Source organism: Streptomyces daghestanicus (assembly GCF_020521275.1).
Taxonomy (GTDB): Bacteria; Actinomycetota; Actinomycetes; order Streptomycetales; family Streptomycetaceae; genus Streptomyces; species Streptomyces griseoviridis.
This window is the reverse complement of record NZ_BNDX01000008.1, coordinates 1,477,394-1,702,004: the sequence shown is the minus strand read 5'-3', so window position 1 is coordinate 1,702,004 and position 224,611 is coordinate 1,477,394. Positions and strand designations below refer to the sequence as shown.

Here is a 224,611-nt window from a genome sequence, read left to right as displayed (position 1 = left end):
CGCCGCGAAGGCGTGTCCTGTGGCCCCCCACCGCACCGGTGGGGGGCCACAGTCGTCCGCGGGGCGGGTGGGCGGGGCCGTACGGCCGGTTTCCGTCAGGCCGCGCGTCCGGTGGTCGTCACAGCGCCATGCCGACCCGCTAAGTTGGCCCGCGGGCGGGGAACACGGCAGGGGACCGAGAGGAAGGCGCTGATCTTGGGCAAGGTCGTGCTCGTGACCGGAGTCGCCCGTCAGCTGGGCGGCCGTTTCGTGCGGCGCATCCAGCGGGACCCGGCGGTGGACCGGGTGGTCGGGGTGGACGCCGTACCGCCCGAGCATCATCTGGGCGGCGCCGAGTTCGTACGGGCCGACATCCGGCAGCCGACCATCGCGCGGGTGCTGGCCGAGACGGGCGCGGACACGGTCGTCCACCTGGACGTCACCGGCACGCCGCTGGGCAGCGGCAGCCGCACCTCGGTCAAGGAGACCAACGTCATCGGGACGATGCAGCTCCTCGGCGCCTGCCAGAAGTCCCCGACCGTACGGCGGCTGGTGGTGAAGTCCAGCACCAACGTGTACGGGTCCGCGCCGCGCGATCCCGCCGTCTGTGTCGAGACCACCCCGGCGAAGGCCCTGCCCAGCGGCGGCTTCGCCAAGGACATCGTCGAGGTCGAGGGGTATGTGCGGGGCTTCGCGCGGCGCCGGCCGGACGTCGCGGTGTGCGTGCTGCGGTTCGCCAACATCCTCGGCCCGGTCACCGAGACGCCGCTCGCCTCGTACTTCTCGCTGCCCGTGCTGCCGACGGTGTTCGGCTACGACCCGCGGTTGCAGTTCGTGCACGAGGACGACGTGATCGACGTGCTGCGCATCGCCTCGCACGAGCCGGAGCGGGGCACCCTCAACAGCGGCACCTTCAACATCGCCGGGGACGGTGTCCTGCTGCTCTCCCAGTGCGCGCGGCGGCTGGGCCGGCCCACGGTGTCGCTGCCGCTGCCGGCGGTCACCTGGGCGGGGTCCCTGGTGCGTACGCTGGGGATGACGGACTTCTCCCCCGAGCAGATCCGGCTGCTCACCCACGGCCGGGTCGTGGACACCGGTCAGATGCGCGAGACGCTGGGATTCCGGCCGGGACACACCACCGCGGAGACGTTCGCGGACTTCGCGCGCAGCCGGGAGGCGGGGCTGCTCCCGCCCCAGGCCGTCGCGAAGGCCGTCGACCGGATCGCCGCGCTGGCCGCCCCCACGGGCGACGGCCCGGCCCCGACGCAGAGCGCCAACTGAGGAGCGCAGCAACGATGGCGGACGCCAAGGTCATTCCGTTCGACGACGACCGGTCCCGCGGGGGCGCCGCGCGGCGCCGGGGCGGCCCGGGGAGCCGGCCCAAGGGCGCGGGGGAGCAGGCGCCGGCCGGCGAGGTCCAGGCGCTGCCTGTCCGGGACGGCGGCCCGGAGGCGCGGGGGCCGGTGCCGGACGAGGACGAAAACGTGCCGTCGCCGCAGCCGGCGACCGGGGACGGGGCCGGGGAGGGGCTGGAGGAGCGGATCGCGCGCGGCCTGGCCTTCCTGCGCCGGCGGCTCACCGGGGAGTACGAGGTCGACGACTTCGGCTACGACGCCGAGCTGACCGACCAGGTGCTGATGTCGGTGCTGCGCCCGATGTACGAGAAGTACTTCCGGGTCGAGGTGAAGGGCGTGGAGAACATCCCGTCCGAGGGCGGCGCGCTGATCGTCGCCAACCACTCCGGGACGCTGCCGCTGGACGGCCTGATGATGCAGGTCGCCGTCCACGACCACCATCCGGCGGGCCGGCACCTGCGGCTGCTCGCGGCGGACCTGGTCTTCATGCTGCCGGTCGTCAACGAACTGGCCCGCAAGCTCGGGCACACCCTGGCCTGCGCGGAGGACGCGGCGCGGCTGCTCGGGCAGGGAGAACTGGTCGGGGTGATGCCGGAGGGGTTCAAGGGACTCGGCAAGCCGTTCGGTGACCGGTACAAGCTCCAGCGGTTCGGCCGGGGCGGGTTCGTCTCCACGGCGCTGCGGGCCGGCACGCCGATCGTGCCGTGCTCGATCGTGGGGGCCGAGGAGATCTACCCGATGATCGGCAACGCCCGGACGCTGGCCCGGCTGCTGGGCTTCCCGTACTTCCCGCTGACGCCGACGTTCCCCTGGCTCGGCCCGCTGGGCGCGGTGCCGCTGCCGACGAAGTGGACGATCCAGTTCGGCGAGCCGATCCCCACGGACGGCTATCCGCCGGAGGCGGCCGAGGACCCGATGCTGATGTTCAACCTGACCGACCAGGTCAGGGAACAGATCCAGCACACGCTGTACAAGCTGCTGGTGCAGCGGCGGTCGGTGTTCTTCTAGGCACGTCGTGGTCTTCCGGGCACGGCTGTACGGCGGTGGGGGAGCCCCACCGCCGTACGGGCCGGGTGTCTTCAGTTGTCGTTCTCGCCCTGGATGCCGAGGCCCGGCAGGAGGCCGGGGAGGAGGGGCGGCAGCGTGACGTCCGGCTCGGGGGCGGGCGTCCTGCTGTCGGTGGACGGGGACGTGGGGGTGGTCTCCTTCGGCGGGTCGAGCAGACCGCCCGTGCCGCCGCCGAGCAGGCCCCCGCTCTCGCGGCGGTCCGGGCCGGCGGACTCGCTGGGGCTTCCGCTGTCGGTACGGCCCTGCTCGCCGGAGTCGCTCCGGCCGGTGCTGGGCGGTGCCGAGCTGTCCGGCTCGGCGGGCGTGGTGCCGGCCGGTCCGGAGCCGCCGTCCTGTTCGCCCGCGTCGTCGTCCTGGGACGGCGGCTGGGGGATCAGGGAGCGCAGCGGGGCTACGTCCTCGTCTATGGCGTCGAACACCGAGGAGACCCGGTCGCTGACGTCGCCGAGCTGGACCGGCAGCCGCTCCCGCAGGGTCCCCCAGGCGTCCCGGTGGGAGCGGGAGAAGGAGGAGAGGGCCCGCAGGGGGCTGAGCGAGTCGGGGTCGCGGGCGTAGGCGGCGCTGAGCAGGCGGTGGCCCTCGGAGGCGTCGTGCTGCATCCCGGACAGGGTGCGGCGGATCTCGCCGAGGGTCTCGTGGTCGAGGGGGCCGCCGCGGTCGCGCTCCATGAGCCGTCGGGCCTCGTTCAGCCGGGTGGAGGCCCGGTCGAGGTAGCTCCGGCCGCGCTCGGTGTCGCCTTCGGCGAGGCCGAGCCTGAAGTCCTCTATGCCGCGCTTGAGGCCGTAGAGGGAGTCGCCCGGCAGGGCGTCGGAACTGGCCGCGGCGACTCCGCCGAAGGCTCCCGCGGCCACGCCGACGCTGAGTCCGCCGGCGGTGAGGCCCTTGGCCAGTCGGGAGCGGGGCCGGAGTCTGCTGAGCGGTGTCGCCCGGTGGGCGCCGCGGGCGCGGCGCTGCTCGGGGACCACCGGGTCCGCCTCGCCCCCCGCGGTGCCTTCCTGGAGCATGGCCTCGAACGCGGCCACCAGCTGGGCCCGCTGGACGACCTTGACCTCCGGGTCCAGCTCGGGCTTGGGCAGCGCGTCGAGACCGGTGGCCAGGGCGACCAAGCGGCCCTGCTCGGTCCGGTCCGCGGGGGCCGCGGCCGGTGGCTGGGCCGGTCCTTCGGACTGCTCGGCCGCCGGGTCCTGATCGGACTGCTCCTCCAGAGCCTGGGCGAAGGCGTTCGCCCGCCGGTGCGCCGATACGTTCGCGATCACTGGCGGCACCTCCTCTCGTCATGACGGTCGACTCCCCAGGGGGTCCTGAGGGTTGCACACCCTGACCAGGACCACACGATCGTGCGATCGGAGTCGGCCAGGAGGTGACCACAGGGAGCCTGCATCCCGCACAACGAGTGGTGCGGCACTTGGGTTACGGACGGCGGGCGAACGGACCTGTGGGTCAACTGGCGGTCACGGACGGTGACTTGGGGCGGGGGTCAGCGGGCGTCGTCCGGGAGCAGCCGGGCGAGGGTGCGGACGGCCCGGTACTGGAGGGTCTTGATGGCGCCTTCGTTCTTGCCCATGACGCGGGCGGTCTCGGCGACGGAGAGGCCCTGGAGGAAGCGGAGCGTGACGCACTCCTGCTGCTGGGGGTTGAGCCGGCGTACGGCGTCGAGCAGGGCGGCGTTGGAGAGGGACTCCAGGACGGAGTCCTCGGGTGAGCGCTCGACCTCGTTGGCGTCGAGCATCTCGCCGGTGGTGACCTCCAGCCGGAAGCGGCTGGACTTGAAGTGGTCGGCGACCAGGTTGCGGGCGATCGTCACCAGCCAGGCGCCGAAGTCGCGCCCCTGCCAGGTGAAGGTGCCGATGCGGCGCAGGGCGCGCAGAAAGGTCTCGCTGGTCAGGTCCTCGGCGGTGGCTTTGCCTCCCACGCGGTAGTAGATGTACCGGTACACGGTGTCGCTGTACTGGTCGTAAAGGCGACCGAAGGCGTCGGCCTCGCCGGACTGGGCACGCTCGACCAGGTCCATCATCCGGGCGCTGTCGCTGTCCGCGGCGGGCCGGCGGACGGTCGCCCCCGACGACGGCCGGCCCCGTCTGCCGACGGCGGCGCTGCCGTCGGCGAGCGCGTAGGCCGGGCCGACGGGGGCGGCGGCCGCGGCGAGGGCGGGGACGGCGTACGCGGTGGGGACGAAGTCGCTCAACAGGTCTTGGACCGTTTTGACCGTTGCGCGCAGCGTAGCCAGGCCCGAGGCGTCAACCCCGACGTGTGGGTACACGGGACTCCCAGAGGCAGAGCTTCCATCACGTGCAGTGCGGGACCTTTCACCCGTCGTAGCGACAGGAGGGTTCCGGATTGCGTCTGAGGAGAATAACGCTTCGTACAGGCGCTGCTACACCCAGTTGCTCAAATCATCGATTACGTCGCTTACGTAACCGAATGACGGCTGATCAAGTGCCGAAAGATGATCGGTTTCTGATCGGAAGGGTTTGGGTTCGGCGTCGCAACGGGTCCGTGTTGTGCCCGGGTGGGCGAAGGGGGACTGAGGCGGGTCTCCCCGGGGTACGTCAGATGGATTGGCCGTCAGCGCCGGCGGCGGTGCAGGGCGATGGCCGCGGCCGTGCCGCCCGCCACGGCGCCGACGCCGGCCGCCGCGGGGATGCCGACCTTGGCCGCCTTGCGGCCGGTGCGGTAGTCCCGCAGCCGCCAGTCCAGCTCGCGGGCGTGCCGGCGCAGCTTGGAGTCGGGGTTGATCGCGTAGGGGTGGCCGACCAGCGACAGCATCGGGATGTCGTTGTGCGAGTCGCTGTAGGCGGCGCAGCGGGTCAGGTCCAGGCCCTCGGCCGCCGCCAGGGCGCGGACCGCCTCGGCCTTGGCCGGGCCGTGCAGGGGCTCGCCGACCAGCTTGCCGGTGTAGACGCCGCCGATCGACTCGGCGACCGTGCCGAGCGCGCCGGTCAGGCCGAGGCGGCGGGCGATCACCTGGGCGATCTCCACAGGGGCGGCCGTGACCAGCCAGACCTTCTGGCCCGCGTCCAGGTGGGCCTGGGCGAGGGCGCGGGTGCCCGGCCAGATGCGCTCGGCCATGTACTCGTCGTAGATCTCCTCGCCGATCGACTTCAGCTCGGAGACGCGGTGGCCCTTGACGATGGAGAGGGCGGAGTCGCGGGCGTCCTGCATGTGCTCGGGGTCCTCGGTGCCGGCCAGCCGGAACCACGCCTGCTGCCAGGCGAAGCGGGCCAGGTCGCGGGTCTCGAAGAACTTCCGCTTGTACAGGCCGCGTCCGAAGTGGAAGAGCGCGGCGCCCTGCATCACCGTGTTGTCCAGGTCGAAGAAGGCGGCGGCGCGGTCGTCGCCGTGGACCGGGAAGTCCGGTTTCCCGGCGGCCTCGGGCGCGGGGAGGTCCTGGGTGGACTTGCGGGCGGCCTCCGCCGACGCCTCGCCTGCCAGCACGCTGCGCGCGGTGGCGGAGCGCCTCCGGGGAGTGAGCCATCCAAGAGCGGCCATGTCCGTGAGCATAGCCAGTCTGTTCGGGTGTTCCGGAGCCGAGAGGTTGGGAGGCTGTGAACTTCGCGTGACCGCGCCGTCGGAGAAGCGGTGCGCCCGGCGCGTCGCGATGGCGTCGCCGGGGGGCTTCCGTACGGCGCGGGGCGCGCGAGAATGGCCCGTATGAGCCCCGTCTTCCGCAAGAGGACGCCGCCGCGTCCCGAGCGCCCGTCCCGTCCCGAGGACCATCTCGTCACCCTCATCCGCAAACCCGGCTGCCACCTGTGTGATGACGCACAGCTCGTCGTCGAGAAGGTCTGCGCCGACCTCGGCGTCCCGTGGGAGGCGAAGGACATCACCGAGGACCGCCGGCTCCACGACGAGTACTGGGAGCAGATCCCCGTCGTCCTCGTCGACGGACGCCAGCACACCTTCTGGCGTGTGAACGAGGAACGCCTGCGCAGGGCACTGACCGGGCGGTCCGAGTCGTCCGGGTAGTCCGAGTAGTTCCCGGTCGGTCCGGATGGTCGCTTAGGATCGATGGCGACGTGGTCTCGGGGGCGTGGATCGTGAGGAGCGTGGGCGGCTTTGCCCCCAATAGGAGAGGAACGAGTGCGCGGGCGCGCCGGTTCCCCGTTCGAGCGCCGGGGGCGCGTGACCCCGGTCACGTTGGCCGGGCAAATCGGACACCATCTTTGTGCACGCGTTCACAAAGACATAGCCTGCTGTCGACGGGGCGGTCGTGTAGGGACGTATGACCGCCTACAGCCCCGCTCTACCCGCAGGAGCATCGTGGCAACTGGCCGAACACACCGACCGGCGACCCGCAGCCGAGGGATTCCCGAGGCCACCGTCGCCAGGCTTCCGCTGTACCTCCGCGCGCTGACCGCACTGTCGGAGCGCTCGGTGCCCACGGTCTCCTCCGAGGAGCTGGCCGCCGCGGCGGGGGTCAACTCCGCGAAGCTGCGCAAGGACTTCTCCTACCTCGGCTCCTACGGGACCCGGGGGGTCGGCTACGACGTCGAGTACCTCGTCTACCAGATCTCCCGCGAGCTGGGCCTGACCCAGGACTGGCCGGTCGTGATCGTCGGTATAGGCAACCTCGGCGCCGCGCTCGCCAACTACGGCGGCTTCGCCTCCCGCGGCTTCCGGGTGGCCGCGCTCATCGACGCCGACCCCGCGATGGCGGGGAAGCCGGTGGCCGGCATCCCGGTGCAGCACACCGACGAGCTGGAGTCGATCATCACCGGCAACGGGGTGTCCATCGGCGTGATCGCCACCCCCGCCGGCGCCGCCCAGCAGGTCTGCGACCGGCTGGTGGCCGCCGGGGTGACCTCCATCCTGAACTTCGCGCCGACCGTGCTGAACGTGCCCGACGGCGTCGACGTGCGCAAGGTCGACCTCTCGATCGAACTCCAGATCCTCGCCTTCCACGAGCAGCGCAAGGCCGGCGAGGAGGCCGCGGCCGCGGCCGCCGTGCCCGCCGCCGCCCGCAAGCGCGCCGCCGCACCGGCCGCCGGCGCGTCCGGCTCCGGCTCGGCCCCTGCTTCCGCCTCCGCCGATCAGGGTCCTGACGGGGATGTCCCCGCCGTGATGCCGGCATGAGCCTCCTCGTCGTCGGACTCAGCCACCGCAGCGCCCCGGTCAGCGTCCTGGAGCGGGCCTCGCTGACCGCGGACGCGCAGGTCAAACTCGTCCAGGACACGGTCGCCGCCGAACCGGCCGCCGAGGCCGCGCTGCTGGCCACCTGCAACCGCATCGAGCTGTACGCCGACGTGGACAAGTTCCACGCCGGGGTCGCCGAGCTGTCCACGCTGCTCGCCCAGCACAGCGGGGTCGGCCTGGAGGAGCTCACTCCCTATCTCTACGTGCACTACGAGGACCGGGCCGTCCACCATCTGTTCTCGGTGGCCTGCGGACTGGACTCGATGGTCGTCGGCGAGGGCCAGATCCTCGGGCAGATAAAGGACTCGCTGGCCCGCGCGCAGGACCTGCACACCGCCGGCCGGCTGCTGAACGACCTGTTCCAGCAGGCGCTGCGGGTCGGCAAGCGCGCCCACTCCGAGACCGGCATCGACCGCGCCGGGCAGTCCCTGGTCACCTTCGGCCTGGAGCAGCTGGCCGCGGGCGGCGACGTACAGCGGTGGGCCGGGGGCAAGAAGGCGCTGGTCATCGGCGCCGGGTCGATGTCCTCACTGGCCGCGGCGACGCTGGCGCGGGCCGGGGTGGCCGAGATCGTGGTCGCCAACCGCACCTTCGAGCGCGCCGAGCGGCTCGCCCAGATCCTGACCGGGGGCGACGACACCGACGTGGTGGCCCGCGCGGTACCGATGGACGCGGTGCCGGCCGAGCTGACACGTGCGGACGTCGCCGTCTCCTGCACCGGCGCCACCGGGCTTGTGCTCACCGCCGACGCGGTCGTCGCGGCGGTGCGGGGCCGCACCGGCAGGCCCGTCGAGATCGCGGCCGCCGCGGACGTACGGGTGGCCGAGTCGGCGCCGGCCGGTGCCGGTGCCGACGACGGCTGTCCGCTCGACCTGTCCGCCGCGCAGTCCGGCTTCTCCGTGCTGGGCGAGGCGGCGGTGGCCGGGATGGACGCCGCCACGCTGGAGCAGCACGGGGCGTGGGCCGCGGGCGGCACGGCGGTGGACCGGCCGCGGGAGGGCGGGGCCGACGCCGAGCTGATCTCCGCGCTCGCCGCGACCGCGGCAAGCGCCGGGCGGGTGCCGGAGATGCGGCGGCCCGAGCCGGTCGCCGAGGCACCGCGCCCCGAGCCCGTCCTCTTCCTCCTGGACCTGGCCATGCCGCGCGACATCGACGCCGCCGCGCACCGGCTGGCCGGGGTCCGGCTGGTCGACATCGAGTCGCTCGCGGACGCGTCCGCCGACGCCCCGATGGCCGCCGACGTCGACCAGGTCCGGCGGATCGTCGCCGACGAGGTCGCCGCGTTCGGCGCCGCCCAGCGGGCCGCGACCATCACGCCCACCGTGGTGGCGCTGCGCGCCATGGCCGCCGGGGTCGTGGCGAGTGAGATCGCCCGGCTGGAGGGGCGGCTGCCCGGCCTGGACGACAAGCACCGCGCCGAGATCACCCAGACCGTCAAGCGCGTGGTCGACAAACTGCTGCACGCGCCGACCGTACGGGTCAAGCAGCTCGCGGCCGAGCCCGGCGGCGCCGGGTACGCGGACGCGCTGCGCACCTTGTTCGACCTCGAACCCGAGACGGTGGCCTCCGTCTCCCGGGCCGCAAACAGCACTGAGAAGAACCGAGGACCGGCATGACCGAGAAGGCACTGAGACTGGGGACGCGGCGCAGCAAGCTCGCCATGGCCCAGTCCGGGCAGGTGGCGGACGCCGTGAGCCAGGTGACCGGTCGGCCCGTTGAACTGGTCGAGATCACCACGTACGGCGATGTGTCGCGGGAGCATCTCGCGCAGATCGGCGGCACGGGGGTGTTCGTGGCGGCGCTGCGCGAGGCACTGCTGCGGGGGGAGGTCGACTTCGCGGTCCACTCGCTGAAGGACCTGCCGACCGCGCAGCCGGAGGGGCTGGTGCTGGCCGCCGTACCCGAGCGCGAGGACCCGCGGGACGTGATCGTCGCCCGGGACGCGCTCAAGTTCACCGACCTGCCGCGCGGGGCGCGCATCGGCACCGGCGCCCCCCGGCGCATGGCGCAGCTCAACGCGTACGCCCGCGCGCACGGCCTGGACATCGAGACGGTTCCGATCCGGGGCAACGTCGACACCCGCATCGGGTACGTCCGCAAGGGTGAGCTGGACGCCGTCGTACTGGCCGCCGCCGGACTGAACCGGATAGGCCGCAGCGACGAGGTGACCGACTTCCTGTCGGTCGACACGGTTCTGCCCGCCCCCGGCCAGGGGGCACTGGCGATCGAGTGCAGGGCGGGGCACACCGCCCAGGACTCCGCGCTGATCGCCGTGCTCGGCGAACTCGACGACCCCTTCACCCGGGCCGCCGTAACGGCCGAGCGATCACTGCTCGCCGCCCTGGAGGCCGGCTGCAGCGCACCCGTGGGGGCGCTGGCCGACATCCTGGCCGGCGGACAGACTGTCAAGGAAATGCGCCTGCGCGGCGTCGTCGGCACGACCGACGGCTCGACGCTGGTGCAGTTGTCCACCACCGGTCCCGTGCCCGCAACGCACGAGGCGGCACTGGCACTCGGTCGCGAACTCGCCACCGAGATGCTCGCCCAGGGCGCGGCCGGTCTGATGGGGGAGCGAGCACATTGAGCCCCACCACCCTTCCCGCCGGCCCGGAACCCGGGCACGTCACCTTCCTCGGTGCCGGCCCCGGAGATCCGGGACTACTGACCCTGCGCGCCGTGGAGGCGCTGGCGCACGCGGACGTCCTCGTCGCCGAGCACGAGGTGCTCGACGTCGTACGGACGCACGCCAGGCGCGGTGTCGCCGAGGTGCACACCGATCCGGACCCGTCCGGTGGTCCGGTCCCGGGCACAGGCGCGCCTCAGCTGGCGGTCGTCGACGGCGCGTCAACAGCCGCTGGTGTCCCCGCCGTGCGGGATGCCGCACATCTTGTCATGGAGGCCGCGCGGGGCGGCAGGCGGGTGGTCCGTGCGGTGTCCGGGGACCCCGGGCTCGACACGTACGCCGCCGAGGAGATGCTGGCGTGCGCCGCCGCGGGGGTGCCCTTCGAGGTCGTCCCCGGCGTCGCGTCCGCGACCGGCGTGCCCGCGTACGCCGGTGTCCCGCTGCGGGACGCGGAGGGCGCGGACGTGCGGTTCGTGGACGCCCGTACGGCGTCGGACCGGTGCTGGACGGAGGTCGGCGCGTCGGACGGCACGGTGGTCGTCTCCACGACGCTGGACTCGGTGGCCGCCGCCGCCGGCGAGCTGGTGTCGGCGGGGCGGAAGCCGGACACGCCGATCACGGTGACGGTGGGCGGCACGACGACCCGGCAGCGCACCTGGACGGCGACCCTCGGGACGATCGCGCAGACGCTGAAGCAGGCGAAGGTGCTGCCGTCGCCGGACGGCGGCCGGCCGGTGATAGCCGTGGTCGGTGAGCGCTCCGCCGCCGCCCGGCGCGACGAGCTGTCGTGGTTCGAGTCCAAGCCGCTGTTCGGCTGGAAGGTGCTCGTGCCGCGCACGAAGGAGCAGGCGGCGTCGCTCTCCGACCGACTGCGGTCCTACGGGGCCGTGCCGCACGAGGTGCCGACCATCGCCGTCGAGCCGCCGCGCACGCCCCAGCAGATGGAGCGGGCGGTCAAGGGCCTGGTGACGGGCCGCTACGAGTGGATCGCGTTCACCTCGGTCAACGCGGTCAAGGCGGTCCGGGAGAAGTTCGAGGAGTACGGGCTCGACGCCCGCGCCTTCGCCGGGATCAAGGTCGCCGCGGTGGGCGAGCAGACCGCCAAGGCGCTGATCGCCTTCGGCGTGAAGCCGGACCTGGTGCCGAGCGGCGAGCAGTCGGCCGCCGGTCTGCTGGAGGACTGGCCGCCGTACGACCCGGTCTTCGACCCGATCGACCGGGTGTTCCTGCCGCGGGCCGACATCGCCACGGAGACGCTGGTCGCCGGGCTGATCGAGCTGGGCTGGGAGGTCGACGACGTCACCGCCTACCGGACGGTGCGCGCCTCGCCGCCGCCGGCCTCGACGCGGGAGGCGATCAAGGGCGGCGGGTTCGACGCGGTGCTGTTCACCTCGTCGTCCACGGTCCGGAACCTGGTCGGGATCGCGGGCAAGCCGCACAACGTGACGGTGATCGCCTGTATCGGCCCGGCCACCGCGAAGACGGCGGAGGAGCACGGGCTGCGGGTCGACGTCATGGCCCCCGAACCGTCGGTGCTGAAGCTGGCGGAGGCACTGGCCGACTTCGGGACGCGGCGCCGGACGGCGGCGATCGAGGCGGGCGATCCGGTGACGCGGCCGAGCGAGCGGCGGCCGGGGTCGCGGCGCCGGCGGTCGACCACGAGCTGAGCCGGCGGGGCCCGCTGCACGCGGGCACGGGCGGGGCGTCCCTTCCGGGGCGCCCCGTTTTCCGTCGGCGGCCGGTGCGTCAGTGGTCGGAGGCGTACGGGAGGGAGGCCGCCCAGGTGGCGGGGGCGACGGTGAGGTGGCCCCGGCGGGGGCCTTCGGGAGTCCCGGACGAAGACCTGGGCGGGGCCTTTCGCCCTCTCGGCGCGGGATGGACCGTCGTCCGAGCGGTAGCTGCTTGTCGTCCCACTCCAGCTTCGGGCCGGTCGCGTCAGGGGGGGGCGCGAGGGTCAGGTCAGGGGGTGGCGATGTGCTGGGTGAGGAAGAGGGCGGCGCGGTCGAGTGCCCGGTCGGCCTCGTCGAGGGTGCCGCCGGCGAAGGCCTGGAAGACGTGGGGGGCGTCGGCGGTGACGTCGAGGATGACGTCGACTCCGGCGTCGCGCGCGCGGGCGGCGAGGCGGGTGGAGTCGTCGAGGAGTATCTCGTCGGTGCCCACCTGGACGAGCAGCGGGGGGAAGCCGGTCAGATCGGCGAACAGGGCCGGACTGAGCAGGGGTTGCTCGGGGTTCTGACCGGCGAGGTACATGGCCCCGGTGTGCAGCACGGCCTCGCGGGTGAAGACCGGGTCGATGCCGTCCTTGGTCGTCATGCTCTCCCCGGTCCGGGTGGCGTCCAGGCCCGGGGAGAAGGCCACGATCGCGGCGGGCAGCGGCAGCCCGGCGTCGCGTGCGGCCAGGGCGGTGGTGACCGAGTAGCCGCCCCCGGCGGAGTCCCCGGCGAACGCGAGGGCGGACGGGTCGAGGCCGCTGTCGAGGAGGGCGCGGTAAGCGCTCAGGTTGTCTTCCAGGCCGGCCGGGAACGGGTGCTCGGGGGCGAGCCGGTAGTCCACCGAGTACGAGTCGAACCCGGTCTTCGAGACGAGCTGCGCGGTCAGTGACAGCGTGGTCTCGGGGGAGCCGGAGACGAAGCCGCCACCGTGGAAGTACAGGATCGTGCCCGGACGCGCGTCCTTGTCCGGAGTGACGTGGAGGGCGGGCCGGCCGCCGAGCGCGGTCCGGGTGGTGCGGACGTCGTCCGGCACGATCATCGTGTCCATGAGTGCCCTGAATCCGGCGCGCAGTTCCTCGATGGAGGGCCGGCCCTCGGGCCGGGGCCGGCGGAGCATCGCTTCCACCCTGGCGAGCTGTTCCTTGCTCATCTGCTTCCTCCTACGGAATGGATGCCTCTACACTATATGCCGTGGAATATAAATCGGGCGACGTCGCCGACCTCCAGGGATTCTTCGCGGACCTCGTCCGCTGCGAGACGCGTCTGTACAACGCGCTGAACGACCGCCTGCGCGAGCGGCACGGGATCGTGACGTCGCAGTTCGAGTTCCTGCGGTTCCTGCGCGAGCACCCGGGGGCCCGGGTGGCCGACCTCGCCGCGGAGTTCGCCATCGGCGCCGGCGCGACCAGCAAGAGCGCCGACCGCCTGGAGAAGCAGGGATGGATCGTCCGCCGGACCAACCCGGCGGACCGCAGGTCCTCGCTCCTGGCGCTGACCGACGACGGCTCGCGGCTCCTCGATGCCGCCGAGGCCACTTTCACCGCGGGCCTGAGCGAGTTGGTCGAAGGCGCCCTCGACCGGTCCGCGACGGCAGCCGCCGCCCGGGCCCTCCGCCGGCTGCGCTCCGCACTCGAACGCGACCAGGTCGGCACTCCCACCGGCTGAACGCACCGGCGCCCCACGGCCGGTGCGGTGGCCCCGGCGGCCGACTCGGCGTCGGCAAAGGCATCGGCGGGGCGGGCGTAGCGTAGGTGGTATGTCGACGTATGGAAGCTTTCCCGGAAGCCGGCCCCGGCGGCTGCGGACCACCCCCGTGATGCGTCGGATGGTCGCCGAGACGCGGCTGCATCCCGCCGATCTCATCCTTCCGGCGTTCGTGCGGGAGGGCGTCTCCGAGCCGGTGCCGATCGCGGCGATGCCGGGGGTCGTGCAGCACACCCGGGACTCCCTGAAGAAGGCCGCCGCCGAGGCGGTGGAGGCGGGGATCTCCGGGATCATGCTGTTCGGCGTGCCCGAGGAGGAGAAGAAGGACGGCCTCGGGACCGCCGGGACCGATCCGGAGGGCATCCTCCAGGTGGCGCTGCGGGACGTGCGGGCCGAGGTCGGGGACGAGCTGCTGGTCATGTCCGACCTGTGCCTCGACGAGTTCACCGACCACGGGCACTGCGGCGTCCTCGACGAGCAGGGGCGGGTCGACAACGACGCCACCCTGGAGCGGTACGCCGAGATGGCCCAGGTGCAGGCCGACGCGGGCGCGCACGTCGTCGGGCCGAGCGGGATGATGGACGGGCAGATCGGGGTCGTCCGGGACGCCCTCGACCAGATCGGCCGGGAGGACGTCGCGATCCTCGCGTACACCGCCAAGTACGCGTCCGCGTTCTACGGGCCGTTCCGGGAGGCCGTCGGGTCCTCGCTCCAGGGGGACCGCAAGACGTACCAGCAGGACGCGGCCAACGCGCGGGAGTCCCTGCGGGAGCTGGCGCTGGACCTGGAGGAGGGCGCCGACATGGTGATGGTCAAGCCGGCCGGGCCCTACCTCGACATCGTGGCGAAGGTGGCGGAGGCCGTGGACGTGCCGGTCGCCGCCTACCAGATCTCCGGGGAGTACTCGATGATCGAGGCCGCCGCGGAGAAGGGCTGGATCGACCGGGACCGGGCGATCCTGGAGACGCTGACCGGCATCAAGCGGGCCGGGGCGCGCACCATCCTGACGTACTGGGCCGTGGAGGTCGCGCGCACGCTGCGCTGAGCACCCTCAGTAGGTCAGGGCCGTGCTCCGGTCGGTCAGCCAGTAGGTGACCTTCAGGGAGTCGTCGACGTACACGCCGTCGGCGGGCAGGCCGACCGTGGCGACGGAGCCGTCGTCGAAGGGGACCGTGAGGGACGTGACCGTGCTGCCGTTGCCGGCGCTGCCGTCGCCGGCCGAGAGCAGGACGCCCGCGTAACCGGACCCGCCCGGCTCCAGCATGGTCAGCGACTGCGGCTTGCTGGTCTCGACGACCGGCGGCACGGACTGCGCCTCGCCGAACCTGGCCGCCGGGTAGGCGGGCAGCGCGCAGGTCTTCGCCCCGGTGTTGGTGGCGGTCAGCAGCAGGTGGTTGATCGGGCGGGGCACCTCGGTCGCGGTGATCTCCACGTCCTCGGCGGAGCAGTCGCCGGGCAGCTCGTCGCCGCCGTCGCCGTCCGGGGCCGCCTGGGAGCCGGTGGTGGAGGAGCCGTCCCGCGCGGTGGTCGCGGTCGTGTCCGTACCGCCGGCCTGCTGGTCCCGCTGGTCCTTCTGCTCCGGCCGCGCGCTCTGCTCGGCGGCCACCGGAGCGGTGGAGGAGTCGCGGACGCCGGTGGCCGAGCCGTCCTCGCAGGCCGTCAGGGAGAGCGCGGCCAGCGCGACGGTGGCGGCGGCGAACAGACGGACACGGGTGGTGCGTGCGGACATGGGTGAGCCCCTTCACAGGTGGGTGGGAGTGGCGCCGCTCGACCGGTGCCGGGAGCGGCTGCTTGACTGATCCCAGCCTGCGGCAGCGGGCGTCCCGGCCGCCAGCATCGGCGGCACACCCGGGACGCTGGGATGGTTGGAACCACCCTGACCAGGGGGAACGTCTTCGGTCTGGGACGCGGTGCGGGGACAAGGGGAGTGGGAGAAACAGTGGCGGCGGACGATTTCGCGGGACTGCTGCGGGAGCTGAAGGAGCGCTCGGGGCTCAGCTACGGGGCGCTCGGCAAGCGGCTGCACATGAGCGCGTCGACGCTTCACCGGTACGTGAAGGGGGAGGTCGTACCGGCGGAGTTCGGGCCCGTCGAACGGCTCGCGCGGCTGTGCCGGGCGACCCCGGAGGAGCTGCTGGAGCTTCATCGGCGGTGGATCCGGGCGGATGCGTTGCGGGGGGTCAAGGGGGAGGGGGCCGACGAGGGACCGGTCGGGGCCGTTGGTGCTGCGGGAGCTGGTGAGGCCGCCGCTCGGACCGATGAGGCCGGTCAGCTCGATGAGGCCGGTGAGGCCGGTCAGCCCGATGAGGCCGGTGAGGGCCGTGAGGCCGGAGCGACCGGGGAGGCCGACGACGCCGAGGTCACCGTGGTGGGTGGTGACGGGGGTGATGCGGAGCCCCGGCGGCGTTCCAGGAAGCGGGCGGTGTACACCGGTACGGGCGTCGGGCTGGCCGCCGCCGTCGCGCTCGTCGTCGCGCTGCTCCCGGACGGGGGGAGCGGGGACGGCTCGGCCGACACCGTGGGGGCGAGCGTCTCCACCGCTCCCTCCGCATCGGAGGCCGCCCCCACCCGGTCGGCGTCCGCCGGCGCCCGGACGAGCGTGAGCGCGACCCCCAGTGGCAGCGCCAGGACCGAGGCCGGGAAGGGCGCCGGGCCCCGGGCCGGCGCGAGCAGGAGCGCCAAGGCCGCCGGGGCGGCGTCCGCCCCGGCGGTGGACGCCGTCCCGGTCACCGTGCAGACCACCCCGTACTACTGGGACGTGCCCTGCGAGCAGAACTTCCTGATCGACCGCAGCCCGGGCAACGTGAACGAGCCGCCCCCGCAGCAGGACGCGGTCGGCTGGGTCACCGCGCTCGGGGGCGTCGCCGCCGACCGGCAGCAGGTCGCCCTCACCGTGCAGGGCACGGGCGAGGAGACGGTCGTGCTGGAGGCCCTGCACGTCCGGGTCGTCGGCAGCGGTGCCCCGCTGGGCTGGAACGAGTACGCGATGGGCGTCGGCTGCGGGGGCGGGGTCGGCACCAAGTCCTTCGACGTCTCCCTGGACCTGGGCAATCCGCTGGCCACGCCGGTCAACGGGCAGCGGGGCTTCCCGTACAAGGTGAGCGAGTCCGACCCCGAGGTGTTCTACGTCAACGCGCACACCAACGGGCACGACGTGCGCTGGCAGCTGGAGCTGGACTGGTCGAGCGGGTCGCGGCACGGCACGATCCGGATCGACGACCACGGCAAGCCGTTCCGGACCAGCGCCTCGGGCACCGACTACTACGGCTGGCCGCTGGGCGGCAGCGGGTGGGAGGAATATCAGGAGGGGTGACGGGCCGGCGTGCCGCGCGCGGTGACCGGGCCGGCGCGGGCCGGCCCGGGTCCGTATGCCGGAAAGCTGCTTGCAGACAGCATGTATCTCTCTAGGGTGCGGTCATGACCGTCACCGAGCCCGCCTCCGTGCCCGCCGCGTCCCCCGCTCCCCCGCCGCCGCTCGCCGCGCGGACCCGGTCGGCCGGCGGTTCGCCGGTACGGGACATCCTCGCCGTCACCGCCCGTCCCGAGGTCGTCAACTTCGCGGGCGGGCTGCCGGACCCCGAGCTGTTCGACGCGGAAGGGATCGCCGCCGCCTACCGGGCGGTCCTCGCGGAGCTGCCCGGCAGGGCGCTGCAGTACGCCACGACCGAGGGCGAACCCGAACTGCGGGCCGCGCTCGCGGAGCGCACCTCGGCACGCGGGGTGGCCACGGAGGCGGACGACCTGCTCGTCACCACCGGTTCGCAGCAGGCCCTGTCGCTGCTGGCCACCGCCCTGCTCGAACCGGGCGACACGGTGCTGGTCGAGGACCCCTGCTACCTCGCCGCGCTCCAGTCCTTCCGGTTCGCGGGCGCCCGGGTGGTCGCCGTCCCCGGGGACGAGCGGGGACCGGACCCGCAGGCGCTGGCCGACCTGGTGGTGCGGGAGCGGCCCAAGCTGTTCTACACCGTGCCCACCTTCCAGAACCCCACCGGCCGCACCATGTCCGCCGGGCGGCGGGCCGCCGTGGCCGAGGCCGCCGCCCGGCACGGGCTGTGGATCGTCGAGGACGACCCCTACGGGGAGCTGCGGTTCGAGGGCGAGCGGGTGCCGTGGATCGCCTCCTACGAGGCGGCCCGGGACCGGACCGTGCTGCTCGGCTCCTTCTCCAAGGTGATGGCGCCGGGGCTGCGGCTGGGCTGGCTGCGCGCCCCGGCCCCGCTGCGCCGGGCCTGCGCGGTGGCCAAGCAGGCCGCCGACCTGCACACCCCGACCGTCAACCAGCTCGCCGCCGCCCGGTACCTCGCCGACCGGGACCTGGACGCCCACGTCCGCCGGGTCGCGCGGGCCTACGGGGAGCGCCGGGACGCCATGCTGGCCGGGCTGGCCGAGGCGCTGCCCGCCGGGTCGCGGTGGACGCGGCCGGAGGGCGGCATGTTCCTGTGGGTGCGGCTGCCGGCGTCGTACGACACGAGCGCGCTGCTCCCGGAGGTGGTCCGGCACGACGTGGCGTACGTGCCCGGGGCGCCCTTCCACGCCGGTGAGCCCGACCGGTCGACGATGCGGCTGTGCTTCGTGACGCAGCGGCCGGACGCGATCGCGGAAGGGCTGCGGAGGCTGGGGGAGGGGCTGCGGGCGGCGGGCGGTCAGGCCCCGCGTCCGCGGCCGGTCCGGGCGGCCGGCCCCTACTCCCACCAGAAGTGCCACGACGTCCGGTCGAGGACATGCTGTTCCGCGTAGGCGTCCAGCGACACGGCGCCGCCCTGGTGGACGGTGTCCGGGCTGAGGGCCAGGTGCTCGGCGGCCACGGCGCGGGCGTGGGCCGGCGTCGTGGGCGGGGCCGCGACGGAGAGCAGCAGGTGGGCGTAACCGAGGGCGACGACGCGTATGCCGAAGCGGTCCTCCCAGGAGCGCAGCACCGCGCCGAGCCGGCCGGTGTCCTCGTCGGCCGGGCCGCCCCAGCCGATCGCGGCCGGGATGTCGGCGCTGCGGCGGGCCGGGACCAGGGCCAGGTGGGGCCGGGCCAAGGGGGCGCGGCTCTCGGCCAGCGCGTCGGCGGTCTCGGCCGCGCGGCGGGCCGGGTCGGCGGTGAGCGTGGCGGCCGGGGCCGGACCGGGCCGCTCCCCGTCCCCGGTCGTTCCCAGGGCACCGACCCGCTCCGCGTACTCCGCGAGCAGTTCCCGCGCGTCGTGGTCCCCCGGGTACGACATCTCGGCCGGTGCCAGCTCCCAGGCGGCGGGGCCGCCGTCGCCCAGGTCGACGAGGACCGGGAGGAGGCCCGCACGGCGGGCGGGGCCGCCCAGCGCCGCCCAGGTGCCGGGGGAGGCCGACTGCCCGGCGTGCCACAGCAGCGGCTCGGGCCAGGGGCCGTCGACCGTGGTGTCGATCAGCCTGCCGGGCGGGAGCCGGAGGCCCAGCGAACGGCCGCTCGGGTCGGTTGCCAGTCCGGGCAGCGGGTTGGGAAGGGTCGCCATGTCCGTGACTGTAGGGGGAGCCACTGACAACCGGTGCGGGACGGCTGTGGGGAGGCCATGCGGAACCTGTGGCTCCAGAGGTTTGCGCGGGGCGCCTGGGGATAGCCAACTGGGCGTTGTGCGACACCGGTTCGGGCGTCTTCCGGGACGCCCGTCTCAGGAGGGGGAGACAGTCGTGCGGACGCGGACGCGTACGGGACGGGGGCGGGCGGTGCTCGGCACGCTGGCGGGCCTGACGGCGACGATCGGCCTGACCACGGCCCTGGCGGCACCGGCCCACGCGGCACCGGCGCAGGCGGACGCCGGCGCCCCGGTCGCCGTCACCGAGTACAGCCACACCAGCGAGGCCGGCGACTACATCGGGCAGGGCGGCACGGCCGCCTACACACCCGACACGGCGGAGATCGCGGTCACCGGCGACGCCGGGCAGCTGCGCCTGCGTGTCTGGGCGGAGAGCGCGGAGGACCTCACCTGGTGGGAGGTCTCCCTCGCCGCGCCCAAGGGAGAGAGACTGCGCCCCGGTGTCTACCGGGACGTCGAGCGGACGCCGCTGCGTACCGGCCGTGCTCCGGGACTGGACGTCTACGGGGAGGGCCGCAGCTGCGACGACGTCTACGGCCGGTTCGCCGTCAACCAGATCGAGACCGACGAGTCCGGCGCCGTCACCGTGCTGGACGCCACGTACACCCAGCGCTGCGACAGCGCCACGGCACCGGCGCTCAAGGGCGTCGTCAAGTACCGCGCCTTCCCGCTGTCCTACACCTACACCAGCGACCCCGACGATTTCGTCGCCCGGGGCGCGAGCGGTGACCACACCGGGGCGACGAGCATCTTCGGCCTGCGCCCCTGGGCCGGCGGCCGGGGCCTGCAGTACAACGTCGAGGGCAACCGGGAGAGCTACTCCGCCCTCATGACCCCGCCCACCGGCGAGCAGTTCGAGGCCGGGCGGACCTACCCCGTCGGCGGCACCGACACCGAGGGCGTGGCCGGCTTCGGGGTGTCCGGCAACGGGCGCGCGTGCGCCACGACCACCGGCACCCTGACCATCCTCAAGCTGGTGCGGGACGACGCGGGGACCGTCACGGCGTTCGCCGCGAGGTTCGAGCAGCACTGCGGGACCAGCGACGCCGGACTGCGCGGCACCATCCGGTACTACGCCTGAGGAGCGGTCAGAGCCGCTCCGGCGTCCTGATCCCCAGCAGGGCCATGCCCTGGTGCAGGGTGCGGGCCGTGATGTCGCACAGGAACAGGCGGTTGGCCATCTGCTCCGGCGTCGCGGCCTTCAGGACCGGGCACTTGTCGTAGAACGTCGTGTACAGGGACGCGAGCTGGTACAGGTACGCGGTCAGCTTGTGCGGGGCGTACTCGCGGGCCGCCTCCGTCACCTGCTCGGCGAAGGCGTCCAGGTGCAGGCCCAGCGCCCGCTCGGCCTCGTGCAGGGGCAGCTCGGGGCGGGCGGCGGGGCGGACGTCGCCCGCCTTGCGCAGGATGGAGCGGATGCGGGCGTAGGCGTACTGGAGGTAGACGGACGTGTCGCCGTTGAGCGAGACCATCTGGTCCAGGTCGAACTTGTAGTCCCGGTTCGCCGACGTCGACAGGTCCGCGTACTTCACCGCGCCGATGCCCACCTGGGTGCCGCGCTCGGTGATCTCCTCCTCGGACAGGTCGCGCGCCTTCTCCCGTACGACGGCGCTGGCGCGGTCGACCGCCTCGTCGAGGAGGTCGACCAGGCGGACCGTCTCCCCGGCCCGGGTCTTGAACGGCTTGCCGTCCTTGCCGAGCACGGTGCCGAAGGCGAGCTGCACGGCCTGCACGTCGTCGTTGAGCCAGCCGGCCCGGCGGGCGGTCTCGAAGACCATCTTGAAGTGCAGGGACTGGCGGGCGTCGACCACGTACAGGAGCGTGTCCGCCTTCAGGTCGAAGACGCGGTTGCGGATCGCGGAGAGGTCGGTGGCCGCGTAGCCGTAACCGCCGTCCGACTTCTGCACGATCAGCGGGACCGGCTTGCCGTCCGGGCCCTTGACGTCGTCGAAGAAGACGCAGAGCGCGCCCTCGGAGCGGACCGCCACGCCCCGCTCCTCCAGGAGGCGGCAGGTCTCCGCGAGCATGTCGTTGTACCCGGACTCGCCGACGATGTCGGGGTCGCGGATCTCCATGTCGAGCTTCTCGAAGACGGAGAAGAAGTAGATCTTCGACTCGTCCACGAACTTCTGCCACATGGCGAGCGTGTGCGGGTCCCCGGCCTGGAGGTCGACCACCCGCCGCCGGGCCCGCGTCTTGAATTCCTCGTCGGAGTCGAACAGCTTCCGCGCGGCCTTGTAGAGGCGGTCCAGGTTGGACATCGCCTCCTCGCCGCTCACCTCGCCGCCGGAGTGGTCCAGCTCGTGCGGGTGCTCGTCCAGGTACTGGATGAGCATGCCGAACTGGGTGCCCCAGTCGCCGATGTGGTGGCGCCGGACCACCGTCTCGCCGGTGAACTCCAGGAGCTGGCGGACCGCGTCGCCGATCACCGCGGAGCGCAGGTGGCCGACGTGCATCTCCTTGGCCACGTTGGGCTGGGCGTAGTCGATGACCGTGGTGCCCGGCTCCGCGGCGAGCGGCACGCCGAGGCGGCCGGTGTCGTCCGCGTACCGCGCGGCGAGGTTCCCGGTGATCGCCCGGTCGGCGACCGTGATGTTGAGGAAGCCGGGGCCGGAGACCTCGACATCCGCGATCAGCTCGCCGGTGGTGACGTGGGCGACGACCTCGGCGGCCAGCTCCCGGGGGTTGGCCTTCGCCTTCTTCGCCAGCGCCAGGATGCCGTTGGCCTGGTAGTCCGCCCGGTCACTGCGTCGCAGCAGCGGGTCCGCGCCGGCGGCGTCGGGCCGGGTGGCCGACAGGGCGGACGCGAGCTGCTGGTGGACGGAGTCGCTGAGGGACGTGACCGAGGCCATAGGAAGGGGTGCCGTTCTCCTCGTGGGGATCGATAGACCGTCCCAGTCTCTCATGGGGGGGCAAAGCCGTTTTCCCGAGCGTGAGCCGGTCTGTGAGAATGGACTGTCACCCCTCTCGCCCACCCCGTGCAGGAAAGAAGGACGTGCCGATCGTGGCTCAGAGCACAGAGACCGCCGACTGGGTCTCCCGTTTCGCGGACGAGGTCATCGCCGAGTCGGAGCGCCGTGCCCCGGGCAAACCGGTCGTCGTCGCGTCCGGCCTCTCCCCGTCCGGCCCCATCCACCTGGGCAACCTCCGCGAGGTCATGACCCCGCACCTGGTCGCCGACGAGATCCGCCGCCGCGGGTACGAGGTGCGGCACCTCATCTCCTGGGACGACTACGACCGCTACCGCAAGGTCCCGAACGGGGTGCCCGGCACCGACACCTCCTGGGCCGAGCACATCGGCAAGCCGCTGACCTCCGTCCCGGCCCCCGCCGGCTCGGCGTACCCGAACTGGGCCGAGCACTTCAAGGCGGCCATGATCGAGGCGCTCGGCGAGCTGGGCGTCGAGTTCGACGGCATCAGCCAGACCGCGCAGTACACCTCCGGGGTCTACCGGGAGCAGATCCTGCACGCCATGCGGCACCGCGCGGACATCGACGCGATCCTCGCCCAGTACCGCACCAAGCCGAAGGCCAGGAAGGCCCAGCAGAAGGCGGCCGACGCCGCCGAGCTGGAGGCCGAGGAGGGCTCCGGCGCCGCGGCCGAGGACGACGGCAGCTCCGGCTCCGCCGGGTACTTCCCGTACAAGCCGTACTGCGGCAACTGCGAGAAGGACCTGACCACCGTCACCGCCTACGACGACGACACCACCGAGCTGACGTACACCTGCACCGCCTGCGGCTTCGGCGAGACGGTCCGGCTCAGCGAGTTCAACCGGGGCAAGCTGGTCTGGAAGGTCGACTGGCCCATGCGCTGGGCCTACGAGGGCGTCGTCTTCGAGCCCAGCGGCGTGGACCACTCCTCGCCGGGGTCGTCGTTCCAGGTCGGCGGGCAGATCGTCGGCATCTTCGGCGGCAAGCAGCCCATCGGCCCGATGTACGCCTTCGTCGGCATCAGCGGCATGGCCAAGATGTCCTCGTCCAAGGGCGGGGTGCCCACCCCCGGCGACGCCCTGAAGATCATGGAGCCGCAGCTGCTGCGCTGGCTCTACGCCCGCCGCAGGCCCAACCAGTCCTTCAAGATCGCCTTCGACCAGGAGATCCAGCGGCTCTACGACGAGTGGGACCGGCTGGACGCCAAGGTCGCCGACGGCAGCGCCCTCCCGGCCGACGCCGCCGCGCACTCCCGGGCCGTGCGCACCGCCGCCGGTGACCTGCCGCGGACGCCCCGCCCGCTGCCGTACCGCACGCTCGCCTCCGTCGCCGACATCACCGCCGGCCACGCCGACCAGGCGCTGCGCATCCTCAGCGAGCTGGACCCGTCCCACCCGCTGACCTCCCTGGACGAGGCCCGCCCCCGGTACGACAAGGCCGAGGCGTGGATCAACACCCACGTCCCCGCCGACCAGCGCACCATCGTCCGGGAGCAGCCCGACACCGAGCTGCTGGCCTCCCTCGACGAGGCGTCCGCCGGTTCGGTACGGCTGCTGCTCGACGGCCTCGCCGAGCACTGGTCCCTGGACGGGCTCACCCACCTCGTCTACGGCGTGCCCAAGGTCCAGGCCGGCTTCTCCGCCGACGCCACGCCCAAGGAGCTGCCGCCGGAGATCAAGACCGCCCAGCGGACCTTCTTCGCCCTGCTCTACCGGCTGCTCGTCGGCCGCGACACCGGCCCCCGGCTGCCGACGCTGCTGCTGGCGGTCGGCCAGGAGCGGGTCCGGCACCTGCTCGGCGCCGCGTAACCGGACACACCGAGGGCCCCCGGCCACGGCCGGGGGCCCTCGCGCGCGTCTCGTACCGCTCAGGCGATGTGGTCCTCCTCCAGCTCCGCGTTGTAGCGGTTGGTGAAGCGGTTGACCATGCGCTTGGCCTCGTCCGCGGGAAGCGTCCGGCCGAACTCCGCCTCCACGTTCTCGCCGAACTCACGCGCCGTCGGGTAGCCGCCGCCGGGGATCGACTTCTTGAAGACCTGGTAGTAGTCCTCCTCCGTCGGCTCCTCGGCCGGGGTGCCGCCGCCCTCGCCCAGCTCACGGGTGCGGCCCGGCGACACCGGGATGGGGAAACCGCCGGTCTCCTCCGGGGAGAACTCCGGCGGCGGCTCCTCCTCGTACTGCTCCCGGTACTCGTCCGCCTGCTGCTGCTCCTCGTACCAGTGGGCGTACTGCTCGGCCGGGTCGTACGTCGGGTCGTAGCCGCCCTGGTACTCGACCTGGCGCGGCGTCTTGAACCACGGGCTGCTCTCGTCCGGCTCCACGGGCGGCTGCGGGGGCTGCTGAGACTCCTGCGGTCCGGGTTGCGACGGTCCGGGCTGCGACGGTCCGGGCTGCGACGGTCCGGGTCGCGACGGTCCGGGCGGGCCGGACAGCTCGCGGCGCTGCTCGACGGCGGGCCCGGCCGGCACCGCGGCGGACTCGGCCGGCCGGGGCGCCGGCGGGAGCAGGGCCGGTTCGATGCCGGCCGCCGCCAGGCCCGAGGGGGCGGTCTCCGCCAGCGGGACGCCGTACCGGGCCAGGCGCAGCGGCATCAGGGACTCCACCGGGGCCTTGCGGCGCCAGGCGCGGCCGAAGCGGGAACGGAGCCGGGCCTGGTAGACGAGACGTTCCTGCTCCAGCTTGATGACCTGGTCGTAGGAGCGCAGCTCCCACAGCTTCATCCGGCGCCACAGCAGGAAGGTCGGGACCGGGGAGAGCAGCCAGCGGGTGAGGCGGACGCCCTCCATGTGCTTGTCGGCGGTGATGTCCGCGATCCGGCCGATGGCGTGCCGGGCGGCCTCGACGGACACCACGAACAGCACGGGGATCACCGCGTGCATGCCCACGCCCAGCGGGTCCGGCCAGGCCGCCGCGCCGTTGAACGCGATCGTCGCCGCCGTCAGCACCCACGCCGTCTGGCGCAGCAGCGGGAACGGTATGCGGATCCAGGTCAGCAGGAGGTCGAGGGCGAGCAGGACGCAGATGCCCATGTCGATGCCGATCGGGAAGACGTAGCTGAACCTCCCGAAGCCCTTCTCCATGGCCAGGTCGAGCACGGCCGCGTACGAGCCGGCGAAACCGATCCCCGCGATGACGACGGCACCGAAGACGACGACTCCGATGAGAACGCGGTGCATCCGTGTCAGCTGAAGTGGCGCGGCCACCCGTACTCCCCTCCCAGTGCCTGTTGTTGCGCGCTACAGGGTGGCACATGTGTACGGACGGACGGGTGGCCGGTGGGGAATGCCCCCTTCGGGCCCTTCGCCGGGCTCCGGCGCGTCAGCTCTTGCGCGCGGACGCCGAGGACTTCGACTGCGGGGAGTCGGAGTCCTCGGCGTCGTCCGAACCGGCGTCCGAGGAACCGTCGTCCTTCGTGGCGTCGTCCGTGGCGCTCGCGGAGGCGTCCTTCGAGGCGCTCCCGGAGGGCGAGGCGCCCGCGCCGTTGGCGGCCGACACCGCGGCCACCACTTCCTCGGCCGCCCGCTTCGCGTCCGTCACCAGGCCCTTGGCGTCGGGGGCCTCGTCGCCGGCCAGACCGGCGCCGTTGTAGTCCACGGTGACGACGACGTTCTCGACGCGGGCGACGGCCGTCTGCTGCTTGAAGGTGCCTTCCTTCTTCTTCAGCTCGTACCGCACGATCTGCGCCTCGTCGCCCGCCCCGGCGAACGGGTCCACCTGGAGGTCCTTCGCGCCGTCCGTGGCCTGGGCGTCCTCGAGCTGCTTGACCAGGTAGTCGTGGGCCAGGTCGTCGCCCGCGCCGCGCGCGGTGTCCGACTCGAAGCGCAGCAGGGAGACATTGAGCCATCGGTACTGCGAGCCCTTGACGCCGTTGTTGTCCAGGCTGTCCCAGGAGCAACTGGCGCGGGTGGCGGTGTCGGAGGAGGAGCCCTCCTTGCCGGACTTCGCCTCCGGTACGAGATCCTTCAGGGTCTTCTTGGCCAACACCCCGCACGGCTCCGGCAGTTCGCCGTACGCCGCCGCCTGCACCGTCGGGGACGGGCTGGCGGACGCCGACGCGGAGGCCGAGGCCGCCGTGTCGGCGGACTTGCCCTCGTCGGAGCCGGAGCCGGAGTCGGAGGAGCAGCCCGCGGCGACCAGCATCACGGGGAGGGCGGCCGCGCCGACCAGGACGCGGCTCAGACGCCTCTCTCGCCGCACACGCGGTCCGGGCTGGTCTCGCTGCACTCGTCGCTGCATGGTTCCTTCACTCATGACACGTATGGTTCTGGCGTTCGGAACGGGTCCGGTGGGCCACGGTACGCGGTACCGAAACCGCGCGGTTCCTTTCCGGAAGCTTCACGGACGCGCGCGGCCGGCGCCGAACGGGCGTCAGCCGCCCAGTGAATCGGCCAGCCGGGACGCCAGTTTCCGGGCCTTGTCCTGCATTTCCTCGCTGTCGGGGACGACGCCGAGCACGGCGGGCTGCTCGGTGTACTCGACGGTCACGATGACGTTCGACGTGCGGAACGCCACAGTCACCGTGCGCCGCTGGGCCGTCGAACCGGAACTGCTCAGCTCGTCGTCGAGGAACGCATCGTCACCCAGGCCGTCCAGCAGCCGAGGCTGGAGGGCGGTGGGGGTGGCGCCGGCCGTGGCGGAGGAGGCGCCGCCCGAGGAGGGCGCGGTGGCGGAGGCGCCGGAGGTACCGGAGGAGGGGGACGCGGAGGCGGTCGGGGAGCCGGTGGGGGAGGGCGTCCCGGACGCCGGCCGGTCCCCGGCGCCGGTCCCGGTCTCCGACTGTGTCCGCGTCTCCGTCTCGGTCGTGATCGGTTCGGGGAGGTCCGCGTCCTCCGTCTTCGTCGCGAACAGCTCCCGCGCCTGGCTGTCGTCGCTGACCGAGTTGTCGTACGACACCACGCGCTCCAGGTCGACGAAGAGGTGGTCGGTGGCGTCCGCCGAGTCGACCTTCCAACGGCAGCCGACCTTGCGGTCGTTGTCGTAGGTGAGGGTCGCCTCGCCCTCGTAGGCCCTGGCGCGCTGCTCCTCGTCCGTGATCTCGGCGATGCCGGGCAGGAGCGAGTCCAGGGAGTCCTCGCCGACCGCCGAGCACGGCTCGGGGAGCGTGCGGTACCGGCCGGGCTGGGCGGCGGGCGAGGCGGTGCCGGAGCCGCCCGGGTTGGAGTCGTCCGTCGTGCCGCCGTCCGAACCGCCGGTGCAGCCGGCCAGCAGCGCCGCGAGGAGGGCGACGGTGCCGGAAACGTACGCCTTCCGCTGCACGGTCGGCTCCTCTCGACGGTGGGTCCGGTGGCGGTGGGGCCTTCAGTGTCCCCGCTGGTTATTCGGTTGCCGCGCGGGGGTGGGTCCTGGGCACCATGTGTATCGCACGCGCTGCCGCGGACGCCGGTCCGAGATCCCTTTCGTGGGTACTGGTGCCGTTTTTTGCGCTCTTTCTTTTTGTTCGCTTCATGCCGCCTTGCGCGGTCTTCTGCTGTCTTCCTGCTGGCTTCGGGGGAACGAGGACGTCATGACGTACGTGGAGGTACCGGGCGCGCGGGTGCCGATCCGCATGTGGGCCGACCCGGCGACGGTCGAGGACGGCGCGATGCGGCAGCTGCGGAACGTCGCGACGCTGCCCTGGATCGAGGGCCTGGCGGTGATGCCGGACGTGCACTACGGCAAGGGTGCGACGGTCGGCTCCGTGATCGCCCTGCGGGACGCGGTGTGCCCGGCGGCGGTGGGCGTGGACATCGGCTGCGGGATGTCGGCGGTGAGGACGTCCCTGACCGCGAACGACCTGCCGGGCGACCTGTCCCGGCTGCGGTCGCGGATCGAGCAGGCGATCCCGGTGGGCCGGGGCATGCACGGCGACCCGGTGGACCCCGGCCGGCTGCACGGGTTCGCGACCGGCGGCTGGGACGACTTCTGGGGGCGTTTCGGCGGGGTCGCCGAGGCGGTCCGGTTCCGTCATGACCGGGCGGAGAAGCAGATGGGGACGCTGGGCAGCGGCAACCACATGATCGAACTTTGTCTTGATCAGTCGGATTCGGTCTGGCTCATGCTGCACTCCGGGTCGCGGAACATCGGCAAGGAGCTGGCCGAGCACCACATCGGTGTGGCCCGGGGGCTGCCGCACAATCAGGGTCTGGTCGACCGTGACCTCGCCGTCTTCATATCGGACACGCCACAGATGGCGGCGTACAGAAATGATCTGTACTGGGCGCAGGAGTACGCCAAGTACAACCGCTCCATCATGATGGCGCTCCTGAAGGACGTGGTCCGCAAGGAGTTCCGCAAGGCGAAGCCGGTCTTCGAGCAGGAGATCTCCTGCCATCACAACTACGTGGCGGAGGAGCGGTACGAGGGGATGGACCTGCTCGTGACCCGCAAGGGCGCGATCCGGGCCGGCTCCGGTGAGTACGGGATCATCCCGGGTTCCATGGGCACCAGCTCGTACATCGTGAAGGGCCTCGGTAACGAGAAGGCGTTCAATTCGGCCTCGCACGGGGCCGGTCGGCGCATGAGCCGTAACGCGGCCAAGCGGCGCTTCACCGTGCGGGACCTGGAAGAGCAGACCCGTGGTGTGGAGTGCCGTAAGGACTCCGGTGTGCTGGACGAGATCCCGGGCGCTTACAAGAACATCGACCAGGTGATGGAACAGCAGCGTGATCTCGTCGAGGTCGTGGCGAGACTGAAGCAGTTCGTGTGCGTGAAGGGCTGACAAGAGGTTCCTTGTCCTTGAGGCGGACAAGGGACCTCGATCAGTGAGTCACTGCCCACTCGGCATGGGTACCTGGCCCGAGCGCAGACGCCGCATGCGCAGGTTGCGGCTCTGTGGAGTTCTGCCGAGCGCCTCGGCGGAGGCTGTCGGGCTGTTGAGCCTCAACAGGATGCGGCCCTCGGTTTCGTTCCAGCCACGTGCCGTGCGGGCGGGCCGCATGTCCGCCGGGCGTCGCCATACGGCGAGTGAGCCGGCGGCCGTTGGGGCCTGGCCGTGCGCTCCAGCCCGGTGACCTCCCTGGCATGGTCGCACCAGAAGGGCGCGAGAGCCGTGCCGGCGGTCGTCAGTGAGACGAACGGCGGTCCTTTTCCCGTGAAGCCGACTGAACCGTCGGCGTCGATGATGCCTCGCAGCCGGTCCCGGCGGTCGTTCCGTTTGATCGACGTCGTTCACTCCTGCGAGTGATGGGTGCCGTCACCCCTCCCGGTGCACCTTCGTGTTCGACGCCTGGGCGCGGGGGCGGACGACCAGGAGGTCGATGTTGACGTGGGAGGGGCGGGTGACCGCCCAGGTGATGGTGTCGGCGACGTCGTCGGCGGTCAGCGGCTCGGCCACGCCCTGGTAGACCTTGGCGGCCTTCTCCGCGTCGCCCGAGAAGCGGGTCAGGGCGAACTCCTCGGTCTTCACCATGCCGGGGGCGATCTCGATCACCCGGACCGGGCGGCCGACGATCTCCAGGCGGAGGGTCTCGGCGAGGACGTGCTCGCCGTGCTTGGCGGCGACATAGCCCGCGCCGCCCTCGTAGGTGCCGTGTCCCGCGGTGGAGGAGACGACCACGACCGTGCCGTCGCCGCTCGCCTCCAGCTTGGGGAGGAGGGCCTGGGTGAGGTTGAGCGTGCCGATGACGTTCGTCTCGTACATGCGGCGCCAGTCGTCCGGGTCCCCGGAGGCGACCGGGTCGGCGCCGAGCGCGCCGCCCGCGTTGTTCACCAGGACGCCGATGGTCCTGAAGGCCGACGCGAACTCGTCCACCGCCGCGCGGTCGGTGACGTCGAGGGGGTACGCGGTCGCCTGGCCTCCGGCCGCCCGGATCTCCTCGGCGAGGGCCTCGACGCGGTCCTTGCGGCGGGCGGTCAGGACCACGCGGTAGCCGGCCCCGGCGAGCTGCCGGGCGGTGGCGGCGCCGATGCCGCTGCTGGCGCCGGTGACGATCGCGATGCGGGACGCTGCCGCGGGCTGGGTGGAGGGGGCGGTGGACATCGGGGCTCCTGGGGCGGGGAGGTGGGCTGCCGCCAGGATAGGCGGGGCGGGGGGCCGCCCTCGGGCGCGGGTCGTGGGTCGTGCGGGGGCGGGCACGCCCGCGCGGCGGAGCCGCGTCCCGACACGGCCCCGCGTCGCCTTCCGGCCCGCCCAGGTGTCCTCAGTCGCCCCTGGGCGCGTACATGATCAGGGCCATCCCCGCCAGGCAGACCGCCGCGCCCGCGATGTCCCAGCGGTCCGGGCGGTAGCCGTCGGCCACCGCGCCCCACAGGATCGAACCGGCGACGAAGATCCCGCCGTACGCGGCGAGGATGCGGCCGAAGTGGGCGTCGGGCTGGAAGGTGGCGACGAAGCCGTACGCGCCGAGGGCGAGGACGCCACCGGCCGCCCAGAGCCAGCCGCGGTGTTCGCGCACGCCCTGCCAGACGAGCCAGGCGCCGCCGATCTCGAACAGCGCGGCGACGGCGAACAGGGCGGCGGAGCGGAGGATCAGCATGCGGGCAGCTTCGCACCGGGCGCCGGGGTGTGAGGCGTGCGGGCGGTCGCGCAGCGGGCGCTGGGGCACCAAGCGCGCGGGCGGTTTCGCGTCCGGCGCTGGGGTGTGAGGCGTGCGGGCGGTCGCGCAGCGGGCGCTGGGGCGCCGAGCGCGCGGGTGGTCGCGTATCCGGCATAGGGGCGCCAAGCGCGCGGGCGGTCTCGCGTCCGGCGCCGGGGCGGGAAGCGCGCGGGCGGCCTCGTGCGCGGTGCCGGGGCGTGTGTGCCGTGCCCTGAGCGGCACGAGGCCGTGCGCTGTGCGAACGGGTCGCGGGGGTCACCGGAATAACGTCGGCGGGGTCGTCGTTCAGCGGTATAGTTGAACGGTCAACAACTTGGAGGTTGAGCGACCATGCAGTTCGGCATCTTCACCGTCGGCGATGTCACCCCCGACCCGACCACCGGCCGGACGCCCACCGAGGCTGAGCGCATCAAGGCCATGGTCGCCATCGCGCTGAAGGCCGAGGAGGTCGGCCTGGACGTCTTCGCGACCGGTGAGCACCACAACCCGCCGTTCGTGCCGTCCTCGCCGACGACCATGCTCGGCTACATCGCGGCCCGCACCGAGAAGCTGATCCTCTCGACGTCCACCACGCTGATCACCACCAACGACCCGGTGAAGATCGCCGAGGACTTCGCGATGCTCCAGCACCTGGCCGACGGGCGCATGGACCTGATGATGGGCCGCGGCAACACCGGCCCGGTCTACCCCTGGTTCGGCAAGGACATCCGCGAGGGCATCAACCTCGCCATCGAGAACTACGCCCTGCTGCACCGCCTGTGGCGCGAGGACGTGGTGACCTGGAAGGGCAAGTTCCGCACGCCGCTCCAGCAGTTCACCTCGACGCCGCGCCCGCTGGACGGCGTACCGCCGTTCGTCTGGCACGGCTCCATCCGGTCCCCGGAGATCGCCGAGCAGGCCGCGTACTACGGCGACGGCTTCTTCCACAACAACATCTTCTGGCCGGCCGACCACACCAAGCGGATGATCGAGCTGTACCGCAACCGCTACGCCCACTACGGGCACGGCACCCCGGAGCAGGCGATCGTCGGGCTCGGCGGCCAGGTGTTCATGCGGCGGAACAGCCAGGACGCGGTGCGCGAGTTCCGGCCGTACTTCGACGTCGCCCCGGTCTACGGGCACGGGCCGTCGCTGGAGGAGTTCACCGAGCAGACCCCGCTGACCGTCGGCTCCCCGCAGCAGGTCATCGAGAAGACGCTGTCCTTCCGCGAGTACGCCGGTGACTACCAGCGCCAGCTGTTCCTGATGGACCACGCCGGGCTGCCGCTGAAGACCGTCCTGGAGCAGCTCGACCTGCTCGGCGAGGAGGTCGTGCCGGTGCTGCGCAAGGAATTCGCCAAGGACCGGCCGGCCGGGGTGCCGGACGCGCCCACCCACGCCTCGCTGCTCGCCCGCACCGCCGGCACCGCCGGGATCTCGGAGAAGGTGGCCTCGGAATGAAGCTCGTCGTCGTCTCCGCGGGGCTGAGCGTCCCGTCCTCCACCCGGCTGCTCGGCGACCGCCTGGCCGCGGTCGCCGCCCCGGCCGCCACCGCGCCGGAGCCCCAGCCGGCCGACACGCAGGTGATCGAGCTGCGCGACCTCGCCGTGCCGATCGCGCACACCTTCACCAGCGGGTTCCCCGAGGGGGAGCTGGCCCAGGCGTTCGAGTCGGTGGCGGCGGCGGACGGGCTGATCGTGGTCACGCCGGTGTTCTCGGCGTCGTACAGCGGGCTGTTCAAGTCGTTCTTCGACGCGCTGAGCGTCAACGAGCCCGACGCGCTCACCGGGAAGCCCGTGCTGATCGCCGCGACCGGCGGCACCGGGCGGCACTCCCTCGTCCTCGACCACGCGCTGCGCCCGCTGTTCTCCTATCTGAAGGCGATCGTCGTCCCGACCGGGGTGTACGCCGCCTCCGAGGACTGGGGCGCCGAGGGGCTGGACGGGCGGATCGAGCGGGCCGGGAACGAGCTGGCCGCCCTGATGGCCGGGCTGTCGAGCACGGTGCCGGCGCCCCGGCGGGACTCCTTCGAGGAGGTCACCCCCTTCGAGCAGCGGCTCGCCGCGCTGCGGCCGGCCGGTGAGTGACGGCCGGGGTGAGCGGCGGGGGAGACGGGTGAGAGGCCAGTAAGAAGGGCGGACGCCGGGGTCCCGGACCCGGTGCGCCGCCCGCCGCCTTGGCAGACTGGACGCGTGCCCCAGTCAGCCGTGCCCCCCTCGACCGTGCCGCAGGCCGCGGAGCCGCGGACGGTCCTGCTCGCCGAGGACGACCGCGCCATCCGCAACGCCCTGGAACGCGCCCTCACCCTGGAGGGCTACCGGGTCATCGCGGTCGCCGACGGCGCCACCGCGCTGGCCAGGGCCCGTTACCACCGGCCCGACGTGCTGGTCCTGGACGTGATGATGCCGGGCGTCGACGGCCTCCAGGTCTGCCGGGCGCTGCGCGCCGAGGGCGACGCGACCCCGATCCTGATGCTGACGGCGCTGGTGGAGACCGCCGACCGGATCGCCGGGCTGGACGCGGGCGCCGACGACTACGTGGTCAAGCCCTTCGACGTCGAGGAGGTCTTCGCCCGGCTGCGCGCCCTGCTGCGCCGCACCCGCGCCGCCGCCGTCCTGGCCGGGGCGGTGGGGGACCTGCCGAAGCCCGCCCCCGACGCCGCGGCCCCCGGGCGGTACCTGGAGGCGGCCGGGCTCCGCATGGACCCGCAGGCCCGCCGGGCCTGGCGAGGCGAACGGGAGCTGGAGCTGACCCGGACCGAGTTCGAGCTGCTGGAACTGCTGGTCCGCAACGCGGGCATCGTCCTGGACCACGCCACCATCTACGACCGTATCTGGGGCTACGACTTCGGCCCCGGCTCGAAGAACCTCGCCGTCTACGTCGGCTATCTGCGCCGCAAGCTCGACGAGCCGGACGCGCCGCAGCTGATCCAGACCGTGCGCGGGGTGGGCTACGTACTGCGGGAGGACTGAGTGGGGGCGCAGCGGCCGGGCGGGGGCGGAGGCGCGGGCGGAGGCGGTGACGCCGGCCGGGGCGGGGGCACCAAGGGAGGGCGTGGCGCCGGCCGGGGCGGGGGCACCGGGGGAGGGCGTGGCGCCCCGGACGGTTCCGTGGCCGACGACGCCGCCGGTGCCGGCGGCGGTTCCGAGCGGCCGGCCGCCGGGCGGCGGCCCCGGCTGACCTCGCTGCGGACCACCTTCGCCGTCTCCTTCGCGACGGTCACCGCCGTGGTCACCGTCCTCATCGGGGTGCTGTCGTACAACGCCGCCGCCCGGCTGGTCCGGGTCGACCAGGAGACCGTCTTCGGGCAGATCGTGCAGGACCTGCGGGACGAGGTGCGCGAGCAGCGGATGACCCCCGACGACTTCTCCTCCTCCGCGCCCGGCCACGACATCGTCCGCCCGGCCCGCACGGACGTGCAGGTGCTCGGGGCGGACGGCGCGGTCACCGACGCCTCCCGCCCCCGGCTGCCGGTGACCCGCACCGACCGGGAGACGGCCGGGGCCGCGCGGTCCGGGACGATGGTGCAGCACGAGGACATCGACGTCGGCGACGACGTGTACCGCATCGCCACCGTCGCGCTGGGCGGCGGCCGGGGCGCGGTGCAGGTGGCGCAGGAGTTCAGCGACACCGAGGACCTGCTGCGGGCGCTGCAACGCCAGTCGCTGGTCCTGATGGCCGGGACGGTGACCGCGGCGGGCCTGTTCGGCTGGTGGCTGGCCCGGCGCATCACCGGACGGCTCGTCGCGCTGACCTCTGCCGCCGAGGACGTCGCCCGCACCCGCCGGCTCGGCCTCCAGGTGCCGGTGCCGGTGACCGGGTACGACGAGGTGGGCCGGCTCGGCCGCGCCTTCGACCGGATGCTGGGCCGGCTCGCCCAGTCGGAGGAGGACCAGCGGCGCCTGATCCAGGACGCGGGCCATGAACTCCGTACGCCGCTGACCTCCCTGCGGACCAACATCTCACTGCTCAAGCGGATCGACGAACTGCCGCCCGCCGCACGTGAGGAACTGGTCGCGGACCTGGGGCAGGAGGCCCGCGAGCTGACGGACCTGGTCAACGAGCTGGTCGACCTCGCGGCCGGCCAGTCCGACACCGAGCCGTCGCAGCGGGTCGACCTCGCGGAGATCGCGTACGACGTGGCCGCACTGGCCCAGCGCCGGTTCGCGCGCGAGATCACCGTGCTGACCGGCGGCGACACCACGGCGGACGGGCGGACGGCGCTGCTGACCCGGGCGCTGTCGAACCTGGTCGAGAACGCCGCCAAGTTCGACCGGGACGGGGTCGCCCCGATCGAGGTCGCGGTCATCGGCCCGGCGGCGGGGACCGCCCGGTCCGGCCACCCCGCGACCGCCGGGCCGGTCCGGGTGGAGGTGCGGGACCGGGGCCCCGGGATCGCCGCGGACGACCTGGCCCGCGTCTTCGACCGCTTCTACCGCGCGCCCGAGGCCCGCTCCCGCCCCGGCTCCGGCCTGGGCCTGTCCATCGTGCGAGAGGTGGCGCTGGCGCACGGCGGGGCGCCGTTCGCCCACCGGCGGGCGGGGGGCGGCTCGGTCATCGGGTTCACGGTGGAGGGCGGGGCGTAGGAGCACGCACGCCCGGCTCCCCCCTGTACGTCGGCCCGTACGCCGGACTTCCCGGGTCCCCGGCCGCGCGGCCGGGGACCCAGGGGCGTCACCGGGGCCAGGGGCGGCCGGTGCGCTCCTCGATGTCGGTGTTGAACCGTTCGAGGTCCATGACGAACCGCCGCAGCCGGTCGGCCGGCCAGTCGCCGAGGACGTCGGTGAGCCCGGCGACGATGGCGTCCCGGTCCGCGCGCAGCCGCCTGCGTCCCTCGTCGGTGATCCGGAACTTCCGGGCGACGCCGCCCCGGGGGTCCAGCGTCCGTTCCACCAGGCCGTCGCGGAGCAGTGCCGTGGTCTGCCGGGTGAAGGTGGAGGGCGCCAGCCCGAACGCGTCGACGAGGTCGGGGACGGACATCGGCCCCTGCGCCTCCAGCCGGCTGAGCAGGACGTAGGCACTGCGGTCGAGGGCGCTGCCGTCGTCACGGACGCGGCGCGGGGAGGCCAGCTCCAGGTGCCGGGTGAGGATCAGCAGCTCACGCTCGATACGGCCGCCTGCCTGCCGTGCGTCCACGGGGTCCTCCTCGGGTCAACCGACCGCACAGTACAGGACAGTTGCGCGTCCACCCGGGCGTGCATCATGCACTTTTCTTGTACGGTGCATACGGCGCACCACATGAGCGAACGGTGCCCCAGTTCCGCCTCGCGCACCTCCCCCCACCCCCTCGTCCGAGGAGACGCCCGATGGCCGACCAGGACCTGCGCCTGCCCCTGCCCACCGACACCCCGCTCGATCCCCCCGCCGCCTGGGCGGAGCTGCGCGCCCGCTGCCCCGTCGCCCACGCCACCCTGCCCAGCGGCGACACGGCGGTCTACCTGACCCGCTACGACGATGTCCGGACCCTGCTCTCCGACCCGCGGTTCGTCCGCCCCACCGAGCGGGACGGCGCCGCCCGGGTGGCGCCCGAGGGCTCCGGCGGGGCCGCCGCCACCGGCAGCGCGGCCGTCGCGATCCCCGGCCGGGGCGAGCCGCACCAGCGCTGGCGGCGCCGGGTCGGCAAGTACTTCACCGCCAAGCGGATGACCGCGCTGCGCCCCGGCATGACCCGCCTCGCCGAGGACCTCGTGGACGCCATGCTCGCCCAGGGCGCCCCCGCCGACCTGCGCGCGAGCCTCGGCTTCCCGCTCCCCGTCCACGTCATCTGCGACCTCCTCGGCGTCCCCGCCGAGGACCGGGACCGCTTCTCCCACTGGTCCGACAGCTTCCTGAGCGTCACCCGCTACACCGCCGAGGAGATCGCCACCGCCCAGCGGGAGTTCACCGCCTACATGGCCCGGCACGTCGCCGCCAAGCGGGCCCGCCCGACCGACGACCTCCTCGGCACCCTCATCACCGACGGCGAGGAAGAGGGGGGCGGACCGACCGACGACGAACTCGTCGCCACCGGCATGGGCCTGCTCGTCGCCGGCCACGAGACCACCGCCAACATGATCGGCAAGATGGCCGGCCTGCTGCTCGGCGACCGGAGCCGCTGGGAGCGGCTGCTGGCCGACCCGTCGCTGGTGCGCACCGCCGTCGAGGAGTCCCTGCGCTTCGACGCCAACCTCGGCTTCGGCCTGCGGCGTTACCTCGGGGAGGACGCCGAGATCGCCGGGCAGGTCGTCCCCGCGGGCAGCACGGTCGTGTGCAGCATGCCGGCCGCCAACCGTGACGAGCGGGCGTTCACCGGCGCCGACGCGATGGACCTCGCCCGCACCCCCAACCCCCACCTGGCCTTCGGCGTGGGCCCGCACTCCTGTCTCGGCCAGGCCCTGGCCCGTACCGAACTCCAGGTGGTCCTGGAGACGCTGCTCCGCCGGGTGCCCACCCTGCGCCTGGCCGTCCCCGTCGCCGGCCTGCGCAAGACGGAGGGCCTCCTCGTCGGCGGCCTGCGCGAAGTCCCCGTCCGCTGGTGACGTCCCTGTCTGCTGGTGACGTTCCCGTCCGCTGGTGACCCGGAAAGGAACCGGAACGATCGTGAAACTCACCGTCGACCAGGACAAGTGCTGCGGCGCCGGTGCCTGCGTCCTGTCCGCGCCGGAGGTCTTCGACCAGCGGGAGGAGGACGGCATCGTGACGCTCCTGACCTCCGAACCCGCCGCCGAGCACCACGTCGCCGTCCACGAGGCGGCGGCCGTCTGCCCCACGGCGGCGATCCGGGTGACCGAGACGGACCGGATCGCGCCACCCGGCCGGTCCCGGCAGGCACGGCACTAATCCGTGCCCATCTGGCATTTCCGCCCCTGTCGACCGGGCGGTCCCCGTTCCTAGGCTCCTGGCATCCACCCCCGCCCAGCCAGAAGCAGGTCACACCATGTCCGCCAGGAGCCAGAGCCAGAGCCGCAGCCAGAGCCAGAGCCAGAGCCAGAGCCAGCCCCGGACCCGGACCCGGGGTCACGAGGCGAAGGACATCACCCGTCGTACGGCGCTGGAGCGGGCCGCCGCCGCGCTCGCGATCGGCGCGCTCGCCACCACGGCGTCCGGCCACCCCGCCGCGGCCGCCACCACCGATGCCGACAGTTCCGCCCTGCCGGCATCGGTGGCCGGCATCCGCGTCCCCGACACCCGGCTGGCCCGCGACACCGCCGCGTTCGTCCGCGAGGCGTCCAGCCCGGCGCTCTTCCGCCACGTCCTGCGGACCTACCTCTTCGGTGCCCTGCTCCTGGACCGCCGCGGCGTCCGCTACGACCGTGAGCTGGCCTTCGTCGCGGCGGCCCTGCACGACCTGGGCCTGGTCGAGGCGTACCGCACCCCGACCGAGCGCTTCGAGGTCGACGGCGCGGACGCGGCCCGGCGCTTCCTGCGGGGGCGGCGGGTGCCGGCCGATCGGGTGGCGGTCGTCTGGGACGCCATCGCGCTGCACACCAACGCCGGCATCGCGGCCAGGAAGAGCCCGGAGATCGCCCTGGTCTCCCTCGGCTCCGGGCTCGACTTCACCGGGAACGGCCTGGACGAGATCGAGCCCGACGCCCTCGCGGAGGTACTCACCGCCTTCCCCAGGGACGGCTTCACCCAAGAGGCCCTCGACACCATCCTGTCGCTGTGCCGCACCAAGCCCCTGTCCGTCCTCATGCACCCCTTCGCCGAGGTCGGCCGCCGCCACCTCCCCGGCTTCCCGGTCCCCACCCTGGAGGACCTGCTGCTGGCGGCGCCGTTCGCGGACTGACGGCGGCGGCCGGCCGCGCGGGCCGCGCTTGGCAGCGGCTCCGCCGGTGACCCGGTGGGCCTGACGGACACACGGCCTCTCGCACTGGTCACCGGCGCGTCCGGCGGCATCGGTCAGGCACCGGTCCGGCAGTTCGCCGAGCACGGCCACGACCTCGTGGTGAACGCCGAGGACCAACGGCTTCGGACCGCCGCCCGCGACCTGCGGGGGACGGGCGCGCGGGCCGGCGCGGTGCGCGCCGATCTCCGCACCGCAGAGGGCGCCGAACGGCTGCTGGCCGCGCTGGAGGAGCGGACGGTCGAGGCCGCCGTCCGCAACGCGGGTGGCGGCCGGGGCGGCGCCTTCTGGGCGGCCGGGCCGTCACCGACCTGACCTGGCAGGGCCGTACGCTCCCGGCGGACGGCCTCGTCCTGCCGGGCGTCTGCGGCCAGAACCACGACGACCGCCCGCGGAAGGACCCGTACACCTTCCGAAGGGCCATGGGCCGGCCTGCTCCGGCCCACTGTCCTGATGAGGCAGGATCGATGCCATGCGGACCCGACCTGTGCTGGTTTACGACGGTGATTGCCGATTTTGCACGACGTCGGTCGCCTTCCTCGAACGCCTGCTGCGACCCGACTGCTCCATCACCCCGTGGCAGTTCGCTGACCTGGCCTCTCTGGGCGTCGCTCAGCGTCGGGCCGAGTACGAGGCGCTGTGGATCACGCCCACCGGGGCCGTGCACGGCGGTGCGCAGGCGGTCGCCGAGCTGTTGCTGCGGGCGGGCAAGGGGTGGGCCGTTCTCGGCGCGCTGCTCACACTGCCGCCGTTTCGCCGGGTCGCGCATGGCGTCTACCGGATCGTCGCGGACAACCGCCACCGCCTGCCGGGCGGGACCGCGGCCTGTGCCCTCCCCGCGGACCGTCGCTGACGATGGAGCCGGCGGACGGCCGACGTCACCTTGTCCGCCCTCACCGCAGGGCCGACCCGGGGGTCTCGGGTTCGACCTGCGGAGGCACGGCACCATGCCTCGCCTCTCCGCGGGGCCGCGGCAGCCGCACGCCGAGCCGCCGTGCCGTACGGCGCCCCAGGCGGGGCAGCGAGGTGTAGAACCGGTCGGGCAGGAACACGGCGTCCGCGATGATCATGGCGCCCGAGAAGACCGGCAGTCCCAGTACGACCGCGATGCCGACGTGCAGGGCCAGCAGCAGGGCGAGAACGGGGTACTTGAGCCTGCCGAAGAGCACGAACGGGAAGGCGACCTGGGTGAGAACGGTCAGGTAGCTGATGGCCGCGATCGCGAGGGGGTAGTGGTCCAGGAGCTGGGAGAGCGCGGGCCAGGGCTGGAAGAGTTCGAGGTGCAGTACGTAGTGGAGTGCCGTGCCGTCGGCCCAGTACGAGCCCTGGACCTTGTACAGGCCGGCTGACCCGTACAGGAAGCAGACCTGGGCCGCGATGACGAACACGCCGCAGTTGTGCACCACGGTGGTCAAGGTGACGCGGGCGTCACGGAGTTGCCGGGCGGTCCGGCCGGGACGCTTCGCACGGGCCGCCGCGCCGGCCGCGCGAACCGCCTTGCGCCGCTCGCGCCGGGCGTCCAGGGACCAGCGCCGGCCGCACGCGGTGAGGACGAGGTAGAGGGACATCAGCAGGACCAGGTTGTCGCCCCCGTCCGTCATGAAGATGGACCGCGAGTGGAACGATGTCACCACGACGGCGAACACGAGGGACGTGACCCGGGTCCGCCAGCCGAGCATGAAGAGCGCGGACGCCACGAGAGCCGTCCCGTAGCACAGCTCGAAGTAGGCACGGTCGTCCGACAGGAGCAGGAAGCTGTACCAGCCCGTCTGGTCGGAGAGCTGCGCGGCGAGGGCAGGCGTCCACGGAGAGCCCGGCCCCCAGATCTCGTGGCGGTGCGGGAACTCGCGGAGCAGGAAGACGAGGTAGAGCAGTCCGTAGCCGATGCGCAGCACCGACGTGGCGTACAGGGACAGCGGCCGGCCGGTGACGAGCACGGTCGCCGCGGAGAGGAGCGTGCGCGTCCGCTCACTTCCCATGAGAGGTCACCTTCCACCAGGGCAGGAGCCGGTTCTCGACAGGCTTCGACGGGTTGTCCACGGCGTCGGAGCCGGGCGCCGCGACGGGACGTGTGATGACGCGGAGCTGGATGAAGTCGGCGTCGCGGCCACTGCCGCCGCGGTGCTCGGCGACGCGGTCCGAGGCGATGTTGTTCAGATACGTCTGGATCATCGCCGCCCGTTCCGAGCGGGCCTTGTCGTCCTGCCCGTGTGTCTCGGTGTAGGAGGACCAGGCGCGACGCAGCAGATTCTGTGCCGTGTGGCTGGGGAACGCCTGGTGTTCGACGGCCGCCCGGTCCACGGCCGACAGGTCGAACCACGCGCTGACCCGCATCGACCCGTCGGACCCGGTGTGCGCGGTTCTCGCCAGGACCTGCCGGTTGACGGAGTCCGGATTGGGCGCGAAGAGCCGCCAGTTCTGTTCGAAGAGCGGATAGACCCATGCGTCGATCTGCTGGCTGTACCGCCGGGACACGGGGTTGGGGGGTGCCACGTGCAAGAAGACGAGAACGACGTGGGCCAGGGTCGCGGCGAGACAGAGGACCACGGCCGTGCGCAGGCCCGCTCTCAGCAGGCGCACGCCAACCGGTCCACCGCGTGACGCCCGTGGGTCGCCGCGACGTTCCCGCGGCGGACCGGAGGCATCCTGTCCCTGCCTTCTCGCGCCGCGGCTGGCGAAGCTCGGTCGCGGTTCATCGAGAAGCTCGACAAGGCCGATAGCCGAGCTGTTCTGCTGCTCCCGGACCGGCGCCAAGCACGCGTGGTCGCAGCTGGCACCCTGACGTCCGGCAAGTGGACGGCGCGACGTACACATATCGTCACCACGGACGGTCAGAACCTTTTCTTTATCCGCGGGATCCAGCGGGCGGAAGCGCAATCGGAAGGTGTCGAGGAAGTCCCTCGTACCGATGCGGAGCCGGCTGACGAGCATCGATCGGTCTGGCCACCGAACCAGGTCCGGCTCCAAGGTGCCTATCTGCCCGTCGCCGACATCGGACGCGTGACGGCGGCCATGTCCGCCCTCGGTTTGAGCGCGCACCGCCGCGGAAGCGACTGGGTCTCTTATGAGAATCTCGTGATCAGGCAGGCACACACCAGCAAAGTCGCTACGGGCGTTCCAGGCGTCCAACTTCGGGTTGCCATCGACGATGTCCAAGCGGCTTGGGAGCGTCTACGCAGGCTGGGGTTCGACGGAGCAGTGCAACGTGAGGGCGGCGCCCTCTGGGCACGGATCGACCCGTACCTGATCGTCGCCGTCAACAACGCCGAGCCGCCCGCTCGCCCAACCCTGCAGTAGACCCGGCCGGGACGCGATGGGTTGCTTTGCCACGTCAGTTCAAGGCGAGCCCACGGAAGGTGTTGCGAACCTCGGTCAACGGGCCACGTTCCCTTGTGTAGTAGAGCTTGTTGGTCAGGAGTACCGCCCAGCGGCACTTGGTGGGGGAAATCCACATGCCTGTGCCGGTGAAGCCGTAGTGGACCCAGACGCCTTCGTCGGCGGTCGTGCCGGGAGCGGGGTGCCAGAACAGGCCGCGAGCAGGTTGGAGCCGGCCCGTCTGGATTGTCAGGGAGCGGGTGATCCATTCGCTCCCGAAACCAGCCCGGAACTGGTAAGCGGCAGGGGCGAGCATGTACCGGAGGAAGGCGGCGAGGTCGTCGAGGACGGTGAAGGCGCCGGCGATGCCGCAGACGCCGCCCAGAAGGCGGGCAGAGAAGTCGTGGGCGACTCCCTTGAGGTGGGTGTCGGTGTCCTGGTCGAGTTCGGTGGGTGCGCAGCGGGCGGCGAGGTCGGCGGGCAGGGGGCCGAAGCGGGTGCCGGTCATGCCCAGCGGATGCCAGGTGCGGGCGGTGGCCAGCTGGTCCAAGGGGCTGCCGGAGAGGTGTTCGGCGAGGTAGCCGAGGATGAGGGCGGCTCGGTCGGTGTACTCGACGGCTTCGCCGGGTGCCCGGTGGAGTGCCTCGTGCAGTACTCCGCGGCGGATGTCGTCCGGGTTGGTGCCGTAGAGGTTCTTCAGCTGGGCTCGCAGTGGGACGCCGGCGGTGTGCGTCAGCAGATGCCGGGCGGTGACGGCTCCGAGTGGGTGCCCGGTGACCTCCTGCCAGAAGCTGCCGAGCGGCTGGTCGAGGTCGAGGGTTCCGTCCTCGTACAGGGCGCCGACGGAGGACCAGACAGCCAGGATCTTGGTGAGGCTGGCGGCGTCGAAGACGGTGTCGGTGCGCATCGGCACGTCCGGCTCGTCGGGGTCGAGGACGCCGGTGGTGCCCTGGGCGAGGGTGCCGGTGGCGTCGCCGAGGGCCCATACGGCGCCCGGGTACACCTTGTCGCGGACCCCCTCGTCGAGTAGGGCTTCGATGCGGTCATGCACGTACGTCATGGTCTCCCTCTTCGCCGGGGTATCCCGTCGGACAGCGTAGTGACGTTCACAGAGCGGTTCGGGTAGTGACGTGTCGGGACGTCTGACGGTCGGTTCAGGTGAGCTGTCGGCCGAGGTCGGTCAGGGATCGTGCGGTTGCCGAGAGGGGGTAGCGTGCCGCATTGGCGTAGCCCGCCTGGCGCAGGGCGGACAGCAACCCAGGGGTCTTCATCAGCCGGTCGAGATCCCGTGCGAGTGCGGCGGAGTGGGTGAAGTCGGTGGTCATACCGGAAGCGGCGAGCGCCTCGCTGAGGCCGGGGACAGGCTGGTAAAGGACGGGCAGTCCGCACGCTTGGGCTTCCAGTGCGACCAGTCCCATGGCTTCCAGGATGGTGGACGGCATGACCAGTACGTCGTGTTCGGTGAAAGCTTTCCACAGCTGTGGGCGGCGCAGCCAGCCGAGGTAGCGGACTCGTACGCCGGCGCGTTGCAGCAGCGGGGCCAGTGCGTGGAACTGGGCTCTGGGCGCGGCGACGCTCAGCTCGACACCGGGGACGTGAGCCAGGCTCTTGATCAGGGTCTCGCCACCCTTTTCGGTGGTCAGGCGTCCTGCGTACAGGAGCCGCAGGTGGCTGGTGGAGGTGCGTGCCGGCCGGGCGGGCGGTGCGGTGAGCAGGTGGTCGGGGATGCCCCAGGGAATGTGGGTGATCTTGCGGCGTTCGATCTGTGGGGCGAGCTTGAGGAGGCGGTCGGCCATTGCGTTGGTCGGGACCACGATGGCGTCGGCGGCCCTGGCTGTCTCGCGCAGCACCTGGAGCTGGTCTCGGTGGGTCTCGGCGGAGATCAGGTCCGTGCCGTGGACGAGGGCGATCCGGGGATGCGCGGGCAGAGCGCGGATGAGGGCAGGAGTGGCGCCGAATGCGAGGTGCTGCAAGTGGAGGACGCTGATCTGTGTGGGATCGAGCGTGGCTGTAAGTGCTCTGCGCAGGGTGGCGACGTAGCGGCTGAAGGCCGTTCCTTCCAGGCATTTGCCTGCTACGGGGAGCACGTTGAGTCCGGCGGGTGGACGAGGAGCGTGACCAGGTGGTGCGAGCATGAAGGCGCGGGCCGGGATGAGGGGTTGTCGTCCGGTGTAGAGGTCGAGGAAGAGCTCGATGCTGCCGCCGGGGCTCCCGACGGGGAGGTCCAGGAAGGTGGCGGCCATCGGGCCGGTGGCCGAGCGAGCGTTCACCGCGCTCCTCCGTCGATCTCCTCGTAGAGGCGCGAGATGTCGATGCCTTCCGTGGACGCGTACTTGGCAGGCTGCTGCTGGTAGCTGGCCGGGGTGCCGAAGGTGGTGAGGAAGACGAGCTTGCCGAAGGTCATGCCCGGATACACGCGCACCGGTCGCGTGGCGCGGATCTCCAGCGTCCAGCGGATCGCATGGCCCTGGTGTCCGAGCGGAGCCGAGACGTGAACCCAGATGCCCAGGGACCCGGTGGTGCGGTCGCCGTTCAGTAGCTGCGCGTACGTCTCCGAACCGGTCCGCTCCAGCGTGATGCCGAGGTAGAGCAGGCCAGGGCGCAGCACGAGGCCGGTGTCGGGGATGGGCTGCTCGGTGAAGGCGGTGGGGGTTGCGGCGTCGAGGTTGCCGTCGCAGACGCGGATCGTTTCGCCGAGCCGCCAGTCGTAGGCGTTGGGGGAGAGGCGGCTGGGCTCGTACGGGTCGATGGTGATCTCGTCGGCCTGGACGGCGGCGGCGATGGCGGGGCCGGTGAGGATCACGATGCCACCGCCCGGAGTCGGGCGAGGTCTCGCCAGTAGGCGGAAGGCTGCGGTCCTGCGGCGGCCTGGTACTTGCCGCGGTAGAGGTCGATGGCGCCGGTGGAGACGAAGAACATGATCTGCCCGATCGCCATGCCGGCATACACGCGCAGCGGTCGGATCGGGGTGAGCATGAGCGTCCACTGGCCGTGGAAGCCGATGTCGCCGATGGGGGCGGTGATCTCGACGAACAGGCCGAGACGTCCGACGGAGGAGCGACCGAAAAGCAGTGGCACGAAGGTGTCGGAGCCGACCTCTTCGAGGGTGTGGCCGAGGTAGAGCTCGCCTGGCTGGAGGATGTGCCCGTCCGAGCAGATGCTGGTTGCGTTTGTGGGGTTGGGCCGGTGTGGGTCCAGGACCGTGCTCGTGTAGGTGATCAGGGTGGGGCCCAGACGCACGTTGTAGCTGTTGGGGTTGACCTGGTCGGCGGCGAACGGGGTGATGCGGAGGCGGCCGTCGTGAGCGGCAGCGGTGATCTCCGGGCCGGTGAGGATCATTAGCTGCTTCCTTCCGCGGTGACAGGAGCGGTGATGATGAGGATGTGCTGGACGGCCTGGTCCAGGCGCAGGCCGGCCTCATATGTGCGTCCGCCGAGGTAGGTGTCGGCGAGGTAGTCGGTGGTCAGCACGGTGGTGATGGCGTCCGGCAGGGGATCGGGGGCCGTGACGAGCGGGCCGGTCTGGGCGGTCAGACCTGACAGCAGGCCACGGAGGCCGCTGCGTGCCGGCTCAGGTACGTGGGCGTGCACCAGCTGGTTGGCGAACGGCTCGATGGAGAGCAGGTCGCCCTGGGTGAGTGTGTCGCAGAGCGGGACGGCACGTAGTGCCGTCTCGTTGAGGATGACCGCGTCTGCCCCGAGTGCCGTACGCAGGCGGGCGGTGAGCTCCACGAGCAGGCTGCGCCGGTCGAGGGGCTGGTGGCGGTACGCCGGACTGATCGGGCCGAGGACGGCGGCCAGCTGCTGCTTGACGTTTTCGATGAGGGAGCACAGATCCGCAAGCTCCATGGGAAAGCGGCTCGGGGCCCGATTCGGGAAGGATGTAGTGCCGGCACCCCATCCCGTGCCTACGGGTGTCGCGATCGCATAGCCGTCGGCGAGTTCCCGACCCTTGGCGACCAGGGTGCCGTCGACTCGGACCGGTCCGTACTGATCGCTGTGGCAGTGCCCGGCGAAGACCACGTCGAGGAACGGACAGGTCGCCGCGAGTTTCCGGTCCTCGTCGAAGCCGGAATGGCTGAGCAGGACCCAGCTGTCCACCTCGTGGTGGGCGAGAATCACCTCGCGCAGGGACTGCAGGGGATCGGTGACGCATTGGCCGACTCGCTGGGCAGCCGGGATCGAGTGGAAGGCTTGCCAGCCGATCACAGCGGTTACGCCGACGCGCCGTCCATCGATGTCAGCGATGTACAGGCGGCGGAACAGAGCGTCGCCGGTGTTGGCATCCACGGCATTGGCGCAGACAGTGCGCCGGTGAAGGTCGGGTTCGAAGTAGTGGGGCCAGCCGTGGTTGCCGGGGGCCAGCACGTCGTACAGCCTGAGCAGGATCCCCCGCTCGATCGTGCCGCGGGCGAGGCGGTAGTACCCGCTGCCTTCGAAGAAGTCGCCGCAGTCCACGATGAGGGAAGTCGGCCGCAGCGAGTGGAGGTGGGTCAGGAACGGCGCGGCGTTGTCGAAGGCGGAGTGGACGTCCGTTGTGGCAACGATCTGGCGCAGGTTGCGCCCGTCGGTGGTCATGGGGTGACCTCGCAGATGTCGGCGCCCAGGGTGTGGAGCTTGCCGGGCAGGTCGGCGTGGCCGCGGCGGAGCTGGTCGAGACCGCCAAGGGTGGTGACGCCCTGGGCGGTGAGGCCGGCGACCATGAGGGCGGATCCGGTTCGGATGTCGGTGGCCTCCACGCCCGTCCCGGTCAGCCGTTGAGGACCGGTAAGGCGGCACTCGGTGGGGGAGATCTCCTCGATGTCCGCCCCGAGGCGGGCCAACTGCGGCAGAAGATTGCCGTGGCGACCTGGGTTGATGGCGTCGGCGAACAGGTGGGTACCGGGTAGGCCGAGGGCCAGTGCCATGAGTGGTGGTTCGAAGTCGGCGTCCAAGCCGCCCGGGCTGAGCGAGGCGGTGGCCCGTAAGGGGCGGCTGGCCAAGCGGCCGTCCTGGGCGTTCACGGTGAGGGTGTCCGCCTCGCTGACGGTGGAGATGCCCAGTCGGTGCAGGGCAGCCACGAGGGGGCCCAGGTCGTCGGCTCGTGCGCCTCGGATGCGCGCGCTTCCGCCGGTGGTGGCGACTGCACAGGCGAGTGTCCCTGCCTCCACCTTGTCTCCCGGCACTACCCATGCGGCGTCGCTCGGTGCCGAGGGGGGCGGCGAGAGGGCGAGCAAGCGCTCGCCGGCCCGGGTTTCCCATCCCGCCGCCTGCAGGGCCTCCAGCACGTACAGCACTTCCGGCGAGAGATTGGGCTCGCCCAGCCGCAGAGGCCGGCCGGTGGTGACGGCTCGAAGCAGGGCGGCCACGGTCGCCCCGCGCGAGCGGAACGGCAGCACCAGGGACACGGTGCCATAGCGACGTCTGGCGGCCTCGACGCGATATCCGGAGTCACCCAAGACACTCCGGTCGCCGAATGCCTCGTACACCTTGAAGTGCAGATCCATCCCGCGTGCGCCGATCCGGCAGCCTCCCGGCCACGGCAGCCGTGCCTCTCCGTGCCGGGCGAGCAGGGCCGGCACCAGGTAGTACGAGGCACGGATACGCGCGGCCTGGGGCAGGTGGGGGCGCACGGGCTGGTTTTCAGTCGGCAGAATCACCGCCGCAGTCGGCTTCCCGACCGGCTGCGCTACATGCCAGCCCGACTCTTGGAGCAGCGCGAGCATGGTCTGCACGTCCGTGTTGGCAGGGATGTTGTTCAGCCGCACCGGACAGCCGAGGGCAGCCGCGGCGGCCACCAGCGGGAGCGCCGCGTTCTTGGAGCCGTCGACAGTCACAGTGCCGGTGAGCGGTGGGCCCGGACGAACGGCGATCACCTCGGCGGCCACGCCGGGGACGCGAGTGGTCGTCATCAGCAACTCCTCTGTGCAACAAGGGGGGACACGATCGGATGGTCCGGATTGGTGGGCAGTGCGATCTCGGCCCAGCAGCACTTCCCGACCGCCGTCGGCTCGACGCCGTATCGATCCGCGAGCGCGGCCACGAGGAACAGACCTCGGCCGCTCTCGCTACGCGGATCCGGGAGACCCGGCCGGGGCAGTTCCGGGCAGTCGTCGCAGACTTCGATCCGCAGTGACTGCTCGTCGAGACGGACGGACAGGGAAACCGGGCCGGCTTCGGCATGCCGGACCGCGTTGGTGACGAACTCACTGATCACGAGCTCGGCGGTGTGCACCACCTCGTTGCCCAGCACCGTGTCCCAGCCCTCTATCGCGTCCACGGCCCGGTGCCGGGCGGCGGTGACCGCGGTCGGTGTGGCGGATACGAAGAGTGCGAACTGGTGCGCTTTCACGAGCTGCCTCCAGGGTCGGTGCGGCTGCTCCAGGCAACCGCTCCGGAGACAAGCGGGACCATGCCGTGTGCCGGGGCCGCATCACTTATGCAGGAGCTGCATCGCGGCCAATCGATGCTCGGTTACGCTCGGTTGAGCAGGCAGGATCGGCGACGGCAGAAGGGGCCGTGGCGCAGATGGCCGACGCACAGAGTGAAGCCGGACGGATCGGCGAAGTCATCCGTCAGGCACGCGTATTACAGCGGCGCTCGCAGAAGGACGTTGCCACCGCACTGGGCTACCACCAGTCGAAGGTGAGCCGCCTGGAGAACGGCAGGGGCACGGAGGACGTGCGCGTGCTGCGCGAGATCGCGAAGGTACTGGATATCCCACCGCAACGCCTCGGCCTCGCCGCTGCCCCCGACGCCAGCCCCAGCGATCCCGGAACCGAGGACATGCACCGCCGCACCTTCCTTGCCGCGAGCGTCGCCGCGCTCGCGGCAACGCCGACGCCAACCATGGCGCACCACGACCTGATCCAGGTCCTGCTGCCGGGACCGAACCCCGCCGCCACCGGTGACTCCTCCGGTATCGACGAGCTGCGGGAGCGAGCGCGGACCGTGCGCCGGCTGTTCTGCACGTGCGACTACGCGAAACTGGAGCAGGCCCTGCCGGGCCTGATCGCCGACCTGCGCCAGGTCGCCGGCGGCTCCTCCGGTTCGGCGGAGGCATCCGGGTTGCTCGCGACCACCTACCAGACGTCGGTGAGCCTGTTGCTGAAGCGAGCCGACCAGGGCAACGCCTGGCTCGCGGCCGGCCGGGCCATGGCCGAGGCGGAAAGGTCCGGGGACCCTGTCGTCCTCGCCGCCAGCGTCCGCGTTCACGCTCACGTGCTCGTACGGGAGAAGCACACAGCCCAAGCCGTGAACATGGTGCGCCACACCGTCGACCAGCTCAGCGGCTCCTACGACCGACGCTCGCCCCGATACCTGGCAGCGGTCGGCCTGCTGCTGCTCCGCGGGGCAACCGCCGCCAGCAGAAACGGCGACCGCGAAACCACCCGCGACTTCCTCACCGAGGCCAAAGAGGTGGCCCGCTACGTCGCATTCGACAGGCCGGACGCCTGGGCGAACTTCAGCCCGACCAACGTAGCCCTGCACGAGATCAGCGCGGCTGTCTCATTCGGCGACGCCGGAATCGCCCTCCAAACCGCTCGCCCCCTCATGCGGCGGCACATCCCCGTCCCCGAGCGACGGGCCGCGCTCTGGGTGGAGGCCGCCCGCGCCTACAGTCAGCAGGGCAGACTCGCCGACGGCTACCAGGCCCTGCGCATCGCCGAGAGCTGCGCGGCACAGGACGTCCGCCGCCCGGCCGTACGCGAACTGGTTGCCGACATGGCAGCCCGTGACCGTCGCCTGGCGCTGCCCGAGCTCCACCACTTCAGCCGCCAACTGGGAGTGCCCGCGTGAGTGACCAGCACGACAAGCCGTTGCTCCAGATCGTGGTCTGCGCGGCCGGGGTCGCCGCCGACGTCGGCCGGCTGATCACGGCAGCACAGGAACGGCACTGGGACGTCGGCGTCGTTGCCACCCCGCAAGGAGTCGGCTTCCTTGATGCGGAGGCGGTCGAGGCCCAGACCGGCCGCCCCGTTCGCTCGGCCTGGCGGTCACCGGGTGAGCCACGCCCGAGCCGGCCTGCGGATGCGATCGCGGTCGCCCCGGCCACCTTCAACACGGTCAACAAGTGGGCCGCCGGGATCTCCGACAACCTCGCGCTGGGCATCCTGTGCGAGGCGCCCGCCATGGGGGTACCGGTCGCCGTGCTGCCTTACCTGAACTCCGCCCAGGCCGCTCACCCTGCATACCGACGGAGTCTGGACCTGCTGCGCGAGATGGGTGTCTTGGTCGGCTCCTACGAGCCTCACCGGCCGAAGGCGGGCGGCGGGGCCGACCGCTACCGCTGGGAGGAAGTGCTGGAGCTGCTTGCCCCGAGGCTGTCCGCGCGGTCGTGATCAGCGCCGATGTGCTCGCGGCTGCGGGAGCGAGACGGTGGTTACCTCGTGGGCCGGAGTGCTGGGTGTCCCATCGGGCCGTGCTGCGCTGCGGGCCTGTGCTGCACGGGCGCGTGCGTTGGGCGTCGGCCGTGCGCTGAAGCGTTGAACTCGCCATGCCAACGTCCCTGCGGGGGAGCGGGCGTCATCCAGGGCACGTTGGTCGGCGGCCTGCCTGAGGAGGCGCTCAGGGTCGTACCCAAGCGCTTCCGCTTCGGCGAGTGCGGCAGTGAGGGCAGCAATCGAGGGATCTGCCAGGACGTGCTCCGAGTGCTCGGGGACGGCCCGACGGATGTGGTGGACGTGCCGGTCCACAGTCGGTTGTGGCGGTCGGCGTCGGATGAGGGCGGTCAGGGGAGCGGTTGCTGCCTGGTCGTAGGCGGCTTGTAGGTGGAGCAGGGTCTGCTGGGCGGCGGTGACCTGCTGGTCGTGGTGGCGGAGCTGATGCCAGCGGGTCGCCGCGATGGTGACGAGGATCGCGGCATCGAGGAGCATCGCCAGCGCCGTACCGTCGCTTGGTGCGGGCTCGCGGAGCATCGCACGTGTGGCGCTTCGCAGGGCACGGGCGTGGTGGTGTTCGGCCTGGATGCGGGAGCGTGTGGCGCGCTCGAAGGCGGAAGCGGCTTCACGGAGCTGGGCGCGGATGGGTGCGGGAGCGAGGAGGCGCAGGACGTCCAGGGCTTCACCGAAGGCGGCGAGGTGGGCCTGGGAGGCTCCATCGTCGTGACCGGTGAGGTGGCCTTCGGTCATTCAGGGCTGGATTCGCGCGCTGCAGGACGGCGGCTTCGAGGTGTCGACGATCGAGGGCATCTTCGACATCCTCTCCAGCATCCTCGGCGCGGCCGTGGAGGACGGGCTGCTGCCGAAGAACCCGTGCAAGTCGAAGTCGGTCAAGCTGCCGACCGCGACCAAGAAGAAGATCGTCCCTTGGTCCCTGGAGCGTGTGCGTGCCGTCATCGCCGGGCTGCCCGAGCGCTTCCAGGCAGGCGGCAAGCTCGCCTTCGGGTGCGGCCTGCGCCAGGGGGAGGTCTTCGGATGCGCCGTCGAGGACATCGACTTCAAGGGCGGCTGGATCCACGTCAACCGCCAGGTGCGGCTCGTCGGCACGAAGCCGGTCTCCGCTCTGCCCAAGGGCAACAGGGAGATCCGGTCAGTGCCGCTGTCGGCGCAGCTGGCCACTGCCCTCAAGGCCCACATGAGGCGGTTCCCGCCGACGGCGGTCACGCTGCCCTGGGCGAAGCCCGACGGCGAGCCCAAGACCTTCCGGCTGCTTTTCGTCGACGAGAAGGGCCGGGCGTACAACCGCAGCGTCTTCAACATGGGCGCTTGGAAGCGAGCCCTGGTCGCCGCCGGCGTGATCCCTCCCCGCGAGCGCGGGGCGAGGGTATCTCCAAGCGGCCCCGGAGGACGGCATGCACGCCCTCCGGCACGCGTACGCCTCAGTGCCCCTGGACGCGGGGGAGAGCATCAAGGCGCTCTCCGAGTACCTCGGCCACTCGGATCCCGGCTTCACGCTCCGGACGTACACGCACCTGCTGCCGTCCAGCGGGCCGCCGGACCCGCAAGGCGATCGACGATGCCTTCACCGGCGCGGAGCCGTCAGAAACCGGAGAGCCTCAGGGCACATCACCACCCCCAGCGAAACCAATGTGCCCTCAATGTGCCCTGGCCGCCTGACGGCCCCTCCCCGGCACGCACAAGGGCGAGGCCCGAAGACCCCGCCCGAACCTCACGGAACCCCGGCTCAGGGCCACACCAGGCAGTACGCCTGATGCCCCGCCTCGTGCAACCGCTTCGAGAAGTCCTGCCACTCGTGCAGCAGTTGGTACACGTTGAACGCGTCCCGCGGCCCGCCCCGGTCCGGGACCGTGGACCAGATGAAGGCCGCCGCGCCGACCGCCTCCTCGCCGATGCCGCGCAGCGGGTCGACGACGGTCATCGGGAGCTTCACGACCGCGTAGTCGGGGTGGAGGACGACGAGTTCGAGCGGGGGGACCCGGTGCAGGGGGACGCCCTCGATGCCGGTGAGGACCATGGCCGCCATGGTCTCCGGCTTGATCTTGGTGAACATGCCGTTCATGCCCAGCTCGTCGCCGCCGAGTTCCTCGGGGCGCATGGAGATGGGGACGCGGGCCGCGGTCGCGCCGTCGGGCGCGCCGAAGTACTTGTAGGTCACCCCCACCCGACCACCATTCCTGCTCCCGGCCCGGAGCCGGTCGACCCCGCGGTCGAGCCGTTCGGGCTCATTCGGTCCAGCGTGTGCCTGGCGTGCCTCGGCCGTCTCCTCCGCCTCGCGTCGGTGCCTGCCCCGCCGGGCGCGTCGAGGACCCAGGTCGTCGGTCCCCTCGCCCAGTCCGCCACCGCGATGCATATCTCCACCCGACTGCTTTTCTAGGCCGCGTGGCCCCGGCCGCGCAACCCGATCATCGTGTCAGTGACCTCCCCCGCGGCCGCCCGCCGAAACGTACGGTGAGACATCTGTCCGCAGGGCCGGCCGCCCCCGTCCGCGCGCCCCGGGTGCTCCGGGTGTACCCGGCTTCCGGCCTGTTCCGGTCCGGTCCCAGTCTTGCAGACGTGGCGGCCGTGGCAACGGTTGTCCGATCATCGGGCGGCACTCCGGCTTCCGGCCCGCTCCCGTCCGCCCCCTTCTCCCGCCCCCGGCCCCCCGCACCCGCTGGCCTACCCTGAGGAGGTCACCCCCGCAACCGGAGTCCGAGAAGTCGGAGAAGGTCGAGAAGGTCGGAGAAGTCGCAGGTCATGAGCGAACTGGCATATCCATACGAAGCACCGGCCTCGCAGGCGCTGTTCGACCGTGCGGCGGCCGTCACGCCCGGCGGTGTGAACTCCCCGGTGCGGGCCTTCGGCGCGGTCGGCGGCACCCCCCGGTTCATGGTGTCCGGCACCGGGCCGTACCTCACCGACGCCGACGGCCGGGAGTACGTCGACCTGGTCTGCTCCTGGGGGCCGATGATCCTCGGGCACGCGCACCCCGAGGTGATCGCCGCCGTGCAGGAGGCGGTCGCGCGCGGCACGTCGTTCGGGACGCCCGCCGAGGGCGAGGTCGCGCTCGCCGAGGCCATGGTGGAGCGGGTGGCCCCGCTGGAGCAGGTGCGGCTGGTGTCCAGCGGCACCGAGGCGACCATGTCGGCGATCCGGCTGGCCCGCGGGTTCACCCGGCGGACCAAGGTGATCAAGTTCGCCGGGTGCTACCACGGCCACGTCGACTCGCTGCTGGCCGCCGCCGGCTCCGGGGTCGCCACCTTCGCGCTGCCCGACACGCCCGGCGTCACCGGCGCCCAGGCGAGCGACACCATCGTGCTGCCGTACAACGACCTCGACGCCGTGCACGCCGCCTTCGCCGCGCACCCCGGTGAGATCGCCTGCGTGATCACCGAGGCGTCGCCCGGCAACATGGGCGTCGTACCGCCGCTGCCCGGCTTCAACCAGGGCCTGAAGGACGCCTGCGCCGCCGACGGCGCGCTGTTCGTCTCCGACGAGGTCATGACCGGGTTCCGGACCAGCCGCGCCGGGTGGTACGGGATCGAGGGCGTCGTCCCCGACCTGATGACCTTCGGGAAGGTGATGGGCGGGGGCTTCCCCGCCGCCGCCTTCGGGGGACGCGCGGACGTCATGGCCCACCTCGCCCCGGCCGGCCCGGTCTACCAGGCCGGCACGCTCTCCGGGAACCCGGTCGCCACCGCCGCCGGCCTCGCCCAGCTCCGTCTCCTCGACGACGCGGCGTACGAGAAGGTGAACGCCGTCTCGCGGCGGATCCAGGGGCTCGTCGGCGAGGCGCTGGCCAAGGAGGGGGTCGCGCACACCATCCAGACCGCCTCCAACATGTTCTCCGTCTTCTTCACCGACCGCCCGGTGCGGAACTACGAGGACGCCAAGGCGCAGGAGTCCTTCCGCTTCACCGCCTTCTTCCACTCCCTCCTCGCCCAGGGCGTCTACCTCCCGCCGTCCTCCTTCGAGTCCTGGTTCGTGTCCACCGCGCACGACGAGCGGGCCGTGCAGCGGATCGCCGACGCCCTCCCGGCGGCGGCCCGCGCGGCGGCGGAGGCGACGGCATGAGCAGCACGGACCGCGACCACGAGATCACCGTCGTCCACCTGATGCGGCACGGCGAGGTCCACAACCCCACCGGCGTCCTCTACGGCCGGCTGCCCGGCTACCACCTCTCCGAGCTGGGCCGGCGGATGGCCGAGCGGGTCGCCGAGCACCTCGCCCCGCGGGACGTGACGTACGTCGCCGCCTCCCCGCTGGAGCGGGCGCAGGAGACGGCCGCGCCGATCGCCAAGGAGCACGGGCTCGACCTGGACACCGACGAGCGGCTCATCGAGGCGGACAACGTCTTCCAGGGCAAGACCTTCGGCATCGGCGACGGCGCGCTGCGCCGGCCCGCCAACTGGAAGCACGTCGTCAACCCCTTCAAGCCGTCCTGGGGCGAGCCGTACGTCGACCAGGTGGTCCGGATGATGGGCGCGCTGGACGCGGCCAAGGACCGGGCCCGGGGCCACGAGGCGGTCGTCGTCAGCCACCAGCTGCCGATCTGGATCGTCCGGTCCTACGTCGAGCGGCGCCGCCTGTGGCACGACCCGCGCAAGCGGCAGTGCACGCTCGCGTCCCTGACGACGTTCACGTACCAGGGCGACCGGATCGTGTCGGTCGGCTACTCGGAGCCGGCCCGCGACCTCGTCCCGGCCCATCTGCTCGCCGGCGCCAAGCCGGAGAAGGGGAAGGGCAAGGCCTACGGGGCCTGAGTGACGGGAGTTCGCGGCGGGGACCGTGGACTTCGTCACGATATCCGCACGTATTTTCGGAACCTCCCCCTCCATCGCGCCCTCTGACCGGGTGACCACAGAGAACGCGATGAACGGGGAGCGCGATGCGTACCTCCACCCCAGGCCCCACCCGACCCACCGGCCGCACGCTCTCCCGGCGGGGCGCGCTCGGGCTCGGCGCGGGCGCCGCCGCGGCGGCCGTCGGACTGACGGGCTGCGGCGGCGGTGCCCACTCCGACGGGCTGAAGCCGCACACGGGTGCCGGCGCCGGTCCCGGTGCCGAGCCCACCGTGACCGCCCGCCCGCTCGGCGACGGCTCCACCGAGTTCACCGGCAAGCAGCCCCACCAGCCGGCCGCGCCCGAGCCGCTGGAGCCGGGGCAGGCGCCGCCGCAGTTCGTGGTGTTCTCCTGGGACGGCGCCGGCGACGTCGGCAACGGCCTCTTCCCGCGTTTCCTGGACCTCGCCGGGGAGCACGAGGCGCACATGACCTTCTTCCTCTCCGGGCTCTACCTCCTGCCCGAGTCGAAGAAGCGCCTCTACGAGCCGCCGAACAACCCGCGCGGCGCCTCCGACATCGGCTACCTCACCGACGCGCACATCAAGGAGACGCTGAAGAACGTCCGGCGGGCCTGGCTGGAGGGGCACGAGATCGGCACCCACTTCAACGGCCACTTCTGCGCCGGGTCCGGCTCCGTCGCCCACTGGACCCCCGCGCAGTGGCGCAGCGAGATCGACCAGGCCAAGAAGTTCGTCACCGAGTGGCGGACCAACACGGGCTGGACCGACCTGCCCGCCCTCCCCTTCGACTACGACAAGGAACTGGTCGGCGGCCGCACCCCCTGCCTGCTCGGCCAGGACAACCTGCTGCCCACCGCCCGCGAGCTGGGCTGGCGCTACGACGCCTCCTCGCCCGGCGGCCGCCAGGTCTGGCCGGTGAAGCGGAACGGCGTCTGGGACCTGCCGTTGCAGCAGATACCTTTCCCCGGGCACTCGTTCGAGGTCCTGTCGATGGACTACAACATGCTGGCCAACCAGTCCGTCAACTCCACCAAGGCGCCCGCCTACAACTACCCGGGCTGGCGCCGGCAGGCCGCCCAGTCGTACATATCCGGCTTCCGGCGGGCCTACGAGACGAACCGGGCGCCCTTCTTCATCGGCAACCACTTCGAGGAGTGGAACGGCGGCCTCTACATGGACGCCGTGGAGGAGGCCCTGGAGCACATCGCGCGGGAGAAGGAGAAGGGCGGGGACATCCGGCTGGTCTCCTTCCGCCAGTTCACCGACTGGCTGGACGCCCAGCGGCCCGAGGTCCTCGACACCCTGCGCACGCTGGAGGTCGGCACCGCGCCCGCCGGGGGCTGGAACACCTTCCTGAAGGCGGCCCCCACCACCACCTGAGGTGCGGATTCCGCCTCGGCAGGGGGGTGCGCAAGATCCCCGGACCGGACATGCGAAACTTTTCACATGAGTGCCGCCAGCCGCGCCCCCCTGCGCTCGAACCGCACCACCGCCCGCGCCCGCCGCCGCGCCGCCCTGGCCACCGGCGCCGTCGCGGGCGCCCTGCTGCTGTCCGCCTGCGGCTCCGGCGGGACCTCCGGGGGAGGCGGCGACACCCACTACATCACCGGCGCGAACGGCATCGCGGCCGTCGACAAGGGCGACCGCGCCGCCGTCCCCGACCTCTCCGGCAAGACCGTCGACGGCGAGCAGCTCGACGTCGCCGCGTACAAGGGCAAGGTCGTCGTCCTCAACGTGTGGGGCTCCTGGTGCCCGCCCTGCCGCGCCGAGGCCAAGAACTTCGAGAAGGTCTACCAGGACGTCAAGGACCAGGGCGTCCAGTTCGTCGGCATCAACACCCGCGACACCTCCACCGGCCCCGCCAGGGCCTTCGAGAAGGAGTACGGGATCAGCTACCCGAGCCTGTACGACCCCACGGGCAAGCTGATGCTCCGCTTCGCGAAGGGCACCCTCAACCCGCAGGCCATCCCCTCCACCCTCGTCATAGACCGCGACGGGAGGATCGCCGCGCGCACCCTCCAGGCGCTCAGCGAGGAGAAGCTGCGGGCGATGCTCAAGCCGGTCCTGGCGGAGAAGTGACGTGAGTGCCGCCCTGTCCACGCTCGCCGCGGACCCCGGCGAGACCGTACGCAGCGGCGCGCTGCTGCTCGCCCTGCCGATCGCCCTCCTCGGCGGCCTCGTCTCCTTCTTCTCGCCCTGCGTCCTGCCCCTGGTCCCCGGTTACCTGTCCTATGTGACCGGCGTCACCGGCACCGACCTGGCCGAGGCCCGGCGCGGCCGGATGGCGACCGGCGCCGCCCTCTTCGTCCTCGGCTTCACCGCCGTGTTCGTCTCCGGCGGCGCGCTGTTCGGCTTCTTCGGGCAGACCCTCCAGGAGGAGCGCGGCGTCCTCACCAAGGTGCTCGGCGTCCTCATGATCGTCCTGGGCGTCTTCTTCATGGGCCTGATGCCCTGGCTCACCCAGCGCGAGTACCGCTTCCACAAGCGGCCCGCCACCGGCCTGGTCGGCGCCCCGCTGCTCGGCGCCCTGTTCGGCATCGGCTGGACGCCCTGCATCGGCCCGACCCTCGCCTCGGTCCTCGCGCTCTCCTCCGACCAGGCCAGTGCCGGGCGCGGCGCGATACTGACCGTCGCGTACTGCCTCGGCCTCGGCGTGCCCTTCGTGCTCGCCGCGGTCGCCTTCCGCAAGGCGCTCGGCGCCTTCGGCTGGGTCAAGCGCCACTACGTCTGGGTGATGCGGATCGGCGGCACCATGATGATCGCCACCGGACTGCTGCTGCTGACCGGCGCGTGGGACAGCATCGTCCAGCAGATGCAGACCTGGTCCAACGGCTTCACTGTAGGGATCTGACGCGATGAGCAAGACGACCACCGACGGCACCCGGAAGGCCGGTGACGACCAGGAGCTGGGCGCCGCCGGCTCCCAGCTGTCCACCGCGCCCGCGGAGGAAGGGCCGAACCCGCCCGCCATGGGCGTCGTCGGCTGGGTCCGCTGGTTCTGGCGGCAGCTCACCTCCATGCGGGTCGCGCTGCTGCTGCTCCTGCTGCTGTCGCTGGGCGCGATCCCCGGCTCGCTGATCCCGCAGACCGGCGTCGACGCCACCAAGGTCGAGCAGTTCTACCAGGACCACGAGACCCTCGCGCCGGTCTACGAGAAACTCGGCCTCTTCCACGTCTACAGCTCGGTGTGGTTCTCCGCGGTCTACATCCTGCTGTTCGTCTCGCTCATCGGCTGCATCGTCCCGCGCACCTGGCAGTTCGTCGGCCAGCTCCGCGGCCGGCCGCCCCGCGCCCCGCGCCGCCTGACCCGGCTGCCCGCCTACACCACCTGGCGCACCGGGGCCGCCCCCGAGGAGGTCCGCGAGGCCGCGCTGAAGCTGCTGCGGAAGCGCCGCTTCCGCGCCCACCGGGACGGCGACGCCGTCGCCGCCGAGAAGGGCTATCTCCGCGAGGTCGGCAACCTCGCCTTCCACATCGCGCTGATCGTGATGCTGATCGCCTTCGGCTGGGGCCAGCTCTTCAAGTACGAGGGCAACAAGCTGGTCCTGGAGGGCGACGGCTTCTCCAACACCCTCACGCAGTACGACGACTTCAAGTCCGGCAACCTCTGGTCGCAGGACGACCTGGCACCGTTCAGCTTCACCCTGAAGGACTTCAGGGGCACCTACGAGCCGTCCGGCCCCAACCGCGGCACCCCGCGCACCTTCGAGGCGCGGATCACCTACAGCGTGGGCGCCTACGGCAAGGAGAAGTCGACCACCGTCAAGGTCAACGAGCCGCTGGAGATCGACGGCTCCAAGGTCTACCTCGTCAGCCACGGCTACGCCCCGATCGTCACCGTCAGGGACGCCGAGGGCGACGTCGTCGTCGACCACGAGCCGTTCGCCCTGCTGCCGCTCGACGCCAACGTCACCTCCTCCGGCGCCATCAAGGTGATGGACGGCTACCGCAACGCCAAGGGCGAGAAGGAGCAGCTCGGCTTCAACGCGTTCTTCCTGCCGACCTACGGCGGCAAGGGCTCCACGATGCTTTCCACCTTCCCGGCGCTGCTCAACCCGATGCTCGCGCTCTCCGCCTACCACGGCGACCTCGGCGTGGACTCCGGCATCCCGCAGAGCGTGTACCAGCTGGACGACAAGAACCTGAAGGAGTTCAAGGACTCCAAGGGCGAGCTGTACAAGAAGCAGCTCGAGGTCGGCCAGACCATGACCCTCCCCGGCGGCAACGGCTCGGTCACCTTCGACGGCATCCAGGAATGGGCCGGCTTCCAGGTCACCGCCCAGCCCGGCAGCGGCTGGGCGCTGGGCGGCGCGGTCGTCGCCATCCTCGGCCTGGCCGGTTCGCTGTTCATCCAGCGCCGCCGGGTGTGGGTGCGGGCCGTGGCCGGCGCCGACGGCGTCACCGTGGTGGAGCTGGCCGGCCTCGGCCGCAGCGAGTCCGCGAAACTCCCCGAGGAACTCGGCGACCTGGCCGGGGTCCTGTACGACACCTTCCCCGAACCCACCGCCGAACCCACCGCCGAACCCACTGCCGAGAGGGCTGAGAAGAAGTGACTCTCGCCGACGCGACCCAGCTGGCCGCAGCGACCAACGAGCACCTCGCGAACATCAGCAACACGCTGATCTACTCGTCGATGGCGGTCTACACCCTGGCCTTCTTCGCCTACATCGCCGAGTGGATCTTCGGCAGCCGCAGCAAGGTCGGCCGCACCGCCGCCGCGCTGACCGCCGAGGGCGCGGGCGCGGGCGGGGCGAGGACCGGCCCGGCCGTCACCGTCACCAAGGCGGGCGGCACCGCCGTACTGGAGCGGCCCAAGGTCGTCGTCCGCTCCGCGGCCGGCGCCCGCGACGTCCCGGACGGGCCCGGCGCGGCCGGCGGCACCGAGAAGGGCGACCTGTACGGCCGGGTCGCCATCTCCCTCACCGTGCTCGCCTTCCTCATCGAGTTCGGCGGCGTCCTCACCCGCGCCCTGTCCGTGCAGCGGGCGCCGTGGGGCAACATGTACGAGTTCAGCATCACCTTCTCCACGGTCGCCGTCGGCGTCTACGTGGTGCTGCTCCTGCTGAAGAAGAACATCCGCTGGCTCGGCCTGCCGCTGGTCACCACGGTCCTGCTCGACCTCGGCCTCGCCGTCACCGTCCTCTACACGGCCAGCGACCAGCTCGTCCCCGCGCTGCACTCGTACTGGCTGTACATCCACGTCTCCACCGCCATCCTGTGCGGCGCGGTCTTCTACGTCGGCGCGGTCTCCACGCTGCTGTACCTGTTCAAGGACTCCTACGAGAACAAGCTGGCGACCGGCGGCACCCCCGGCCGCTTCGCCAACTCGGTCCTGGACCGGCTGCCCGCCGCCGCCTCCCTCGACAAGTTCGCCTACCGGGTCAACGCCGCGGTCTTCCCGCTGTGGACGTTCACGATCATCGCGGGCGCCATCTGGGCCGGCGACGCCTGGGGCCGCTACTGGGGCTGGGACCCCAAGGAGACCTGGTCCTTCATCACCTGGGTCGCCTACGCCGGCTACCTGCACGCCCGCGCCACGGCCGGCTGGAAGGGCCGCAAGGCCGCCTACCTGGCCCTGATCGCCTTCGGCTGCTGGCTGTTCAACTACTACGGCGTCAACATCTTCGTCTCCGGCAAGCACTCCTACGCGGGCGTGTGACCTCCGGGCCGGTCCCCGCGGCCCCGGTCGCGGGGACCGGCCGCGGGGTGCTATAACTCCCGTGTCCGCCTCCGACGCGCCCCCGCGGGCACGCTCGGAGGCTTTTTTCATGCCTTCCGACACCACCCCGCCCCCCGTCACGCCGCCCTCCGCCACCCCACCCGCCGGCTACCGCGCGCTGCTCCGCGACCGCGAGTTCACCGGCCTCTACGCCGGCTTCACGCTGACCGTCGCCGCGAGCACCCTGTCCGGCTTCGCGCTCGGCACGCTGGTCGGCCGGGAGACCCGGTCCCCGTTCCTGACGGCCGTGAGCATGTACGGCGCCACCTTCGCGACCGTGCTCGGCGCGCTGACCCTGATGTCGGTCGCCGACGGCGCCCGCCCCCGCCGGACCCTCGTCGCCCTCCAGTGCGTGTCGCTGGCCGGTGTCGCCGCGCAGGCCGTCCTCGGGCTGCCGACGGCCGTCCGGTTCGCCCTGCTGCTGGTGCTGGGCTTCTTCCAGTCCCTCGCCACCGGAACCCGGATGGGGCTGCTCGCCGAGTCGGTACCGGACGGCGCGTACGCCCTCGCCCGGTCGCTGATGAACATCACCTCGGGCGCCACCGCCGTCCTCGGCTACGCCCTCGGCGCCCTGCTGCTGCGGCACCTGACGCCCCAGGAGGTCTTCGGCACCGCCGCCGTCCTGACCGGGTGCGGCACCGCCGTCGTCGCGGCGACCGTGCGGGAACGCCCGGTCCGCCTCACCCGGCGCCCCGGACCGCGGCAGACCTGGACCGCCAACGCCGCCCTCTTCGCCCGCCCCGGCGGCCGGGCCCTGCTGCTGAACCTCTGGGTCCCCAACGGCCTGATCGTCGGCTGCGAGGCCCTGTTCCTCTCCTACGACCCCGGCGCCGCGGGCGTCCTGCTGGCCGCCGGCTCGGCCGGCCTGCTGCTCGGGGACCTCACGGTCGGGCGGCTGCTCGGTGCCGAGCGGCGCCGCCGCGCCGCGTTCGCCCTGCGGCTGCTGCTCGCCGCGCCGTTCCTGCTGTTCGCGGCCGGCCCGCCGACGGCGGTGCTGGCCGTCGCGGTGTTCGTGTCCGGGGCCGGGTTCGCCGCGACCCTGCCGCTCCAGGAACAACTGCTGGCGCTGACCCCGGGCCCGGAGCGCGGCCAGGTCCAGGGCGTCGAGTCGGCCGGCCGGATGACCGGGCAGGGCCTCGGCGCGGCGCTCGCCGGCGGGCTGGCCCAGTACCTCGGGACGGGGACGACGATGGCCGTGCTGGCGGCGGCCTCGCTCGCCGTCACCGTCCTGTCCCGGCCCTCGGTGGTCCGGGCGGAACGGCTCCTCAGTCGCCCTTCGGGTCCTCGTCCCGGTCCCGGTCGAGCGACTTGAGGAAGTCCGGGTTGTCGTCGGGCGCGACCCACCGGCCCCGGCCGGCCGGGCGGCCCGCCGGCTGCCGCCGCTTCCCCGCGATGATCCAGGAGACCGAGCCGACCAGCGGGAAGAGCAGGACGAGGATCGCCCACAGCGGCTTGGGCATGTGCCGGACGTCCTCGTCCCGCGTGCTGATGCAGTCGATGAACGCGTAGACGCTCAACGCCAGTGGCACGAGGAACATCAGCACCCGCAGCATGGGGTCTCTCCAGCGAAAGCGGTGGGCGGTACGGGGCCAGCGTAACCGCTCGGGGATACTGGACGGCATGGCTTACGACGATCTCCGCTCCCTGCTCCGGGCACTGGAACGCGAGGGCGACCTCAAGCGTGTCAAGGCCGAGGTCGATCCCCACCTGGAGGTCGGTGAGATCGTCGACCGCGTCAACAAGGCGGGGGGCCCGGCCCTGCTCTTCGAGAACGTCAAGGGCTCCGACATGCCGCTGGCGATGAACGTCTTCGGCACCGACCGCCGCCTGCTGAAGGCGCTCGGCCTGACGTCGTACGGCGACATCTCCGACAAGATCGGCGGGCTGCTGAAGCCCGAGCTGCCGCACGGGTTCGTCGGGGTGCGCGAGGCGTTCGGCAAGCTCGGCTCGATGACGCACGTACCGCCGAAGAAGGTCAGGGAGGCGCCGGTGCAGGAGGTCGTGCTGCGCGGTGACGACGTCGACCTCGACCGGCTGCCGGCCCTGTTCACCTGGCCCAAGGACGGCGGTTCCTTCTTCAACCTCGGGCTCACCCACACCAAGGACCCCGAGACCGGCGTCCGCAACCTCGGCCTGTACCGCCTCCAGCGCCACGACCGGCGCACCATCGGCATGCACTGGCAGATCCACAAGGACAGCCGGAACCACTACCAGGTGGCCGCCCGGCGCGGCGAGCGCCTGCCGGTCGCCATCGCCTTCGGCTGTCCGCCCGCCGTGACGTACGCCTCGACCGCCCCGCTCCCCGGAGACATCGACGAGTACCTGTTCGCCGGGTTCCTCCAGGGCAAGCGGATCGAGATGGTCGACTGCAAGACCGTGCCGCTCCAGGTGCCGGCCCACGCCGAGGTCGTTCTGGAGGGCTGGCTGGAGCCCGGCGAGACGCTCCCCGAGGGGCCGTTCGGCGATCACACCGGCTTCTACACGCCGCAGGAGCCGTTCCCCGCGCTGACCATCGACTGCGTCACCATGCGCCGGCGCCCGCTGCTCCAGTCGATCGTCGTCGGCCGCCCGCCGACCGAGGACGGGCCGCTGGGCCGGGCCACGGAGCGCTTCTTCCTGCCCCTGCTGAAGATCATCGTGCCGGACATCGTGGACTACCACCTCCCGGAGGCGGGCGGTTTCCACAACTGTGCGATCGTGTCCATCGACAAGAAGTACCCCAAACACGCCCAGAAGGTGATGCACGCCATCTGGGGCGCGCACATGATGTCCCTGACCAAGCTGATCGTGGTCGTCGACGCCGACTGCGACGTCCACGACCTGCACGAGGTCGCCTGGCGAGCGCTCGGCAACACGGACTACGCCCGTGACCTCACCGTCGTGGAGGGCCCGGTCGACCATCTCGACCACGCCTCCTACCAGCAGTTCTGGGGCGGCAAGGCGGGCATCGACGCGACGCGGAAGCTGCCCGAGGAGGGGTACACCCGCGACGGGGGCTGGCCGGACATGGTGCTGTCCGACCCGGAGACGGCGGCGAAGGTCGACCGCCGCTGGAAGGAGTACGGACTGTGACGTCGGCTTCCGCCGCGCTTCCGCAGCAGCCGGGGCGCACCAAGGCGTTCCTGCGCCTGGTGATGATCGAGCACTCGGTGTTCGCGCTGCCCTTCGCCTACATCGCCGCGCTGACCGCGATGTACGAGCTGGACGGCAACATCCACTGGGGCCGGCTGCTGCTGGTGACCGTCTGCATGGTGGGCCTGCGCACCTTCGCGATGGCGGTCAACCGGATCATCGACCGCGAGATCGACGCCCGCAACCCGCGCACCGCCCACCGCGAACTGGTCACCGGCGCGATGTCGGTGAAGCACGCCTGGACCGGCGCGATCGTCGCCGTCGTGGTCTTCCTGGGCTCGGCGGCGCTGCTCAACCCGCTCTGCCTCGCCCTCGCGCCCGTCGCGGTGATCCCGATGGTGGTGTACCCGTACGGCAAGCGGTTCACGAACTTCCCGCAGGCCATCCTCGGTCTCGCGCAGGCCATGGGGCCCATCGGCGGCTGGCTCGCCATCACCGGCGAGTGGTCCTGGGAGGCGGTGATCCTCGGTCTCGCGGTCGGCGTCTGGATCGGCGGCTTCGACCTGATCTACGCCTGCCAGGACGTCGAGACCGACCGGCGGGTCGGCGTCCGCTCGGTGCCGGCCCGGTTCGGCGTCCCGGCCGCGATCTGGGGTGCGCGGGGCTGCCACGCCGTGACGACGGCCCTGTTCGTCTGGTACGCCCTCGCCACCGACGCCGGCGTCTTCTTCTGGCTGGGCCTGCTGATCGTCGCGGGCGCTTTCGTCTACGAGCACACCATCGTCCGCCCGAACGACCTCTCCCGCCTCAACCGCGCGTTCTTCAGCGTCAACGGCTTCATCGGCATCGCCCTGTTCGTGTGCGCGCTGCTGGACCTGCTCGTGCGGGGTCTGACCGTCTGAGTACGGTGCGGCCTGCCATCGGGAGCAGGATCCCGGGGAGGCCGCCGTGACCGTCTCGGACCTTGACCGCCTGCGCTCGCGGCTCGGCAGGCTGGAGGACCTGTTCCCCGGCTGTCACACGGAGATGATCGGGGGCAGCCTCATGAGGAACCCGGTCAGGCCGTTCCCCGGGAGGACGATCACGCGGCTTCGGGCCGACCTGGAGGCCCGACCGCCCTCCGGCTGGAGCCTTGTCACCGGCGTCGCCTTCGTGTTCGACCGGGAGAACGAGTTCTGCCCCGGCCTGGCGGTGATTCCGGCCGAGGCCGAGGCCGAGGACAGCGGCTCGTACCAGCCCGGCCTCATCGAGTTCGTGGCCGGGGTGGTGTCGCCGGGCGGCATCCGCCGCGACCACGACGTGAAACCCCTCCGGTACGCCTCGCGCGGCATCGCCGACCACCTGGTCCTCGACCCGCCGCGCGGACGGGTCGTGACCATGTAGAACCCCGGACCCGGCGGATACCGCGGCCGCGACACCCTGCGCTACGGCCCGGACCTGATCGTCGACTCCCCCCTCGGAAAGCTGACCGTCCGCACCAGCCACCTCCCCGTGGACCCCGAGGCGCCGGACCGGTCCTGAGGTCTGCCCCGTCCACCGGTAGGCTCAAGATGTGAACCCAGGACATTCGCAGCGCGTGCCTTGGATCGTGGGGGTGTCCGGGGCGTCCGGCACTCCGTATGCCGCCTCGGTGCTGCGTGCGCTGCTCGACGCCGGCGAGAGTGTCGACCTGGTGGTCAGCCGGGCCTCGCGGCTCACCCTGCTCGACGAGACCGGCATCTCCTTCCGGGATGCCCACTGGCGCGACGACCTGCGGGAATGGCTGGGGCGCGGAGCCGACGGCAAGCCCGGCGCGTTCACCGCCGACCTGGACCGGGTGCGGTACTGGAACGCCGGGGACCTGGCCGCGGGGCCGTCCTCCGGGTCGTACCCCGCCCGGGGCATGCTGATCGTGCCCGCGTCGACGGCGTGCGTCGCCGGGGTGGCGCTCGGGCTGTCGAAGGACCTGTTGCAGCGTGCCGCGAGCGTCACCCTGAAGGAGGGGCGCACGCTGGTCGTGGCCGTCCGGGAGACCCCGTTGGACGGCCGTACGCTGCGGCACCTGGTGGCCCTGGACGACGCGGGCGCCGCCGTGGTGCCCGCCTCCCCGGCCTTCTACGCGGGCGCCACCCACATCCAGGACCTGGTGGACTTCGTCGCCGGCCGGGTGCTCGACGCGGCGGGGGTGCCGCACCGCCTGTACCGCCGCTGGGCGGGCGAACTCGGCGGAGGCTCCCGCACGACCCCTTGATCACCCTTGATCGCCCCTGATCTCTCCTGAGGCCCCACCCTCATCCCCCCCGGAACTGAACTCATCTCTATCGGAAGGCTTCGATCCATGGACGCGGTGGACAGGCAGCTCATCCAGGCCCTGCGGGAGAACGGCCGGGCCTCCTACGCCGAGCTGGGACGCCTCGTCGGACTGTCGGGACCCAGCGTCACCGACCGCATCAACCGCCTGGAGGCGGCCGGCGTCATCACCGGCTACCGGGCCACGGTGGACGCCGCCTCGCTCGGCCTCGGCGCCGTCGCCCTGATCGGCATCTCCCTCTCCGACGCCGCCGACCACGAGGACGTGGCCCAGCGGCTGAAGGAACTGCGGGAGATCGAGGACTGCTGGTTCATCGCCGGCGACGACTCCTACATGCTCAAGGTGCGCGCGACCGACGTGGACGGGCTGGAGCGGATCATCCGCCGGCTCTCCGGCACCAAGGGCGTCTCCCGGACCCGTACCACCGTCGTGCTCTCCACCAAGTGGGAGAACCGGGTGGGGGAACTGCCGGACGAGGTCTAGCCGGACGGCAGGCGTACCGTTGGTCGAGTTGTCGAGGAAAGGTGTGGGTATGGACGCCGGGCTCAAGCGCGAGCTGGAGGAGAAGGTCCGTGCCGGTGAGCGGCTGACCCGTGAGGACGGCATCGCGCTGTACGAGTCGGACGATCTGGCCTGGCTCGGCGGACTCGCGCACGAGGTGCGGACGCGGAAGAACGGCGATGTCGTCCACTTCAACGTCAACCGCCACCTCAACATGACCAATGTGTGTACGGCGTCCTGCGCGTACTGCTCCTTCCAGCGCAAGCCGGGGGAGAAGGACGCGTACACGATGCGCATCGAGGAGGCGGTCAAGCTCGCCAAGGAGATGGAGAGCGAGAACCTCACCGAGCTGCACATCGTCAACGGGCTGCACCCGAACCTGCCGTGGCGGTACTACCCGCGCTCGCTGCGCGAGCTGAAGGCCGCGCTGCCGCACGTGTCGCTGAAGGCGTTCACGGCGACCGAGATCCACCACTTCGAGACCATCTCCGGCATGTCGGCCTCCGACATCCTGGACGAACTGATCGACGCGGGCCTCGAGTCGCTGACCGGCGGCGGCGCCGAGATCTTCGACTGGGAGGTCCGGCAGCACATCGTGGACCACCGCACCCACTGGGAGGACTGGTCCCGCATCCACCGGCTGGCGCACGAGAAGGGGCTCAAGACCCCGTGCACCATGCTGTACGGCCACATCGAGGAGCCCCGCCACCGCGTCGACCACGTGCTGCGGCTGCGGGAACTCCAGGACGAGACCGGCGGTTTCCAGGTCTTCATCCCGCTGCGCTACCAGCACGACTTCGTCGACCTGAAGGACGGCAAGGTCAGGAACCGGCTCCAGGCGCGGACGCAGATGGCGACCGGCGCGGAGGCGCTGAAGACGTTCGCGGTGTCGCGGCTGCTGTTCGACAACGTGCCGCACGTGAAGGTCTTCTGGGTGATGCACGGCGTGCAGACCGCGCAGCTCGCCCTCCAGCACGGCGCCGACGACATGGACGGGTCGGTGGTCGAGTACAAGATCACCCATGACGCGGACAACTACGGCACGCCGAACAAGCTGACCCGCGAGGACCTGCTCGACCTGATCCGGGACGCCGGGTTCCGGCCGGTGGAGCGGAACACCCGGTACGAGATCATCCGGGAGTTCGACGGCCCCGACCCCGCGCGGCGGGACGCGCCGCAGCCGATGCGGATCTGAACCCCGGGGTGCGCCGCCGGGTGCGGGTGGTTCGTGGCCCGTCGCGCGGCTCCCCGCGCCCCCACGACAGGGATGAGAAGGGCGGGGTAATGGTTACCATCGTCCCGTGCCTCTTACCTTCACCCTCGACCCGGCCGTCACCCCCGCCCTGCGCGACGGCATCCTCGACCTCTGGGCGGACGTGACCAACGCGGGCGGCTCCGTGGGCTTCGTGCCCCCGGTGTCGCGGGAGACGGTCCGCCCCGAACTGGTCAAGCACCTCGTCGCCATGGCCGAGGGCCGCACCCGGCTGCTGGTCGGCCTCGACGAGGAGGGCCGGGTGGCCGCCACCGCGTTCCTCGCCCTCAACACCCACCGGCTGATGACCCACTGGCTGTGGCTCTACACCGTCATGGTCCACCCGCGTCACCAGGGCCGCGGGTACGGCCGCGACCTGCTGGCCGCCGCCGCGGACGCGGCCCGCTCCCTCGACGGCATCGAGGCGATACGCCTCACCTGCCGGGGCGGCCTCGGCCTGGAGCGGTTCTACGCTTCCTGTGGTTACAAGGAGGTCGGCCGCGTCCCCGGCGCGATCCGGGTGGCCCCCGGTGACGACCGCGACGACGTCGTCATGCTGCTGCCGCTGACCTGACGCCCGGACCCCCGGCCGGTGCCCGCGACCGGCTGCCGTACCCCCGCTGCCGTACCGGTGTCCCGGCGTGCTTCACTGGGCGGTGCCTCTTTGTGCCGGAAACGGAAGTGTGGATTGAGATGCTCCGCTACACGCTGATGCGCCTCGGGATCTTCGTGGGCTGCCTCGTGGTCGTCTGGGGCCTCGTCTACGCCGGGGTCTTCCCCAGCGGACTCGGTGACTCCAACGGCATGTGGATCATCCTGCTCGCCCTGGTGATCTCGGCCCCGATCAGCTTCGTCGTGCTGCGTGGCGAGCGCGACCGGGCCTCCGTGCAGGTGGTGAACAAGGTCGACCGCATGAAGGCCAACCTGGAGGCCAACCGCAGCCAGGAGGACCGCGCCGACGACGCCACCCGCGCCCAGGGCCAGACCTCGTAGGACGCACGGACCCCGCGCAGCGCCCCGGTGATCGCCGGGGCGCTTTGCGTTGTGCGGGGAAGGAAGACCGGAAACCTCTCAAAGTCAGGCTATGGGCCTCTCAAAGCGTTGGTGTTAAAGTCGTGTGCATGAAGTCAGCAGCCGCGCCCTCTCTCCCCGCGAGCGTCCCGCTCGTGGCGCGTCTGCACGTGGACCTCTGCCGGTGCGCGTCCGCAAGCTGTCGCCCCTGACGTCCCCTCCTGCCTTCCCTGTCTCTCCCTGTCTTTCTTCCGTGACGTCGGTCCAGCGCGTCCCGTCCCCCTTCAACGGAGCATGTCCGTGTCCTCACTGACCAAGAAGTCCTTCAAGGTGCCCTTCTGGGCCCAGATAATCGCCGGTCTCGTCCTGGGCGTGCTGCTCGGCTGGCTCGCCCGCAGCCAGGACGTCTCCTGGCTGGTCACGACCCTGGAGAAGATCGGCAGCATCTTCATCGGGCTGCTGAAGCTGGCCGTCGCCCCGCTGGTCTTCTTCGCGATCCTGGTCTCGATCACCAACCTCAGGAAGGTCAACAACGCGGCCCGCCTCGCGTCCCGCACCCTCCTCTGGTTCATGATCACGTCGCTGATCGCGGTCGCCATCGGCCTCGTCATCGGCCTGGTCACCAACCCGGGCGCCGGCACCGGCCTCACGCCGAAGGACGGGGCCAAGCCCGACCACACCGGCTCCTGGCTGGACTTCCTCACCGGCATCGTGCCGACCGACGTGATCACGCCGTTCACCGAGCTGAACGTGCTCCAGATCGTCTTCATGGCCGCCGTCGCCGGCATCGCCGCCCTCCAGCTCGGCGACAAGGCCAAGCCGATCCTCACCCTGAGCGAGTCCGTCCTCGAACTCCTCCAGAAGGCCCTGTGGTGGGTCATCCGCCTCGCCCCGCTGGGCACCGTCGGCCTGATCGGCAACGCCATCGCGACCTACGGCTGGGACCTGATCGGCAAGTACGCGACCTTCACCGCCGACATCTACGTCGGCTGCGCGATCGTCCTCTTCGTGGTCTACCCGGCGCTGCTCGCGGGCGTCGCCAAGGCCAACCCGCTGCAGTTCTTCAAGGGCGCCTGGCCCGCGATCCAGCTCGCCTTCGTCTCCCGCTCCTCGGTCGGCACCATGCCGCTGACGCAGAAGGTCACCGAGCGGCTCGGCGTGCCGAAGGAGTACGCGTCCTTCGCGGTGCCGTTCGGCGCGACGACGAAGATGGACGGCTGCGCCGCGATCTACCCCGCGATCGCCGCGATCTTCGTCGCCCAGATCTTCGACATCCAGCTCAACATCGGCGACTACCTGCTCATCGCCTTCGTCTCGGTGGTCGGCTCCGCCGCCACGGCCGGTCTCACCGGCGCGACGGTGATGCTGACGCTCACCCTGTCCACGCTGGGCCTGCCCATGGAGGGCGTCGGCCTGCTCCTCGCGATCGACCCGATCCTGGACATGATGCGCACCGCCACCAACGTGGCCGGCCAGGCCCTGGTCCCGGTCATCGTCTCCGCCCGCGAGGGCCTGCTCGACCGCACGGCCTACGACACGGCGCACAGCTCCCCGATCGACGAGCCGGAGCCGCGCGACCGCGACCGCGAGCAGGAGCGGGTGCCGGCCGCCGCGTAGCGGGACGGCGACGGCGCGCAGGGAGTGCGGGGAGTACGGAGCGTACGGCCCGGCCGGGGACGACCGGCCGGGCCGTACGCTGATGTGCATGGGTGTGGGTGCGGGCGTGAGCGCGGGTGCGGGTGCGGTGCGGGCCAAGCGGATGCCGAGGGCCGTGCGGGAGCGGCAGATGCTGGACGCCGCCGTGCGCACCTTCGGACAGCGGGGCTACCGGGCCGCGTCGATGGACGACATCGCCGAACTCGCGGGCGTGTCCAAGCCGCTGGTGTACCTGTACCTCAACTCGAAGGAAGACCTCTTCACCGCCGTCATCCGCCGTGAGGCACGGGCCCTGACCGAGGCGATCCGGGCCGGCGTGGGGCCGGCCGGGCTGCCCGCCGACCGCCAGCTCTGGAACGGCCTGCGGGCCTTCTTCACGCACACCGCCCGGCACCCCGACGGCTGGTCGGTGCTGCACCTCCAGGCCCGCACCCACGGTGAGCCGTTCGCCGCGGAGATCGCGGCGCTGCGCGAGGAGATCGTCGCGTTCGTCACGCAGCTGATCGCCGCCGCGGCGCGGGAGGCGCACCGCGACCCCGACCTGCCCGAGCGGGAGGTCGCCGGGCTCGCCGAGGCCCTGGTCGGCGCCGCCGAGTCGCTGGCCGACTGGGCGGGCGCCACGGAGGGCGTCACCGCGCGGCAGGCGGCGGCGACCCTGATGAACTTCGCCTGGGCCGGCCTCGGCGACCTGATGGCGGACCGGCCGTGGACCCCGCCGGAGGAGGAGGCCGGCCCCGCCCCGGCGGAGCCCGCCGCTCAGACCGGCTGAACCTCGCCCGACAGGTGCAGCCGCCCGTCCGGCCCCCGCAGTTCGAACCGCCCGCCCTCCGCGCCGTACGTCACCGTCCCCGGCAGCAGCACGGGCGCCCGGAACTCCGCCCGGACCGTGACCGCCTCGGGTGTGCCGTGCTCGGCCAGGCACCGGGCGACGGTCCACATGCCGTGGGCGATGGCCCGGGGGAAGCCGAACAGCCGGGCGGTGAGCGGATGCAGGTGGATCGGGTTGCGGTCGCCGGACGCGGCCCCGTACCGGCGCCCGAGGTCCCCGCCCGGCCGCCACTCGGCCCGCACGGGCAGCGCGACGCGCCGCTCCCGGCTGCCGCCGTCGCCGTGGCCGTTGCCGGAGGTGTTCCCCGGCACCCGCCCTTCCCGGCCACCGTCGCCGGCCGGTCGCCCGTCCCGTTCCGCCGCGCCGGCGCCGCCGGAAGGGCTCCCCGGTACCCGCCCCTCCCGGCCGCCCCCACGGGAGGGCTTCCCCGACCCGCCGTGCCGCGCCAGGTACGTGCTGCGCGACTCCCACACCACCTCCCCGCCCGACCGCAGCTCCGTGACGACGGCCGCCTCGGTGCCGCGCCGGTGCGGGACCAGCTCCGCGACGTGGACGGCGAGTCCGTACTCCCCGCCGGCCGGCACCGGCGCCCTCCGGGTGACGGCGATCGAGGTGTGGACCAGCCCCAGCAGCGGCAGCGGGAAGTCCCGGCCGCTCATCAGCCGCATCGCCAGCGGAAAGCCCATGACGTGCGGATACGTCACCGGCAGGGTGTCCGCCCCGGTGGCGAAGCCGCACACCCGCTCGTACGCCGCCAGCCGGGCGGGGTCGGCGCGCAGCCGGGGCACGACCAGCCGGGCGCGCGGGAAGTCCGCGTCCGGGCGGGGCCGCTTGAACGGCGAGAGCAGCGCGCCCCGGGCCAGCAGCGGCGGCAGGGCGGGCACGGAGGCCAGGGTGCTGACGGGCGCGGCGGTGGTCATCTCAGGCCCCCAGCAGACTCTGGCCGCAGACCCGGACGACCTGGCCGTTGACCGCGCCCGAGCCCGGGTGGGCGAACCAGGCGGTGGTCTCGGCGACGTCGGCGGGCAGCCCGCCCTGCGCGAGGGAGTTCATCCGGCGCCCGGCCTCGCGGATGAACAGCGGGACCGCCGCCGTCATCCGCGTCTCGATGAAGCCCGGCGCGACCGCGTTGACCGTCACCCCGTGCTCGGCCAGCGCCCGGGGCGCGAGCGCGCGGACCAGGCCGACGATCCCGGCCTTGCTGGCGCCGTAGTTGGTCTGCCCGGCGTTCCCGGCGATCCCGGCGATGGACGCCGTGGCCACGATCCGCCCGCCGGAGTTCAGCGCCCCGGCGGCGAGCAGCGCGTCCGTCGTGCGCAGCACACTGGCGAGGTTGACGTCGAGGACCGAGGCCCAGCGGTCGGCGGGCATGTTGACCAGCCGCCGGTCCCGGGTGATGCCCGCGTTGTGGACGAGGACGTCCAGCCCGTCCGGGACGGCCGCCGCGATCCGCGCACCGGCGTCGGCGGCCGTGATGTCGAGCGCGAGGGCGCTGCCGCCGAGCCGTTCGGCGACCCGCCGGGCGTCCGCCTCGGCCTGCGGCACGTCGAGGACGACCACCCGGGCGCCGTCCCGGGCGAGGGTCTCGGCGACCGCCTCCCCGATGCCGCGCGCCCCGCCGGTCACCAGGGCGGTCCGCCCGGCCAGCGGACGGTCCGGGTCGTCCGGCACGGTGCTCGCACCGGTCCCGTCGCCGGGGCCGACGCCGATGACCTGCCCGCTGACGTAGGCGGACCTGGGGGAGAGCAGGAAACGGAGCGTGGACTCGGCGGCGCGCGCGTCGGTGAGCCGGACCAGGTTGACGGTCCGGCCCCGGCCGATCTCCTTGCCGAGCGAGCGGGTGAAGCCCTCCAGCGCCTGCTGGGCGGCGGCCCGGTGGTGGTCACCGGCGTCGAGCGGGGAGCCGAGCACCACCACCCGTCCGCTCGCGGCGACCGACCGCACCACCGGATGGAGCGCGGCGTGCACCTCGGCCAGCCCGGCCACGTCCCGCACCCCCGTGGCGTCCAGGACGACGGCGGCCGGCCGGTCGGAGGACCCCGCCCGCAGGAACGACAGGTCCAGGCCGGACTTCCCGGCCGTCAGCAGCACGACCTCGCCGTCCAGGCCGGGACGCTCGGGCGACCAGCGCCGCAGCGGGGCCGGCTGCGGCAGGCCGAGCCGCCGGGTCAGGAAACGGCCCGGCGCGGTGCCGGTGAAGCTCAGATAGCGGTCGGCCATGCGTGACTCCCAGCTCCCGGACGGTACCCGTCTGCTTACTCTGGAGTAAGGTTACCGGAGGTAATCCTAGAGTGCGGCGAAGGAGCAGGTCGAGATGAGTCCTCTTGAGCCCCCGCGGGCCCGCCGGGTCGCGGTCGTCGGCGGTACGCGCATCCCGTTCGCCCGCTCCGACGGCCCCTACGCCACCGCCTCCAACCAGCAGATGCTCACCGCCGCCCTGGACGGACTGGCCGAGCGGTACGGCCTCCAGGAGCCCGGCGCGGTGGGGGAGTTCGTGGCCGGTGCGGTCCTCAAGCACAGTCGCGACTTCAACCTCGCCCGCGAGACGGTCCTCGGCTCGGCCCTGGACGCCCGCACCCCCGCCTACGACATCCAGCAGGCGTGCGGCACCGGCCTCCAGGCCGTCGTCGCCGCCGCCAACAAGATCGCCCTCGGGCAGACCGAGTCGGCCGTCGCGGGCGGCGCGGACACCGCGAGCGACGCGCCCCTGGGCGTCAACGACCGGCTGCGGCGCATCCTCCTGGAGGCGCGGCGCGCGAAGTCCGCGGGCGCCCGCGTCAAGGCCCTCGCCCGGGTCCGCCCGGGTCACCTCGTCCCCGACATCCCGCGCAACGCCGAGCCGCGCACCGGTCTGTCGATGGGGGAGCACGCGGCCGTCACCGCCCGCGCCTGGGGCATCACCCGCGAGGCCCAGGACGAACTGGCGGCCGTCAGCCACCAGCGGCTGGCCGCGGCGTACGACCGGGGCTTCTTCGCGGACCTGGTGGTGCCCTTCCGCGGTCTGGAGCGGGACCAGAACCTGCGGCCGGGCTCCACTCCGGAGAAACTGGCCGCGCTCAAGCCGGTGTTCGGCACCGCCGCACCCGGGCCGACCATGACGGCGGGCAACTCCACGCCCCTGACGGACGGTGCCGCGACCGTGCTGCTGGCGAGCGAGGAGTGGGCCGAGGCGCGCGGTCTGGAACCCCTCGCCTATCTGACGGCGTACGAGACGGCGGCCGTGGACTTCCCGCACGGGGACGTCGTGGGCGGTGAGGACGGGCTGCTGATGGCCCCGGCGCACGCGGTCCCCCGGATGCTGGAGCGGGCGGGGCTCGGCATCGAGGACTTCGACCTGGTCGAGATCCACGAGGCGTTCGCCTCCCAGGTGCTGGCCACGCTGGCCGCCTGGGAGAAGCGGGGCCTGGCCCCCGTGGACCGGACCCGGCTGAACGTGGCCGGCTCCTCGCTCGCCACCGGGCACCCCTTCGCGGCGACCGGCGCGCGGATCGTGGCGACCCTGGCCAAGCTGCTGGCCGAACGCGGCGGGCCGGGCCGCGGCCTGATCTCCGTCTGCGCGGCGGGCGGCCAAGGTGTCACGGCCGTACTGGAGCGCCCCTGACCGGCGCCCGAAAGAACTTACTTACCGGTAACACCGCAGGTTGCACAAGCCCGTCCCCGGACCGTCCCGGAACCCGCACGAACTCCCCACGAGTGCCCCGTACGATCTCCAGGCCGACCGCGGGCCGCCACCCGCGGTCCCATCGGTGCCGCGCCGGCGCGACCGGCCGGTGAAACGCCGGCACGTACGTCAGGCGGCCGGGCAGAGCCGCCCCGCCGCACGTTCCAGGAGCCGCCCGTGTCCACTCCGCTTCCCTCCTTCGCCGCGTCCGCCGCCTATGGCGACGCGCCCGGCCCCGTCCTCGTGGAGCCCGAGACACGGCGGCTGGACGGGGTCGTACGGGAGGCGTACGTGCCGCCCCTCGCCCCGCCGGTGCGGCACGGGTCGCTGGCCGACCTGCCGTTCGACAACGCCGCCGCGGTGCCCGGCGCGGTGGTGCTCAGCCGCCGGTCGGCGGACGGGCGGTGGGCCGATGTGACGGCCGCCGAGTTCGCCGCGCAGGTCCAGGCCGTCGCCAAGGGCCTGATGGCCGAGGGCCTGGTGCCCGGCGACCGCCTCGCCGTCATGGCCCGGACGACCTACGAGTGGACCCTGCTCGACTTCGCGGCCTGGGCCGCCGGACTCGTCACCGTCCCGGTGTACCCGACCTCCTCCCTCTTCCAGATCCGCTGGATACTCCAGGACTCCGGCGCGGTCGCCCTGGTCACCGAGACCGTCGCCCAGGCCGCCGCGCTCGGCCCGGAACTCGACCGGCTGCCCGACCTCACCCGCCTGTGGGTGATCGAGAAGGACCATGTGGAGCGGCTCGCGGAGGCGGGCGCCGCAGTACCGGACGCGGAGGTCGGCGTACGGCGCGGCATGCTCGGCCCGGACACCCTCGCCACCCTGGTCTACACCTCCGGCACGACCGGCCGCCCCAAGGGCTGCGCGCTCACCCACGGCAACTTCTTCGCCGAGGTGGACAACGCCATCGAGCTGCTCTACCCGGTCTTCAAGGCCAAGGGCGAGGAACCCTCGATCCTCCTCTTCCTCCCCATGTCCCACGTCTTCGGCCGGATGGTCGCCGTCGCCTGTGTCCGCGCCCGGGTCCGCCTCGGCCACGCCCCCAGCCTGAAACCCGCGGACCTGCTCCCGGACCTCGCCGCGTTCCGGCCGACCTGCCTGCTGACCATCCCTTACATGCTGGAGAAGGTCTACAACAGCGCCCGCGCCAAGGCGGAGACCGGCGGCCGGAGCAGCACCTTCGACCGGGCCGCCGCCACCGCCGTCCGCTACGGCGAGGCCCTGGAGGCCCGCCAGACCGGCACCGGCGGCGGCCCGGGACGCGGCCTGCGGACGGCCCGCGCCTGCTACGACCCGCTGGTCTACCGCAAGATCCGGGCCGCGATGGGCGGCCGGGTCAGGCACGTCATCTGCGGCGGCTCCCCGCTCGGCCGCCGCCTGGCCGCCTTCTACGCCGGCGCCGGCATCGAGATCTACGAGGGGTACGGCCTCACCGAGACGACCGCGGCGGCCACGGTCACGCCCCCGCTGAAGCCGCGCCTGGGCACCGTGGGCTGGCCGCTGCCCGGCACCCGCGTCCGGATCGCCGGCGACGGCGAGATCCTCGTCGCCGGCGGGCAGGTCCTGCACGGCTACTGGGACCCCGGGGCCGGCGGCGTGGTCCCGGCGGCCCCCGACGGCTGGTTCGCCACCGGCGACCTCGGCGCCCTGGACGACGAGGGGTACCTGACCATCACCGGCCGCAAGAAGGAGCTGCTGATCACGGCGGGCGGCAAGAGCGTGGCCCCGGCCCCCCTGGAGAACTGGCTCCGCGCCCACCCGCTGATCTCCCAGTGCCTGGTCCTCGGCGACCGCCGCCCGTACGTCTCCGCCCTGATCACCCTGGACACCGAGGGCGTCACCCACTGGCGCCGGATGAACGGCAAGCACCCGGTGCCGCCGGAGCTGCTGGTCGACGACCCGGAGCTGCGCGCGGTCCTCCAGCGGGCGGTCGACGAGGCCAACAAGCTCGTCTCCCGCCCGGAGTCCATCCGCCGCTTCACCGTCCTGCCCCGCGACTTCACCGAGTGGGAGGGCCACCTCACCCCGTCGATGAAACTCCGCCGGGAGACGATCCTGCGGGACTTCGCGCAGGCGGTGGAGGGGCTGTACGCGGGGTAGGTCAGCGGCGGGCGATCAGGCAGGCCTGCGGGACCTTCGCGGAGGTGTCCTCCTCCTGTACGCGCACCGTCCGCGACAGCACGGTGAACCCGGCCCGCTCCAGCAGCTCCGCCACCGCCTCCGGCCGTCGCCGTTGGAAGTCCAGGGACACCGGATGCCCGAAGGGGCGGTCGAGGAGCTGGGGCCCGTCGCCGACCTGGAAGGCGAGCAGCAGATGCCCGCCGGGGGCCAGCACGCGCCCCACCTCGGCGAAGAGGTCCGGCAGCCGTTCCCGGGGCGTGTGGATCGACGAGTACCAGGAGACGGCCCCCGCGAGGGAGCCGTCGGGCAGGTCCAGCTCCAGCATGGAGCCCTGCTCGAACCGGAGGCCCGGGTGCTCGCGGCGGGCGATCTCCAGCATCGAGGCGGAGAGGTCCAGCCCGAAGACGCGCAGGCCGAGCGAGGCGAGGTGCGCGGTGACCCGTCCGGGCCCGCAGCCCAGGTCGGCCACCTCCCCGTCCGGCCCCACCAGCTCGGCGAAGGCCCCCATCAGGGCCCGGTCCAGCGGGGTGCCGGCGCCCGCGGAGCGGAACCGCTCGGCGTAGTCCTCGGCGATGGTGTCGTAGAAGGCGCGGATGCTCTGCGTCGCGGTCATGGCGGGGGATCGTAGCGGCGCCCACCGACACCGGGGCCGGGCGTCAGACCGCGTTTGAGATCTGGCGTGGGACGATCGGTCGGTGACTCGACTCGTGAACCGTGACCGCTCCCTGCAGGAGCTTGAGCGCGAACGCTGGTCGGCGCCATCAGGCGACGAAACCCGGCTGATGGCGACCGTGCGCGAGCTTCGGCGCAAGCCGATCGGCGGCCTGACGGTCGAGGACATGCGGCTGCTGATCAGGCAAAACGTGGGCCTTGCCCATCTCCTGCCGTTGGCGGTGGAGGTCCTCCGGAGCGACCCGCTGGCGGAAGGCGACATGTACGAGGGCGATCTGCTGGCCGCCGTGCTTACCAGAGACGCGGGAGTCTGGATCGACTATCCCGAACTCAGACGGGAAGTCCGTTCGATCGTCTCGGAGTTGGCCGACGTGTCACCTGCCCTGAAGCGCGATGTCGAGGGCTTCCTGGCTCGATGGGACTCCAACAGCACCTGCCGTCAGGGAAGGGTCGAGCCGACCGGCTGCGAAGGCTGCCGGAGGAGCGGCCGTCGGCCGGGGCGCGTCGCAGCACCGCCCCGGGTGAGCCGGCGGACCATGACGCCGATCATCGCCCAGCGGATCATCGTCTCCGAATGGGCCGAGCTGGTCTCGTAATCCCTGGCGAGGCGCCGGTGGGCGGTGAGCCACGAGAAGGTGCGCTCTACCGCCCACCGTTTGGGCTGGACCTGGAATCCGCGCTGATCTGGGTCCTTGCGGACGATCTCCAGTTCGCGGCCGAGGATCTGGGCGGCCCAGTCGATCAGGCGGCCGGCGAAGCCCTGGTCGGCCCAGACCTTCCGTACCCCGGGGTGGTCGAGCCTGGTCCACAGCAAGGGCCGCTTGGCGCCGTCGCGGTCCTGGATGCTCGCCGCGACGACATGGACAGCCAGGAGCAGGCCGAGCGTGTCGGTAACAATGAACCTCTTGCGGCCCTTCACCTTCTTGCCCGCGTCGAATCCCCTGGTGGCGGCGGGTACGGTGTCGGCGGTGCGGACGGACTGCGAGTCGATCAGGCCCGCGCTCGGCTTCGCGTCGCGGCCGTCGGCTTCGCGGACCTTGCCGCGCAGGGCGTCGTGGATGCGCTCGACGGTGCCGTCGTCGTGCCACCACGTGAAGTACCAGTACACCGTCGGCCACGGGGCGAAGTCCTTCGGCAACTGCCTCCAGGCGCAGCCGGTCCGCACCACGTAGAAGATCGCGTCGACGATCCGTCGCCGCGGATGTTTCTCCCGCCGACCGCCCTTGGGACCCACCCGCGCCGGCGGGAGCAACGGCTCAACCAACGCCCACTGCTCGTCCGTCAGGTCCGACGGATACCCACCCCCAACACCGCTCACGGTGAGCTCAACGAACTCCCCAGCCCCGGGACACGGCAGATCTCAAACACGTTCTCAGGGAGGAAGGGGGACGAAAAGGCAGGAGCCCCGGGCCGGCAGGCGCGGGGCTCCTTGGGTACTGCACTCGATCCGGATCGGAGGATCAGATCAACTGATCAGATCAGACCGGGGTGACGTTCTCAGCCTGCGGACCCTTGGGGCCCTGCGTGACGTCGAAGGACACCTGCTGGTTCTCCTCGAGGGACCGGAAGCCGGTCGCGTTGATCGCGGAGTAGTGGACGAAGACGTCGGGGCCGCCGCCTTCCTGGGCGATGAAACCAAAGCCCTTTTCGGCGTTGAACCACTTCACGGTTCCGGTAGCCATAAGCCCTCCTTGGGCTCAAAGGGTTGCCCTGCTCCAGAACCAGCAAGTGTGAAGATTGAACTCTGCACAACTGCGTCCGTCTGAGAACGACGAGAGCCCGCGGTCACATGCTCCGCAGGCTCTGTACTGCAAGGGAAACCAAACTGCAACTTGCTGGCGAGCCTAGCATGCAGCCCCCGGATCGCAACAGAGCTCAAGATCACTTCACCCGGATGTTTGAACGCGTGCGGCGTCCGGCTGACGCCGGGGGTCGCCCCCCGGCGCCAGCCGGGTGAGAGCTAGCCTCACGAGGTGGACACTTCTCGCACCCGGCCGCGTGTCGGCCACATCCAGTTCCTGAACTGCCTGCCCCTCTACTGGGGGCTCGCGAGAACGGGCACGCTCCTGGACTTCGAGCTGACGAAGGACACCCCGGAGAAGCTCAGCGAGCAGCTGGTGCGGGGAGACCTCGACATCGGTCCCGTCACCCTGGTCGAGTTCCTCAAGCACGCCGATCAGCTGGTCGCCTTCCCCGACATCGCCGTCGGCTGCGACGGCCCGGTGATGAGCTGCGTGATCGTCTCCCAGGTCCCGCTGGACCGGCTCGACGGCGCCCGGGTCGCCCTCGGGTCGACCTCGCGCACCTCCGTCCGCCTCGCCCAGCTCCTGCTGGCCGAGCGGTTCGGCGTACGGCCCGACTACTACACCTGCCCGCCCGACCTCAGCCTGATGATGAGGGAGGCGGAGGCGGCCGTCCTGATCGGCGACGCCGCGCTGCGCGCCAACATGCTGGACGGGCCGCGTTTCGGCCTGGCGGTGCACGACCTGGGCGCGCTGTGGAAGGAGTGGACGGGCCTGCCGTTCGTCTTCGCGGTCTGGGCGGCCCGCAGGGAGTACGCCGAGCGCGAGCCGGTCATCACCCGCCAGGTCCACGAGGCGTTCCTCGCCTCCCGCAACCTCTCCCTGGAGGAGGTCGACAAGGTCGCCGAGCAGGCCGCCCGCTGGGAGGACTTCGACGAGGCGACCCTCGCGCAGTACTTCACCACCCTCGACTTCCGCTTCGGCGGGCCGCAGCTCGCGGCGGTCGCCGAGTTCGCCCGCCGGGTCGGCCCGACGACCGGGTTCCCGGCGGACGTGTCCGTGGAGCTGCTCCGCCCCTGACCGGCGGGCGGGCCGCGCCCACTACCCTGCTGCCAGGTTCCGGTGTACGGGGGAGGGGCGGCACCCGCGTCATGAGCATCGAGGCACTGCTCGTCGTCGTGGCGGCGCTGTGGGGAGCGGCGGCCGGGTCGCTGCTGCCCCGCGCGGCCTACCGCTTCTCCGTGCCCCCGGGGCAGCCCTGGCGGGACACCTGCCCGGCCGGGCACCCGCTCCCGGCGCGGCCGGGCCGGGCCCGGTGCCCGCGCTGCCGGCCCGGCGAGGCGGCGTACGCCCCCGGCGCCCCCGTCCCCGCCACCGTCACCGCGCTGGTCTGCGCCGCCCTCGCCGCCGCCACCGGCACCCGGCCCGAACTGGCCGTCTGGCTGCTGCTGGCCCCGGTCGCGGTCCTGCTGGCCCTCGTCGACGTACGGGTGCGGCGACTGCCCGACCCGCTGACCCTGCCGCTCGCGGGCGCCGCCCTCGCCCTGCTCGGCCCGGTCGCCCTGCTGCCGGAGCACGCCGGGTCGTGGACCACCGCCGTGCTCGGCACCCTCGCGCTCGGCGCCGGCTACTGCGCGCTGTTCCTCCTCAACCCCTCCGGCATGGCCTTCGGCGACGTCAAACTGGCCCTCGGGGCGGGCGCGGTGCTCGGCTGGTACGGCTGGCCGACGCTCCTGCTCGGCGCCTTCGCCGGCTTCCTCCTCGGCTCCCTCCACGGCCTCGCCCTGGTCCTCACCCGCCGCGCCACCCGCCGCACCACGATCCCCTTCGGCCCGTTCCTGCTCGCCGGCGCGCTCCTCGGCGTGCTGGCGGGGGCGTACACGGCCTGACGGCAGATCTTTCCAACTTTGAGACTTGCAGACTGACAGTCGGGAAGACTACGGTGGAGGCAGGAGGTGCTTCGTGTCGGAATCCATGCGAACGATCCAGGTCGACCTGGAGGTCTTCGCCTACTTGCAGCGTCACAGCGAACCCTTGGTGGACACCCCGAACGATGTCCTGCGGCGTGAGCTGCTCGGCCCGAAGGCGGCGCCGGCCCAGGGCGGGGGCGTGCGCCGCCCCGGCAGGCTCATGCCACTGATCGAGGCCGGGCTCGTGGCTCCCGGCGACACGCTGCGGCATCACCAGCCGAGACTCCGGCGCACGTACGAGGCCACGATCACCGCTGACGGCTGGGTCCGCATCCCGGACGGCCGGGAGTTCGCTCAGCCGTCCCCGGCGCTGAAGGCTCAGACGCACAACGAGGTGAACGCATGGCGCCTGTACCTCCATGCGCCCAGTGGTCGCCCGCTGAAGGAGCTGCGCGACGAGGCCGCAGGGACCAGCCGGAACTGACGTCTCCCTCCGGCCGGAAGCGCTGCCGATCTCCGTGGGGTTTCACACCGCACGGCCGATCCGAGGAAGGAAGTACGGGGTGGAAGTCATCATCGCCGCGTTGATCACGGCGGCCTCGACCATCGCGGCGGCCTGCATCACCCGCCACCGGCCGGAACCGGAAAGGGGGCGGCGGACGTCCGATTCGGAGCGCGCGTGAGGCGGGACGGCGCCGGTCGGCCTGACGTCTGCGGTGCCGGGGGGCTGGCGTACGCTGGACCGGTCCGTCCACAACCCTTGACGAAAGGGACGCCCGGTGACCGAGAAGGCCGACCTCCAGCCCATCCTCGACCGCGCCGCCGCCGGTGGTCGGATCACCCCCGAAGAGGCCCTCGCCCTGTACCGGGACGCCCCCCTGCACGCGCTGGGCGCCGCCGCCGACGCGATCCGCCGGCGGAGGTACGCCGGGACCGAGCACATCGCGACGTACATCATCGAGCGGAACATCAACTACACCAACGTGTGTGTGACGGCGTGCAAGTTCTGCGCCTTCTACGCGGCCCCGAAGGACACCAGGAAGGGCTGGTCCCGCGAGCTGGACGACATCCTGCGCCGCTGCGCGGAGACGGTCGAGCTGGGCGGCACGCAGATCATGTTCCAGGGCGGACACCACCCGGACTACGGCGTCGAGTACTACGAGAAGCACTTCTCCGCCATCAAGAAGGAGTTCCCGCAGCTCGTCATCCACAGCCTGGGGGCGAGCGAGGTCGAGCACATGGCGCGGATCTCCGGGGTGAGCGCCGAGGAGGCGATCCGGCGCATCCACGCGGCCGGACTCGACTCCTTCGCCGGCGCCGGCGCGGAACTGCTGCCGGAGCGGCCGCGCAAGGCCATCGCGCCGCTGAAGGAGTCCGGCGAGCGCTGGCTGGAGATCATGGAGATCGCCCACAACCTCGGCGTGGAGTCCACCACCACCATGCTGATGGGCACCGGCGAGACCAACGCCGAGCGCATCGAGCACCTGCGGATGATCCGCGACGTGCAGGACCGCACGGGCGGCTTCCGCGCCTTCATCCCGTACACCTACCAGCCCGAGAACAACCACCTGAAGGGCCGCACGCAGGCCACCCTCTTCGAGTACCTGCGGATGATCGCGATCGCCCGGATCTTCCTCGACAACGTCGCCCACATCCAGGGCTCCTGGCTGACCACCGGCAAGGAGGTCGGCCAGCTCTCCCTGCACTACGGCGCCGACGACCTCGGCTCGGTCATGCTGGAGGAGAACGTGGTGTCGTCGGCCGGCGCCAAGCACCGCTCCAACCGGCTGGAGCTGATCGACCTGATCCGCAAGGCCGGGCGGGTCCCCGCGCAGCGCGCCACGACCTACGAGCACCTCGTCGTCCACGACGACCCGGCGAACGACCCGGTCGACGAGCGGGTCGTCTCCCACATCTCGTCCACCGCGATCGAGGGCGGGACGGCCCACCCCGAGCTGAAGCTGATCGCGACCAGCTGACCCGGCCGGCCGACGTGCTGACCCTCCACGCCGCCGACGAGGTCCGCGCCGCCTGGGACGCCGAGCCGCTGCCGGACGGCGCGGTCGCCGTCGAGGGCGGCCGGATCGCCGCCGTGGGCCCGCTCGCCGAGATCGAAGGGCGCTTCCCGGGTGCCCGGGTGCGCCGCTGGCCCGGCGTGCTCGGCCCCGGACGGGTGCACGACGGGCCGCTGCCCGACGCGCCGAGCCCGCGCGAACGCGTCCACGAGGTCCTCAAGTCCGGCGCGGTGGCGGTCGTCGAGCGGTACGTCGACGAGGGACTGCGCTTTGCCGCCGAGCGCAACGGCCTGCTGGTCCTGCCCGCGCCGCGCCCGGCCGTCCTGGCCGCCGGCGCGCGGGCCGACCTCGCGGTCCTCGGCGCCGACGGCGCGTGTCTCGCCACGGTGTGCGCGGGGCGGCTGGTGCACCGGCGCCGCTGAGCACCGTGGACGCGGGCGGGATTCAGCCCGCGAGGGCCTCGCCGAACGCGCCCGCCTCCTGGTCGACGCCGCTGCAGTCGGTCGCCGCGTCGTCCGAGTCCGCGTCGTCGTCGCAGGGCTGGTCGCGGAAGGTGGACCACATGGACACCCAGGCGATCTCCTTCTCCTCGGCGAACGCCCGCACCTCGGCGGCGTCGTCCAGGGTGAAGGTCTCCCCGTCCACGTCGTTGACGCCGATCATCGAGGTGAGCGCCATGCCCCGCCAGGCGTTCGCGTCGGAGAGGCCGAAGACCTCCTTCAGCTGGGTGTGCGCGGCCTCGGCGGAGGTGAGGGCGTAGTCGCCCATGTCGCCGCTGTAGGACTCGCCGTAGTTCATGGTCATGAGGTTCACCGTGGAGACCCGCACGGCGTGGTCGTTGGCGGACTGGAGCAGGGCCACGCCGTCGTCGTCCAGGCCCGAGGGCATCACCGGCAGGGTGAACGAGACCTTCAGGCCCGAGCGTTCCTCCTGGAGCAGCGCGATCGCCTCCGACCGCAGCGCCACGGAGGCGGAGTCGGTCAGCTCGTCGCCCTCGATGTCGAAGTCGGCGAGGGTCGCGCCGCCGGCCGCGTCCAGCGCCTCGCCGTACGCCTGAGCCAGGTCCTCGGCGCTGTCGCAGGTCGCCGCCAGCTCCTTGCCGGAGGCGCCGCCGAAGGAGACGCGGACGGTGGCACCGGCCGCGGTGAGGTCCGAGATCCGGGAGGCGACCGCCGCGTCGTCGACGGCGCTGCTGCCGTTCCACTCGGGGGTGCAGCCGCTGCCCGAGGAGATCACGAACGCCAGGTTGTACGTCGCCGGGGAGCCCGCGAAGTCCAGATCGGACGCCGTGGTGGCGCTGACGTAGGGCGCGTACCCGGTGGCGGACGCCGAGGGCGTGCCGGTGGACGGGTCCGCCGAGGGCGCCGAGTCCGCCGTACCGCTGTCGCCGGACCCGTCCGACGACCCGACCGAACAGCCCGCCGTTGCCAGGGCGAACAGGCAGATCAGCCCGGCGGCGGACTTTCGTAGACCCCTCATGGCGTGGCTCCCGCTCTCACAATTCATGTCCCAGGATGGAAACAAAACCCGTCTCCGAACCGGAAAGGTGCCACATCCGACTGTGTCCCCCCTGGGTACGGACCCGCGTTTTCCTGCGCATTCTCAGCAGAATGACAGCTTCGCCAGTTTCTCATGGGTCGCTCACAAGAAAGGCAGAGTTTCGGTCACATGAAGTGCTCCTAACATCCGAGGAATGCATTCCGAGCCTGCCATCGAAAGCCGCGCCGCCGTGCGCGGTCGCCGCCGCAAACGCGGTAACGGGTCCGCCGCAGCGACGGACGGCCCCGTGTTCGTTGACAACTCCGGACGCCGGGCCAAGCTGCTGCGCCGGCTCGGCCTTCTCGTGGGGGTCGTCTGTTCCGGGTACGCGATCGTGCTGGGCCTCGCCTTCATGGGCATCGGCACCTCGATCAACCCGGCCTCGCTGCTGCCCTTCGGCGGTGGCGGAGGCGGTGCCGCCCCGGCCGGGGGCATGCGGCCGCAGGGCGGCACCGTCCCGAGCGGCGTCCCGAGCGGCGTCCCGAGTGGTGCGCCCTCCGGCGCCCCCGCCGGCGTTCCGCCCACCGGAGCCGCTACCGGCTCCGCCTCCGCTCCGGCCGCTTCCGCGACCGCCGACTGACCGGAAGCGCAGCCACCGCCATGACCACCACACCTCCCTCCCGCGGCCGCCGCCGCGCCCCCGGCCGGATGGAACGCGCCGCCGGCCGGGCCGCCGCGCTGCAGAAGCCGCGGGTCATCCTCGCGCTGCTGCTCCTGCTGGCGCTGACCTGCGTGATGCTGCTGGACGGCTATCTGCGCGCCGAGGTCGGCGGCGACCAGCGCGTACGCACCGGCGCCAGCTCCAGCGACGTACCGGACGACGTCCTGAACGGTGGCCCGATCCTGTCCTTCCGCGGCGGCCAGGCCACCACGGTCTCCGTGCCGGACAAGACGATCGCGCTGACCTTCGACGACGGACCGAACCCCACGTGGACGCCGCAGGTCCTGAAGATCCTTCAGAAGTACGACGTACCGGGCACGTTCTTCCTGGTCGGGTCGATGGTCTCGCGCTACCCGGGCATCGTCGACGACCTGGTCGACCAGGGCAACGAGGTGGGCATCCACACCTTCACGCACGTCGACCTGTCCTACCAGAGCGACGCCCGGGTCACCCGCGAGATCGAGCAGACGCAGCTCGCGCTGGCGGGCGCGGCCGGGATCACGACGACGCTGTTCCGCGCGCCGTACTCCTCCGAGACGGACGCCATCGACAACTACAGCTGGCCGGTCTACGAGAAGCTCGGCGAGGACGGCTACACCAGCGTCTTCATCGACACCGACAGCGACGACTGGAAGAAGCCGGGCGTCTCGAAGATCATCAAGTGGGCCACGCCGGAGGACGGCGAGGGCGCCTCCGTCCTCTTCCACGACGCCGGCGGCGAGCGCTCCCAGACGATCAAGGCGCTGCCGCAGTACATCGAGAAGATGAAGGCGAAGGGCTACACCTTCACCACCATCAGCGGCGTCATGGCGGAGCAGGGCGCCACCGCCCCGGCCGCGGCGCCCAGGGGCGGGGCCGGGCAGGGTGCCACCGCCGACGAGGGGGACCGGCTCCAGGCCGCCCACCACCAGGCCACCGGCACGACCCTCTACGAGGGCAAGGCCCTCATCGCGGCCGTCCGCGTCGCCGAGTGGACCGTCCCCGCCCTCTCGGCCGGGCTGATGGTGGTCGGCGTCGCCGTCCTGGGCCGGTTCGGGATGATGCTGCTCCTCGCCCGCCGGCACTACCGGCAGCGCAACCGGCGCCGGTTCGGCTGGGGACCGGCCGTCACCCGCCCGGTGACCGTGATCGTCCCCGCGTACAACGAGAAGGAGTGCATCGCCAACACCCTCGCGTCGCTGGCGCGGAGCACCCATCCCATCGAGGTCGTCGTCGTCGACGACGGTTCGACCGACGGCACCTCGGAGATCGCCCGCGAGGCGGCCCGCTCCCTCGGCATGACCAACGTCCGCGTCATCCGCCAGGAGAACGCGGGCAAACCCGCCGCCCTCAACAACGGCGTGCGCAGCGCCAGTCACGACATCGTCGTGATGATGGACGGCGACACCGTCTTCGAGGCGGACACCGTGCGGCAGCTCGTCCAGCCGTTCGCCGACCCGAAGGTCGGCGCGGTCGCGGGCAACGCCAAGGTCGGCAACCGCGACACCGTCATCGGCGCCTGGCAGCACATCGAGTACGTGATGGGCTTCAACCTCGACCGGCGCATGTACGACCTGCTGCGCTGCATGCCGACCATCCCCGGCGCGATCGGCGCGTTCCGCCGCGAGGCGGTCCTGGAGGTCGGCGGCATGAGCGAGGACACCCTCGCCGAGGACACCGACATCACCATCGCCATGCACCGCGCGGGCTGGCGGGTCGTCTACCAGGAGCACGCCCGTGCCTGGACCGAGGCGCCCGGCTCCCTCAAGCAGCTCTGGTCGCAGCGCTACCGCTGGTCCTACGGCACGATGCAGGCCCTCTGGAAGCACCGCAAGTCCCTCACCGACAGGGGTCCCTCGGGCCGCTTCGGCCGGGTCGGGATGCCGCTGGTGGTGATCTTCCAGATCGTCACGCCGGTCTTCGCGCCGCTCATCGACGTGTTCACCGCCTACTCGATGATCTTCGTCGACTTCGAGGCCGCGCTGCTGGCGTGGCTGGCGGTCCTCGGCGTCCAGCTGTTCTGCGCCGCGTACGCCTTCCGGCTGGACCGGGAGAAGTACCGGTACCTGCTGATGATGCCGCTCCAGCAGCTCGCCTACCGGCAGATGATGTACCTGGTCCTGATCCACTCCTGCATCACCGCCCTCACCGGCGGCCGCCTGCGCTGGCAGAAGCTCAAGCGCACGGGCGAGGTCGGCACCCCGGCGGGAGCGGGCGGATGAGCTGGGAGCAGTACGGGTCCCCTGGGCAGGGGCAGGGGCAGGGGCAGGGGCAGGGGCAGGGGCAGGGCGGGTACGGGTACGGCGGGCACGGGTACGGGTACGGGTACGGCGAGCAGGGGCAGCCGTATGCGCCGCCCCAGCGGTACGGGCCTGTCCAGCCCTACGTCCAGCCGCAGCCGTACCCGCGGCAGCACGGGGAGTACGGGCAGCACGGGGAGTACGGGCAGTACGGGCAGTACGGGGAGTACGGGCAGCACGGGGAGTACGGCGGCCACCGCGACCACGGGCAGGTGGAGCCGCCGGCCGAGTCGACGGCACCGCTGCCGCCGGTGCGGCCGGAACCGGACAGGGGGACGGGACCGGGCGCGGCGGAACCGGGCTCGCCGCCGGAGCCGTCGCCGGCGGGCCGGCCCGGTGGCCGGGACCGCTACTTCGACACCCTGCGCGCGGTCGCCCTCGTCCGCGTCGTGACGTACCACACCTTCGGCTGGGCCTGGGCCGGCCTGGTCCTCCCCTCCATGGGGATCATGTTCGGCCTGGCCGGCACCCTGATGGCCAAGTCCCTGGAACGCCCCGCGCCCAAGGTGGTCAGGAGCCGCGTGCGCCGGCTCCTGCCGCCGTTCTGGTTCTGGGGCGTCTTCGTCGTCGTCGCGATGCTGGTCCACGGCTGGATGCCGGGCTGGCAGATCGTCTACTGGATCGTGCCGCTCGGCGACCCGCCGGGCAACGCCTGGGGCGAACAGGCCTGGGAGATCCTCTGGTACCTGCGCACCTATCTGTGGTTCGTCCTCGTCTCCCCGCTCCTGCTGCGTGTCTTCCGGCTGGCGCCGGTCCCCGTGCTGCTGGCGTCCCTCATCCCGATCGTGGTGTTCCAGTTCGCCTGGCAGCCGCCCGACGACCGCTTCGGCACCGGCCTGCTTGACCTCGCGACCTACCTCTTCTGCTGGGTCCTCGGCTTCGCGCACCGCGACGGGGTACTGGCCCGGCTGAAACCGGCCGCGGTCGTGCTCCTGTCCCTCGCCGCGCTCGCCTACGGCGGCTGGTACGCCCTCGCCCACCAGGCCGAGTACGGCACCTACGACCTGGACGACATCCCGCTCGCCCAGGCGTTCTGGTCGGCCGGGTTCGTGACGCTGCTGATGTACTCCAAGGCCCGGCTGGGCGTGGACTTCGCCGGGCTGGCCCGCTTCCCGAGGCTGGACCGGCTGGTCACCGTCTTCAACGCGCGCGCCGTCACCCTCTACCTCTGGCACGAACTGGCGCTGATCCTGGCCGTGCCGCTGATCGACCAGTTCTGGAACGTGCCCGCGTTCGAGACGTACCTGCCGCTGAACAGCCAGTGGTTCATGTTCGGCGTGGGATGGGTGCTGATCGCGGTGTTCGTGCTGCTGTGCGGCTGGGTCGAAGACGTCGCGGCGCGCAAGAGGCCGAGGCTCCTGCCCTGAGGCCGCCCTGCAAGAATGAGCCCGTGACCCGCGCCTCCCTGAACAAGCAGCCGCACGAAGTCGCCTCGATGTTCGACCACGTGGCGGCCCGGTACGACCTCACCAACGACGTGCTCTCGCTCGGCCAGGACCGGGTGTGGCGCAAGGAGGTCGCCCGCGCCGTCGACGCCCGCCCCGCGCAGAAGGTCCTCGACCTCGCCGCGGGGACGGCCACCTCCTCGCTGCCCTTCGCCCGCACCGGCGCCTACGTCGTCCCCTGCGACTTCTCGCTCGGCATGCTCCAGGTCGGCAAGGCACGGCACTCCTGGCTGCCGTTCACCGCGGGCGACGCGACCCGGCTGCCCTTCGCCGACGACGTCTTCGACGCGGTCACCATCTCCTTCGGGCTGCGCAACGTCCAGGACACGGACGCGGCGCTGCGCGAGCTGTACCGGGTGACGAAGCCCGGCGGCCGGGTCGTCATCTGCGAGTTCTCGCACCCGACCTGGGCGCCGTTCCGGACCGTCTACACCGAGTACCTGATGCGCGCCCTGCCGCCGGTCGCCCGCGCGGTCTCCTCCAACCCCGACGCGTACGTCTACCTCGCCGAGTCCATCCGCGACTGGCCCGACCAGCCCGCCCTCGCCGGGCGCCTGCGCGAGGCCGGCTGGTCGAAGGTGGCCTGGCGCAACCTGACCGGCGGCATCGTCGCCCTCCACCGCGGCTTCAAGGACAGCTGAGGCCCCCCGGACCGGGGCCCCGCCACGTCCCGCTGCTCAGCGCGTGCCGAGGAGCGGGGCGTACGGGACGCCCGGCTCGTCCAGCTCCCGGCGCCGGCCGCCGCCCGGCGGGACCGGTCCGCGGGGTTCCCGCACTCCGGTGCCCCCGCCCCCCTCCCCGTCCGCGAAGTCGAACCACACGGTGACCGCCGCCCCGCGCGGCACCTCGGCACCGGGCGGCGGAAACTGCCGTACGACGTACTCCACGACCACGCGGCGCAGGTCGGGACGGTCGGGGGCGGCCAGCAGCACGCCGTGCGTCTCGGCGGCGCGGCGCGCGTCGACGGCCATCAGGCCGACCAGGCGCGGCACGCGCACCTCGGGTGTCTCCGGTGTGTCACGCACGGAACCTCACCCCCAGCGGTACGGGCAGCGTAACCTCCGCCGCCCGCCCGCCGGAAGCGTTCCGTAGCGAAAAGCAGCCGACGACCCCCTTTTGGCTACCGTGTGTCACCAGTCGAGTCGGTAGCAGTGCCCCTGCCGCTCCGAACGGGGCGTCGTGAACACCTCCGCCAGCCGCATCCCCAGCCGCCGCGTCACCGCGATGGACCGTTCGTTCCCAGCGTCGACCATCGCGACCACGCCCGGCACGCCCGCCGCCCGCACCCGCCGCACCGTCTCCCGGGCCGCCGCCGTGACGTACCCCTTGCCCCAGTAGGGCCGGGCGAGCCGCCAGCCCACCTCGATCTCCCCCGCGGGCCCCCAGTCACGCGGCCAGGGCTGGGCACCGGTGAACCCGATCACCTCGCCGGCCTCGTCCAGCATGGTCCACAGGCAGAAACCGCGCTCGGCGTCGTGCCGCCGCTGGCGGGCGGTCAGCTCCTCGTAGACGGACAGCTCCGCGGCCCGCCCGCCGTGGAACTCCATGACGTCGGGGTCGGCGAAGACCCGGTGCCAGGCGACGGCGTCCTCGTCGGTGGGAACGCGCAACCGTACAGCGGGGAGAGCTCGTTTCACGGGGCAGCCCTTCAGCCGGGTGATCGGTGACGCTGAATAGACTGCCCATGTCCGGTGCCCGTCGGCACGCAGAATTCCGAACCCGTGGGAGATCCCGCCGTGACCGAGCCCCTCTCCGACAACACCGCCGATGTGATCGTCGTGGGCGCGGGGCCAGCCGGCTCCACCACCGCGTACTACCTGGCCAAGGCCGGACTCGACGTCCTCCTGCTGGAGAAGACCGCGTTCCCCCGTGAGAAGGTCTGCGGCGACGGACTCACCCCCCGCGCGACCAAGCAGCTCGTGGCGATGGGCATCGACATCTCCGAGGAGGCCGGCTGGCTGCGCAACAAGGGGCTGCGCATCATCGCCGGCGGCACCCGCCTCCAGCTCGACTGGCCGGACCTCGCCTCCTTCCCCGACTACGGCCTGGTCCGCAAGCGCGACGACTTCGACGAGCAGCTCGCCCGGCAGGCGCAGAAGGCCGGCGCCCGCCTCTACGAGCGCTGCAACGTCGGCGCCCCCGTCGTCGACGACCGCACCGGCCGCATCACCGGCGTCCACGCCAAGCTCGGCGAGGAGAAGCGGGACGTCACCTTCCACGCCCCGCTGGTCGTCGCCGCCGACGGCAACTCCACCCGGCTCTCCCTGGCCATGGGTCTGCACCGCCGCGAGGACCGCCCGATGGGCGTCGCGGTCCGCACCTACTTCACCTCCCCCCGGCACGACGACGACTATCTGGAGTCCTGGCTGGAACTGTGGGACCGCCGCGGCCCCCAGGACCGCCTCCTTCCCGGCTACGGCTGGATCTTCGGCATGGGCGACGGCACCTCCAACGTCGGTCTCGGCGTCCTCAACACCTCCTCCTCCTTCAAGGACCTGGACTGGCGCGAGGTCCTCAAGGCCTGGTGCGCCTCCATGCCCGAGGACTGGGGCTACACCCCGGACAACATGACCGGCCCCATCCGCGGCGCCGCCCTCCCGATGGCCTTCAACCGCCAGCCCCACTACACGCGCGGCCTGCTCCTGGTCGGCGACGCCGGCGGCCTGGTGAACCCCTTCAACGGCGAAGGCATCGCCTACGCCATGGAGTCCGGCCAGATCGCCGCCGACGTCATCGTCCAGGCCCACGCGCGGGCGACGCCGGCCCAGCGCGAGATCGCGCTCCAGCGCTACCCGCGCGTCCTGAAGGACACCTACGGCGGCTACTACAACCTCGGCCGCGCCTTCGTGAAGCTCATCGGCAACCCGAAGGTCATGCAGATCGCGGCACAGCGCGGCCTGACCCACCCCGTGCTGATGAGGTTCACGCTGAAGATGCTCGCCAACCTGACGGACCCGACCGGCGGAGACGCGATGGACCGCATCATCAACGGCCTCACCAAGGTGGCGCCCAAGGCGTGACCGGGCGGGCGCCCAGGCGTCGAACCCGGTGGCTCTGGCGGACCGGCGCGCGCACACCTCCGCACGCCGGTCCGCCGACTGCCGCAGCGCCGCCTTCCGCTCCCGCGCGCGGAGCCGGTCCGGGTACACCCGCCCGCCGAGGTGGTCGCTCTCGTGGGCGAGGCACCGGGCGAAGTGCCCCGTGCCCTCGACGCGCAGCGGGACGCCGTCCCGGTCGAACCCCCGCACCACCGCCCGGTCCGGCCGCGGCACCTCCCTCACGGCACCCGGCACCGACAGGCATCCCTCGCTGCCCTCCGGCAGCCGCCGCTCGCCCGGACCGAGCGGCTCCAGCACCGGATTGACGATATGCCTGACATGTCGGCCTCCGTCGTCGTCCGGGCAGTCATGACGAACAGGCGCGGGCCGACGCCGACCTGATGCGCCGCCGGTCCGGCGCCCTCGGTGACGTACATGGTGCGGACCATGCCGTCGATGAGCGCGGCGAGGTCGGGTCCGAACCCGGTGACGTCCCGGCACGGCTTGCGCAGCACCTCTTCGCCCGCCTCGGTCACCCGCCGCACGGAGCCGCGCCGGGCCTCGGGCGCGAACGGCGGGCAGGCGGCGACGGGCCGCCCCGGTACGAGGACGCTCGGCATGCTGGTCTCCCCTTCGGTCCATGAGCACGGCCGGCCGGTCCGGTGAGGGGCCGGCTCGTCGACGAGCATGGCAGGGGAGCCCGCAGGACCGCTCGGCCCTGTGGACAACTCGTCACCCGTCGGCAGAGGGCCGCTGTCCCTGTGGACAACGGCCCTCTGCGCGGGGGTTCGGGGTGGGTGGCGCGAACGCCCGGGACTACAGCACGCGGACGGCGCCGCTCGGCGGGTCGTAGGAGAGCGGCTTCTCGACGACGCCGGTGGAGGAGTTCTGCGCGCCGACGAACATGCCGCCGCCGACGTAGACGCCCACGTGGTAGGCGCTGCCCGCGCCGCCCCAGTACAGGATGTCGCCCGGCTGGAGGCTGTCCAGCGAGACCTGGGTGCCGGCCACGGACTGGTCCTGGGAGACGCGCGGCAGGCTCACGCCGACCTGCTTGAACGCGGCCTGGACGAGACCGGAGCAGTCGTAGGCGGACGGACCGGTGGCGCCGGAGACGTACGCCTTGCCGACCTGGGCCTGGACGAAGGAGACGACCGCGGCGGCGGAACCGGTCGCCGTGGACGCGCTGGTGCTGGTGCTGGTGCTGGCGCCCGTGGACGTGGAGGCGCCGGTGGAGCCCGAGCCGGAGCCCGAGTCCGTGGACGCGGTCAGGGTGGCGCGCTCGGCGTCGCGCGAGGCGCGCTCCGCGGCGGCCTTGCGGGCCTCCTCCTCGGCCTTCTTCTTGGCCTCGGCGGCCTTCTTCTTGGCTTCCTTCAGGTCCGCCTTGGCTTCCTTGGCGGCCTTGGCGGCGGCAGCGTCACGCTCGGCCTGCAGCTCGTAGTTCGCGGCGGCCTGCTGCGTGGCGTCCGCGGACTGCGCGACCTGAGCGGCCAGGTCGGCCGTCAGGGTGGGCAGCTCCAGGGTCTGCGTCACCGGCTCGGCCGCGTTCGCCGAGCCCGACGCTCCGGCCACTGCCAGGGTGCTGAGCACACCTCCGGCAACTCCGGCCCGCATCGCGACGGTCGACGCGCTGCGGCGGGGCTTCCGGTGGCTGCGTATGTGAGCGGTGTGGGACATGAGTACAACCGGTATCAGGAGCTCCTCCACACCTTCAAGAAACGTGTCCTGCGCCACAGTTGTTCGATCGGTGTCGTGAATCCCGGGCGCGTCGCCGTTCCTTGACGTCTTAACGGACATTGCGGACGGCTGTAACAAGCCTGTGATCACGCGCTTTGATCGTTACGCCCGAATTGCTCCCCGCTTACCACCGGTTGAGGCAGTTGGCCAAGCCCGCTTCTCAGACGGCTCTCATGGATGTGGCAGAGGTCACGGAACGGTTACCCGGGCGACGGCGTCCGCTCGTGAACGCGCTCACGCGTTCACATCGCCCCTCCCGCCGGCCCGCCAGGTGTGAACGGATCGCACTATCAAGAGATCATGTCCAGCGCCAATTTGCATGCAAGCGCACCTTCTTGATACTGAGACGACGCCGCTGAGTAGCGGCGACGAGGGAAAATGTCACCTCTCGTGATCAGTCGGAAGCTTCCTGTGTGAAGATCACCGCTCATCCGACTTCATGATCCTTCGTCAGGTGGTGGAGATCACAAAGCTTGTGCAATACCCCGTGTCGCAGATCACAGAGCGGCGGGCATAAGATGCGGAGCAGTTGGGCTTGTGACCTGCTTCACATGTTCTCGATCTTCGCCGGGACAAGCGGGGCTCGTGGGACTCCTGGGGCGGTCGTGACCCAAGCAAACCGCCAGCAGTCAGCGCCGACTGAGAGGAGCGAGGAGCGGTGAACGCGTATGCGCCCATCCTCGTACTGGGAGCCCTCGGGGCAGGCTTTGCGATCTTCTCCGTGGTCATGGCCACGCTGATCGGTCCGAAGCGGTACAACCGGGCCAAGCTCGAGGCCTACGAGTGCGGGATCGAGCCGACCCCCACGCCGGCCGGCGGCGGGCGCTTCCCCATCAAGTACTACCTGACGGCGATGCTCTTCATCGTCTTCGACATCGAGATCGTCTTCCTCTACCCCTGGGCCGTCACCTTCGACGCCCTGGGGATCTTCGGGCTCGTGGAGATGCTGCTCTTCGTGCTCACCGTCTTCGTCGCGTACGCGTACGTATGGCGGCGCGGCGGCCTGGAATGGGACTGAGGGGCCTTTAGTCATGGGACTCGAAGAAAAGCTGCCGAGCGGCTTCCTGCTGACCACCGTCGAGCAGGCCGCGGGCTGGGTACGGAAGTCGTCGGTCTTCCCGGCCACCTTCGGCCTCGCCTGCTGCGCCATCGAGATGATGACCACCGGCGCCGGCCGCTACGACCTGGCGCGCTTCGGCATGGAGGTCTTCCGCGGCTCGCCGCGCCAGGCGGACCTGATGATCGTCGCCGGCCGGGTCAGCCAGAAGATGGCGCCGGTGCTGCGGCAGGTCTACGACCAGATGCCGAACCCCAAGTGGGTGATCTCCATGGGGGTCTGCGCCTCCTCGGGCGGCATGTTCAACAACTACGCGATCGTCCAGGGCGTCGACCACATCGTGCCGGTCGACATCTACCTGCCCGGCTGCCCGCCACGGCCCGAGATGCTGATCGACGCCATCCTCAAGCTCCACCAGAAGATCCAGAACACCAAGCTCGGCGTCAACGCCGAGGAAGCGGCCCGCGAGGCGGAGGAGGCGGCGCTCAAGGCCCTGCCCACCATCGAGATGAAGGGGCTGCTGCGATGAGCGACGCAGGCGGCACCAACCCCGAACGGGACCTCTCCGCGGAGAACCTCCCCGGCCAGCGCGGCCAGGGCGGCGAGGAGATCCGCGTCCAGCGCGGCATGTTCGGCGCGAACAACGGCGGCGACACCTCCGGCTACGGCGGGCTGGTCCGCTCGGTCCGACTCCCGGGACCGGCGAGCAGGCCGTACGGGGGGTGGTTCGACGAGGTCGCCGACGAACTGGAGGGCGCGCTGGAGGAACAGGGCCTGCTCCCGGAGAACGCCATCGGGAAGACGGTCGTCGACCGCGGCGAGCTGACCTTCCACATCGAGCGCGAGCACCTGGTCCGCGTCGCCCGCACCCTGCGCGACGACCCGGCGCTCCGCTTCGAGCTGTGCACCGGCGTCAGCGGCGTCCACTACCCGCACGACAAGGGCCGCGAGCTGCACGCCGTCTACCACCTGCGCTCGATCACCCACAACCGGCTGATCCGCCTGGAGGTCAGCGCCCCCGACGGCGACCCGCACATCCCGTCGCTGGTCGAGGTCTACCCGACCAACGACTGGCACGAGCGCGAGACGTACGACTTCTTCGGCATCGTCTTCGACGGCCACCCCGCGCTGACCCGGATCATGATGCCGGACGACTGGCAGGGCTTCCCGCAGCGCAAGGACTACCCCCTCGGCGGCATCCCCGTCGAGTACAAGGGCGCCCAGATCCCGGCTCCGGACCAGCGGAGGTCGTACTCATGAGCACTCCCCACCCGTCGCCCGGCCGGCACTCCTCGTCGGACCCCTTCGGGGCCACCTCCACGACCGCTCCCCCCAGGGAGACCACCGAGGGCACCGTGTACACGGTCACCGGCGGTGACTGGGACGAGGTCGTCCAGTCCGCGGCCCGCGCCGACGACGAGCGCATCGTCGTCAACATGGGACCGCAGCACCCCTCCACGCACGGCGTGCTCCGCCTGATCCTGGAGATCGAGGGCGAGACCGTCACCGAGGCCCGCTGCGGCATCGGCTACCTGCACACCGGCATCGAGAAGAACCTCGAGTACCGGACGTGGACCCAGGGCACCACCTTCGTGACGCGCATGGACTACCTGACGCCGTTCTTCAACGAGGCGGCGTACTGCCTCGCCGTCGAGAAGCTCCTCGGCATCGAGGACCAGGTACCCGACCGCGCCTCGGTCATCCGCGTCCTCCTCATGGAGCTGAACCGGATGTCGTCCCACCTGGTGGCCATCGCCACCGGCGGCATGGAACTCGGCGCCACCACGATCATGATCTACGGCTTCCGTGATCGTGAACTGATTCTCGACCTCTACGAGCTGATCACCGGCCTGCGGATGAACCACGCGTACATCCGGCCCGGCGGACTCGCCCAGGACCTGCCGCCCGGCGCGGTCGACCAGCTCCGCGAGTTCGTGAAGAAGATGCGGAAGAACCTCCCGGAGTACGACAAGCTCGCCACCGGCAATCCCATCTTCAAGGCCCGCATGCAGGACGTCGGCTACCTCGACCTGGCCGGCTGCATGGCCCTCGGCGCCACCGGCCCGATCCTGCGCTCCACCGGCCTGCCGCACGACCTGCGCAAATCCCAGCCGTACTGCGGTTACGAGACGTACGACTTCGACATCCCGACCGCCGACACCTGTGACGCCTACGGCCGCTTCCTGATCCGCCTGGAGGAGATGCGGCAGTCGCTCCGGATCGTCGAGCAGTGCCTGGACCGGCTGAAGCCCGGCCCGGTCATGGTCCCGGACAAGAAGATCGCCTGGCCCGCCCAGCTCGCCCTGGGACCGGACGGACTGGGCAACTCCCTCGACCACATCAAGAAGATCATGGGCACCTCCATGGAGGCCCTGATCCACCACTTCAAGCTGGTCACCGAGGGCTTCCGGGTACCGCCCGGACAGGCGTACACGGCGGTCGAGTCGCCCAAGGGCGAACTCGGGGCGCACGTCGTCTCCGACGGCGGCACCCGCCCCTTCCGGGTCCACTTCCGCGACCCGTCCTTCACCAACCTGCAGGCCATGGCGGCGATGTGCGAGGGCGGCCAGGTCGCCGACGTCATCGTCGCGGTGGCGTCCATCGACCCCGTGATGGGAGGCGTCGACCGGTGACCACCAGTTCCTCTCAGCGGGGCGTCGGACTCGGCATGCCCGAGCTGCCCGCGCCCGACTACCCGGACGACGTACGGGCCCGTCTGGAGGCCGACGCGCGCGAGGTCGTCGCCCGCTACCCGGACTCCCGCTCCGCCCTGCTGCCGCTGCTGCACCTCGTGCAGTCGGAGGAGGGCCACGTCACGCGCACCGGCATGCGGTTCTGCGCGGAGGTGCTCGGCCTGACCACCGCCGAGGTCACCGCCGTGGCGACCTTCTACACCATGTACCGGCGCCGGCCGAGCGGCGACTACCAGGTGGGCGTCTGCACCAACACCCTGTGCGCGGTCATGGGCGGCGACGCCATCTTCGAAGAGCTCCAGGAGCACCTGGGCGTCGGCAACGGCGAGACCACCGACGACGGCAGGATCACCCTGGAGCACATCGAGTGCAACGCGGCCTGCGACTACGCCCCGGTCGTGATGGTCAACTGGGAGTTCTTCGACAACCAGACGCCCGCGAGCGCCCGCCGCATGGTCGACGACCTGCGGGCCGGCCGGCCGGTGACGCCCACGCGCGGGGCGCCCCTGTGCACCTTCAAGGAGACCGCCCGCATCCTGGCGGGCTTCCCCGACGAGCGGGAGGGCGCCGTCGAGGCCGGCGGGAGCGCGGGACCCGCCTCCCTGGTCGGCCTGAAGCTGGCGAAGGGCGAGCACCCCGCCGCGCGCGTGGTGCACCCGCGCGGCGCGGCGGCGCCCCACGGCGAACCGCCGCACGAGCCGTCCCCGACCGAACACCTCAGTTCGCACGACGCGCCGCAGGACACATCGGCCAGCGACCCGGCGAACCCGGCCGGGCCCACCGCCGAGGAGGGGGAGTGATGACCTTGGCAGCCGAGATCAAGGACCACAGCCCGGAGAAGCTGCTGGCACCCGTGCTGTCGGCCTTCTGGGACGAGGACCGGTCCTGGACGCTGGACGTGTACCGCCGGCACGACGGGTACGAGGGACTCCGCAAGGCGCTGGCCATGACCCCGGACGACCTGATCGCGTACGTCAAGGAGGCCGGACTGCGCGGTCGCGGCGGCGCCGGCTTCCCCACCGGGATGAAGTGGCAGTTCATCCCCCAGGGCGACGGCAAGCCGCACTACCTCGTGGTCAACGCCGACGAGTCGGAGCCGGGGACCTGCAAGGACATCCCGCTCCTCTTCGCGAACCCGCACAGCCTCATCGAGGGCATCGTCATCGCGTGCTACGCCATCAGGTCGTCGCACGCCTTCGTCTATCTGCGGGGAGAAGTCGTCCCCGTACTGCGGCGCTTGCACGCGGCCGTCGCCGAGGCGTACGCGGCGGGCTTCCTCGGCGAGGACATCCTGGGCAGCGGACTCGACCTGGACCTCACCGTGCACGCGGGCGCGGGCGCGTACATCTGCGGTGAGGAGACCGCCCTGCTCGACTCGCTCGAAGGCCGCCGCGGGCAACCGCGGCTCCGTCCCCCCTTCCCCGCCGTGGCCGGCCTCTACGCCTGCCCCACCGTGGTGAACAACGTCGAGTCGATCGCCTCGGTTCCCGCCATCCTGCACAAGGGCAAGGACTGGTTCCGGTCGATGGGCAGCGAGAAGTCCCCGGGCTTCACGCTGTACTCCCTCTCCGGTCACGTCGCCAGTCCCGGCCAGTACGAGGCGCCGCTCGGCATCACGCTCCGCCAGCTCCTCGACATGAGCGGCGGCATGCGCCCCGGGCACCGGCTGAAGTTCTGGACACCGGGCGGCTCCTCCACGCCGATGTTCACCGAGGAGCACCTCGACGTCCCCCTCGACTACGAAGGAGTGGGCGCCGCGGGTTCCATGCTCGGCACGAAGGCCCTCCAGTGCTTCGACGAGACGACCTGCGTGGTCCGCGCCGTCACCCGCTGGACCGAGTTCTACGCCCACGAGTCCTGCGGCAAGTGCACGCCCTGCCGCGAGGGGACGTACTGGCTGGTGCAGTTGCTGCGCGACATCGAGGCCGGCAAGGGCCGGATGGAAGACCTCGACAAGCTGAACGACATCGCCGACAACATCAACGGCAAGTCCTTCTGCGCCCTCGGCGACGGCGCCGCCTCGCCGATCTTCTCCTCGCTGAAGTACTTCCGCGAGGAGTACGAGCAGCACATCACGGGCCGCGGCTGCCCCTTCGACCCCGCGAAGTCGACGGCCTGGGCCGATCACCGTACGGAGGTGAACGCATGACTGTGACCACCAGCGCTCCCTCCGGCGGGGGCGAGGCGGCGGTGCCGCCGGAGGACCTCGTGTCGCTGACCATCGACGGCGTGGAGATCAGCGTGCCCAAGGGCACCCTGGTCATCCGGGCCGCCGAGCAGCTCGGCATCGAGATCCCCCGGTTCTGCGACCACCCGCTCCTCGACCCGGCCGGCGCCTGCCGGCAGTGCATCGTCGAGGTCGAGGGCCAGCGCAAGCCCATGGCGTCCTGCACCATCACCTGCACCGACGGGATGGTGGTCAGGACCCACCTCACCTCGCCGGTCGCGGAGAAGGCGCAGAAGGGGGTGATGGAGCTGCTGCTCATCAACCACCCGCTGGACTGCCCGGTCTGCGACAAGGGCGGTGAGTGCCCGCTCCAGAACCAGGCGATGTCGCACGGCGGCGCCGACTCCCGCTTCGAGGGCAGGAAGCGCACCTACGAGAAGCCCGTGCCGATCTCCACCCAGGTGCTGCTCGACCGGGAGCGGTGCGTGCTCTGCGCCCGCTGCACCCGGTTCTCCAACCAGGTCGCCGGCGACCCGATGATCGAGCTGATCGAGCGGGGCGCGCTCCAGCAGGTCGGCACCGGCGAGGGCGACCCCTTCGAGTCGTACTTCTCCGGGAACACCATCCAGATCTGCCCGGTCGGCGCGCTGACCTCGGCGGCGTACCGGTTCCGCTCCCGCCCCTTCGACCTGGTCTCCTCGCCGTCGGTGTGCGAGCACTGCTCCGGCGGCTGCGCGACCCGCACCGACCACCGGCGCGGCAAGGTCATGCGCCGCCTGGCGGCGAACGACCCCGAGGTCAACGAGGAGTGGATCTGCGACAAGGGGCGCTTCGCGTTCCGGTACGCGCAGCAGCGGGACCGGCTGGCCACGCCCCTGGTGCGCAACGCCGAGGGCGAGCTGGAGCCCGCCTCCTGGCCGGAGGCGCTCCAGATCGCCGCCCAGGGGCTGCTGGCCTCGCGGGGCCGCACCGGAGTGCTGACCGGCGGGCGGCTCACCGTGGAGGACGCCTACGCGTACAGCAAGTTCGCGCGGGTGGCGCTCGACACCAACGACATCGACTTCCGCGCGCGCGTGCACAGCGCCGAGGAGGCCGACTTCCTGGCGGCCGAGGTGGCCGGCCGGGGCCGTGATCTCGACGGCACGGGCGTGACGTACGCGGCGCTGGAGAAAGCGCCCGCGGTGCTGCTCGTCGGGTTCGAGGCGGAGGAGGAGGCGCCCGGCGTCTTCCTGCGGCTGCGCAAGGCGTGGCGCCGGCACGGGCAGCGGGTGTTCGCCCTGGCGACGCACGCCACCCGCGGCCTGGACAAGGCCGGCGGCACGCTGCTGCCGGCCGCGCCCGGCACCGAGACGGAGTGGCTGGACGCGCTCGCGGGCGGCGTCGGCCTGGAGGACGACGGCACCCGGGCCGCCGAGGCGCTGCGGACCGAGGGCGCGCTCATCGTCGTCGGCGAGCGGCTCGCGGCCGTCGCCGGTGGCCTGACCGCCGCCGTACGGACCGCGCGGGCGACCGGCGCCCGGCTGGCGTGGATTCCGCGCCGGGCCGGGGAGCGGGCCGCGATCGAGGCGGGCGCGCTGCCGACGCTGCTGCCCGGCGGGCGTCCGGCGACCGACCCGCGCGCGCGGCAGGAGGTCGCCGCCGTCTGGGGGGTGGCCGCGCTGCCGCACCGCTTCGGCCGGGACACCGGCGCCATCGTCGAAGCCGCCGCCGCCGGAGAGCTGCAGGCGCTGCTCGTCGCGGGCGTGGAGGTCGCCGACCTGCCCGACCCGGCACGCGCGCGTGCCGCGCTGGCCGAGGCCGGCTTCGTGGTCTCCCTGGAGCTGCGCCCCGGTGAGGTCACCGAGCTGGCCGACGTGGTGCTGCCGGTCGCGGCGGTCGCCGAGAAGGCGGGCACCTTCCTCAACTGGGAGGGCCGGGTCCGCTCCTTCGAGGCGGCGCTCAAGCCCGACCAGATGACCCGGCGCCTCGCGCCCGCCGACGCGCGCGTGCTGCAGATGCTGGCCGACGCCATGGACGTGCACCTGGGGCTGCCGGACCTGCGGACGGTGCGCGCGGAGATCGACCGGCTCGGGCCCTGGACGGGGGCCGCGGCCACCGAGCCCCTGGAGCGGTCCGCCCCGCTGCCGCGGCCGGCCGCGGGGGAGGCGGTCCTCGCCGGACACCGGCTCCTGCTCGACCAGGGCGTCCTGCAACAGGGCGACGAGGCGCTGGCCGGCACCCGGCACGCCGCCCGCGCGCGCGTGTCGGCCGCCACCGCCGCCGAGGCCGGCGTCAAGGACGGCGACCTCCTCGCGGTGACCGGGCCGGCGGGCGCCGTCGCCCTGCCGCTCCAGGTGACCGAGATGCCCGACCGGGTGGTGTGGCTGCCGCTGAACTCCACCGGGTCCGGGGTCGCCTCCGACACCGGGGCGCTGCCCGGCTCCCTCGTCCGCATCGGCCCGGCGGCCATCGCCGGCGCGGCCCCCCAGGAGGTGGAGGCATGAGCGCGTACCTCGCCGCTGAAGACCTCTCGATGTTCGGCACCGATCCCTGGTGGCTGGTCGTCGTCAAGGCGGTGTTCTGCTTCGCGTTCCTCATGGTGACGGTCCTGATCGCCATCGTCATGGAACGCAAGATCGTCGCCTGGATGCAGCTGCGCGTCGGCCCGAACCGGCACGGCCCCTGGGGCATGCTCCAGTCGCTCGCCGACGGCGTGAAGCTGATGCTCAAGGAAGACGTCGTCGTCAAACGCGCCGACAAGGCGGTGTACGTCCTCGCCCCGGTCGTCGCGGCCGTACCCGCCTTCATGGCCTTCGCGGTGATCCCGTTCGGACCGGCCGGCAACGAGATCTCGATCTTCGGCCACCGCACCACCATGCAGCTCACCGATCTGCCGATCGCGATGCTGTACATCCTGGCGGTCGCCTCGGTCGGCATCTACGGCATCGTCCTGGCGGGCTGGTCCTCCGGCTCGACGTACCCGCTCCTGGGCGGCCTGCGCTCCTGCGCGCAGATGATCTCCTACGAGATCGCCATGGGCGCCGCCTTCGCGTCGGTGTTCCTCTACTCGGGCTCCATGTCGACGTCGACGATCGTCGAGCAGCAGGCCGACCGCTGGTACATCCTGCTGCTGCCGGTCTCCTTCCTGCTCTACGTCGTGACGATGGTCGGCGAGACCAACCGCGCCCCGTTCGACATGCCGGAGTCCGAGGGCGACCTGGTCGGCGGCTTCAACACCGAGTACTCGTCGATCAAGTTCGCGATGTTCATGCTCGCCGAGTACGTGAACATGGTGACGGTCTCGGCGGTCACCACCACCCTCTTCCTCGGTGGCTGGCGCGCCCCCTGGCCCGTCTCCACCTTCTGGGAGGGCGCGAACCACGGCTGGTGGCCGATCCTCTGGTTCATCGTCAAGGTGCAGGTGCTGCTCTTCGTCTTCGTCTGGCTGCGCGGCACCCTGCCCCGGGTCCGCTACGACCAGCTGATGAAGCTCGGCTGGAAGGTCCTCATCCCGGTCTCGCTGGTCTGGCTGATGTGCGTCGCGACCGTCCGGGCCCTGCGCAACGAGAACTACGACTTCGCCGACATCGCGCTCTACGTCTTCGCCGGCGTCCTCGGCGTCCTGCTGCTGACCTTCGTCGTCGACCTGTTCCGCGACAAGGGCGAGGGGACCGGCCGGCCCGCCGAGGAGCCGGCCGCGTTCGACCCGATGGCCGGCGGGTTCCCGGTACCGCCGCTGCCCGGACAGGAGGTGCCGCCGGTGCCCCGGCGGCGTCCGCGCCGGGAGCGGGAGCTGATTGTCAGTGGCGGCCCCGATACTCAGAGTGACGGGCCGCTGGGCGGATCTACGGATGGAAAGGAGGCGTCCGATGGCTGAGGAACCGAAGGGGACCGATCCCGGTTTCCAGAACCCCGTGGCCGGCTTCGGCGTGACCTTCAAGGCCATGTTCAAGAAGCGGCTGACCGAGCAGTACCCGGAGCAGCAGAAGACCACCGCTCCGCGCTTCCACGGACGGCACCAGCTCAACCGCCATCCGGACGGCCTGGAGAAGTGCGTCGGCTGCGAGCTGTGCGCCTGGGCCTGCCCCGCCGACGCGATCTACGTCGAGGGCGCGGACAACACGGACGAGGAGCGCTACTCGCCCGGTGAGCGGTACGGCCGCGTCTACCAGATCAACTACGCCCGCTGCATCCTGTGCGGCCTGTGCATCGAGGCGTGCCCCACGCGCGCGCTGACGATGACCAACGAGTTCGAGCTGGCCGACTCCAGCCGCGCCGACCTCATCTACACCAAGGAGCAGTTGCTCGCCGGGCTCGACGACACCATGGTCGACACCCCGCACGCCCTGTACCCGGGCACGGACGAGCAGGACTACTACCGGGGGCTGGTCACCGAGGCCGCGCCCGGCACCGAGCGGCAGGTCGCCCGCTCCAAGGACGAGGGCGTCCAGGAGGCCGCGTCGACCTTCGGCGAGAACGAACCGGCGTCGGAGGAGGTGATCCGCCGATGACCGCGCAGCTCGCCGCCGCGGCGACCCTCTCCGCCGGCACCTCCACCGGAGAGGCCTTCCAGTTCTGGGTCCTCGGCACGATCGCGGTGATCGGCGCCCTGTGCACGGTCTTCATGAGGCGGGCCGTGCACAGCGCCCTCTGCCTCGCCGGGACCATGATCATCCTGGCCGTGTTCTACCTGGCCAACGGCGCTTACTTCCTCGGCGTCGTCCAGATCGTCGTCTACACCGGCGCGATCATGATGCTGTTCCTGTTCGTGGTGATGCTCGTGGGCGTCACCGCGGCGGACTCCCTGAAGGAGACCATCAAGGGGCAGCGCTGGCTGGCCCTGCTGTGCGGGCTCGGCTTCGGCATCCTGCTGTTCGCGGGCATCGGCAACGCCTCGCTGACCGAGTTCGGCGGGGTCGGCGGGGCCAACGCGGGCGGCAATGTGGAGGGCCTGGCGTCCCTGATCTTCACCAAGTACGTCTTCGCCTTCGAGATCACCGGCGCCCTGCTCATCACCGCCGCGGTCGGCGCGATGGTCCTCACCCACCGCGAGCGCACCGAGCGGGCCAAGACCCAGCGGGAGCTGGCCGAGGAGCGGGTGCGCAAGGGCACCCACCTGCCGCCGCTGCCGGCCCCCGGCGTCTACGCCCGGCACAACGCCGTGGACATCGCGGGCCTGCTGCCCGACGGCACCCCCTCCGAGCTGACCGTCAACAAGACGCTGCGCGCGCGGGGCCAGATCCGCGACGTGTCGACGGAGGCGCTCGACGACCTGAAGGCCCTGGAGCGGCGGGCCGAGGAGCGCCTGGAGCGTGACCCGGCCGCGCCGGCCACCTTCAAGCGGACCGAGGAGGCGTCGAAGTGAACCCCGTCAACTACCTGTATCTCGCGGCCCTGCTGTTCACCATCGGCGCCACCGGGGTGCTGATCCGGCGCAACGCCATCGTGGTGTTCATGTGCGTCGAGCTGATGCTCAACGCCTGCAACCTGGCGTTCGTCGCCTTCTCCCGGATGCACGGCAATCTGGACGGCCAGGTCATCGCCTTCTTCACGATGGTCGTCGCCGCCGCCGAGGTCGTGGTCGGGCTCGCGATCATCGTGTCCCTGTTCCGTGCCCGCCACTCGGCCTCGGTCGACGACGCCAGCCTGATGAAGCTGTGAGGGGTCGCTGAATCGTGGAAAATCTGATTGCGCTGCTGGTGGCGGCGCCCCTGCTCGGAGCCGCGGTCCTGCTGTGCGGCGGACGCCTGCTGGACGCCGTCGGCCACTGGCTGGGCACACTGCTGGCCGCCGTGTCCTTCGTGCTCGGCGTCGTCCTCTTCACCGACATGCTCGGCAGCGGCGCCGAGGACCGCACCCTGACGCAGCACCTGTTCAGCTGGGTCCCGGTCGAGGGCTTCCAGGCCGACATCGCCTTCCGGCTCGACCAGCTGTCGATGACGTTCGTCCTGCTGATCACCGGCGTCGGCACGCTGATCCACCTGTACTCGGTCGGGTACATGGAGCACGACGAGCGCCGCCGCCGCTTCTTCGGCTATCTGAACCTGTTCCTCGCGGCGATGCTGATCCTGGTCCTCGCCGACAACTACCTGCTCCTGTACGTCGGCTGGGAGGGCGTCGGCCTCGCCTCCTACCTGCTGATCGGTTTCTGGCAGCACAAGCCCAGCGCCGCCACCGCGGCGAAGAAGGCGTTCCTGGTCAACCGCGTCGGCGACATGGGCCTGTCGATCGCGATCATGCTGATGTTCCTCTGGTTCGGGACCTTCGCCTTCGGACCGGTGCTCGGCACGGTGGCGGAACCCGGTCTCGCCGGGGAGGCCGGCGAGGGCAAGCTCACCGCCATCGCCCTGATGCTGCTGCTCGCCGCGTGCGGCAAGTCCGCCCAGGTGCCGCTGCAGTCCTGGCTCGGGGACGCCATGGAGGGCCCGACGCCGGTCTCGGCCCTGATCCACGCCGCGACCATGGTGACGGCGGGCGTCTACCTGATCGTCCGCTCCGGCGCGATCTTCAACGGGGCGCCGGACGCGCAGCTGGTCGTCACCGTCGTCGGCGCGGTCACGCTGCTGTTCGGTGCGATCGTCGGTTGCGCCAAGGACGACATCAAGAAGGCGCTGGCCGGGTCGACCATGTCGCAGATCGGCTACATGGTGCTCGCCGCGGGCCTCGGCCCCATCGGCTACGTCTTCGCGATCATGCACCTGGTGACGCACGGCTTCTTCAAGGCCGGTCTCTTCCTGGGCGCCGGTTCCGTGATGCACGGGATGAACGACGAGGTCGACATGCGCCGCTACGGCGGCCTGCGGAAGTACATGCCGGTCACCTTCGTCACCTTCGGTCTCGGCTATCTCGCCATCATCGGCTTCCCGGGTCTGTCCGGCTTCTTCTCCAAGGACAAGATCATCGAGGCGGCCTTCGCCAAGGGCGGCACCGAGGGCTGGGTCCTCGGCGCCTGCGCCCTGCTGGGCGCGGCCATCACCGCGTACTACATGACGCGCGTGATGCTGATGACGTTCTTCGGCGAGGAGCGCTGGCGCGACGCCCCGACGCCGTCCCCGGCCGCACCGGACGTGGAGCCCGCCGCCGAGATCCGCGGCGAGTACACCCCGCCGCACCCGCACGAGTCCCCGAAGGTCATGACGGTCCCGATGATCGTGCTGGCCGTGGGCTCGGTGGCCGGCGGCGCGTTCTTCTCGATCGGCGACCGGTTCCTGCACTGGCTGGAGCCGATCACCGACCACGCGCACGGCCACCCGCCGGTCGGCGCCCTGACGGTCACCCTCTCCACGGTCGCCGTGATGGTCATCGGCGTCGCCGTCGCCTGGGCGCAGTACGGGCGCCGCCCGGTTCCGGCCGTCGCCCCGCGCGGCTCGCTGCTCACCCGGGCCGCCCGCCGCGACCTGCTCCAGGACGACTTCAACCACGTGGTCCTGGTCCGCGGCGGCGAGCACCTCACCCGCTCCCTGGTCTACGTCGACCACACCCTGGTCGACGGGGTGGTCAACGGCACGGCGGCCTCGGTCGGCGGTCTGTCCGGACGGCTGCGCAAGGTGCAGAACGGCTTCGTGCGCAGTTACGCGGTCTCGATGTTCGGCGGTGCGGCGGTCCTCGTCGCCGCGACCCTGCTGATGAGGGCGGTCTGATACCGATGTCCTTTCCCCTGCTGACAGCGACCGCGGTGCTCCCGGCCGTCGGAGCGATCGCGACGGCCGCCGTGCCGGCCGCGCGGCGCACCGCGGCCAAGTGGCTGGCGCTGCTGTTCTCGCTGGCCACGCTCGTCCTCGCGGTGGTCGTCCTGGTCCGCTTCGACCCGGACGGCGACCGGTACCAGCTCACCGAGTCGCACTCCTGGATCGCCGACTTCGGCGTCCGCTACGAACTGGGCGTGGACGGCATCGCGGTCGCGCTGATCGCGCTGACGGCCCTGCTCATCCCGTTCATCGTCCTGGCGGGGTGGCACGACGCCGACCCGCTGGAGACCGGCAGCAGCCGGTGGCGGCCGACACAGGGCTTCTTCGCCCTGATCCTGGCCGTCGAGGCGATGGTGATCATCTCGTTCGAGGCCACCGACGTCTTCCTCTTCTACATCTTCTTCGAAGCCATGCTGATCCCGATGTACTTCCTCATCGGCGGCTTCGGGGACCGGGCCCACGAGCACGGCGAGAAGACGGCGGCCACCCAACGCTCGTACGCGGCGGTGAAGTTCCTCCTCTACAACCTGGCCGGCGGTCTGATCATGCTGGCCGCGGTGATCGGCCTCTACGTGGTCGCCGGGAACTTCTCGCTCACCGAGATCGCCGAGGCCCGCGCCGACGGCTCGCTCGACATGGCGACCAACACCGAACGCTGGCTGTTCCTCGGTTTCTTCTTCGCCTTCGCGGTGAAGGCGCCGCTGTGGCCGCTGCACACCTGGCTGCCCAACGCCATGCAGGAGTCCACCGCCCCGGTCGCCGTACTGATCACGGCGGTCGTCGACAAGGTGGGCACCTTCGCGATGCTCCGCTTCTGCCTCCAGCTCTTCCCGGAGGCCAGCAAGTGGGCGACGCCGGTCATCCTCGTCCTCGCCCTGATCAGCATCATCTACGGGGCGCTGCTCGCGGTCGGCCAGCGCGACATCAAGCGCCTGGTGGCGTACGCGTCGATCTCGCACTTCGGCTTCATCATCATGGGCATCTTCGCGATGACCAGCCAGGGCCAGTCCGGCGCGACGCTCTACATGGTCAACCACGGCCTGTCGACCGCCGCGCTGATGCTGGTGGCCGGCTTCCTGATCTCGCGGCGCGGCTCCCGGCTCATCGCCGACTACGGCGGGGTGCAGAAGGTCGCCCCGGTGCTCGCCGGCACGTTCCTGATCGGCGGCCTGGCGACGCTGTCCCTGCCCGGACTCGCGCCGTTCGTCAGCGAGTTCCTGGTGCTGGTCGGCACGTTCACCCGCTATCCGGTGGTCGGCGTCATCGCCACCTTCGGCATCGTGCTCGCCGCGCTCTACACCCTCGTCCTCTACCAGCGGACGATGACCGGCCCGGTGAAGCCGGAGGTCGCCGCCATGCCCGATCTGCGGGTGCGGGAAGTGCTGGTCGTCGCGCCGCTGGTGGTGCTGCTGATCTTCCTCGGCGTCTACCCGAAGCCGGTGGCGGACATCATCGACCCGGCGGTCAAGCAGACCATGTCCGACGTCCAGAAGAAGGACCCCCAGCCCGAGGTGGAGGCGGCCAAGTGAGCGCATCAGCCGTCCACAGCCTGTGGACAACGGCGGCCGATCCGATCGCGAAGATCGACGCGCCGAAGATCGAGTACGGGCAGCTCTCCCCGGTCCTGATCGTCGTGGGAGCGGCGATCGTCGGGGTGCTGGTCGAGGCGTTCGTCCCGCGCAGGTCCCGCTACTACGCGCAGATGTTCGTCGCCGTCGTCGCGCTCGTCGCCGCCTTCGCCGCGGTCGTCGCGCTCGCGGCCGGCGGCTACGGCACCACCAAGGCGCACATCGCCGCGATGGGCGCGATCGCCGTCGACGGACCGGCCCTGTTCCTCCAGGGCACCATCCTGCTGGCGGGTCTGGTCGGCCTGTTCACCTTCGCCGAACGACGCCTCGACCCGGCGGCGCACGGCAACCGCGTGGACTCCTTCGCCGCGCAGGCCGCCTCCGTGCCGGGCAGCGAGGGCGAGCAGAAGGCGGTGAAGGCCGGGTTCACCACCACCGAGGTGTTCCCGCTGCTGCTGTTCGCGGTCACCGGCATGCTGGTCTTCCCGGCCGCCAACGACCTGCTGACGCTCTTCGTCGCCCTGGAGGTCTTCTCCCTCCCGCTGTACCTGCTGTGCGCGCTGGCCCGCCGCAAGCGGCTGATGTCGCAGGAGGCCGCGGTCAAGTACTTCCTGCTCGGCGCGTTCGCCTCCGCGTTCACCCTGTTCGGCATCGCCCTGCTCTACGGCTACGCGGGCTCGATGTCCTACGGCGTGATCGCCAAGGTCGTCGACGGGTCGGTCACCGAGGTCACCCCGGCACTCGCCGACACCATGGGCAACGACGCGCTGCTCCTGATCGGGGCCGCGCTGATCGTCATGGGCCTGCTGTTCAAGGTGGGCGCGGTGCCGTTCCACATGTGGACGCCGGACGTCTACCAGGGCGCGCCGACCCCGGTCACCGGCTTCATGGCGGCGGCCACCAAGGTGGCGGCCTTCGGCGCGCTGCTGCGCATCCTCTACGTCGTCCTGCCCGGCCTGCGCTGGGACTGGCGGCCGGTGATGTGGAGCGTGGCGATCGTCACCATGCTGGGCGGCGCGATCGTCGCGATCACCCAGACCGACATCAAGCGGCTGCTGGCGTACTCGTCGATCGCGCACGCCGGGTTCATCCTGGCGGGCGTCATCGCCACCACCCCGGAGGGCGTCTCCTCCGTCCTCTTCTACCTGGCGGCGTACTCCTTCGTCACCATCGGCGCGTTCGCGGTGGTCACCTTGGTCCGGGACCCGGGCGGGGAGGCGACGCACCTGTCGAAGTGGGCGGGGCTGGGCCGCAGGTCGCCGCTGGTCGCGGCGGTGTTCGCGGTGTTCCTGCTGGCCTTCGCGGGCATCCCGCTGACCTCGGGCTTCGCGGGCAAGTTCGCCGTGTTCAAGGCGGCGGCGGAGGGCGGCGCGGCGCCGCTCGTGGTGATCGGCGTGATCTCCTCGGCGATCGCGGCGTTCTTCTACATCCGGGTGATCGTCCTGATGTTCTTCAGCGAGCCCCGGCCGGAGGGCCCGACCGTCGCGGTGCCGTCGCCGCTGACGATGACGGCGATCGGCGTGGGCGTGGCGGTCACGGTGGTGCTCGGTGTGGCACCGCAGTACTTCCTTGACCTCGCCGGTCAGGCGGGCGTCTTCGTGCGCTGACCCACGGCCCACGGCCTGCGGAACGGGGCGGCCCGGCACACCTCGGGGGTGCCGGGCCGCCCGTCTGTTCCCACCGGGCGGACCCGCGGCACCCGGCCGTCCTGTGGACAACTCCGGGGCTGTCGGTGCGGACCCCTATCGTGGAGGCAGTGGTCGGAGCGGCGCGAGCGGGCCGGGCAGACGGGGCAGGACGTACGGGGGACAGGACGATGGGCGGGACGAGCGTGATCGGCGAGACGGCAGGGACCAGGGCCGCGGGCAGTGCGGACAGCGAGGCGGTGGCCGCGCTGCGCCGGGTCTTCGGGTACGAGGACTTCCGGGGTGAGCAGGAAGCGGTCATCGACCATGTGGTCGCGGGCGGTGACGCCGTCGTGCTCATGCCGACCGGCGGCGGAAAGTCGCTGTGCTACCAGATCCCGTCGCTGGTCAGGCCCGGTACCGGCATAGTGATCTCCCCGCTCATCGCCCTCATGCAGGACCAGGTGGACGCGCTGCGGGCGCTCGGCGTCCGCGCCGGGTTCATGAACTCGACGCAGGACTTCGACGAGCGGCGCACGGTGGAGGCCGAGTTCCTCGCCGGCGAGCTGGACCTGCTCTACCTCGCGCCCGAGCGGCTGCGGCTGGAGAGCACCCTCGACCTGCTCTCCCGGGGCAAGATCGCGGTCTTCGCCATCGACGAGGCGCACTGCGTCTCGCAGTGGGGGCACGACTTCCGGCCGGACTACCTGGCCCTGTCGCTGCTGGGCGAGCGCTGGCCGGACGTACCCCGCATCGCGCTCACGGCGACGGCCACCCACGCCACCCACCGGGAGATCACCGAGCGGCTGAACATGCCGGCGGCCCGGCACTTCGTGGCCAGTTTCGACCGGCCCAACATCCAGTACCGGATCGTTCCGAAGACCGACCCCAAGAAGCAGTTGCTGAGCTTCCTGCGGGAGGAGCACCCGGGCGACGCGGGCATCGTCTACTGCCTCTCCCGGAACTCGGTGGACCGGACGGCCGAGTTCCTCTCCCGCAACGGCATCGAGGCGGTGCCGTACCACGCGGGCCTGGACGCGGGCACCCGGGCGGCGCACCAGTCGCGCTTCCTGCGCGAGGAGGGCCTGGTGGTCGTCGCGACCATCGCCTTCGGCATGGGCATCGACAAGCCGGACGTGCGGTTCGTCGCCCACCTCGACCTGCCCAAGTCGGTGGAGGGCTACTACCAGGAGACGGGCCGCGCCGGCCGCGACGGACTGCCGTCCACGGCCTGGATGGCCTACGGCCTCAACGACGTCGTGCAGCAGCGCAAGCTCATCCAGTCCGGCGAGGGCGACGAGGCGTTCCGGCGGCGGGCGCAGTCCCACCTCGACGCCATGCTCGCCCTGTGCGAGACCGTCCAGTGCCGCCGGGCCCAGTTGCTCGCCTACTTCGGACAGGACCCGGAGCGGCCCGGCTGCGGCAACTGCGACACCTGCCTCACCCCGCCGGAGACCTGGGACGGCACGGTGGCGGCGCAGAAGGCGCTGTCGACGGTGGTACGGCTGAAGCGGGAGCGCGGGCAGAAGTTCGGCGCCGGGCAGATCATCGACATCCTGCTGGGCAAGCGCACCGCCAAGGTCATCCAGTTCGACCACGACCAGCTCTCCGTCTTCGGCATCGGGGAGGACCTGACCGAGGGCGAGTGGCGGGGCGTCGTCCGCCAGCTCCTGGCCCAGGGCCTGCTGGCGGTCGAGGGGGAGTACGGCACGCTGGTGCTGACCGACGACAGCGCGGCCGTGCTGCGCGGGGAGCGGGACGTCCCGCTGCGCAAGGAGCCGAAGAAACCGGCGGCGGCCCGGACGTCCGGCGGGGGACGCGGGGAGCGCAAGGCCAAGGCCGCGGTGGCCGAGCTGCCGGCGTCGCTGGTCCCCGCCTTCGAGGCGCTGCGCGCCTGGCGTGCCGAGCAGGCCAGGGAGCAGGGCGTTCCGGCGTACGTCATCTTCCACGACGCCACGCTGCGGGAGATCGCCACGGTGTGGCCCACGTCGATCGGGCAGCTCGGCGGGATCAACGGCGTCGGCGAGAAGAAGCTGACGACGTACGGGGAGGGCGTGCTGGAGGTGCTCGCCGGAGTGGGCGGGCCGGAGGGCGACGCCGCGTCCGCGTCCGGCACGAGCACCGGCGCCGGTACCGGCACGCACACGGGTGGCGGTACGGGCGCCGGCTCCGGTTCCGCGCCGGTGCCGGGAGAGGACGACTGGCCCGGACACGAGCCCGAGCCGGAGCCCGAGGACTGGATATAGCCCTTCTCCCGGCGTGGCCCTCACGCGGAGGCGGCAGCGGAGGGGGAGGCGGCGGCGGTCCGGCAGGGGCGGTCGCCTCAGGACAGGGCCGTGAGCCCCGGCGCGAAGGTGATCAGCAGGGGGAGCAGCGGGACCAGGGCGGCCGTCGCCGTCGTCATGGCCCGGTGGCGGCGGCCCAGGCGGGGCTGCGGCTCCAGCAGCCGGTCGACCCGTTCGCCGAGGAGACGGTGGCTGGAGGCGCAGGACAGGACGCCCCGGTGCTGGTTCAGCTCGATCAGGGCGAGGGCCGTGGTCAGGTGACCGCAGCGCCGGGAGGCGGTGTCGTCGGCGGCCAGCTCCACCAGGCGGTGGGTCTGGTCGCAGAAGTGGGCGAAGAGCGGGATACGGGGGAATCCGGTGGCCAACGCGGTGGAGAGGTGCAGCAGCCAGTCGTGGCGGGCGCGGGCGTGGCCGCGCTCATGGGTGAGGACGGCGTCGATCTGGTGGTCGGTGAGACGCTGCAGGGCCCCGGTGGTGACGATCAGCTGGGGCGGGCTGCCGGGCAGCCACCAGGCGTCCGGGTACTCGTCCTCCAGCACGAGGAGGGGGCCGCGCGCGGCCGGGAGCCCGGCGGGCAGGTCGGGGGCGCGCTCGCGCAGATGCGAGCGGGCGCGGGCGCGGCGCCGGCGGGCCTCGACCAGTTCCCGGGCGAGCATGGCGGTCGTCCAAGCGGCCCCGCAGGCCAGCAGCAGGGTGAGGACCGTCGCCCAGGGCGGGCCCGCGGACAGGTCGTACGCCTCGGTCACCGCGGGCGGCGCCGGGGCGAAGAGCTGGGCGCGGACCGTGCCGAAGACGGCGGCGGCACCCAGCGCCAGGGCCGTCAGGCAGCACAGCAGGACGGTCGCGACCAGGCACTGCCACACCCACAGGGCGACCACGGGGTCGCGTTCCGGCCAGGCGGCCCGGGTCAGCGCGCGGGGCGCCGGCACGGCGGCGGTCAGGGCGACGACGCTCAGCAGGATGAGGCTGACGGTCATGCCACGGGCTCCGGTTCCTGGGGGGACGGGCGGCTCGGCTCTGGCTCGTGCGGGCGAGCGCGCAGGGGCGCCCGCGCCGCTCGTCGCCAGTATGACGGTGCGGGGCGGTGCGAGTCAGGTGCCGTGGGCGATCGAACACGCCCGACCGCGCGGTGAACGCCGGGCACGGGTCCGGCACCGGCCTCTTCGCGCCCCGCCGGCGGCCCCGCCGGACCGGGACCACCCGCTCCGTGAGGCCGGAGCCATCCGTCCCGTGGGGCCGGGACCGCCTGTCCCGTCGAGCCGGGACCGCCCGTCCCGTCGTCTCGTCAGGCCGGGACCGCCCGTCCCGTGGGGCCGGGACCGCCCGTCCCGTGGGGCCGGGACCGTTCGTCCCGTGGGGCCGGGACCACCCGTCCCGTGAGGCCCGAGCCATCCGTCCCGTCGAGCCGGGACCGCCCGTCCCGTCGTCTCGTCAGGCCGGGACCGCCCGTCCCGTGAGGCCGGAGCCATCCGTCCCGTCGGGCCGGGACCGTTCGTTCCGTCGTCTCGTCAGGCCGGGACCACCCGCTCCGTGAGGCCGGAGCCATCCGTCCCGTCGGGCCGGGGCCGTTCGTCCCGTCGTCCCGTCAGGCCGGGATCACCCGACCCGTCACCTCGCCCAGGCCGACCCGGGTCCCGTCCGGGCCGGGGGCCCATGCCGACAGGGTGACGACGTCACCGTCCTCCAGGAAGGTCCGCTTGCCGTCGGGGAGTTCGAGCGGGTCGCGGCCGTTCCAGGTCAGCTCCAGCAGGGACCCCCGCTCCCGCTCGGCGGGACCGCTCACGGTGCCCGAGCCGTACAGGTCGCCGGTGCGCAGTGAAGCGCCGTTGACGGTCAGGTGGGCCAGCTGCTGGGCGGCCGTCCAGTACATGGTGGAGAAGGGCGGTTCGGAGACGACATGGCCGTTGACGGCGACGGAGATCCGCAGGTCGTAGCCGCTCGGCTCGGTGTCGGTGTCGTCGAGGTAGGGCAGCAGCGGGTGGGTCCGCTCCGGCGGTGCGGTGCGGGCGTCCTCCAGGGCGTCGAGCGGGGTGATCCAGGCGGCGACCGAGGTGGCGAAGGACTTCCCGAGGAAGGGGCCGAGGGGGACGTACTCCCAGGCCTGGATGTCCCGGGCCGACCAGTCGTTCAGGAGGCAGAGGCCGAAGACGTGCTCGCGCCAGTCGCGGAGCGGGACCGGCCGGCCGGGCTCGCTCGGGGTCCCGACCACGAAACCGACCTCGGCCTCGATGTCCAGGCGCACGGACGGGCCGAAGACGGGCGCCGGGTCGGCGGGTGACCTGCGCTGCCCGGAGGGCCGGATGACGTCGGTGCCCGACACCACGACCGTGCCGGCGCGGCCGTGGTAGCCGATCGGCAGGTGCTTCCAGTTCGGGGTGAGGGAGTCCGCGGCGTCCGGGCGGAAGATGCGGCCGACGTTCCGGGCGTGGTTCTCCGAGGCGTAGAAGTCGACGTAGTCGGCCACCTCGAACGGCAGGTGGAGGGTGACCGAGGAGAGGGGGCGCAGGAGCGGGGCGAGGGTCTCGCGGTGAGCGGGGACCGTGACCCAGGCGGTCAGCGCGCGGCGTACGTCGGACCAGGCGGTGCGGCCGGCGGCCAGCAGCGGGTTGAGGGTGGGCCGGGCGAGCAGGTCCGCGTAGGGCGAGCCGAGGGCGCGGGCGGCGGCTCCCGCGTCGAGGACGTGGTCGCCCAGCCGGACGCCCACCGTCCGCTCCCGCTCGCCCGGGATCGAGAACACGCCGTAGGGGAGGTTGTGCGGGCCGAAGGGGTCGCCTTCGGGGACGTCGAAGGGGGGCATGGACGGTGCCTCGCTTTCGTACTCGGCGATGGGCCGCGCGGTGGGCGCGGCGCATCGTCTGTGCCGGTCGTCTGTGCCGGTCGTCTGTGCCGGGTGTTCCGTGGCCGGGGCACACGTTACGTCCGCCGGGGCGTGCCGGGGCAGAGCGCCGGGCGCCCGTGGGTGAGGGGCGGACGGGGCGCCGGACGCGATGGCCGGGAGGTAGCGCTCCGCTTCCGCTTGTGTGCGGGACGTTGTCCACGGGCCGGTCCGCAATCTTGACGGAGCGGTGCGAACGGGGAGACTCTGGGCGGGTGCCGGAAGGCCTCGGGGAGAGGGCGTACCGATGGCACGCCAGGGGGAGCGGATGGCCATGGGGGAGGCCGGTCCGGGTTCGGTGCCGTCGCATGCCAGGCCGGGGCGGCCGGCGCGGGCCATGCGCGACAGACTCGGCCGGGAGTGCGTGTACGTACCGTCGTGCCGGCTCGGCATGTACGCGGCGCTGCGGCACTGGTGCCCGCCGGGCGGCCGGGTGCTGATGTCGCCGGTCAACGACGACGTCATCTTCTTCGTCGTCCTGGCGGCCGGGCTGCGGCCGGTGCAGGCACCGCTGAAGCCGTGGGACGCGTCCCTCGACCTCGACGCCGTGCCCGAGGGGACCTGGGGTTCGCTGTCCGCCGTGCTGACGACCAACCTGTACGGGAATCCCGACCCGGCTCCCGGACTGCGGGCGCGCTGCGACGCGCTGGGCATCCCGCTGTTCGAGGACGCGGCGCACGCGATCGGCGGCGAGGTGGGGGGCCGGCCGGTCGGGACCTGGGGCGACGCGTCCTTCTTCAGCCTGTCCAAGCATGTCGGGGCGCACGCCGGGGGCATCCTCGCGGTCGCCGACCCGGGGGTGCGGGACCTGCTGGCGCAGGCCTGCGAGGACCTGCTGGCGCCGCGCCGGACCACGGCCGAACTGGCCTACGCGGTGCGGCCGTACGCGGAGGCCGCCGTGCGGGGGCTGGGGCTGCGGCGGGCCGCGTGGGCGGTGCTGCGGAGGCTCGGTACGGCCGAGCGCGAGGAGATCCGGATGCCGCTGCGCCCCGAGGCGCTGGCCCGCGCGGTCGCCGCCGCGCCCGGCCTCGACGCGCACGACCCCTGGGTCCGCGTCGACATGCACGACTACCGCCGGAGGGGCGGCCGGTTCCGGCTGGCCCGCGTCGCCCGGCACCTGGACCGGCTGGACGAGGTGCTCGCCGCCTGCCGGGCGGGGACGGAACTGCTGCTGGCGACGGACTGGGCGTACGCCCGGTACGCGGACCGGCCGCCGGCCGCGCGGCCGCTGTTCCGGGTGCCGCTGCTCGTGGCCGACCGGGACGCGGCAGCGGCGGCCCTGGCCCGCCGGGGCATCGTCGTCGGCTACCTCTACGACCCGCCCCTGGACGACTACGCGGGCGCCGACTTCACCGACCCGTCGCCGGCCCCGGAGGCGGCGCGCTGGTTCGCGCGGCACGCGCTGCCCGTGGACCCGCTGCGGGCCCGGGAGGCCATCGCGGCCCTGGAGGAGGCGGGGGTGCGGCCGGCCGAGCCGTTCGCGGCAGCCGGGGCGCGCGGAGAGCGGTCGTCGCCGGGCGGGCCGGGACCGGTCCGTGGCTGAGGCGCAGGTGCGGGAGACGGCGGCGACGCGGGCCGACGGCGGCGGTGGCGGCACCGCGCGGGAGGCGCGCGGCGGGGACTCGCTGTTCAAGAACGCCTACTTCCTGATGCTCAGCACCGGCGTGTCCGCCGTGCTCGGGCTGGGCTTCTGGCTGGTGTCCGCCCGGTACTACACGGAGGAGGCGGTCGGCCAGGGCTCCGCCGCGATCGCGGCGATGCGGCTGCTGGCCAGCATCACGGCGACGACGATGATCGGCGCCGTCGTCCGCTTCGTGCCGCGCGCCGGACGGGCCACGGGGGCGCTGGTGTGGCGTGCCTACGCGGCCAGTTCGGTGGTGGTCGCGCTGGCCGCGGGCGTCTTCCTGCTCACCCTCGACCGGTGGGGCGACTCGTACGCGCCCCTGGGCACCCCGGTGGCGGGGACGCTGTTCGTCGCCGCGTGCGTGGCCTGGGCGCTGCTCACCCTCCAGGACGGCGTGCTGACCGGACTGCGCAAGGCCGAGTGGGTGCCGGCGGGCAACGCGGCCTTCTCCGTCGGCAAGCTGATCCTGCTCGCCGTGTTCGCCTCCGCGCTGCCGGTGCTCGGCATCTTCGTCTCCTGGGCCGTGGCGATCGCCTTCTCCACGCTGCCCCTCGGCTGGCTGATCTTCCGCAGGCTGATCCCGCGCCAGGCCGCCGCGGACCGCGACCTCGAACCGCCCGCCTACCGCGAGATGGGCCGCTTCCTGGCGGGGGACTCGCTGGGGGCGCTGTTCAGCCTGGCCATGATCAACCTGCTGCCGGTGATGGTCGCGGTCCGCTTCACCGCCGCGGAGAACGGCTACTTCTACGTGGCGTACACCGTCGGCGGCACGATGGAGTTCATGGCCATCAACATGGCCTCCTCGCTCACCGCGCACGCCTCGCACGACCCGCGCCGCCTCGCCGACGGCGTCCGCGGGGCGCTGCGCCGCATGACGGTGCTGCTGGTGCCGGTCGTGGCGTTCCTGGTGGCCTTCGCGCCGCAGATCCTCGCCCCGTTCGACGACGACTACGCCGAGCACGGCTCCACGGTGCTGCGGCTGCTCGCCCTCGGCGCGCTGCCGCGGATCGTCGTGGAGCTGTACATCGGGGTGCTGCGCGTCCAGGGGCGCACCGGTGTGCTCGCCGCCGTGCAGGGCGCCATGTGCGCCCTCGTGCTGGGCAGCGCGACGGTGCTGTTCACCCCGTCCGGGATCGCGGGCGCCGGCTGGGCGGTGCTGCTGGGCATGACGGTGGTCGCCGCGGGCTGCGTGCCGGGTCTGCGCGCGGCACTGCGCGGGGGCGGGTCCGGCCGGAGGCCGGGCGGCGGACCGGGCGAGGGGGCGGGCGGAGGGTTGGGCGAGGGGGCGGGCGAGGTGGCGCGCGGCACGAGTACGGCGCCCGGCACGAGTACGGCGCCCGGCACGCCTGCCCCCGGCACGCCCACCCCCGGCACGCCTGCCCACGGGACCTCCGACTGCGGCACCCCGGCCTGCGGCACCCCGGCCTACGGCACCCGCTGGGCGCGGCTGAACGCGACCGCCGGATACGGCACGAGCTGGGCCCGCCGCACCGCCCACGAGCACGGTCCTCCCGGCGGCACGCCGGGCGAGGGCCGGGAGGACACCGTCACCCTCTTCATCGGACGGCCCGGTTACGAGCGGGAGGCGCTGGCGGCGGACCCGCTCGCGGAGATCGTCCGGCCGCCGGACGCCGGGGACGGGGAAGTCCCGGCCGCCACCGGCGCCGCGGGGGCCGGGACCGCCAGCGCTGAGGGAGCCGGGGAAGCCGACCGGGAGCGGCCGTTGCGCATCGGCCTCTGGCTGGTGCTGGGGCTCGCCTCCGCGGCCTGCTGGACGGCGTCGCGCGGACTGCCCTGGCTGGACGGGGCCTCCCGGGCCGCACCGACCGGCCGTGAGCTGCTCGCGCGGCTGCCCCTCACCGCGCTCGTCGCCGGCGGGGTGCTGCTGGTCGTCTTCGCGGCCTCGGTGACCCTGTGCGCCCGCCCCGGCCGGCTGCTGCCCGGCGCCGCGCTCGGCGCCGCCCTGACCGCGCTGCACGCGGCACCCGTCGCCCTCGGCCGGGAACCGGAGCCGGTGGCCGGGACGTTCTACCGCGGGACGGCCGGTTTCCTCGCGGAGGCGGTGGGGCTCGGCGGCCCCGAGCCGCTGCTGCGCTGGGCGCCGCCCGTTCTGCTGCTGCTGTGCCTCGTGCCGCTGGAGCGGCTGCTCGCGTACGCGGGCGGGCGGCTGCCGTGGCCGGGGCGCTGGGGGGCCCTGTATCTCGCCGCGGTGGCGGGCTGGGTGTGGGGGCAGGCGCTCGCGCCGGTCGCGCCGCCCCTCCTGCTGCTGCTCACCCTGCTCGCCCTCGTCCTGAGCACGCTGCGCCGACCACCGGCGTCGGCACCGGCACCCACACCGGCACCGGCATCCGGACAGAGGCCAGATCCGACACCGGGGCCAGAACCGACACCAGGACCGGTACCGGCATCGACGCCCGAGCCCCCGCACCGTTCCAGACCGAACGACAGATCCAGGGACTGACCGAGCACAGAGCCGAACCGCCAGGGGGGAACGTCGTGCGTCCGCCAGCCACTCCACGGGAGAGATCCGCACCGGAGCCCGTGCCGCGTCCGCAGACACCGGCCGGACCGGAGGACACGTCCGGGAACGCGGCGACGGAAGCGGAGGAGATCCCCGGAACCGCCCCGAGCGCGTCCGGGCCCGAAGAAGCGCCCCGCCGGGGCGAGCGGGCCGGGACGCCCGCGACACCGGCCTCCCGGGAACCGGCGGACCGAAACGCCGAGGACGCGTACCCGGCGCCCCCACGGCCCCGGCGCCGCCGTGCCGGCGCCTGGCCCGCCCTGCCCCTGCTCGTGGCCCTCGCCCTGTGGACGTACGCCCTCGGCCACACCGACGTCTCCCAGCTCGACGACTTCGGCCTGGTCAGCGCGGTCCACCCGGCCTTCTGGGCGGGTCTGGCGCTGCTCACCGGGGGCTTTTGGTCCACCGTCCGCGCGCCGCACCGCGCGCAGGGCTGGCCGGCGGCGTACGTCGTCGGGCTGCTGCTGATGGAGCGGGCCACCCAGGCCCTGGTCTACCCGACCCCGCTGTACGCCTGGGCGTGGAAGCACGACGCGGTCGTCGGCCACCTGCTGACCGCCGGCGGCCTCCAGAGCGAGGCGGAGATCGGGGACATGTCCGTCTACGACCAGTGGCCGGGCTTCTTCGCCGCCCAGGCCGCGCTGGTCCGGCTGCTCGGGGTGGACAACACGGCGATGTACATGGCGTGGTGGCCCCTGGTCTCCAGCCTGATGCTGCTGCTCCCGCTGCTCCTGATCTACCGCACCTTCACCACCGACCGCCGTCTGATCTGGACCGCGGTCTGGCTGTTCTACGCCGCCAACTGGGTGGGTCAGGACTACTTCTCCCCCCAGTCCGTCGCCTTCGCGCTGCACCTCGGCGTGCTCGCCGTCGTCCTGCGCCGGTACGGCGGGCGGCCCGGCCGGCCGCGGACCGCCGTGTGGACGGTGCTGCTGACCGCGCTGCTCACCACCATCGTCGTCACGCACCAGCTGACGCCCGGCATGCTGGTCGTCTCCCTGCTGGCCCTCTGCCTCGCCCGCCGCTACCGCGACTGGGCGCCGGCGGCCACCGCGGTCGTCCTCTTCCTGGCCTGGTGCCTCACGGCGGCGCTGCCCTTCCTGTCCGCCGCGATGCCGGACATGATCCGCTCCATCGGTGACATCGGCGGCAACGTGGAGACCGGGTACGGCGCCACCCCCACCGGCACCGGAGCGATCGCGACCTCCTGGGCGGCCCGGCTGCTGTCGGGGTCCGTCCTGCTGCTCGCGGCGCTCGGCGTGCTGCGCCGGCCGGTGCTGCGGCGCCGGGCGCTGCCGCTGCTGCTCATCGCCGCGGCCCCGCTGCCGATGTTCGTGGCCAGCAGCTACGGCAGCGAGATGATCTTCCGGGTACTGATGTTCATGCTGCCCGGCGCGGCCTTCTTCGCGGGCGCCGCGCTGCTGCCCCGGGGACGCACCCTGTCCGCCGGCCTCACCGCGCGGGAGACGGCCGGGCGGCCCGCCGTGCCGCACCCGCTCCGGCCGCGGCTGCCCGGCCTCGCGTACGGCGTCTGGGTGCCGCTGCTCGCGCTGCTGGCCGGCACCCTGGCCTTCGTACCGGCCTACTCCGGCAAGGACCGGATCAACTACTTCCCGCCCGCCGAGGTCGCGCTCGTCCGGGACCTGTTCGACCGGGCGCCGGCGGGGTCGCTCGTGGTCGCCGCCAACCGCAACTACCCGCTCGCCTACGAGGCGTACGGGAGCGTCGACCACTACTGGTTCCTGGAGGACGGCCGCGACCACGTCGACCGGATCGTGCGCAGCCCGGCCGCCACCCTGGCCCGGGACATGAGCGCCGTGGAACCGCCCGGCCGCGCCTATCTCCTGCTCACCCGGGGGCAGGTGGCCGACTCGGAGATGAACGGCCGGCTCGACGGCGCGCAACTGGAGCGCGTCCGCCGGTCGGTGGCCGCCTCACCGAGGTTCCGGCCGGTCGCGGAGAACAGCGCCGGGACGGTCTGGGTCCTGGAGCCGGCCGCCGGCCCGGTGGAAGGAGCGAGCCGATGACACCGCGGGACCTGGTGATCCGTACGCTGCCCGCGTTCGGCGGCTGGCTGGCCGTGGCCGCGCTGGCGCTGCCCGGCGGTTCGCCGCCGCGCGGCGCGGCGGTCGCGCTGTTCCTGGCGGCCGGGCCCGGCGCCGCCCTGGTCAGGATCTGCGCCCCGGCCCTGGGGTCCCGGCCCGCCGAGGGGCCGGCCGACCGCGACGCCGCCTTCGACCGCCACTCCGACCTGCTGGAACAGGCGATGCTCGCCGTCCTGCTGAGCGTCTGCGCCGTCGTGCTGGTCTCGACGGTGTTCATCGCCACGCACGCCTTCAGCGGCGAACGCGTCCTGCTGAGCCTCACCCTGCTGACCACGCTCGCCGCGTGCTGCCCGAGCCTGCGCGCCACCCCGGCGCCGGGGACGCCACCGAAGACCCGCAGAACCTCAAGGACGCCGAGGACGCCGAGGACGCCGAGGACACGGAAGGGTTCCGCTCCGTGAACGCGCGCCGCGTGCTGCTCACCTCCGCCACGGTCGCCTGCGCGCTGCTGCTGGCGGTGCTCGCGCTGCGCGGCACCGGCGGGCCGGACGACGGCGCCGGCGCCGGCCGGGACGGGAAGTGCCGCCCGACCGCCCTGCTCGAACCGCCCTGCGGCGCCTGGTTCGGGGCGTTCGTGCCGCACGACAGGACCGACCTCGCCGAGCGGGTGCGCGCCTACGAGGAGAAGGCCGGCCGCAGGCTCGACATCGTGTACACGTACCACGACATGTCCGCCGTCACCGGCACCCGGCTGGAGGGCCAGCTGCTCACCGAGCAGGAACAGCGCGTCGGCGAGGACCGGATGCTGCTGCTGTCCTGGGAGAGCAAGTGGTGGGGCGGCACGAAGCGGCAGCAGCCGACCTGGCGGCAGATCCACGGGGGCGAGCTGGACGCCTCCGTCATCGACGTCCAGGCGCGGCGGATCAAGGAGTACGGGGAGCGCACCGGCAAGAAGGTGTTCCTCTCCTTCGACCTGGAGATGGACACCCGCACGCCGGCCAGCGGCAGCCCCGAGGAGTACGTCCGCGCCTACCGGCACCTCCACGACCGCTTCCGCGAGCTGGGCGTGGACAACGTGGTGTGGACGTGGATCATCACCGGCTACCTGGACCACGCCGGCCTCTTCGAGCGGCTCTACCCCGGGGACGACTACGTCGACTGGATCGGCTACAACCAGTACAACTACTACCTCTGCCACCAGGCGGACTGGCTGAGCTTCGCGCAGACCCAGCGGGCCACGCACGACTGGGTCCGCACACACCTGTCCGACGACAAGCCGCTGATGCTCTCGGAGTTCGGCAGCGCCGCCGACCCGGAGCGGCCCCGGCGGCAGGCCGAGTGGTACGCGCGGGTCCCCGGGGTCCTGAAGGAACTGGACGGGGTCAAGGCCGCGCTCCAGTGGAACTACCGGGACCCGGGGCCGCACTGCGACCTCTCGGTGGCCGGCGACGCGGCCTGGCGCAGTCTGCGCGAGGCGGTCGCCGACCCGTACCTCCACCAGCCCCTGGAGTGAGCACCGGGCCGGTCACCCGGCGAACTCGGGACCGCGCAGCAGGGCGCGGCCCCGCCGGTACCAGCGCCAGGCGACCGTCCTGGGGGCGTCCCGGTAGGGCGCGGTCCGCACGCCCCGCCCGGACAGCCACGCCTGGACGTCGGCGACGGTGTGGGTGCGGCGGACGATGAGCCGGGCGATGCGGTAGCGCTCGTCCCGGTCGGAGCTGAGCGCGTGCCGCACCGCGGTCGCCGTCTCGTACCCGGCTCGGGCCGCCAGTCTGCGGACCTTGGCGCTGTTGTAGCCGTGCGGGTAGGCGAGGTGGCGCACCGGTCGGCCGAGGGTGTCCTCCAGCACGGCCTTGGAGGACCGGAGTTCGACCGTCAGGTCCCTGGTGGACAGGGTGTCGAGCTGGGCGTGGGTGACGGTGTGGCTGCCGACCTCCATGCCGTGGTCCGCCAGGCCGGCCGCCTGGGCGAGGGTCATCATCGGCGCCGGCGGCAGCAGGCTGCGTCCGCCGGGCGCGATGGCGCCGGTGGTGAGGTAGGCGGTGGCGGGCAGCCCGCGCCCCGCCAGCGTCGCGGCGGTCGGCCCCGGCAGGTCGGCGAAGCCGTCGTCGAAGGTCAGCAGCACCGGCCGGGGCGGCAGCGGGGCGCGTCCCGCGAGGTGCCCGGCGAGCGCGCCGATGGTCAGCGGGGTGCGGCCGCTGCCGGTGATCACGTCCAGGTGCGCGGCGAACTGCCGGGGCGTGACGGTGAACTCGGCGATCCAGCCGGGCGGGTCGTCCATCACGGCGTGGTAGAGGAACACGGGAATGTACGTGCCCCCCGCGCCCCGCGCCCCGTCCGCGCCCCGCGCCCCGTCCGCGCCCCGCACGCCGTCCGGGCTGCCGCCCGTACCGCCGCCGCCCCCGCCGTCACCGCTGTCACCGGCGCTCACCGCTCGTCCTCCCGTCCGGCCGTCCGCAGCGCGCGGCGGGCCCGCAGATAGCCGAGGGGACCGTAGAGCATGCCCCGGCGCTGGAGCCGGGAGAGCCGGCGTGGCCAGGGGTGGGTGCGGGCGTCGTGCCCGCCCGGTACCCGCGCCGCTCCCCGCCCCGCCCGTACGGCCGTCAGCGCGCGGGCGCGGGCCAGGCCGCCCGGCAGCCGGGCGAGGAAGGCGGGCAGCAGGGCCGGGCGGTTGACGAGGACCGCCGTCAGGTACGCGGTGAGGCCGGCGCCGTAGCCGAACGCCTGCGTCTCCAGGTCCCGCCAGGTCTCCCGGTGGTGGTGCCAGACGAGGGCCGAGGGCGTGTAGTGCAGCCGGTGGCCGTGGGCGAGGACGCGGACGAAGCCGTAGAGGTCGTCGCCGCCCCGTGCGGGGGTGCCCGCGCCGGTGGCCGGGTCGAAGCCGCCGACCTCGCGCAGCACCGCCGTACGGAAGGCCATGCCGGCGCCGGAGCCGAAGCGTCCGGCGGTGAAGGGGAACAGCGGTTCGTCGGCGGGCGGGTCGGCGGGGTCGTAGGTCCGGGCCGTGAAGCCCTTGGCGAAGCCGCCGTGGCTCTCCAGCAGGACCTGGGCGGGGGTGCGCAGCCGCGCGGGCAGGATCAGGCCGGTGGCGCAGCCGAGCCCCGGGTCGGCGGCGAACGGCGTGGTCAGCTCGGCCAGCCAGCGCGGGTCGGCGACCACGTCGTCGTCGGTGAAGGCGGTGACCTCACCGCGTACGACGCCGAGCCCCCGGTTGTGCGCGACGGCGAGACCCGGCACCGGCTCACGGACGTACCGCACCCGCTCCCCGTACTCGCGTTCGATCAACTCCCGGGTCGCGCCGGTCACCGGCGCGTTGTCCACGACCACCACCTCGAAGTCGGGGTGGTCCTGGGCGAGCAGCGAGTCGAGGGCGCGGGCCAGTCGGCCGACGCGTTCCCGGGTGGCGACGACGACGCTGGCGGACGGGGGAGCGGCGGCCGGCACCGGACCGGGCACCGCCTCCGTCCCCGGCTCCCCGGCGAGTTCCGTCAGCACCGCCACCGGGTCGGCGCCCTCCGGCACCCGTCCGGTCAGCGTGCCGACCGGCCGCCCCGCCCGCCGGACCAGGACGAAGACCTCGCCCGCGGTCACCGGGGGGCTCCCCGGCCCCGGCCGGAGCGTCGCCCCGCCGTCCCGCGCCGCCCCGAGATCCAGCTCGGCCACCTGCATCGGTCCGATGCTCAGGAAATCCGCTATCTCCCGCTCCGTCTCCTGCCGCGCGCGTGCCGTCCCGGCCATGCGCCCCACCCCCTCCGCTCTCGAAGAACCGCCGGCCTCACCCCCGGCGCAGCCGTGCCGCGCCCTTCAGCGTCCGCGCCGCCGCCGAGGCGAGCCGCGGCCGGTCGCGCACGAAGGCGTGCGCCCGGCGCGCGGGCTCACGGCCGAGCCGGTACAGCGCGGCGCCCGCCCCCCAACACGTCACGGCACCCTCGTACACGGGCAGTTCACCCGTCTTCAGCGAGTCCTTGTACTCGGCCGCGCCCCGTCCCAGGTCGAGCAGCCCGATGCCCGCCGCGGCGGCGGCCTCCGCCATCCGCAGGTGCAGCACCAGGCCCGGCGAGTACTTCGCCGCCGCCACGTCGTACGCCGGGAACCAGCAGGCCAGGACCGTCGACGAACGCAGCCCGAAGTGGGCGGCGACCGGGCGGGAACCGGCGTAGAGGACGGACAGGGTGCCGGTGCACTCCGGGGTCCGGGTGACGGCGAGCCGGCCGACCAGCCCGGTGATCCACCGCTGGGCGAACCGGTCGCGCCGCCCCGTCCTGCGGTACTGCGCCGACTTCCACGCCATGAGCGTGCGCAGCGCGGCCGGTTCGCGTTCGTCGAACACGAACCGCACCTCCCCGGCCTGCCGGCCCAGCCGCCGCTCCTTGGCGAGGGTGGTCCTCAGGAACTTCGGGGACCGGACGCGCAGCGCCTCCTCGTACGCCGGGTAGCCGTCGGCGACGTCGATGACGTGGGAGGCGTGCACCTCGGCGGCGTACGGCGTGAACAGCCCTTGGCCGGCCTCCAGGTTGTCGAAGGCGAAGCTCGACAGGGAACAGGCGCGCAGCAGCCGGCGCGGGTCGGGCAGCGCGCCCTGGCGCAGCACCGCCCCCTGGCGGTCCGACACCCCGAGACCGATGGCCCGGCCCTGCCCCAGCGGCCCGCGCTCGTACGGCAGGAAACCGGCTCTCTCGCCGCCCTCGTGGAGCACGGCCACCCGCGCTCCGGGACGGACCGCGCCCACCGCTTCGGTGAACTCCGGTTCCATGAAGGGGTTGCGCGGGGCGTGCGACTTGGCGCGCAGCTCACGCCAGTGCTCCCGTTCCTCCGCGCCCAGTTCCCCCGGCCTCAGCACACGAACGCGTCCACTGCTCAACCCGACCCCCCGATCAAGTCCCCCTGGACAGAAGGAAGGTACCCCTGGGCCCGCGCGGAGGGTAGAGAGCAGAGCATGTTGCTGCCAACCGGTGCACAGCTCTTGAACCGCCTTTAGCCGGTGTTGCGTGCGGTTTCGGACAGACGGGTGTGTGAACCGGGGTGTGACGGAGGTGAGTCGGACGCCCGCCGTGTCCGTATTCTCTGATCATGGACCCCACCGCATACGCACTCGTCGCCACCGATCTGGACGGAACGCTGCTCCGCGGCGACGACACCGTCTCCGAGCGCTCGCTCGCCGCGCTCGCGCGGGTGGCCGGGGCCGGCGCGCACCACCTGGTGGTGACGGGTCGGCCGGCGCCGAGAGTGCGCCCGCTCCTCGGCGACCTCGGCGGCGGGGGGCTCGCCGTGTGCGGCCAGGGCGCGCAGGTGTACGACGCCGGCGCGGACCGGCTGCTGTGGTCGGTCACCCTGGACCGGGAGCTGGCCGAGACCGCGCTCGGCAAGATCGAGGCCGAGGTGGGCGAGGTGTACGCCGCCGTCGACCAGGACGGCGTGGACGGGCTCACCCTCATCGAGCCGGGCTACCTGATGCCGCACCCGACGCTGCCCGCCGAGCGGGTGGACCGGCGCGACGACCTGTGGGCGGCGCCCATCAGCAAGGTGCTGCTGCGCCACCCGTGGCTGGGCGACGACGAGCTGGCGGACGCGGCGCGCGCGGTGGTCGGTTCGCTGGCGACGGTCACCATGTCGGGGCCGGGGACGGTCGAGCTGCAGCCGTGCGGGGTCACCAAGGCGACCGGGCTGGCGCTGGCGGCCGAGCACCTGGGGCTGAGCCCGCGGCGGACGATCGCCTTCGGGGACATGCCGAACGACATCCCGATGTTCCTGTGGGCGGCCCACGGCGTCGCCATGGCCGGCGCCCATCCGGAGCTGAGGGCGGTGGCCGACGAGGTCACCGCGTCGAACGAGGACGACGGCGTGGCCGTCGTCCTCGAACGACTGTTCAGCTGAGCCGCGGGGCTCAGTACGCGCTGTAGACGTTGTCCATGGAGCCGTACCGGTCGGCCGCGTAGTTGCAGGCGGCGGTGATGTTGGCGACCGGGTCGTACAGGTCCCAGGAGGTGCCCTCGACGTGGTAGGCGTCGAAGGTCGGCTGGATCACCTGGAGCAGGCCCTTGGACGGGGTGCCGTTGACGGCGTTGATGTCCCAGTTGTTGATGGCGAACTGGTTGCCGGACGACTCCCGCATGATGTTGCGGTAGATGCCGTTGTAGGTGCCCGGAATGCCCTTCTCGGCCATGATGTCGAGCGACTGGCGGATCCAGCCGTCCAGGTTGTTGCTGTAGCCGTTGGCCGCGGTCAGGGCGGCCGTGGTGGTCGCCGTCGTCGAGTCGGCGGCGGACGCGCTGGTGGCGCCCATGACCGGCAGGGCGAGCACGGCGGCGCCGGCGCCGAGGACGGCGAGCTTGCGGGCGAGACGGTTGGTCCCGGTGATCCGCCGAAGGCTGTTGGCAGGCATGGTGAATCCCTCTCCTGACGCCTGCGGGGTGAGCTGTCGGGTTCGGGCGGGGAGGTGCCCGGCCGCGCCCTGTACGGCGCGGCTTCACCCCGAGCCGCTCCGGTCCGAGGACCGGCGCGGCGACTTACCTGGGTCCCCCGCTCCTGCCGTGAATGTGTTGAGTCGGATGGGTGCCGGGCGGTGGCAGGATTCGGCGTCCGCTCGACAGGCCGGGAACGTATGCGACAGCACATGTCCGGAACAAGTGCGGGTTTCACCTAACGTGCCTGTTGACCTTGGTCTGAGGCATTTGGGGTGCTTGATCCTTTGCGACTGCCAAGAGTCAACTCGCTTGCGCGGCAAGGGGATGGCGGCCTCGGGGCGCCGACGCGCGGACCGGCCGGGACGTGAGTCAACTCACGGGCGTCGACAAGTGGCGCAAATCGGGCAATGACGTCAACTGGGGTTTTACGGGCCAGTGATGGCGGAGCGGGGGTGCCCCGCTCACCGGGGCCGGGGTGAGGCGGGAGCGGGGGCCGGCGGGGCGAATGGGTGACGTTCCCGGGTCGCACGGCGTTGGGAGGAGTGGTGGGATCTTCGGTGGGCCCCGCACGCCGGCGCCCCCGGCGGTCCGGCGGTGTCCACGTCGGCGCCGCCCCTCGATGTCGATCCTTGTCCGCTCATATCACCTGATCAAAAACATACAGCTCATGATCCGATACCGACCGGCCTGTAACGGTGGGCGCTATCGGTGATCGAAACGTGACCGGATACGCTGACTTGAGTGAGGGCAGCGACTTATCGACCAGCCGTGTAACCGCGAGTAGACACCAGCAGACAGGAGACCCCTCGTGACCGTCGTCGGGCCGTTCGGGCTGAGCGTGCGGGACCAGGCTCTGGAAGCCGATGTCCAGGCCGGAATGGCGGCAGTCGAGGAAGGGCTGCTCGAGGCAACCAAGAGCGAGGTGCCCTTCATCACGGAGGCCGCCCAGCACCTGGTGAAGGCCGGCGGCAAGCGGTTCCGGCCGCTGCTGGTGATGCTCGCGGCCCAGTTCGGCGACCCCTACGCCCCCGGCGTGGTGCCCTCGGCCGTCGTCGTGGAGCTGACGCACCTCGCCACGCTGTACCACGACGACGTGATGGACGAGGCCGCCGTGCGGCGCGGGGTGCCCAGCGCGAACACCCGCTGGGACAACTCGGTCGCGGTCCTGACCGGCGACTTCCTCTTCGCCCGGGCCTCGCAGATCCTCGCCGACCTCGGCCCCGAGGCGGTCCGGGTGCAGGCCCTGGCCTTCGAGCGGCTGGTCACCGGCCAGATCCTGGAGACCGCGGGACCGCAGGACGGCCGGGACCCGGTCGACCACTACCTGGACGTGCTGGGCGGCAAGACCGGCTCGCTGGTGGCGGTCTCGTGCCGGTTCGGCGCGATGATGTCCGGCGCCGACGAGACCGTGGTGGACGTCCTCACCCAGTACGGCGAGCGGCTCGGCGTCGCCTTCCAGCTCGCGGACGACGTCCTGGACATCGCCTCCGACTCCACCGAGTCCGGCAAGACGCCCGGCACCGACCTGCGCGAGGGCATCGCCACCCTGCCCGTCCTGCGGCTGCGCGAGCGCGCGGCCCGGCTCGGCCTGGCCGATGACCTCGCCCTGTGCGAACTGCTCGCCTCCGACCTCACCGACGACGACCGGCACTCCGAGGCGCTGCGCCTGCTGCGCGCCCACCCCGCCCTGGAGCAGGCGCGGCGGGACACCGTCCGGTACGCGGAGGACGCCCGCGCCGCCCTGGCCCCGCTGCGGGAGTGCGACGCGAAGACCGCGCTGGTCGAGCTGTGCGACGCGGTGGTGCACCGGGCCGGCTGAGGCCCGTCCCCTACGGGACGGCGGCGGAGCCGTCCCCGGGTGTCATACCGCAGCAGTACACGGAGTTGGGCCTGCGGTCTGACGCTTTCCGGTGGCCGGTTTGGTCAGATGGTCCTCACGGAAAACACCATTCCTCACCGATTCGGGTGAGAATGGCGGCTCAGGGCGGACTTCGGGGTGGACCGGTGGGACCGGCGCGAGGTCGCGACCGGCCGCCGCCGACGACGGAGGTAGGGCACATGGCACCGTACGGTTCCGACGGCAGCACGACCGGCAGCACGACCGGCGGAGAGACCGAGGAGCGCGGGGCGGGGCGGCGCAGGGCCGCGCGGTACGTCGTCCCGGTCACGGTGATGGGCGTCGCCGCGGCGACGATCGGACTGGTCCCCGCGCTGGCCGACTCCGGCGACCCCGACCTGCCCGCGATATCGGCGCAGCGGCTGGTGGAGAAGATCGCCGCGTCGGACACGCAGCGCCTGTCCGGCACCGTGAAGATCAGCACCGACCTCGGGCTGCCGGACCTCGGCGGCCTGGAGAGCGGCCTGATGTCCGGTGCCGCCTCGCCCTCCGCGGCGGACGGCGACGGCGGCTCCGCCGCGGACCCGACCGCGCACCTCACCGAGCTGGCCTCCGGCACCCACACCCTGCGCGTCGCGGCGGACGGCCCCGACCGGCAGAAGGTGTCGCTGCTCCAGGACGCCGCCGAGTACAGCCTGATCCACGACGGCACCGACGTCTGGGGCTACGACAGCGCCTCCAACGAGGTCTACCACTCCACGGTCCCCGCGGCCGGCGGTTCCGGCGACGCGGCCGGCGGGCGGCGCGGTGAGCTGCCCGCCACCCCGAAGGAGCTGGCCCAGGAGGCCCTGAAGGCGGTCGACGCCACCACGTCCGTGACCGTCGACGGCACCGCGCAGGTGGCCGGCCGGGACGCGTACCGCCTGGTCGTGGAGCCGAAGCAGAAGGACTCCACGGTCGGTTCGATCACGATCGCCGTGGACGCGAAGACCGGTACGCCGCTGAAGTTCACGCTCAGCCCGGCCGCCGGCGGCGCCGCGGTCGTGGACGCCGGATTCACCCAGGTCAGCTTCGCGAAGCCGGACGCGTCGACGTTCGACTTCACCCCGCCGAAGGGCGCCAAGGTCACCGAGGGCGACGAGACCGGCACCGGTGACACCGACGGCACCGCCGCCGCGCCCCGCGCGACGGAGAAGGCCCTCGACGGCGGGAAGGGTCTCGTCGGCGGGAAGGGTCTCGACGGTGCCGAGGTCATCGGCGAGGGCTGGAACGCGATCGCCACCTTCGACACCGGCACCGAGGGCCTGCCCACCGCCGACGCGGGCGGCGCCTTCGACGGCTTCCTGAACTCCCTCGGCGACCAGGTCAAGGGCTCCTTCGGCACGGGCACGGTCTTCAGCACCCGCCTGGTCAACGCCCTGATCACCGACGACGGCACGGTCTACGTGGGCGCGGTCACCAAGGACGCGCTGGTCGAGGCGGCCGACGCCGGTAAGTGAGGGCCGGCCCCGGTGCCGGGCCCCGTGCAGCGGCGGACGAAGTGAGGGAGCCGGCGGACGAAGTGGAGGAGCCAGTGACCGGGGCGGCCGACGACGAGGAGCCGACGCACGCCGTCATCGCCACCCGCGGGCTCACCAAGCGCTACCGCGGCGGGCAGCTCGCCGTCGACGGCCTGGACCTGACCGTCCCGGCCGGCAGCGTCTTCGGCTTCCTCGGCCCCAACGGTTCCGGCAAGACCACCACCATCCGCATGCTGATGGGCCTGATCGAACCCACCTCGGGCACCGCCCGGGTCCTCGGCCGGCCCGTGCCGCGCGCCGCCCGCGCCGTACTGCCCCAGGTCGGCGCCCTCATCGAGGGCCCGGCCCTGTACGGCTTCCTCTCCGGCCGCGACAACCTGCTGCGCTACGACGCCGCCGACCCGACCGCCGACCCGCGCACCCGGCCCGGCCGGGTCGCGGCGGCGCTCGACCGGGTGGGCCTGACGGCCGCCGCCGGGAAGAAGGCGAAGGCGTACTCGCTGGGCATGCGCCAGCGGCTCGGCCTCGCCGCCGCCCTGCTCCAGCCGCGCCGCCTGCTGGTCCTGGACGAGCCGACCAACGGACTCGACCCGCAGGGCATGCGGGAGATCCGTGCCCTCGTGCGGGAACTGGCCTCGGACGGCACCACCGTCTTCCTCTCCTCCCACCTGCTGGACGAGATCGAGCAGGTCTGCACGCACGTCGCCGTCATGACCCGGGGCCGGCTGGTCACCCAGGGCCCGGTCGCCGAGCTGGCGGCGGGGGCGCGCGGCCGGCTGGTGGTGACCACGCCCGACCCGGCGGACGCGGCCCGGGTGCTGAAGGAGCGGGGGGCCACCGACCTCGTGATCGCCGGGGACCGGGTGACGGCGGAACCGCCGGACCAGGACCCGGCCGAGGTGAACGCCGCGCTGGTAACGGCCGGTGTCCGGGTGCGCGGCTTCGGCCTGGAGCGCGGCTCGCTGGAGGACGCGTTCGTGGCGCTGACCGGGGAGGGCTTCGATGTCGCGGGCTGAGACGTACGCGGCCACCGGCGCGGCGGCACGCGCCCCGCGCGCCCTGTGGAGCCTGGGGCTGCTCCGCAACGAGCTGCTGACCACCTTCCGGCGCTGGCGCACCCTCGCCCTGCTGGCGGTGCTGGCCGCCGTGCCCGTCCTGGTCGGCGTCGCGGTCAGGATCGAGACGGGCGGCGGCGACCCGGCGGGCGGCGGGGGCGGCGGGGGACCGGCGTTCATCTCCCAGATCACCGACAACGGACTCTTCCTGGTCTTCACCGCGTTCGCCGCGACCCTGCCGTTCTTCCTGCCGATGGCGATCGGGGTGGTCGCCGGGGACGCGATCGCGGGCGAGGCGAGCGCCGGCACCCTGCGTTACCTGCTGGTCGCCCCGGCGGGCCGGACCCGGCTGCTGCTCACCAAGTACGCGACCGTGCTCGTCTTCTGCCTGGCCGCCACCCTGGTCGTGGCCGTCTCGGCGCTCGCGACCGGGGCGCTGCTGTTCCCGCTCGGGGACCTGACGACCATCTCCGGCACCCGGATCGGTTTCGCCGAGGGCCTGCTCCGGGCGCTGCTGATCGCCCTGGTCGTCGCCGCCTCGCTGGTCGGCGTGGCGGCGCTCGGCCTGTTCGTGTCGACCCTGACCGGCAGCGGCATCGCGGCGATGGCGACGACCGTCGGGCTGCTGATCACCGTCCAGATCCTCGACCAGATCCCGCAGCTGCACGCCCTGCAGCCGTACTTCTTCTCCCACTACTGGCTGTCCTTCGCCGACCTGCTGCGCGAGCCGGTCTACTGGGACGACCTGCTGCGGAACCTCGGCCTCCAGGCGCTGTACGCGGCCGTGTTCGGCTCGGCGGCCTGGGCCCGGTTCACGGCGAAGGACATCACCGCCTAGCCGCCGCCCCCGCCGGCCGCCGCCTCCGCCACGGCCAGCAGCAGCCCCTCCCCGCCGTGCGGCGCGACGAGCTGGAGGCCGGCCGGGCAGCCGTCGGCGCCGAAGCCCGCCGGCAGGCTCAGCGCTGGATGCCCGCTGAGGTTGAACGCCCAGGTCAGCGCCGTCGAGTAGCGGTCGCCGGGACCCTCGTGGCCGTGCGGCGCGGTCGGTGCGGTCGGTGTCAGCAGCAGCGGGGCGGTGGCGAACAGCTCCGCCAGCCGCCGGTCGTTCTCGGCACGCGTCCGGCGGGCGGGGCCGTGGTCGGCGTCCGGGGAGCGCAGCGCCAGCCAGGCCGGTCCCGGGTCGAGCAGCCGCAGCGGGCGCGGGGGGCGGACCAGCCGTACCGCACCCGCCGCGACCAGGCCCTCCACCGCCGTCCGGGCCAGGGCGACCGGCTCGTCGTCGGGCGCGGCGAAACCCAGGTCGGCGGACCAGACGGCGGGCACGGGCAGCGCCGGAACCGGTCCCGGACCGTCCGGGGCCATGGCCCGCCGGTACGCCGCCGCGTCCGCCGCCGTCCGGGCGAGGACCCCGGGCGCCGTCAGCCGCGCACGGTCGGTACGGCCCGCGCCGGTGGTCAGCTTCAGCCCGAGCACCCCGCACCACGCGGCCGGGACACGGACCGACCCGGCACCGTCGGCGCCGGTCGCGAGAGCCACCAGCCCGGTCGCGACGGCCGCCGCCGCCCCGGCCGAGGAACCGCCCGGCGTACGGTCGGCCCGCCACGGGTTGACCGTACGGCCGTGGGCGCCGCGTCCCCAGGTCTGCCAGCCGGTGCCGGGACCCGGCACGGCCGTCGCCCCCACGGCGACGCACCCCGCCGCCAGCAGCGGGGCCGCCGCACGGAGCCCGGACCGGCCCTTCACGGCGAGCGGCACGCCCGCCAGCGGCAGCCGGCCGCCCGCGCCCGCCGCGACCCTCGCGTCGACTTCGGCCGCCCGGCGCGCGGCGTCCTCCTCCCAGACCTCCAGGAAGGCGCCGAGCGAGGCGTCGGCCGCCTTGATCCGGGCGAGCGCCGCGGCCACCGCGTCCACCGCCCGCAGCCGTCCCGAGCGGACCGCCGCCGCGGTCTCCACGGCGGACGGCGCGGCCCGGCCGGCCCACGGATGCCGGGCCGGCCGGGCGGCGGGCCGCTCCCCGGTGGCGGTCAGCGGTCCGCTCCCGCCAGCCGGGCCAGTGCCCCGGTGCCGCGCGGCGGCGGGCCGTCGAGGTCGCCCAGCCGCCAGGCGGCCACCCAGGGCACCCGGTGCACGGCGACGGCGGCCTCCAGCAGCCGCACCTGCCGGGCCAGGGGCCGGGGCAGCCGTCCGGGCGCGTCCGCCACCAGGACGACGGAGTCGAGGCCGAGGCCCGGCGGTGCCTCCCCGTGCCGGAAGGCGTCCAGCGCGCGGCCGGCCGCCGCCAGCCCCGCCGCGTGGGTCCGGGCGACCAGCGCCACCCGGGCCGGGCCGGCGGGGCCGGGCCAGTCACGTCCGCAGTCCTGACCGCCGTAGACCTCGGCGAGGGTGGTGACGCCCGCGCCGCCGTGGGTGCCGACCCAGGAGACGCCGGGCGGGGCACCGGCCGTCGCGCCGGATGCGGACACCGGCCCGCGGAGCCAGATCTCCGGTCCCTGATGCATGCTGGTGCGCATGCCCGTGCACCTCCCTCGTCACGCCCTGCCCCATGGCCCGGACCGCCTCGGCGTCCCGGGTCCCACCCCCTGGAACGAGCCTGTGACAGCGCGGTGACGTGAGAACCGGGAGCGAGCGGAGAGACTCGACAGCAGGTGTTCGAAACAGTAGGTGTTCGAACGGCTCCGGACGGCCCGGGCGGACCACCTCCGCACCACCGCCCGCGACACGCGCCCACGAGTGAGGGGACGATGGCACGACTCAGCCGCGACAAGAAGCGGGACCACCAGCGCGCCGGACGGCCGGCGGCTCCCGCGGCGCCGATCGACGTGCGGGTGCCGGGCGCCGGCGGCGGCACGATCGGCGGCGTGCCCGTCGCCGCGGTCCCCGGCGAGGAGATCCAGCAGACCGTGCTGAACCGGCTCCAGGGCATCGCCCGCGCCACCGGCCGCCCGGTCTTCGCCACCGTCGACGACGAACGCATCGGGTACGTCGTTCCCCTCCGGGTCGACCCGGACGGCTCCAGCCACCTCACGGGGGAGCCGGCGGCCCGGACCGCCCCGGACCCGGCCGGGGACCCGGCGCGCGTGCCGCCCGCCGAGCCGCCGCGCCCGGCCCCGGCGGCACCGGGGACTCCGGCCGGCGACCCGTCCCCGGCCTTCCGGCCGCCCAGCCCGCCGCAGGACCGGCCCGGCGTCTTCGGCCCCGCCCCCGGCACGGTCCGGCCGCCGACCGGGGAGTTCGGCCCGCCCCCGCGGATGGCACCGGCACCGGCACCGGAGGACGCCCCCCGGCCCCTCTTCGACCCCGAGACCGAGGCCGGGCTCCGGGCCGACACCCAGCCGGCCCCGGCCCGCGGGTTCGACGCCGTCGCCGAGGCCGTGCTGGGGGACGGGCCGATCACCGCGCCCGGCGACAGCACCGTCCCCGCCCTCCTCGCCGGGCCCACGGCCCGGGTCAACGAGGCCGTCCGGGAGGGGCGGACGGAGGACGCCACCCGGCTCGCCGAGCGGACCGTGGCGGAGGCGACCGGCACCCTGGGGGCCGATCACCCCGAGGTGCTGCGGCTGCGCGAGCTGAGCGCGTACATCGCCTACCTGTCCGGCGACCCGGAGCGCGCGCTGCGCACCGCGCTGGACGTGGCCCGCGCCCACCACCGCGCGGGTGACGCGGAGACCGCGTACGGCACCGTGCGGAGCGCCGCCACCGCCTGGCGTGCCGTCCGCGAACCCGCGCGGGGTCTGGAACTGGGGCACGAACTGATCGACCTGTGGACCGCGCTCGCCGCCGAGGAGGGCCCGGCCGCCGACGACATGGCCGGCCTGGAGTCCGTCCGCGCCCGCATGGGCCGCCTCACCGAGCGGGCCCGCGCCCTGGAGGCGTGAGGCGCGGCCATCCCCCGCGGAACGCGGTCACTGCACGCAGAACTCGTTGCCCTCCGGGTCGGACAGCACGGTCCAGGTGCCGCCCGGCTCGCTGACCTGGCGCAGGACGCGGGCGCCGAGCCGTTCCAGCCGGGCCACCTCCGCCTCCCGCCGCCCGGGGCCCGGATGGAGGTCGAGGTGGAGGCGGTTCTTGCCGGTCTTGGCCTCCGGCACCCGCTGGAACAGCAGCCGGCGCCCCAGTCCGCTGCCGCTCTCCGCGTCGAAGGGGTCGTCGGGATGGCGGACGGCGATCAGGTCACGGAAGGCGCGGCGGCCGTGCGACTCCACGGTCAGCTCCGCGCCGACGGCCCCGGCGGCCAGCAGCTTCCCGACGAGCGCGCTGTTGTCCTCGACCAGGTAGCCGAGGGCGGCGGCCCAGAAGTCGGCCTGGGCGTGCGGGTCGGCGGCGTCGACGACGAGCTTGAAGTGCACGGGGGCGGGAGCGGAGGCCGCGGCGTCAGCGGAGGGATGCGTCATGGCATCACTCAAACGGGTCGCGCGGGCGCACGGCAACGGAATCGCCGGATCACTCCGCGCCGGGCCGTACCGCCGCGGCCGGCGGCACGGCCGGGACCTCCTCCCTGACCCCGCCCCGCGCCGCGTCCCGCACCGCCCGCGCGTTGCGGCGGGCGGTGCGCAGCGCGTTCCAGGTGAGCAGCACCAGCGCCACCCAGACCAGCGCGAAGCCGGCCCAGCGCTCGGGCGGCATCTCCTCACCGAAGTAGAGGATGCCGAGCAGGAACTGGAAGACCGGCGCCAGGTACTGGAGCAGTCCCAGCGTGGAGAGCGGCACGCGGATCGCGGCGGCGCCGAAGCAGACCAGCGGCAGCGCGGTGACCAGGCCGGTCGCGGCGAGCAGCACCGCGTGACCGGGGCCCTCGGCGGTGAACGTCGCCCCGCCGTGCGCGCCCAGCCAGAGCAGGTACCCGAGCGCGGGCAGGAACTGCACGGCGGTCTCGGCGGCCAGCGACTCGACGCCGCCGAGGTTGACCTTCTTCTTCACCAGGCCGTACGTGGCGAAGGAGAAGGCGAGGCAGAGGGAGATCCACGGCGGCCGGCCGTAGCCGACGGTGAGGACGACGACGGCCGCGAAGCCGGTCGCGACCGCCGCCCACTGCGCGGGCCGCAGCCGTTCCTTCAGCAGCAGCACGCCGAGGGCGATGGTGACCAGCGGGTTGATGAAGTAGCCGAGGGACGCCTCGACGACGTGGCCGCTGTTGACGGCCCAGATGTAGACGCCCCAGTTGACGGTGATGACGGCCGCGGCGATCGTGACCAGGCCGAGCTTGCGCGGCTGCCGCAGCAGCTCGCCCGCCCAGGCCCAGCGCCGTACGAAGAGCAGCGCGACGCCGACGAAGGCGAGGGACCAGACCATGCGGTGGGCGAGGATCTCACCGGCCCCGGCGGGCTTGAGCAGCGGCCAGAACAGCGGGACGAGGCCCCACATCCCGTAGGCCGCGAAACCGTTCAGCAGTCCTATGCGCTGTTCGCCCTTCGACGTCCCGGTCACGGGGACCCCCTTCTCGCACACTGGTCGGCCGGACGACCGTAGCGCCGCGCGCCCGTGCCTGTCATGCCCGTATCGGCATACGGTCATGACGGGCCGGGCGCGCGGGAGGGAGCCGGCCGCTCAGCCGGCCAGGGCGGCCTCGATCGCCTCGGTGACCGGGGTGGTCGGGCGGCCGATGAGCCGGGCCAGGTCGCCGCTGGTGACGACCAGTTCGCCCTTCTCGATGGAGGCGTCCGAGTCGGCCAGCACCGCGGCCACCGGCTCGGGCAGCCCGGTGGCGACCAGGGCGCGGGCGTACTCCTCGACGGAGACGGAGCGGACGGCGACCTCCCGGCCCGTGCGCCGGCTCAGCTCGGCCGCGAACTCGGCGAAGCTCCACGCCTGGTCGCCGCCCAGCTCGTACCGCTTGTTCTCGTGGCCCTCGCCGGTCAGTACGGCGACGGCGGCGGCCGCGTAGTCGGCGCGCGCGGCGGAGGAGATGCGGCCCTCGCCGGCCGCCTGGAGGATGGCGCCCTGCTCCAGGTAGGCGGGGATGTTGCCGGTGTGGTTCTCGTGGTACCAGCCGTTGCCCAGGATCACCCACGGCAGCCCGGAGTCGAGCAGGGTCCGCTCGGTGGCCCGGTGGTCGTCGGCGAGCCGGGCCTTCAGGGAGCTGGGGGCGCTGGTGTACGCGAGCAGGGCGACGCCGGCCGCCGCGGCGGCGTCGATGACGGTCTTGTGCTGGCGGGGGCGGTCGTTCGCGACCTCGTTGCCGGAGATCAGCAGCACCTTGTCGCCCGCCGCGAAGAGGCCGTCGAAGGTCTCGGGGGCGTTGTAGTCGGCCACGGCGATCCGCACGCCGCGCTCGGCGAAGCCGGCGGCGCGGTCCTTGTCGCGCACCACGGCGGTGATCTCCCCGGCCGGGACCTTCTCCAGCAGCTGCTCCACCACCAGGCGGCCCAGGTGTCCGGTGGCTCCGGTGACGACGATGCTCATGATCGGTGACTCCTCGTTGCGGCGATGACGTCTTCTGGTACTCACCGTAGAGAGGGCGCTAACTAAATGACAGTACCCACTTTGAAGTAAGGTACAGCCATGAAGGTAAGTAAAGGTGGGGAGACGACGAGCAGGGAGGCGGCCTGTCCGTACCGGCTCGTCCTGGAGCATGTGACCAGCCGCTGGGGCGTCCTGGTGCTGATGGAGCTGCTGGAGCGGCCGTACCGCTTCGGGGAGCTGCGCCGGGCCGTCGCCCGGCACGGCCGCACGGCCAGCGAGAAGATGCTGACCCAGACCCTCCAGACGCTGGAACGCGACGGCCTGGTGCACCGGGACGCCAAGCCGGTGATCCCGCCGCGCGTGGACTACTCCCTGACCGACCTCGGCCGGGAGGCCGCCGAGCGGGTGCGGGGGCTGGCCCAGTGGTCCGAGGAGCGCATGGACCGGGTCACGCGGGCCCGCGAGGCGTACGACGAGGCCCGGGGCTGACCGCGCCCCGGGCCCCGCAGGTGTGCCGTACGGCCCTGAAAGGGGCCCGTCCGACAGGCCCTAGCCGACGACCGTCCAGGTGTCGCCGCCCGCCAGCAGCGCGGCGAGGTCGCCCTTGCCGTTCCGCTCGACGGCGGCGTCGAGCTGGTCGGACATCTGGTCGTCGTAGACCGGCCGTGCCACGGAGCGCAGGACGCCGATCGGGGTGTGGTGCAGGGTGTCCGGATCGGCGAGCCGGCTGAGCGCGAAGGCGGTCGTCGGGGACGCGGCACGGGCGTCGTGGACCAGCACGTCCGCCTCGTTCTCCGCGGTGACCGTGACGACCTGCAGATCACCCGTGGCCGGGTCGCGTACGACACCCTTCGCGTCACCGGCGCCGAAGCGGATCGGCCGGCCGTGCTCCAGCCGGATCACCGCCTCCTCGGCCTGCTCCCGGTCCTTGAGCACCTCGAAGGCGCCGTCGTTGAAGATGTTGCAGTTCTGATAGATCTCGATCAGTGCCGTGCCCGGGTGGTCGGCGGCCTGCCGCAGCACCTCGGTGAGGTGCTTGCGGTCGGAGTCGACGGTCCGCGCGACGAACGACGCCTCCGCGCCGAGCGCGAGGGAGACCGGGTTGAACGGCGCGTCCAGCGAGCCCATCGGCGTCGACTTGGTGATCTTGCCGACCTCGGAGGTCGGGGAGTACTGGCCCTTGGTCAGACCGTAGATCCGGTTGTTGAACAGGAGGATCTTGAGGTTGACGTTGCGGCGCAGGGCGTGGATCAGGTGGTTGCCGCCGATGGAGAGCGCGTCGCCGTCGCCGGTGACCACCCACACGGACAGGTCGCGGCGGGACGCGGCGAGGCCGGTGGCGATCGCCGGGGCGCGGCCGTGGATGGAGTGCATCCCGTAGGTGTTCATGTAGTACGGGAAACGGGAGGAGCAGCCGATGCCGGAGACGAAGACGATGTTTTCCTTCGCCAGCCCCAGCTCGGGCATGAAGCCCTGTACGGCGGCGAGGATCGCGTAGTCGCCGCACCCCGGGCACCAGCGCACTTCCTGGTCGGACTTGAAGTCCTTCATGGACTGCTTGCCCTCGGCCTTGGGGACCAGTTTCAGTGCCTCAGCCATCGATGGCCTCCTTCAGCGCGGTGGCGAGCTGCTCCGCCTTGAACGGCATGCCGTTGACCTGGTTGTACGAGCGGGCGTCGACCAGGTACTTCGCCCGGACGAGGGTGGCGAGCTGGCCGAGGTTCATCTCGGGGATCACGACCTTGTCGTAGCCCCTGAGGACCGTCCCGAGATTGGCCGGGAACGGGTTGAGGTGGCGCAGATGGGCCTGGGCGACCGACTCCCCGGCCGCGCGCAGCCGGCGCACCGCCGCGGTGATCGGCCCGTACGTCGAACCCCAGCCCAGCACCAGCGTCCGCGCCCCGTCCGGGTCGTCGGCCTCGATGTCGGGGACGTCGATGCCGTCGACCTTGGCCTGCCGGGTGCGGACCATGAGGTCGTGGTTGGCGGGGTCGTAGGAGATGTTGCCGGTGCCGTCCTGCTTCTCGATGCCGCCGATGCGGTGCTCCAGGCCGGGGGTGCCCGGGACGGCCCAGGGGCGGGCGAGGGTGAGCGGGTCGCGCTTGTACGGCCAGAACACCTCGCTGCCGTCGTCCAGGGTGTGGTTCGGGCCCTGCGCGAACCGCACGGTCAGATCCGGCAGTTCGTCCGGCTCGGGGACGCGCCAGGGCTCGCTGCCGTTGGCCAGGTAGCCGTCGGAGAGGAGGAAGACCGGGGTGCGGTAGGCCAGCGCGATCCGGGCCGCCTCCAGGGCGGCCTGGAAGCAGTCGGCCGGGGTGCGGGGGGCCACCACCGGGACCGGCGCCTCGCCGTTGCGCCCGTACATCGCCTGGAGCAGGTCCGCCTGCTCGGTCTTGGTCGGCAGCCCGGTCGACGGGCCGCCGCGCTGGATGTCGACGACGACCAGCGGCAGTTCGAGGGAGACGGCCAGGCCGATCGTCTCGCTCTTGAGGGCGACTCCGGGCCCGGAGGTCGTGGTGACGGCGAGGCTGCCGCCGAAGGCCGCGCCCAGCGCGGCGCCGATGCCCGCGATCTCGTCCTCGGCCTGGAAGGTGCGCACCCCGAAGTTCTTGTGCCGGCTCAGCTCGTGCAGGATGTCCGAGGCCGGCGTGATCGGGTACGAGCCCAGGAACAGCGGCAGGTCGGCCTGGCGGGATGCGGCGATCAGGCCGTACGCCAGGGCCAGGTTCCCGGAGATGTTGCGGTAGACGCCGGGCGGGAAGGCCGTCGCCGCCGGGGCCACCTCGTAGGAGACCGCGAAGTCCTCGGTGGTCTCCCCGAAGTTCCACCCCGCGCGGTACGCCGCGATGTTGGCCGCGGCGATGTCCGGCTTCTTGGCGAACTTCGCCTTCAGGAACTTTTCCGTGCCCTCGGTGGGACGGTGGTACATCCAGCTCAGCAGGCCCAGCGCGAACATGTTCTTGCTGCGCTCGGCCTCCTTGCGGCTGAGGGAGAAGTCCTTCAGCGCCTCGACCGTCAGCGTGGTCAGCGGCACCGGATGAAGGCTGAAACCGTCCAGCGAACCGTCCTGGAGCGGGTCGCTCTCATAACCGACCTTCTGCATCGCGCGCTTGGTGAACTCGTCCGTGTTGACGATGATCTCCGCGCCGCGCGGCAGGTCCCCGATGTTCGCCTTCAGGGCGGCCGGATTCATCGCGACCAGCACGTTCGGCGCGTCGCCCGGGGTCAGGATGTCGTGGTCGGCGAAATGCAACTGGAAGGAGGAAACACCCGGCAGGGTCCCCGCGGGCGCCCGGATCTCGGCCGGGAAGTTCGGCAACGTAGAAAGATCATTTCCAAAGGACGCGGTCTCCGAGGTGAAACGGTCCCCGGTGAGCTGCATGCCGTCACCCGAGTCGCCCGCGAACCTGATGATCACCCGGTCCAGCCGACGGACGTCCTTTGTTCCCGCCGGTTTGCGCTGCTCTCCCACGACCGTTCCGTCGGCCTGCTCCGCTGGGCTGCTGACCTGGCTGGTCACTGAAGTGGCCCTCCTTCGAGGCGGCTGTCCGGGGAGTGGCCGTCCGCCGGCCATCCCAGGATCAACAGTACGACCGCGAGGGTTGCCTTCCGGTGGACATTCGCATGATGGACACGACTTCGAGACAGCCGGTGACCTCCCCGATGCGGGAAAGGGCGTGTCTGTCCGGCATTCGGTTTCCCGCCCTATTTTCGTTCTTTCGGATGAACGATTGAGGGGGGAGCGAGAGGGGATCTCCTGAAGATCGAAAAGGTACGCCCGAAGCGGTGAGCAGCGGTTTTCTGTCACCCGTTGCCCGTTGCCCGTTGCCCGCCGCGCGTCGGTCGGATGATCAGGTTCAGGTGATCAGGTTCAGGTGATCGGGTGATCGGGTGACCGGAGGGTCAGGAGTTGAGGTACGTGAGCACCGCGAGCACCCGGCGGTGGTCGCCGTCGCTCTGGGACAGCCCGAGCTTCAGGAAGATGTTGCTGACGTGCTTCTCGACGGCCCCGTCGCTCACCACCAGCTGCCGGGCGATCGCCGAGTTCGTCCGGCCCTCCGCCATCAGCCCCAGGACCTCCCGCTCGCGCGGGGTCAGCTTGGCGAGCACGTCCTGCTTGCGGCTGCGCCCGAGCAGCTGCGCGACCACCTCGGGGTCGAGCGCCGTGCCGCCCTGGGCCACCCGCACCACCGCGTCCACGAACTCGCGGACCTCCGCCACCCGGTCCTTCAGCAGATAGCCGACCCCGCGGCTGGAACCCGCGAGCAACTCGGTGGCGTACCGCTCCTCCACGTACTGCGACAGCACCAGCACCCCGATCTCCGGGTGCGCCTTGCGCAGCCGCACCGCCGCCCGCACCCCTTCGTCGGTGTGGGTCGGCGGCATCCGCACGTCCGCCACGACGACGTCCGGCAGCGCGCCCTCGGCGTCCAGCTCGGTGACGGTCTTGATCAGCGCCTCACCGTCACCCACCCCCGCCACCACCTCGTGCCCGCGGTCGGTCAGCAACCGGGTCAGGCCCTCCCTGAGCAGCACTGAATCCTCGGCGATGACCACCCGCACCCTGTCCTCCACGATGTTCGGCCCCCCACAGCCCCTGCCGGCTCACGCCGTCCGCCCCTCGGACGGCTCCAGCATCCCATCTCCCGGGTCCGGGGCGGGGCGGGTCCCGGTCAGCCCAGCCGGTCCGAGCGCCACGGCAGCTCCGCCGTGACCCGGGTGGGGCCGCCTGCCGGGGAGTCCACCACCAGGATGCCGTCCACCGCGTCCAGCCGTTCGGCCAGCCCCGCCAGCCCCGAACCGGCCGCCGCGTCGGCCCCGCCCACCCCGTCGTCCGCGACCTGGAGCATCAGCCGGTTCTCCGTCCGCCAGACCTCCACGGCGGCGGAGCGGGCGTGGCTGTGCTTGCTGATGTTCTGGAGGAGTTCGGAGACGGTGAAGTAGGCGATGCCCTCGATGGCGGGGGCGGGGCGTTCGGTGAGGTCGACGTCGACCCGTACGGGCACGGTGCAGCGGGAGGCGACGGAGGAGAGGGCGGCGTCCAGGCCGCGGTCGGTGAGGACGGCCGGGTGGATGCCGCGGGCCAGGTCGCGCAGCTCCTGGAGCACCGTCTTCACCTCGTCGTGCGCCTCGTCCACCATGCGCGCCGCCGCCTTCGGGTCCTCGCGCAGCTTCTCCTTGGCCAGCCCCAGGTCCATGGCGAGACCGACCAGGCGGGCCTGCGCGCCGTCGTGCAGGTCGCGCTCGATGCGCCGCAGGTCGGCGGCGGCGGTGTCGACCACCACCCCCCGGTCCGACTCCAGCTCCACGACCCGCGTCACCAGCCGCGACGGCCCGAGCAGCCCGTGCACCAGCAGCCGGTCCACCGTCGTCAGGCCCCGCACGATCCACGGCGCGGCCAGCGCGAACAGCAGCCCCACCAGGGCCGTCACGGTGATCTCGAAGGGGTTGTCCAGATAGATCCGGTGCGTGGTGTCGCCGTAGAGCTGGAGCCCGTCCTGCCCGGCGTACGTCGGGAAGACCCAGAACCACAGCGGGTACGTCAGCATCGCCCAGCCCGTGGTCCAGACGGCCACGGCGACGGTGAACGAGAAGACCGCCCAGGGCAGGTGCAGCACCGCGTACAGCAGCGCCCGCCACGAGGCGCCGCTCTTCAGGACGGCGCCCGTCCACGCCAGGACGCCCCGCTTCCTCGCCCGCAGCGGCTCGGGGGCGGCCACCTCCAGCCCCAGCAGCCCGCGCGCCCGGGCCCGCTCCAGCGCGCCGAAGCCACGGCACCCGGCGAGCGCCGCCGCCAGCACCGGGACACCGAGGAAGGTCACCAGCAGACCGGCGCCCAGCGAGACCGCCGTGACGGCGAAGGTGAAGACCAGCACGCTGAGCGGCAGGCTCAGCAGCACGTACGCGAACTCGCCCAGGCTCCGCGCCTCGAACGGTGCCCGCAGGCCGGCCGGCAGGCGGTGCCGGCGGTCACCCGTGCCCGCCGGGTGCCGGGAGACGCCGCGCGGTCCGTGGGCCGGGCCGTGCCCCCGGCCGTACTCCGGCCCGTACTCCTGTCCGTACTCCATGGCCATCGGTGTTCGTCCTTCTGGTTGTCCTGCTCGGCCCGCGGGGGGTCCGGGGTCCGGGGGAGTGCCGGGCGCCGCGGGTGGCGCCTGTGGCGCGGGCGGTGATCGTGCCGGTCGGCCCGTGCGCCGCGCGCGGGGTCGGGTCGTCGTGGTTCCAGGCTCCTCCGGCGCGGGCCCGTGGGCCATGGAGCCCATCGGTCTCTCCGACCGGGGGTTTTCCCCACCCCGGCCCGTCGCGGGAGGGGGCGCGGCTACGGCGCGGCGGGCAGCTCCGCGCGGTCGCGCCACGGCAGCTCGGCCGTGACCGTCGTAGGGCCGCCCTCCGGCGAGTCCACGACGAACAGGCCGTCCACGGCGCCCAGCCGGTCCGCCAGCCCCTTCATCCCCGTACCGCCGTCCAGCCGCGCGCCCCCGCGCCCGTCGTCCCACACCTGTATGAGCAGCCGCTCGTCGGTGCGCCAGACCTCCACGGCGGCGGAGCGGGCGTGGCTGTGCTTGCTGATGTTCTGGAGGAGTTCGGAGACGGTGAAGTAGGCGATGCCCTCGATGGCGGGGGCGGGGCGTTCGGTGAGGTCGACGTCGACCCGTACGGGCACGGTGCAGCGGGAGGCGACGGAGGAGAGGGCGGCGTCCAGGCCGCGGTCGGTGAGGACGGCCGGGTGGATGCCGCGGGCCAGGTCGCGCAGCTCCTGGAGGGCCAGCTTCACCTCGCCGTGCGCCTCCTCGACCATCGCCGCGACCTGCTCGTCGGCCTGCCCCTCCAGCAGCTTCTCCTTGGCCAGGCCCAGCCCCATCGCCAGGTTGACCAGGCGGGCCTGCGCGCCGTCGTGCAGGTCGCGCTCGATGCGCCGCAGGTCGGCGGCGGCGGTGTCGACCACCACACCCCGGTCCGACTCCAGCTCGGCGATGCGCCGCTCCAGCTCGTCCGAGGGGCAGAGCAGCCCCCGCACCATCGCCCGGTCGGCGTGGGACAGCCCCCGCACGATGAACGGCAGCACCGGCCAGAGCACGAGCAACGAGACCAGCGTCACGACGAAGGTGACGACACCCCAGGGCAGGCGGACGAAGCCGTACAGGAGCGTGCGCCAGCCCACCGGGTCCTTCAGCGCCGACCACAGCCGGCCGAGGAACCCGCCGCCCCGCCGCGGCAGCCGGCTCGGCTCGTCCACCCGCACCCCGAGCAGCGCACGGGCCCGCGCCCGCTCCAGCCGGCCCAGCACCCGCGCGCCGAGCAGCCCGGCCGCCAGCAGCGGCAGCCCGACCACCGTGACCGTCAGCCCGACGCCCAGCGTCACCACCGTGATGACGTAGACGAACCCCACCAGCGCCACCGGAAGGTTCGCCAGCAGATGGGCGGTCTCCTTCCAGGTGTGCCGGTCGTAGGCGAGACGGGCCGGCGGCGGGCGGTCGCCGTCCGGCCCGCCGGGGGCGCCGGGGGCGGCAGGGCCGCCGGGGCCCGCGGCGGGCAACGTGGACGAGAGGCTTTCGGTCATACGGATCAGCGTGCCGCGCGGCGGGGCGCCACGCCATGAGGTCCCCCGCCGGAACGCACTGAGGAAAACCCCACCCCGAGGTCACCCCCGCGAATCCCGGGGTCGGACCCCCCGGCCCGTGACGGGCTGCTTACGCTGTCTTTAGCAGGCCCTAGACTCCCGTGCGTACAGATCGTCGAACAGCCGTCAGGGAGTGGAGGGACGGACGTGACCGAACCGATCGTCACCGCGATCTCGACCGCGGTGCACTCGACCGTCGTCGCGGCGGACCCCGCGCAGTCCGCCTCCGGGTCCTACTTCCGGTCCTACTCGGTCGTCGGACTGCTCGCCGTCGTCGGCGTTCTCTTCGTGGCCGTGGCCTTCGGCGCCGGCCGCCTGCTGCGCCCTGTGGTCCCCACGCCCGAGAAACTCCTCACCTACGAGTGCGGCGTCGACCCCGTCGGCGAGGGCTGGGCCCACACCCAGGTCCGCTACTACGTCTACGCGTTCCTGTACGTGATCTTCGCGGTCGACTCGGTCTTCCTCTTCCCCTGGGCCACGGTCTTCGCCGCCCCCGGCTACGGCGCGACGACCCTCGTGGAGATGTTCGTCTTCCTCGGCTTCCTCGCCGTGGGCCTGCTCTACGCCTACAAGAAGGGCGTCCTGGCATGGACGTGACCCCCGCCGCCGAACCGGTGCCGCTGCCCGAGCCCCGACGGCTGGGCGCGCTCTCCCGCCTCGCCCCGGAGCCGATGAAGGTCGTCCTCAACTGGGGCCGCCGCTACTCCCTCTGGGTCTTCAACTTCGGCCTCGCCTGCTGCGCGATCGAGTTCATCGCCGCGTCGATGGCCCGCCACGACTTCATCCGCCTCGGCGTCATCCCGTTCGCGCCGGGCCCCCGCCAGGCCGACCTGATGGTGGTCTCCGGCACGGTCACCGACAAGATGGCCCCGGCGGTCAAGCGGCTCTACGAGCAGATGCCGGAACCGAAGTACGTCATCTCCTTCGGCGCCTGCTCCAACTGCGGCGGCCCCTACTGGGACTCCTACTCCGTGACCAAGGGCGTCGACCAGATCATCCCGGTCGACGTGTACGTCCCCGGGTGCCCGCCGCGTCCCGAGGCGCTGCTCCAGGGCATCCTCAAGCTCCAGGAGAAGATCGCGCGGGAGTCGCTGGGGGAGCGGTACGGCGGGGGCGACCGGCCGTCCACCGCCGCGTTGCAGAGCGGCCTGGTGCAGCCGCCCCCGGCGCCGTCCGGCAGCGCGGAGGAGGACCGGTGAGCGGCGCCGGCTGGCTGCCCGCCGACCCCGGGGAACTCTTCGGGCCGGACGCCACCGCCGAGGAGTCGTACGACGTCCTGACCGTGGACGTCCCCCCGGCCACCTGGACCGCCGCGCTGCGCACCGCCCGCGACCGGCTGGGCTGCACCTACTTCGACTGGCTGAGCGCCGTCGACGAACCGGGCACCGGCTTCCGCGTCGCGGCGCACGTCGTCGCCCTGTCCCCGGTACGCCGGCTGCTGCTGCGGACGACGGTCCCGCACGAGGCCGCGGTGCTCGACTCGGCGGTGGACGTCTACGCGGGGGCCGCCTGGCACGAACGCGAGACGCACGAGATGTTCGGCGTCCGCTTCGAGGGCCACCCCGGACTCGACCACCTGCTCCTCCCGGAGAACTTCGAGGGCAACCCGCTGCGCAAGGACTTCGTCCTCGCCGCCCGCGTCGCCAAGGCGTGGCCCGGCGCGAAGGAGCCGGGGGAGTCCTCGGCGGGTGGCCACGCCGGTCCCCGGCGCCGGCAGATGCTCCCGCCGGGCGTCCCCGACCCGAACGAGTGGGGCCCGCTCAAGGGCCAACTCCCCGCCGCCCCGGCCCGCGGCGCCGCCACCCGCGCCGACCGCCCGGCACGCACCCCGGGTGAGCGCCGGGCAGGCACGCCGGGCGAGCGTCCGGTCCGCCGGACCCGTTCGGCATCGGAGGGGTCGGCGAGTCAGGCTGGGGCGGAGGGGGCGTCTTCGGCGCCGGTGCGGCGGTCGCGTTCGGCGTCGGAGGGGTCGGCGAGTCAGGCTGGGGCGGAGGGGGCGTCTTCGGCGCCGGTGCGGCGGTCGCGTTCGGCGTCGGAGGGGTCGGCGAGTCAGGCTGGGGCGGAGGGGGCGTCTTCGGCGCCGGTGCGGCGGTCGCGTTCGGCGTCCGAGGGCTCCGCGAGCCAGCGGACGCGCACGGGCGACGGTGAGCCGAGGGTCCGGTCGAAGGCCGAACCGAAGGCCGAATCGAACGAATCGAAGGCCGAGGCGAAGGCCGAGACGGGGGTCGGGCCGAGGGCCCGGTCGAGGGTCGAGCCGCAGGGTGGCGCCTCCCCGGCGCCCGGCGAGACGACGGCCCCCGGCAGTGACCCTCACGGAACCGACGACTCCCAGGCCGGCCCCACCACCCCCGTCCCTCCCCGCTCCCCGGACGCCCCGTGGCATCACGCCCGCCCGGCCTTCGGCGATCCCACGGCGGAGGCGCGACGCGGGGCGGACGGCGAAACGCCCGCGCCCGTCTCCGAGCCCACCGTCTCCGAGCCCGCGCCCGTTTCCGAGCCCGAGCCCGCTTCCGAGCCCGAGCCCGCGCCCGTTTCCGAGCCGGAACCCGCCCCCGAACCCGGCGAGGATTCCGCCCCTCAGAACCCCCCAGGAGGCCCGCAGTGAACGACGCGCTCGACGTCACCCTGCGCCTCCTCGCCGTCTTCGTCGTCTTCCTCGCGTTCCCGCTGATCGTCGGCCAGACCGAGCACAAGGTGATGGCCCACATGCAGGGCCGCCTCGGCCCGATGTACGCCGGCGGCTTCCACGGCTGGGCCCAGCTCGTCGCGGACGGCGTGAAGTTCGCGCAGAAGGAGGACATCGTCCCCGCGGGCGCTGACCGCCGTATCTTCCAGCTCGCCCCCGCCGTCGCCCTCCTCCCGTACCTCCTCGTCCTCCTCGCCGTTCCCATCGGCCCCGGCGAGGGCGCGGTCGGCCAGGCCGTGGACGCAGGTGTCTTCTTCGTCCTCGCCGTGATGGGCGTCGGCGTCCTCGGCTCCCTCATGGCCGGCTGGGCCTCCGCCAACAAGTTCTCCCTCCTCGGCGGCCTGCGCACCGCCGCCCAGCTCCTCGCCTACGAACTCCCCATGCTGCTGGCCGCCGCCTCGGTCGCCATGGCCGCCGGCACGGTGTCGCTGACCGGCATCCTCGACGCCTTCGAGTGGTGGTGGCTGCCCTGGCAGATCGTCGGCGCGCTCGTTTTCTTCGTGGCGGGGCTCGCCGAACTCCAGCGCCCGCCCTTCGACATGCCCGTCGCCGACTCCGAGATCATCTTCGGCGCGTACACCGAGTACACGGGCCTGCGGTTCGCGCTCTTCCTCCTCGCCGAGTACGCCGGGATCGTCGTCCTGTGCGGCCTGACCACCGTCCTCTTCCTGGGCGGCTGGCACGGCCCCTGGGGCGCGGACGGTCTCGGCTGGGTGTGGACCCTGCTGAAGACCGCGGTCCTCGCCTTCGTCGTGATCTGGCTCCGCGTCACCTACCCCCGGCTCCGCGAGGACCAGCTCCAGAAACTCTCCTGGACCCTCCTCGTCCCCCTCGCCCTCGCCCAGATCGCCCTCACCGGCATCGTCAAGGTGGTGATCCAGTAACCATGGCCCCCATCCCCGGCTCGGGCCTCGCCAAGGGCCTGGCCGTCACCCTGCGCACGATGACGAAGAAGACCGTCACCGAGCAGTACCCCGACGTCCAGCCCGACCTCCCGCCCCGCACCCGCGGCGTCATCGGGCTGTTCGAGGAGAACTGCACGGTCTGCATGCTGTGCGCCCGAGAGTGCCCCGACTGGTGCATCTACATCGACTCCCACAAGGAGACGGTCCCCCCGGCGGCCCCCGGCGGCCGCGAGCGCAGCCGCAACGTCCTGGACCGCTTCGCCATCGACTTCTCCCTCTGCATGTACTGCGGTATCTGCATCGAGGTCTGTCCCTTCGACGCCCTGTTCTGGTCACCCGAGTTCGAGTACGCCGAGACCGACATCCGCGACCTCACCCACGAACGCGACAAGCTCCGCGAGTGGATGTGGACCGTCCCGGCCCCGCCCGCCCTCGACCCCGGCGCGGAGGAACCGAAGGAACTGGCCGCCGCCCGCAGGACCGCCGAGAAGCTGGCCGCCCAGGCCGACCCGCAGGAGGGGGACACGTGACCCTCTCGGCCGCGACCCACGGCTTCCTCTCCCCGACCGGCGTCGAGATCGCCTTCCTCCTCGTCGGCCTGGTCACCTTCGCCGCCGCGCTGGTCACCGTGACCACCCGGCAACTCGTCCACGCCGCCCTCTGGCTGGTGGTCGCCCTCGGCGGCCTCGCCGTCGAGTACCTCCTGCTCACCGCCGAGTTCATCGCCTGGGTGCAGGTCCTCATCTACGTCGGCTCCGTCGTCGTCCTCCTCCTGTTCGGCCTGATGCTCACCAGGGCCCCCATCGGCCGCTCCCCGGACGCCGACTCCGGCAACCGCCGGGCGGCCCTCGTCGTGGCCGTCGCCGCCGCGGCGGCCCTCGTCTGGGTGGTCGCCGACGCGTTCCGCACCACCTGGATCGACCTGGACGGCCCGGCCGCCGGTTCCACCACCGTCACCGGAGCGAGCCTCTTCCAGAACTGGGTCCTCCCCTTCGAGGCCCTCTCCGTCCTCCTCCTCGCCGCCCTCGTCGGCGCGATCGTCCTCTCCCGCAAGGCCAAGGCCGACGAGGAGCACCCGGACGGACGGGCCTCCGGCCGCTCCCGGGCCGACAGGCAGCCCCCCGCGCGGCCCACCCCCGGCCAGGACGCCGCCCGCCCCTCAGCCGACCGAGACCACGCCCCCGGCCAGGACGCCGCCCGAAGCAGCGACCCCGGCCAGGACCCCGGCCGAAGCACCGACCCCGGCCAGGACGCCGCCCGAAGCACCGACCAGGGGACCGACCGGCCTGGCACAGCCCGACCCGCCGACCGGAGCGCTGCCCGCCCTGCCGCAGACGGACGCGCTGCCCGCCCTGCCGCAGATGGACGCGCCGACCGGAGCGCTGCCCGCCCTGCCGCAGACGGACGCGCCGATCAGGGCGCGGATGGGCGTGCCGCAGGTGGACGCGCCGACCGGGGCGCGGATGGGCGTGCCGCCGACGGACACGCCGACCGGAGCGCTGCCCGCCCTGCCGCAGACGGACGCGCTGCCCGCCCTGCCGCAGATGGACGCGCCGACCGGGGCGCCGACGGGCGTGCCGCAGACGGACGCGTCGATCAGGGTGCCGACGGGCGTGCCGCAGACGGAAACCCCGCCCAGAGCGCGGACCGGTCCGCCACCGGCCGAACCGCCGACCACCCCACCACCGACCAGCGCCCCGACCACGGCGGTGTCCGCTGATGCATCTCGCCTATCCCGCCGTCCTCTCCGCCCTCCTCTTCTGCACGGGCCTGTACGGCGTCCTCGCCCGCCGCAACGCGATCCTCGTCCTGATGTCGGTCGAGCTGATGCTCAACGCCGTCAACCTCAACCTGGTCGCCTTCGACGTCTGGCTCAGCAGGACCGCCGAGGAGACCCTGCACTCCGGGCAGGCCCTGACCCTGTTCACCATCGCCATCGCCGCTGCCGAGATCGGCATCGGCCTGGCGATCGTCCTCGCCGTCCACCGCAACCGGGGTACCGCGGACATCGACCGGCTCCGCGACACCGCCGAGGGCCGCGACCCCGACGAACCCGACCCCGAGACCTCCGCGCCCGGGACGGCCGCCGAGAAGGCTGAGGCCACCGCGTGACCACGACCACCCTCGCCGTCCTCGTCCCCCTCCTTCCCTTCCTGGGCGCCGTCGCCGGTCTCCTCACGGGCCGTACCGCGGCCGCGTTCGTCCGCCCGCTGGCCGTCCTGCCGACCCTCGCCGCCTTCGTCCTCGCCGTGCTCGTCGCCGCACGGCAGGGCGGCGGCCGGGCCGTCGACGCCGCCACCGAGCTGACGCCCACCGGCTCGGTCCCCATCGAGCTGGCCCTGCACATCGACGGCTTCGCCGCCCTCGTCGCCGTCCTGGTCGGCCTGGTCGCCACCTGCGTGCAGATCTACTCGACGGGCTACCTCCGCGACGACCCGCGCTACCCCTCGTACGCCGCGCTCGTCTCCCTCTTCACCTCCGCCATGCTCCTCGTCGTCTACTCCGGCGACCTGATGGTGCTGCTGGTCGGCTGGGAGATCATGGGCATCTGCTCCTACTTCCTGGTCGGCCACTACTGGGAGACCCCTCAGGCCCGCGCCGCCTCCCTCAAGGCGTTCCTGGTGACCAAGCTCGGTGACGTCCCCTTCCTGATCGGCCTGTTCGCCCTGGCCGGCGACGCCGGTTCCTTCCGGATCACCAAGATCCTCGGCGCGGTCGCGAGCGACGGCGGCCTGGACCACCCGACCGTGATCGCCCTGCTGCTCCTGGCCGGTGTCGCGGGCAAGTCGGCGCAGTTCCCGCTGCACACCTGGCTCCCCGACGCGATGGCCGGCCCGACCCCCGTCTCCGCGCTGATCCACGCCGCGACGATGGTCGCCGCGGGCGTCTACTTCACCGCCCGGCTCCTCCCGGTCTTCGAGGCGTCCGACGCCGCGATGCTCGTCCTGGCCGTCATGGCCGCGGTCACGATGACCGGCTCGGCCCTCGCCGCGCTCGCCCAGGACGACATCAAACGCGTCCTCGCCTACTCCACGATCGGCCAGCTCGGCTACCTCACCGGCGCCCTCGCCGTCGCCGACCGCGGAGCCGCCGTCTTCCACCTCCTGTCCCACGGCGCCTTCAAGGCCCTGCTGTTCCTCGCCGCCGGCGTGCTCATCCACGCCGCCGGCACCAACTCGCTCGCCGCCATGTCCCGGACGCGGGGCCTGCGCGACCGCGTCCCGGACGCCTACTGGACGATGACCGTGGCGCTCCTCGCCCTCGCCGCGATCCCTCCCTTCAGCGGCTTCTTCTCCAAGGAGTCCGTCCTCGCCGCCGCCGAACACGTCACCGGCGGCCACACCGAGCACGCCCCGGCCGCCGCCGGCTGGACCGTGCTCGCCGCCGGTCTGCTCACCGCCCTGCTCACCGCCGCCTACGCGACGCGGCTGTGGCTGCTGGCCTTCCGCGGCCGCGGCACCGAGGCCCCCGGCCACGGCAGGCAGCCGGTCACCATGAACGCCGTGCTGTGGGTGCTGGCGATCCCGTCCCTGGCCTTCGGCGGGCTCGCGTTCCGCCTGCTCCCCGACTGGTTCGACGGCCGTGACCTCACCCCGACGCTCACCACCTCCGTGCTCGGCACGGGCGTGGCCCTGGTCGGCGGCATCGTCACCTACGGCGCCTGGCGGCACACCACGGCGCTCACCGCCCGGGTCCCGCTGGGCGCGGTCGCCGCCCACCCCGAGGGCGACGCCGGTGCCGTGGAGGCCGAGGCCATCGCCAGCCACGCGCCCGCCTACGGCGACATCGCCCGGGCGCCGGACCCGGCCGACCCCGGCCGGCTGCTGCTCGGCCCGCTGCACCGGCACGCCGCCGCCGGCTTCCACCTGGACGCCGTGTACGCGGCACTCCTCGTCCGCCCGGTCCTGGCCGGCGCCAGCCTCGTCCGGTTCCTGGACCGCGAGGTCGTCGACGCCTACGTGCGCGGGGCGGGCGCCCTGCCCCGGGTGCTGGGAGCCGCCGTACGCCGGGCCCAGACGGGCAATGTGCAGACCTATGTGAGCGCGCTGCTCGCCGGGACCGTCGTCCTCGCGGTCGCCGCCGTCCTTGTCGCCACGGGAGCGTGAGCAGGCGTGATCGATATCAACGAGTCCGTGATGCAGTTCCTTCTGGCGTTGATCGTCGTCGGCCCGCTGCTCGGTGCCGTCGCCGCTCTCCTGCCCGCCCCGCCGGGGCTGAAGGGGAAGTCACCCGAGCAGGCCGTGCTGCGGCACGGCGTCACCGTCACCGGTGCCGTCCTCATCGCCGCGATCGTCCTCGCGCTCGGCTTCGACCACGGCCACCCGTCGAAGATGCAGGCCACGACCGACATCAGCTGGATCCCCGCGCTCGACGTGCGCATCCACCTCGGCATCGACGGCATCTCCCTCCCCCTCCTGGTGCTGACCGCGCTGCTGACCTTCCTCTGCGCGCTCCACTCCTACTTCAGGACGCCTTCCGGACCCACCCCGAAGGCATTCGTCGCGCTGCTGCTCGTCCTGGAGTCCGGCACGCTCGCCAGCTTCGCCGTCCTCGACCTGCTGCTGTTCTTCCTCGCCTTCGAGACGGTCCTCGTCCCGATGTACTTCCTCATCGCCCGCTGGGGCGGCGAGGGCAGGGCCGAGGCCGCCTGGAAATTCATCCTGTACACGCTCCTCGGCTCCGTGGTCATGCTGCTCGGCCTGCTCCTGATCGGAATCACGGCGGGCACATTCGACATGGTGGCACTCGCCACTGACAACGGCCGGTCGCTGACCACATCCGTGCAGGTCATCGCCGTATTGGCGATCGGGATCGGGCTCGCGGTCAAGACCCCGATGTGGCCGCTGCACAGCTGGCTGCCGGACGCCCACACCGCCGCGCCCACCGTCGGCTCGGTCCTGCTGGCCGGCGTCCTGCTCAAGATGGGCACGTACGGATTCGTCCGGATCGTCCTGCCGGTCGCCCCCGACGGCTTCCGCACCTTCGCGCCGTACCTCGCCGCCCTCGCCGTCGTCGGGATCATCTACGGCTCCCTGGCCTGTCTGTCCCTGGCCCGCCGCGGCGCCAAGGGCGACCTGAAACGCCTCATCGCCTACTCCTCCGTCGGCCACATGGGCTTCGTCCTGCTCGGCGTCGCCACCATGACCCCGACCGGCGTCAACGGCGCCCTGTTCGCCAACGTCGCCCACGGCCTCATCACCGGCCTGCTCTTCTTCCTGGTCGGCGCCCTCAAGGACCGCACCGGCTCCACCGACCTCGACACCCTCGCGGAGGAGACCGGTGCCGCGCTCTACGGCCGGGCACCCCGCCTCGGCGGCCTGCTCGCCTTCGCCGCCGTCGCCTCCCTCGGCCTGCCGGGACTGGCCGGGTTCTGGGGCGAGATGCTCGCCCTGTTCGGCGCGTTCGACCCCGCGGCCGGCCTGAGCCGCCCGGCCTTCCTCACCTTCATGGCGATCGGCGCGTCGGGAACCCTGCTGACCGCCGCGTACCTGCTCCTCGTGGTCCGCCGGGTCTGCATGGGCGCCGCCCCGCAGGACCGTCCGCGCCTGCCCGACGTCCGCCGCCACGAGTTCGCGGCCTGGACCCCGCTCGTCGTCCTCACCGTCGTCGCCGGGCTGTGGCCCAAGGCCCTCCTCGGCCTGACCGACCCGGCCGTGCAGCAGCTCCTCTCAGGAGGCACCCGATGAGCGCCCCGGCCCAGCAGCTCGCCCAGAACCTCGTCCAGTCCGTCGACTGGCTCGCCGTCGCCCCGCCCACCCTCGTGGCGGTCGTCGGACTCGCCGTCCTCGTCGCCGACCTCTTCGTCGCCGAGCACCGCAAGGCCCTGCTGGGCTGGGTGTCGGTCGCCGGTCTCGCCGCCGCGCTGCTCCTGCTGCTGCCCCTCCTGGACGGTGACCGCGCCACCTTCTGCCTGAACGACGGCACGCGGGCGTGCAGCTACGTCGCCGACCCGTTCACCCTCGCCGTCCAGCTCCTGGTGCTCGGCGGCGCGCTGGTGGCCGCGCTGCTCTCGGTCACCACCCTGAAGGACGCGGGCCGGGGGCTGCCCGAGGGCGAGTTCTGGTTCCTGCTGCTCTCCTCGGCCGCCGGCGCCGCCCTCCTGCCCGCCTCCCGGGACCTCGCGACCCTGATCGTCGCCCTGGAGGTCGCCTCCCTGCCCGCCTTCGCCCTGGTGGGCCTGCGCCACGGCGACCGGCGCTCCTCCGAAGCGGCCCTGAAGTTCTTTTTCTCCTCGGTCACCGCGACCGCGGTCAGCCTCATGGGCGTCAGCTTCGTCTACGCCTCCACCGGCACCCTCCACCTCACCGAGATCGCCCGGCGGGTGCAGGACGTCGACGGCCAGCTCACCACCCTCGCCGACACCGGCGTCGTCCTCACCCTGGTCGGCTTCGCCTTCAAGACGGCCGCCGTCCCCTTCCACTTCTGGGTGCCCGACACCTACGTGGGCGCGCCCCTGCCCATCGCCGCCTACCTGTCCGTCGTGGGCAAGGCGGTCGGTCTCACGGGCCTCGTCCTGGTCACCGTCGTCGCCCTCCCGTCGTACGCCGACGTCTGGGGCCCGGCGCTGGCCGGGCTGGCCGCGCTCACCATGACCGTCGGCAACGCCGGCGCCCTGCGGCAGCGCGGCACGCGCGCGTACAGCGCGGTGCGCCTGCTCGCCTGGTCGTCCATCGGACAGGCCGGCTACCTCCTGGTGCCGATCGCCGCCGCCGCGTACTCCGGCGACGCCGAGCGGTCGATCGGCTCCACCGTCGCCTACGCGCTGATGTACGGCGCCGTGAACCTGGGCGCCTTCGCGGTCGCCGCCCTCGTGGGCCGTACGGCGTCCCGCAACCGCCTGACCGACTACCGCGGCCTCTACGCGTCCCACCCCCTGGCCGCCCTTCTCCTGGCGTTCTTCCTGCTCTGCCTCGCCGGGCTGCCGCCGGGCATCATCGGCCTGTTCGCCAAGGTCACCGTCTTCTCCGCGGCCGTCGACGCCGGCCTCGGCTGGCTCGCCGTGCTCATGGCGGTGAACGTCGTCGTCGCGCTGTACTACTACCTCCGGTGGACGGCCCTGCTGTTCCGCGCCCCCGAGGGCGCGCCCCGCGAGCACCGGTCCCCGGCCCCGCTCACCGCCGCCCTCGCGGTCACCGCGGTCCTGGCCGTCGCCCTCTCCGGAGCCCCCCAGCTGATCCTGCGCTTCGCCGGCACCGGACTCTTCTGACGGCCCCGGTCGCGACCACCGGCCCGCGCGTCCCGCCCTGCGGAACCGGCGGCGCGCGCGTGCCGGCACTCCGCCCCCTGCCCCGCCCCGCTCCCCCCGGACGGCCCACGTCCGCCTCCGCGAGCGCCGGGGAACTGGCGGCAGCCGCCTGGCGTTGACCAGTACGGAAGGGTCCACTGGACGTGTCACCGCACACCGGTGGCAGCGACAGACCGGGAAGCGACCACAGCGAGCGAGACCAGCAAGCAAAGGGTTCAGGCAAAGGGTCCCCTGCTGCACCACTTGGAGGGCGTACCGTGCACCGCCGGCACAACGGGCTCAGGACCGCGGTCCTCCTCGGGGGACTGTCCGCACTCATCATCCTCATCGGCAGCTTCTTCGGCCGGGCCGGGCTCGTCGTCGCCGTCCTCGTCGCCCTGGGGACGAACGCGTACGCGTACTGGAACAGCGACAAGCTGGCCCTGCGCGCGATGCGCGCCCGGCCGGTGAGCGAGTTCGAGGCCCCGGGGCTGTACCGCATGGTGCGCGAGCTCTCCACCCAGGCCCGCCAGCCCATGCCCCGCCTGTACATCTCCCCGACGGAAGCGCCCAACGCCTTCGCGACCGGCCGTAATCCGCGCAATGCGGCGGTGTGCTGCACCGACGGCATCCTCCGCCTGCTCGACGAGCGGGAGCTGCGCGGCGTCATCGGCCACGAACTGAGCCATGTCTACAACCGGGACATCCTCATCTCCTCGGTCGCCGGAGCCCTCGCCTCCGTGATCATGTTCCTGGTCAACTTCGCCTGGCTGATCCCCGTCGGCCGCTCCGACGACGACGACGGCCCCGGCCTCTTCGGCATGCTCCTGATCATGCTGCTCGGCCCGCTCGCCGCCGGCCTGATCCAGCTCGCCATCAGCCGCTCCCGCGAGTACGAGGCCGACGCCTCCGGCGCGCAGCTCACCGGGGACCCGCTCGCCCTCGCCAGTGCCCTGCGCAAGCTGGAGACGGGCGCCAAGCAGCTTCCGCTGCCCCCGGAACCCCGCATCGAGACGGCCAGTCACATGATGATCGCCAACCCCTTCCGGCCGGGCCAGGGCCTCTCGAAGATGTTCTCCACGCACCCGCCGATGGCGGAACGCATCGCCCGACTCGAGAGAATGGCAGGTCCCGGGCAGTGAAGACGCTTCTCAACCTCGTCTGGCTCGTCCTGAGCGGCTTCTGGCTGTTCCTCGCCTACCTCGCCGCCGGCGCGCTCCTCTGTGTCACGGTCATCGGCATCCCGTTCGGCATCGCGGCGTTCCGCGTCGGCGTCTACGCCCTGTGGCCCTTCGGGTACACCACGGTCGAGCGCCGGGACGCGGGCGCGCCCTCCTGCGTCGGCAACGTCCTGTGGCTGGTCCTCGCGGGCTGGTGGCTGGCCCTCGGCCACATCGTCACCGGCATCGCGCTGTGCGTGACGGTCATCGGCATCCCGCTCGGCATCGCCAACTTCAAGCTGATCCCGGTCTCCCTGCTCCCGCTCGGCCGCGACATCGTCCGCACCGACCAGCCGTTCACGGCCCGCTGACCACACGGTCCCCGGCACGGCGTCGCGCCCGCGAACCCGCGGGTCCTCCGCCCCGCATCCCGCCGGACCACGCAACCACCGCGCCCACCTCGGCGTCTTTCTCCCCAAGAGGAGCGTTCACACAGGTCGGTGGTAGCGCGAGCACAGCGAGAGAGGGCAGGTTCGGGACATGACCGTACTCAGCTGGATCATCCTGGGGCTGCTCGCCGGAGCCATCGCCAAGGTCCTGTTGCCGGGCCGCGACCCGGGCGGCCTGATCGGCACGACCCTCATCGGCATCGCCGGCGCCTTCGTCGGCGGCTGGATCTCCGCCCGCTGGCTCGACCACCCGATCACCAAGGACTTCTACGACGGTGCCACCTGGGCGGCGGCGATAGGCGGCTCGTTCGTCCTCCTGGTCCTCTACCGGCTGCTGTTCGGCAACTCGCGCGACTGACGCCGCCGACGCGACGGGGCACGGCGTGAGCCGTCGCCGTGCCCCCGCCGGTCACCGGTAGTTGACGAACTGCAGGGCGAAGTCGAAGTCCTTGCCCTTCAGCAGCGCGATCACGGTCTGCAGGTCGTCGCGGCTCTTGGAGGAGACCCGGAGCTCGTCCCCCTGCACCTGGGCCTTCACCCCCTTGGGACCCTCGTCCCGGATGATCTTCGCCACCTTCTTCGCGTTGTCCTGGGAGATGCCCTCCTCGATCGACGCGAAGATCTTGTACTCCTTGCCGGAGAGCTGCGGCTCACCGGCGTCCAGGGCCTTCAGCGAGATGCCGCGCTTGATCAGCTTGGACTGGAAGACGTCGAGGATGGCCTTGACCCGCTCCTCGGAGTTCGCCTCCATCAGGATCTTCTCGCCGGACCACGAGATCGAGGCGCCCACGTTCTTGAAGTCGTAGCGCTGCGAGATCTCCTTGGCGGCCTGGTTGAGGGCGTTGTCGACCTCCTGCCGCTCGACCTTCGAGACGATGTCGAAACTGGAGTCGGCCATGTCCTGTGGCTCCTTGTATCGGGGTGCGTATCGGGTGCGTGTCAGGGGAAGCCGGGCCGGGACCCGGACCGGACCGCATCCGGACCAGACTAGCCACCCGCCACCCCTGCGGCGCAGATCAATCGGGTGGCGAAGCACCCCCGCGCATCGGGTATTGTTTACGTCGTTGCCACGGAGCACCGCCGAAAGACGGTTCGACGGGCAGCGAACCCCGGCGGTGTGCCCGAGCGGCCAAAGGGAGCAGACTGTAAATCTGCCGGCTCAGCCTTCCCAGGTTCGAATCCTGGCGCCGCCACACGGGAACAAGAGGCCCGTGACCTGCTGTCTCAGCAGGTCACGGGCCTCTTGCCGTATGTCGCCCCAGAGGGCGGGGTGTCTCACCCTGTCTCGCGTTCGAACGCCTCGTCTCGGGCTCTGCGGACGGAGCGCGGACGGGATTTCCGCCGCGTCAGACGCTCCGTCCCAGCCGTGCGGAGATCTTGGCGTTGGCCGCGTCGTCGCCGTCCTTCAGGAACTTGGCGTACACGCGAAACAGGACCGCCACACTGTGGCCGGCCCGCTCTGCCACGAGCTGCGGCTCCACGCCCGAACTGAGCCACGTCGACACTGCGGCGTGACGAAGGTCATAAGGCCGCTTGGCCAGCGCAGAGTGGAACTCGGCCGGTGTGAGCGCGCGCGACCGCGCTTCAGCCCACACCTCCCCGTATCCGGTGTCCTGCACGAGTCCACCTCGGAGCGTTTGGAAGACACGCCCGTCCGGCGCCGTGCCGTACGCGGTGAGGTGCCACCGCAGCAGCGCGACCAATTCCGGCGGAATCGGCACGGGCCGCACTGCCTTCCGTGGCCGGTGCTTCAGGCCCCGTTTCTCGTGCGCCTCACCGCTGTCCGTCCATGCGGTACCGGATCGGGGGCGGGTTTCATGGAGCCGGAGCACGCCCCACCCCCGCCGGGGGAGATCGCAGTCCGTGACCCGTAGGCCGATCACTTCCGCCGGCCGTGCGGCGGCGTAGTACATGCAACCGAAGAACGCGGTGAGCCGGCGCCCCCGCTTGCTCTGGTCGCGCACGGCGGTCAGCAGCTTGGCGGCTTGCGCCGGATTCGGGACGCATGCCGGGTCCACTTCTTCCGTGACCTGCTCGGGCGCCTTCCACTTGACGCGGTCCAACGGGTTGTCCGTCAGCAACTCGGCATCGACCGCGAACTCAAGGGAGTTGTAGAAGATCGCGCGCTTGCGGCTGATCGTCCCCGGGGCCGCCGTCTTCCCGTCCAGCCGCTTGGATAGGGCACGGAGCGCGGCCTTCACCAAGAGCCGGTCCGTGAGGGCCGATGTGGGCAGCGACTTCCGCTTGAACCAGGCCAGTACTTGTGCCACCTCGGCCGGCGGCTCTTCCTCCCACCGGTTCTTGTTGAACGCCCACCCGTAGAGGGCGCTCCGTACGGTCCGGGCGTCGGGCATGCCCTTGGTGTCCTTCACGAACGCCGGCGTCACGGTCGCCATGGCTTCGGCCAACGTCCGCCGGGTGTTGCCGGGGGAGTCGTCCCACTTCATCGCGATGTAGTTGCGCGCGTGCTCGTACCAGGAGATGTCACGCTTCTGGTCGACCATGGACTTCGGGAGGCCGCTCTCGATGTCGAATGGTTCTCCCTTCCGAGCTGCCGTCATGAGTTCTGACCGGCGGCTGTCGGCCAAGCCCTGGGTGAGGAACGACTCCGCGTGTTCGCGGGTGCCCACCATCCAGCGCAGTTGGTACGGCTTCCGGTAGCTGCGCTTTCGGATGGCCCAGAACTTGACTGTGTAGCTCCACTCGGTCACGCGGCCTCCAACTCGTCCTTGAAGGCGTCCAGGACGCTGCGGCGTACGCAGATGCGGCCGGACGGCGTGCGGCGTGCCTCGGGGGTGAGGCCACGGTCGCGCCAGCGGTACCAAGTCGGGCGGCTGATGCCGAGTTCTTCCAGAACTTCCGGCAGGGGGATCAACTCGTCTTTCGGGGTGCGGCGGCGCCGGGTGGGCGTGGTCATGCTGGGGTCTCCATACCTGGGCATTTCAGGGTGCGGCTGTGTCCGAGGTGCGGATTTCTGCGTCACCTGCGTCATCTGCGTCACTCGCGGCTTTGACCTGCGGCTTTGTGGTGACGCAGCGATACGGGGGTGCGTCACCCGGTGACGCAGGCCCTTCGTCATCGGGTGACGCAGGTGACGCGGGGTGACGCAGGATTCGGCCGTCTGCGTCACCGCCGTTGCGGCTGGTCACGTGCCGTTTGCGGGCGGCGGGTGACGCAGGTGACGCAGGTTTTCCTACTTCGGACAAAGGAGGGGGTGGTGTCTGTTGTGGTGCGCGGCTCAGGGCGTGAAGAGGGAGCCGCTTCGCGGCGCGTCCATCGCAGGGCGGCGCTGCCGCCGAACAGCAAGAGGAGCACGCGCGGCCGGGTGCTCCTCTTGCTTGTCCGGCCGGTGCGGTGCCGTGCGGTCAGAAGGCCGCTTCCTGCTCGGGCGGGGGCGGTGCGGCGGGCCGCGCAATCTCGATGTAGCGGGCTGCGTTGCTGCGTCCCCAGTCGATGAGGACGCCTCGGGCCGCGAGGGTCGGCTGAAGGCGTTTGAGGCGGTCCGAGAGCACTTTGCCGGTGGTCGGCCACCCTTTAGGCAGGGGACGGCAGTCCTCGCCCGTGTAGAGGCCCGTGAGGCAGTGCAGCCACTCGGCGGACGTCATCCGCTCCTCGGCTCCCGGTTCAATGCCGGCGGCGTGCTTCAGGACCGTCTGCGCGAGGAGGTCGCCCTCAATGACATCGTCGTTGAGGTCGTCCAGGCTGGCCCGGTAGGCGGCCAGTGCCCCTAGGCCGGTGGCGGCGTCGAGCTGGGCGCACAGGTGGGCGAAGTCGGCCATGCGCAGGTCGGTGGGGATGTCCGCCTCCGCCGCCCGCACCTGCACCGTGAGGTCCAGGAGCGAGCCGAGGATGACGGGGAGCACCTCCGCGAAGTCGGACCACAGTTCCGCTTCGGTGCGCCGCACCTGGGGGCGTTCCAGCCGCAGGGGCAGGAGCCGCTCTGCGAGGTCGGGCCGGATCACCCCGACGTCGATGCCGGTCAGCAGCAGGGGGCGGCGGTAGCCGACGCGGAACACGTCTCCGTCCGTGAACAGGGCGCGCTTGACGTTCTCGGCGCCGGTGACGATGCAGCACATGGCGTCGGAGAGGTCCGGGGTCATGTGGGAGAGGTTGTCCAGCGCGGTGACCCACCCGGCCGCGACGGCGGCGATGAGGTTCTCTTCGTCCTTCGGTGCGCGGCGTAGGTCTCCGCTCATGCCTTCGATGATCCGTACGAGCATCCGCCCGCCGGTCGACTTGCCCGCTCCCTGCGGGCCGGTGAGGAACGGTGCCGGGACGGGCACGGACGGGCCGAGGCAGCCGATCAGCCAGGCGATGGCGAGGCATTCGGTCTCGGCGGTGGCGAAGTTGCACAGGCGCATCAGGAGGTCGATGCCCTTGCCGTTGGTGTCCTTGACCGGCAGGGGCAGTTCCCCGGTGAGCTGTGTGCGGCGCCAGCAGACCTCACGCGGGTCCGGGGTCTGGATGTCCCATCCGGTGGGGTGGATGCGCACCGACAGGCCGTCACTGCGGCCGAGGTCCAGCCAGGTCGCCCCGTCGTAGCCGGGGGCGACGCGGATGTGCACCGGCTGGACGTCCTCGGTCAGCGCGAGTGCCTCGATCAGGTCCAGGGCCTCTTTCATGGCGGTGCCGTTGAACACGCCCACCCCGTCCTTGAACAGTCCGACCATGAGTTCTTGGCGGTGGCTGCCGGTGGTTCCCTGGGAGCGGATGGGGCGTGCCACGGGGTGGCCGTTGCGCTGGGCGTAGACGGTGCCGTCTGCGGTGCGGAAGTACCGGAAGTGGGACTGGGCGTAGCCGGTGATGATCTCGCGGGCGGGGTTCTTGTCGTCGTCGGCCACGGTTCACATCCCCAGCGTGGTGCGGGCGTTGGTCCACGCGTCCGTGCAGTGCCGCAGGGTCTCGCCCTTGGTCTGCGCGGCGGTGAACAGCCGGCTGATGTGGGTGTCGGTGAGGCAGCCGCACCGGCCGTGCCGGGCCAGCACCGCCAGGAACGTCCGGTACACCGTGGCGTGGACCGCGCTGCGGGCGGCGGTGATCTGCTGCTCGGCCATGGCGATGCCGCGTTCCAGGAAGACGGGCGTGCGGTGCGGGCACTGCCCGCCCCCGCCAGGGGCAGCCGCGGTGACGGTGCCCGGCACCGGGCGGGCCGGGGCGGGCGCCTTCGCGGCCAGGGCGTGGACGGTGTCGGGGAGGTCGGCCAGGGGGCCGGTGCCGGGGCCGAGGTAGCGGGCGTAGGCCATGGTCGACTTGATGTCGACGCCGGGCCGGACTGCGTTGCGGGAGGTGGTGGCGCCCCGGTAGATCCAGTGCTCGCCGCGCGATGTCGGCACCGTCCGGGTGGCGGGCAGGGTGGCGCGTGCCCAGGCAATGGCGTCCGCGTCGTCCAGGTCGACGACGGTGAGGTCGGCGCCGCCGGGGTGGTAGGCGACCGCGACGGCCTGCCGCCATGCCGCCTGCCACGGGGGCGAGACGATGATGCGGGGCCAGGTGGTGGCGGCGGCCCACCCGTGGCAGACGCCGGGGCAGTCGCAGGGGCCGGGGGTCTTCATGTTCGGCCGGCCGCCGCAGGCATTGCCCGCGCAGGCGGGGCAGTTGCCGAAGGGGACCTTGCCCCGGCGCAGGGGCAGCACCGGCACACCGGACGCCGCGAGGCTCAGCGCAGTGTGCAGGGGATAGAGCGTCGCGGTCATGCGGCGGCCCTCCCTTCCTGGGCGAGGAACTGGGCGGCGATCCACTGGGCGTAGGCCGGGGGGACGGCTTTGCGGGCTTCGAGGTTGCTCATCCAGGTGCAGCCCATGGCGTCGGCGTAGGCACGCTCGCCCTTGTGGGTGAAGGCGAGCAGGCCGGGCCGGTGCCAGCAGGGCGCCACCAGGTCCCCGCCCCCGCCCCACGACGTCTCGAACACGCGGTGGCGGCGCAGACTGAGGCCGAACTGGGTGCCGCACAGCAGGTAGTCCGGGCGCAGGATGCCCGCGGCGGCGGTCTCGGGGACGTTCTCCATCACCCACGGCCGGCCGGTGGCCTCCATGACCTCCCGCCCTGGCCCGACCAGGTCCGGGTGGTCACCGGGATTGCCCCGCCAGCGGGTGACGGTGGCGTACCGCTCGCACGGCCACGACCCGTGGACCAGGTCGAAGGCGTGCCCGTACCGGGCGCAGTACTCCAGGCCGTCCGCCTGGACGAAGGTGAAGGGGTAGTTCGGCTGCGGCCGGATGTCCACCCCGACGATGTCGAAGCCGGCGAGGTAGTAGCCCATCGACAGCCCGCCCGCGCCGCAGCACAGGTCCAGCAGGCGCAGCCCGTTGGGGCGGCGCAGGGGCAGCACACACGCGCTCACGCGGCCACCCCCATCCGGCCGGCGGCCAGCAGCTCCAGCGCGGCGCCGCCGATGTGGCGGGTATAGGCCGGGGGGATGCACTCGCGGATGCCGTCGCGGTTCATCCACGGCACCCCCAGCACCCGCCGGGCCAGAGCCACACCGGAGAAGTTGCCGACGAACTGCCCGTAGTGGCCCGGTGGGACGGGGCGGCCCATCTTCGCCTGCGGCACCAGGTGGGCAGGGTGGCCGGGCTGCACGAGCCGGAAGCCGCCGCCGGTCTCAAAGAAGCGGTGCCGGTAGTTGGCCAGGGCGAACATCTGCCCGCACAGCATCACCGGAGCCAGCAGCTTGGGCACCGCGCCGCCCACGTTCTCCAGCACCCACGGCCGCCCCGTCGTCTCCAGGGCGGTGCGGGTGGGGGCGATCAGGTCGGGGTGGTGGTTGCCCTGGAGGCGCTGGCATTCGGTGTCATGCTGGCACGGCGGCGAGGCGTGGATGAAGTCGAACGCGGCACCGTGCTCCAGGACGAACGCGATGGCGTCGGCCTGGACGAACCGGAACGGGTAGCGGGGCTGCGGGTCCTTGTCGACGCCGGTCACGTCGAACCCGGCATCGGCGTAGCCCTTGGCCGCGCCGCCCTGGCAGCAGAACAGGTCCAGCAGTCGCGGCCGGGCACCGCGCACTCGCCGGAAGGGGGTGGGTTGCGTCATGCTAGGAGACCTCCAACAGGTCTGTAGAGGGCAGGTTGGACGCGGGCGGCCCCGGACTTTGCCGAGACGGGGGCCGCCCGTGGTGTTACTGGGGGTTGGAGCCGGCCGTGTTCGTGCCAGGGTTGTCACCGTCGTTGTCGTGGGTGCGGGGGATGCGGGCGGTGAGGTACAGGCGGGTGCGCATGCCGTCGCGGGTGGGGTAGGCACGGGGCGTGCCCACCGTGAAGGCGCCGGCGAGTGCGGTGGTGATCGCGTCGGTGTCGTCGGGGTCGCAGATGATCCGGATCTCGAACACCGGCCTCACTCCTGTGTCGTGGAGGGGATCAGGGGCCAGTCGGTGCTGACCACGGCGCCGGGGTCGGTGCGGCGCAGGTGGGCTCGCAGGCTGACGGCCTGTTCCGCCGCCCACGCCCGCTCCCGGGCGTGGAGTTCGGCGAGCGGGAGGGTGGCGAGCTGGGGGTGGACGCGGGGCAGGCGCCAGGCGAGCCGGGCGGCGGCTAACGCGTCCTGCTCGGCGTCGTTGGGGCCGTCGTGGCGTACCTGGTAGTGCTCGCACAAGGCGGGCAAGGTCCGCCGGCCGCGCCGGTAGCGGTCCATGGCCTTGTCCAGGACGGAGGGGTCGATGACCGGGGCTATCTCCCCGTCCACGAACGCGACGCCGTGGCGGGCGCACTCGCGGGCCAGCACGGTCAGCGCGTACGGCGCGCGGAAGACCACCAGCGGGAAGCCTGCCGAGAGCGGTTCGGCCAGTGCCGCGATGATCTCGGCCAGTGCTTCGGCGGGCGCCCGGCCGTCAGCACGGACGCGGTCGGTGGTGATGCGGTGGATGGCGGTCGCCTCGGCAGGGATCTCGGTACCGGGGTTGATCAGCCATGTGGTGGTCTCGGGCGGAGTGCCGCCGCCGACTGCAGCCACGGCGGCGGACACGATCCGGGCCGTCTCCGGGTCGACGCCGGTGGTCTCCACGTCCAGTGCCAGCATCGGCCCGTCCGCCCAGGCAGCGGCCTCATCGTTGTTGTGCGTGGTCACAAGGGTGGTCCCTTCGTCAGTGCGTGTTGCGGAAGAGGCGGAGGGTGATGCCGCCGATGCCGATGGGGCCGGCGGCACCGCCGATGGTGAGGGCGGTGTGAACGGCGAAGTCGAGCAGCGCGAGGAACGCGGCGATGAGGCCGAAGACGCCGAGGATGCCGGCGCCGGCGATGGCGAGGGGGAAGAGGTACTCGCGGGCGGGGCGGCCGGTGCGGCCGTCCGCGTGGACGACGATGACGACCGGGGCGCCGGTGGCTTCGGCGCGGCGGTAGTCGTCGGCGGGGATGTGCGGGGCGGTGATCCCCGGCACCGGCGGGTCGCGGTGGGTGGTCATGGCGGGCCTCCTGCGGGTGAGGCGCGCCCCGCGCCCGCGGGGTGTCCGGGGCGGGGGCGCGCGGGATGTCAGGCGGGTGTCACGGGGCGGTGTCAGGAGCGTGTGACACCGCGTGTGCCTAGGGGTTTTGGTGTCAGGCGGGCGTGACGGTGTCAGGTGTCAGGCGGCGGTCAGGGCGGGGACGATCCGCCACCTGCCGGTGGTGTTCGTCGCCTCCAGCCGGCCATCGAGGGCGGCTTCCTTTAGCCGGGCGGAGACCCACGGGCGGGAGAGGTGGTGGCGGTCGCACCAGTCCATGAAGTCCTTCGGGCCGACGATCATCTGACCGTTCTCCTCGAACTCCGCGAGCGCGCGGGCGAACAGCTCCCGTGCCTCCTCGGGGGAGGGCTTGCGGCCCGTCTCCTGCCCGAAGATCGGCGCGTCGTCCCCCTGCTCAACCTCGGGGAGGTCGGCTTCCGGGTCGATGCCGGTGTCCTCGGGGTCCACGTGGACGCTGTGCTGCTGCATGTCGTCCCCTTCGCCGTGCACGACGTGGAGCTGAGGCACCGAACCCGCCCCCGCCGCCGCGGCGGTCGAGGTGGGGGTGCGGCCGGTGTAGGCGGTGCCGGCGACCGCGGACGCGGCGCCGGCGGTGACGGGGTCGGCGGTGGCGCCGTTGCGCTGTGCCCAGGTGGCGAGCAGTTCCATGACGGGCACGGCCCGATGGGTGAAGCGCCGGGTCCGCCCCGGTGAGGGGTAGCGGTCCTCGGGGATGCCGGGGGAGACGACGTAGCAGTAGCCGGGCCGCCGGTTGCCCCACGCGCCGGGGTGGGCGCCCGCGGCCAGCACCTCATCGGGGAGGCAGAACCCTTCGTCCCGCGGGTCGCAGCCCAGCGCGATCACGGAGGGAAGGGAGGCGCGGGTGGAGGTGGACATCTGGTCGTAGGACGGGCGCTGAAGGGACACGATCAGCGAGATTCCCGCCGACCGGGCTTCCTGCGCGATCCCGGTGAACGCGTCGTCGCCCAGGTTGCGGAGGGTGTTGGCGGCTTCCTCGAACCAGGTGACCAGGAACGGCATCCCCGCGCAGCCGCACGGCCGGCCGTCCGGCCGGCAGGAGTGCTCCGGGCTGGTCTGCTGCTGGGCGGCGGCGGGAACCCACTGGCGGTAGCCGTGCTCGCCCAGCCAGCGGGTCCGGGCGGGGATGGCCTGCTGGACGGCGGCCACCATGACCTCCGTGCCCGTGCCGCCCTCCACACCCCAGTCCAACCCCTCACGCAGCGGGGCGAAGTCCTGGAACGCCTTGGGGTCGGAGAACCAGACGATCACGTCCCGCCGGGAGAGGACCTCGGTCAGCAGGTTCAGGGCGGCGTCGCCCTTGCCCGACCCGGACATGCCGGCGGTCAGGACGTGGGTGGAGTTGCGGCCCTGCTCGGGGTCGCCGGGCAGCCACAGCAGCAGCGGTGCGCCGTCGTCGTAGCGGCCGATGACCAGCGGCTCAGCGATCGAACCGCCCAGGTTGGAGGGGCCTTCCCACTCGACCACGTCCGCGAGCATGTCCTCGGGGACGATGACCAGGTCCCCACGCCGGTTGGAGTCGGGATCGGGGTGATAGCGCACCGCGGACGTGGGCAGGTCCAGAGCGGAGGCGATGTTCCCCAGCGCCTTGGCCATGTCGTCATTGGTCTGCTCGCCCGCGGCGAGCGCGACGGGCGCGGTGACCCGGTTCGGCTCCACCTTGGGGTTGCCGAGCTGCGCGCGGGCCAGGCCGATCTTCTCCATCAGGCCCTTATCGGCGCTCTCACCGGACGGGTCATCGTTGCGGCGCAGAACCATCCGCACGTTCCACGACAAAGCGACGACCGGGCCGCCCATGAGGAACAGGTCGTCCAGCGGCCCGGCGGCCGGCCCGGCCAGGCACGCGGCCGTGAGCCAGGCGGAGCCGGCGGCCACGGTGATCGCGGAGTGCAGGCGGCGCTGCTGACTGGTCGACTTCCCCGCCCACCAGGTCGCCCCGGTCAGGGCGACGGAGGCGAGGGTGAGGCCGACGCCGGCGGCGCTGCTGTCGCCCCACCGCCAGTTGCCCAGCGCACCGGCCAGGCCGGTGGCGCCGACCGCGAGCCACGGCGGGAGATGCGGCTTGGCCCGGTTGAGGAGGTAGCCGGTGACGCTGCCCCCGCCGTCGCCGGGCAGCAGCCCCGCGCCGCCGTAGACGGCGGCCGTGGGGTCGTTCAGGTAGTCGTGCCGCGCGCGGCGGCCACTGTTGCGTGCCATCAGCGCGTCTCCCTCACTGCTGCGCCCAGTTCATGACCGGCTGCTTCGGCTTCCGGGCGCGGTGGCGGACCCGGTTGATCTCCTCCTCGTACTCCTGCTGGAACGTCGCGTAGCAGGCCGCGGCGTCCTTCGCGGCGTCGCGCAGGGCGTCCGCGGAACGCTGCATCTTGCGGGCCACCTTCGCCGCGCGGATACGGGAACCGAACGCCCGCCCCTCCGGGTCGGGCACCGCCGCAAGGACGCTCTTCATGATCTCCGCGCCCATGGCGACCTCGATCGACAGCGTGACGGCGGCGGCCCGCAGGGTGTTGCAGTAGTTGCGCACCTGCGCCGGCGAGGTGAACTCCGGCGCCGGGAGCAGGGACTGTGCCTGTGCGCGACCGGTGCCGTGGGCTACGCCGTTCTTGGTGTTGTTGACGGTGATGTTGACCGGGGGGACGAACGAGCCGCCCATGGCGCCGATGAAGCCGCCTGCGGCGGCGCCGGCGTTGGCGAACTTGTTGCCCTTGCTGCTGGGATTGGCTGCGGTCGTCACGGGCGGGCCTCCGTCGATGCGCCAGGGTGGGACAGGTCACCGGCCGGGGCCGGGTGGGCGGGGACGGCGGTGCCGTCCGGGCGCCAGGGCTGCGGGCAGCCAAGCAGGGAGTCGGCCCACTGTCGGGCCAGGTGCTCGGTCATCTGCGGGCGGCCGGGCAGGTAGGCGCTGATGAACGCCCACTCCTGGCCGTCGTAGGACAGCGACCAGCCCAGCCGCAGCGGCTGCCAGTCGAGCCGGTACAGGAAAGCGGTGGAACGCGTGAAGGTGGTCATCCGGCTGCTCCCGCAGGTCAGTGGGTGCGGCGGACGACGAGCCACGCGGACTGAGCGGTGATCAGCATCAGCAGCCACCACAGCTCCAGCGCTCCGGCGAGCGGGCCGCAGCCGGCGGCGGTGGCGAGCCAGGCCAGCGCGGACGCGGCGAGCGCTGCCACACCGGCCCGCCAGGCGAGGACCGCACCGCCGGCGGGGCGGCGGCGCTGCACGATCAGCAGCCAGACCAGCGGACCGGCCGCGGCAGGGGCGAGGACGAGCCCGGACCACCAGGCCATGAGATGCAGCAGCCCGGCCACGACCGGCAGCAGCACAGCCAAGCCGGTCGGTGCCAGCGCGCGGCGGGAGCGCCACAGCAGCCCGCCCAGGAAGCCGAGGACCTCACGGGCCAGCGAGGGGCGCTCGGGAACCACGACGACAAACGGGTCCGAGCGGCGCCGGCCCCGCTGGCGGGGGATACGGACGGTGGTGACGCCGGCGACCTTGACGCCGCGGGCACGGGTACGACTGGACACAGGAACACTCCTGTTCAGGAAGTCGGAGAAGGAGGGAGACATTCAGGCGGCGCGCTGCTCGTCCTCGGGGTAGGCGCAGGGCACGCAGACGCCGAGCGCGGCGGGGATGACGTAGCCGGCATCCCGGCGGCACTGCGGGCAGGTCCGCCGGGCGGCGTTCGCCTTGTCCAGCGCGGCCCGCTTCGCCGGGGTCATCGGCCGGACCGGCTTCGCGTCAGCGACGCGGTAGAGGTAAGCGACCAGCGGCGGGCGCCGGCGGCGGCCCCGTTCGAGCTGCGCGGCCACCGCCTGGCCACCGGGCCGCAGCCCGGCGGCGCGGAGCTGACGGCGGGTAGCCAGACCGTCCGGCGCCAGACGCCAGGGGTAGACCGGTAAGGCGGCCATCAGCGGCTCGCGACCGCAAGCTCAGCGCCGCCGGCGTGCCCGGCATCGCGGAGTTCCTGGTACCGGGTGGAGACCCACCCGACCGACCAGCCGCACAGCTCCGCGGCCTGCCGCACCGGCAGCCCCGCGCCGAACGCCGCCGTCACGACCTTGCGCGCCCTGTCCTCGGGGAACTTCTCGGCCGCCGGGCCGAGGGACAGCAGCGCGGCGCGTTCGCGCTCGGCCCGCTCCTCACGCTCAGCGCGTTCACGGCGTTCACGCTCCGCCTGCTGCCGGCGCTCCTGCTCGCGGCGTTCGGCGGCCTCGCGTTCGACGCGTTCACGCTCCCGCTCGCGCTGTTCACGCTCGCGTTCACGGCGTTCACGCGCCTCCCGCTCAGCGGCCTCGCGGGCGGCCTGCTCCGCGCGTTCCTCGCGGCGGCGCAGGTCCTCCCGCTCGGCCTGCTCGCGGACGAGAGCGGCTTCGTGTTCACGCTGTTCACGCGCCAGCGCGGCGGCGTGCTCGCGCTCCTCCCGGGCCTCACGCCGGGTGGCTTCCTCCCGCTCCCGCTCGCGGCGTTCGGCCGCCTCACGCTCCGCCTGCCGGCGCTCTTCCAGGGCGGTGACGGCGGCGGCGATAGCCCGGCGGTAGGCCAGGCCCGTTTCCGCGGTGACGATCAGCAGCAGCGGCGCGACCGCGTGCACAGCCACCCCGACCATGTCCCCGGCCAGCGCGGAATCCGCGACGTTCAGCGCCAGGGTCATGCAGCCGGTCATCCACCGCAGCGCCACCGGCCACCGCCCACCGCGCCCGCCCAACCGGGCCAGCACCGCATCCAGGCGGACCACGATGACCACCGCGGCATCGACCACAAGGGGCAGGATCGGTGCCGTCCAGTCCCACTCATCCGGCGTGTGCGCCGCGGCGAGCGGGGTCACGGTCAGGATCGAATACAGCATCGCGCCCGCCACGATCAGCCACGTGCCGACCGACAGTGCGCGTTCCGCTGAACGGATCTGGTCGCTGTTCACGCGCCCGCCCCCGTCCATGAACGCACCTGAACGGCAGCGATCAGCACCACCGCAGAGGCGGGGTCGTCGGGGTCCTGGCTGTCCTCGACCCACGTCCACGCGGCGCCCGGCAGCGGCTCGAAGCCGAGCACGCCGAGCGCCTCCGCGCGTTCCGTGAACGTCGGCACCGGGGCGGCCCGGTCGAAGGAGTACTCCGGCCACCGGGCGGTGGTGTTCATGAGGACGACGTACAGGCGCCAGCGTCCCTTGGACACGGACATCTGCGCCGTGAACACCCCGGCGGTCATGCCACGACCGGCGCGTCGGCGCCACCCTGGTTCGCCAGGTCCCGACGCGCGGCCAGCACCCGGCGGCGGGCCCGGCGGACACGCCGCGCGTCCAGCTCGCTCGGTGTGCGGTCAAGCGTCATGATCTGCGCGTCGACCAGGTCGACCTCCGCCAGGATCAGCGGCATCTCCTGCTCGATGGCGTCCAGCTCCGCGTCGGTCGGCTCCATCCACGGAGCGAACGCGGTAACAGGGTCCTGAAGTGTGACGATGTGGTCCATGGGTCGTGGTTCTCCCTCGTAGGTGAAACGGCCCCAACAGCACCCCCGGAGTGGCTGCTCCGGGGGTGCGCGCCGTTGTTGGTAAAGCCGCGCATCAGGCGCGGTATGGCCGCTGAGCAGCGGCCAAAGTGCCCCGAACCGGACTCGAACCGGTCAGGCTGCCGTACGGGGCACGCCGGTCTTCTCCGCCTTGTTTCCGACCCCTTCGGGCAGGCGGACCACGGGTTACCGGCAGTTCCCTGTGTGAAGTTGTCAAGGCGCTGGCGCTTCCTTGGTACTCACCCCTGGGGGCTTTCCGTCCGGGCGTTGCAGTACCTGTTTTACAGGTACTGCATAGGTGTCCGTCAAGTACGGCGACGCAATCTCTTTGTCTCGCGCCGGGACGTCTTGGCGTATCTTCAGAATCCCCGCAGGTCAGGGGAGTTGGTCACCTCGCCCATGGACAGCTTTGGGACTTCTGGCTACGGTCAGGAAGTCCCTAGACGTCCCACCGGGGGTGCAGATGTCGAACGAGCGCTTACGAACCGCTCTCCTCGCCCGTGGCATGACCGTGCAGAGTCTCGCTGAGGTGATCAGGGTGAGCCCCAAGACGGTCGAACGATGGATCACTCAGGGCAAGGTGCCGTACCTACGTCACCAGTACGCGACTGCAGCGGCCCTCAACGTCGACGTGACCACGCTGTGGGAGGACGGGCGGACTGTTGACAGTGCAGCCGACCTGGCCAAAGCCGAGATAGCGACTGTCTACCCGCATCGCCACACGGTGCCCCCCGGGCTCTGGCGAGAGCTGTACGGACGGGCTGAGCGCAACCTAGACGTCCTCGTGTACTCCGGCCTCTTTCTGTCCGAAGACCCGATCTTTCATGACCTTGTGAAGGCCAAGGTGGAAGCCGGGGCGCGGGTGCGCATCCTGCTAGGTGATCCAGAGTGCGCGGCCGTCCGGCAACGCGGCATTGACGAGGGACACCACATCATGGACGGCAAGATCCGCAACGCCCTGGTGCTGTACCGGCCCCTCATGCGGAGTCATCCGGACATCGGCTTCCGGCTGCACGATTCGACGCTGTACAACTCGATCTACCGGGCCGATGACGAGATGCTCGTCAACCCGCACGTCTACGGCATCGGCGCCTACATGGCGCCCGTGCTGCACCTACGGCGTCTCCCTGGCGGAAGCCTCTTCGACACGTACGCGAATAGCATCGATCACACCTGGGAGAACGCACGTCCGATCACTGACCAGGACGTCAAGACCATCACGGGAGCCTGACCATGGGACGTATCGACTACCTGCACGACCCGGACGCGCCGCCGGCCAACTCGGTTGTTCCGTCCGTCGTTGCCTTCGTGCAGAACGACGCGGGGCAAGTGCTGATGATTCAGCGATCTGACAACGGCCGGTGGGCACTGCCCGGCGGTGGTCACGACGTGGGGGAGTTCATCAGCGACACGGTGGTCCGTGAGGTCTGGGAAGAGACCGGCATCAGGGCGGAAGTGGTCGATGTGTCCGGCCTCTACACGGACCCCGGACACGTCATGCAGTACGACGATGGTGAAGTCCGCCAGCAGTTCAGCATCTGCTTCCGGGCCCGGCCAGTCGGTGGTGACCTTCGTACGAGCAACGAAACCACTCAGGTCCGCTGGGTTGCCCCGGCGGACCTGGAAACGCTGGACGTACACCCCACGATGCGGCTCCGGATCGAGCACGCCATGGACCGGACGCGCACGGCGCCCTACATCGGCTGACGCTTGGCGGCGGCGACCCGTTCGAGGACGCGACAGGTGCACGCGAGGATCTCCGGCTCAGCCCGCCGGATGAACTTGCCGATCAGGCTGTCCGGCCCGTAACGCCCGGTGATTTCGTTGATCCGGTCCACGGGGTTGGTGGGCGTGCCGTCCGGGGTGGTGTTCATGTCGCAGTAGCAGAGCGCATCGTTCAGGTGCTCGCTCTCGCGCGGGAACTCCCCGTCAAGCTCAGCCCGCAAGCCGCGGGCGTCCGCCTCCAGCCATGAGCACGAGTGATGGGCAACCAGGTTGACGACCCGCTCATCGGCGTCGGCCACATCCCGGAGGTACCGCGCCCCATCCAAGGGATGAAAGCCCGTCTTGGCGAGGTCCGGCGCGTAGCCGATGTCATGCAGGACCGCCGCAGCCTCCAAGAGGTCCGCGTCCTGGTCGAGGATGAGCGCGATGGTGCGCGCCCGCTCAGCGACTCCGAGACAGTGTTTCCAGCGTCGCGGCAGCGGCTCAGCGAGCAGCGACTCAGCCAGGGGATAGGCCCACTCCGTCAACGTCGGCAAGCTACGACCGCCCCTCTCGCGCCGGCACGGCGCGGACTGTCCGCACCCTGCCCTGTCCTCCACCCGCCAGCACGCCGGCGGCTTCCAGCTTCTCCAGTGCCTTGGCCACGGTCGGACGTGACACCCCGAACCGTTCGGCCAGCACGGAAGCGCTCGGGAACGCTTCCCCTACTTCGAGTCCGTCAGTAGCGATGACCTCTGCGATTCGCTGATCAAGCGGGCGCCGGTCGACCGGCGCCCCCGCGCGTAGGACTCGCCACCGCTGGCCCCGCACCGGTTCGGCCACGCCTTCCTGGCGCAGCACGCCGAACGCACGCAGGGCGACTCCGCGCGAGACCTTGTGATCGCGCATGAGTTCCGCCAGCGGCGGAAGCTCTGTCATGGTCGGGTCGTCTTCGATCTGCCTCTTCACTGAGTCGGCAATCTTCAGGAAGGTTCCCCGAGGGTTGGCCTGCTGTGACACTCGCTCTCCCTCTCCGCCGGGCAGTCGACACCACCGGTGAGCCTCCCACGACTGCCGGCCGTCGTGGAGGGGTCGCGCTCAGCGGTGCGCATGGACGGTTTCGATATTAGGACGAGAGACGCGGATGACATTGCCCAGGGTATCGGCAGGGGTTGGGCCAGTCGTAGAGCCGCGTCAATTCGAATTAGAGGAATTCCGCTGATCCCCGTCACCGGGGCGTCTCGTGCGGGGAATGGTGACGGCTGGCGATCGACGTGGTTCCGTCACATCCTGGTCAGCGACGTCAATGAGCATGCCGAAAAGCCAGACTAGACGCACTGCTCGTAGCGTGCCGAGGAGAAGGGCTGCTTCAACTAGCCAGCCAGTCAGGCCGGGGTTCTTAGCAGTGTCAAAGATTAGGGCTAGCAAGCAGACTGCAGTAATCACCAGCATGGATGACAAGATCCCGCTCCAATTTCGTCGCAGACTCGTGCCAAACCTGCGACGAATTTCGAGCATCCTCCTGCCGCTTGCAGTGGCATATTGACTGATTGCGGCTGTACCGAAACCGCCGATCAAAGCTGAAGCAGATGCGGCAGTCGTGTAGATATCTTTCCGGCGGTCCGGTGTGATTGAGGAAAAGAGCGCCTCGGTGTTGGTGGCGCGGCAGTACGACAGGTGAATGAGTAGTAGGGCTCCGGCCGCGAGCCAGTCAATCCCGGACCGTTCACCCCATAGATCGCGAAGACGTCGTGCGAGAACACCAAAAGACACCACGGCTACCCCCCTGGACTGAGGCTTGCCACTGTAGAGCTAGCCACTGACAGCGCCCCGAAGGTCATGCACGTGCTCCTGGGCGGCCTCCAGGATCGCTTCGACCGCTGCGGTGTACCTCGGGCGGGCGTCTTCTGTACTTCGTACCTCTACGCGCTTCTTCGCAGTCACATGATGCTTGAGGAAGTCAAGCGGTTCTTCTTTGATATGGCCATCTTCAGTAGGGAGGCTAACCAATGCTCGTGCTCGTTCAATACCGCTCGGGCCAATCAAGTATCCAAGCTCAGACATGAAATGCATCGCGTCCTCTTGGAGGCGTCTGTGGCCTCGGGCGCGAGATGTGGCCTGTCCGCGCTTTGGCACCTCTACTTTGTATGTGATCCGATGATCCGGGTAGCGGTCACCCGCTTGCTTGAATCCGAAAATAGACGAGCTCTCTGGTGGCATGAACGCCGGGTTGGGGCGAAATATGAACTCGAAGTTGTGCACGGCTTTAGCGTTTTGGAGTTTTGTCCAGACGTCCTGGCTAATTACCGGCCACAGGGCAACTTCTTCTGCAGTCAATCCGCAAGCATTCATCCACCGTTGAATCGCTGTTGCGCGGGGAGATGCCTGACTGCTTCCCATCATGCCGATGATGTTCCCGTGTTCGAGGAAGCACACCGTTGTGGTGTCAACGAAGCCTCGGTTGCCGTCAAGTCGTAGATCTTCGATGTGGCCGTGGTCTAGGTCGACGGTCTGCAGCTCACCCGATCCAATGCGCCCTACGAGCAGATGCATCATCCCTGACGAGAAGACTGCTTCCCCGACGTAACGGTCCCCATCAGGGGTGACGAACCTTCGCTCTTCGTACGGCTTGGAAGACATCTCTTCGAGTGCCTGCTGCCAGGGCACCTGGTCCATGCGCGGGTTGTAGTCATCCTTCCCGCGAACCACTTCGTAGAAGTAAACGGTCCTGACGCGCCTAGTCGTCACGAAGCCCCCCTCGCGCTGCACGGTTCGAGTCGCGATGCTATCGCCTGGGAGCGTCATGGATAAGTGCACGTGCCAACTTAGGGGCTGACTGGGGATCGCTTCACGACATCCTCTGACGTCACAGACAGTTGCGGGAGGTCGCGCGTCCTCGATCCGCGACTGCACCCTCCGTGGAACTGGGCGTTTCCCTGACTGACAGTGCAACGGCCTGCGACGATGTGGGCCATACAGACGCATGTAACGCCGCTTCCGCCCTCACTGATACCGGATTGCACGGACCCGGAAGCTCACCACGCGGCTCAGGGCCGCCAAGGTCAACGATGCGATCTTCGTGTGCATCGTTCGCCGGGCCGACACTGGAGGGCGCAGCTTGATGCCCTGACTGGCAGCGGTCCGACGATCCCGGACCAGGCAGCGACACTCCTGCGGTCGACGGTTGAAACGTTGGTCTCCACGGAAGTGGTGACTGAGGACAGCGTCGAGCCCGACTACATCTCGCTGCGGGCGATCAAGAGTGAGGAAAGGGCATGGGAGGTCGCGGCAGCGTTTCATGCCGCCTTGCATGGGCTCCGTCAGCTCTGCCTCGTTGTCCCAGGGGTGAGTGGGAGGGCACTAATTCTGGACCGCTTGGCGGACGACATGCGGACGGCGAAGCAACTGGGGCAGGTTCTCACGACTGTCCAGGCTGGTCAGAGAGCGGACCGTGGCACTTTCTGCGGGGGACTGTAGGCACTACGGCCCCGCACCTCTAGGGCGCCTTCAGCGACCAGACGGGCGAGCACTTGCCGAAGCGCCGTCCGACCAATGCCCAGTGTTTCGGCCAGCGTGCGCTCTGAAGGAAACTTGCTACCGGGGGCGTACTCGCCGGCGGCGAGCCGTGCGCGAAGCGTGTCGTAGACCTTGGTCGTCTTCGGTCCCATCCGCGGAGCACTCTCCGTTCTGCCGTGGTGCGTCCCAGGGTAGCGGGCGAGTCAAAACTCGATCTGGTGGGTGATCGAGCACAGCGCAGATTGTCACCACTTTCGATAACTAACATGAACTTCAACGCCTTCGCCGACTCCGTCTGTCAGTACCTCTACGGGGCCGTATGCAATCACGCTAATGTTGAGCGACCGCGCTTCATTGAAGCATGTCAGATCGAGCTTTATCGGGGACGACGTATGTGCGTAGATTCCAACTTGCAGGTAACGCAGCGCGTGGGCGTGTGCTGCCAGTTCTGTCAAGGAGTCCGCAGCACCATGATGGAGAAGCACCGTTGCGGACTTGAGGGATTCGAGGTGCCGTAGTTCTTCGGCATTCTTAATGCGGGCAAAGAACTGCAACGCCAGATGTTTGATGGTGCCGTAAGCGCCTATACCCCGCAAGTCGATATCACTGTTCGAGTGAAGTGACAATTCCTGCAGAGACGGGAAACGCTCCGCTTGGCCCACGAGAGGTCGTGTGGCACATCTGACCAAGGTCAGTTCCGTCAAGCCCGGCATTGGCGGTAGAGCTCCAGCGTCGACCGCAACAGACGTCTTATGCCAGCGCCCTCGCAGGGTTAGAGTCGTGAGTTTTTCCAGGTGACCCAGGCGAGGTACACATGCGCTCGATCCGTCCTCGTCGGTGAAGCTGATGTTCAGCTCCGTCAAATCGGCAATACTGGCCAGCTCTGCCTCTCGGAAGCGGCCCCCATATGCGGACACTAGGAGTTGTCTAAGGTGAGGGAGCTTGCTTCCCCAACTTAGATCATTGAGGGGAAACCCGACGCTCAGTCGTACTAGCTCTCCGAAATGCTCGACCACATCGAGTACCTCTGGAAACTGTAGATCGAGCGAATTTTTGAACGCAGGCGACTTCGACAGCACACGAATCGCGTATTCTCTGGCGTCAAACTGGTTCCAGCTTCGTGCAAGTTCTTTGTGAACAGCTACCCGGCCATCTGGCCCGTACGAAGAGATCAACTCAAGAGCGGCATCGCCACCGATCAAGGCGGCAGCGCGCACAGTAGAGGCAGCCTGGTTAACCTTCAACCCCTTATGCGCGCGAGGGAGGAGGGCGAGAACCGTCTCGCCAGCGGCTGCAAGCTCTTTCGCTTCCGAGAACCTCGTCGGCGGGATAAGACGTTCGGCACTTTCGCGAACGCGTCGATAAGTTGCCGGGTCGAGTTCGTCGGCATTCTCAAGGCAAGCTGCCGCGAGTAGATGCAACTTTGTGGTAAAGGTAGGCTCTTCGTCTCCCCGGAGCAAAAGCTCGTCGAGGATTATTTGGCGTTCATGTGGGCGAGCATGCCCAACGGCCATGGTTACCGCTTCATGCCATTGATCTAGATGAGCGTTAGCTATCAAGACGCCGATGTCATTAAGCGCTATCAAATTCTCCGCTGCTAAGTATTCCTGGAAAGTGCGATGGACAAAATCCACCCGCCCTTCGACGGGTGTCCGCAGTACACCACTTCGTACCATCAAGTATTTGTAAACGTCTTCGGCGCCGTCATCAATAGCTGGCATGCCGGTGAGAGCGTTCTGAATCTGTTCGACAGCTTGTGTGCTGGTGCAGTCGGTCCAGCCGTTTCTTAGCAGCCAATAAGCCAGATTCCCCAGGATACGCTTCTTCTGGTGAAGGGTCAGCGTTGGGGCATTTGGGTGAACGATCTTTCGCTCGTTATCCCTTCTTACCAGCAGCATTTCCAGAGCAGCCGCATACAGCTCCATGCGGCCGCGGGGCAGTTGCATCCTCCGGTCGCGGTTCAGGGTGCAGAGAAGGGCGCACAGTAGCGGGTTGGATGCCAGTCTTCGCAACTGGCGCTGGGTATTAACTTGTGTGATCAGTTCTGCTTGAAATGTGTCGAGGTCGTCGTCGTTGTCGTCCGAGTTGGGCCCCATGGCTTCACGCGCTGCTTTATGCCAGTGGTGAATGAAGCTTTCTATGTCACTCTTGCCCATGGGTAGAAGATCGAGAGCGACGAAGCCGTCGCGCGCCAACCACTTCTCCTCGGCGGCTGCCGGACGAGACGTGACGATGTAGCGGCACTGTGGGTATATAGAAATCAGATCCTGCAGCCACCTTTTCGCCTCCTCGCGCTGACCCTCTGGGAGTTCATCGACGCCGTCTATTAGAACTAGGGCATGTCCCGTCCCGAGGACTGAGTTAACCCAGCCGTCGGGCATTTCCCCTGCCAAATTCCTGCCGATTTCGCTTAGAAACTCTTCGGGCGCAGGAAGGTCTCTATCGGCGAAGCGGCGAAGCGGCAATACGAAGGGAACGTGGTCAGTGAGGGCTAGCAGCTCTTCTTCGAGCGTCCCGCGTGCGGCGTTAACGGCCAACCAAAAAAGTAGTGTGCTCTTGCCTGATCCGGCGTCCCCACGCAGCAAGATGCGAGGGAATGCGGCGAGCGCGGCCTCAGAGCGAAGGCTGCCTGACGCTCCAGATACCTCGTCCGAGTCCTGTCGAGCGCTCTTGTTGGAAAATTTTAGGCTGCCTTCAATCGTGCTTCCGTGGCTCTGGGCGCCGGCATCGGCGAGGGCCAGGCTAATATAGGCGGTACTCAAAGGATAGCTTTTTGCTTCTGGGTTAGCGAGGGTTAGTCCAAATAGTTCAAGCTGGTCCAGTTTTTGAACGACGTACCGTGCGTAACGACTTTCGAACCGGCGAATGCGTGCGTCCTTTTCTCCGGATACTGCCCAACGCACGCGGTCAGTCTCAACGAGGAGCAGGTTGATGCGCGCAAGTTGCTCCTTGTTGACGACTGCCAGAAATGACGGCCAGGTGGAAACGAAGTGAATCACCTGCGCCGAGCACTCGAAAATCATTCGCTGATAGAGCTGCTCACCCTCTTCACTGAGGGCTCGAGTGGCCGCCTTGTCGTCGGTCTCCTTGATTACGGCATCCGCAAATGTGGCGGGATCCAAGCTGCAGTCGAACATATCGACCCGCGTGGCCGTGAATGCGGCGTTAGCCGCCTCAGCGGCGGCGTTGACTTCGTAGCTCGCCATCCCACGGAACTCTGTTGCGATGACAGGCTCCAGTGCGGAAGTAACAAGGGTGGAGAAGTGTGTTATATCTTTGTCGGTTATCTGTCGGGGAGGGCGGATTTTGTTTGCCAGTCGCCCCTTGGCGGGATTCCTCGTAGCGAGGATTCCATGATTCGGAGTAGTGACCGCTCGCATGATCGCAGTGCTTGCTGCCCTCAGTGCACTGGCCGCTAGCTTGGCCGCAACCGCTTCCCACCCCACGATGACCCCTCCCCAGTGTCGTAGATCACTTTATAGGGTCATGGCTGTCGAGTGAGGGCGGTTGCCCTAGATCGATGCAAGAGACTGTGATCGGCTGGCATCGAAGGGCGTCTTAGGCGCCGTGAGCGTGAGGCTGTGGACGACGAGTGGCCGGCGCCTGACCCCCGTCGATCCAAGGTGCCCGTTTCAGCAGGTCAGGAGTCCTCGCGTCGGAGCAGACATCGCAGACTGTAAATCTGCCGGCTCAGCCTTCCCAGGTTCGAATCCTGGCGCCGCCACACTGGGGAAGACCCCCTCTCATCTGCGGAAACGTAGATGAGAGGGGGTCTTTGTCATAGGTGTGCGGCACACTGGCCCCATGTCGTCCCGTCGCCGCGCCTGCCCCGAGTGCCGCCGTGAGATCGCCGTCGTCGCCGGTCGGTACGCGCGGCACGATCCGCCCGGGGCGAGGGGGAGCGGGGAGCTGACGTCCTGTCCGGGCTCCCGCCGGCCCGCGCGGACGGGGGACGCCGTCCAGCCGTCGCTGGACGGGTACGTCGTCCCCGACTTCCCCGGGCAGCTGCCCCTGTTCTGAACGGCCGCCGCGGCGGCGCGGCTCAGTTCCCGGCCACCGACTTCACCGCCACCGCCACCGGGGCCGAACCGCTGATCAGCTCCAGGGTGAGCCCGGCCGTGGCCGGGGTGTCCACCAGCTCCGCCAGGACCGCGGCCACGTCGTCGCGCGGGACGGGACCGCGGCCCGTGCGTGCCTCCAGGCGGACCAGGCCGGTGCCCGCGTCGTCCGTGAGGGCGCCGGGGCGCAGGATCGTCCAGTCCAGCCCGGCCTGCGACCGCACGTACGCGTCCGCCTCGCCCTTCGCCCGCAGATAGACGTCGAAGACTTCGTCGCCCTGGTGCTCGGGATCGGCGGCCATGGAGGAGACGACCACGAAACGCCGTACGCCCGCCCGGACCGCCGCGTCCGCGAACAGGACCGCCGCGGCCTTGTCCACCGTCTCCTTGCGGGCCGTCCCGCTGTCCGGGCCCGCGCCCGCCGCGAAGACCGCGGCGTCCGCGCCCCGCAGGCGCTCCGCGACCTCGTCGACCGTGGCCGACTCCAGATCCAGGACGACCGGTTCGGCGCCGGCCGCCCGCAGATCGTCGGCCTGCTCGGCCTTGCGGATGATGCCCGCCACCTCGTCCCCGCGCGCGGCGAGCAACCGCTCCAGCCGCAGCGCGATCTGACCATGACCACCAGCGATGACAATGCGCATGTACTCGACCGTACGCCCCGGCGGCCGTCCTCGCCGCACGGCGATCCGGCGCCGCCCCCGCTCCGCCCCGACCGGCTGCCCTGCCGGACCGTCAGGGCAGCCGGCCCCGCCCCTGCCGGGGCAGCCCCAGCGCGGTGGCCGACGCGGAGTCGCCGTACTCCCGTACCGCGCTGGTACGCGCCACCACGCGCCCCCGGTGCACCACGATCCGGCTGTACGCCAACGAGAGCGCCCCCGCGAGCCGGTCCCCGCGGACCGCGAGCAACTCGGCCGGGAAGCCCGCCTCCACCCGCACCTCGGGCAGCCCGAGCGCCGCCCGGGCCGCCCCGCTCACCGCCTCGTAGGCGTCCTCCGGCCGCAGCCCGTGCCGGGAGGCCAGCAGGTAGGCCGCCTCCAAGGGGTCCCCGCGGCCCACCGGGTTGGCCAGGTCGCGCAGCGCGCCGCTGCCGGCCGCCACCCGGACGCCCGCCCGCCGCAGCAGCCCCACCGGAGCCGCCTCGCGGAGCCCGGCGCCGCCGCAGCCGCCCTGCGGGAGGCACACCACGGTCACCCCGGCCGCCGCGAGCTGGTCCGCCGCCCGGCGGGCGACCTCGGCCGGCAGCCGGTCCAGCCCCCCGCACGGCCCCAGGGTCACGCCCGGACGCAGTCCGCCCGCCATCGCCGCCAGCCGGGCCAGCCGGGCCGGATCGGCGGCGTCCGTGTGCAGGTCGACCGGGCAGCCGTGCTCGGCGGCGACCTCCAGGACCGCCTCCACGTACCCCGCCGGGTCGGGGTCCAGGTCCGGGCAGCCGCCCACCACGCCGGCGCCCATCTTCAGCGCATCGCGCAGCATCGCCAGCCCGTCCGCCCCGGCCGTCCCCGTCAGCACCCGTGGCATCGCCACCGTCGTCAGCCCGACCAGGCCGCGCAGCGCCCGGCCGGCCCGCAGGACGGCCGTCAGGGCGCCGAGCCCGGAGACATCACCCACCCGCACATGCGCCCGCAACGACGTCGCGCCGTGGCCCAGTTGCAGCAACGCCGCCTCGGTCACCCGGTGCTGGACGTCCCGGGACGCGCGGGACACCGGCCCGCCGGAGTCGGCCGTCAGGGCGGTGTCGGCGTGGGCGTGGGGGTCGGCCGGGGCCGGCAGGAGCAGGTAGCCGGCGAGGTCGACGCGGGCACCGGCGCCGGGCGGGCCGGCCGCCGCGAGGCTGCCCGCCGTGCCGACGGCCTCGATGCGGCCCTCGCCCAGCCGTACGTCCACGGTCCGGCCGTCGGCGAGCCGCGCCCCCGACAGCAGCAGCGGGCCGGGGCCCGCCGGACCCCGGCGCGAGGACGAGTGCGAGGGCTGCTGCGGCTGGCTGTCGGGCATCGCACTCCTCTGGGCTCGGGGCTGCGCAGTGGGGGACGCGTGATCACGCAGAGTGAGTCGAGCCTAGGACGGCGGCCGGACCGTGAGGCGCAGGAGCCCAATAGTCGTACCGGTGGGGTCGGCCCCCTCCGGCCCGTCCGGAGGGGGCGGCGACGGGTCGGGGCAGGAGCCGCGAAACGGATTTGGGCGAACGGCGGCCGACCGTGTAATGTCTTCATCGCTCGCCCCAATAGCTCAGTCGGCAGAGCGTCTCCATGGTAAGGAGAAGGTCTACGGTTCGATTCCGTATTGGGGCTCTGGTGTGAGAGATTCCCGCCGCAAGGCGGGGCTCGATCGCATCGCAGCGGTGTAGCTCAGTCGGTAGAGCAAGCGGCTCATAATCGCTGTGTCACCGGTTCAAGTCCGGTCACCGCTACTCTAAGTAGCCGATTGCGGGGTCGGTCCTTCGATCGGCTACTCTTCTATGCATTAACCCAGTCCCATCCGTTCGTCAAGGAGCACTCACGTGGCTGCCACCGACGTCCGCCCGAAGATCACGCTGGCCTGCGTGGAGTGCAAGGAGCGGAACTACATCACCAAGAAGAACCGGCGTAACAACCCGGACCGTCTTGAGATGAAGAAGCACTGCCCGCGTTGCAATGCGCACACCGCGCACCGCGAAACGCGATAAATCAGGCTCGTACGCGAGGCCGTCCCCGAAGGCTGGGGGCGGCCTCGCGTCGTTTCGATCACAGGAGGTGCCGAGCCCATGGCGCTCGACCAGTCCTTCGTGGGGCGGACCTATCCGCCCACCGAGCCCTACGAGGTGGGCCGGGAGAAGATCCGGGAGTTCGCGGAGGCGGTGGGTGACACCAGCCCCGTGTACACCGATCCCGAGGCGGCCAAGGCGCTCGGTCATCCCGATGTCGTCGCGCCGCCCACCTTCGTGTTCTCCATCACCTTCAAGGCCGCCGGCCAGGTGATCGCGGACCCGCAGCTGGGCCTCGACTACAGCCGGGTGGTGCACGGCGACCAGAAGTTCGCCTACGCCCGTCCCGTACGGGCCGGCGACCGGCTCACCGTCACCTCGACCATCGAGGCGATCAAGTCCCTGGCGGGCAACGACATCCTGGACATCCGCGGCGAGGTCCACGACGAGACCGGTGAGCGCGTCGTGACCGCCTGGACCAAACTGGTGGCCCGCGCGGCCGAGGGGACGTGAGCAGCCGATGACGTCGAAGATCGCGTACGACGACGTGGAGGTCGGCACCGAGCTGCCGGCCCGGACCTTCCCCGTGACCCGGGACGCGCTGGTCCGGTACGCGGGCGCGTCCGGGGACTTCAACCCCATCCACTGGAACGAGAAGTTCGCCAAGGAGGTCGGCCTGCCGGACGTCATCGCGCACGGCATGTTCACCATGGCCGAGGCGATCCGGGTGGTCACCGACTGGACCGGGGACCCGGGCGCGGTCGTCGAGTACGGCGTCCGGTTCACCAAGCCGGTCGTCGTGCCCAATGACGACCGGGGGGCCACGATCGAGGTCAGCGCCAAGGTCGCGGCCAAGCTCGACGACCGCACCGTCCGCGTCGACCTCACGGCGACCAGCGCCGGCCAGAAGGTCCTGGGGATGTCCCGGGCGGTCGTACGGCTGGGCTGAGGTCCCGGAGAGGGCGGCAAGGGGCGTTCACTTGAGTGAGCGCCCCTTGCGCGTGGTGGCCGTACGGCATCACTTGACCCAGTTAGTGATTGAGTACTAACTTCCCTGCATGGTCAGGATGAGCGCAGAGGAGAGGCGCGAGAGCGTCGTCCGCGCGGCGATGTCCGAGTTCGCCCGCGGCGGCTACTACGGCACGTCGACCGAGGCGATCGCCAAGCGGGTCGGGGTCTCGCAGCCGTACCTCTTCCGGCTCTTCCCGGGCAAGCAGGCGATCTTCCTCGCGGCGGCGGAGCGGTGCATCGAGGACACCGTCCGCACGTTCGAGGAGGCGGCCGAGGGGCTGGAGGGCGATGCGGCCCTCCAGGCCATGGGGCACGCCTATGCCGAGGTCATCGCGGAGCGGCCCGAGCGGCTGCTGATGCAGATGCAGATGTACCTCACCGTGGGCGCCGCCGAGGAGGCCGGTGACCGGGAGTTCGGCGAGGTCGTGCGGGCGGGCTGGATGCGGCTGTGGGACACGGTCCACGCGCTGCTCGGCGGCGACGGGGCCGACACGACCGCCTTCATGGCCAAGGGGATGCTCATCAACTCCCTGACGGCCATGAGGTTCCCTCCCGGGCACCGGATCTGGGAAGGCGTGTACGCGTAGGAGAGGGGCCGGCCGCTCGCGCCGCCGGCGCCTTCTCGTGACCGTAGAAGTTAGTCATCGATAACTAACCGTCGAGTCTCCGGTGACACTCTCTGGGGGAGTCATGTCACAGCAGCAGTCCGTACACCGCGGGGGAGCGGTCTGGGCCCTCGTCATCACCAGCGTGGCCGGTTTCATGGCCGCCTTTTACGGGACCGCGTCGGCCTTCGTCGACGGACTGCGGCCCGCGCTGGTCACCGGCGCCGCGGCGGTCGCGGCCGGAGCGGTGGCTGCGCTGCTGATCCCGGCCCGTAGTCCGGCCCGCCCGGCGGACGAGGACAGCGGGACGACGCCCGCGCCCGCCCTCGAAGCCGCCGCCCGCTGATCCCGGCCCGCAGTACCGACAAGGAGCCCGCCGTGCCCACCCTGCCCTGGACCGCGCCGAACACCCCGCCGCGCGCCACCGACGTCCACGTCTTCGCCTCCCGCTTCGAGACCCGCACCCTGTGGGGCGCCCTCCGCTTCCTCCTCCGGACCCCCGGCGTGTGGCGGCGGGTGGGGCGCGCGCCCGGCGCGTACGGCGCCTCCCTGAGGGCCCGCCCCTTGCGGCGGACCTTCTGGACGCTGTCCGCCTGGGAGTCGCCCCGGGCCCTCAGGGACTTCGCCCGCTCGGACGGCCACGGGCCGGCGGCCGGCGGGCTGGCCCCGCAGATGAAGGACGCGAAGTTCGTCGCCTGGACGGCCAGCGGCGACAGCCTCCCGGTCGACTGGGAGGAGGCGCTCCGGCGCCTGGAATGACCGGGCACGCGCGCGTACGGGCGGGAGACGGCCCCGGCCGTTCCTCGCCCGTGGCGCTGTCGGTGCCGTCTCGTAGTCTTGGGCGCGTGCAGGAACTCCACGACGCCCCCCTCGCCCCGCTGACCACCTTCCGGCTGGGCGGTCCCGCGACCCGGCTGGTCACCGCGGCCACCGACGCCGAGGTGATCGCCGCCGTCCGCGAGGCCGACGCCACCGGTACGCCGCTGCTGGTGATCGGCGGCGGTTCCAACCTGGTCATCGGCGACAAGGGCTTCGACGGCACCGCGCTCGTCGTCGCCACCAAGGGCTTCGCCCTCGACGGCACCCGCCTGGAGCTGGCCGCCGGCGAGGTGTGGACCGACGCCGTCGCGCGCACGGTCGAGGCGGGACTCGCCGGCGTCGAATGCCTCGCCGGCATCCCCGGCTCGGCCGGCGCCACCCCGATCCAGAACGTGGGGGCGTACGGCCAGGAGGTCGCCTCCACCATCACCGAGGTCGTCGCCTACGACCGCACCCTGGGGGAGACGGTCACCCTCACGGCCGAGCAGTGCGCGTTCTCGTACCGCCACAGCCGCTTCAAGGCCGAACCGGAACGGTACGTGGTCCTGCGCGTCCGCTTCGCCCTGGAGGACGCGCGCGGACTCTCCGGACCGGTCCGCTACGCCGAGACGGCCCGCGCCCTCGGTGTCGAGCCCGGCGACCGGGTCCCCCTGGTGGCCGCCCGCGAGACCGTGCTGAAGCTCCGCGCGGGCAAGGGCATGGTCCTCGACCCCGAGGACCACGACACCTGGTCGGCGGGGTCGTTCTTCACCAACCCGGTCCTCGGCCAGGAGGAGTTCGCCGCCTTCCGCGCGCGCGTGCGCCGACGGCTCGGCGACGGCGTGGAGCCGCCCGCCTACCCGGCGGGCGAGGACCGCACCAAGACCTCCGCCGCCTGGCTGATCGACAAGGCGGGCTTCACCAAGGGCTACGGTACCGGCCCCGCCCGCATCTCCACCAAGCACACCCTCGCCCTGACCAACCGGGGCTCGGCCACCACCGAGGACCTGCTCGCCCTGGCCCGCGAGGTCGTCGCCGGGGTCCGGGACGCCTTCGGCATCACCCTGGTCAACGAGCCGGTGACGGTCGGCGTCAGCCTCTGAGACACCCGGCCGCCCGTCAGCCGAGGCCGGGAGGGGCCGCGCCGATCCAGGCGTCCACGTCCGACAGCAGCTTGGTCTTGATGTCCTCCGGGGCCGCCGAGCCGCGCACCGACTGCCGGGCCAGTTCGGCCAGTTCGGCGTCGGTGAAGCCGTGGTACCGGCGGGCGATCTCGTACTGCGCCGCCAGCCGGGAGCCGAACAGCAGCGGGTCGTCCGCGCCCAGCGCCATCGGCACGCCCGCCTCGAACAGCTTGCGCAGCGGCACGTCCCCGGGCTTCTCGTAGACGCCCAGGGCCACGTTGGACGCCGGGCACACCTCGCAGGTGATCTGCCGGTCCGCCAGCCGCTTCAGCAGCCGGGGGTCCTCCGCCGCCCGGACGCCGTGGCCGATCCGGTCCGCCTCCAGGTCGTCCAGGCAGTCGCGGACCGAGGCCGGCCCGGTCAGCTCGCCGCCGTGCGGCGCGGAGAGCAGCCCGCCCTCCCGGGCGATGGCGAACGCCCGGTCGAAGTCCCGGGCCATGCCCCGCCGCTCGTCGTTGGAGAGCCCGAAGCCGACCACGCCCCGGTCCGCGTAGCGCACCGCGAGGCGGGCCAGCGTACGGGCGTCCAGCGGGTGCTTCATGCGGTTGGCGGCCACCAGCACCCGCATCCCGAGGCCGGTCTCCCGCACGGTCGTGTCCACCGCGTCCAGGATGACCTCCAGCGCCGGGATCAGCCCGCCCAGCCGCGGCGCGTACGAGGTCGGGTCGACCTGGATCTCCAGCCAACGCGAGCCGTCCCGCAGGTCCTCCTCCGCGGCCTCCCGTACCAGGCGCTGGATGTCCTCGGGCTCCCTGAGGCACGAGCGGGCCGCGTCGTAGAGCCGCTGGAAGCGGAACCAGCCGCGCTCGTCCGTCGCCCGCAGCTTCGGGGAGTGGCCCCCGGAGAGCGCCTCGGTCAGGACGTCGGGCAGCCGGACGCCGTGCTTGTCGGCGAGTTCCAGCAGGGTGGCGGGCCGCATCGACCCGGTGAAGTGCAGGTGCAGATGGGCCTTGGGCAGCTCAGAGACATCACGTACACGCTCCATCCAAGGATCTTGCCGTACGCCGGGCGGGTCCCGGTAGCCGATTGCCCGTACGTGGTCTTGCTCGCACAAAGGAACAGGGCGCCCTTCGTGGCGAAGGGCGCCCTGTTCCGCGGCCGGACCGGGTCAGTCCCTGGCCTCCGCCAGCAGCTTCTGGACGCGGCTCACGCCCTCGACGAGGTCCTCGTCACCCAGCGCGTAGGAGAGGCGCAGGTAGCCGGGGGTGCCGAAGGCCTCACCGGGCACCACCGCGACCTCGGCCTCCTCCAGGATGAGCGCGGCCAGCTCCACCGTGTCCCGCGGACGGCGGCCGCGGATCTCCTTGCCGAGCAGCGCCTTCACCGAGGGGTAGGCGTAGAACGCGCCCTCGGGCTCCGGGCAGAGCACGCCGTCGATCTCGTTGAGCATCCGCACGATCGTCCTGCGGCGGCGGTCGAACGCCTCGCGCATCGTCGCGACGGCGTCCAGGCTGCCGGAGACGGCGGCGAGCGCGGCGGCCTGGGAGACGTTGGCGACGTTCGAGGTGGCGTGCGACTGGAGGTTGGCGGCGGCCTTCACCACGTCCTGGGGGCCGATCACCCACCCGACCCGCCAGCCGGTCATCGCGTACGTCTTGGCGACGCCGTTGACCACGATGCACTTGTCGCGCAGCTCGGGGACGACCGCCGGGAGCGAGACGGCCGTGGCGCCGCCGTAGACCAGGTGCTCGTAGATCTCGTCGGTGAGCACCCACAGACCGTGCTCGACGGCCCAGCGGCCGATGGCCTCGGTCTCGGACTCGGAGTAGACCGCGCCGGTCGGGTTGGACGGGGAGACGAAGAGGACGACCTTGGTCTTCTCCGTGCGGGCCGCCTCCAGCTGCTCGACGCTGACCCGGTAACCGGTCGTCTCGTCCGCGACGACCTCGACCGGGACACCGCCGGCCAGCCGGATCGACTCGGGGTACGTCGTCCAGTACGGCGCCGGGACGATGACCTCGTCGCCCGGGTCGAGAAGGGCGGCGAACGCCTCGTAGATGGCCTGCTTGCCGCCGTTGGTGACGAGGATCTGGGAGGCGTCGACCTCGTAACCGGAGTCGCGCAGCGTCTTCGCGGCGATCGCGGCCTTCAGCTCGGGCAGGCCGCCGGCCGGGGTGTACCGGTGGTACTTCGGGTTCTTGCAGGCCTCGACCGCCGCCTCGACGATGTAGTCGGGCGTCGGGAAGTCCGGTTCACCGGCGCCGAAGCCGATCACCGGCCGCCCGGCGGCCTTCAGGGCCTTGGCCTTGGCGTCGACGGCGAGGGTGGCGGATTCGGAGATCGCGCCGACTCGGGCGGAGACCCGGCGCTCGGTGGGAGGGATTGCAGCGCTCATGGGCCCATCGTTCCAGACCGGAAACCTGCCCGGCACGCGGGTTTCACGGAGTGAACAGGTCCGGACAAACAGCGGAACACCAGTCCGGAACCACCCTCCGGCCAGGGCGATCTTCGGTCACCTCGACCCCGCCCGGTCCCGTACCGGCGCTTTCTGTTCGACGCCCGGCGCCGAACCACGTACACTCTCACCTCGTCGGCCTCCAGCAGCCCGCGCCCACCCGGTGCACACCAAGCACCCGGGCGGATGCGGTACGTTGGGGGGCACGCAAAGGGTCGTAGCTCAATTGGTAGAGCACTGGTCTCCAAAACCAGCGGTTGGGGGTTCAAGTCCCTCCGGCCCTGCTACACACACCTTCGCCAGGATGTGTGCGCATGTACGTACAGCAATGCACCGCCGTGCGGCTCAGACCGGGCGCGGCACGGCCACGACCCGGAATCAGGTGAGGACGAGTGACGGACGCCGTGGGCTCCATCGATACGCCTGATGCCCAGGACGAGGCGCCGGACTCCAAGAAGAAGCAGCGCAAGGGCGGCAAGCGTGCCAAAAAGGGTCCGCTGAAGCGTCTCGCGCTCTTCTACCGCCAGATCATCGCGGAACTCCGCAAGGTGGTCTGGCCGAGTCGCAATCAGCTGACGACATACACCACTGTGGTGATCATCTTCGTCGTCATCATGATCGGCCTGGTCACCGTGATTGACTATGGGCTCAGCCACGCCGCCAAGTACGTCTTCGGCTGACCCGCGAGCGAAGAGCGCCGAGGTACCCGGCGCTCCTTTCGCGTGTTCCACCCCTATGTATCCAGGAAGAAGCAGCCACCGTGTCTGACCCGAACGTGAACGACGCCGTTGAGCCTCACGAGGTGGAGGCCGAGTCCGTCAAGGACGAGTTCGACGCCGTCGACACCGCGTCGGGCGACGAGGACACCGAGGTCTCCGCCGAGACCGAGGCTGCCGACGTCGAGTCCGCCGACGCCGAGTCTGCCGAGTCCGAGGATGCTGACGCCGAGTCCGCCGAGGACGCCGACGCCGATGCCGCCGACGAGGCGGAGGCCGAGGACGAGCCCGAGATCGACCCGGTCGAGAAGCTCCGCCAGGAACTGCGCGTCCTGCCCGGCGAGTGGTACGTCATCCACACGTACGCCGGCTACGAGAACCGCGTGAAGACCAACCTGGAGCAGCGCGCCGTCTCGCTCAACGTCGAGGACTACATCTTCCAGGCCGAGGTGCCGCAGGAAGAGGTCGTCCAGATCAAGAACGGCGACCGCAAGACGATCCGCCAGAACAAGCTGCCGGGTTACGTCCTGGTCCGCATGGACCTGACCAACGAGTCCTGGGGCGTCGTCCGCAACACCCCGGGCGTCACCGGCTTCGTCGGCAACGCCTACGACCCGTACCCGCTGACCCTGGACGAGATCGTCAAGATGCTCGCCCCGGAGGCCGAGGAGAAGGCCGCCCGCGAGGCCGCCGAGGCCGAGGGCAAGCCGGTGCCGCAGCGCAAGGTCGAGGTCCAGGTGCTGGACTTCGAGGTCGGCGACTCGGTCACCGTCACCGACGGCCCGTTCGCCACCCTCCAGGCCACGATCAACGAGATCAACGCCGACTCCAAGAAGGTCAAGGGTCTGGTCGAGATCTTCGGCCGCGAGACGCCGGTCGAGCTCTCCTTCGACCAGATCCAGAAGAACTGACCTTCTGGCTCGAAAACGTCCGAGCAGGTCAGACGGTTCGCTCCGGCGAGCGTCTGACCTGCTCGGTTTTCAGCCGCGCATCCATACCCGTTATCGTTGTGCGGTATGCCTGCGTCCGGGTTGTCGCCCGGAGGCGGGCAGGACCCGAATCGAAAGGACCCGGAGAGCTATGCCTCCCAAGAAGAAGAAGGTCACGGGGCTCATCAAGCTCCAGATCCAGGCCGGTGCCGCGAACCCGGCCCCGCCGGTCGGCCCCGCGCTGGGTCAGCACGGCGTGAACATCATGGAGTTCTGCAAGGCCTACAACGCCGCGACCGAGTCGCAGCGTGGCTGGGTCATCCCGGTGGAGATCACGGTCTACGAGGACCGCTCCTTCACCTTCATCACCAAGACCCCGCCGGCCGCGAAGATGATCCTCAAGGCCGCGGGCGTGGAGAAGGGCTCCGGCGAGCCGCACAAGACCAAGGTCGCGAAGATCACGCGCGACCAGGTCCGTGAGATCGCCACCACCAAGATGCCCGACCTCAACGCCAACGACCTGGACGCCGCCGAGAAGATCATCGCCGGCACCGCCCGTTCCATGGGCGTCACGGTCGAGGGCTGACCTCCACCCCCGTACACGAGCAGTAGTGGCAGGGCCTGCTCGGCCCGGACCACAACTCCTTAGAAGCCAACAGGAGCAGTAGTGAGCAAGCGCAGCAAGTCTCTCCGCGCTGCGGACGCCAAGATCGACCGGGAGAAGCTGTACGCCCCGCTCGAGGCCGTCCGTCTCGCCAAGGAGACCTCCACGACCAAGTTCGACGGCACCGTCGAGGTCGCCTTCCGCCTGGGTGTCGACCCGCGCAAGGCCGACCAGATGGTCCGTGGCACCGTGAACCTCCCGCACGGCACCGGCAAGACCGCCCGGGTCCTGGTCTTCGCGACCGGTGACCGTGCCGAGGCCGCGCGTGCCGCGGGCGCCGACATCGTCGGCGCCGACGAGCTGATCGACGAGGTGTCGAAGGGCCGTCTGGACTTCGACGCCGTCGTCGCCACCCCGGACCTCATGGGCAAGGTCGGCCGCCTCGGTCGCGTCCTCGGCCCGCGTGGTCTGATGCCGAACCCGAAGACGGGCACCGTGACCCCGGACGTGGCCAAGGCCGTGACCGAGATCAAGGGCGGCAAGATCGAGTTCCGTGTCGACAAGCACGCGAACCTGCACTTCATCATCGGCAAGACGTCGTTCGACGACACCAAGCTGGTGGAGAACTACGGTGCGGCCCTGGAGGAGATCCTCCGTCTGAAGCCGTCCGCCGCCAAGGGCCGCTACATCAAGAAGGCCGCCATCAGCACCACGATGGGCCCCGGCATCCCGGTCGACTCCAACCGCACCCGGAACCTCCTCGTCGAGGAGGACCCGGCCGCGGTCTGAGCCTGACGGTTCACCCGGAGCACCGGTTCACGGGCCCCGCACCCTGCCCAGGGCGCGGGGCCCGTTCCCGTTTCCGGACCCGTTGTCAGTGGTCTGCGTTAGCTTTCTGGTACGGGGACGACCGGGGGGCGGGTGACAGCGATGACGGGGACGGGCGGGCGGCGGCCGGCGGGGCGGATGGCGCTCACGGTGGCCGCGGTGATCGCGCTGGTGGCGCTGTGCACGGGCGCCTGCGGCCCGTCCGACGACGCCGATGGGGCCGGCGAGCGGACGACCGCGTCGCCGGCCGCCGCCGTGACCGCGGGGCTGCGCGCGGCCGAGCGGGCCACGGAGCGGGCCCGCTCCGCACGCGTGGAGTCCGGCACGCGGATCGGCTCCACGATCTCCCTGACGGCGGACGGCGCCCTCGGCTGGACCGACGACGAGGTCACCGGCACCCTCACGCTCACCTACACCGGCGGCGAGCTGGCCGACAGCATGCGGGAGCTGGGCAGCGCGTCGATGGAGGCGCGCTATCTGCCGGACGCGTACTACGCGCGCATGGGCGACGCCTTCGCCGCCCGGGCGGGCGGCCGGCACTGGGTGAGATACGCCTACGAGGACCTGGACGACCTGGCGGGCGGCACCGGCGCGGAGCTGGGGGACCAGATACGGGCGGCCACCCCCGACCGGTCCCTTGATCTGCTGCTGGCCTCCGACGACGTGCGGAAGGCCGGCGAGGAGCGGGTGCGGGGCCGGCTCACCACGCACTACTCGGGCACGGTCCGGGACCTGGCCGCCGGCGTCACCGCCCAGACCGTCGAGGTGTGGATCGACGACCGGGACCTGCTGGTCAAGAAGGTCGAGCGGGCGACGACCGCGGACGGCGAGCTGACCCAGACCGCCCACTACCGCGACTACGGCGTACGCGTCTCCGCCGAGAAACCCCCGGCCGACGACACCCAGGACGTGACGGAGCTGCTCGACGGGGTGGGCGGAAACCCGGCGGGGACCGATCGTCCCGTGGGCTAAACTCACAGGGTTTTCAAAGATTGAACAAAACTAATCCTTGCGTTCCTCTGGGGGGATCGATGGAGCTTGGTATACGCAAGCGGGGCGGGGCGACGCTCGCCGGTGTCGCGGCGCTGGTGCTGGCCGGGGGTGCCGTCGGCTGCGGCGCCGAGAAGGACGGCTCCGCCGGGCGGTCCGTCCACCAGGTGATCACGGCGGCGTACGAGAAGACCGCCGAGGCCAAGTCGGCCAAGGTCGAGATGACCATGTCGATGCCGGGGGCGGCGGGCGGCGACATGACCATGAACGGCGTGATGGGCTGGGACCCGACCGTCATGGATATGACGATGAAGGGCTCCGCCTTCGCGGCCGCCGGGCCGGACGCGCCCCAGCAGATGCGCATGATCTGGCAGGACAACGTCATGTACATGGACATGGGCGCCGAGGCCGCCAAGGAAATGGACGGCAAGCGCTGGCTGAAGTTCGACCTGGCCGCCGCGGCGGAGATGGCCGGGGACGAGGCGCTGACCGAGCAGATGACCAAGGGCCTGGAGAACGTGAACCAGAACCCGGCCGACCAGCTCGCCATGCTCCTGGAGTCGCCCAGCCTCAAGCACGTCGGCACCGCGAAGGTCGACGGCGTCGAGACCGAGCACTACAAGGGCACGCTCACCGTCAAGGAGATGATGGAGAGCAACGAGAGCCTGGAGGTGCTGAAGCCCGCCGAGCGCAAGCAGCTCCTGGAGAACATCGACAAGGCCGGCATCAAGGGCTACGACACCGAGGTGTGGGTCAACGAGGACGACCTGCCCGTCCGTATGGACGTCTCGATGGAGTCCCCCGAGGGCAGCATCGAGACCAGCATGAAGCTCTCTGACTACGGCGCCAAGGCCGAGGTGCAGGTGCCGCCGGCCGGCGAGACCACCGACCTGGCCGACATGTTCAAGGAGATGGGCGACGCGCTGGGCGACCTCTCCGACGCGACCGGTTCCACGGACGCCGGCTCCACCGAGGACCTCGACAAGGAGCTGGCCGACATCGAGAAGGAACTGGCCGAGCTGGAGTCGCTGGACGCCTCCGGAGTCTGATCCGAAGGTTCCGATCCGGGGATGCGAGCCGGGGTGCGAGCCCCCTCCGTCCCGGTCGTCATGACGGTCCGCCGACCGGATTTGCTTGACGGCGATCCGGTCGCGTACTCTCCAACAGAAGCCAAAGACCGCTGGTCGTTGCCGCACGTTCGCAAGAAGGTGCGGTGGCCGAAGGATCCGCTGAACAGCGGACGACCCGCGCAGGTGTCAGTGGAGAAGCTCCCGATCGATCCGTGCCGTGCGCGTACGGAGACCAAGCGGTCGAGCTACGCCCCGAGCGCCTGCGCCGGGGCGTTTCGTTTTCCCCAGTCCTCCTTCGGGTCCGCGCGGTCCGAATCACCCGGAAGGAGGCCGAGGCTCTATGGCGAGGCCCGACAAGGCTGCCGCGGTTGCCGAGCTGACGGATCAGTTCCGCAACTCGAACGCCGCCGTGCTGACCGAGTACCGCGGTCTCACCGTGGCGCAGCTCAAGACGCTGCGCCGGTCGCTCGGTGAGAACGCCCAGTACGCCGTGGTGAAGAACACGCTGACCAAGATTGCGGCCAACGAGGCCGGGATCACGACGCTCGACGACCTGTTCAACGGTCCGACGGCGGTCGCCTTCGTCACCGGTGACCCGGTGGAGTCGGCGAAGGGTCTGCGCGACTTCGCCAAGGACAACCCGAATCTCGTCATCAAGGGCGGTGTCCTTGACGGCAAGGCGCTGTCCGCCGACGAGATCAAGAAGCTTGCGGACCTCGAGTCCCGCGAGGTTCTGCTCTCCAAGCTGGCCGGTGCCATGAAGGGCAAGCAGTCGCAGGCTGCCTCTGTCTTCCAGGCGCTGCCGTCGAAGCTCGTCCGCACCGTGGACGCGCTCCGTGCCAAGCAGGACGAGCAGGGCGGTGCCGAGTAATTCGGCTCGCTTTCTGACCCGCGCCGCCTGAGCGGCAACGGTCGCAGCGGGCCCGACGTACGCCCGCCTCACCCAGTACATCCGGCACCCCCTGCCGAATAGTGGAAGGACCGCCATCATGGCGAAGCTCAGCCAGGAAGACCTGCTCGCGCAGTTCGAGGAGATGACCCTCATCGAGCTCTCCGAGTTCGTGAAGGCGTTCGAGGAGAAGTTCGACGTCACCGCCGCCGCTGCCGCGCCGGTCGTCGTCGCCGGTGGTGCCGCTGGTGGCGCCGCCGCCGAGGCCGCCGAGGAGAAGGACGAGTTCGACGTCATCCTCACCGGTGCCGGCGACAAGAAGATCCAGGTCATCAAGGTCGTGCGCGAGCTGACCTCCCTCGGCCTGAAGGAGGCCAAGGACCTCGTGGACGGCGCCCCGAAGCCCGTCCTCGAGAAGGTCGCCAAGGACGCCGCGGACAAGGCCAAGGAGGCCCTCGAGGGCGCCGGCGCCTCCGTCGAGGTCAAGTAAGACCTTCGCGTTCGTGTGAACGGCCCCCAGGGGCTGTAACGCGTACGCACCGAAGAGCGATCATCCAATCGGGTGGTCGCTCTTCGTCGTTCCCGGACCTCGCCGTGGTTGCCTTGCGACCGTGTGTGAGCGAGGTATGGTGATCTTCGTTGTGTCTTCGACCGCCCCGGTTCGGGCAAGGGGGGCCTTGACGAACCGCACGCAGCGCGCAATTCTCAGGACGCGTCGTCACAACGATCCGGGTTCCGAGGCATGGATCGGCGACGCAGAGGGAAGTATCACCGTGCGTTGAGGGCAGGCTTGCCGCAGACGTCGAGATGAGGGTAGTGAGGCGCTCCGTAGAGCGGGACTGGACATCAGTGTGCCAAGTGGCTACACTGACCCTTTGCGCTGCCTGTTAGCTGCTCCCTGCCCGTCACCAGGGGCATGCCCTCGCTCGAGCACCGTCGACCGGATCGGCCCCCACCTGGGGTTTCCGGCTCTGTGCAGGGTGGGGGACCGGTACGCGCGTAGTGAGTCCGAGCCCTCGGAAGGACCCCCTCTTGGCCGCCTCGCGCAATGCCTCGACCGCGAATACGAACAACGCTGCCAGCACCGCCCCGCTGCGCATCTCCTTTGCAAAGATCAAGGAGCCCCTCGAGGTTCCGAACCTCCTCGCGCTGCAAACCGAGAGCTTCGACTGGCTGCTCGGCAACGACGCGTGGAAGGCTCGCGTCGAGGAGGCTCTCGAGTCGGGTCAGGACGTCCCCACCAAGTCCGGTCTTGAGGAGATCTTCGAGGAGATCTCCCCGATCGAGGACTTCTCCGGGTCGATGTCGCTGACCTTCCGCGACCACCGCTTCGAGCCGCCGAAGAACTCCATCGACGAGTGCAAGGAGCGCGACTTCACGTACGCCGCCCCGCTCTTCGTCACCGCCGAGTTCACGAACAACGAGACCGGCGAGATCAAGTCCCAGACCGTCTTCATGGGCGACTTCCCGCTCATGACGAACAAGGGCACCTTCGTCATCAACGGCACCGAGCGTGTCGTGGTGTCGCAGCTGGTCCGTTCGCCGGGCGTCTACTTCGACTCCTCCATCGACAAGACGTCCGACAAGGACATCTTCTCCGCCAAGATCATCCCGTCCCGGGGTGCCTGGCTGGAGATGGAGATCGACAAGCGCGACATGGTCGGTGTGCGCATCGACCGCAAGCGCAAGCAGTCCGTCACCGTCCTCCTCAAGGCGCTCGGCTGGACGACCGAGCAGATCCTGGAGGAGTTCGGCGAGTACGAGTCCATGCGCGCCACCCTGGAGAAGGACCACACCCAGGGCCAGGACGACGCGCTGCTCGACATCTACCGCAAGCTGCGTCCGGGCGAGCCCCCGACCCGGGAGGCCGCGCAGACGCTGCTCGAGAACCTCTACTTCAACCCGAAGCGCTACGACCTCGCCAAGGTCGGCCGCTACAAGGTCAACAAGAAGCTGGGTGCGGACGCCCCGCTCGACGCGGGCATCCTGACCGTCGAGGACGTCATCGCGACGATCAAGTACCTGGTCAAGCTGCACGCCGGGGAGACCGAGACGGTCGGCGACAACGGCCAGCCGGTCGTCGTCGAGACCGACGACATCGACCACTTCGGCAACCGTCGTCTGCGCAGCGTCGGCGAGCTCATCCAGAACCAGGTCCGTACGGGTCTGGCGCGTATGGAGCGCGTCGTGCGCGAGCGCATGACGACCCAGGACGTCGAGGCGATCACGCCGCAGACGCTGATCAACATCCGGCCGGTCGTCGCCTCCATCAAGGAGTTCTTCGGCACCAGCCAGCTGTCGCAGTTCATGGACCAGAACAACCCGCTGTCGGGTCTCACCCACAAGCGCCGCCTGTCGGCGCTCGGTCCGGGTGGTCTCTCCCGTGAGCGGGCCGGCTTCGAGGTCCGTGACGTGCACCCCTCGCACTACGGCCGCATGTGCCCGATCGAGACGCCCGAAGGCCCGAACATCGGTCTGATCGGCTCGCTCGCCTCCTACGGCCGGGTCAACGCGTTCGGTTTCGTCGAGACCCCGTACCGCAAGGTCGTCGAGGGCCAGGTCACCGACGACGTCGACTACCTGACCGCCGACGAGGAGGACCGCTTCGTCATCGCGCAGGCCAACGCCACGCTCGGCGACGACATGCGGTTCGCCGAGAACCGCGTGCTGGTCCGCCGCAAGGGCGGCGAGGTCGACTACGTCGGCCCCGAGGACGTGGACTACATGGACGTCTCGCCGCGCCAGATGGTGTCGGTCGCGACCGCCATGATCCCCTTCCTGGAGCACGACGACGCCAACCGTGCCCTCATGGGCGCGAACATGATGCGCCAGGCCGTGCCGCTCATCAAGTCCGAGGCGCCGCTCGTCGGCACCGGCATGGAGTACCGCTCCGCGGTCGACGCCGGCGACGTGGTCAAGGCCGAGAAGCCCGGTGTGGTCCAGGAGGTCTCCGCGGACTACATCACCACCGCCAACGACGACGGCACGTACATCACGTACCGCCTGGCGAAGTTCTCGCGCTCCAACCAGGGCACCTCGGTGAACCAGAAGGTCATCGTCAGCGAGGGCGACCGGATCATCGCCGGCCAGGTCCTCGCCGACGGCCCCGCCACCGAGAACGGCGAGATGGCGCTCGGCAAGAACCTGCTGGTCGCGTTCATGCCGTGGGAGGGTCACAACTACGAGGACGCGATCATCCTGTCGCAGCGCCTCGTGCAGGACGACGTCCTCTCCTCGATCCACATCGAGGAGCACGAGGTCGACGCCCGTGACACCAAGCTCGGCCCCGAGGAGATCACCCGGGACATCCCGAACGTCTCCGAGGAGGTCCTCGCCGACCTCGACGAGCGCGGCATCATCCGCATCGGCGCCGAGGTCATCGCCGGCGACATCCTCGTCGGCAAGGTCACGCCCAAGGGCGAGACCGAGCTGACGCCCGAGGAGCGGCTGCTGCGCGCGATCTTCGGTGAGAAGGCCCGTGAGGTCCGTGACACCTCGCTGAAGGTGCCGCACGGCGAGACCGGCAAGGTCATCGGCGTCCGCGTCTTCGACCGCGAGGAGGGCGACGAGCTTCCCCCCGGTGTCAACCAGCTGGTGCGCGTCTACGTCGCGCAGAAGCGCAAGATCACCGACGGTGACAAGCTCGCCGGCCGCCACGGCAACAAGGGCGTCATCTCCAAGATCAACCCGATCGAGGACATGCCGTTCCTGGAGGACGGCACGCCGGTCGACATCATCCTCAACCCGCTGGGCGTCCCGTCCCGGATGAACCCGGGACAGGTCCTGGAGATCCACCTCGGCTGGCTCGCCAGCCGCGGCTGGGACGTCTCCGGCCTCGCGGAGGAGTGGGCCCAGCGGCTCCAGGTGATCGGCGCCGACAAGGTCGAGCCCGGTACCAACGTCGCCACCCCGGTCTTCGACGGTGCGCGTGAGGACGAGCTGGCCGGTCTGCTCCAGCACACCATCCCCAACCGGGACGGTGAGCGGATGGTGCTGCCGACCGGCAAGGCGCGGCTGTTCGACGGCCGGAGCGGTGAGCCGTTCCCGGACCCGATCTCGGTCGGCTACATGTACATCCTCAAGCTGCACCACCTGGTCGACGACAAGCTGCACGCCCGCTCGACCGGCCCGTACTCGATGATCACCCAGCAGCCGCTGGGTGGTAAGGCCCAGTTCGGTGGCCAGCGCTTCGGTGAGATGGAGGTGTGGGCGCTGGAGGCGTACGGCGCCGCTTACGCCCTCCAGGAGCTGCTGACCATCAAGTCCGACGACGTCACCGGCCGCGTGAAGGTCTACGAGGCCATCGTCAAGGGCGAGAACATCCCCGAGCCCGGCATCCCCGAGTCCTTCAAGGTGCTCATCAAGGAGATGCAGTCCCTGTGCCTCAACGTGGAGGTGCTGTCCTCGGACGGCATGTCCATCGAGATGCGCGACACCGACGAGGACGTCTTCCGCGCTGCGGAGGAGCTTGGCATCGACCTGTCCCGGCGCGAGCCGAGCAGCGTCGAAGAGGTCTGACGGGAGTCCGGCGGCCTTCCCCGCGAAGGCCGCCGGCCCCAGGACCCCCGTATCAGACCCCATGACTTACAACCCTGAGAGGGATTGACGCATAGTGCTCGACGTCAACTTCTTCGATGAGCTCCGGATCGGTCTGGCCACCGCTGACGACATCCGTCAGTGGAGCCACGGCGAGGTCAAGAAGCCCGAGACCATCAACTACCGCACCCTCAAGCCGGAAAAGGACGGGCTCTTCTGCGAGAAGATCTTCGGTCCGACCCGGGACTGGGAGTGCTACTGCGGCAAGTACAAGCGCGTCCGCTTCAAGGGCATCATCTGCGAGCGCTGTGGCGTCGAGGTCACGCGCGCCAAGGTGCGCCGTGAGCGGATGGGCCACATCGAGCTGGCCGCCCCCGTCACGCACATCTGGTACTTCAAGGGCGTTCCGTCGCGGCTGGGCTACCTGCTCGACCTCGCCCCGAAGGACCTGGAGAAGGTCATCTACTTCGCCGCGTACATGATCACGTACGTGGACGAGGAGCGCCGTACGCGCGACCTGCCCTCGCTGGAGGCCCACGTCTCCGTCGAGCGCCAGCAGATCGAGCAGCGCCGCGACGCCGACCTGGAGGCCCGCGCCAAGAAGCTCGAGACGGACCTCGCCGAGCTGGAGGCCGAGGGCGCCAAGGCCGACGTGCGCCGCAAGGTGCGCGAGGGTGCCGAGCGTGAGATGAAGCAGCTGCGCGACCGCGCGCAGCGCGAGATCGACCGCCTCGACGAGGTGTGGAACCGGTTCAAGAACCTCAAGGTCCAGGACCTGGAGGGCGACGAGCTGCTCTACCGCGAGCTGCGCGACCGCTTCGGCACCTACTTCGACGGCTCGATGGGCGCCGCCGCGCTGCAGAAGCGCCTGGAGTCCTTCGACCTGGAGGAAGAGGCCGAGAAGCTCCGCGAGATCATCCGCACCGGCAAGGGCCAGAAGAAGACCCGCGCGCTCAAGCGCCTGAAGGTCGTCTCCGCGTTCCTGCAGACCAGCAACAGCCCCAAGGGCATGGTGCTGGACTGCGTGCCGGTCATCCCGCCGGACCTGCGTCCGATGGTGCAGCTGGACGGTGGCCGCTTCGCGACCTCCGACCTGAACGACCTGTACCGCCGTGTGATCAACCGCAACAACCGCCTGAAGCGGCTTCTCGACCTCGGCGCGCCCGAGATCATCGTGAACAACGAGAAGCGCATGCTCCAGGAGGCCGTGGACGCGCTGTTCGACAACGGCCGTCGTGGCCGGCCGGTGACCGGTCCGGGCAACCGCCCGCTCAAGTCGCTGTCCGACATGCTCAAGGGCAAGCAGGGCCGCTTCCGCCAGAACCTGCTCGGCAAGCGCGTGGACTACTCCGCGCGTTCCGTGATCGTCGTCGGCCCGCAGCTCAAGCTGCACCAGTGCGGTCTGCCGAAGGCGATGGCGCTGGAGCTGTTCAAGCCGTTCGTGATGAAGCGCCTGGTCGACCTGAACCACGCGCAGAACATCAAGAGCGCCAAGCGCATGGTCGAGCGCGGCCGCACGGTCGTGTACGACGTGCTGGAAGAGGTCATCGCGGAGCACCCGGTTCTGCTGAACCGCGCGCCCACGCTGCACCGCCTCGGCATCCAGGCCTTCGAGCCGCAGCTGGTCGAGGGCAAGGCCATCCAGATCCACCCGCTCGTCTGCACCGCGTTCAACGCGGACTTCGACGGTGACCAGATGGCCGTCCACCTGCCGCTCTCCGCGGAGGCGCAGGCCGAGGCCCGCATCCTGATGCTGTCCTCGAACAACATCCTCAAGCCCGCCGACGGCCGTCCGGTGACGATGCCGACCCAGGACATGGTCCTCGGTCTGTTCTTCCTCACCACCGACGGCGAGGGCCGGGACCTCAAGGGCGAGGGCCGCGCGTTCGGCTCGGCGGCCGAGGCGATCATGGCCTTCGACGCGGGCGAGCTGTCGCTCCAGTCGAAGATCGACATCCGCTTCCCGGTGGGCACCATCCCGCCGCGCGGCTGGACCCCGCCGGCCCGTGAGGAGGGCGAGCCCGAGTGGCAGCAGGGTGACACCTTCACGCTGCGCACCACGCTGGGCCGCGCGCTCTTCAACGAGCTGCTGCCCGAGGACTACCCGTTCGTCGACTACGAGGTCGGCAAGAAGCAGCTCTCCGAGATCGTCAACGACCTCGCCGAGCGCTACCCGAAGGTCATCGTGGCGGCGACGCTCGACAACCTGAAGGCGTCCGGCTTCTTCTGGGCGACCCGTTCCGGTGTCACCGTGGCCATCTCCGACGTCGTCGTCCCCGAGGCGAAGAAGGAGATCGTCAAGGGCTACGAGGCGCAGGACGAGAAGGTCCAGAAGCAGTACGAGCGCGGTCTGATCACCAAGGACGAGCGCACGCAGGAGCTCATCGCGATCTGGACCAAGGCGACCAACGAGGTCGCCGAGGCGATGAACGACAACTTCCCGAAGACCAACCCGATCTTCATGATGGTGAACTCGGGCGCACGAGGCAACATGATGCAGATGCGTCAGATCGCCGGTATGCGTGGTCTGGTGTCGAACGCGAAGAACGAGACGATCCCGCGTCCGATCAAGGCGTCGTTCCGTGAGGGCCTGTCCGTGCTGGAGTACTTCATCTCCACGCACGGTGCCCGTAAGGGTCTGGCGGACACCGCTCTGCGTACCGCCGACTCGGGTTACCTCACCCGTCGTCTGGTCGACGTCTCCCAGGACGTCATCATCCGCGAGGAGGACTGCGGCACCGACCGCGGTCTGCGCCTGAAGATCGCCGACCGTAAGGACGGCGTGCTGCTCAAGGCGGAGGACGTCGAGACGTCCGTGTACGCGCGCTGCCTCGCCGAGGACATCGTGGTCGACGGCAAGGTGCTGGCCCCGGCCGGCACCGACCTCGGCGACGTGCTCATCGACGAGCTGGTCAAGCACGGGGTCGAGGAGGTCAAGACCCGCTCGGTCCTGACCTGCGAGTCCGCCGTCGGCACCTGCGCGATGTGCTACGGCCGCTCGCTGGCCACCGGCAAGCTGGTCGACATCGGTGAGGCGGTCGGCATCATCGCCGCCCAGTCCATCGGTGAGCCCGGCACCCAGCTGACGATGCGCACCTTCCACACCGGTGGTGTGGCCGGTGACGACATCACCCAGGGTCTGCCGCGTGTCGTCGAGCTCTTCGAGGCCCGTACCCCGAAGGGTGTCGCCCCGATCTCCGAGGCCTCCGGCCGCGTGCGGATCGAGGAGACCGAGAAGACCAAGAAGATCGTCGTCACCCCGGACGACGGCAGCGACGAGACGGCGTACCCGATCTCGAAGCGCGCCCGTCTGCTGGTGGGCGAGGGCGACCACGTCGAGGTGGGCCAGAAGCTCACCGTGGGTGCCACCAACCCGCACGACGTGCTGCGCATCCTCGGCCAGCGGGCCGTCCAGGTCCACCTGGTCGGTGAGGTGCAGAAGGTCTACAACTCGCAGGGTGTGTCGATCCACGACAAGCACATCGAGATCATCATCCGGCAGATGCTCCGCCGCGTGACGATCATCGAGTCCGGCGACGCCGAGCTGCTGCCCGGCGAGCTGGTCGAGCGCTCGAAGTTCGAGACCGAGAACCGTCGTGTGGTCCAGGAGGGCGGTCACCCGGCCTCCGGTCGTCCGCAGCTGATGGGTATCACCAAGGCCTCGCTGGCGACGGAATCCTGGCTGTCGGCCGCCTCCTTCCAGGAGACGACCCGAGTCCTGACGGACGCGGCGATCAACGCCAAGTCCGACAGCCTCATCGGCCTCAAGGAGAACGTCATCATCGGTAAGCTCATCCCGGCCGGTACGGGTCTGTCCCGCTACCGCAACATCCGGGTGGAGCCCACCGAGGAGGCCAAGGCCGCGATGTACTCGGCCGTCGGCTACGACGACATCGACTACTCGCCGTTCGGCACGGGCTCCGGACAGGCCGTGCCGCTGGAGGACTACGACTACGGGCCGTACAACCAGTAGGGCCTACGTCCACTGAAGGGCGGCCACTCCGCTTCGCGCGGGGTGGCCGCCCTTCGGCGTGCCGGGGCAGCCGGCGGCGACCGGGCGGGCCGCGGAGGGCGCGGCGGCGGGGCGCGGGCGGTCAATCCGCGCGAACCGTCGAAGAAGCGCCGTTCTTGGCGCATCATGGAGGAACCTCGGGCGTTCGGGAGGTCCTCGGTGTCGTATCCGTCATGGCAGTCCTGGGAGGGCGTGGACCAGCCGCCGGGTGGTGTCGTGCCGGGCCCTGGAGGCCCCGCGGGCACCCCCCGGCCGGTGCCGGGCCCGGCGGGTGCTGTGCCGCGCCCCTGGCCCGGCTACGGGGTGCCGCAGCCAGCCGCCGCCTCGGTGTCGTCCCTGCTCGCCTCGCACGCCGAGCGTGAGCGGGCCGTCGATGTGCTGCGGGCCGGGTACGGAGAGGGGCGGCTGGAGCACGCCGAGTTCGAGAAGCGGGTCGCGCGGGCCTACGGGGCGCGGACCGTCGGGGAGCTGGCGGTGCTGGTCGCGGATCTGCCGCAGGGGCCCGTGCCGGTCGGGCGGGCGGTGCCGGGGACGTTCCTGCCGCCGCCCGCGCCGGTCACCAACGGCAAGGCGGTCGGGGCCATGGTGTGCGGAGTGCTCACGGTCGTGACCGGGGGGCTCACCGGAGTGCCGGCGGTGGTGCTCGGGCACGCCGCGCGCGGGGAGATGCGGCGGACCGGGGAGCGCGGGGAGGGGCTCGCCATGGCCGGGCTGGTGCTGGGATGGATGTCGATCGCCGGCTGGGCGTTCATCGTCACGGTGCTGATCGCGGCGGGGCTGGCGTCCTCCGGATGACCTCGCGGGCTTGACACGTGCCGTAGGAGGACGCGGGCGTTCCGTATTTGTTTTGACCGCAGCGAATGCGGTAGGTACGCTCAGACCTTGTGCCTGGGGTGTGCCCTGGCTTCTGTGCGTGCCTTCAACCGCACGGACGTCCGCAAGCGGCCACCGTAATCTGTGCTCCTTTCGCCTCGCGGCGGGAGACCGCTGGATTCGACACACCCGACCGCGTGGGTCGGCGACGTTCCAGGTTAGCTGTACCCATCGGCACACAGAAACCGGAGAAGTAGTGCCTACGATCCAGCAGCTGGTCCGGAAGGGCCGGCAGGACAAGGTCGAGAAGAACAAGACGCCCGCACTCGAGGGTTCCCCTCAGCGCCGTGGCGTCTGCACGCGTGTGTTCACGACCACCCCGAAGAAGCCGAACTCGGCCCTGCGCAAGGTCGCGCGTGTGCGTCTGACCAGCGGGATCGAAGTCACCGCTTACATTCCGGGTGAGGGGCACAACCTGCAGGAGCACTCCATCGTGCTCGTGCGCGGCGGCCGTGTGAAGGACCTCCCGGGTGTTCGCTACAAGATCATCCGCGGTTCCCTCGACACCCAGGGTGTCAAGAACCGCAAGCAGGCCCGCAGCCGCTACGGCGCCAAGAAGGAGAAGTAAGAATGCCTCGTAAGGGCCCCGCCCCGAAGCGTCCGGTCATCATCGACCCGGTCTACGGTTCTCCTCTTGTCACGTCGCTGATCAACAAGGTGCTGCTGAACGGCAAGCGCTCCACCGCCGAGCGCATCGTCTACGGCGCCATGGAGGGTCTGCGTGAGAAGACGGGCAACGACCCGATCATCACGCTGAAGCGCGCGCTGGAGAACATCAAGCCGACCCTCGAGGTCAAGTCCCGCCGTGTCGGTGGCGCCACGTACCAGGTGCCGATCGAGGTCAAGCCCGGTCGCGCCAACACGCTCGCGCTGCGCTGGCTGGTCGGTTACTCCCGCGCCCGTCGCGAGAAGACCATGACCGAGCGTCTGCTCAACGAGCTTCTCGACGCCTCCAACGGCCTCGGCGCCGCTGTGAAGAAGCGCGAGGACACGCACAAGATGGCCGAGTCCAACAAGGCCTTCGCGCACTACCGCTGGTAGTCGCTACCCACATCGAGACCGAGAGAAGACTGAAGCCTTATGGCTACCACTTCACTTGACCTGGCCAAGGTCCGCAACATCGGGATCATGGCCCACATCGACGCGGGCAAGACGACCACCACCGAGCGGATCCTGTTCTACACCGGTGTGTCGTACAAGATCGGTGAGGTCCACGACGGCGCCGCGACCATGGACTGGATGGAGCAGGAGCAGGAGCGTGGCATCACGATCACGTCCGCTGCCACCACCTGTCACTGGCCGCTGGAAGACGTCGACCACACCATCAACATCATCGACACCCCGGGCCACGTCGACTTCACCGTAGAGGTGGAGCGTTCGCTGCGCGTGCTCGACGGTGCCGTGACGGTGTTCGACGGCGTCGCCGGTGTCGAGCCCCAGTCCGAGACGGTGTGGCGTCAGGCGGACCGCTACGGCGTTCCGCGCATCTGCTTCGTCAACAAGCTCGACCGGACCGGTGCCGAGTTCCACCGCTGCGTCGACATGATCTCCGACCGCCTGGGCGCGCAGCCGCTGGTCATGCAGCTGCCGATCGGCGCGGAGGCGGACTTCAAGGGCGTCGTCGACCTCGTGACGATGAAGGCCTTCGTCTGGTCCGCCGAGGCGACCAAGGGTGAGATGTACGACATCGTCGACATCCCGGAGACGCACACCGAGGCTGCCGAGGAGTACCGCGGCAAGCTGCTCGAGGCCGTCGCCGAGAACGACGAGGAGCTGATGGAGCTGTACCTGGAGGGCACCGAGCCCACCGTGGAGCAGCTCTACGCCGCGATCCGTCGTATCACCATCGCGTCCGGCAAGGGCGACGGCACCACCGTCACCCCCGTCTTCTGCGGCACCGCGTTCAAGAACAAGGGCGTCCAGCCCCTGCTCGACGCCGTCGTGCGCTACCTCCCCTCCCCCCTGGACGTCGAGGCCATCGAGGGCCACGACGTGAAGGACGCGGAGAAGGTCATCGCGCGCAAGCCGTCCGACGACGAGCCGCTCGCGGCGCTGGCGTTCAAGATCATGAGCGACCCGCACCTCGGCAAGCTCACCTTCGTCCGCGTGTACTCCGGCCGCCTGGAGTCCGGCACCGCCGTGCTGAACTCCGTCAAGGGCCGCAAGGAGCGCATCGGCAAGATCTACCGCATGCACGCGAACAAGCGTGAGGAGATCGAGTCGGTGGGCGCCGGCGACATCGTCGCCGTGATGGGTCTGAAGCAGACCACGACCGGTGAGACGCTGTCCGACGAGAAGAACCCGGTGATCCTGGAGTCCATGGACTTCCCGGCGCCGGTCATCGAGGTCGCGATCGAGCCCAAGTCCAAGGGCGACCAGGAGAAGCTGGGTGTCGCCATCCAGCGTCTCGCGGAGGAGGACCCCTCCTTCCAGGTGCACACCAACGAGGAGACCGGCCAGACCGTCATCGGCGGTATGGGCGAGCTTCACCTCGAGGTGCTGGTCGACCGGATGAAGCGCGAGTTCAAGGTCGAGGCCAACGTCGGCAAGCCGCAGGTCGCGTACCGTGAGACGATCCGCAAGGCCGTCGAGAAGGTCGAGTTCACCCACAAGAAGCAGACGGGTGGTACCGGCCAGTTCGCTCGCGTGATCATCGCGATCGAGCCGATCGAGGGTGGCGACGCCTCCTACGAGTTCGTCAACAAGGTCACCGGTGGCCGTGTGCCGAAGGAGTACATCCCTTCGGTGGACGCCGGCGCGCAGGAGGCCATGCAGTTCGGCATCCTCGCCGGTTACGAGATGACCGGTGTCCGCGTGACGCTGCTCGACGGTGCCTACCACGAGGTGGACTCCTCCGAGCTGGCGTTCAAGATCGCCGGTTCGCAGGCCTTCAAGGAGGCCGCGCGCAAGGCCAGCCCCGTGCTGCTCGAGCCGATGATGGCCGTCGAGGTCACCACGCCCGAGGACTACATGGGCGACGTCATCGGCGACATCAACTCCCGCCGTGGCCAGATCCAGGCCATGGAGGAGCGGGCCGGTGCCCGCGTCGTCAAGGGGCTCGTGCCCCTGTCGGAGATGTTCGGCTACGTCGGCGACCTCCGCAGCAAGACGTCGGGTCGCGCAAGCTACTCGATGCAGTTCGACTCCTACGCCGAGGTTCCGCGGAACGTCGCCGAGGAGATCATCGCGAAGGCCAAGGGCGAGTAACGAGGCTCCGTTTAACGGACCGCGTATCCACGCCTTAGGCTTGACTCCGGAGCCTGACGGAGGGCATTCCGCCACCAACCCGGCGGAATGCCCCGGGCCCGGGATATCCAGCAAAGATCACCTGGCGCCGATGAAGCAAGGCGTTCAGAACCACTCCACAGGAGGACCCCAGTGGCGAAGGCGAAGTTCGAGCGGACTAAGCCGCACGTCAACATCGGCACCATCGGTCACATCGACCACGGTAAGACGACCCTCACGGCCGCCATTACCAAGGTGCTGCACGACGCGTACCCGGACCTGAACGAGGCCTCGGCCTTCGACCAGATCGACAAGGCTCCCGAGGAGCGCCAGCGCGGTATCACCATCTCCATCGCGCACGTCGAGTACCAGACCGAGACGCGTCACTACGCCCACGTCGACTGCCCCGGTCACGCGGACTACATCAAGAACATGATCACGGGTGCGGCGCAGATGGACGGCGCCATCCTCGTGGTCGCCGCCACCGACGGCCCGATGCCGCAGACCAAGGAGCACGTGCTCCTGGCCCGCCAGGTCGGCGTTCCGTACATCGTCGTCGCGCTGAACAAGGCCGACATGGTGGACGACGAGGAGATCCTGGAGCTCGTCGAGCTCGAGGTTCGTGAGCTGCTCTCCGAGTACGAGTTCCCGGGCGACGACCTGCCGGTCGTCAAGGTCTCGGCGCTGAAGGCGCTCGAGGGCGACGCCGAGTGGGGCAAGTCCGTCCTGGAGCTCATGAAGGCCGTGGACGAGGCCATCCCGGAGCCCGAGCGTGACGTCGACAAGCCGTTCCTGATGCCGATCGAGGACGTCTTCACCATCACCGGTCGCGGTACGGTCGTCACCGGCCGCATCGAGCGTGGTGTCCTCAAGGTCAACGAGACCGTCGACATCATCGGCATCAAGACCGAGAAGACCACCACCACGGTCACCGGTATCGAGATGTTCCGCAAGCTGCTCGACGAGGGCCAGGCCGGTGAGAACGTCGGTCTGCTGCTCCGCGGCATCAAGCGCGAGGACGTCGAGCGCGGCCAGGTCATCATCAAGCCGGGCTCGGTCACCCCGCACACCGAGTTCGAGGCGCAGGCCTACATCCTGTCCAAGGACGAGGGTGGCCGCCACACGCCGTTCTTCAACAACTACCGTCCGCAGTTCTACTTCCGCACGACGGACGTGACCGGCGTGGTGACCCTCCCCGAGGGCACCGAGATGGTCATGCCGGGTGACAACACCGAGATGAAGGTGGAGCTCATCCAGCCCGTCGCCATGGAAGAGGGCCTGAAGTTCGCCATCCGCGAGGGTGGCCGGACCGTGGGCGCCGGCCAGGTCACCAAGATCAACAAGTGACCTGACCTGGGCTGATCCAGCCTCTGAGGGCCCGCACGACTTCGGTCGTGCGGGCCCTTCGCCGTTCTCGGCGGGCGTTGTCGGTGGCAGCGGGGAGACTGTCCTGCGACCCGTTCCCTCTGCCGTGAGAGCGGCCCGTGAGTGCCTCGCCCGATGACGAACCGTCCGTGTCCGACGCGGAGTCGGAGGCGTTCCTGAAGCGCGCCGCCGGGGGCTCCCCGGGCGAGGCTGCGGCCCGCCAGGGGAACGGGCGTCCGCGGAGCCCCCGGGGGCGGCGGACCGGGCCGGCCCGGCAGGAGAGCGGCGGCGGCCGGGTACGCCGGCGCCGGCTCCTCGGGGTGATCGGCGTACTGGTCACGGTGGCCGTCGCCGTGGTCGCCGTACGGCCCTCGCTGCTGCTGTACCGGTTCGGTGGCGACGAGGGGAGCCGGGGGCCGGGGCTGTCCACGCGTGCCGAGCCGTTCCGCGGGTCGCCCGCGCTGAGCTGGGCCGACGGGGCCGAGGGGAGCTTGCGGGGCTCGGGGAGGCGGGGCAAGGGGTTGGTACGGACCGGGGGGCGGGGACGCCCTTCTCAGATGCCGGTGAGCTGGACCCGGCCCCCGCACAGCCGGGACATGTCGTCGAGGCCGGACGTCAGCAGGGCGACGGGGCCCGGCTGGCGGAGGGCCATCTCCGCGACGGTCGCGTCGATGGCGTCCTTGTGACCGTGCAGGCCCGCGGCCTTGAGCAGTTCCGCGGACGCCTTCGCCGCGTCCGCGGTCACCGGCTCGACGCGGGCGCGGGACAGTGCCCACCGCAGCCGGTGCGGGTTCACGCGCGCGTGGGTGACTTCCACGATGGTGTTGGCACCGATGACGACGTCCGTGCCCAGGGCGTGGAACACCTGGAGCACCGCGAGGACCTCGCGGTCCTGGGCGATCCACCCGGAGAGGCCCTCGGAGTCCAGGACCACCGTCTCGACGTGCCCGGTCACGCGGCGCTCGCGGAGCCGGAGACACATGATGCGCAAGGAATCCGCCGGGGGCGCCTCCGAACTGGCGTGGTTCAAGAGCAGCCACAGCGGTGGCGCGAACGGGGAGTCCTGTGTCGAGGTGGCGATAGCCCCGCATGCCGTGCACGTGCGTGATTCCAAGACGGCCGTGGACGGTCCTCGGCTGGCGGTCGCGCCTGGGGCGTGGGGGGAGTTCGTGGCGTACGCCTCGGGGAGGTGACGTGACCGACCTGGCCTGGTTCAAGAGCAGCTACAGCGGCGGCAACGACGGAGAGTCCTGCGTCGAGGTCGCGATAACCCCCCGTTCCGTCCACGTCCGTGACTCCAGGTACGGCACCGGGGGCAGCCCCCGGCTGCTGCTGGGGGCGGGGAGCTGGGACCCGTTCCTCTCCTCGCTGCGCTGCGCTGAGGTCGCGGTGGGGCAGGGGGAACTCTCGGTGAACTCTGTGGCAACGCTGTTCGAGAGCTTTGCGCCGGGTCGATCACAACGCTTCCGCTGACATGAGCACTGCTCTTGTCTGGTGGGGTGAAGCAACCCATGCCCCCGCTCACCACAGCCGGCCCCCCGGCCGCCGCCGTCCCCGTCCAGCGTTCCTCACCGGACCAGGGGCCCCCGGCGGGGAAGGGCGCGGACCGCGCACCCCGCGCCGGACGGCGGCTGTACGTGATCGACGGCATCCGGCTCGTCGCCGCCCTGATGGTCGCCCTGCACCACTACGCGGGCACCGAGCGGGTCGACCGGCCGGGCAACGTGATCTGGGGCCGGCCGGTCGGTGACCTCATGCCGACCGTGCACCACCTCGCCGCCTACGGCTGGATCGGCGTCGAGATCTTCTTCGTGATCAGCGGCTTCGTGATCTGCATGTCGAGCTGGGGGCGCTCGCCCCGGCAGTTCTTCGTGTCGCGGGTCATCCGGCTCTACCCGGCGTACTGGTTCGCGGTGCTGTTCACCACGGGCGTGCTGGTCGCCGTACCGGGCGTGTGGGAGCGGCTGAAGATACGCGAGGTGCTGTTCAACCTCACCATGCTCCAGTCCGGCTCCGGCGTGCCGAACGTCGACGGCGTCTACTGGACCCTCTGGTCCGAGCTGCGCTTCTACCTGCTGTTCCTGGTCGTCGTCGCCATGGGGCTGACGTACCGCAGGGTGGTGGCGTTCTGCTGCGTGTGGGGCGCGGTGGCGATGCTCGCGCCGGCCGCCGACCTGCCCGTCCTCGAACTGGTCGCCAACCCGGACGGGGCCTGGTTCTTCATCGCCGGACTCGCCCTGTACCTCATGCACCGCTTCGGGCCCGACCTGCTGCTGTGGGGCATCCTCGGCATGGCGTGGATGATGGGGCAGCTGGAGCTGGGGCGGCGGATCGACGAGATCGAGCACGTCTCCGGCTGGCGCGGGGCGTTCCTGGTCTACACCGTCTTCCTGCTGTTCATGGCCGCCGTCGCCCTCGGGTACACCGACCGCGTGCGGTGGAAGTGGCTGGTGACGGCGGGGGCGCTGACGTACCCGCTGTACCTGACGCACTACGCGGCGGGCACCGCGCTGATCAGCCGGCTGCGGGACACCATGGACCCCCGGCTGCTGGTGGTGGCGGTGATCGCCGGGTTCTGCGTGCTGAGCTACCTGGTGCACCGGCTGGTGGAGCGGCCGGTGGCCCGCGGGATCAAGCGCGGCCTGGACCGCTCCTTCACCCGGCTGCGGGCCGCCGACCGCCACGGCTGAGGGCCGGGACTCAGCCGATGGTCCACTTCTGGTTGGCCGTGCCGGCGCAGGTCCAGATCTGCAGCCGGGTGCCGTCCGCCGAGGAATGGCCCGTGGCGTCCAGGCACTTGTCCGCACCCGTGTTGGTCAGGTCACCCGCCGCGGTGTACGTCCACTTCTGGGCGCCGGTGCCGTTGCAGGTGTAGAGCTGCACCGGCGTGCCGTCCGCCGTCGCCCCGCCCCGCACGTCCAGGCACTTGCCGAGCGCCCGCACGGTGCCGTCGCCGGGGAGCGTCCACTTCTGCGCGTCGACACCGGTGCAGTCGTGCAGCTGGACCGGCGTGCCGTCCGCGCTGGAGGCGCCGGCGACGTCGACGCACATGCCGCCGATGCCCTTGATCGCCCCGCCGGTGGCGCCGCCGCCGGAGTCGGAGGCGGAGACCCGGACGTAGTCGACGGTCATCGTCTGCGGGAAGGGGGTGGAGGAGTCCGGGCTGCCGGGCCAGTTACCGCCGACCGCGAAGTTCAGGATGATGAAGAACGGGTGGTCGAAGACCCACTTGTTGCCGTTGACCCCGGACGGCGTCAGCGTCTTGTACGCCTGCCCGTCCACCGACCAGGTGATCCCCGCCGGGCTCCAGTCGACCGCGAAGGTGTGGAAGGCGTCGGCGAACGCCTGCCCGTTCGGCAGCGTGTACGCCGCGCCGATGCCGCCGCTGCCCGAGTAGCCGGGGCCGTGCACCGTGCCGTGGACGGTGCCGGGCTCGTTGCCGACGTTCTCCATGATGTCGATCTCACCGCTGCCCGGCCAGCCCACGCTGCCGAGGTCGTCGCCGAGCATCCAGAACGCCGGCCACACGCCCTGGCCGCGCGGCACCTTGATCCGGGACTCGAAGTGCCCGTACTTCTGCGTGAAGGTCCGCGCGGTGTTCAGCCGGGCCGAGGTGTACTGACAGGTCCCGTACCAGCACTGCAACCCGCCGTCGGTGTTCTTGCGGGCGGTGATGACCAGGTTGCCGCCGCCGTCGAGGGCCGCGTTGGAGGTGCTGTCCGTGTAGTACTGGAGTTCATTGTTGCCGTTGCCCGAGCCGCCGGTCTCCAGCGTCCACTTCGCGGAGTCGGGGCGGGAGCCGGCGGCGCCGTCGAACTCGTCGGACCAGGTGACCGCGGCCTCGGCCGCGTCGGCCCGGTGGGTGCCGGGACCCGATGTGGCCAGGAGCAGGGCGGTGACGAGCGCACCGGTCACGAGCAGGACCAGTCCGCCGAGGGACCATCTCGGGGCGCGATGAACAGCCATCGTGAGCACACCTCGTTCGTGGGGAGGATCGTCCGTGGGGGAGAGCGATGCTGTGCCCGGCATGCTAGGGACCTGGTCATGACAACCGCTAGTAGGCGGAACGCGCCATTCACTGCGCTGACCTGCTCTTACCTGAGGTAATAAGCTTGCGACGGGGACGCTTAAGGGCGCTTTAAACGCTGGTTAAGGCGCGCGAGGGCGGCGTCGGTGGTTTGAGGTGCGGCGCCGGCGGGGTACTGTCGTCGGCTCGATTGGCGTCCGCGGTGCCCTGTATGGCAGACTAGCGGGGTTGCTCGGTCGAGTGCCGATGCTGCGCGCCTCCCGCCGGGGGGACCGGAAGCGAGTCCCACAGTACTCGTCGCCTCATGTGATGTGCCGAAAGGCGCAGGGGCGGACGTACGGGAATCTTTCGGGAAGCGTATGCGGGGTTCCGGCCAGGCGCCCGGTGGGTCTTCGCCCCCGGCCCGCGGTTCCGGAAGGGCCCGCACTCCCATGGCAGGGACGTTCGAACAAGGGACATCTTTGTCAGCGGGAGCGCGACACGCCCGACCGCGTGGGTCGGAGACGCAAGACAGCAGACTCCGGGTCCCAGAGCGTTAGAGAGACAGGACTACCAAGTAGCCATGGCGGGACAGAAGATCCGCATCCGGCTCAAGGCCTACGACCACGAGGTCATCGACTCTTCGGCGAAGAAGATCGTCGAGACGGTGACTCGCACTGGTGCGTCGGTCGCGGGCCCGGTGCCGCTGCCCACTGAGAAGAACGTGTACTGCGTCATCAAGTCGCCGCACAAGTACAAGGACTCGCGCGAGCACTTCGAGATGCGCACGCACAAGCGCCTGATCGACATCCTCGACCCGACCCCCAAGACCGTTGACTCTCTGATGCGACTCGACCTCCCGGCCGGTGTCGACATCGAGATCAAGCTCTGAGGCCGGTGATCTGAACGATGGCTAAGCAGATCAAGGGCATCCTGGGCGAGAAGCTCGGCATGACGCAGGTGTGGGACGAGAACAACCGTGTTGTTCCGGTCACCGTCGTCAAGGCCGGCCCCAACGTCGTGACCCAGGTGCGTACCAACGACGTCGACGGCTACGAGTCGGTCCAGATCGCCTTCGGCGAGATCGACCCGCGCAAGGTGAACAAGCCCCTCAAGGGCCACTTCGCCAAGGCCGACGTCACCCCCCGCCGTCACCTCGTCGAGATCCGCACGTCGGACGCCGCCGAGTACACGCTGGGCCAGGAAGTCACCGCCGAGGTGTTCGAGTCGGGCGTGAAGGTCGACGTCACCGGCAAGAGCAAGGGCAAGGGCTTCGCCGGTGTCATGAAGCGTCACAACTTCAAGGGCCTCGGCGCCGGCCACGGCACCCAGCGCAAGCACCGCTCGCCCGGTTCCATCGGTGGCTGCGCCACCCCGGGCCGCGTGTTCAAGGGCCTCCGCATGGCGGGTCGCATGGGCAACGAGCGCGTCACCACCCAGAACCTGACCGTCCACGCCGTTGACGCGGAGAAGGGTCTGCTGCTCATCAAGGGCGCGGTTCCCGGTCCGAACGGCGGCCTCGTCCTGGTCCGCACCGCGGCCAAGGGGGCCTGAGGTAACCGATGAGCACTGTTGACATCCTTTCGCCGGCGGGCGACAAGGCCGGGACCGTCGAACTCCCCGCGGAGATCTTCGACGTCGAGAAGGTCAGCGTTCCGCTGATCCACCAGGTCGTCGTCGCACAGCTCGCCGCCGCCCGCCAGGGCACCCACAAGACCAAGACCCGTGGCGAAGTCCGCGGCGGTGGCAAGAAGCCGTACCGCCAGAAGGGCACCGGCCGCGCCCGTCAGGGCTCGACCCGCGCGCCGCAGTTCGCCGGTGGTGGCGTCGTGCACGGTCCCGTGCCGCGCGACTACTCGCAGCGCACCCCGAAGAAGATGAAGGCCGCGGCCCTGCGCCACGCCCTCACCGACCGGGCGCGCCACAACCGCATCCACGTCGTCTCCGGCGTGGTCGAGGGCGAGATCTCCACCAAGGCCGCGAAGACGCTGTTCGGCAAGATCAGCGAGCGCAAGAACCTGCTGCTCGTCGCCGAGCGCTCGGACGAGGCCGCGTGGCTCTCCGCCCGCAACCTGCCCCAGATCCACATCCTGGAGCCGGGCCAGCTGAACACGTACGACGTTCTCGTCTCGGACGACGTGGTCTTCACCCAGGCCGCCTTCGAGTCCTTCGTGTCCGGCCCGAAGGCCAATGACACCGAAGGGAGCGAAGCCTGATGGCTACGCGTCACCCGAGCATCGCCTCCAAGGCTGCGAAGGCCGCCAAGGCCGCGCGCGTCGCCAAGGCGCGCCGCCACGCCACCGAGGGCAAGAACACCGTCGAGACCCCGCTGAGCAAGTCGTACACGGACCCCCGTGACGTGCTGCTCAAGCCGGTCGTCTCCGAGAAGAGCTACGCGCTCCTCGACGACGGCAAGTACACGTTCATCGTCGACCCGCGGGCCAACAAGACCCAGATCAAGGAGGCCGTGCAGGCGGTCTTCTCGGTCAAGGTCACCGGGGTCAACACGATCAACCGCCAGGGCAAGCGCAAGCGCACCCGCACCGGTTTCGGCCAGCGGGCCGCCACCAAGCGCGCGATCGTGACCCTCGCCGAGGGCGACCGTATCGACATCTTCGGCGGTCCGACCTCCTGACGGAGGTCCGGATCGTCCGATATCGGACGAGGACTGAGAAATGGGAATCCGCAAGTACAAGCCGACGACTCCTGGCCGTCGTGGCGCCAGCGTCGCCGACTTCGTCGAGGTCACGCGGTCCACGCCGGAGAAGTCGCTGGTTCGCCCGCTGCACAGCAAGGGCGGCCGTAACAACGCCGGTCGTGTGACCGTTCGCCACCAGGGTGGCGGACACAAGCGCGCCTACCGCGTGATCGACTTCCGTCGGCACGACAAGGACGGCGTGCCGGCGAAGGTCGCGCACATCGAGTACGACCCCAACCGCACCGCGCGCATCGCGCTGCTGCACTACGCGGACGGCGAGAAGCGCTACATCCTCGCCCCGCGCAACCTGCAGCAGGGCGACACCGTGGAGAACGGTCCCGGGGCCGACATCAAGCCGGGCAACAACCTGGCCCTCCGCAACATCCCGGTCGGTACCACGGTCCACGCGATCGAGCTCCGTCCCGGTGGCGGCGCGAAGTTCGCCCGTTCCGCGGGTGCCTCGGTGCAGCTGCTGGCCCGTGAGGGCGCCATGGCGACCCTCCGTATGCCGTCCGGCGAGATCCGCATGGTGGACGCGCGCTGCCGCGCCACCGTCGGCGAGGTCGGCAACGCCGAGCAGTCGAACATCAACTGGGGCAAGGCGGGCCGCAAGCGGTGGCTGGGCGTTCGCCCGACCGTCCGTGGTGTGGTCATGAACCCGGTGGACCACCCGCACGGTGGTGGTGAGGGCCGGACCTCCGGTGGCCGTCACCCCGTGTCCCCGTGGGGCAAGAAGGAAGGCCGTACTCGTTCGCCCAAGAAGGCGTCGAACAAGTACATCGTCCGCCGCCGCAAGACGAACAAGAAGCGCTAAGGACGGGTTGAGATGCCGCGTAGCTTGAAGAAGGGGCCCTTCGTCGACGACCACCTCATCAAGAAGGTGGACTCGCAGAACGAAGCCGGCACCAAGAACGTCATCAAGACCTGGTCCCGTCGCTCGATGATCGTCCCCAGCATGCTGGGCCACACGATCGCGGTGCACAACGGCAAGACCCACATCCCGGTGTTCGTCACCGAGTCCATGGTCGGCCACAAGCTCGGCGAGTTCTCGCCGACCCGCACCTTCCGGGGTCACGTCAAGGACGACCGGAAGTCGAAGCGCCGCTAAGGCGGGGTGGAATCGACTAATGACTAACACCGAAGGGACAACCATGGAAGCCAGGGCCCAGGCGCGGTACATCCGCGTCACGCCCATGAAGGCCCGCCGCGTGGTGGACCTCATCCGTGGCATGGACGCCACGGAGGCTCAGGCGGTCCTGCGTTTCGCCCCGCAGGCCGCGAGCGTGCCGGTCGGCAAGGTGCTGGACAGCGCCATCGCCAACGCCGCGCACAACTACGACCACACCGACGCCGACAGCCTCTACATCTCCGAGGCGTACGTCGACGAGGGCCCGACCCTGAAGCGGTTCCGGCCGCGCGCCCAGGGCCGCGCCTACCGGATCCGCAAGCGGACCAGCCACATCACCGTGGTCGTCAGCAGCAAGGAAGGAACCCGGTAATGGGCCAGAAGGTAAACCCGCACGGGTTCCGGCTCGGTGTCACGACCGACTTCAAGTCGCGTTGGTACGCCGACAAGCTGTACAAGGACTACGTCAAGGAAGACGTCGCCATCCGCCGGATGATGACGTCCGGCATGGAGCGCGCCGGCATCTCCAAGGTCGAGATCGAGCGCACCCGCGACCGTGTCCGCGTGGACATCCACACGGCGCGTCCGGGCATCGTCATCGGCCGCCGCGGCGCCGAGGCCGACCGCATCCGCGGTGACCTGGAGAAGCTGACCGGCAAGCAGGTCCAGCTGAACATCCTCGAGGTCAAGAGCCCGGAGACGGACGCTCAGCTGGTGGCCCAGGCCGTCGCCGAGCAGCTCTCCTCCCGCGTCTCCTTCCGTCGCGCCATGCGCAAGAGCATGCAGGGCACGATGAAGGCCGGCGCCAAGGGCATCAAGATCCAGTGCGGTGGCCGCCTCGGCGGCGCCGAGATGTCCCGCTCGGAGTTCTACCGCGAGGGCCGTGTGCCCCTGCACACGCTCCGCGCGAACGTGGACTACGGCTTCTTCGAGGCCAAGACGACCTTCGGCCGCATCGGCGTGAAGGTCTGGATCTACAAGGGCGACGTCAAGAACATCGCCGAGGTCCGCGCCGAGAACGCCGCTGCCCGCGCCGGCAACCGCCCGGCCCGTGGTGGCAACGACCGCCCGGCCCGTGGTGGCCGCGGTGGTGGCGAGCGTCGCGGGCGCAAGCCGCAGCAGCAGTCGGCCCCGGCCGCCGAAGCCCCCAAGGCTGACGCGCCCGCCGCTGCCGCTCCGGCCGAGAGCACCGGAACGGAGGCCTGACCGTCATGCTGATCCCCCGTAGGGTCAAGCACCGCAAGCAGCACCACCCGAAGCGCCGTGGTCAGGCCAAGGGCGGTACGACGGTCTCGTTCGGCGAGTACGGCATCCAGGCCCTCACGCCTGCGTACGTCACGAACCGCCAGATCGAAGCGGCTCGTATCGCCATGACCCGTCACATCAAGCGTGGCGGCAAGGTCTGGATCAACATCTACCCGGACCGCCCGCTGACCAAGAAGCCCGCCGAGACCCGCATGGGTTCCGGTAAGGGTTCGCCCGAGTGGTGGGTGGCGAACGTGCACCCGGGCCGGGTCATGTTCGAGCTGTCCTACCCGAACGAGAAGATCGCGCGCGAGGCCCTGACCCGTGCGGCTCACAAGCTGCCGATGAAGTGCAAGATCGTCAAGCGCGAGGCAGGTGAAGCGTGATGTCGGCCGGTACCAAGGCGTCCGAGCTGCGCGAGCTGGGCAACGAGGAGCTGCTCAACAAGCTCCGCGAGGCCAAGGAAGAGCTGTTCAACCTCCGCTTCCAGGCGGCGACGGGTCAGCTCGAGAACCACGGTCGGCTCAAGGCCGTCCGCAAGGACATCGCGCGGATCTACACCCTGATGCGTGAGCGCGAGCTGGGCATCGAGACGGTGGAGAGCGCCTGATGAGCGAGAGCAACGTGACTGAGAACAACACCGAGGCGCGCGGCTTCCGTAAGACCCGCGAGGGCTACGTCGTCAGCGACAAGATGGACAAGACCGTCGTCGTCGCCGTCGAGGACCGCGTCAAGCACGCGCTGTACGGCAAGGTCATCCGCCGTACCAACAAGCTCAAGGCGCACGACGAGCAGAACGCCGCGGGTGTCGGCGACCGTGTCCTCCTCATGGAGACCCGGCCGCTGTCCGCGACCAAGCGCTGGCGCGTCGTCGAGATCCTCGAGAAGGCCAAGTAATTCATTCCTGCGGGGATCATCCCGCAGGACAGTTCCGCCAGGCTCCGGGAGCCGGTCAGCTGACCGGCTCCCGGGGAACCGGCAGACATTCAGGAGATAGACGTGATCCAGCAGGAGTCGCGGCTGCGTGTCGCCGACAACACGGGTGCGAAGGAGATCCTCTGCATCCGTGTGCTCGGTGGCTCCGGCCGCCGCTACGCGGGTATCGGTGACGTCATCGTCGCCACCGTCAAGGACGCGATCCCCGGTGGCAACGTGAAGAAGGGTGACGTCGTCAAGGCGGTCATCGTTCGCACCGTCAAGGAGCGCCGCCGTCCGGACGGCTCGTACATCCGCTTCGACGAGAACGCCGCCGTCATTCTCAAGAACGACGGCGACCCTCGCGGCACCCGTATCTTCGGCCCGGTGGGCCGTGAGCTGCGCGAGAAGAAGTTCATGAAGATCATCTCCCTCGCGCCGGAGGTGCTGTGAGCATGAAGATCAAGAAGGGCGACCTGGTCCAGGTCATCACCGGTAAGGACAAGGGCAAGCAGGGCAAGGTCATCGCGGCCTTCCCCCGCGAGGACCGCGTCCTGGTCGAGGGTGTCAACCGGGTCAAGAAGCACACCAAGGCCGGACCGACCGCTCGCGGTTCCCAGGCCGGCGGCATCGTCACCACCGAGGCGCCGATCCACGTCTCCAACGTCCAGCTGGTCGTGGAGAAGGACGGTCAGAAGGTCGTGACCCGCGTCGGTTACCGCTTCGACGACGAAGGCAACAAGATCCGCGTTGCCAAGCGGACGGGTGAGGACATCTGATGGCTACCACCACCACTCCGCGTCTGAAGACGAAGTACCGCGAGGAGATCGCGGGCAAGCTGCGTGACGAGTTCAAGTACGAGAACGTCATGCAGATCCCCGGCCTCGTCAAGATCGTGGTCAACATGGGTGTCGGCGACGCCGCCCGTGACTCCAAGCTCATGGACGGCGCCGTCCGTGACCTGACCACCATCACCGGTCAGAAGCCGGCCATCACCAAGGCCCGCAAGTCCATCGCGCAGTTCAAGCTGCGCGAGGGCCAGCCGATCGGTGCGCACGTCACCCTCCGTGGCGACCGCATGTGGGAGTTCCTGGACCGCACCCTGTCGCTGGCGCTCCCGCGCATCCGCGACTTCCGCGGCCTGTCCCCCAAGCAGTTCGACGGCCGGGGCAACTACACCTTCGGTCTCACGGAGCAGGTCATGTTCCACGAGATCGACCAGGACAAGATCGACCGCGTCCGGGGTATGGACATCACCGTGGTCACCACGGCGACCAACGACGCTGAGGGCCGCGCGCTCCTTCGTCACCTCGGCTTCCCGTTCAAGGAGGCGTGAGCGAGATGGCGAAGAAGGCTCTGATTGCCAAGGCTGCTCGCAAGCCCAAGTTCGGTGTGCGTGGCTACACCCGCTGCCAGCGCTGTGGCCGCCCGCACTCCGTGTACCGCAAGTTCGGCCTGTGCCGCGTCTGCCTTCGTGAGATGGCTCACCGTGGCGAGCTGCCGGGCGTGACCAAGAGCTCCTGGTAGTTCCCTTCTAGGGACTTCCCAGGGCTCTCGGTAAGCAACTGGGTCGACAGGGGCCCGTCCTCGCATGCCTTAGGCTTGTGGGGTTGGGCGCCTGTCGTGCCCATACGACTTACTACGCCGTAGGTCCACCGCGCCGCACCCGTCCCGTCTCGGATCGGGGAGAGGGATGGCGCACCAGGAAACCCCGGCGAGAGAGGCCGAAGGCCAATTCATGACCATGACTGATCCGATCGCAGACATGCTTACGCGTCTGCGGAACGCGAACTCGGCGTACCACGACTCCGTGACGATGCCGGCGTCCAAGATCAAGTCTCACATCGCGGAGATCCTCCAGCAGGAGGGCTTCATCACGGGCTGGAAGGTCGAGGACGCCGAGGTCGGCAAGAACCTCGTCCTGGAGCTGAAGTTCGGCCCCAACCGTGAGCGCTCCATCGCGGGCATCAAGCGGATCTCCAAGCCCGGTCTCCGGGTTTACGCGAAGTCCACCAACCTGCCGAAGGTGCTCGGCGGCCTGGGCGTGGCGATCATCTCCACGTCGCACGGGCTCCTCACCGACAAGCAGGCCGGCAAGAAGGGCGTGGGTGGGGAAGTCCTCGCCTACGTCTGGTAGCAGAAGGGAACGGAGGAAACAGCTATGTCGCGCATCGGCAAGCTCCCCATCGCGGTTCCCGCCGGCGTGGACGTCACCATCGACGGCCAGACGGTGTCGGTCAAGGGCCCCAAGGGCTCGCTGTCGCACACCATCGTGGCGCCGATCGAGATCGCCAAGGGCGAGGACGGCGTGCTCAACGTCACCCGCCCCAACGACGAGCGTCAGAACAAGGCCCTGCACGGCCTGTCCCGCACGCTGGTGGCGAACATGATCACCGGCGTGACCCAGGGTTACGTGAAGAAGCTCGAGATCAGCGGTGTCGGTTACCGCGTTGTCGCCAAGGGTTCGAACCTGGAGTTCTCCCTCGGTTACAGCCACCCGATCCTCGTCGAGGCCCCCGAGGGCATCACCTTCAAGGTCGATGCCCCCACCCGATTCTCGGTCGAGGGCATCGACAAGCAGAAGGTCGGCGAGGTCGCGGCCAACATCCGCAAGCTGCGCAAGCCCGACCCGTACAAGGCCAAGGGCGTCAAGTACGAGGGCGAAGTCATCCGCCGCAAGGTCGGAAAGGCGGGTAAGTAAGCCATGGCATACGGGCAGAAGATCCTCAAGGGCGACGCCTACAAGCGCGCCGCGATCAAGCGCCGCCACATCCGCATCCGCAAGCGTGTCGCGGGTACGGCGGAGCGCCCCCGTCTGGTCGTGACCCGCTCCAACCGCCACATCGTGGCGCAGGTGATCGACGACCTGAAGGGCCACACCCTGGCATCGGCGTCCACGCTGGACACGTCGATCCGCGGTGGCGAGGGCGACAAGTCCGCGCAGGCCAAGCAGGTCGGCGCCCTGGTCGCCGAGCGCGCCAAGGCCGCCGGTGTCGAGGCCGTGGTGTTCGACCGTGGTGGTAACCAGTACGCCGGGCGCATCGCCGCCCTGGCGGACGCCGCCCGCGAAGCCGGCCTGAAGTTCTGAGCCGGTTCCGAGCTAGCGGAAACAGAGAGAGGTAATTCCAATGGCTGGACCCCAGCGCCGCGGTGGCGGTGCCGGTGGCGGCGAGCGGCGGGACCGGAAGGGCCGTGACGGCGGCGCAGCTGCCGCCGAGAAGACCGCATACGTTGAGCGCGTCGTCGCGATCAACCGTGTCGCCAAGGTTGTGAAGGGTGGTCGTCGCTT

General features: G+C 71.3%; 219 protein-coding genes, 4 tRNA genes, 6 pseudogenes and 1 riboswitch (1 of these 230 only partly in view). Of the genes and pseudogenes, 149 read left to right on the top strand and 80 right to left on the bottom strand.

Translation table 11 applies throughout. The annotated features are described in order from the left end of the window. Positions 1-195: 195 nt before the first annotated feature. A complete protein-coding gene (locus tag Sdagh_RS17215; protein WP_189424548.1) occupies positions 196-1,260 on the top strand; it encodes an NAD-dependent epimerase/dehydratase family protein in 1,065 nt (354 codons plus the stop codon). A 14-nt stretch (positions 1,261-1,274) separates the two neighbouring features. Further along, positions 1,275-2,342, top strand: coding sequence for a lysophospholipid acyltransferase family protein (locus tag Sdagh_RS17210; RefSeq protein ID WP_190077897.1), 1,068 nt, complete (start codon positions 1,275-1,277; stop codon positions 2,340-2,342). Between the two features lie 71 nt (positions 2,343-2,413). On the opposite strand, the gene Sdagh_RS17205 is transcribed toward Sdagh_RS17210, so the two are convergent. The 3 genes from Sdagh_RS17205 to Sdagh_RS17195 form a co-directional block, all read right to left on the bottom strand. Next, positions 2,414-3,658, bottom strand: coding sequence for a DUF5667 domain-containing protein (locus tag Sdagh_RS17205; RefSeq protein WP_190077898.1), 1,245 nt, complete (start codon positions 3,656-3,658; stop codon positions 2,414-2,416). Positions 3,659-3,879: 221 nt separating this feature from the next. Beyond that, positions 3,880-4,662, bottom strand: a complete 783-nt coding sequence (locus Sdagh_RS17200) for an ECF subfamily RNA polymerase sigma factor, BldN family (RefSeq protein WP_189424555.1) — start codon at positions 4,660-4,662, stop codon at positions 3,880-3,882. A 305-nt stretch (positions 4,663-4,967) separates the two neighbouring features. Next, positions 4,968-5,891, bottom strand: coding sequence for an HAD family hydrolase (locus Sdagh_RS17195; protein WP_189424557.1), 924 nt, complete (start codon positions 5,889-5,891; stop codon positions 4,968-4,970). Between the two features lie 153 nt (positions 5,892-6,044). Between Sdagh_RS17195 and Sdagh_RS17190 the strand changes: the two genes are divergently transcribed. From Sdagh_RS17190 to Sdagh_RS17170, 5 genes are all read left to right on the top strand, one after another. Next, complete coding sequence (locus tag Sdagh_RS17190; protein WP_189424559.1) at positions 6,045-6,368, top strand: glutaredoxin family protein; 324 nt, start codon at positions 6,045-6,047, stop codon at positions 6,366-6,368. A 294-nt stretch (positions 6,369-6,662) separates the two neighbouring features. After that, the gene (locus Sdagh_RS17185) at positions 6,663-7,475 is read left to right on the top strand and encodes a redox-sensing transcriptional repressor Rex (protein WP_189424561.1); all 813 of its coding nucleotides are present in this window, start codon (positions 6,663-6,665) and stop codon (positions 7,473-7,475) included. Then, positions 7,472-9,151: a glutamyl-tRNA reductase gene (locus tag Sdagh_RS17180; RefSeq protein WP_189424564.1), complete on the top strand. Its 1,680-nt coding sequence runs from the start codon at positions 7,472-7,474 to the stop codon at positions 9,149-9,151. Before Sdagh_RS17185 ends, Sdagh_RS17180 begins: the two co-directional genes overlap by 4 nt. Beyond that, positions 9,148-10,119: a hydroxymethylbilane synthase gene (gene hemC / locus Sdagh_RS17175; protein WP_189424566.1), complete on the top strand. Its 972-nt coding sequence runs from the start codon at positions 9,148-9,150 to the stop codon at positions 10,117-10,119. The genes Sdagh_RS17180 and hemC overlap by 4 nt, the downstream gene beginning before the upstream one ends. Then, positions 10,116-11,825 (top strand): bifunctional uroporphyrinogen-III C-methyltransferase/uroporphyrinogen-III synthase, encoded by a 1,710-nt coding sequence (locus Sdagh_RS17170; protein ID WP_189424568.1) that lies wholly within the window; start codon positions 10,116-10,118, stop codon positions 11,823-11,825. Before hemC ends, Sdagh_RS17170 begins: the two co-directional genes overlap by 4 nt. Positions 11,826-12,117: 292 nt before the next feature. Here the strand turns inward: Sdagh_RS17170 and Sdagh_RS17165 are convergent, their stop codons facing one another. Beyond that, positions 12,118-13,020: an alpha/beta hydrolase gene (locus Sdagh_RS17165; RefSeq protein ID WP_189424570.1), complete on the bottom strand. Its 903-nt coding sequence runs from the start codon at positions 13,018-13,020 to the stop codon at positions 12,118-12,120. A gap of 41 nt (positions 13,021-13,061) precedes the next feature. Here Sdagh_RS17165 and Sdagh_RS17160 point away from each other — a divergent pair, with 41 nt between their 5' ends. Both Sdagh_RS17160 and hemB read left to right on the top strand, forming a co-directional pair. Further along, complete coding sequence (locus Sdagh_RS17160; protein WP_226535244.1) at positions 13,062-13,535, top strand: MarR family winged helix-turn-helix transcriptional regulator; 474 nt, start codon at positions 13,062-13,064, stop codon at positions 13,533-13,535. A 91-nt stretch (positions 13,536-13,626) separates the two neighbouring features. Then, entirely contained in the window at positions 13,627-14,619 is a 993-nt protein-coding gene (hemB, locus tag Sdagh_RS17155; protein WP_189424574.1) for a porphobilinogen synthase, read from the top strand. Between the two features lie 6 nt (positions 14,620-14,625). Here hemB and Sdagh_RS17150 read toward each other — a convergent pair whose 3' ends face one another. Next, a complete protein-coding gene (locus Sdagh_RS17150) occupies positions 14,626-15,303 on the bottom strand; it encodes a DUF4232 domain-containing protein (protein ID WP_190077899.1) in 678 nt (225 codons plus the stop codon). 210 nt (positions 15,304-15,513) lie between these two features. Here Sdagh_RS17150 and Sdagh_RS17145 point away from each other — a divergent pair, with 210 nt between their 5' ends. Further along, the gene (locus Sdagh_RS17145) at positions 15,514-16,887 is read left to right on the top strand and encodes a helix-turn-helix domain-containing protein (protein WP_190077939.1); all 1,374 of its coding nucleotides are present in this window, start codon (positions 15,514-15,516) and stop codon (positions 16,885-16,887) included. Positions 16,888-16,991: 104 nt separating this feature from the next. Next, positions 16,992-18,311 (top strand): aminotransferase-like domain-containing protein, encoded by a 1,320-nt coding sequence (locus Sdagh_RS17140; protein WP_190077900.1) that lies wholly within the window; start codon positions 16,992-16,994, stop codon positions 18,309-18,311. Here Sdagh_RS17140 and Sdagh_RS17135 read toward each other — a convergent pair. After that, positions 18,257-19,045: a DUF4253 domain-containing protein gene (locus Sdagh_RS17135; protein ID WP_190077901.1), complete on the bottom strand. Its 789-nt coding sequence runs from the start codon at positions 19,043-19,045 to the stop codon at positions 18,257-18,259. The two genes, Sdagh_RS17140 and Sdagh_RS17135, sit on opposite strands and share 55 nt — an antisense overlap. A 175-nt stretch (positions 19,046-19,220) precedes the next feature. Between Sdagh_RS17135 and Sdagh_RS17130 the strand changes: the two genes are divergently transcribed. Then, positions 19,221-20,207, top strand: coding sequence for a hypothetical protein (locus tag Sdagh_RS17130; protein ID WP_189424583.1), 987 nt, complete (start codon positions 19,221-19,223; stop codon positions 20,205-20,207). Between the two features lie 7 nt (positions 20,208-20,214). On the opposite strand, the gene argS is transcribed toward Sdagh_RS17130, so the two are convergent. Beyond that, on the bottom strand, positions 20,215-21,978 hold the full coding sequence (gene argS, locus Sdagh_RS17125; RefSeq protein WP_189424585.1) for an arginine--tRNA ligase: 1,764 nt from the start codon (positions 21,976-21,978) through the stop codon (positions 20,215-20,217). A gap of 143 nt (positions 21,979-22,121) precedes the next feature. Between argS and lysS the strand changes: the two genes are divergently transcribed. Next, positions 22,122-23,864, top strand: coding sequence for a lysine--tRNA ligase (lysS, locus tag Sdagh_RS17120; protein ID WP_190077902.1), 1,743 nt, complete (start codon positions 22,122-22,124; stop codon positions 23,862-23,864). A 59-nt stretch (positions 23,865-23,923) separates the two neighbouring features. Here the strand turns inward: lysS and Sdagh_RS17115 are convergent, their stop codons facing one another. The 3 genes from Sdagh_RS17115 to Sdagh_RS17105 all read right to left on the bottom strand — a co-directional run bounded on the left by Sdagh_RS17115 (position 23,924) and on the right by Sdagh_RS17105 (position 27,311). Beyond that, positions 23,924-25,258 carry a DUF2637 domain-containing protein gene (locus Sdagh_RS17115; RefSeq protein WP_190077903.1) on the bottom strand — a complete coding sequence of 445 codons (1,335 nt, stop codon included), beginning with the start codon at positions 25,256-25,258 and terminating at the stop codon, positions 23,924-23,926. 115 nt (positions 25,259-25,373) lie between these two features. Continuing rightward, a complete protein-coding gene (locus Sdagh_RS17110; RefSeq protein ID WP_190077904.1) occupies positions 25,374-26,291 on the bottom strand; it encodes a DUF3558 family protein in 918 nt (305 codons plus the stop codon). 132 nt (positions 26,292-26,423) lie between these two features. After that, complete coding sequence (locus Sdagh_RS17105; RefSeq protein WP_190077905.1) at positions 26,424-27,311, bottom strand: DUF3558 domain-containing protein; 888 nt, start codon at positions 27,309-27,311, stop codon at positions 26,424-26,426. A 247-nt stretch (positions 27,312-27,558) separates the two neighbouring features. Between Sdagh_RS17105 and Sdagh_RS17100 the strand changes: the two genes are divergently transcribed. Further along, a complete protein-coding gene (locus Sdagh_RS17100; protein ID WP_189424595.1) occupies positions 27,559-28,752 on the top strand; it encodes an RtcB family protein in 1,194 nt (397 codons plus the stop codon). A 474-nt stretch (positions 28,753-29,226) separates the two neighbouring features. Here Sdagh_RS17100 and Sdagh_RS17095 read toward each other — a convergent pair whose 3' ends face one another. Together Sdagh_RS17095 and Sdagh_RS17090 are read right to left on the bottom strand one after the other, a co-directional pair. Next, on the bottom strand, positions 29,227-30,012 hold the full coding sequence (locus Sdagh_RS17095; protein WP_190077906.1) for an SDR family NAD(P)-dependent oxidoreductase: 786 nt from the start codon (positions 30,010-30,012) through the stop codon (positions 29,227-29,229). Positions 30,013-30,172: 160 nt separating this feature from the next. Then, a complete protein-coding gene (locus tag Sdagh_RS17090) occupies positions 30,173-30,508 on the bottom strand; it encodes a YnfA family protein (RefSeq protein ID WP_189424599.1) in 336 nt (111 codons plus the stop codon). A 390-nt stretch (positions 30,509-30,898) separates the two neighbouring features. On the opposite strand from Sdagh_RS17090, the gene Sdagh_RS17085 reads away from it, so the two are divergent. From Sdagh_RS17085 to Sdagh_RS17070, 4 genes are all read left to right on the top strand, one after another. Beyond that, the gene (locus Sdagh_RS17085) at positions 30,899-32,008 is read left to right on the top strand and encodes an LLM class flavin-dependent oxidoreductase (protein WP_189424601.1); all 1,110 of its coding nucleotides are present in this window, start codon (positions 30,899-30,901) and stop codon (positions 32,006-32,008) included. After that, positions 32,005-32,634, top strand: a complete 630-nt coding sequence (locus Sdagh_RS17080) for an FMN reductase (protein WP_189424603.1) — start codon at positions 32,005-32,007, stop codon at positions 32,632-32,634. The genes Sdagh_RS17085 and Sdagh_RS17080 overlap by 4 nt, the downstream gene beginning before the upstream one ends. 105 nt (positions 32,635-32,739) lie before the next feature. Beyond that, positions 32,740-33,519 (top strand): response regulator transcription factor, encoded by a 780-nt coding sequence (locus Sdagh_RS17075; protein WP_226535242.1) that lies wholly within the window; start codon positions 32,740-32,742, stop codon positions 33,517-33,519. Positions 33,520-33,657: 138 nt separating this feature from the next. Beyond that, entirely contained in the window at positions 33,658-35,133 is a 1,476-nt protein-coding gene (locus Sdagh_RS17070) for a sensor histidine kinase (RefSeq protein WP_190011337.1), read from the top strand. Positions 35,134-35,221: 88 nt separating this feature from the next. On the opposite strand, the gene Sdagh_RS17065 is transcribed toward Sdagh_RS17070, so the two are convergent. Next, positions 35,222-35,683: a MarR family winged helix-turn-helix transcriptional regulator gene (locus Sdagh_RS17065; RefSeq protein ID WP_189424608.1), complete on the bottom strand. Its 462-nt coding sequence runs from the start codon at positions 35,681-35,683 to the stop codon at positions 35,222-35,224. Positions 35,684-35,853: 170 nt separating this feature from the next. On the opposite strand from Sdagh_RS17065, the gene Sdagh_RS17060 reads away from it, so the two are divergent. The 5 genes from Sdagh_RS17060 (at position 35,854) to Sdagh_RS17040 (ending at position 39,225) form a co-directional block, all read left to right on the top strand. After that, entirely contained in the window at positions 35,854-37,065 is a 1,212-nt protein-coding gene (locus Sdagh_RS17060) for a cytochrome P450 (protein WP_190011338.1), read from the top strand. Between the two features lie 61 nt (positions 37,066-37,126). Then, on the top strand, positions 37,127-37,366 hold the full coding sequence (locus Sdagh_RS17055) for a ferredoxin (protein ID WP_189424613.1): 240 nt from the start codon (positions 37,127-37,129) through the stop codon (positions 37,364-37,366). A gap of 97 nt (positions 37,367-37,463) precedes the next feature. Further along, positions 37,464-38,315: an HD domain-containing protein gene (locus Sdagh_RS17050; protein ID WP_190077907.1), complete on the top strand. Its 852-nt coding sequence runs from the start codon at positions 37,464-37,466 to the stop codon at positions 38,313-38,315. 54 nt (positions 38,316-38,369) lie between these two features. Continuing rightward, a complete protein-coding gene (locus Sdagh_RS17045; protein ID WP_308288746.1) occupies positions 38,370-38,687 on the top strand; it encodes an SDR family NAD(P)-dependent oxidoreductase in 318 nt (105 codons plus the stop codon). A gap of 157 nt (positions 38,688-38,844) precedes the next feature. Continuing rightward, entirely contained in the window at positions 38,845-39,225 is a 381-nt protein-coding gene (locus Sdagh_RS17040; RefSeq protein ID WP_190077908.1) for a thiol-disulfide oxidoreductase DCC family protein, read from the top strand. A gap of 40 nt (positions 39,226-39,265) precedes the next feature. On the opposite strand, the gene Sdagh_RS17035 is transcribed toward Sdagh_RS17040, so the two are convergent. Beyond that, entirely contained in the window at positions 39,266-40,351 is a 1,086-nt protein-coding gene (locus Sdagh_RS17035) for an HTTM domain-containing protein (protein ID WP_190077909.1), read from the bottom strand. Next, positions 40,341-40,952, bottom strand: coding sequence for a DUF5819 family protein (locus Sdagh_RS17030; RefSeq protein ID WP_226535234.1), 612 nt, complete (start codon positions 40,950-40,952; stop codon positions 40,341-40,343). Before Sdagh_RS17030 ends, Sdagh_RS17035 begins: the two co-directional genes overlap by 11 nt. Before the next feature lie 180 nt (positions 40,953-41,132). On the opposite strand from Sdagh_RS17030, the gene Sdagh_RS17025 reads away from it, so the two are divergent. Continuing rightward, the gene (locus Sdagh_RS17025; RefSeq protein WP_190077910.1) at positions 41,133-41,669 is read left to right on the top strand and encodes a hypothetical protein; all 537 of its coding nucleotides are present in this window, start codon (positions 41,133-41,135) and stop codon (positions 41,667-41,669) included. A gap of 34 nt (positions 41,670-41,703) precedes the next feature. Here the strand turns inward: Sdagh_RS17025 and Sdagh_RS17020 are convergent, their stop codons facing one another. From Sdagh_RS17020 to Sdagh_RS16990, 7 genes are all read right to left on the bottom strand, one after another. Beyond that, positions 41,704-42,747: a serine hydrolase domain-containing protein gene (locus Sdagh_RS17020; protein ID WP_190077911.1), complete on the bottom strand. Its 1,044-nt coding sequence runs from the start codon at positions 42,745-42,747 to the stop codon at positions 41,704-41,706. Between the two features lie 94 nt (positions 42,748-42,841). Next, positions 42,842-43,930, bottom strand: coding sequence for a glycosyltransferase family 4 protein (locus Sdagh_RS17015; RefSeq protein WP_190077941.1), 1,089 nt, complete (start codon positions 43,928-43,930; stop codon positions 42,842-42,844). Between the two features lie 23 nt (positions 43,931-43,953). Next, on the bottom strand, positions 43,954-44,490 hold the full coding sequence (locus tag Sdagh_RS17010) for a dCTP deaminase (RefSeq protein ID WP_087808835.1): 537 nt from the start codon (positions 44,488-44,490) through the stop codon (positions 43,954-43,956). Further along, positions 44,487-45,026 (bottom strand): dCTP deaminase, encoded by a 540-nt coding sequence (gene dcd, locus Sdagh_RS17005; protein ID WP_190077912.1) that lies wholly within the window; start codon positions 45,024-45,026, stop codon positions 44,487-44,489. Before dcd ends, Sdagh_RS17010 begins: the two co-directional genes overlap by 4 nt. Next, positions 45,026-46,264, bottom strand: a complete 1,239-nt coding sequence (locus tag Sdagh_RS17000; protein WP_190077913.1) for a metallophosphoesterase — start codon at positions 46,262-46,264, stop codon at positions 45,026-45,028. Before Sdagh_RS17000 ends, dcd begins: the two co-directional genes overlap by 1 nt. Next, positions 46,261-47,577, bottom strand: a complete 1,317-nt coding sequence (locus Sdagh_RS16995; RefSeq protein ID WP_190077914.1) for a carboxyvinyltransferase — start codon at positions 47,575-47,577, stop codon at positions 46,261-46,263. The genes Sdagh_RS17000 and Sdagh_RS16995 overlap by 4 nt, the downstream gene beginning before the upstream one ends. Continuing rightward, positions 47,577-48,017, bottom strand: a complete 441-nt coding sequence (locus tag Sdagh_RS16990; RefSeq protein ID WP_190077915.1) for an ATP-binding protein — start codon at positions 48,015-48,017, stop codon at positions 47,577-47,579. Before Sdagh_RS16990 ends, Sdagh_RS16995 begins: the two co-directional genes overlap by 1 nt. Before the next feature lie 176 nt (positions 48,018-48,193). On the opposite strand from Sdagh_RS16990, the gene Sdagh_RS16985 reads away from it, so the two are divergent. Beyond that, a complete protein-coding gene (locus Sdagh_RS16985; protein ID WP_190077942.1) occupies positions 48,194-49,465 on the top strand; it encodes a helix-turn-helix domain-containing protein in 1,272 nt (423 codons plus the stop codon). Further along, the gene (locus Sdagh_RS16980; RefSeq protein ID WP_190077916.1) at positions 49,462-50,007 is read left to right on the top strand and encodes a flavoprotein; all 546 of its coding nucleotides are present in this window, start codon (positions 49,462-49,464) and stop codon (positions 50,005-50,007) included. The genes Sdagh_RS16985 and Sdagh_RS16980 overlap by 4 nt, the downstream gene beginning before the upstream one ends. Here the strand turns inward: Sdagh_RS16980 and Sdagh_RS16975 are convergent. Continuing rightward, positions 50,008-50,784: pseudogene (locus Sdagh_RS16975) on the bottom strand (mobilization protein); the annotation flags it as partial. It abuts the gene before it with no gap. Between the two features lies 1 nt (position 50,785). Here Sdagh_RS16975 and Sdagh_RS16970 point away from each other — a divergent pair. Further along, positions 50,786-51,723 (top strand): annotated as a pseudogene (locus Sdagh_RS16970) (tyrosine-type recombinase/integrase); the annotation flags it as partial. 67 nt (positions 51,724-51,790) lie between these two features. Here the strand turns inward: Sdagh_RS16970 and Sdagh_RS16965 are convergent. Next, entirely contained in the window at positions 51,791-52,417 is a 627-nt protein-coding gene (locus Sdagh_RS16965; RefSeq protein ID WP_189423074.1) for a hypothetical protein, read from the bottom strand. Positions 52,418-52,803: 386 nt separating this feature from the next. Here Sdagh_RS16965 and hemL point away from each other — a divergent pair, with 386 nt between their 5' ends. The 8 genes from hemL to Sdagh_RS16925 all read left to right on the top strand — a co-directional run bounded on the left by hemL (position 52,804) and on the right by Sdagh_RS16925 (position 61,881). Then, positions 52,804-54,120, top strand: coding sequence for a glutamate-1-semialdehyde 2,1-aminomutase (hemL, locus tag Sdagh_RS16960; RefSeq protein ID WP_189423076.1), 1,317 nt, complete (start codon positions 52,804-52,806; stop codon positions 54,118-54,120). After that, on the top strand, positions 54,117-54,809 hold the full coding sequence (locus Sdagh_RS16955; RefSeq protein ID WP_190011351.1) for a histidine phosphatase family protein: 693 nt from the start codon (positions 54,117-54,119) through the stop codon (positions 54,807-54,809). Before hemL ends, Sdagh_RS16955 begins: the two co-directional genes overlap by 4 nt. A 125-nt stretch (positions 54,810-54,934) precedes the next feature. Next, a complete protein-coding gene (locus tag Sdagh_RS16950) occupies positions 54,935-56,230 on the top strand; it encodes a polysaccharide deacetylase family protein (RefSeq protein WP_190077918.1) in 1,296 nt (431 codons plus the stop codon). Positions 56,231-56,296: 66 nt separating this feature from the next. Then, positions 56,297-56,929: a TlpA family protein disulfide reductase gene (locus Sdagh_RS16945; protein ID WP_189423082.1), complete on the top strand. Its 633-nt coding sequence runs from the start codon at positions 56,297-56,299 to the stop codon at positions 56,927-56,929. A 1-nt stretch (position 56,930) separates the two neighbouring features. Then, positions 56,931-57,701, top strand: a complete 771-nt coding sequence (locus tag Sdagh_RS16940) for a cytochrome c biogenesis CcdA family protein (protein ID WP_226535224.1) — start codon at positions 56,931-56,933, stop codon at positions 57,699-57,701. Between the two features lie 4 nt (positions 57,702-57,705). After that, positions 57,706-59,403, top strand: a complete 1,698-nt coding sequence (gene resB, locus Sdagh_RS16935; RefSeq protein ID WP_190077919.1) for a cytochrome c biogenesis protein ResB — start codon at positions 57,706-57,708, stop codon at positions 59,401-59,403. Beyond that, entirely contained in the window at positions 59,400-60,509 is a 1,110-nt protein-coding gene (gene ccsB, locus Sdagh_RS16930) for a c-type cytochrome biogenesis protein CcsB (RefSeq protein WP_189423086.1), read from the top strand. The genes resB and ccsB overlap by 4 nt, the downstream gene beginning before the upstream one ends. Positions 60,510-60,618: 109 nt before the next feature. Continuing rightward, a complete protein-coding gene (locus tag Sdagh_RS16925; RefSeq protein WP_190077920.1) occupies positions 60,619-61,881 on the top strand; it encodes an MFS transporter in 1,263 nt (420 codons plus the stop codon). Here the strand turns inward: Sdagh_RS16925 and Sdagh_RS16920 are convergent. Beyond that, the gene (locus Sdagh_RS16920; protein WP_189423091.1) at positions 61,835-62,122 is read right to left on the bottom strand and encodes a PLD nuclease N-terminal domain-containing protein; all 288 of its coding nucleotides are present in this window, start codon (positions 62,120-62,122) and stop codon (positions 61,835-61,837) included. The genes Sdagh_RS16925 and Sdagh_RS16920 overlap by 47 nt on opposite strands. Before the next feature lie 67 nt (positions 62,123-62,189). Here Sdagh_RS16920 and Sdagh_RS16915 point away from each other — a divergent pair, with 67 nt between their 5' ends. The 10 genes from Sdagh_RS16915 to Sdagh_RS16870 all read left to right on the top strand — a co-directional run bounded on the left by Sdagh_RS16915 (position 62,190) and on the right by Sdagh_RS16870 (position 71,120). Further along, a complete protein-coding gene (locus tag Sdagh_RS16915; protein ID WP_189423093.1) occupies positions 62,190-63,641 on the top strand; it encodes a menaquinone biosynthesis decarboxylase in 1,452 nt (483 codons plus the stop codon). Beyond that, positions 63,638-64,543 carry a menaquinone biosynthesis prenyltransferase MqnP gene (gene mqnP / locus Sdagh_RS16910; RefSeq protein ID WP_189423095.1) on the top strand — a complete coding sequence of 302 codons (906 nt, stop codon included), beginning with the start codon at positions 63,638-63,640 and terminating at the stop codon, positions 64,541-64,543. The genes Sdagh_RS16915 and mqnP overlap by 4 nt, the downstream gene beginning before the upstream one ends. A 46-nt stretch (positions 64,544-64,589) precedes the next feature. Further along, entirely contained in the window at positions 64,590-65,024 is a 435-nt protein-coding gene (locus Sdagh_RS16905; protein WP_226535222.1) for a Uma2 family endonuclease, read from the top strand. A 169-nt stretch (positions 65,025-65,193) separates the two neighbouring features. Next, positions 65,194-65,871 carry a UbiX family flavin prenyltransferase gene (locus tag Sdagh_RS16900; RefSeq protein WP_494485929.1) on the top strand — a complete coding sequence of 226 codons (678 nt, stop codon included), beginning with the start codon at positions 65,194-65,196 and terminating at the stop codon, positions 65,869-65,871. A gap of 87 nt (positions 65,872-65,958) precedes the next feature. Then, positions 65,959-66,414, top strand: a complete 456-nt coding sequence (locus Sdagh_RS16895) for an Lrp/AsnC family transcriptional regulator (protein WP_189423099.1) — start codon at positions 65,959-65,961, stop codon at positions 66,412-66,414. A 49-nt stretch (positions 66,415-66,463) separates the two neighbouring features. Beyond that, entirely contained in the window at positions 66,464-67,627 is a 1,164-nt protein-coding gene (gene mqnE / locus Sdagh_RS16890; protein WP_190077921.1) for an aminofutalosine synthase MqnE, read from the top strand. 106 nt (positions 67,628-67,733) lie between these two features. Then, positions 67,734-68,258 carry a GNAT family N-acetyltransferase gene (locus Sdagh_RS16885; protein ID WP_189423103.1) on the top strand — a complete coding sequence of 175 codons (525 nt, stop codon included), beginning with the start codon at positions 67,734-67,736 and terminating at the stop codon, positions 68,256-68,258. Between the two features lie 119 nt (positions 68,259-68,377). Continuing rightward, entirely contained in the window at positions 68,378-68,677 is a 300-nt protein-coding gene (locus Sdagh_RS16880; protein ID WP_190077922.1) for a DUF4229 domain-containing protein, read from the top strand. Positions 68,678-68,989: 312 nt separating this feature from the next. Then, entirely contained in the window at positions 68,990-70,312 is a 1,323-nt protein-coding gene (locus Sdagh_RS16875) for a dicarboxylate/amino acid:cation symporter (protein ID WP_189423107.1), read from the top strand. An 88-nt stretch (positions 70,313-70,400) separates the two neighbouring features. Further along, on the top strand, positions 70,401-71,120 hold the full coding sequence (locus Sdagh_RS16870; RefSeq protein ID WP_189423109.1) for a TetR/AcrR family transcriptional regulator: 720 nt from the start codon (positions 70,401-70,403) through the stop codon (positions 71,118-71,120). Here the strand turns inward: Sdagh_RS16870 and Sdagh_RS16865 are convergent. Further along, positions 71,108-72,100: a MaoC/PaaZ C-terminal domain-containing protein gene (locus tag Sdagh_RS16865; protein WP_190077923.1), complete on the bottom strand. Its 993-nt coding sequence runs from the start codon at positions 72,098-72,100 to the stop codon at positions 71,108-71,110. The genes Sdagh_RS16870 and Sdagh_RS16865 overlap by 13 nt on opposite strands. A gap of 1 nt (position 72,101) precedes the next feature. Beyond that, on the bottom strand, positions 72,102-73,400 hold the full coding sequence (locus Sdagh_RS16860; RefSeq protein WP_190077924.1) for a 3-oxoacyl-ACP reductase: 1,299 nt from the start codon (positions 73,398-73,400) through the stop codon (positions 72,102-72,104). Positions 73,401-73,494: 94 nt separating this feature from the next. Here Sdagh_RS16860 and Sdagh_RS16855 point away from each other — a divergent pair, with 94 nt between their 5' ends. After that, positions 73,495-74,781, top strand: a complete 1,287-nt coding sequence (locus Sdagh_RS16855) for an acetyl-CoA C-acetyltransferase (protein ID WP_189423114.1) — start codon at positions 73,495-73,497, stop codon at positions 74,779-74,781. A gap of 237 nt (positions 74,782-75,018) precedes the next feature. After that, positions 75,019-76,944 carry an AMP-dependent synthetase/ligase gene (locus Sdagh_RS16850; protein WP_189423115.1) on the top strand — a complete coding sequence of 642 codons (1,926 nt, stop codon included), beginning with the start codon at positions 75,019-75,021 and terminating at the stop codon, positions 76,942-76,944. 1 nt (position 76,945) lies between these two features. Here Sdagh_RS16850 and Sdagh_RS16845 read toward each other — a convergent pair whose 3' ends face one another. Beyond that, on the bottom strand, positions 76,946-77,578 hold the full coding sequence (locus Sdagh_RS16845; protein ID WP_189423116.1) for a class I SAM-dependent DNA methyltransferase: 633 nt from the start codon (positions 77,576-77,578) through the stop codon (positions 76,946-76,948). 82 nt (positions 77,579-77,660) lie between these two features. Between Sdagh_RS16845 and Sdagh_RS16840 the strand changes: the two are divergent. After that, positions 77,661-77,969: pseudogene (locus Sdagh_RS16840) on the top strand (contact-dependent growth inhibition system immunity protein); the annotation flags it as partial. Positions 77,970-78,076: 107 nt separating this feature from the next. Here the strand turns inward: Sdagh_RS16840 and Sdagh_RS16835 are convergent. Both Sdagh_RS16835 and Sdagh_RS16830 read right to left on the bottom strand, forming a co-directional pair. Further along, on the bottom strand, positions 78,077-78,955 hold the full coding sequence (locus tag Sdagh_RS16835) for an IS5 family transposase (protein ID WP_190077925.1): 879 nt from the start codon (positions 78,953-78,955) through the stop codon (positions 78,077-78,079). 160 nt (positions 78,956-79,115) lie between these two features. Further along, positions 79,116-79,319: a cold-shock protein gene (locus Sdagh_RS16830; protein ID WP_004984723.1), complete on the bottom strand. Its 204-nt coding sequence runs from the start codon at positions 79,317-79,319 to the stop codon at positions 79,116-79,118. 291 nt (positions 79,320-79,610) lie between these two features. Between Sdagh_RS16830 and Sdagh_RS16825 the strand changes: the two genes are divergently transcribed. From Sdagh_RS16825 to Sdagh_RS16805, 5 genes are all read left to right on the top strand, one after another. Beyond that, the gene (locus Sdagh_RS16825; RefSeq protein ID WP_189423117.1) at positions 79,611-80,459 is read left to right on the top strand and encodes a menaquinone biosynthetic enzyme MqnA/MqnD family protein; all 849 of its coding nucleotides are present in this window, start codon (positions 79,611-79,613) and stop codon (positions 80,457-80,459) included. 71 nt (positions 80,460-80,530) lie between these two features. After that, on the top strand, positions 80,531-81,268 hold the full coding sequence (locus Sdagh_RS16820; protein WP_189423118.1) for a prepilin peptidase: 738 nt from the start codon (positions 80,531-80,533) through the stop codon (positions 81,266-81,268). Positions 81,269-81,341: 73 nt separating this feature from the next. Then, positions 81,342-81,773, top strand: a complete 432-nt coding sequence (locus Sdagh_RS16815; RefSeq protein ID WP_190077926.1) for a restriction system modified-DNA reader domain-containing protein — start codon at positions 81,342-81,344, stop codon at positions 81,771-81,773. A gap of 295 nt (positions 81,774-82,068) precedes the next feature. After that, positions 82,069-83,268 (top strand): cyclic dehypoxanthinyl futalosine synthase, encoded by a 1,200-nt coding sequence (gene mqnC, locus Sdagh_RS16810; protein WP_189423120.1) that lies wholly within the window; start codon positions 82,069-82,071, stop codon positions 83,266-83,268. A gap of 14 nt (positions 83,269-83,282) precedes the next feature. Continuing rightward, a complete protein-coding gene (locus Sdagh_RS16805; RefSeq protein ID WP_189423121.1) occupies positions 83,283-83,726 on the top strand; it encodes an imidazolonepropionase-like domain-containing protein in 444 nt (147 codons plus the stop codon). Between the two features lie 22 nt (positions 83,727-83,748). Here the strand turns inward: Sdagh_RS16805 and Sdagh_RS16800 are convergent, their stop codons facing one another. Then, positions 83,749-84,783: a chitinase gene (locus Sdagh_RS16800; RefSeq protein ID WP_190077927.1), complete on the bottom strand. Its 1,035-nt coding sequence runs from the start codon at positions 84,781-84,783 to the stop codon at positions 83,749-83,751. Positions 84,784-85,090: 307 nt separating this feature from the next. On the opposite strand from Sdagh_RS16800, the gene Sdagh_RS16795 reads away from it, so the two are divergent. Genes Sdagh_RS16795 through Sdagh_RS16780 form a run of 4 tightly spaced genes read left to right on the top strand, consistent with a single transcriptional unit; the run spans position 85,091 to position 89,869 of the window. Then, positions 85,091-85,423 carry a hypothetical protein gene (locus tag Sdagh_RS16795; protein ID WP_306887075.1) on the top strand — a complete coding sequence of 111 codons (333 nt, stop codon included), beginning with the start codon at positions 85,091-85,093 and terminating at the stop codon, positions 85,421-85,423. A 20-nt stretch (positions 85,424-85,443) separates the two neighbouring features. Beyond that, complete coding sequence (locus Sdagh_RS16790) at positions 85,444-87,705, top strand: bifunctional polysaccharide deacetylase/glycosyltransferase family 2 protein (RefSeq protein ID WP_189423124.1); 2,262 nt, start codon at positions 85,444-85,446, stop codon at positions 87,703-87,705. Continuing rightward, positions 87,702-89,150 carry an acyltransferase family protein gene (locus tag Sdagh_RS16785; RefSeq protein WP_226535220.1) on the top strand — a complete coding sequence of 483 codons (1,449 nt, stop codon included), beginning with the start codon at positions 87,702-87,704 and terminating at the stop codon, positions 89,148-89,150. Before Sdagh_RS16790 ends, Sdagh_RS16785 begins: the two co-directional genes overlap by 4 nt. A gap of 23 nt (positions 89,151-89,173) precedes the next feature. Further along, positions 89,174-89,869, top strand: coding sequence for a demethylmenaquinone methyltransferase (locus Sdagh_RS16780; RefSeq protein WP_189423126.1), 696 nt, complete (start codon positions 89,174-89,176; stop codon positions 89,867-89,869). Positions 89,870-89,905: 36 nt separating this feature from the next. Here the strand turns inward: Sdagh_RS16780 and Sdagh_RS16775 are convergent, their stop codons facing one another. After that, the gene (locus tag Sdagh_RS16775) at positions 89,906-90,253 is read right to left on the bottom strand and encodes a PASTA domain-containing protein (protein ID WP_226535218.1); all 348 of its coding nucleotides are present in this window, start codon (positions 90,251-90,253) and stop codon (positions 89,906-89,908) included. Between the two features lie 105 nt (positions 90,254-90,358). Then, positions 90,359-90,865 carry a GNAT family N-acetyltransferase gene (locus tag Sdagh_RS16770; protein ID WP_189423189.1) on the bottom strand — a complete coding sequence of 169 codons (507 nt, stop codon included), beginning with the start codon at positions 90,863-90,865 and terminating at the stop codon, positions 90,359-90,361. Between the two features lie 99 nt (positions 90,866-90,964). Between Sdagh_RS16770 and Sdagh_RS16765 the strand changes: the two genes are divergently transcribed. Next, the gene (locus Sdagh_RS16765) at positions 90,965-92,248 is read left to right on the top strand and encodes a geranylgeranyl reductase family protein (RefSeq protein ID WP_189423127.1); all 1,284 of its coding nucleotides are present in this window, start codon (positions 90,965-90,967) and stop codon (positions 92,246-92,248) included. Positions 92,249-92,404: 156 nt separating this feature from the next. On the opposite strand, the pseudogene Sdagh_RS16760 reads toward Sdagh_RS16765, so the two are convergent. Together Sdagh_RS16760 and Sdagh_RS16755 are read right to left on the bottom strand one after the other, a co-directional pair. After that, a pseudogene (locus tag Sdagh_RS16760) lies at positions 92,405-92,886 on the bottom strand (peptide deformylase); the annotation flags it as partial. Positions 92,887-93,082: 196 nt separating this feature from the next. After that, positions 93,083-93,943 carry a C40 family peptidase gene (locus tag Sdagh_RS16755; RefSeq protein ID WP_189423128.1) on the bottom strand — a complete coding sequence of 287 codons (861 nt, stop codon included), beginning with the start codon at positions 93,941-93,943 and terminating at the stop codon, positions 93,083-93,085. 718 nt (positions 93,944-94,661) lie between these two features. Between Sdagh_RS16755 and Sdagh_RS16750 the strand changes: the two genes are divergently transcribed. The 15 genes from Sdagh_RS16750 to recQ all read left to right on the top strand — a co-directional run bounded on the left by Sdagh_RS16750 (position 94,662) and on the right by recQ (position 113,026). Further along, positions 94,662-95,021 (top strand): NADH-quinone oxidoreductase subunit A, encoded by a 360-nt coding sequence (locus tag Sdagh_RS16750; protein WP_003992243.1) that lies wholly within the window; start codon positions 94,662-94,664, stop codon positions 95,019-95,021. A gap of 13 nt (positions 95,022-95,034) precedes the next feature. Beyond that, entirely contained in the window at positions 95,035-95,589 is a 555-nt protein-coding gene (locus tag Sdagh_RS16745) for a NuoB/complex I 20 kDa subunit family protein (protein ID WP_189423129.1), read from the top strand. Next, entirely contained in the window at positions 95,586-96,320 is a 735-nt protein-coding gene (locus tag Sdagh_RS16740; protein ID WP_189423130.1) for an NADH-quinone oxidoreductase subunit C, read from the top strand. The genes Sdagh_RS16745 and Sdagh_RS16740 overlap by 4 nt, the downstream gene beginning before the upstream one ends. Continuing rightward, a complete protein-coding gene (locus Sdagh_RS16735) occupies positions 96,317-97,693 on the top strand; it encodes an NADH-quinone oxidoreductase subunit D (protein WP_189423131.1) in 1,377 nt (458 codons plus the stop codon). The genes Sdagh_RS16740 and Sdagh_RS16735 overlap by 4 nt, the downstream gene beginning before the upstream one ends. Further along, positions 97,690-98,553: an NADH-quinone oxidoreductase subunit NuoE gene (nuoE, locus tag Sdagh_RS16730; protein ID WP_189423133.1), complete on the top strand. Its 864-nt coding sequence runs from the start codon at positions 97,690-97,692 to the stop codon at positions 98,551-98,553. The genes Sdagh_RS16735 and nuoE overlap by 4 nt, the downstream gene beginning before the upstream one ends. Next, positions 98,550-99,902, top strand: a complete 1,353-nt coding sequence (gene nuoF / locus Sdagh_RS16725; RefSeq protein WP_189423135.1) for an NADH-quinone oxidoreductase subunit NuoF — start codon at positions 98,550-98,552, stop codon at positions 99,900-99,902. Before nuoE ends, nuoF begins: the two co-directional genes overlap by 4 nt. Further along, positions 99,899-102,403, top strand: coding sequence for an NADH-quinone oxidoreductase subunit G (locus Sdagh_RS16720; protein ID WP_190077928.1), 2,505 nt, complete (start codon positions 99,899-99,901; stop codon positions 102,401-102,403). Before nuoF ends, Sdagh_RS16720 begins: the two co-directional genes overlap by 4 nt. Further along, positions 102,400-103,776 (top strand): NADH-quinone oxidoreductase subunit NuoH, encoded by a 1,377-nt coding sequence (nuoH, locus tag Sdagh_RS16715; RefSeq protein WP_189423139.1) that lies wholly within the window; start codon positions 102,400-102,402, stop codon positions 103,774-103,776. The genes Sdagh_RS16720 and nuoH overlap by 4 nt, the downstream gene beginning before the upstream one ends. Further along, positions 103,769-104,410, top strand: coding sequence for an NADH-quinone oxidoreductase subunit NuoI (gene nuoI, locus Sdagh_RS16710; protein ID WP_189423141.1), 642 nt, complete (start codon positions 103,769-103,771; stop codon positions 104,408-104,410). Before nuoH ends, nuoI begins: the two co-directional genes overlap by 8 nt. Continuing rightward, entirely contained in the window at positions 104,407-105,264 is an 858-nt protein-coding gene (locus Sdagh_RS16705) for an NADH-quinone oxidoreductase subunit J (protein WP_189423143.1), read from the top strand. Before nuoI ends, Sdagh_RS16705 begins: the two co-directional genes overlap by 4 nt. Beyond that, the gene (gene nuoK, locus Sdagh_RS16700; protein WP_189423145.1) at positions 105,261-105,560 is read left to right on the top strand and encodes an NADH-quinone oxidoreductase subunit NuoK; all 300 of its coding nucleotides are present in this window, start codon (positions 105,261-105,263) and stop codon (positions 105,558-105,560) included. Before Sdagh_RS16705 ends, nuoK (Sdagh_RS16700) begins: the two co-directional genes overlap by 4 nt. Positions 105,561-105,574: 14 nt before the next feature. Continuing rightward, on the top strand, positions 105,575-107,539 hold the full coding sequence (gene nuoL, locus Sdagh_RS16695) for an NADH-quinone oxidoreductase subunit L (protein ID WP_190077929.1): 1,965 nt from the start codon (positions 105,575-105,577) through the stop codon (positions 107,537-107,539). Between the two features lie 5 nt (positions 107,540-107,544). Continuing rightward, entirely contained in the window at positions 107,545-109,116 is a 1,572-nt protein-coding gene (locus tag Sdagh_RS16690; RefSeq protein WP_189423149.1) for an NADH-quinone oxidoreductase subunit M, read from the top strand. Beyond that, on the top strand, positions 109,113-110,762 hold the full coding sequence (gene nuoN, locus Sdagh_RS16685) for an NADH-quinone oxidoreductase subunit NuoN (protein ID WP_189423151.1): 1,650 nt from the start codon (positions 109,113-109,115) through the stop codon (positions 110,760-110,762). The genes Sdagh_RS16690 and nuoN overlap by 4 nt, the downstream gene beginning before the upstream one ends. A 209-nt stretch (positions 110,763-110,971) precedes the next feature. Continuing rightward, positions 110,972-113,026 carry a DNA helicase RecQ gene (gene recQ / locus Sdagh_RS16680; RefSeq protein ID WP_190077930.1) on the top strand — a complete coding sequence of 685 codons (2,055 nt, stop codon included), beginning with the start codon at positions 110,972-110,974 and terminating at the stop codon, positions 113,024-113,026. Between the two features lie 77 nt (positions 113,027-113,103). Here recQ and Sdagh_RS16675 read toward each other — a convergent pair whose 3' ends face one another. Both Sdagh_RS16675 and fahA read right to left on the bottom strand, forming a co-directional pair. Continuing rightward, the gene (locus Sdagh_RS16675; RefSeq protein ID WP_189423155.1) at positions 113,104-114,042 is read right to left on the bottom strand and encodes a M56 family metallopeptidase; all 939 of its coding nucleotides are present in this window, start codon (positions 114,040-114,042) and stop codon (positions 113,104-113,106) included. A 608-nt stretch (positions 114,043-114,650) separates the two neighbouring features. Then, entirely contained in the window at positions 114,651-115,862 is a 1,212-nt protein-coding gene (gene fahA / locus Sdagh_RS16670) for a fumarylacetoacetase (protein ID WP_190011369.1), read from the bottom strand. A 415-nt stretch (positions 115,863-116,277) separates the two neighbouring features. On the opposite strand from fahA, the gene Sdagh_RS16665 reads away from it, so the two are divergent. The 5 genes from Sdagh_RS16665 to Sdagh_RS16645 all read left to right on the top strand — a co-directional run bounded on the left by Sdagh_RS16665 (position 116,278) and on the right by Sdagh_RS16645 (position 123,643). Then, positions 116,278-117,483: a DegT/DnrJ/EryC1/StrS family aminotransferase gene (locus Sdagh_RS16665; protein ID WP_226535216.1), complete on the top strand. Its 1,206-nt coding sequence runs from the start codon at positions 116,278-116,280 to the stop codon at positions 117,481-117,483. Continuing rightward, entirely contained in the window at positions 117,476-120,025 is a 2,550-nt protein-coding gene (locus Sdagh_RS16660) for a lipopolysaccharide biosynthesis protein (RefSeq protein WP_226535208.1), read from the top strand. Before Sdagh_RS16665 ends, Sdagh_RS16660 begins: the two co-directional genes overlap by 8 nt. An 80-nt stretch (positions 120,026-120,105) precedes the next feature. Continuing rightward, positions 120,106-122,112, top strand: coding sequence for a glycosyltransferase (locus Sdagh_RS16655; protein WP_226535206.1), 2,007 nt, complete (start codon positions 120,106-120,108; stop codon positions 122,110-122,112). After that, positions 122,109-122,591 (top strand): hypothetical protein, encoded by a 483-nt coding sequence (locus Sdagh_RS16650; protein WP_226535204.1) that lies wholly within the window; start codon positions 122,109-122,111, stop codon positions 122,589-122,591. The genes Sdagh_RS16655 and Sdagh_RS16650 overlap by 4 nt, the downstream gene beginning before the upstream one ends. Beyond that, positions 122,474-123,643, top strand: a complete 1,170-nt coding sequence (locus tag Sdagh_RS16645; protein ID WP_226535201.1) for a glycoside hydrolase family 26 protein — start codon at positions 122,474-122,476, stop codon at positions 123,641-123,643. Before Sdagh_RS16650 ends, Sdagh_RS16645 begins: the two co-directional genes overlap by 118 nt. Before the next feature lie 12 nt (positions 123,644-123,655). On the opposite strand, the gene Sdagh_RS16640 is transcribed toward Sdagh_RS16645, so the two are convergent. The 3 genes from Sdagh_RS16640 to Sdagh_RS16630 form a co-directional block, all read right to left on the bottom strand. After that, a complete protein-coding gene (locus tag Sdagh_RS16640; RefSeq protein ID WP_189423192.1) occupies positions 123,656-124,411 on the bottom strand; it encodes a polysaccharide deacetylase family protein in 756 nt (251 codons plus the stop codon). Positions 124,412-124,557: 146 nt separating this feature from the next. Further along, positions 124,558-125,868 carry a glycosyltransferase family 2 protein gene (locus Sdagh_RS16635; RefSeq protein WP_190077932.1) on the bottom strand — a complete coding sequence of 437 codons (1,311 nt, stop codon included), beginning with the start codon at positions 125,866-125,868 and terminating at the stop codon, positions 124,558-124,560. A 37-nt stretch (positions 125,869-125,905) separates the two neighbouring features. Further along, the gene (locus tag Sdagh_RS16630) at positions 125,906-126,970 is read right to left on the bottom strand and encodes a GNAT family N-acetyltransferase (protein ID WP_190077933.1); all 1,065 of its coding nucleotides are present in this window, start codon (positions 126,968-126,970) and stop codon (positions 125,906-125,908) included. 230 nt (positions 126,971-127,200) lie between these two features. Between Sdagh_RS16630 and Sdagh_RS16625 the strand changes: the two genes are divergently transcribed. Beyond that, positions 127,201-128,004, top strand: coding sequence for an HAD family hydrolase (locus tag Sdagh_RS16625; RefSeq protein WP_189423165.1), 804 nt, complete (start codon positions 127,201-127,203; stop codon positions 128,002-128,004). Between the two features lie 10 nt (positions 128,005-128,014). Here the strand turns inward: Sdagh_RS16625 and Sdagh_RS16620 are convergent, their stop codons facing one another. Next, positions 128,015-128,512 (bottom strand): transglycosylase SLT domain-containing protein, encoded by a 498-nt coding sequence (locus tag Sdagh_RS16620; RefSeq protein ID WP_189423167.1) that lies wholly within the window; start codon positions 128,510-128,512, stop codon positions 128,015-128,017. 4 nt (positions 128,513-128,516) lie between these two features. Continuing rightward, positions 128,517-128,679: riboswitch (cyclic di-AMP (ydaO/yuaA leader) on the bottom strand. Positions 128,680-129,342: 663 nt separating this feature from the next. Between Sdagh_RS16620 and Sdagh_RS16615 the strand changes: the two genes are divergently transcribed. From Sdagh_RS16615 to Sdagh_RS16600, 4 genes are all read left to right on the top strand, one after another. Further along, complete coding sequence (locus Sdagh_RS16615) at positions 129,343-130,353, top strand: polyprenyl synthetase family protein (RefSeq protein WP_189423169.1); 1,011 nt, start codon at positions 129,343-129,345, stop codon at positions 130,351-130,353. A gap of 239 nt (positions 130,354-130,592) precedes the next feature. Then, a complete protein-coding gene (locus tag Sdagh_RS16610) occupies positions 130,593-131,870 on the top strand; it encodes a LolA family protein (RefSeq protein WP_190077934.1) in 1,278 nt (425 codons plus the stop codon). A gap of 62 nt (positions 131,871-131,932) precedes the next feature. Further along, positions 131,933-132,907, top strand: a complete 975-nt coding sequence (locus Sdagh_RS16605; RefSeq protein ID WP_189423172.1) for an ABC transporter ATP-binding protein — start codon at positions 131,933-131,935, stop codon at positions 132,905-132,907. Further along, positions 132,894-133,784 (top strand): ABC transporter permease, encoded by an 891-nt coding sequence (locus Sdagh_RS16600; RefSeq protein WP_189423173.1) that lies wholly within the window; start codon positions 132,894-132,896, stop codon positions 133,782-133,784. Before Sdagh_RS16605 ends, Sdagh_RS16600 begins: the two co-directional genes overlap by 14 nt. Here the strand turns inward: Sdagh_RS16600 and Sdagh_RS16595 are convergent. Together Sdagh_RS16595 and Sdagh_RS16590 are read right to left on the bottom strand one after the other, a co-directional pair. Beyond that, the gene (locus Sdagh_RS16595; protein ID WP_189423174.1) at positions 133,781-134,899 is read right to left on the bottom strand and encodes an amidase family protein; all 1,119 of its coding nucleotides are present in this window, start codon (positions 134,897-134,899) and stop codon (positions 133,781-133,783) included. The two genes, Sdagh_RS16600 and Sdagh_RS16595, sit on opposite strands and share 4 nt — an antisense overlap. Positions 134,900-134,970: 71 nt before the next feature. Beyond that, on the bottom strand, positions 134,971-135,456 hold the full coding sequence (locus Sdagh_RS16590) for a DUF6668 family protein (protein ID WP_190077935.1): 486 nt from the start codon (positions 135,454-135,456) through the stop codon (positions 134,971-134,973). Between the two features lie 231 nt (positions 135,457-135,687). On the opposite strand from Sdagh_RS16590, the gene Sdagh_RS16585 reads away from it, so the two are divergent. After that, a complete protein-coding gene (locus tag Sdagh_RS16585) occupies positions 135,688-136,821 on the top strand; it encodes a tetratricopeptide repeat protein (protein ID WP_190077936.1) in 1,134 nt (377 codons plus the stop codon). A gap of 27 nt (positions 136,822-136,848) precedes the next feature. Here the strand turns inward: Sdagh_RS16585 and Sdagh_RS16580 are convergent, their stop codons facing one another. The 3 genes from Sdagh_RS16580 to Sdagh_RS16570 form a co-directional block, all read right to left on the bottom strand. Then, positions 136,849-137,337, bottom strand: a complete 489-nt coding sequence (locus Sdagh_RS16580; RefSeq protein ID WP_189423177.1) for a VOC family protein — start codon at positions 137,335-137,337, stop codon at positions 136,849-136,851. Between the two features lie 49 nt (positions 137,338-137,386). Then, complete coding sequence (gene rarD / locus Sdagh_RS16575) at positions 137,387-138,370, bottom strand: EamA family transporter RarD (RefSeq protein ID WP_190011378.1); 984 nt, start codon at positions 138,368-138,370, stop codon at positions 137,387-137,389. A 120-nt stretch (positions 138,371-138,490) separates the two neighbouring features. Beyond that, positions 138,491-139,345: an SDR family oxidoreductase gene (locus Sdagh_RS16570; RefSeq protein ID WP_189423179.1), complete on the bottom strand. Its 855-nt coding sequence runs from the start codon at positions 139,343-139,345 to the stop codon at positions 138,491-138,493. Positions 139,346-139,444: 99 nt separating this feature from the next. Between Sdagh_RS16570 and Sdagh_RS16565 the strand changes: the two genes are divergently transcribed. Further along, positions 139,445-139,834: a winged helix-turn-helix transcriptional regulator gene (locus Sdagh_RS16565; protein WP_190077937.1), complete on the top strand. Its 390-nt coding sequence runs from the start codon at positions 139,445-139,447 to the stop codon at positions 139,832-139,834. A gap of 60 nt (positions 139,835-139,894) precedes the next feature. Here the strand turns inward: Sdagh_RS16565 and Sdagh_RS16560 are convergent, their stop codons facing one another. The 5 genes from Sdagh_RS16560 to Sdagh_RS16540 form a co-directional block, all read right to left on the bottom strand. Next, positions 139,895-140,944, bottom strand: coding sequence for a 2-oxoacid:ferredoxin oxidoreductase subunit beta (locus tag Sdagh_RS16560; RefSeq protein ID WP_189423182.1), 1,050 nt, complete (start codon positions 140,942-140,944; stop codon positions 139,895-139,897). Continuing rightward, positions 140,937-142,865: a 2-oxoacid:acceptor oxidoreductase subunit alpha gene (locus Sdagh_RS16555; protein ID WP_190077938.1), complete on the bottom strand. Its 1,929-nt coding sequence runs from the start codon at positions 142,863-142,865 to the stop codon at positions 140,937-140,939. Before Sdagh_RS16555 ends, Sdagh_RS16560 begins: the two co-directional genes overlap by 8 nt. A gap of 383 nt (positions 142,866-143,248) precedes the next feature. Then, positions 143,249-143,908, bottom strand: coding sequence for a response regulator transcription factor (locus Sdagh_RS16550; RefSeq protein ID WP_306888841.1), 660 nt, complete (start codon positions 143,906-143,908; stop codon positions 143,249-143,251). A gap of 110 nt (positions 143,909-144,018) precedes the next feature. Then, the gene (locus Sdagh_RS16545; protein ID WP_226535199.1) at positions 144,019-145,419 is read right to left on the bottom strand and encodes a sensor histidine kinase; all 1,401 of its coding nucleotides are present in this window, start codon (positions 145,417-145,419) and stop codon (positions 144,019-144,021) included. Between the two features lie 245 nt (positions 145,420-145,664). Continuing rightward, positions 145,665-146,906, bottom strand: a complete 1,242-nt coding sequence (locus Sdagh_RS16540; protein ID WP_226535197.1) for a sensor histidine kinase — start codon at positions 146,904-146,906, stop codon at positions 145,665-145,667. Positions 146,907-147,113: 207 nt separating this feature from the next. Here Sdagh_RS16540 and Sdagh_RS16535 point away from each other — a divergent pair, with 207 nt between their 5' ends. The 13 genes and pseudogenes from Sdagh_RS16535 to Sdagh_RS16475 all read left to right on the top strand — a co-directional run bounded on the left by Sdagh_RS16535 (position 147,114) and on the right by Sdagh_RS16475 (position 159,749). Then, a complete protein-coding gene (locus tag Sdagh_RS16535) occupies positions 147,114-147,563 on the top strand; it encodes an NADH-quinone oxidoreductase subunit A (RefSeq protein WP_370594912.1) in 450 nt (149 codons plus the stop codon). Beyond that, a complete protein-coding gene (locus Sdagh_RS16530; protein ID WP_189418004.1) occupies positions 147,554-148,165 on the top strand; it encodes an NADH-quinone oxidoreductase subunit B in 612 nt (203 codons plus the stop codon). The genes Sdagh_RS16535 and Sdagh_RS16530 overlap by 10 nt, the downstream gene beginning before the upstream one ends. Further along, a complete protein-coding gene (locus Sdagh_RS16525) occupies positions 148,162-149,571 on the top strand; it encodes an NADH-quinone oxidoreductase subunit C (RefSeq protein WP_226535194.1) in 1,410 nt (469 codons plus the stop codon). Before Sdagh_RS16530 ends, Sdagh_RS16525 begins: the two co-directional genes overlap by 4 nt. Beyond that, positions 149,568-150,536, top strand: a complete 969-nt coding sequence (locus Sdagh_RS16520) for a complex I subunit 1/NuoH family protein (protein ID WP_189417999.1) — start codon at positions 149,568-149,570, stop codon at positions 150,534-150,536. Before Sdagh_RS16525 ends, Sdagh_RS16520 begins: the two co-directional genes overlap by 4 nt. A gap of 2 nt (positions 150,537-150,538) precedes the next feature. Then, complete coding sequence (locus Sdagh_RS16515) at positions 150,539-151,087, top strand: NuoI/complex I 23 kDa subunit family protein (RefSeq protein WP_189417997.1); 549 nt, start codon at positions 150,539-150,541, stop codon at positions 151,085-151,087. Then, positions 151,084-151,627: pseudogene (locus tag Sdagh_RS16510) on the top strand (NADH-quinone oxidoreductase subunit J family protein); the annotation flags it as partial. The gene Sdagh_RS16515 and the pseudogene Sdagh_RS16510, both read left to right, overlap by 4 nt. Before the next feature lie 649 nt (positions 151,628-152,276). Beyond that, on the top strand, positions 152,277-152,669 hold the full coding sequence (gene nuoK, locus Sdagh_RS16505) for an NADH-quinone oxidoreductase subunit NuoK (protein WP_189417995.1): 393 nt from the start codon (positions 152,277-152,279) through the stop codon (positions 152,667-152,669). Continuing rightward, a complete protein-coding gene (locus Sdagh_RS16500; RefSeq protein WP_190076676.1) occupies positions 152,666-154,663 on the top strand; it encodes an NADH-quinone oxidoreductase subunit 5 family protein in 1,998 nt (665 codons plus the stop codon). Before nuoK (Sdagh_RS16505) ends, Sdagh_RS16500 begins: the two co-directional genes overlap by 4 nt. 6 nt (positions 154,664-154,669) lie before the next feature. After that, on the top strand, positions 154,670-156,244 hold the full coding sequence (locus tag Sdagh_RS16495; RefSeq protein ID WP_190008306.1) for an NADH-quinone oxidoreductase subunit M: 1,575 nt from the start codon (positions 154,670-154,672) through the stop codon (positions 156,242-156,244). Further along, on the top strand, positions 156,241-157,764 hold the full coding sequence (locus tag Sdagh_RS16490; protein ID WP_190076677.1) for an NADH-quinone oxidoreductase subunit N: 1,524 nt from the start codon (positions 156,241-156,243) through the stop codon (positions 157,762-157,764). Before Sdagh_RS16495 ends, Sdagh_RS16490 begins: the two co-directional genes overlap by 4 nt. A gap of 296 nt (positions 157,765-158,060) precedes the next feature. After that, positions 158,061-158,924: a zinc metalloprotease HtpX gene (htpX, locus tag Sdagh_RS16485; protein ID WP_189417986.1), complete on the top strand. Its 864-nt coding sequence runs from the start codon at positions 158,061-158,063 to the stop codon at positions 158,922-158,924. Beyond that, positions 158,921-159,313, top strand: a complete 393-nt coding sequence (locus tag Sdagh_RS16480; RefSeq protein WP_189417984.1) for a YccF domain-containing protein — start codon at positions 158,921-158,923, stop codon at positions 159,311-159,313. The genes htpX and Sdagh_RS16480 overlap by 4 nt, the downstream gene beginning before the upstream one ends. A gap of 169 nt (positions 159,314-159,482) precedes the next feature. After that, a complete protein-coding gene (locus Sdagh_RS16475; protein WP_189417982.1) occupies positions 159,483-159,749 on the top strand; it encodes a GlsB/YeaQ/YmgE family stress response membrane protein in 267 nt (88 codons plus the stop codon). Positions 159,750-159,800: 51 nt separating this feature from the next. Here the strand turns inward: Sdagh_RS16475 and Sdagh_RS16470 are convergent, their stop codons facing one another. Next, positions 159,801-160,289 carry a YajQ family cyclic di-GMP-binding protein gene (locus tag Sdagh_RS16470; protein WP_189417980.1) on the bottom strand — a complete coding sequence of 163 codons (489 nt, stop codon included), beginning with the start codon at positions 160,287-160,289 and terminating at the stop codon, positions 159,801-159,803. A 213-nt stretch (positions 160,290-160,502) separates the two neighbouring features. Here Sdagh_RS16470 and Sdagh_RS16465 point away from each other — a divergent pair. Next, positions 160,503-160,584 (top strand) — tRNA-Tyr (locus Sdagh_RS16465). A gap of 153 nt (positions 160,585-160,737) precedes the next feature. Here Sdagh_RS16465 and Sdagh_RS16460 read toward each other — a convergent pair. The 17 genes from Sdagh_RS16460 to Sdagh_RS16380 form a co-directional block, all read right to left on the bottom strand. Continuing rightward, positions 160,738-162,102, bottom strand: a complete 1,365-nt coding sequence (locus tag Sdagh_RS16460; RefSeq protein ID WP_226535192.1) for a tyrosine-type recombinase/integrase — start codon at positions 162,100-162,102, stop codon at positions 160,738-160,740. Beyond that, positions 162,099-162,308 (bottom strand): helix-turn-helix transcriptional regulator, encoded by a 210-nt coding sequence (locus Sdagh_RS16455; protein ID WP_030671993.1) that lies wholly within the window; start codon positions 162,306-162,308, stop codon positions 162,099-162,101. Before Sdagh_RS16455 ends, Sdagh_RS16460 begins: the two co-directional genes overlap by 4 nt. A 448-nt stretch (positions 162,309-162,756) precedes the next feature. After that, positions 162,757-164,232, bottom strand: a complete 1,476-nt coding sequence (locus Sdagh_RS16450; protein WP_190076678.1) for an AICE element replication initiation protein — start codon at positions 164,230-164,232, stop codon at positions 162,757-162,759. A 3-nt stretch (positions 164,233-164,235) separates the two neighbouring features. Next, positions 164,236-165,084: a bifunctional DNA primase/polymerase gene (locus Sdagh_RS16445; RefSeq protein WP_190076679.1), complete on the bottom strand. Its 849-nt coding sequence runs from the start codon at positions 165,082-165,084 to the stop codon at positions 164,236-164,238. Next, a complete protein-coding gene (locus Sdagh_RS16440) occupies positions 165,081-165,731 on the bottom strand; it encodes a DNA cytosine methyltransferase (protein ID WP_190076680.1) in 651 nt (216 codons plus the stop codon). Before Sdagh_RS16440 ends, Sdagh_RS16445 begins: the two co-directional genes overlap by 4 nt. After that, entirely contained in the window at positions 165,728-166,423 is a 696-nt protein-coding gene (locus Sdagh_RS16435) for a class I SAM-dependent methyltransferase (protein ID WP_190076681.1), read from the bottom strand. Before Sdagh_RS16435 ends, Sdagh_RS16440 begins: the two co-directional genes overlap by 4 nt. Before the next feature lie 85 nt (positions 166,424-166,508). Next, positions 166,509-166,718, bottom strand: a complete 210-nt coding sequence (locus tag Sdagh_RS16430) for a hypothetical protein (protein ID WP_190076682.1) — start codon at positions 166,716-166,718, stop codon at positions 166,509-166,511. Positions 166,719-166,723: 5 nt separating this feature from the next. Then, the gene (locus tag Sdagh_RS16425; RefSeq protein WP_226535190.1) at positions 166,724-167,452 is read right to left on the bottom strand and encodes an exonuclease domain-containing protein; all 729 of its coding nucleotides are present in this window, start codon (positions 167,450-167,452) and stop codon (positions 166,724-166,726) included. 16 nt (positions 167,453-167,468) lie between these two features. Then, positions 167,469-167,786 carry a hypothetical protein gene (locus Sdagh_RS16420; protein ID WP_190076683.1) on the bottom strand — a complete coding sequence of 106 codons (318 nt, stop codon included), beginning with the start codon at positions 167,784-167,786 and terminating at the stop codon, positions 167,469-167,471. Between the two features lie 159 nt (positions 167,787-167,945). Next, positions 167,946-170,039 carry a plasmid transfer protein TraB gene (gene traB, locus Sdagh_RS16415; protein ID WP_190076684.1) on the bottom strand — a complete coding sequence of 698 codons (2,094 nt, stop codon included), beginning with the start codon at positions 170,037-170,039 and terminating at the stop codon, positions 167,946-167,948. A 13-nt stretch (positions 170,040-170,052) separates the two neighbouring features. Continuing rightward, positions 170,053-170,574 (bottom strand): plasmid transfer protein TraA, encoded by a 522-nt coding sequence (gene traA / locus Sdagh_RS16410; protein ID WP_226535188.1) that lies wholly within the window; start codon positions 170,572-170,574, stop codon positions 170,053-170,055. Beyond that, positions 170,571-170,849: a hypothetical protein gene (locus tag Sdagh_RS16405; RefSeq protein ID WP_190076685.1), complete on the bottom strand. Its 279-nt coding sequence runs from the start codon at positions 170,847-170,849 to the stop codon at positions 170,571-170,573. Before Sdagh_RS16405 ends, traA begins: the two co-directional genes overlap by 4 nt. Before the next feature lie 17 nt (positions 170,850-170,866). Further along, the gene (locus tag Sdagh_RS16400) at positions 170,867-171,364 is read right to left on the bottom strand and encodes a hypothetical protein (RefSeq protein ID WP_190076686.1); all 498 of its coding nucleotides are present in this window, start codon (positions 171,362-171,364) and stop codon (positions 170,867-170,869) included. A 42-nt stretch (positions 171,365-171,406) separates the two neighbouring features. Continuing rightward, a complete protein-coding gene (locus Sdagh_RS16395) occupies positions 171,407-171,748 on the bottom strand; it encodes an RRQRL motif-containing zinc-binding protein (RefSeq protein WP_190076687.1) in 342 nt (113 codons plus the stop codon). After that, positions 171,748-172,758 carry a DUF2637 domain-containing protein gene (locus tag Sdagh_RS16390; protein ID WP_190076688.1) on the bottom strand — a complete coding sequence of 337 codons (1,011 nt, stop codon included), beginning with the start codon at positions 172,756-172,758 and terminating at the stop codon, positions 171,748-171,750. The genes Sdagh_RS16395 and Sdagh_RS16390 overlap by 1 nt, the downstream gene beginning before the upstream one ends. After that, positions 172,755-173,045, bottom strand: coding sequence for a DUF6303 family protein (locus Sdagh_RS16385; protein WP_190076689.1), 291 nt, complete (start codon positions 173,043-173,045; stop codon positions 172,755-172,757). The genes Sdagh_RS16390 and Sdagh_RS16385 overlap by 4 nt, the downstream gene beginning before the upstream one ends. Continuing rightward, positions 173,042-173,305 carry a DUF6284 family protein gene (locus Sdagh_RS16380; RefSeq protein ID WP_190076690.1) on the bottom strand — a complete coding sequence of 88 codons (264 nt, stop codon included), beginning with the start codon at positions 173,303-173,305 and terminating at the stop codon, positions 173,042-173,044. Before Sdagh_RS16380 ends, Sdagh_RS16385 begins: the two co-directional genes overlap by 4 nt. Positions 173,306-173,807: 502 nt before the next feature. On the opposite strand from Sdagh_RS16380, the gene Sdagh_RS16375 reads away from it, so the two are divergent. Both Sdagh_RS16375 and Sdagh_RS16370 read left to right on the top strand, forming a co-directional pair. After that, positions 173,808-174,575: a helix-turn-helix domain-containing protein gene (locus Sdagh_RS16375; RefSeq protein WP_190076691.1), complete on the top strand. Its 768-nt coding sequence runs from the start codon at positions 173,808-173,810 to the stop codon at positions 174,573-174,575. A gap of 2 nt (positions 174,576-174,577) precedes the next feature. After that, a complete protein-coding gene (locus Sdagh_RS16370; RefSeq protein ID WP_190076692.1) occupies positions 174,578-175,051 on the top strand; it encodes an NUDIX domain-containing protein in 474 nt (157 codons plus the stop codon). Here Sdagh_RS16370 and Sdagh_RS16365 read toward each other — a convergent pair. The 5 genes and pseudogenes from Sdagh_RS16365 to Sdagh_RS16345 all read right to left on the bottom strand — a co-directional run bounded on the left by Sdagh_RS16365 (position 175,039) and on the right by Sdagh_RS16345 (position 181,944). Then, complete coding sequence (locus tag Sdagh_RS16365; protein ID WP_190076693.1) at positions 175,039-175,605, bottom strand: HD domain-containing protein; 567 nt, start codon at positions 175,603-175,605, stop codon at positions 175,039-175,041. The two genes, Sdagh_RS16370 and Sdagh_RS16365, sit on opposite strands and share 13 nt — an antisense overlap. 1 nt (position 175,606) lies before the next feature. Then, on the bottom strand, positions 175,607-176,068 hold the full coding sequence (locus tag Sdagh_RS16360; RefSeq protein WP_190076694.1) for a GntR family transcriptional regulator: 462 nt from the start codon (positions 176,066-176,068) through the stop codon (positions 175,607-175,609). Positions 176,069-176,860: 792 nt separating this feature from the next. After that, a complete protein-coding gene (locus tag Sdagh_RS16355) occupies positions 176,861-177,724 on the bottom strand; it encodes a hypothetical protein (protein WP_190076695.1) in 864 nt (287 codons plus the stop codon). A 779-nt stretch (positions 177,725-178,503) separates the two neighbouring features. Then, positions 178,504-178,716, bottom strand: a pseudogene (locus Sdagh_RS16350) (winged helix-turn-helix domain-containing protein); the annotation flags it as partial. A gap of 93 nt (positions 178,717-178,809) precedes the next feature. Continuing rightward, positions 178,810-181,944 carry an NACHT domain-containing protein gene (locus Sdagh_RS16345; RefSeq protein ID WP_372478452.1) on the bottom strand — a complete coding sequence of 1,045 codons (3,135 nt, stop codon included), beginning with the start codon at positions 181,942-181,944 and terminating at the stop codon, positions 178,810-178,812. A 424-nt stretch (positions 181,945-182,368) separates the two neighbouring features. Here Sdagh_RS16345 and Sdagh_RS16340 point away from each other — a divergent pair, with 424 nt between their 5' ends. Next, complete coding sequence (locus Sdagh_RS16340; RefSeq protein WP_189417978.1) at positions 182,369-182,584, top strand: hypothetical protein; 216 nt, start codon at positions 182,369-182,371, stop codon at positions 182,582-182,584. Between the two features lie 22 nt (positions 182,585-182,606). Here Sdagh_RS16340 and Sdagh_RS16335 read toward each other — a convergent pair whose 3' ends face one another. Both Sdagh_RS16335 and Sdagh_RS16330 read right to left on the bottom strand, forming a co-directional pair. Beyond that, positions 182,607-183,263 (bottom strand): SDR family oxidoreductase, encoded by a 657-nt coding sequence (locus Sdagh_RS16335; RefSeq protein ID WP_189417976.1) that lies wholly within the window; start codon positions 183,261-183,263, stop codon positions 182,607-182,609. A gap of 91 nt (positions 183,264-183,354) precedes the next feature. After that, the gene (locus Sdagh_RS16330; RefSeq protein WP_190076697.1) at positions 183,355-184,614 is read right to left on the bottom strand and encodes an amidohydrolase family protein; all 1,260 of its coding nucleotides are present in this window, start codon (positions 184,612-184,614) and stop codon (positions 183,355-183,357) included. Between the two features lie 223 nt (positions 184,615-184,837). On the opposite strand from Sdagh_RS16330, the gene Sdagh_RS16325 reads away from it, so the two are divergent. The 9 genes from Sdagh_RS16325 to Sdagh_RS16285 all read left to right on the top strand — a co-directional run bounded on the left by Sdagh_RS16325 (position 184,838) and on the right by Sdagh_RS16285 (position 188,819). Next, positions 184,838-184,910 (top strand) — tRNA-Thr (locus Sdagh_RS16325). A 46-nt stretch (positions 184,911-184,956) separates the two neighbouring features. After that, a tRNA-Met gene (locus Sdagh_RS16320) sits at positions 184,957-185,029 on the top strand. A 90-nt stretch (positions 185,030-185,119) separates the two neighbouring features. Next, positions 185,120-185,284, top strand: coding sequence for a 50S ribosomal protein L33 (rpmG, locus tag Sdagh_RS16315; protein WP_003948671.1), 165 nt, complete (start codon positions 185,120-185,122; stop codon positions 185,282-185,284). A gap of 78 nt (positions 185,285-185,362) precedes the next feature. Further along, positions 185,363-185,815 (top strand): MaoC family dehydratase N-terminal domain-containing protein, encoded by a 453-nt coding sequence (locus tag Sdagh_RS16310; protein ID WP_190076698.1) that lies wholly within the window; start codon positions 185,363-185,365, stop codon positions 185,813-185,815. A 7-nt stretch (positions 185,816-185,822) separates the two neighbouring features. After that, positions 185,823-186,251, top strand: coding sequence for a MaoC family dehydratase (locus Sdagh_RS16305; RefSeq protein ID WP_189417968.1), 429 nt, complete (start codon positions 185,823-185,825; stop codon positions 186,249-186,251). Between the two features lie 109 nt (positions 186,252-186,360). Next, positions 186,361-186,900, top strand: a complete 540-nt coding sequence (locus tag Sdagh_RS16300) for a TetR/AcrR family transcriptional regulator (RefSeq protein ID WP_190076699.1) — start codon at positions 186,361-186,363, stop codon at positions 186,898-186,900. A gap of 103 nt (positions 186,901-187,003) precedes the next feature. Continuing rightward, positions 187,004-187,264 (top strand): hypothetical protein, encoded by a 261-nt coding sequence (locus Sdagh_RS36490; RefSeq protein WP_264201192.1) that lies wholly within the window; start codon positions 187,004-187,006, stop codon positions 187,262-187,264. A gap of 32 nt (positions 187,265-187,296) precedes the next feature. Continuing rightward, positions 187,297-187,677 carry a DUF3291 domain-containing protein gene (locus Sdagh_RS16290; RefSeq protein WP_189417963.1) on the top strand — a complete coding sequence of 127 codons (381 nt, stop codon included), beginning with the start codon at positions 187,297-187,299 and terminating at the stop codon, positions 187,675-187,677. An 86-nt stretch (positions 187,678-187,763) separates the two neighbouring features. Next, complete coding sequence (locus Sdagh_RS16285; RefSeq protein ID WP_189417961.1) at positions 187,764-188,819, top strand: UDP-N-acetylmuramate dehydrogenase; 1,056 nt, start codon at positions 187,764-187,766, stop codon at positions 188,817-188,819. A 16-nt stretch (positions 188,820-188,835) separates the two neighbouring features. On the opposite strand, the gene Sdagh_RS16280 is transcribed toward Sdagh_RS16285, so the two are convergent. Beyond that, positions 188,836-189,885: an adenosine deaminase gene (locus tag Sdagh_RS16280; RefSeq protein ID WP_189417959.1), complete on the bottom strand. Its 1,050-nt coding sequence runs from the start codon at positions 189,883-189,885 to the stop codon at positions 188,836-188,838. 123 nt (positions 189,886-190,008) lie between these two features. Further along, positions 190,009-191,235, bottom strand: a complete 1,227-nt coding sequence (locus tag Sdagh_RS16275; RefSeq protein WP_189417956.1) for a pyridoxal phosphate-dependent aminotransferase — start codon at positions 191,233-191,235, stop codon at positions 190,009-190,011. Between the two features lie 271 nt (positions 191,236-191,506). Here Sdagh_RS16275 and Sdagh_RS16270 point away from each other — a divergent pair. From Sdagh_RS16270 to tuf, 16 genes are all read left to right on the top strand, one after another. Next, positions 191,507-191,579, top strand: a tRNA-Trp gene (locus Sdagh_RS16270). Positions 191,580-191,687: 108 nt separating this feature from the next. Continuing rightward, the gene (gene secE / locus Sdagh_RS16265) at positions 191,688-191,975 is read left to right on the top strand and encodes a preprotein translocase subunit SecE (RefSeq protein WP_189417954.1); all 288 of its coding nucleotides are present in this window, start codon (positions 191,688-191,690) and stop codon (positions 191,973-191,975) included. 80 nt (positions 191,976-192,055) lie between these two features. Further along, positions 192,056-192,922 (top strand): transcription termination/antitermination protein NusG, encoded by an 867-nt coding sequence (nusG, locus tag Sdagh_RS16260; RefSeq protein ID WP_190076700.1) that lies wholly within the window; start codon positions 192,056-192,058, stop codon positions 192,920-192,922. A 169-nt stretch (positions 192,923-193,091) separates the two neighbouring features. Then, positions 193,092-193,526, top strand: a complete 435-nt coding sequence (gene rplK / locus Sdagh_RS16255) for a 50S ribosomal protein L11 (protein WP_006130605.1) — start codon at positions 193,092-193,094, stop codon at positions 193,524-193,526. Between the two features lie 81 nt (positions 193,527-193,607). After that, positions 193,608-194,333 carry a 50S ribosomal protein L1 gene (rplA, locus tag Sdagh_RS16250; RefSeq protein WP_189417949.1) on the top strand — a complete coding sequence of 242 codons (726 nt, stop codon included), beginning with the start codon at positions 193,608-193,610 and terminating at the stop codon, positions 194,331-194,333. A 141-nt stretch (positions 194,334-194,474) separates the two neighbouring features. Then, positions 194,475-195,344, top strand: coding sequence for an SCO4651 family lipoprotein (locus tag Sdagh_RS16245; RefSeq protein WP_189417946.1), 870 nt, complete (start codon positions 194,475-194,477; stop codon positions 195,342-195,344). Between the two features lie 59 nt (positions 195,345-195,403). Next, positions 195,404-196,411 (top strand): SCO4651 family lipoprotein, encoded by a 1,008-nt coding sequence (locus tag Sdagh_RS16240; RefSeq protein WP_226535186.1) that lies wholly within the window; start codon positions 195,404-195,406, stop codon positions 196,409-196,411. A gap of 361 nt (positions 196,412-196,772) precedes the next feature. Then, positions 196,773-197,303, top strand: coding sequence for a 50S ribosomal protein L10 (gene rplJ, locus Sdagh_RS16235; RefSeq protein ID WP_189417943.1), 531 nt, complete (start codon positions 196,773-196,775; stop codon positions 197,301-197,303). A 118-nt stretch (positions 197,304-197,421) separates the two neighbouring features. Next, a complete protein-coding gene (gene rplL, locus Sdagh_RS16230; protein WP_189417941.1) occupies positions 197,422-197,811 on the top strand; it encodes a 50S ribosomal protein L7/L12 in 390 nt (129 codons plus the stop codon). A 542-nt stretch (positions 197,812-198,353) separates the two neighbouring features. After that, positions 198,354-201,839, top strand: a complete 3,486-nt coding sequence (gene rpoB / locus Sdagh_RS16225; RefSeq protein ID WP_189417939.1) for a DNA-directed RNA polymerase subunit beta — start codon at positions 198,354-198,356, stop codon at positions 201,837-201,839. A 94-nt stretch (positions 201,840-201,933) separates the two neighbouring features. Then, on the top strand, positions 201,934-205,830 hold the full coding sequence (locus tag Sdagh_RS16220) for a DNA-directed RNA polymerase subunit beta' (RefSeq protein ID WP_189417937.1): 3,897 nt from the start codon (positions 201,934-201,936) through the stop codon (positions 205,828-205,830). Between the two features lie 315 nt (positions 205,831-206,145). Next, positions 206,146-206,664 (top strand): DUF1707 and DUF4190 domain-containing protein, encoded by a 519-nt coding sequence (locus tag Sdagh_RS16215; RefSeq protein ID WP_226535372.1) that lies wholly within the window; start codon positions 206,146-206,148, stop codon positions 206,662-206,664. 274 nt (positions 206,665-206,938) lie between these two features. Then, positions 206,939-207,310: a 30S ribosomal protein S12 gene (gene rpsL / locus Sdagh_RS16210; protein ID WP_003948652.1), complete on the top strand. Its 372-nt coding sequence runs from the start codon at positions 206,939-206,941 to the stop codon at positions 207,308-207,310. Positions 207,311-207,312: 2 nt separating this feature from the next. After that, positions 207,313-207,783, top strand: coding sequence for a 30S ribosomal protein S7 (gene rpsG / locus Sdagh_RS16205; RefSeq protein ID WP_003992340.1), 471 nt, complete (start codon positions 207,313-207,315; stop codon positions 207,781-207,783). Between the two features lie 39 nt (positions 207,784-207,822). Then, complete coding sequence (gene fusA / locus Sdagh_RS16200) at positions 207,823-209,949, top strand: elongation factor G (RefSeq protein WP_189417932.1); 2,127 nt, start codon at positions 207,823-207,825, stop codon at positions 209,947-209,949. 171 nt (positions 209,950-210,120) lie between these two features. Further along, a complete protein-coding gene (gene tuf, locus Sdagh_RS16195; protein ID WP_189417929.1) occupies positions 210,121-211,314 on the top strand; it encodes an elongation factor Tu in 1,194 nt (397 codons plus the stop codon). Between the two features lie 571 nt (positions 211,315-211,885). Here the strand turns inward: tuf and Sdagh_RS16190 are convergent. Further along, a complete protein-coding gene (locus Sdagh_RS16190) occupies positions 211,886-212,314 on the bottom strand; it encodes a DNA-binding protein (RefSeq protein ID WP_372478451.1) in 429 nt (142 codons plus the stop codon). Here Sdagh_RS16190 and Sdagh_RS16185 point away from each other — a divergent pair. From Sdagh_RS16185 to Sdagh_RS16175, 3 genes are read left to right on the top strand one after another with little or no spacing between them, the layout of a single operon-like run. Further along, entirely contained in the window at positions 212,313-212,525 is a 213-nt protein-coding gene (locus Sdagh_RS16185) for a DUF397 domain-containing protein (RefSeq protein WP_189417924.1), read from the top strand. The genes Sdagh_RS16190 and Sdagh_RS16185 overlap by 2 nt on opposite strands. A 1-nt stretch (position 212,526) precedes the next feature. Further along, the gene (locus Sdagh_RS36705; protein WP_306887139.1) at positions 212,527-212,805 is read left to right on the top strand and encodes a DUF397 domain-containing protein; all 279 of its coding nucleotides are present in this window, start codon (positions 212,527-212,529) and stop codon (positions 212,803-212,805) included. Positions 212,806-212,843: 38 nt separating this feature from the next. After that, positions 212,844-214,022 (top strand): acyltransferase family protein, encoded by a 1,179-nt coding sequence (locus Sdagh_RS16175; RefSeq protein ID WP_190076701.1) that lies wholly within the window; start codon positions 212,844-212,846, stop codon positions 214,020-214,022. A gap of 10 nt (positions 214,023-214,032) precedes the next feature. Here the strand turns inward: Sdagh_RS16175 and Sdagh_RS16170 are convergent, their stop codons facing one another. Continuing rightward, positions 214,033-215,298, bottom strand: coding sequence for a glycoside hydrolase family 16 protein (locus tag Sdagh_RS16170; protein ID WP_189417918.1), 1,266 nt, complete (start codon positions 215,296-215,298; stop codon positions 214,033-214,035). A gap of 623 nt (positions 215,299-215,921) precedes the next feature. Between Sdagh_RS16170 and rpsJ the strand changes: the two genes are divergently transcribed. From rpsJ to rpsE, 19 genes are all read left to right on the top strand, one after another. Further along, the gene (gene rpsJ / locus Sdagh_RS16165; RefSeq protein WP_003948644.1) at positions 215,922-216,230 is read left to right on the top strand and encodes a 30S ribosomal protein S10; all 309 of its coding nucleotides are present in this window, start codon (positions 215,922-215,924) and stop codon (positions 216,228-216,230) included. Between the two features lie 17 nt (positions 216,231-216,247). Further along, positions 216,248-216,892, top strand: coding sequence for a 50S ribosomal protein L3 (gene rplC, locus Sdagh_RS16160; protein ID WP_189417916.1), 645 nt, complete (start codon positions 216,248-216,250; stop codon positions 216,890-216,892). Positions 216,893-216,900: 8 nt separating this feature from the next. Beyond that, positions 216,901-217,554, top strand: coding sequence for a 50S ribosomal protein L4 (gene rplD / locus Sdagh_RS16155; RefSeq protein ID WP_189417914.1), 654 nt, complete (start codon positions 216,901-216,903; stop codon positions 217,552-217,554). Continuing rightward, positions 217,554-217,973 (top strand): 50S ribosomal protein L23, encoded by a 420-nt coding sequence (rplW, locus tag Sdagh_RS16150; protein ID WP_189417913.1) that lies wholly within the window; start codon positions 217,554-217,556, stop codon positions 217,971-217,973. The genes rplD and rplW overlap by 1 nt, the downstream gene beginning before the upstream one ends. Before the next feature lie 40 nt (positions 217,974-218,013). After that, positions 218,014-218,850, top strand: coding sequence for a 50S ribosomal protein L2 (rplB, locus tag Sdagh_RS16145; protein WP_093499642.1), 837 nt, complete (start codon positions 218,014-218,016; stop codon positions 218,848-218,850). Between the two features lie 12 nt (positions 218,851-218,862). After that, positions 218,863-219,144 (top strand): 30S ribosomal protein S19, encoded by a 282-nt coding sequence (gene rpsS / locus Sdagh_RS16140; RefSeq protein ID WP_189417912.1) that lies wholly within the window; start codon positions 218,863-218,865, stop codon positions 219,142-219,144. A 43-nt stretch (positions 219,145-219,187) separates the two neighbouring features. Beyond that, positions 219,188-219,535 carry a 50S ribosomal protein L22 gene (gene rplV / locus Sdagh_RS16135; protein WP_019329637.1) on the top strand — a complete coding sequence of 116 codons (348 nt, stop codon included), beginning with the start codon at positions 219,188-219,190 and terminating at the stop codon, positions 219,533-219,535. Further along, on the top strand, positions 219,535-220,368 hold the full coding sequence (gene rpsC / locus Sdagh_RS16130) for a 30S ribosomal protein S3 (RefSeq protein WP_189417911.1): 834 nt from the start codon (positions 219,535-219,537) through the stop codon (positions 220,366-220,368). The genes rplV and rpsC overlap by 1 nt, the downstream gene beginning before the upstream one ends. Positions 220,369-220,373: 5 nt before the next feature. Further along, positions 220,374-220,793 carry a 50S ribosomal protein L16 gene (gene rplP, locus Sdagh_RS16125; RefSeq protein WP_189417910.1) on the top strand — a complete coding sequence of 140 codons (420 nt, stop codon included), beginning with the start codon at positions 220,374-220,376 and terminating at the stop codon, positions 220,791-220,793. Then, positions 220,793-221,017, top strand: coding sequence for a 50S ribosomal protein L29 (gene rpmC, locus Sdagh_RS16120; RefSeq protein WP_010036720.1), 225 nt, complete (start codon positions 220,793-220,795; stop codon positions 221,015-221,017). The genes rplP and rpmC overlap by 1 nt, the downstream gene beginning before the upstream one ends. After that, a complete protein-coding gene (gene rpsQ, locus Sdagh_RS16115) occupies positions 221,017-221,304 on the top strand; it encodes a 30S ribosomal protein S17 (RefSeq protein ID WP_189417909.1) in 288 nt (95 codons plus the stop codon). Before rpmC ends, rpsQ begins: the two co-directional genes overlap by 1 nt. A gap of 102 nt (positions 221,305-221,406) precedes the next feature. Further along, positions 221,407-221,775: a 50S ribosomal protein L14 gene (rplN, locus tag Sdagh_RS16110; RefSeq protein ID WP_003998823.1), complete on the top strand. Its 369-nt coding sequence runs from the start codon at positions 221,407-221,409 to the stop codon at positions 221,773-221,775. A gap of 2 nt (positions 221,776-221,777) precedes the next feature. Beyond that, positions 221,778-222,101 carry a 50S ribosomal protein L24 gene (gene rplX / locus Sdagh_RS16105; protein WP_133919849.1) on the top strand — a complete coding sequence of 108 codons (324 nt, stop codon included), beginning with the start codon at positions 221,778-221,780 and terminating at the stop codon, positions 222,099-222,101. Then, positions 222,101-222,658, top strand: coding sequence for a 50S ribosomal protein L5 (gene rplE / locus Sdagh_RS16100; RefSeq protein ID WP_053753925.1), 558 nt, complete (start codon positions 222,101-222,103; stop codon positions 222,656-222,658). Before rplX ends, rplE begins: the two co-directional genes overlap by 1 nt. A gap of 5 nt (positions 222,659-222,663) precedes the next feature. Continuing rightward, positions 222,664-222,849 (top strand): type Z 30S ribosomal protein S14, encoded by a 186-nt coding sequence (locus Sdagh_RS16095; protein ID WP_003948630.1) that lies wholly within the window; start codon positions 222,664-222,666, stop codon positions 222,847-222,849. A gap of 211 nt (positions 222,850-223,060) precedes the next feature. Beyond that, positions 223,061-223,459 (top strand): 30S ribosomal protein S8, encoded by a 399-nt coding sequence (gene rpsH, locus Sdagh_RS16090; RefSeq protein WP_007384075.1) that lies wholly within the window; start codon positions 223,061-223,063, stop codon positions 223,457-223,459. Between the two features lie 24 nt (positions 223,460-223,483). Continuing rightward, the gene (rplF, locus tag Sdagh_RS16085) at positions 223,484-224,023 is read left to right on the top strand and encodes a 50S ribosomal protein L6 (protein ID WP_190076702.1); all 540 of its coding nucleotides are present in this window, start codon (positions 223,484-223,486) and stop codon (positions 224,021-224,023) included. Between the two features lie 3 nt (positions 224,024-224,026). Continuing rightward, positions 224,027-224,410, top strand: coding sequence for a 50S ribosomal protein L18 (gene rplR, locus Sdagh_RS16080; RefSeq protein WP_189417906.1), 384 nt, complete (start codon positions 224,027-224,029; stop codon positions 224,408-224,410). Positions 224,411-224,450: 40 nt separating this feature from the next. Further along, positions 224,451-224,611: the 5' end (the start) of a 30S ribosomal protein S5 gene (gene rpsE, locus Sdagh_RS16075; protein ID WP_007494753.1), read on the top strand. 445 nt of this gene lie beyond the right edge of the window; only the first 161 of its 606 coding nucleotides appear in the window; it begins with the start codon at positions 224,451-224,453; the stop codon falls past the right edge of the window.

What these genes read in the sequence shown, in the direction of transcription:
- rplB (WP_093499642.1), top strand. Translation starts at nt 218,014, where the DNA reads ATGGGAATCCGCAAGTACAAGCCGACGACTCCTGGCCGTCGTGGCGCC.
- Sdagh_RS16170 (WP_189417918.1), bottom strand. Translation starts at nt 215,298, where the DNA reads ATGGCTGTTCATCGCGCCCCGAGATGGTCCCTCGGCGGACTGGTCCTG.
- Sdagh_RS16785 (WP_226535220.1), top strand. Translation starts at nt 87,702, where the DNA reads ATGAGCTGGGAGCAGTACGGGTCCCCTGGGCAGGGGCAGGGGCAGGGG.
- Sdagh_RS16610 (WP_190077934.1), top strand. Translation starts at nt 130,593, where the DNA reads ATGGCACCGTACGGTTCCGACGGCAGCACGACCGGCAGCACGACCGGC.
- rplX (WP_133919849.1), top strand. Translation starts at nt 221,778, where the DNA reads ATGAAGATCAAGAAGGGCGACCTGGTCCAGGTCATCACCGGTAAGGAC.
- Sdagh_RS16870 (WP_189423109.1), top strand. Translation starts at nt 70,401, where the DNA reads ATGGGTGTGGGTGCGGGCGTGAGCGCGGGTGCGGGTGCGGTGCGGGCC.
- Sdagh_RS16280 (WP_189417959.1), bottom strand. Translation starts at nt 189,885, where the DNA reads ATGGAGCGTGTACGTGATGTCTCTGAGCTGCCCAAGGCCCATCTGCAC.
- rplC (WP_189417916.1), top strand. Translation starts at nt 216,248, where the DNA reads ATGGCTAAGCAGATCAAGGGCATCCTGGGCGAGAAGCTCGGCATGACG.
- Sdagh_RS16560 (WP_189423182.1), bottom strand. Translation starts at nt 140,944, where the DNA reads ATGGCTGAGGCACTGAAACTGGTCCCCAAGGCCGAGGGCAAGCAGTCC.
- Sdagh_RS17190 (WP_189424559.1), top strand. Translation starts at nt 6,045, where the DNA reads ATGGCCCGTATGAGCCCCGTCTTCCGCAAGAGGACGCCGCCGCGTCCC.
- Sdagh_RS17100 (WP_189424595.1), top strand. Translation starts at nt 27,559, where the DNA reads ATGACGTACGTGGAGGTACCGGGCGCGCGGGTGCCGATCCGCATGTGG.
- Sdagh_RS16600 (WP_189423173.1), top strand. Translation starts at nt 132,894, where the DNA reads ATGTCGCGGGCTGAGACGTACGCGGCCACCGGCGCGGCGGCACGCGCC.
- rplJ (WP_189417943.1), top strand. Translation starts at nt 196,773, where the DNA reads ATGGCGAGGCCCGACAAGGCTGCCGCGGTTGCCGAGCTGACGGATCAG.
- Sdagh_RS16565 (WP_190077937.1), top strand. Translation starts at nt 139,445, where the DNA reads ATGAAGGTAAGTAAAGGTGGGGAGACGACGAGCAGGGAGGCGGCCTGT.
- rpsC (WP_189417911.1), top strand. Translation starts at nt 219,535, where the DNA reads ATGGGCCAGAAGGTAAACCCGCACGGGTTCCGGCTCGGTGTCACGACC.
- Sdagh_RS16745 (WP_189423129.1), top strand. Translation starts at nt 95,035, where the DNA reads ATGGGACTCGAAGAAAAGCTGCCGAGCGGCTTCCTGCTGACCACCGTC.
- rplR (WP_189417906.1), top strand. Translation starts at nt 224,027, where the DNA reads ATGGCATACGGGCAGAAGATCCTCAAGGGCGACGCCTACAAGCGCGCC.
- Sdagh_RS17180 (WP_189424564.1), top strand. Translation starts at nt 7,472, where the DNA reads ATGAGCCTCCTCGTCGTCGGACTCAGCCACCGCAGCGCCCCGGTCAGC.
- fusA (WP_189417932.1), top strand. Translation starts at nt 207,823, where the DNA reads ATGGCTACCACTTCACTTGACCTGGCCAAGGTCCGCAACATCGGGATC.
- Sdagh_RS17210 (WP_190077897.1), top strand. Translation starts at nt 1,275, where the DNA reads ATGGCGGACGCCAAGGTCATTCCGTTCGACGACGACCGGTCCCGCGGG.
- Sdagh_RS16650 (WP_226535204.1), top strand. Translation starts at nt 122,109, where the DNA reads ATGACACCGCGGGACCTGGTGATCCGTACGCTGCCCGCGTTCGGCGGC.
- Sdagh_RS16185 (WP_189417924.1), top strand. Translation starts at nt 212,313, where the DNA reads ATGATGCGCAAGGAATCCGCCGGGGGCGCCTCCGAACTGGCGTGGTTC.
- Sdagh_RS16740 (WP_189423130.1), top strand. Translation starts at nt 95,586, where the DNA reads ATGAGCGACGCAGGCGGCACCAACCCCGAACGGGACCTCTCCGCGGAG.
- Sdagh_RS16720 (WP_190077928.1), top strand. Translation starts at nt 99,899, where the DNA reads ATGACTGTGACCACCAGCGCTCCCTCCGGCGGGGGCGAGGCGGCGGTG.
- resB (WP_190077919.1), top strand. Translation starts at nt 57,706, where the DNA reads ATGAGCAAGACGACCACCGACGGCACCCGGAAGGCCGGTGACGACCAG.
- Sdagh_RS16275 (WP_189417956.1), bottom strand. Translation starts at nt 191,235, where the DNA reads ATGAGCGCTGCAATCCCTCCCACCGAGCGCCGGGTCTCCGCCCGAGTC.
- Sdagh_RS17150 (WP_190077899.1), bottom strand. Translation starts at nt 15,303, where the DNA reads ATGTCCGCACGCACCACCCGTGTCCGTCTGTTCGCCGCCGCCACCGTC.
- Sdagh_RS16190 (WP_372478451.1), bottom strand. Translation starts at nt 212,314, where the DNA reads ATGTGTCTCCGGCTCCGCGAGCGCCGCGTGACCGGGCACGTCGAGACG.
- Sdagh_RS16865 (WP_190077923.1), bottom strand. Translation starts at nt 72,100, where the DNA reads ATGACCACCGCCGCGCCCGTCAGCACCCTGGCCTCCGTGCCCGCCCTG.
- Sdagh_RS16175 (WP_190076701.1), top strand. Translation starts at nt 212,844, where the DNA reads ATGCCCCCGCTCACCACAGCCGGCCCCCCGGCCGCCGCCGTCCCCGTC.
- Sdagh_RS16830 (WP_004984723.1), bottom strand. Translation starts at nt 79,319, where the DNA reads ATGGCTACCGGAACCGTGAAGTGGTTCAACGCCGAAAAGGGCTTTGGT.
- nuoH (WP_189423139.1), top strand. Translation starts at nt 102,400, where the DNA reads ATGAGCGCGTACCTCGCCGCTGAAGACCTCTCGATGTTCGGCACCGAT.
- Sdagh_RS16540 (WP_226535197.1), bottom strand. Translation starts at nt 146,906, where the DNA reads ATGACCGAAAGCCTCTCGTCCACGTTGCCCGCCGCGGGCCCCGGCGGC.
- mqnE (WP_190077921.1), top strand. Translation starts at nt 66,464, where the DNA reads ATGGACGCCGGGCTCAAGCGCGAGCTGGAGGAGAAGGTCCGTGCCGGT.
- Sdagh_RS16620 (WP_189423167.1), bottom strand. Translation starts at nt 128,512, where the DNA reads ATGCCTGCCAACAGCCTTCGGCGGATCACCGGGACCAACCGTCTCGCC.
- Sdagh_RS16915 (WP_189423093.1), top strand. Translation starts at nt 62,190, where the DNA reads ATGGCTTACGACGATCTCCGCTCCCTGCTCCGGGCACTGGAACGCGAG.
- Sdagh_RS16335 (WP_189417976.1), bottom strand. Translation starts at nt 183,263, where the DNA reads ATGCGCATTGTCATCGCTGGTGGTCATGGTCAGATCGCGCTGCGGCTG.
- rplF (WP_190076702.1), top strand. Translation starts at nt 223,484, where the DNA reads ATGTCGCGCATCGGCAAGCTCCCCATCGCGGTTCCCGCCGGCGTGGAC.
- Sdagh_RS16370 (WP_190076692.1), top strand. Translation starts at nt 174,578, where the DNA reads ATGGGACGTATCGACTACCTGCACGACCCGGACGCGCCGCCGGCCAAC.
- Sdagh_RS16665 (WP_226535216.1), top strand. Translation starts at nt 116,278, where the DNA reads ATGCGCGACAGACTCGGCCGGGAGTGCGTGTACGTACCGTCGTGCCGG.
- Sdagh_RS17140 (WP_190077900.1), top strand. Translation starts at nt 16,992, where the DNA reads ATGACCGTCACCGAGCCCGCCTCCGTGCCCGCCGCGTCCCCCGCTCCC.
- Sdagh_RS16965 (WP_189423074.1), bottom strand. Translation starts at nt 52,417, where the DNA reads ATGCATCGCGGTGGCGGACTGGGCGAGGGGACCGACGACCTGGGTCCT.
- dcd (WP_190077912.1), bottom strand. Translation starts at nt 45,026, where the DNA reads ATGATCCTCACCGGCCCGGAGATCACCGCTGCCGCTCACGACGGCCGC.
- Sdagh_RS16340 (WP_189417978.1), top strand. Translation starts at nt 182,369, where the DNA reads ATGTCGTCCCGTCGCCGCGCCTGCCCCGAGTGCCGCCGTGAGATCGCC.
- Sdagh_RS17060 (WP_190011338.1), top strand. Translation starts at nt 35,854, where the DNA reads ATGGCCGACCAGGACCTGCGCCTGCCCCTGCCCACCGACACCCCGCTC.
- Sdagh_RS36490 (WP_264201192.1), top strand. Translation starts at nt 187,004, where the DNA reads ATGTCACAGCAGCAGTCCGTACACCGCGGGGGAGCGGTCTGGGCCCTC.
- Sdagh_RS16490 (WP_190076677.1), top strand. Translation starts at nt 156,241, where the DNA reads ATGAGCGCCCCGGCCCAGCAGCTCGCCCAGAACCTCGTCCAGTCCGTC.
- Sdagh_RS16880 (WP_190077922.1), top strand. Translation starts at nt 68,378, where the DNA reads ATGCTCCGCTACACGCTGATGCGCCTCGGGATCTTCGTGGGCTGCCTC.
- Sdagh_RS17050 (WP_190077907.1), top strand. Translation starts at nt 37,464, where the DNA reads ATGTCCGCCAGGAGCCAGAGCCAGAGCCGCAGCCAGAGCCAGAGCCAG.
- Sdagh_RS16530 (WP_189418004.1), top strand. Translation starts at nt 147,554, where the DNA reads ATGGACGTGACCCCCGCCGCCGAACCGGTGCCGCTGCCCGAGCCCCGA.
- Sdagh_RS16585 (WP_190077936.1), top strand. Translation starts at nt 135,688, where the DNA reads ATGGCACGACTCAGCCGCGACAAGAAGCGGGACCACCAGCGCGCCGGA.
- Sdagh_RS16945 (WP_189423082.1), top strand. Translation starts at nt 56,297, where the DNA reads ATGAGTGCCGCCAGCCGCGCCCCCCTGCGCTCGAACCGCACCACCGCC.
- Sdagh_RS17085 (WP_189424601.1), top strand. Translation starts at nt 30,899, where the DNA reads ATGCAGTTCGGCATCTTCACCGTCGGCGATGTCACCCCCGACCCGACC.
- Sdagh_RS16515 (WP_189417997.1), top strand. Translation starts at nt 150,539, where the DNA reads ATGGCCCCCATCCCCGGCTCGGGCCTCGCCAAGGGCCTGGCCGTCACC.
- Sdagh_RS17020 (WP_190077911.1), bottom strand. Translation starts at nt 42,747, where the DNA reads ATGACGTACGTGCATGACCGCATCGAAGCCCTACTCGACGAGGGGGTC.
- Sdagh_RS17110 (WP_190077904.1), bottom strand. Translation starts at nt 26,291, where the DNA reads ATGCAGCGACGAGTGCAGCGAGACCAGCCCGGACCGCGTGTGCGGCGA.
- hemB (WP_189424574.1), top strand. Translation starts at nt 13,627, where the DNA reads ATGTCGACGTATGGAAGCTTTCCCGGAAGCCGGCCCCGGCGGCTGCGG.
- Sdagh_RS16995 (WP_190077914.1), bottom strand. Translation starts at nt 47,577, where the DNA reads ATGACGACCACTCGCGTCCCCGGCGTGGCCGCCGAGGTGATCGCCGTT.
- rplV (WP_019329637.1), top strand. Translation starts at nt 219,188, where the DNA reads ATGGAAGCCAGGGCCCAGGCGCGGTACATCCGCGTCACGCCCATGAAG.
- Sdagh_RS17165 (WP_189424570.1), bottom strand. Translation starts at nt 13,020, where the DNA reads ATGAGCAAGGAACAGCTCGCCAGGGTGGAAGCGATGCTCCGCCGGCCC.
- Sdagh_RS16375 (WP_190076691.1), top strand. Translation starts at nt 173,808, where the DNA reads ATGTCGAACGAGCGCTTACGAACCGCTCTCCTCGCCCGTGGCATGACC.
- Sdagh_RS16445 (WP_190076679.1), bottom strand. Translation starts at nt 165,084, where the DNA reads ATGACCGCGACGCTCTATCCCCTGCACACTGCGCTGAGCCTCGCGGCG.
- Sdagh_RS16875 (WP_189423107.1), top strand. Translation starts at nt 68,990, where the DNA reads ATGTCCGTGTCCTCACTGACCAAGAAGTCCTTCAAGGTGCCCTTCTGG.
- Sdagh_RS16395 (WP_190076687.1), bottom strand. Translation starts at nt 171,748, where the DNA reads ATGGCCGCCTTACCGGTCTACCCCTGGCGTCTGGCGCCGGACGGTCTG.
- Sdagh_RS16590 (WP_190077935.1), bottom strand. Translation starts at nt 135,456, where the DNA reads ATGCGCACCAGCATGCATCAGGGACCGGAGATCTGGCTCCGCGGGCCG.
- Sdagh_RS17095 (WP_190077906.1), bottom strand. Translation starts at nt 30,012, where the DNA reads ATGTCCACCGCCCCCTCCACCCAGCCCGCGGCAGCGTCCCGCATCGCG.
- traB (WP_190076684.1), bottom strand. Translation starts at nt 170,039, where the DNA reads ATGGCACGCAACAGTGGCCGCCGCGCGCGGCACGACTACCTGAACGAC.
- Sdagh_RS16420 (WP_190076683.1), bottom strand. Translation starts at nt 167,786, where the DNA reads ATGACCACCCACCGCGACCCGCCGGTGCCGGGGATCACCGCCCCGCAC.
- Sdagh_RS16920 (WP_189423091.1), bottom strand. Translation starts at nt 62,122, where the DNA reads ATGCTGCGGGTGCTGATGTTCCTCGTGCCACTGGCGTTGAGCGTCTAC.
- Sdagh_RS17195 (WP_189424557.1), bottom strand. Translation starts at nt 5,891, where the DNA reads ATGGCCGCTCTTGGATGGCTCACTCCCCGGAGGCGCTCCGCCACCGCG.
- Sdagh_RS17135 (WP_190077901.1), bottom strand. Translation starts at nt 19,045, where the DNA reads ATGGCGACCCTTCCCAACCCGCTGCCCGGACTGGCAACCGACCCGAGC.
- rplE (WP_053753925.1), top strand. Translation starts at nt 222,101, where the DNA reads ATGGCTACCACCACCACTCCGCGTCTGAAGACGAAGTACCGCGAGGAG.
- Sdagh_RS16545 (WP_226535199.1), bottom strand. Translation starts at nt 145,419, where the DNA reads ATGGCCATGGAGTACGGACAGGAGTACGGGCCGGAGTACGGCCGGGGG.
- Sdagh_RS17090 (WP_189424599.1), bottom strand. Translation starts at nt 30,508, where the DNA reads ATGCTGATCCTCCGCTCCGCCGCCCTGTTCGCCGTCGCCGCGCTGTTC.
- Sdagh_RS16800 (WP_190077927.1), bottom strand. Translation starts at nt 84,783, where the DNA reads ATGAGGGGTCTACGAAAGTCCGCCGCCGGGCTGATCTGCCTGTTCGCC.
- Sdagh_RS16580 (WP_189423177.1), bottom strand. Translation starts at nt 137,337, where the DNA reads ATGACGCATCCCTCCGCTGACGCCGCGGCCTCCGCTCCCGCCCCCGTG.
- Sdagh_RS16755 (WP_189423128.1), bottom strand. Translation starts at nt 93,943, where the DNA reads ATGTCCCACACCGCTCACATACGCAGCCACCGGAAGCCCCGCCGCAGC.
- rplW (WP_189417913.1), top strand. Translation starts at nt 217,554, where the DNA reads ATGGCTACGCGTCACCCGAGCATCGCCTCCAAGGCTGCGAAGGCCGCC.
- Sdagh_RS16845 (WP_189423116.1), bottom strand. Translation starts at nt 77,578, where the DNA reads ATGACCGCGACGCAGAGCATCCGCGCCTTCTACGACACCATCGCCGAG.
- Sdagh_RS16675 (WP_189423155.1), bottom strand. Translation starts at nt 114,042, where the DNA reads ATGACCGTCAGCCTCATCCTGCTGAGCGTCGTCGCCCTGACCGCCGCC.
- rpmC (WP_010036720.1), top strand. Translation starts at nt 220,793, where the DNA reads ATGTCGGCCGGTACCAAGGCGTCCGAGCTGCGCGAGCTGGGCAACGAG.
- Sdagh_RS16860 (WP_190077924.1), bottom strand. Translation starts at nt 73,400, where the DNA reads ATGGCCGACCGCTATCTGAGCTTCACCGGCACCGCGCCGGGCCGTTTC.
- Sdagh_RS16635 (WP_190077932.1), bottom strand. Translation starts at nt 125,868, where the DNA reads ATGGCCGGGACGGCACGCGCGCGGCAGGAGACGGAGCGGGAGATAGCG.
- Sdagh_RS16385 (WP_190076689.1), bottom strand. Translation starts at nt 173,045, where the DNA reads ATGACCGCCGGGGTGTTCACGGCGCAGATGTCCGTGTCCAAGGGACGC.
- Sdagh_RS17000 (WP_190077913.1), bottom strand. Translation starts at nt 46,264, where the DNA reads ATGACCACCGACGGGCGCAACCTGCGCCAGATCGTTGCCACAACGGAC.
- Sdagh_RS16245 (WP_189417946.1), top strand. Translation starts at nt 194,475, where the DNA reads ATGACGGGGACGGGCGGGCGGCGGCCGGCGGGGCGGATGGCGCTCACG.
- Sdagh_RS16790 (WP_189423124.1), top strand. Translation starts at nt 85,444, where the DNA reads ATGACCACCACACCTCCCTCCCGCGGCCGCCGCCGCGCCCCCGGCCGG.
- rpsH (WP_007384075.1), top strand. Translation starts at nt 223,061, where the DNA reads ATGACCATGACTGATCCGATCGCAGACATGCTTACGCGTCTGCGGAAC.
- Sdagh_RS16570 (WP_189423179.1), bottom strand. Translation starts at nt 139,345, where the DNA reads ATGAGCATCGTCGTCACCGGAGCCACCGGACACCTGGGCCGCCTGGTG.
- Sdagh_RS16455 (WP_030671993.1), bottom strand. Translation starts at nt 162,308, where the DNA reads ATGACCACGCCCACCCGGCGCCGCCGCACCCCGAAAGACGAGTTGATC.
- Sdagh_RS16345 (WP_372478452.1), bottom strand. Translation starts at nt 181,944, where the DNA reads ATGCGAGCGGTCACTACTCCGAATCATGGAATCCTCGCTACGAGGAAT.
- Sdagh_RS16300 (WP_190076699.1), top strand. Translation starts at nt 186,361, where the DNA reads ATGGTCAGGATGAGCGCAGAGGAGAGGCGCGAGAGCGTCGTCCGCGCG.
- Sdagh_RS17040 (WP_190077908.1), top strand. Translation starts at nt 38,845, where the DNA reads ATGCGGACCCGACCTGTGCTGGTTTACGACGGTGATTGCCGATTTTGC.
- Sdagh_RS17035 (WP_190077909.1), bottom strand. Translation starts at nt 40,351, where the DNA reads ATGGGAAGTGAGCGGACGCGCACGCTCCTCTCCGCGGCGACCGTGCTC.
- rplD (WP_189417914.1), top strand. Translation starts at nt 216,901, where the DNA reads ATGAGCACTGTTGACATCCTTTCGCCGGCGGGCGACAAGGCCGGGACC.
- Sdagh_RS16240 (WP_226535186.1), top strand. Translation starts at nt 195,404, where the DNA reads ATGGAGCTTGGTATACGCAAGCGGGGCGGGGCGACGCTCGCCGGTGTC.
- rplK (WP_006130605.1), top strand. Translation starts at nt 193,092, where the DNA reads ATGCCTCCCAAGAAGAAGAAGGTCACGGGGCTCATCAAGCTCCAGATC.
- Sdagh_RS16470 (WP_189417980.1), bottom strand. Translation starts at nt 160,289, where the DNA reads ATGGCCGACTCCAGTTTCGACATCGTCTCGAAGGTCGAGCGGCAGGAG.
- rplP (WP_189417910.1), top strand. Translation starts at nt 220,374, where the DNA reads ATGCTGATCCCCCGTAGGGTCAAGCACCGCAAGCAGCACCACCCGAAG.
- Sdagh_RS16705 (WP_189423143.1), top strand. Translation starts at nt 104,407, where the DNA reads ATGACCGCGCAGCTCGCCGCCGCGGCGACCCTCTCCGCCGGCACCTCC.
- rpsQ (WP_189417909.1), top strand. Translation starts at nt 221,017, where the DNA reads ATGAGCGAGAGCAACGTGACTGAGAACAACACCGAGGCGCGCGGCTTC.
- nuoK (WP_189417995.1), top strand. Translation starts at nt 152,277, where the DNA reads ATGCATCTCGCCTATCCCGCCGTCCTCTCCGCCCTCCTCTTCTGCACG.
- Sdagh_RS16310 (WP_190076698.1), top strand. Translation starts at nt 185,363, where the DNA reads ATGGCGCTCGACCAGTCCTTCGTGGGGCGGACCTATCCGCCCACCGAG.
- argS (WP_189424585.1), bottom strand. Translation starts at nt 21,978, where the DNA reads ATGGCCTCGGTCACGTCCCTCAGCGACTCCGTCCACCAGCAGCTCGCG.
- Sdagh_RS16985 (WP_190077942.1), top strand. Translation starts at nt 48,194, where the DNA reads ATGGCCGACGCACAGAGTGAAGCCGGACGGATCGGCGAAGTCATCCGT.
- Sdagh_RS16640 (WP_189423192.1), bottom strand. Translation starts at nt 124,411, where the DNA reads ATGGACGACCCGCCCGGCTGGATCGCCGAGTTCACCGTCACGCCCCGG.
- Sdagh_RS16925 (WP_190077920.1), top strand. Translation starts at nt 60,619, where the DNA reads ATGCCTTCCGACACCACCCCGCCCCCCGTCACGCCGCCCTCCGCCACC.
- rpsG (WP_003992340.1), top strand. Translation starts at nt 207,313, where the DNA reads ATGCCTCGTAAGGGCCCCGCCCCGAAGCGTCCGGTCATCATCGACCCG.
- Sdagh_RS17080 (WP_189424603.1), top strand. Translation starts at nt 32,005, where the DNA reads ATGAAGCTCGTCGTCGTCTCCGCGGGGCTGAGCGTCCCGTCCTCCACC.
- hemC (WP_189424566.1), top strand. Translation starts at nt 9,148, where the DNA reads ATGACCGAGAAGGCACTGAGACTGGGGACGCGGCGCAGCAAGCTCGCC.
- fahA (WP_190011369.1), bottom strand. Translation starts at nt 115,862, where the DNA reads ATGCCCCCCTTCGACGTCCCCGAAGGCGACCCCTTCGGCCCGCACAAC.
- rplL (WP_189417941.1), top strand. Translation starts at nt 197,422, where the DNA reads ATGGCGAAGCTCAGCCAGGAAGACCTGCTCGCGCAGTTCGAGGAGATG.
- Sdagh_RS17015 (WP_190077941.1), bottom strand. Translation starts at nt 43,930, where the DNA reads ATGGCCGCCACCTTCCTGGACCTCCCCGTCGGGAGCCCCGGCGGCAGC.
- Sdagh_RS16330 (WP_190076697.1), bottom strand. Translation starts at nt 184,614, where the DNA reads ATGCCCGACAGCCAGCCGCAGCAGCCCTCGCACTCGTCCTCGCGCCGG.
- hemL (WP_189423076.1), top strand. Translation starts at nt 52,804, where the DNA reads ATGAGCGAACTGGCATATCCATACGAAGCACCGGCCTCGCAGGCGCTG.
- Sdagh_RS16355 (WP_190076695.1), bottom strand. Translation starts at nt 177,724, where the DNA reads ATGGACCAGGTGCCCTGGCAGCAGGCACTCGAAGAGATGTCTTCCAAG.
- rpsJ (WP_003948644.1), top strand. Translation starts at nt 215,922, where the DNA reads ATGGCGGGACAGAAGATCCGCATCCGGCTCAAGGCCTACGACCACGAG.
- Sdagh_RS16435 (WP_190076681.1), bottom strand. Translation starts at nt 166,423, where the DNA reads ATGACGCAACCCACCCCCTTCCGGCGAGTGCGCGGTGCCCGGCCGCGA.
- Sdagh_RS16690 (WP_189423149.1), top strand. Translation starts at nt 107,545, where the DNA reads ATGTCCTTTCCCCTGCTGACAGCGACCGCGGTGCTCCCGGCCGTCGGA.
- Sdagh_RS16095 (WP_003948630.1), top strand. Translation starts at nt 222,664, where the DNA reads ATGGCGAAGAAGGCTCTGATTGCCAAGGCTGCTCGCAAGCCCAAGTTC.
- Sdagh_RS16475 (WP_189417982.1), top strand. Translation starts at nt 159,483, where the DNA reads ATGACCGTACTCAGCTGGATCATCCTGGGGCTGCTCGCCGGAGCCATC.
- Sdagh_RS16735 (WP_189423131.1), top strand. Translation starts at nt 96,317, where the DNA reads ATGAGCACTCCCCACCCGTCGCCCGGCCGGCACTCCTCGTCGGACCCC.
- Sdagh_RS16955 (WP_190011351.1), top strand. Translation starts at nt 54,117, where the DNA reads ATGAGCAGCACGGACCGCGACCACGAGATCACCGTCGTCCACCTGATG.
- Sdagh_RS16625 (WP_189423165.1), top strand. Translation starts at nt 127,201, where the DNA reads ATGGACCCCACCGCATACGCACTCGTCGCCACCGATCTGGACGGAACG.
- Sdagh_RS16380 (WP_190076690.1), bottom strand. Translation starts at nt 173,305, where the DNA reads ATGGACCACATCGTCACACTTCAGGACCCTGTTACCGCGTTCGCTCCG.
- Sdagh_RS16950 (WP_190077918.1), top strand. Translation starts at nt 54,935, where the DNA reads ATGCGTACCTCCACCCCAGGCCCCACCCGACCCACCGGCCGCACGCTC.
- Sdagh_RS16895 (WP_189423099.1), top strand. Translation starts at nt 65,959, where the DNA reads ATGGACGCGGTGGACAGGCAGCTCATCCAGGCCCTGCGGGAGAACGGC.
- Sdagh_RS16405 (WP_190076685.1), bottom strand. Translation starts at nt 170,849, where the DNA reads ATGACCACCTTCACGCGTTCCACCGCTTTCCTGTACCGGCTCGACTGG.
- recQ (WP_190077930.1), top strand. Translation starts at nt 110,972, where the DNA reads ATGGGCGGGACGAGCGTGATCGGCGAGACGGCAGGGACCAGGGCCGCG.
- Sdagh_RS16305 (WP_189417968.1), top strand. Translation starts at nt 185,823, where the DNA reads ATGACGTCGAAGATCGCGTACGACGACGTGGAGGTCGGCACCGAGCTG.
- Sdagh_RS16820 (WP_189423118.1), top strand. Translation starts at nt 80,531, where the DNA reads ATGAGCATCGAGGCACTGCTCGTCGTCGTGGCGGCGCTGTGGGGAGCG.
- nuoI (WP_189423141.1), top strand. Translation starts at nt 103,769, where the DNA reads ATGGCTGAGGAACCGAAGGGGACCGATCCCGGTTTCCAGAACCCCGTG.
- rpsS (WP_189417912.1), top strand. Translation starts at nt 218,863, where the DNA reads ATGCCGCGTAGCTTGAAGAAGGGGCCCTTCGTCGACGACCACCTCATC.
- Sdagh_RS16855 (WP_189423114.1), top strand. Translation starts at nt 73,495, where the DNA reads ATGAGTCCTCTTGAGCCCCCGCGGGCCCGCCGGGTCGCGGTCGTCGGC.